General features: G+C 62.0%; 200 protein-coding genes, 5 tRNA genes, 1 pseudogene and 1 riboswitch (1 of these 207 running past the window's edge). Of the genes and pseudogenes, 68 read left to right on the forward strand and 138 right to left on the reverse strand.

The genetic code is table 11. The annotated features are described in order from the left end of the window. Positions 1 to 737: the 3' portion of a DUF6538 domain-containing protein gene (locus ACIPZ5_RS15260; RefSeq protein WP_400809461.1), read on the forward strand. Its footprint begins 1,093 nt before the window's first position; only the last 737 of its 1,830 coding nucleotides appear in the window; its start codon lies beyond the left edge, outside the window; it ends in the stop codon at positions 735 to 737. 23 nt (positions 738 to 760) lie between these two features. Here ACIPZ5_RS15260 and ACIPZ5_RS15265 read toward each other — a convergent pair whose 3' ends face one another. Further along, complete coding sequence (locus ACIPZ5_RS15265; protein WP_400809462.1) at positions 761 to 946, reverse strand: hypothetical protein; 186 nt, start codon at positions 944 to 946, stop codon at positions 761 to 763. 696 nt (positions 947 to 1,642) lie between these two features. Here ACIPZ5_RS15265 and ACIPZ5_RS15270 point away from each other — a divergent pair. The 3 genes from ACIPZ5_RS15270 (at position 1,643) to ACIPZ5_RS15280 (ending at position 3,955) form a co-directional block, all read left to right on the forward strand. Next, positions 1,643 to 2,203 (forward strand): recombinase family protein, encoded by a 561-nt coding sequence (locus ACIPZ5_RS15270; RefSeq protein WP_400809464.1) that lies wholly within the window; start codon positions 1,643 to 1,645, stop codon positions 2,201 to 2,203. 13 nt (positions 2,204 to 2,216) lie between these two features. Next, entirely contained in the window at positions 2,217 to 2,867 is a 651-nt protein-coding gene (locus ACIPZ5_RS15275) for a helix-turn-helix domain-containing protein (RefSeq protein ID WP_400809465.1), read from the forward strand. A 113-nt stretch (positions 2,868 to 2,980) separates the two neighbouring features. Continuing rightward, positions 2,981 to 3,955 carry a hypothetical protein gene (locus tag ACIPZ5_RS15280; RefSeq protein WP_400809467.1) on the forward strand — a complete coding sequence of 325 codons (975 nt, stop codon included), beginning with the start codon at positions 2,981 to 2,983 and terminating at the stop codon, positions 3,953 to 3,955. Between the two features lie 315 nt (positions 3,956 to 4,270). Here the strand turns inward: ACIPZ5_RS15280 and ACIPZ5_RS15285 are convergent, their stop codons facing one another. The 3 genes from ACIPZ5_RS15285 to ACIPZ5_RS15295 form a co-directional block, all read right to left on the reverse strand. After that, entirely contained in the window at positions 4,271 to 4,567 is a 297-nt protein-coding gene (locus ACIPZ5_RS15285; RefSeq protein ID WP_400809470.1) for a hypothetical protein, read from the reverse strand. Positions 4,568 to 4,768: 201 nt separating this feature from the next. Continuing rightward, the gene (locus ACIPZ5_RS15290) at positions 4,769 to 5,146 is read right to left on the reverse strand and encodes a hypothetical protein (RefSeq protein ID WP_400809472.1); all 378 of its coding nucleotides are present in this window, start codon (positions 5,144 to 5,146) and stop codon (positions 4,769 to 4,771) included. A gap of 312 nt (positions 5,147 to 5,458) precedes the next feature. Further along, on the reverse strand, positions 5,459 to 5,695 hold the full coding sequence (locus ACIPZ5_RS15295; RefSeq protein WP_247721917.1) for a hypothetical protein: 237 nt from the start codon (positions 5,693 to 5,695) through the stop codon (positions 5,459 to 5,461). A gap of 168 nt (positions 5,696 to 5,863) precedes the next feature. Between ACIPZ5_RS15295 and ACIPZ5_RS15300 the strand changes: the two are divergent. The 4 genes and pseudogenes from ACIPZ5_RS15300 to ACIPZ5_RS15315 form a co-directional block, all read left to right on the forward strand. Further along, positions 5,864 to 6,193: pseudogene (locus ACIPZ5_RS15300) on the forward strand (arsenical resistance protein ArsH); the annotation flags it as partial. 674 nt (positions 6,194 to 6,867) lie between these two features. Next, positions 6,868 to 7,095: a helix-turn-helix domain-containing protein gene (locus ACIPZ5_RS15305; protein ID WP_400809475.1), complete on the forward strand. Its 228-nt coding sequence runs from the start codon at positions 6,868 to 6,870 to the stop codon at positions 7,093 to 7,095. A 650-nt stretch (positions 7,096 to 7,745) separates the two neighbouring features. Further along, positions 7,746 to 7,988, forward strand: coding sequence for a hypothetical protein (locus tag ACIPZ5_RS15310; RefSeq protein WP_343599380.1), 243 nt, complete (start codon positions 7,746 to 7,748; stop codon positions 7,986 to 7,988). A gap of 62 nt (positions 7,989 to 8,050) precedes the next feature. Continuing rightward, on the forward strand, positions 8,051 to 8,320 hold the full coding sequence (locus tag ACIPZ5_RS15315; RefSeq protein ID WP_343599382.1) for a DUF3077 domain-containing protein: 270 nt from the start codon (positions 8,051 to 8,053) through the stop codon (positions 8,318 to 8,320). Between the two features lie 64 nt (positions 8,321 to 8,384). Here ACIPZ5_RS15315 and ACIPZ5_RS15320 read toward each other — a convergent pair whose 3' ends face one another. The 8 genes from ACIPZ5_RS15320 to ACIPZ5_RS15355 all read right to left on the reverse strand — a co-directional run bounded on the left by ACIPZ5_RS15320 (position 8,385) and on the right by ACIPZ5_RS15355 (position 16,474). Next, positions 8,385 to 9,248: a GyrI-like domain-containing protein gene (locus ACIPZ5_RS15320; RefSeq protein ID WP_400809478.1), complete on the reverse strand. Its 864-nt coding sequence runs from the start codon at positions 9,246 to 9,248 to the stop codon at positions 8,385 to 8,387. 158 nt (positions 9,249 to 9,406) lie between these two features. Continuing rightward, positions 9,407 to 11,356 carry a response regulator gene (locus ACIPZ5_RS15325; RefSeq protein ID WP_400809480.1) on the reverse strand — a complete coding sequence of 650 codons (1,950 nt, stop codon included), beginning with the start codon at positions 11,354 to 11,356 and terminating at the stop codon, positions 9,407 to 9,409. Then, positions 11,346 to 12,209: a sensor histidine kinase gene (locus ACIPZ5_RS15330; protein ID WP_400809482.1), complete on the reverse strand. Its 864-nt coding sequence runs from the start codon at positions 12,207 to 12,209 to the stop codon at positions 11,346 to 11,348. Before ACIPZ5_RS15330 ends, ACIPZ5_RS15325 begins: the two co-directional genes overlap by 11 nt. Beyond that, positions 12,202 to 13,212: an ATP-binding protein gene (locus ACIPZ5_RS15335; RefSeq protein WP_400809485.1), complete on the reverse strand. Its 1,011-nt coding sequence runs from the start codon at positions 13,210 to 13,212 to the stop codon at positions 12,202 to 12,204. The genes ACIPZ5_RS15330 and ACIPZ5_RS15335 overlap by 8 nt, the downstream gene beginning before the upstream one ends. Then, the gene (locus ACIPZ5_RS15340; RefSeq protein ID WP_261941662.1) at positions 13,209 to 13,613 is read right to left on the reverse strand and encodes an anti-sigma regulatory factor; all 405 of its coding nucleotides are present in this window, start codon (positions 13,611 to 13,613) and stop codon (positions 13,209 to 13,211) included. The genes ACIPZ5_RS15335 and ACIPZ5_RS15340 overlap by 4 nt, the downstream gene beginning before the upstream one ends. After that, positions 13,610 to 13,972, reverse strand: coding sequence for an STAS domain-containing protein (locus tag ACIPZ5_RS15345; protein WP_343599389.1), 363 nt, complete (start codon positions 13,970 to 13,972; stop codon positions 13,610 to 13,612). The genes ACIPZ5_RS15340 and ACIPZ5_RS15345 overlap by 4 nt, the downstream gene beginning before the upstream one ends. Positions 13,973 to 13,975: 3 nt before the next feature. Further along, entirely contained in the window at positions 13,976 to 14,827 is an 852-nt protein-coding gene (locus ACIPZ5_RS15350; RefSeq protein WP_400809488.1) for an STAS domain-containing protein, read from the reverse strand. Positions 14,828 to 14,947: 120 nt separating this feature from the next. Further along, on the reverse strand, positions 14,948 to 16,474 hold the full coding sequence (locus tag ACIPZ5_RS15355) for an MFS transporter (RefSeq protein ID WP_400809490.1): 1,527 nt from the start codon (positions 16,472 to 16,474) through the stop codon (positions 14,948 to 14,950). A 252-nt stretch (positions 16,475 to 16,726) separates the two neighbouring features. Here ACIPZ5_RS15355 and ACIPZ5_RS15360 point away from each other — a divergent pair, with 252 nt between their 5' ends. Continuing rightward, complete coding sequence (locus ACIPZ5_RS15360) at positions 16,727 to 17,596, forward strand: LysR family transcriptional regulator (RefSeq protein ID WP_400809493.1); 870 nt, start codon at positions 16,727 to 16,729, stop codon at positions 17,594 to 17,596. Between the two features lie 7 nt (positions 17,597 to 17,603). On the opposite strand, the gene ACIPZ5_RS15365 is transcribed toward ACIPZ5_RS15360, so the two are convergent. The 4 genes from ACIPZ5_RS15365 to ACIPZ5_RS15380 all read right to left on the reverse strand — a co-directional run bounded on the left by ACIPZ5_RS15365 (position 17,604) and on the right by ACIPZ5_RS15380 (position 23,017). Further along, positions 17,604 to 18,647 carry a PDDEXK nuclease domain-containing protein gene (locus ACIPZ5_RS15365; protein WP_343599397.1) on the reverse strand — a complete coding sequence of 348 codons (1,044 nt, stop codon included), beginning with the start codon at positions 18,645 to 18,647 and terminating at the stop codon, positions 17,604 to 17,606. 143 nt (positions 18,648 to 18,790) lie between these two features. Further along, positions 18,791 to 20,182 carry a GABA permease gene (gene gabP / locus ACIPZ5_RS15370; protein WP_261941667.1) on the reverse strand — a complete coding sequence of 464 codons (1,392 nt, stop codon included), beginning with the start codon at positions 20,180 to 20,182 and terminating at the stop codon, positions 18,791 to 18,793. A gap of 365 nt (positions 20,183 to 20,547) precedes the next feature. Next, a complete protein-coding gene (locus ACIPZ5_RS15375) occupies positions 20,548 to 21,891 on the reverse strand; it encodes an MFS transporter (RefSeq protein WP_400809496.1) in 1,344 nt (447 codons plus the stop codon). Positions 21,892 to 22,066: 175 nt separating this feature from the next. Beyond that, on the reverse strand, positions 22,067 to 23,017 hold the full coding sequence (locus tag ACIPZ5_RS15380; protein WP_400809498.1) for a 2-hydroxyacid dehydrogenase: 951 nt from the start codon (positions 23,015 to 23,017) through the stop codon (positions 22,067 to 22,069). A gap of 99 nt (positions 23,018 to 23,116) precedes the next feature. Here ACIPZ5_RS15380 and ACIPZ5_RS15385 point away from each other — a divergent pair, with 99 nt between their 5' ends. Then, positions 23,117 to 24,004 (forward strand): LysR substrate-binding domain-containing protein, encoded by an 888-nt coding sequence (locus tag ACIPZ5_RS15385; RefSeq protein WP_343599404.1) that lies wholly within the window; start codon positions 23,117 to 23,119, stop codon positions 24,002 to 24,004. A 107-nt stretch (positions 24,005 to 24,111) separates the two neighbouring features. Here the strand turns inward: ACIPZ5_RS15385 and gudD are convergent, their stop codons facing one another. Further along, positions 24,112 to 25,467 carry a glucarate dehydratase gene (gene gudD / locus ACIPZ5_RS15390; protein WP_400809501.1) on the reverse strand — a complete coding sequence of 452 codons (1,356 nt, stop codon included), beginning with the start codon at positions 25,465 to 25,467 and terminating at the stop codon, positions 24,112 to 24,114. Positions 25,468 to 25,486: 19 nt separating this feature from the next. Then, positions 25,487 to 26,839 carry an MFS transporter gene (locus ACIPZ5_RS15395; protein WP_343600134.1) on the reverse strand — a complete coding sequence of 451 codons (1,353 nt, stop codon included), beginning with the start codon at positions 26,837 to 26,839 and terminating at the stop codon, positions 25,487 to 25,489. Positions 26,840 to 27,099: 260 nt separating this feature from the next. On the opposite strand from ACIPZ5_RS15395, the gene ACIPZ5_RS15400 reads away from it, so the two are divergent. Continuing rightward, on the forward strand, positions 27,100 to 27,798 hold the full coding sequence (locus tag ACIPZ5_RS15400; RefSeq protein WP_261941673.1) for a FadR/GntR family transcriptional regulator: 699 nt from the start codon (positions 27,100 to 27,102) through the stop codon (positions 27,796 to 27,798). Positions 27,799 to 28,029: 231 nt separating this feature from the next. On the opposite strand, the gene ACIPZ5_RS15405 is transcribed toward ACIPZ5_RS15400, so the two are convergent. The 4 genes from ACIPZ5_RS15405 to ACIPZ5_RS15420 all read right to left on the reverse strand — a co-directional run bounded on the left by ACIPZ5_RS15405 (position 28,030) and on the right by ACIPZ5_RS15420 (position 31,320). Continuing rightward, positions 28,030 to 29,040, reverse strand: a complete 1,011-nt coding sequence (locus ACIPZ5_RS15405) for an NAD(P)-dependent alcohol dehydrogenase (protein ID WP_400809504.1) — start codon at positions 29,038 to 29,040, stop codon at positions 28,030 to 28,032. 160 nt (positions 29,041 to 29,200) lie between these two features. Further along, entirely contained in the window at positions 29,201 to 29,791 is a 591-nt protein-coding gene (locus tag ACIPZ5_RS15410) for an HAD family hydrolase (RefSeq protein WP_400809507.1), read from the reverse strand. Next, entirely contained in the window at positions 29,788 to 30,657 is an 870-nt protein-coding gene (tesB, locus tag ACIPZ5_RS15415) for an acyl-CoA thioesterase II (protein WP_313710572.1), read from the reverse strand. Before tesB ends, ACIPZ5_RS15410 begins: the two co-directional genes overlap by 4 nt. Positions 30,658 to 30,747: 90 nt before the next feature. Next, positions 30,748 to 31,320 carry a GNAT family N-acetyltransferase gene (locus ACIPZ5_RS15420; RefSeq protein WP_261941676.1) on the reverse strand — a complete coding sequence of 191 codons (573 nt, stop codon included), beginning with the start codon at positions 31,318 to 31,320 and terminating at the stop codon, positions 30,748 to 30,750. Positions 31,321 to 31,487: 167 nt separating this feature from the next. Here ACIPZ5_RS15420 and ACIPZ5_RS15425 point away from each other — a divergent pair, with 167 nt between their 5' ends. The 3 genes from ACIPZ5_RS15425 (at position 31,488) to ACIPZ5_RS15435 (ending at position 34,633) form a co-directional block, all read left to right on the forward strand. Further along, entirely contained in the window at positions 31,488 to 32,174 is a 687-nt protein-coding gene (locus ACIPZ5_RS15425) for a histidine phosphatase family protein (protein ID WP_343600126.1), read from the forward strand. A gap of 153 nt (positions 32,175 to 32,327) precedes the next feature. Further along, positions 32,328 to 33,242 carry a histone deacetylase gene (locus ACIPZ5_RS15430; protein WP_400809636.1) on the forward strand — a complete coding sequence of 305 codons (915 nt, stop codon included), beginning with the start codon at positions 32,328 to 32,330 and terminating at the stop codon, positions 33,240 to 33,242. A gap of 149 nt (positions 33,243 to 33,391) precedes the next feature. Continuing rightward, positions 33,392 to 34,633 carry a TIGR03862 family flavoprotein gene (locus ACIPZ5_RS15435; RefSeq protein ID WP_400809510.1) on the forward strand — a complete coding sequence of 414 codons (1,242 nt, stop codon included), beginning with the start codon at positions 33,392 to 33,394 and terminating at the stop codon, positions 34,631 to 34,633. Between the two features lie 178 nt (positions 34,634 to 34,811). On the opposite strand, the gene ACIPZ5_RS15440 is transcribed toward ACIPZ5_RS15435, so the two are convergent. From ACIPZ5_RS15440 to ACIPZ5_RS15460, 5 genes are all read right to left on the reverse strand, one after another. Further along, on the reverse strand, positions 34,812 to 36,143 hold the full coding sequence (locus ACIPZ5_RS15440; RefSeq protein ID WP_313710568.1) for a DEAD/DEAH box helicase: 1,332 nt from the start codon (positions 36,141 to 36,143) through the stop codon (positions 34,812 to 34,814). 55 nt (positions 36,144 to 36,198) lie between these two features. Continuing rightward, positions 36,199 to 37,113, reverse strand: a complete 915-nt coding sequence (gene yedA, locus ACIPZ5_RS15445) for a drug/metabolite exporter YedA (RefSeq protein ID WP_343600120.1) — start codon at positions 37,111 to 37,113, stop codon at positions 36,199 to 36,201. 109 nt (positions 37,114 to 37,222) lie between these two features. Then, positions 37,223 to 37,828: a PolC-type DNA polymerase III gene (locus ACIPZ5_RS15450; RefSeq protein WP_400809512.1), complete on the reverse strand. Its 606-nt coding sequence runs from the start codon at positions 37,826 to 37,828 to the stop codon at positions 37,223 to 37,225. 8 nt (positions 37,829 to 37,836) lie between these two features. Next, entirely contained in the window at positions 37,837 to 38,316 is a 480-nt protein-coding gene (locus ACIPZ5_RS15455; RefSeq protein WP_261941682.1) for an NYN domain-containing protein, read from the reverse strand. A 146-nt stretch (positions 38,317 to 38,462) separates the two neighbouring features. After that, on the reverse strand, positions 38,463 to 39,221 hold the full coding sequence (locus tag ACIPZ5_RS15460) for a DUF2076 domain-containing protein (RefSeq protein ID WP_343600116.1): 759 nt from the start codon (positions 39,219 to 39,221) through the stop codon (positions 38,463 to 38,465). A 155-nt stretch (positions 39,222 to 39,376) separates the two neighbouring features. On the opposite strand from ACIPZ5_RS15460, the gene ACIPZ5_RS15465 reads away from it, so the two are divergent. The 3 genes from ACIPZ5_RS15465 to ACIPZ5_RS15475 all read left to right on the forward strand — a co-directional run bounded on the left by ACIPZ5_RS15465 (position 39,377) and on the right by ACIPZ5_RS15475 (position 41,290). Continuing rightward, the gene (locus tag ACIPZ5_RS15465; RefSeq protein WP_400809514.1) at positions 39,377 to 40,033 is read left to right on the forward strand and encodes a YciC family protein; all 657 of its coding nucleotides are present in this window, start codon (positions 39,377 to 39,379) and stop codon (positions 40,031 to 40,033) included. Between the two features lie 87 nt (positions 40,034 to 40,120). After that, on the forward strand, positions 40,121 to 40,615 hold the full coding sequence (locus ACIPZ5_RS15470; protein ID WP_400809517.1) for a hypothetical protein: 495 nt from the start codon (positions 40,121 to 40,123) through the stop codon (positions 40,613 to 40,615). A 180-nt stretch (positions 40,616 to 40,795) separates the two neighbouring features. Then, on the forward strand, positions 40,796 to 41,290 hold the full coding sequence (locus ACIPZ5_RS15475) for a hypothetical protein (protein WP_400809518.1): 495 nt from the start codon (positions 40,796 to 40,798) through the stop codon (positions 41,288 to 41,290). A 10-nt stretch (positions 41,291 to 41,300) separates the two neighbouring features. Here ACIPZ5_RS15475 and hrpB read toward each other — a convergent pair whose 3' ends face one another. Further along, a complete protein-coding gene (gene hrpB, locus ACIPZ5_RS15480) occupies positions 41,301 to 43,829 on the reverse strand; it encodes an ATP-dependent helicase HrpB (protein WP_400809520.1) in 2,529 nt (842 codons plus the stop codon). Positions 43,830 to 43,944: 115 nt separating this feature from the next. Here hrpB and ACIPZ5_RS15485 point away from each other — a divergent pair, with 115 nt between their 5' ends. Beyond that, positions 43,945 to 44,364, forward strand: a complete 420-nt coding sequence (locus ACIPZ5_RS15485) for a polyribonucleotide nucleotidyltransferase (protein ID WP_261941688.1) — start codon at positions 43,945 to 43,947, stop codon at positions 44,362 to 44,364. Between the two features lie 25 nt (positions 44,365 to 44,389). Further along, positions 44,390 to 45,259 carry a cation diffusion facilitator family transporter gene (locus ACIPZ5_RS15490; protein WP_343600106.1) on the forward strand — a complete coding sequence of 290 codons (870 nt, stop codon included), beginning with the start codon at positions 44,390 to 44,392 and terminating at the stop codon, positions 45,257 to 45,259. A 1-nt stretch (position 45,260) separates the two neighbouring features. Here the strand turns inward: ACIPZ5_RS15490 and ACIPZ5_RS15495 are convergent, their stop codons facing one another. Continuing rightward, complete coding sequence (locus tag ACIPZ5_RS15495) at positions 45,261 to 46,079, reverse strand: DUF6515 family protein (RefSeq protein ID WP_343600104.1); 819 nt, start codon at positions 46,077 to 46,079, stop codon at positions 45,261 to 45,263. Between the two features lie 391 nt (positions 46,080 to 46,470). Between ACIPZ5_RS15495 and ACIPZ5_RS15500 the strand changes: the two genes are divergently transcribed. Together ACIPZ5_RS15500 and ACIPZ5_RS15505 are read left to right on the forward strand one after the other, a co-directional pair. Then, a complete protein-coding gene (locus ACIPZ5_RS15500; RefSeq protein WP_003249795.1) occupies positions 46,471 to 46,947 on the forward strand; it encodes an Lrp/AsnC family transcriptional regulator in 477 nt (158 codons plus the stop codon). A 52-nt stretch (positions 46,948 to 46,999) separates the two neighbouring features. Beyond that, positions 47,000 to 47,203 (forward strand): DUF2788 domain-containing protein, encoded by a 204-nt coding sequence (locus ACIPZ5_RS15505; protein ID WP_027917747.1) that lies wholly within the window; start codon positions 47,000 to 47,002, stop codon positions 47,201 to 47,203. Between the two features lie 83 nt (positions 47,204 to 47,286). Here the strand turns inward: ACIPZ5_RS15505 and ACIPZ5_RS15510 are convergent, their stop codons facing one another. The 4 genes from ACIPZ5_RS15510 to ACIPZ5_RS15525 form a co-directional block, all read right to left on the reverse strand. Further along, positions 47,287 to 47,916 carry a pseudouridine synthase gene (locus tag ACIPZ5_RS15510; RefSeq protein WP_400809523.1) on the reverse strand — a complete coding sequence of 210 codons (630 nt, stop codon included), beginning with the start codon at positions 47,914 to 47,916 and terminating at the stop codon, positions 47,287 to 47,289. Positions 47,917 to 47,922: 6 nt separating this feature from the next. Next, positions 47,923 to 49,386, reverse strand: coding sequence for an AMP nucleosidase (gene amn, locus ACIPZ5_RS15515; RefSeq protein WP_261941691.1), 1,464 nt, complete (start codon positions 49,384 to 49,386; stop codon positions 47,923 to 47,925). An 84-nt stretch (positions 49,387 to 49,470) separates the two neighbouring features. Next, positions 49,471 to 51,123 (reverse strand): acyl-CoA dehydrogenase family protein, encoded by a 1,653-nt coding sequence (locus tag ACIPZ5_RS15520; protein WP_261941692.1) that lies wholly within the window; start codon positions 51,121 to 51,123, stop codon positions 49,471 to 49,473. Positions 51,124 to 51,318: 195 nt separating this feature from the next. After that, entirely contained in the window at positions 51,319 to 53,310 is a 1,992-nt protein-coding gene (locus ACIPZ5_RS15525) for a 7TM diverse intracellular signaling domain-containing protein (protein ID WP_400809526.1), read from the reverse strand. A 265-nt stretch (positions 53,311 to 53,575) separates the two neighbouring features. Here ACIPZ5_RS15525 and ACIPZ5_RS15530 point away from each other — a divergent pair, with 265 nt between their 5' ends. The 4 genes from ACIPZ5_RS15530 (at position 53,576) to ACIPZ5_RS15545 (ending at position 57,093) form a co-directional block, all read left to right on the forward strand. Further along, positions 53,576 to 54,373 carry a hydroxymethylpyrimidine/phosphomethylpyrimidine kinase gene (locus ACIPZ5_RS15530; protein WP_261941694.1) on the forward strand — a complete coding sequence of 266 codons (798 nt, stop codon included), beginning with the start codon at positions 53,576 to 53,578 and terminating at the stop codon, positions 54,371 to 54,373. Between the two features lie 13 nt (positions 54,374 to 54,386). Then, positions 54,387 to 55,010, forward strand: coding sequence for a thiamine phosphate synthase (thiE, locus tag ACIPZ5_RS15535; RefSeq protein ID WP_261941695.1), 624 nt, complete (start codon positions 54,387 to 54,389; stop codon positions 55,008 to 55,010). 17 nt (positions 55,011 to 55,027) lie between these two features. Next, positions 55,028 to 56,311, forward strand: coding sequence for a glutamate-1-semialdehyde 2,1-aminomutase (hemL, locus tag ACIPZ5_RS15540; RefSeq protein WP_060509483.1), 1,284 nt, complete (start codon positions 55,028 to 55,030; stop codon positions 56,309 to 56,311). 236 nt (positions 56,312 to 56,547) lie between these two features. After that, a complete protein-coding gene (locus ACIPZ5_RS15545) occupies positions 56,548 to 57,093 on the forward strand; it encodes a tetratricopeptide repeat protein (protein ID WP_343600089.1) in 546 nt (181 codons plus the stop codon). Between the two features lie 3 nt (positions 57,094 to 57,096). On the opposite strand, the gene ACIPZ5_RS15550 is transcribed toward ACIPZ5_RS15545, so the two are convergent. Further along, the gene (locus ACIPZ5_RS15550) at positions 57,097 to 57,423 is read right to left on the reverse strand and encodes a DUF1820 family protein (protein WP_016393488.1); all 327 of its coding nucleotides are present in this window, start codon (positions 57,421 to 57,423) and stop codon (positions 57,097 to 57,099) included. Positions 57,424 to 57,673: 250 nt separating this feature from the next. On the opposite strand from ACIPZ5_RS15550, the gene ACIPZ5_RS15555 reads away from it, so the two are divergent. The 4 genes from ACIPZ5_RS15555 to lnt are packed head-to-tail and all read left to right on the forward strand — an operon-like array spanning position 57,674 to position 61,529. Then, positions 57,674 to 58,672, forward strand: coding sequence for a PhoH family protein (locus tag ACIPZ5_RS15555; RefSeq protein ID WP_085677148.1), 999 nt, complete (start codon positions 57,674 to 57,676; stop codon positions 58,670 to 58,672). After that, on the forward strand, positions 58,665 to 59,138 hold the full coding sequence (ybeY, locus tag ACIPZ5_RS15560; protein WP_152956215.1) for an rRNA maturation RNase YbeY: 474 nt from the start codon (positions 58,665 to 58,667) through the stop codon (positions 59,136 to 59,138). Before ACIPZ5_RS15555 ends, ybeY begins: the two co-directional genes overlap by 8 nt. A 25-nt stretch (positions 59,139 to 59,163) precedes the next feature. Next, positions 59,164 to 60,003 (forward strand): HlyC/CorC family transporter, encoded by an 840-nt coding sequence (locus ACIPZ5_RS15565; protein ID WP_261941698.1) that lies wholly within the window; start codon positions 59,164 to 59,166, stop codon positions 60,001 to 60,003. A gap of 8 nt (positions 60,004 to 60,011) precedes the next feature. Next, entirely contained in the window at positions 60,012 to 61,529 is a 1,518-nt protein-coding gene (lnt, locus tag ACIPZ5_RS15570) for an apolipoprotein N-acyltransferase (RefSeq protein ID WP_400809531.1), read from the forward strand. A gap of 200 nt (positions 61,530 to 61,729) precedes the next feature. Here the strand turns inward: lnt and ACIPZ5_RS15575 are convergent, their stop codons facing one another. Next, positions 61,730 to 62,491 (reverse strand): YdcF family protein, encoded by a 762-nt coding sequence (locus ACIPZ5_RS15575; RefSeq protein ID WP_400809533.1) that lies wholly within the window; start codon positions 62,489 to 62,491, stop codon positions 61,730 to 61,732. A gap of 131 nt (positions 62,492 to 62,622) precedes the next feature. Further along, positions 62,623 to 62,937, reverse strand: a complete 315-nt coding sequence (locus ACIPZ5_RS15580; protein WP_261941701.1) for a hypothetical protein — start codon at positions 62,935 to 62,937, stop codon at positions 62,623 to 62,625. 229 nt (positions 62,938 to 63,166) lie between these two features. On the opposite strand from ACIPZ5_RS15580, the gene leuS reads away from it, so the two are divergent. From leuS to ACIPZ5_RS15605, 5 genes are all read left to right on the forward strand, one after another. Continuing rightward, positions 63,167 to 65,773 (forward strand): leucine--tRNA ligase, encoded by a 2,607-nt coding sequence (leuS, locus tag ACIPZ5_RS15585; RefSeq protein ID WP_343598863.1) that lies wholly within the window; start codon positions 63,167 to 63,169, stop codon positions 65,771 to 65,773. Positions 65,774 to 65,834: 61 nt separating this feature from the next. Further along, positions 65,835 to 66,440 (forward strand): LPS assembly lipoprotein LptE, encoded by a 606-nt coding sequence (gene lptE / locus ACIPZ5_RS15590; protein ID WP_343598861.1) that lies wholly within the window; start codon positions 65,835 to 65,837, stop codon positions 66,438 to 66,440. A gap of 36 nt (positions 66,441 to 66,476) precedes the next feature. After that, positions 66,477 to 67,514, forward strand: a complete 1,038-nt coding sequence (gene holA, locus ACIPZ5_RS15595) for a DNA polymerase III subunit delta (protein ID WP_343598859.1) — start codon at positions 66,477 to 66,479, stop codon at positions 67,512 to 67,514. A gap of 217 nt (positions 67,515 to 67,731) precedes the next feature. After that, positions 67,732 to 67,896: an alternative ribosome rescue factor ArfA gene (gene arfA / locus ACIPZ5_RS15600; protein ID WP_027917766.1), complete on the forward strand. Its 165-nt coding sequence runs from the start codon at positions 67,732 to 67,734 to the stop codon at positions 67,894 to 67,896. A 60-nt stretch (positions 67,897 to 67,956) separates the two neighbouring features. Then, the gene (locus ACIPZ5_RS15605; RefSeq protein WP_343598856.1) at positions 67,957 to 69,273 is read left to right on the forward strand and encodes a lytic murein transglycosylase; all 1,317 of its coding nucleotides are present in this window, start codon (positions 67,957 to 67,959) and stop codon (positions 69,271 to 69,273) included. A gap of 118 nt (positions 69,274 to 69,391) precedes the next feature. Here ACIPZ5_RS15605 and ACIPZ5_RS15610 read toward each other — a convergent pair whose 3' ends face one another. The 13 genes from ACIPZ5_RS15610 to ACIPZ5_RS15670 all read right to left on the reverse strand — a co-directional run bounded on the left by ACIPZ5_RS15610 (position 69,392) and on the right by ACIPZ5_RS15670 (position 81,765). Next, complete coding sequence (locus ACIPZ5_RS15610; protein WP_400809538.1) at positions 69,392 to 70,330, reverse strand: LD-carboxypeptidase; 939 nt, start codon at positions 70,328 to 70,330, stop codon at positions 69,392 to 69,394. A gap of 82 nt (positions 70,331 to 70,412) precedes the next feature. Continuing rightward, positions 70,413 to 71,429 carry a lipoyl synthase gene (gene lipA / locus ACIPZ5_RS15615; RefSeq protein WP_060479209.1) on the reverse strand — a complete coding sequence of 339 codons (1,017 nt, stop codon included), beginning with the start codon at positions 71,427 to 71,429 and terminating at the stop codon, positions 70,413 to 70,415. A gap of 2 nt (positions 71,430 to 71,431) precedes the next feature. Then, positions 71,432 to 72,079, reverse strand: coding sequence for a lipoyl(octanoyl) transferase LipB (lipB, locus tag ACIPZ5_RS15620; RefSeq protein WP_400809541.1), 648 nt, complete (start codon positions 72,077 to 72,079; stop codon positions 71,432 to 71,434). After that, positions 72,079 to 72,354: a DUF493 domain-containing protein gene (locus ACIPZ5_RS15625; RefSeq protein WP_003249736.1), complete on the reverse strand. Its 276-nt coding sequence runs from the start codon at positions 72,352 to 72,354 to the stop codon at positions 72,079 to 72,081. Before ACIPZ5_RS15625 ends, lipB begins: the two co-directional genes overlap by 1 nt. Before the next feature lie 73 nt (positions 72,355 to 72,427). Then, entirely contained in the window at positions 72,428 to 73,588 is a 1,161-nt protein-coding gene (locus ACIPZ5_RS15630; protein WP_027917771.1) for a D-alanyl-D-alanine carboxypeptidase family protein, read from the reverse strand. A gap of 223 nt (positions 73,589 to 73,811) precedes the next feature. Beyond that, positions 73,812 to 74,813 (reverse strand): septal ring lytic transglycosylase RlpA family protein, encoded by a 1,002-nt coding sequence (locus ACIPZ5_RS15635; protein WP_400809543.1) that lies wholly within the window; start codon positions 74,811 to 74,813, stop codon positions 73,812 to 73,814. Beyond that, positions 74,813 to 75,823, reverse strand: a complete 1,011-nt coding sequence (gene mltB / locus ACIPZ5_RS15640) for a lytic murein transglycosylase B (protein ID WP_261941710.1) — start codon at positions 75,821 to 75,823, stop codon at positions 74,813 to 74,815. The genes ACIPZ5_RS15635 and mltB overlap by 1 nt, the downstream gene beginning before the upstream one ends. A gap of 17 nt (positions 75,824 to 75,840) precedes the next feature. Continuing rightward, complete coding sequence (gene rodA / locus ACIPZ5_RS15645) at positions 75,841 to 76,944, reverse strand: rod shape-determining protein RodA (RefSeq protein ID WP_050437190.1); 1,104 nt, start codon at positions 76,942 to 76,944, stop codon at positions 75,841 to 75,843. Positions 76,945 to 76,982: 38 nt separating this feature from the next. Next, on the reverse strand, positions 76,983 to 78,872 hold the full coding sequence (gene mrdA / locus ACIPZ5_RS15650) for a penicillin-binding protein 2 (RefSeq protein ID WP_261941711.1): 1,890 nt from the start codon (positions 78,870 to 78,872) through the stop codon (positions 76,983 to 76,985). A 16-nt stretch (positions 78,873 to 78,888) separates the two neighbouring features. Continuing rightward, on the reverse strand, positions 78,889 to 79,356 hold the full coding sequence (gene rlmH, locus ACIPZ5_RS15655; protein ID WP_008090421.1) for a 23S rRNA (pseudouridine(1915)-N(3))-methyltransferase RlmH: 468 nt from the start codon (positions 79,354 to 79,356) through the stop codon (positions 78,889 to 78,891). Positions 79,357 to 79,365: 9 nt separating this feature from the next. Further along, complete coding sequence (gene rsfS / locus ACIPZ5_RS15660; RefSeq protein WP_176507069.1) at positions 79,366 to 79,788, reverse strand: ribosome silencing factor; 423 nt, start codon at positions 79,786 to 79,788, stop codon at positions 79,366 to 79,368. Between the two features lie 44 nt (positions 79,789 to 79,832). Continuing rightward, positions 79,833 to 80,492, reverse strand: coding sequence for a nicotinate-nucleotide adenylyltransferase (gene nadD, locus ACIPZ5_RS15665; protein ID WP_343598842.1), 660 nt, complete (start codon positions 80,490 to 80,492; stop codon positions 79,833 to 79,835). Position 80,493: 1 nt separating this feature from the next. Continuing rightward, a complete protein-coding gene (locus ACIPZ5_RS15670) occupies positions 80,494 to 81,765 on the reverse strand; it encodes a glutamate-5-semialdehyde dehydrogenase (protein WP_261941713.1) in 1,272 nt (423 codons plus the stop codon). A 204-nt stretch (positions 81,766 to 81,969) separates the two neighbouring features. Here ACIPZ5_RS15670 and ACIPZ5_RS15675 point away from each other — a divergent pair, with 204 nt between their 5' ends. After that, on the forward strand, positions 81,970 to 82,662 hold the full coding sequence (locus ACIPZ5_RS15675; protein WP_343598840.1) for a DNA-3-methyladenine glycosylase: 693 nt from the start codon (positions 81,970 to 81,972) through the stop codon (positions 82,660 to 82,662). 3 nt (positions 82,663 to 82,665) lie between these two features. After that, complete coding sequence (locus ACIPZ5_RS15680; RefSeq protein WP_313714165.1) at positions 82,666 to 83,982, forward strand: bifunctional DedA family/phosphatase PAP2 family protein; 1,317 nt, start codon at positions 82,666 to 82,668, stop codon at positions 83,980 to 83,982. 156 nt (positions 83,983 to 84,138) lie between these two features. On the opposite strand, the gene ACIPZ5_RS15685 is transcribed toward ACIPZ5_RS15680, so the two are convergent. Genes ACIPZ5_RS15685 through ACIPZ5_RS15695 form a run of 3 tightly spaced genes read right to left on the reverse strand, consistent with a single transcriptional unit; the run spans position 84,139 to position 85,817 of the window. Next, on the reverse strand, positions 84,139 to 84,729 hold the full coding sequence (locus ACIPZ5_RS15685) for an LON peptidase substrate-binding domain-containing protein (protein WP_313713922.1): 591 nt from the start codon (positions 84,727 to 84,729) through the stop codon (positions 84,139 to 84,141). Positions 84,730 to 84,738: 9 nt separating this feature from the next. Further along, positions 84,739 to 85,455 carry an LrgB family protein gene (locus ACIPZ5_RS15690; RefSeq protein ID WP_261941717.1) on the reverse strand — a complete coding sequence of 239 codons (717 nt, stop codon included), beginning with the start codon at positions 85,453 to 85,455 and terminating at the stop codon, positions 84,739 to 84,741. After that, the gene (locus tag ACIPZ5_RS15695; RefSeq protein WP_261941718.1) at positions 85,452 to 85,817 is read right to left on the reverse strand and encodes a CidA/LrgA family protein; all 366 of its coding nucleotides are present in this window, start codon (positions 85,815 to 85,817) and stop codon (positions 85,452 to 85,454) included. The genes ACIPZ5_RS15690 and ACIPZ5_RS15695 overlap by 4 nt, the downstream gene beginning before the upstream one ends. 143 nt (positions 85,818 to 85,960) lie before the next feature. On the opposite strand from ACIPZ5_RS15695, the gene ACIPZ5_RS15700 reads away from it, so the two are divergent. From ACIPZ5_RS15700 to ACIPZ5_RS15710, 3 genes are all read left to right on the forward strand, one after another. Then, entirely contained in the window at positions 85,961 to 86,416 is a 456-nt protein-coding gene (locus ACIPZ5_RS15700; RefSeq protein ID WP_261941719.1) for a MaoC family dehydratase, read from the forward strand. Positions 86,417 to 86,593: 177 nt separating this feature from the next. Beyond that, on the forward strand, positions 86,594 to 88,327 hold the full coding sequence (locus ACIPZ5_RS15705; protein WP_343598837.1) for a C13 family peptidase: 1,734 nt from the start codon (positions 86,594 to 86,596) through the stop codon (positions 88,325 to 88,327). Positions 88,328 to 88,354: 27 nt separating this feature from the next. Continuing rightward, positions 88,355 to 88,999: an oxidoreductase gene (locus ACIPZ5_RS15710; protein WP_261941721.1), complete on the forward strand. Its 645-nt coding sequence runs from the start codon at positions 88,355 to 88,357 to the stop codon at positions 88,997 to 88,999. A 3-nt stretch (positions 89,000 to 89,002) separates the two neighbouring features. Here the strand turns inward: ACIPZ5_RS15710 and ACIPZ5_RS15715 are convergent, their stop codons facing one another. From ACIPZ5_RS15715 to ACIPZ5_RS15730, 4 genes are all read right to left on the reverse strand, one after another. After that, complete coding sequence (locus ACIPZ5_RS15715) at positions 89,003 to 89,290, reverse strand: YceK/YidQ family lipoprotein (RefSeq protein ID WP_343598834.1); 288 nt, start codon at positions 89,288 to 89,290, stop codon at positions 89,003 to 89,005. Next, a complete protein-coding gene (ubiX, locus tag ACIPZ5_RS15720) occupies positions 89,287 to 89,916 on the reverse strand; it encodes a flavin prenyltransferase UbiX (protein ID WP_261941723.1) in 630 nt (209 codons plus the stop codon). The genes ACIPZ5_RS15715 and ubiX overlap by 4 nt, the downstream gene beginning before the upstream one ends. Next, positions 89,913 to 91,262 (reverse strand): UDP-N-acetylmuramate:L-alanyl-gamma-D-glutamyl-meso-diaminopimelate ligase, encoded by a 1,350-nt coding sequence (gene mpl, locus ACIPZ5_RS15725; protein WP_313713916.1) that lies wholly within the window; start codon positions 91,260 to 91,262, stop codon positions 89,913 to 89,915. Before mpl ends, ubiX begins: the two co-directional genes overlap by 4 nt. A gap of 66 nt (positions 91,263 to 91,328) precedes the next feature. After that, positions 91,329 to 93,326: a sigma-54-dependent Fis family transcriptional regulator gene (locus tag ACIPZ5_RS15730; protein WP_400809553.1), complete on the reverse strand. Its 1,998-nt coding sequence runs from the start codon at positions 93,324 to 93,326 to the stop codon at positions 91,329 to 91,331. A gap of 243 nt (positions 93,327 to 93,569) precedes the next feature. Between ACIPZ5_RS15730 and ACIPZ5_RS15735 the strand changes: the two genes are divergently transcribed. The 9 genes from ACIPZ5_RS15735 to ACIPZ5_RS15775 all read left to right on the forward strand — a co-directional run bounded on the left by ACIPZ5_RS15735 (position 93,570) and on the right by ACIPZ5_RS15775 (position 102,873). Next, complete coding sequence (locus ACIPZ5_RS15735; protein ID WP_400809556.1) at positions 93,570 to 95,090, forward strand: aldehyde dehydrogenase family protein; 1,521 nt, start codon at positions 93,570 to 93,572, stop codon at positions 95,088 to 95,090. Between the two features lie 209 nt (positions 95,091 to 95,299). Then, on the forward strand, positions 95,300 to 96,748 hold the full coding sequence (gene eat, locus ACIPZ5_RS15740; RefSeq protein WP_261941727.1) for an ethanolamine permease: 1,449 nt from the start codon (positions 95,300 to 95,302) through the stop codon (positions 96,746 to 96,748). A gap of 46 nt (positions 96,749 to 96,794) precedes the next feature. Next, on the forward strand, positions 96,795 to 98,189 hold the full coding sequence (locus ACIPZ5_RS15745) for an ethanolamine ammonia-lyase subunit EutB (protein ID WP_261941728.1): 1,395 nt from the start codon (positions 96,795 to 96,797) through the stop codon (positions 98,187 to 98,189). 9 nt (positions 98,190 to 98,198) lie between these two features. Continuing rightward, on the forward strand, positions 98,199 to 99,041 hold the full coding sequence (gene eutC / locus ACIPZ5_RS15750) for an ethanolamine ammonia-lyase subunit EutC (protein ID WP_343598825.1): 843 nt from the start codon (positions 98,199 to 98,201) through the stop codon (positions 99,039 to 99,041). A 109-nt stretch (positions 99,042 to 99,150) separates the two neighbouring features. Further along, positions 99,151 to 99,609, forward strand: coding sequence for a GNAT family N-acetyltransferase (locus ACIPZ5_RS15755; RefSeq protein WP_343598823.1), 459 nt, complete (start codon positions 99,151 to 99,153; stop codon positions 99,607 to 99,609). Positions 99,610 to 99,892: 283 nt separating this feature from the next. Beyond that, a complete protein-coding gene (locus ACIPZ5_RS15760; protein WP_152956248.1) occupies positions 99,893 to 100,540 on the forward strand; it encodes a DedA family protein in 648 nt (215 codons plus the stop codon). Between the two features lie 8 nt (positions 100,541 to 100,548). Next, on the forward strand, positions 100,549 to 101,364 hold the full coding sequence (locus tag ACIPZ5_RS15765; RefSeq protein WP_261941731.1) for a zinc-dependent peptidase: 816 nt from the start codon (positions 100,549 to 100,551) through the stop codon (positions 101,362 to 101,364). 105 nt (positions 101,365 to 101,469) lie between these two features. Then, positions 101,470 to 101,997, forward strand: coding sequence for an inorganic diphosphatase (gene ppa / locus ACIPZ5_RS15770; protein ID WP_003255365.1), 528 nt, complete (start codon positions 101,470 to 101,472; stop codon positions 101,995 to 101,997). Positions 101,998 to 102,174: 177 nt separating this feature from the next. Further along, positions 102,175 to 102,873 carry a helix-turn-helix transcriptional regulator gene (locus ACIPZ5_RS15775; protein WP_261944361.1) on the forward strand — a complete coding sequence of 233 codons (699 nt, stop codon included), beginning with the start codon at positions 102,175 to 102,177 and terminating at the stop codon, positions 102,871 to 102,873. Positions 102,874 to 103,201: 328 nt separating this feature from the next. Here ACIPZ5_RS15775 and ACIPZ5_RS15780 read toward each other — a convergent pair whose 3' ends face one another. The 6 genes from ACIPZ5_RS15780 to ACIPZ5_RS15805 all read right to left on the reverse strand — a co-directional run bounded on the left by ACIPZ5_RS15780 (position 103,202) and on the right by ACIPZ5_RS15805 (position 109,230). After that, complete coding sequence (locus ACIPZ5_RS15780) at positions 103,202 to 103,984, reverse strand: c-type cytochrome (protein WP_400809561.1); 783 nt, start codon at positions 103,982 to 103,984, stop codon at positions 103,202 to 103,204. Between the two features lie 9 nt (positions 103,985 to 103,993). Next, on the reverse strand, positions 103,994 to 105,070 hold the full coding sequence (locus tag ACIPZ5_RS15785) for a copper resistance protein B (RefSeq protein ID WP_400809563.1): 1,077 nt from the start codon (positions 105,068 to 105,070) through the stop codon (positions 103,994 to 103,996). After that, positions 105,060 to 105,377, reverse strand: a complete 318-nt coding sequence (locus tag ACIPZ5_RS15790) for a hypothetical protein (RefSeq protein WP_343598815.1) — start codon at positions 105,375 to 105,377, stop codon at positions 105,060 to 105,062. The genes ACIPZ5_RS15785 and ACIPZ5_RS15790 overlap by 11 nt, the downstream gene beginning before the upstream one ends. 14 nt (positions 105,378 to 105,391) lie before the next feature. Continuing rightward, a complete protein-coding gene (locus ACIPZ5_RS15795) occupies positions 105,392 to 107,113 on the reverse strand; it encodes a copper resistance system multicopper oxidase (RefSeq protein ID WP_400809566.1) in 1,722 nt (573 codons plus the stop codon). 176 nt (positions 107,114 to 107,289) lie between these two features. Continuing rightward, the gene (locus tag ACIPZ5_RS15800; RefSeq protein ID WP_343598811.1) at positions 107,290 to 107,496 is read right to left on the reverse strand and encodes a co-regulatory protein PtrA N-terminal domain-containing protein; all 207 of its coding nucleotides are present in this window, start codon (positions 107,494 to 107,496) and stop codon (positions 107,290 to 107,292) included. A gap of 528 nt (positions 107,497 to 108,024) precedes the next feature. Then, positions 108,025 to 109,230 carry an RtcB family protein gene (locus ACIPZ5_RS15805; RefSeq protein WP_343598809.1) on the reverse strand — a complete coding sequence of 402 codons (1,206 nt, stop codon included), beginning with the start codon at positions 109,228 to 109,230 and terminating at the stop codon, positions 108,025 to 108,027. 92 nt (positions 109,231 to 109,322) lie between these two features. Next, positions 109,323 to 109,464, forward strand: a riboswitch (FMN riboswitch). 80 nt (positions 109,465 to 109,544) lie between these two features. On the opposite strand from ACIPZ5_RS15805, the gene ribB reads away from it, so the two are divergent. The 5 genes from ribB to ACIPZ5_RS15830 all read left to right on the forward strand — a co-directional run bounded on the left by ribB (position 109,545) and on the right by ACIPZ5_RS15830 (position 115,515). Beyond that, a complete protein-coding gene (ribB, locus tag ACIPZ5_RS15810; RefSeq protein WP_400809569.1) occupies positions 109,545 to 110,195 on the forward strand; it encodes a 3,4-dihydroxy-2-butanone-4-phosphate synthase in 651 nt (216 codons plus the stop codon). A 209-nt stretch (positions 110,196 to 110,404) separates the two neighbouring features. Further along, a complete protein-coding gene (locus ACIPZ5_RS15815; protein WP_008092375.1) occupies positions 110,405 to 110,647 on the forward strand; it encodes an exodeoxyribonuclease VII small subunit in 243 nt (80 codons plus the stop codon). Beyond that, positions 110,644 to 111,531, forward strand: a complete 888-nt coding sequence (gene ispA / locus ACIPZ5_RS15820) for a (2E,6E)-farnesyl diphosphate synthase (protein ID WP_400809571.1) — start codon at positions 110,644 to 110,646, stop codon at positions 111,529 to 111,531. The genes ACIPZ5_RS15815 and ispA overlap by 4 nt, the downstream gene beginning before the upstream one ends. Before the next feature lie 131 nt (positions 111,532 to 111,662). After that, positions 111,663 to 113,558: a 1-deoxy-D-xylulose-5-phosphate synthase gene (gene dxs, locus ACIPZ5_RS15825; protein WP_343598802.1), complete on the forward strand. Its 1,896-nt coding sequence runs from the start codon at positions 111,663 to 111,665 to the stop codon at positions 113,556 to 113,558. 85 nt (positions 113,559 to 113,643) lie between these two features. After that, the gene (locus tag ACIPZ5_RS15830) at positions 113,644 to 115,515 is read left to right on the forward strand and encodes a TonB-dependent receptor domain-containing protein (RefSeq protein WP_400809639.1); all 1,872 of its coding nucleotides are present in this window, start codon (positions 113,644 to 113,646) and stop codon (positions 115,513 to 115,515) included. Here ACIPZ5_RS15830 and ACIPZ5_RS15835 read toward each other — a convergent pair. The 12 genes from ACIPZ5_RS15835 to nrdR all read right to left on the reverse strand — a co-directional run bounded on the left by ACIPZ5_RS15835 (position 115,493) and on the right by nrdR (position 124,320). After that, entirely contained in the window at positions 115,493 to 116,305 is an 813-nt protein-coding gene (locus ACIPZ5_RS15835) for a cobalamin-binding protein (protein WP_400809574.1), read from the reverse strand. The genes ACIPZ5_RS15830 and ACIPZ5_RS15835 overlap by 23 nt on opposite strands. Then, positions 116,305 to 116,724, reverse strand: coding sequence for an MFS transporter (locus tag ACIPZ5_RS15840; RefSeq protein ID WP_400809576.1), 420 nt, complete (start codon positions 116,722 to 116,724; stop codon positions 116,305 to 116,307). The genes ACIPZ5_RS15835 and ACIPZ5_RS15840 overlap by 1 nt, the downstream gene beginning before the upstream one ends. After that, positions 116,721 to 117,338 (reverse strand): GTP cyclohydrolase II, encoded by a 618-nt coding sequence (ribA, locus tag ACIPZ5_RS15845; RefSeq protein ID WP_085677098.1) that lies wholly within the window; start codon positions 117,336 to 117,338, stop codon positions 116,721 to 116,723. The genes ACIPZ5_RS15840 and ribA overlap by 4 nt, the downstream gene beginning before the upstream one ends. 254 nt (positions 117,339 to 117,592) lie before the next feature. Then, the gene (locus ACIPZ5_RS15850; RefSeq protein ID WP_261941742.1) at positions 117,593 to 118,336 is read right to left on the reverse strand and encodes an ABC transporter substrate-binding protein; all 744 of its coding nucleotides are present in this window, start codon (positions 118,334 to 118,336) and stop codon (positions 117,593 to 117,595) included. 16 nt (positions 118,337 to 118,352) lie between these two features. Beyond that, positions 118,353 to 118,856 (reverse strand): phosphatidylglycerophosphatase A, encoded by a 504-nt coding sequence (locus tag ACIPZ5_RS15855; protein WP_085677096.1) that lies wholly within the window; start codon positions 118,854 to 118,856, stop codon positions 118,353 to 118,355. After that, positions 118,853 to 119,821, reverse strand: a complete 969-nt coding sequence (gene thiL, locus ACIPZ5_RS15860; protein ID WP_400809581.1) for a thiamine-phosphate kinase — start codon at positions 119,819 to 119,821, stop codon at positions 118,853 to 118,855. The genes ACIPZ5_RS15855 and thiL overlap by 4 nt, the downstream gene beginning before the upstream one ends. A gap of 18 nt (positions 119,822 to 119,839) precedes the next feature. Further along, complete coding sequence (gene nusB, locus ACIPZ5_RS15865; protein WP_003255393.1) at positions 119,840 to 120,340, reverse strand: transcription antitermination factor NusB; 501 nt, start codon at positions 120,338 to 120,340, stop codon at positions 119,840 to 119,842. After that, complete coding sequence (ribE, locus tag ACIPZ5_RS15870) at positions 120,337 to 120,813, reverse strand: 6,7-dimethyl-8-ribityllumazine synthase (protein WP_027917814.1); 477 nt, start codon at positions 120,811 to 120,813, stop codon at positions 120,337 to 120,339. Before ribE ends, nusB begins: the two co-directional genes overlap by 4 nt. A 91-nt stretch (positions 120,814 to 120,904) precedes the next feature. Then, entirely contained in the window at positions 120,905 to 121,996 is a 1,092-nt protein-coding gene (gene ribBA, locus ACIPZ5_RS15875; protein ID WP_012270288.1) for a bifunctional 3,4-dihydroxy-2-butanone-4-phosphate synthase/GTP cyclohydrolase II, read from the reverse strand. Positions 121,997 to 122,014: 18 nt separating this feature from the next. After that, positions 122,015 to 122,680, reverse strand: coding sequence for a riboflavin synthase (locus ACIPZ5_RS15880; RefSeq protein ID WP_016497780.1), 666 nt, complete (start codon positions 122,678 to 122,680; stop codon positions 122,015 to 122,017). Positions 122,681 to 122,722: 42 nt separating this feature from the next. Beyond that, positions 122,723 to 123,853, reverse strand: coding sequence for a bifunctional diaminohydroxyphosphoribosylaminopyrimidine deaminase/5-amino-6-(5-phosphoribosylamino)uracil reductase RibD (gene ribD, locus ACIPZ5_RS15885; protein ID WP_400809584.1), 1,131 nt, complete (start codon positions 123,851 to 123,853; stop codon positions 122,723 to 122,725). A 2-nt stretch (positions 123,854 to 123,855) separates the two neighbouring features. Further along, positions 123,856 to 124,320, reverse strand: coding sequence for a transcriptional regulator NrdR (gene nrdR, locus ACIPZ5_RS15890; RefSeq protein ID WP_009685710.1), 465 nt, complete (start codon positions 124,318 to 124,320; stop codon positions 123,856 to 123,858). Positions 124,321 to 124,425: 105 nt separating this feature from the next. Here nrdR and ACIPZ5_RS15895 point away from each other — a divergent pair, with 105 nt between their 5' ends. Genes ACIPZ5_RS15895 through trxA form a run of 3 tightly spaced genes read left to right on the forward strand, consistent with a single transcriptional unit; the run spans position 124,426 to position 126,454 of the window. Beyond that, entirely contained in the window at positions 124,426 to 124,878 is a 453-nt protein-coding gene (locus ACIPZ5_RS15895) for a YbaY family lipoprotein (RefSeq protein WP_261941745.1), read from the forward strand. After that, entirely contained in the window at positions 124,879 to 125,538 is a 660-nt protein-coding gene (locus ACIPZ5_RS15900; RefSeq protein WP_261941746.1) for a methyltransferase, read from the forward strand. It begins immediately after the preceding gene. Positions 125,539 to 125,569: 31 nt separating this feature from the next. After that, positions 125,570 to 126,454, forward strand: a complete 885-nt coding sequence (trxA, locus tag ACIPZ5_RS15905; protein ID WP_261941747.1) for a thioredoxin — start codon at positions 125,570 to 125,572, stop codon at positions 126,452 to 126,454. Between the two features lie 137 nt (positions 126,455 to 126,591). Here the strand turns inward: trxA and ACIPZ5_RS15910 are convergent, their stop codons facing one another. Beyond that, complete coding sequence (locus tag ACIPZ5_RS15910) at positions 126,592 to 126,927, reverse strand: hypothetical protein (protein ID WP_400809588.1); 336 nt, start codon at positions 126,925 to 126,927, stop codon at positions 126,592 to 126,594. 130 nt (positions 126,928 to 127,057) lie between these two features. Between ACIPZ5_RS15910 and ACIPZ5_RS15915 the strand changes: the two genes are divergently transcribed. The 5 genes from ACIPZ5_RS15915 (at position 127,058) to ACIPZ5_RS15935 (ending at position 131,031) form a co-directional block, all read left to right on the forward strand. After that, positions 127,058 to 127,633 (forward strand): DUF2796 domain-containing protein, encoded by a 576-nt coding sequence (locus tag ACIPZ5_RS15915; RefSeq protein ID WP_261941749.1) that lies wholly within the window; start codon positions 127,058 to 127,060, stop codon positions 127,631 to 127,633. 1 nt (position 127,634) lies between these two features. Then, positions 127,635 to 128,345: an ABC transporter ATP-binding protein gene (locus ACIPZ5_RS15920; RefSeq protein ID WP_400809591.1), complete on the forward strand. Its 711-nt coding sequence runs from the start codon at positions 127,635 to 127,637 to the stop codon at positions 128,343 to 128,345. Beyond that, a complete protein-coding gene (locus ACIPZ5_RS15925) occupies positions 128,345 to 129,610 on the forward strand; it encodes an ABC transporter permease (RefSeq protein WP_343598783.1) in 1,266 nt (421 codons plus the stop codon). The genes ACIPZ5_RS15920 and ACIPZ5_RS15925 overlap by 1 nt, the downstream gene beginning before the upstream one ends. Before the next feature lie 10 nt (positions 129,611 to 129,620). Then, positions 129,621 to 130,238 carry a DUF3299 domain-containing protein gene (locus tag ACIPZ5_RS15930; RefSeq protein ID WP_343598781.1) on the forward strand — a complete coding sequence of 206 codons (618 nt, stop codon included), beginning with the start codon at positions 129,621 to 129,623 and terminating at the stop codon, positions 130,236 to 130,238. 109 nt (positions 130,239 to 130,347) lie between these two features. Then, a complete protein-coding gene (locus tag ACIPZ5_RS15935; RefSeq protein WP_261941753.1) occupies positions 130,348 to 131,031 on the forward strand; it encodes an OmpW family protein in 684 nt (227 codons plus the stop codon). Here the strand turns inward: ACIPZ5_RS15935 and ACIPZ5_RS15940 are convergent. Beyond that, on the reverse strand, positions 131,019 to 132,212 hold the full coding sequence (locus ACIPZ5_RS15940; protein WP_400809596.1) for an MFS transporter: 1,194 nt from the start codon (positions 132,210 to 132,212) through the stop codon (positions 131,019 to 131,021). The two genes, ACIPZ5_RS15935 and ACIPZ5_RS15940, sit on opposite strands and share 13 nt — an antisense overlap. A gap of 103 nt (positions 132,213 to 132,315) precedes the next feature. On the opposite strand from ACIPZ5_RS15940, the gene ACIPZ5_RS15945 reads away from it, so the two are divergent. Then, the gene (locus ACIPZ5_RS15945) at positions 132,316 to 132,759 is read left to right on the forward strand and encodes a winged helix-turn-helix transcriptional regulator (protein WP_400809599.1); all 444 of its coding nucleotides are present in this window, start codon (positions 132,316 to 132,318) and stop codon (positions 132,757 to 132,759) included. 117 nt (positions 132,760 to 132,876) lie between these two features. Here the strand turns inward: ACIPZ5_RS15945 and ACIPZ5_RS15950 are convergent, their stop codons facing one another. Continuing rightward, the gene (locus ACIPZ5_RS15950; RefSeq protein WP_343598774.1) at positions 132,877 to 133,809 is read right to left on the reverse strand and encodes an NAD-dependent epimerase/dehydratase family protein; all 933 of its coding nucleotides are present in this window, start codon (positions 133,807 to 133,809) and stop codon (positions 132,877 to 132,879) included. Beyond that, complete coding sequence (locus tag ACIPZ5_RS15955; protein WP_261941757.1) at positions 133,802 to 134,686, reverse strand: NAD(P)-dependent oxidoreductase; 885 nt, start codon at positions 134,684 to 134,686, stop codon at positions 133,802 to 133,804. The genes ACIPZ5_RS15950 and ACIPZ5_RS15955 overlap by 8 nt, the downstream gene beginning before the upstream one ends. A 261-nt stretch (positions 134,687 to 134,947) precedes the next feature. On the opposite strand from ACIPZ5_RS15955, the gene ACIPZ5_RS15960 reads away from it, so the two are divergent. Genes ACIPZ5_RS15960 through ACIPZ5_RS15970 form a run of 3 tightly spaced genes read left to right on the forward strand, consistent with a single transcriptional unit; the run spans position 134,948 to position 137,654 of the window. Further along, entirely contained in the window at positions 134,948 to 135,988 is a 1,041-nt protein-coding gene (locus ACIPZ5_RS15960) for a hypothetical protein (RefSeq protein ID WP_400809602.1), read from the forward strand. 17 nt (positions 135,989 to 136,005) lie between these two features. Further along, complete coding sequence (locus ACIPZ5_RS15965; protein ID WP_343598770.1) at positions 136,006 to 136,800, forward strand: TSUP family transporter; 795 nt, start codon at positions 136,006 to 136,008, stop codon at positions 136,798 to 136,800. A gap of 8 nt (positions 136,801 to 136,808) precedes the next feature. Further along, complete coding sequence (locus ACIPZ5_RS15970; protein ID WP_343598768.1) at positions 136,809 to 137,654, forward strand: alpha/beta hydrolase; 846 nt, start codon at positions 136,809 to 136,811, stop codon at positions 137,652 to 137,654. Between the two features lie 11 nt (positions 137,655 to 137,665). On the opposite strand, the gene ACIPZ5_RS15975 is transcribed toward ACIPZ5_RS15970, so the two are convergent. Continuing rightward, positions 137,666 to 138,475, reverse strand: coding sequence for a helix-turn-helix transcriptional regulator (locus tag ACIPZ5_RS15975; RefSeq protein WP_343598767.1), 810 nt, complete (start codon positions 138,473 to 138,475; stop codon positions 137,666 to 137,668). 179 nt (positions 138,476 to 138,654) lie between these two features. On the opposite strand from ACIPZ5_RS15975, the gene ACIPZ5_RS15980 reads away from it, so the two are divergent. Next, positions 138,655 to 140,097, forward strand: a complete 1,443-nt coding sequence (locus ACIPZ5_RS15980; protein WP_261941762.1) for a sodium:alanine symporter family protein — start codon at positions 138,655 to 138,657, stop codon at positions 140,095 to 140,097. Between the two features lie 72 nt (positions 140,098 to 140,169). Continuing rightward, on the forward strand, positions 140,170 to 141,156 hold the full coding sequence (locus tag ACIPZ5_RS15985; RefSeq protein WP_400809607.1) for an asparaginase: 987 nt from the start codon (positions 140,170 to 140,172) through the stop codon (positions 141,154 to 141,156). Positions 141,157 to 141,238: 82 nt separating this feature from the next. Here ACIPZ5_RS15985 and ACIPZ5_RS15990 read toward each other — a convergent pair. The 9 genes from ACIPZ5_RS15990 to ACIPZ5_RS16030 form a co-directional block, all read right to left on the reverse strand. After that, positions 141,239 to 141,334, reverse strand: a tRNA-Sec gene (locus tag ACIPZ5_RS15990). A gap of 6 nt (positions 141,335 to 141,340) precedes the next feature. Next, positions 141,341 to 143,263: a selenocysteine-specific translation elongation factor gene (gene selB / locus ACIPZ5_RS15995; RefSeq protein ID WP_400809642.1), complete on the reverse strand. Its 1,923-nt coding sequence runs from the start codon at positions 143,261 to 143,263 to the stop codon at positions 141,341 to 141,343. After that, positions 143,260 to 144,687 carry an L-seryl-tRNA(Sec) selenium transferase gene (gene selA / locus ACIPZ5_RS16000; protein WP_400809609.1) on the reverse strand — a complete coding sequence of 476 codons (1,428 nt, stop codon included), beginning with the start codon at positions 144,685 to 144,687 and terminating at the stop codon, positions 143,260 to 143,262. The genes selB and selA overlap by 4 nt, the downstream gene beginning before the upstream one ends. Positions 144,688 to 144,877: 190 nt before the next feature. After that, positions 144,878 to 145,798, reverse strand: coding sequence for a formate dehydrogenase accessory protein FdhE (gene fdhE / locus ACIPZ5_RS16005; protein ID WP_400809611.1), 921 nt, complete (start codon positions 145,796 to 145,798; stop codon positions 144,878 to 144,880). Between the two features lie 4 nt (positions 145,799 to 145,802). Next, positions 145,803 to 146,459, reverse strand: a complete 657-nt coding sequence (locus tag ACIPZ5_RS16010; RefSeq protein WP_400809614.1) for a formate dehydrogenase subunit gamma — start codon at positions 146,457 to 146,459, stop codon at positions 145,803 to 145,805. Beyond that, entirely contained in the window at positions 146,456 to 147,406 is a 951-nt protein-coding gene (fdxH, locus tag ACIPZ5_RS16015) for a formate dehydrogenase subunit beta (RefSeq protein ID WP_261941766.1), read from the reverse strand. The genes ACIPZ5_RS16010 and fdxH overlap by 4 nt, the downstream gene beginning before the upstream one ends. Beyond that, positions 147,406 to 150,474: a formate dehydrogenase-N subunit alpha gene (gene fdnG, locus ACIPZ5_RS16020; protein WP_261941767.1), complete on the reverse strand. Its 3,069-nt coding sequence runs from the start codon at positions 150,472 to 150,474 to the stop codon at positions 147,406 to 147,408. Before fdnG ends, fdxH begins: the two co-directional genes overlap by 1 nt. 600 nt (positions 150,475 to 151,074) lie before the next feature. After that, entirely contained in the window at positions 151,075 to 151,617 is a 543-nt protein-coding gene (locus ACIPZ5_RS16025; RefSeq protein ID WP_027917840.1) for a single-stranded DNA-binding protein, read from the reverse strand. A gap of 9 nt (positions 151,618 to 151,626) precedes the next feature. After that, positions 151,627 to 153,021, reverse strand: a complete 1,395-nt coding sequence (locus tag ACIPZ5_RS16030) for an MFS transporter (protein ID WP_343598755.1) — start codon at positions 153,019 to 153,021, stop codon at positions 151,627 to 151,629. Positions 153,022 to 153,150: 129 nt separating this feature from the next. Between ACIPZ5_RS16030 and uvrA the strand changes: the two genes are divergently transcribed. Beyond that, a complete protein-coding gene (uvrA, locus tag ACIPZ5_RS16035) occupies positions 153,151 to 155,985 on the forward strand; it encodes an excinuclease ABC subunit UvrA (protein WP_261941769.1) in 2,835 nt (944 codons plus the stop codon). A gap of 72 nt (positions 155,986 to 156,057) precedes the next feature. Here the strand turns inward: uvrA and bfr are convergent, their stop codons facing one another. The 50 genes from bfr to birA all read right to left on the reverse strand — a co-directional run bounded on the left by bfr (position 156,058) and on the right by birA (position 192,565). Beyond that, positions 156,058 to 156,522 (reverse strand): bacterioferritin, encoded by a 465-nt coding sequence (gene bfr / locus ACIPZ5_RS16040; protein ID WP_003257116.1) that lies wholly within the window; start codon positions 156,520 to 156,522, stop codon positions 156,058 to 156,060. A 163-nt stretch (positions 156,523 to 156,685) separates the two neighbouring features. After that, complete coding sequence (locus ACIPZ5_RS16045; protein ID WP_343598751.1) at positions 156,686 to 158,125, reverse strand: catalase; 1,440 nt, start codon at positions 158,123 to 158,125, stop codon at positions 156,686 to 156,688. 172 nt (positions 158,126 to 158,297) lie between these two features. Next, entirely contained in the window at positions 158,298 to 158,684 is a 387-nt protein-coding gene (gene rplQ / locus ACIPZ5_RS16050) for a 50S ribosomal protein L17 (RefSeq protein ID WP_003255451.1), read from the reverse strand. Between the two features lie 42 nt (positions 158,685 to 158,726). After that, positions 158,727 to 159,728, reverse strand: coding sequence for a DNA-directed RNA polymerase subunit alpha (locus ACIPZ5_RS16055; protein WP_003255452.1), 1,002 nt, complete (start codon positions 159,726 to 159,728; stop codon positions 158,727 to 158,729). A gap of 22 nt (positions 159,729 to 159,750) precedes the next feature. Next, a complete protein-coding gene (gene rpsD, locus ACIPZ5_RS16060) occupies positions 159,751 to 160,371 on the reverse strand; it encodes a 30S ribosomal protein S4 (RefSeq protein WP_027917844.1) in 621 nt (206 codons plus the stop codon). A 15-nt stretch (positions 160,372 to 160,386) separates the two neighbouring features. Beyond that, positions 160,387 to 160,776, reverse strand: a complete 390-nt coding sequence (rpsK, locus tag ACIPZ5_RS16065; RefSeq protein ID WP_003255454.1) for a 30S ribosomal protein S11 — start codon at positions 160,774 to 160,776, stop codon at positions 160,387 to 160,389. Between the two features lie 18 nt (positions 160,777 to 160,794). Further along, the gene (gene rpsM, locus ACIPZ5_RS16070) at positions 160,795 to 161,151 is read right to left on the reverse strand and encodes a 30S ribosomal protein S13 (RefSeq protein ID WP_003255457.1); all 357 of its coding nucleotides are present in this window, start codon (positions 161,149 to 161,151) and stop codon (positions 160,795 to 160,797) included. Between the two features lie 131 nt (positions 161,152 to 161,282). After that, positions 161,283 to 161,399 carry a 50S ribosomal protein L36 gene (rpmJ, locus tag ACIPZ5_RS16075; protein WP_002555468.1) on the reverse strand — a complete coding sequence of 39 codons (117 nt, stop codon included), beginning with the start codon at positions 161,397 to 161,399 and terminating at the stop codon, positions 161,283 to 161,285. A 28-nt stretch (positions 161,400 to 161,427) separates the two neighbouring features. Further along, complete coding sequence (secY, locus tag ACIPZ5_RS16080; RefSeq protein ID WP_016393394.1) at positions 161,428 to 162,759, reverse strand: preprotein translocase subunit SecY; 1,332 nt, start codon at positions 162,757 to 162,759, stop codon at positions 161,428 to 161,430. Then, positions 162,760 to 163,194, reverse strand: coding sequence for a 50S ribosomal protein L15 (gene rplO / locus ACIPZ5_RS16085; protein ID WP_023382625.1), 435 nt, complete (start codon positions 163,192 to 163,194; stop codon positions 162,760 to 162,762). A 3-nt stretch (positions 163,195 to 163,197) separates the two neighbouring features. After that, positions 163,198 to 163,374, reverse strand: coding sequence for a 50S ribosomal protein L30 (gene rpmD, locus ACIPZ5_RS16090; protein WP_003255463.1), 177 nt, complete (start codon positions 163,372 to 163,374; stop codon positions 163,198 to 163,200). Between the two features lie 2 nt (positions 163,375 to 163,376). After that, complete coding sequence (gene rpsE, locus ACIPZ5_RS16095; RefSeq protein WP_023382626.1) at positions 163,377 to 163,877, reverse strand: 30S ribosomal protein S5; 501 nt, start codon at positions 163,875 to 163,877, stop codon at positions 163,377 to 163,379. A 3-nt stretch (positions 163,878 to 163,880) separates the two neighbouring features. Continuing rightward, positions 163,881 to 164,231 (reverse strand): 50S ribosomal protein L18, encoded by a 351-nt coding sequence (gene rplR, locus ACIPZ5_RS16100; RefSeq protein ID WP_008089801.1) that lies wholly within the window; start codon positions 164,229 to 164,231, stop codon positions 163,881 to 163,883. A 10-nt stretch (positions 164,232 to 164,241) separates the two neighbouring features. Continuing rightward, positions 164,242 to 164,775: a 50S ribosomal protein L6 gene (gene rplF / locus ACIPZ5_RS16105; RefSeq protein ID WP_261941771.1), complete on the reverse strand. Its 534-nt coding sequence runs from the start codon at positions 164,773 to 164,775 to the stop codon at positions 164,242 to 164,244. A gap of 12 nt (positions 164,776 to 164,787) precedes the next feature. Beyond that, positions 164,788 to 165,180, reverse strand: coding sequence for a 30S ribosomal protein S8 (gene rpsH / locus ACIPZ5_RS16110; protein ID WP_084857318.1), 393 nt, complete (start codon positions 165,178 to 165,180; stop codon positions 164,788 to 164,790). A gap of 209 nt (positions 165,181 to 165,389) precedes the next feature. After that, complete coding sequence (rpsN, locus tag ACIPZ5_RS16115) at positions 165,390 to 165,695, reverse strand: 30S ribosomal protein S14 (protein WP_003255472.1); 306 nt, start codon at positions 165,693 to 165,695, stop codon at positions 165,390 to 165,392. Positions 165,696 to 165,708: 13 nt separating this feature from the next. Next, complete coding sequence (gene rplE, locus ACIPZ5_RS16120) at positions 165,709 to 166,248, reverse strand: 50S ribosomal protein L5 (RefSeq protein ID WP_012316517.1); 540 nt, start codon at positions 166,246 to 166,248, stop codon at positions 165,709 to 165,711. Positions 166,249 to 166,268: 20 nt separating this feature from the next. Beyond that, a complete protein-coding gene (gene rplX / locus ACIPZ5_RS16125) occupies positions 166,269 to 166,583 on the reverse strand; it encodes a 50S ribosomal protein L24 (RefSeq protein ID WP_016715319.1) in 315 nt (104 codons plus the stop codon). Between the two features lie 11 nt (positions 166,584 to 166,594). After that, a complete protein-coding gene (rplN, locus tag ACIPZ5_RS16130) occupies positions 166,595 to 166,963 on the reverse strand; it encodes a 50S ribosomal protein L14 (RefSeq protein WP_008089810.1) in 369 nt (122 codons plus the stop codon). A gap of 23 nt (positions 166,964 to 166,986) precedes the next feature. After that, a complete protein-coding gene (gene rpsQ / locus ACIPZ5_RS16135) occupies positions 166,987 to 167,253 on the reverse strand; it encodes a 30S ribosomal protein S17 (protein ID WP_008089812.1) in 267 nt (88 codons plus the stop codon). Positions 167,254 to 167,255: 2 nt separating this feature from the next. Beyond that, the gene (gene rpmC, locus ACIPZ5_RS16140) at positions 167,256 to 167,447 is read right to left on the reverse strand and encodes a 50S ribosomal protein L29 (protein WP_002555481.1); all 192 of its coding nucleotides are present in this window, start codon (positions 167,445 to 167,447) and stop codon (positions 167,256 to 167,258) included. Next, a complete protein-coding gene (rplP, locus tag ACIPZ5_RS16145) occupies positions 167,447 to 167,860 on the reverse strand; it encodes a 50S ribosomal protein L16 (RefSeq protein ID WP_003255479.1) in 414 nt (137 codons plus the stop codon). The genes rpmC and rplP overlap by 1 nt, the downstream gene beginning before the upstream one ends. Positions 167,861 to 167,872: 12 nt before the next feature. Continuing rightward, positions 167,873 to 168,559, reverse strand: coding sequence for a 30S ribosomal protein S3 (rpsC, locus tag ACIPZ5_RS16150; RefSeq protein WP_003255481.1), 687 nt, complete (start codon positions 168,557 to 168,559; stop codon positions 167,873 to 167,875). A gap of 13 nt (positions 168,560 to 168,572) precedes the next feature. Further along, positions 168,573 to 168,905 carry a 50S ribosomal protein L22 gene (rplV, locus tag ACIPZ5_RS16155; RefSeq protein ID WP_003103908.1) on the reverse strand — a complete coding sequence of 111 codons (333 nt, stop codon included), beginning with the start codon at positions 168,903 to 168,905 and terminating at the stop codon, positions 168,573 to 168,575. A gap of 11 nt (positions 168,906 to 168,916) precedes the next feature. After that, positions 168,917 to 169,192 (reverse strand): 30S ribosomal protein S19, encoded by a 276-nt coding sequence (gene rpsS / locus ACIPZ5_RS16160; protein ID WP_400809621.1) that lies wholly within the window; start codon positions 169,190 to 169,192, stop codon positions 168,917 to 168,919. A 16-nt stretch (positions 169,193 to 169,208) separates the two neighbouring features. Continuing rightward, entirely contained in the window at positions 169,209 to 170,033 is an 825-nt protein-coding gene (gene rplB / locus ACIPZ5_RS16165; RefSeq protein ID WP_400809623.1) for a 50S ribosomal protein L2, read from the reverse strand. 14 nt (positions 170,034 to 170,047) lie between these two features. Further along, positions 170,048 to 170,347 (reverse strand): 50S ribosomal protein L23, encoded by a 300-nt coding sequence (gene rplW, locus ACIPZ5_RS16170; protein ID WP_003255484.1) that lies wholly within the window; start codon positions 170,345 to 170,347, stop codon positions 170,048 to 170,050. Further along, entirely contained in the window at positions 170,344 to 170,946 is a 603-nt protein-coding gene (gene rplD / locus ACIPZ5_RS16175) for a 50S ribosomal protein L4 (protein WP_027917846.1), read from the reverse strand. Before rplD ends, rplW begins: the two co-directional genes overlap by 4 nt. A gap of 12 nt (positions 170,947 to 170,958) precedes the next feature. Continuing rightward, on the reverse strand, positions 170,959 to 171,594 hold the full coding sequence (gene rplC, locus ACIPZ5_RS16180; protein WP_003257089.1) for a 50S ribosomal protein L3: 636 nt from the start codon (positions 171,592 to 171,594) through the stop codon (positions 170,959 to 170,961). A gap of 80 nt (positions 171,595 to 171,674) precedes the next feature. Continuing rightward, entirely contained in the window at positions 171,675 to 171,986 is a 312-nt protein-coding gene (gene rpsJ / locus ACIPZ5_RS16185; RefSeq protein WP_003186070.1) for a 30S ribosomal protein S10, read from the reverse strand. Positions 171,987 to 172,127: 141 nt separating this feature from the next. Continuing rightward, positions 172,128 to 173,321, reverse strand: a complete 1,194-nt coding sequence (gene tuf, locus ACIPZ5_RS16190; RefSeq protein ID WP_400809626.1) for an elongation factor Tu — start codon at positions 173,319 to 173,321, stop codon at positions 172,128 to 172,130. Between the two features lie 27 nt (positions 173,322 to 173,348). Continuing rightward, positions 173,349 to 175,496, reverse strand: coding sequence for an elongation factor G (gene fusA / locus ACIPZ5_RS16195; protein ID WP_261941772.1), 2,148 nt, complete (start codon positions 175,494 to 175,496; stop codon positions 173,349 to 173,351). Positions 175,497 to 175,526: 30 nt separating this feature from the next. Then, complete coding sequence (gene rpsG, locus ACIPZ5_RS16200) at positions 175,527 to 175,997, reverse strand: 30S ribosomal protein S7 (RefSeq protein ID WP_003246741.1); 471 nt, start codon at positions 175,995 to 175,997, stop codon at positions 175,527 to 175,529. Positions 175,998 to 176,103: 106 nt separating this feature from the next. Then, the gene (gene rpsL / locus ACIPZ5_RS16205) at positions 176,104 to 176,475 is read right to left on the reverse strand and encodes a 30S ribosomal protein S12 (RefSeq protein WP_003255492.1); all 372 of its coding nucleotides are present in this window, start codon (positions 176,473 to 176,475) and stop codon (positions 176,104 to 176,106) included. 211 nt (positions 176,476 to 176,686) lie between these two features. Beyond that, on the reverse strand, positions 176,687 to 180,886 hold the full coding sequence (gene rpoC, locus ACIPZ5_RS16210; RefSeq protein WP_261941773.1) for a DNA-directed RNA polymerase subunit beta': 4,200 nt from the start codon (positions 180,884 to 180,886) through the stop codon (positions 176,687 to 176,689). Positions 180,887 to 180,950: 64 nt separating this feature from the next. Continuing rightward, positions 180,951 to 185,024, reverse strand: coding sequence for a DNA-directed RNA polymerase subunit beta (gene rpoB / locus ACIPZ5_RS16215; protein WP_261941774.1), 4,074 nt, complete (start codon positions 185,022 to 185,024; stop codon positions 180,951 to 180,953). 219 nt (positions 185,025 to 185,243) lie between these two features. Then, a complete protein-coding gene (gene rplL, locus ACIPZ5_RS16220) occupies positions 185,244 to 185,612 on the reverse strand; it encodes a 50S ribosomal protein L7/L12 (protein WP_060480382.1) in 369 nt (122 codons plus the stop codon). Between the two features lie 78 nt (positions 185,613 to 185,690). Continuing rightward, entirely contained in the window at positions 185,691 to 186,191 is a 501-nt protein-coding gene (gene rplJ, locus ACIPZ5_RS16225) for a 50S ribosomal protein L10 (protein ID WP_003257082.1), read from the reverse strand. 197 nt (positions 186,192 to 186,388) lie between these two features. Next, a complete protein-coding gene (gene rplA, locus ACIPZ5_RS16230; protein WP_027919361.1) occupies positions 186,389 to 187,084 on the reverse strand; it encodes a 50S ribosomal protein L1 in 696 nt (231 codons plus the stop codon). Beyond that, positions 187,084 to 187,515 (reverse strand): 50S ribosomal protein L11, encoded by a 432-nt coding sequence (rplK, locus tag ACIPZ5_RS16235; RefSeq protein ID WP_003255500.1) that lies wholly within the window; start codon positions 187,513 to 187,515, stop codon positions 187,084 to 187,086. The genes rplA and rplK overlap by 1 nt, the downstream gene beginning before the upstream one ends. A 119-nt stretch (positions 187,516 to 187,634) precedes the next feature. Beyond that, positions 187,635 to 188,168 (reverse strand): transcription termination/antitermination protein NusG, encoded by a 534-nt coding sequence (nusG, locus tag ACIPZ5_RS16240; protein ID WP_003255501.1) that lies wholly within the window; start codon positions 188,166 to 188,168, stop codon positions 187,635 to 187,637. Between the two features lie 9 nt (positions 188,169 to 188,177). Next, the gene (gene secE, locus ACIPZ5_RS16245) at positions 188,178 to 188,546 is read right to left on the reverse strand and encodes a preprotein translocase subunit SecE (protein ID WP_008089117.1); all 369 of its coding nucleotides are present in this window, start codon (positions 188,544 to 188,546) and stop codon (positions 188,178 to 188,180) included. 44 nt (positions 188,547 to 188,590) lie between these two features. Beyond that, positions 188,591 to 188,666 (reverse strand) — tRNA-Trp (locus ACIPZ5_RS16250). Between the two features lie 54 nt (positions 188,667 to 188,720). Beyond that, positions 188,721 to 189,914 carry an elongation factor Tu gene (gene tuf / locus ACIPZ5_RS16255; protein ID WP_400809632.1) on the reverse strand — a complete coding sequence of 398 codons (1,194 nt, stop codon included), beginning with the start codon at positions 189,912 to 189,914 and terminating at the stop codon, positions 188,721 to 188,723. A 79-nt stretch (positions 189,915 to 189,993) separates the two neighbouring features. Further along, positions 189,994 to 190,069, reverse strand: a tRNA-Thr gene (locus ACIPZ5_RS16260). Positions 190,070 to 190,098: 29 nt separating this feature from the next. Continuing rightward, positions 190,099 to 190,172 (reverse strand) — tRNA-Gly (locus tag ACIPZ5_RS16265). Positions 190,173 to 190,196: 24 nt separating this feature from the next. Next, positions 190,197 to 190,280, reverse strand: a tRNA-Tyr gene (locus ACIPZ5_RS16270). A 153-nt stretch (positions 190,281 to 190,433) separates the two neighbouring features. After that, positions 190,434 to 190,859 (reverse strand): hypothetical protein, encoded by a 426-nt coding sequence (locus ACIPZ5_RS16275; protein ID WP_343598740.1) that lies wholly within the window; start codon positions 190,857 to 190,859, stop codon positions 190,434 to 190,436. A 7-nt stretch (positions 190,860 to 190,866) separates the two neighbouring features. Continuing rightward, positions 190,867 to 191,616 carry a pantothenate kinase gene (locus ACIPZ5_RS16280; protein ID WP_343598739.1) on the reverse strand — a complete coding sequence of 250 codons (750 nt, stop codon included), beginning with the start codon at positions 191,614 to 191,616 and terminating at the stop codon, positions 190,867 to 190,869. Then, a complete protein-coding gene (gene birA, locus ACIPZ5_RS16285) occupies positions 191,606 to 192,565 on the reverse strand; it encodes a bifunctional biotin--[acetyl-CoA-carboxylase] ligase/biotin operon repressor BirA (RefSeq protein ID WP_343598738.1) in 960 nt (319 codons plus the stop codon). The genes ACIPZ5_RS16280 and birA overlap by 11 nt, the downstream gene beginning before the upstream one ends. Between the last annotated feature and the right edge of the window lie 200 nt (positions 192,566 to 192,765).

The raw sequence follows: 192,765 nt of genomic DNA on the forward strand, positions 1-192,765 counted from the left end.
CAGCCCCAGCCGAGCGAACCAAGGCCTACCCATTTTGGTTCTGGCTTCCTTTGGTGGGTTATTTCACAGGCGCTCGAACAAATGAGATCGCACAACTCGACACTGCCGACGTCAAGAATGTGGACGGCCACCCGTGCTTCGATTTCTGTGCCGATGACATAGAGGTGCCCGAGGCGAAACGGATCAAGACCGACGAGGCGCGGCTAGTACCAATTCATCCCCGCCTATTAGAGCTAGGATTTCTTGAGTATGTGAACGGCCAGCGACAAGCAAAACAGAAGAAACTGTTTGGTGACGGCCTCACCTACCTGCCCCCAAGAGATGACGAAACTGAACACAACAAAGAAGGCTGGGCCAAGAGTGCGGGCAAGTTCTTCAACGAAAAGCCCAGAGGCTATCTGGTTACTATTGGCGTCCACGCACCCCATGACGGTAAAAGCATCTACTCATTCCGGCACACGTTAGAAACGAATCTAGCCAATGCCCAACGTGATGGCATGCCCGTACACCAGTCAACCGTCGATGCTATCACCGGCCATGCACCTGTTACCGTCGCAGGCAGACACTATGATATGGGTGCGACAATACAACAGATGCTCGCTGCCCTGACGCTGTTGCCGATCCCATCAGCTATTCAGCGGCTCACCAGCTACCAAGTCGACTTTGTTGATCGGTTTGGGAGCGTACTCACTAACGGCATCGCAAGCCATCGTCGTAAACATCCTAGAACCGTGTAGACGCACTCTCAGGCTCAGGTGACTTACCCCCTGAGCCCTCGCTGCTTCATATATTCAGCCGCCTGCCCGCTGTCGATGAAATCAAACGCAAACTCCTTAGCAAGCAGCAAGCTTCCGTATTTTTTCGCCCCTTGAACATCATCAATAACGAGCCTGTGGCCACCTGGAACAGGGATGACCACAACGCTCAAATTATCCTGCTTGATCATGTGTCGGTCGCCATCACTGCTCCATCTGGAAGAGGTGATGAACCGCCTCAGCCGGCCTAACCGCTTGCGATACTCAGTGGCCTCTTGCGTGCCAGTCAAATTGTCGCAGCAGTTAGTGCCCACTCCTATCTGCTCCCAATGCTCATGCTGCACGTAGTGCACATACCGGATGGGCGTATCGCAGAGCTCACAGTTTCCGAAGAGGTCCCCTAAATCATCTTCACCAACGTATTCCCAACCGGTATTCGGCCTAATCTCACCATGCTCCCGAGCATGACACCCCCGGCAGAGGGTCTCACAGTCAATAGTGTCGTACTCCCACGGCTTACGCCCCCAGACATAGCGCTTATGGTGAACCTGCAATACAACGCCGTCCAACCTCGACCGACCGCAGCTCACGCATTCGCCACCATCGAGCTCTATCACCTGCTCCCGGAACTCCGCCCATTTCTTGTCCGCGTAAAGGTTTGCCATTCCCCACCCCTTCGATCCTCCGGTTAAAGTGCCCCAAGGGCGAACGCGACTCAAGCATGAGCAACGGCCAATAATGAACAACACTGAAAATAACGGCTCATCAAACGACCGTTAGATGACACCCTTGCTGCACGTCAGATACGGGTATCAACAAATACGGGTTTACAAGTTGATGAGACCATGTAAATATGATCCCACCCTTGATGATACCGAGATCACGCAATGAGTCGCCTTTTTGGATATGGCCGAGTCAGCACGACGGAGCAGCATACAGATAACCAGCTCGTTGCCCTCAATGCGAAGGGTTTCGATATTCAACCTAACCGTTGGTTCTCGGAACAGATCAGCGGCGGTGTCCCTGCGCTCCAGCGTCCACAGTTCTCCCGGATGGCTGAACGCATGGAGAAGGGCGATACCCTCATAGTGCTCAAGCTGGACCGCTTAGGGCGTGATGTTCAAGACGTGCTGGCTACTGTCGAACGCCTCGCTGTTGATGGCATCCATGTGCGCTCCCTCGACTTAGATGGCGTAGACCTTACCAGCGCCGCCGGCAAGCTCCAGCTCACAGTTCTCGCCGCTGTAGCGGCCTTTGAGCGTGACCGGATTCGAGAGCGGACGAAAGAGGGCCTGGCACGCTCCACTAAGAAAGCAGGACGCCCCGTAGCGGTAGACACCACAAAGGCTGTACAGCAGCTCAAGGCCGATGGCATGACTCAAGCCGAAGTAACCAAAAAACTGAATATCAGCCTCCCTACCGTCAAACGCCATTGGAATAAATCCTAAGAGGAGATGCGTGATGCCAGGCAAGAAGAAGACCCCGGACCAAGCTGCTCAGGCAGTCATACTACGCGAAGCTGGCTTTACGCTTCCGGCAATAGCAAGCAGGCTGAATATCAGCGTGAGTACGACGCAGCGAATTCTCAAATCAAACAAGGCTGTTGCAGGGGCGTCCACGCAAGCGCTCATTGAAAAGGCTCGTGAGGAGCTACTCACAGCGGCATTTTCATTGGACGCTGTACAGCAAACAGCAGCTTCGCTGGTGGTTGACGAGCTGGCGCTCAATCAGCAAATCCGGATCAAGCTTGCGAGCGCTCTCGAAATTCTCGACCCGAGCAACCCAATTGTTTTCCGTTCGCTTGCCGCAGCATCCACAGCACTCAAGCTGACGCAGGATGTGACACGACGAGCCCTCCCCCTAGAAAAGCTCAACCAGGCCCTCAATGTTGAAGAGCTCCCGGAGCTGAAAATACACATCATGAATGATGCTGACGTCGCCGAGATGCGCGCACAACAGCGGCTAGAGGAGGCTGAACTAGAAGGGGATCTTCAAGGCATTGAGGATGAGTTGGAGACATTGCGCTGGCTCGACAGCAGACGCTTAGAACAGCTACAACAGCATGATGATGACGTCATCACCGAAGGCTCTGACCTAATCTTGCCCGGATGATGACCGGGTAGGTGTCAAATCCTTAGAACGCGGTGTAAGTATTCAACCCACTGGCCTCATCCAGTAGATCACAATTTTGAAAATCGCCCTCAATGAGGGGCTGAGAGTCCGTTATGAGCACGAAACGCGAAATCGCCCCCTCCCCTACCTTGGAGCAGGGTCGCCTCTCAGAGGAGCTAGCAGACAGCATTACCACGCCTTTTTCCCTAGCTGCCCACGACGCGGACAATTCCTACCCTCCTCCGCCTCCAAAGCAAAAAGCCGTAAAAACACGACCTATCAAACATCCCGCAACCGCAGGAGCGGCGGTGCATGCGAAGGAAATCGCCATGCACAAGAGAAGTATATTAACGAATGACTCTCCCCATCTCCCTGCACGAGGGATGAGAGCCAAGACTCTCCTCAATCAACCTATCCCCAGTGAGACCAATCTGAAGCCTTGGAAACAAGCTGACGAGTTTACGAAGCTTGCATCAGCAGCAACCCCTTTGTACTGGATGGCGAAAAGCAGAGACTGGGAGCTCAAGACATTCACTCTCATCCTTAGCAAGGAGCTCAGCGACCGCATCGACAATGGTGACAAGACCGCACTGCAATACATCCGGGATCAGCTCACTCGCCTCATTCCAAAAGCACTTGCTGCTGGCGCAGAGTTTTTGTATGGCATCGAAAAAGCGCCAGCAGCCCTTGCTGATGAAACCAGCCGGAGACGATGGCACCTGCATGGTCTGATCATCGGACCAGCCGGATTCTCCGCTACGGGGAACACACCTCTTCGCATGGCCCTGCAAGCCATCAAAGGAGAGGCAGATTCTGACCTGATGTTCCAGGCGCCCGGTGAACAGATTGAGCGAGACCCGCGACACTCTGCGATTCGGTGGAGCTTCTACGCTGCAAAAAATGGCTTGTCGGTACAGATCGACCCGGATTTGGCTAGCGCCTACGACCTGCCACCCGGCAAGCAGACCTTTATTTCCGCTCGATTGAAGCGTGAAGCTCAACGCTGGCATGAGGGCCGGATTGCTGGAATGCCTTTCCATAAACTGAGACAGCAAGCACCCGCTGGCCTGTATCAACCGATTGAATGAACAGCCTGAATGAGTCAAGGCCTTTCTAACTCACGTTTGGAGAAGCTGACTCAGTCGCTATAACCTCGTCATAGTCGCTATCTGCATAATCCTCGTCACAGATCTGCTTAGCTTTCTGCGAAGGTGAAGCGCTTCTGCCTGGAAGATTCCCATGAGCAACGTCGCGTACGCTTAAGTTTGATCAGATCGCAGCCTCGCAGCTCGTATCGATGACCATTCGGTTAAGATTCAAATAGCGGAAAAATCCCGTGATTTAGCTCTATTCGATCTGGCCATCGACAGCAAGCTACGAGCCTTCGATTTGACTTGAGGGCCTCACTGACATGCTACGGATCGGTTGCCCACGTGGTGGCCTGCCGCAAGGTGCCGTGCGCGTCCCACACCCCAAGCCAATGCTCTAGTCATGGATTCGCCCGGACGGGAATCGAAAGCTTCTTCGTGAAGGGCCATGCCGGTGCTTGCGTACACACCGATGAACATCTGTGTATTGCCCGTTCTTGACAGCCGCACCTGCACATCAATTGTCGTGCCGTCGTCCAAAGCCTCGTCATGAGTCCGATGGTGCAGCGTAGGTTCAGCCCAGTTCCAAAATACATCGCCGCGAATGCGCATGTCGGTCTCCTCCGACGCAATCTTGCGTGTCTTGTCCACCATAGCGCAGTAGGGCATTTGCGCAACGGTTATTAGTGCTGCTTGGAAGGAAAGGGACTAGCGGATTAATTCTTGTACATGAATTGAAATGTGTACAAGTTTTTCTCCTGCTATTAATTCAATCACGGCTCACCTATTTAATTTACAATCGCTTCTTTAATGTTAATGCAGCTCATGGAATTCGGCATTGTTGCTGCTTAGCGGTACTGTTAATTGTTCAAGTTCTTCCTTGAGGGCAGCGAGACGGATTTCCAGATGGGCAATACTATTGGCTATTGACTGGATAAGCTCAAGGCCGGTTGGGTCATTCCTATTATCGCTAGCAGGAGTGCTGGAGGTGAAAAATTCCTGGCTATTAGTTTTGCTGGTGGTTGAGGGTGTGTTGAGCCACAACTTCATCGCCTGGTATGAGGGGCGCCCCTTGGTCTTGCAGAAATTACTTAGGGGGACACGAGAATTTAAATACTCATCAATAAGCTTTTTGCGTTCTTCTTGGTTGTACCGCTTCGCTTGTTTAGCGGCAGTCAGCTTGCTAGCCATTTTCAAATCTCCATTCAACGCACCAGGGCGGCAGGCCTCTGGGGCTGGATCGCTGGGCCTTGATGCTTTGTGGCGCTGCTGGCTAAACAATCCAGTGGAGGAGGATTGTGGCCAGGCCGACTCCTATCAGCGACCCTACAAAAATAAAAAGTAATTCTAGGGGTGGCGTAGGATTGCCCATATCAACTGCGCCTCCGAAAACTCATAGGCCATGCAAATGAATAAAAGGCCAGCGGCAATTGCAATAGCGCCATAATATATGTCGATCTTGTCCGCGGGTGGAGTCATGGCACTAGCCCCCTTAAGTTTTTATTATTCCGTCCGCATTACAGGAAATAACTCGGAAGGATTGCGCGAGTTGTTTATCATCTTCTCGCATTCTTCTATAGCTTTCGCTCTGTTAGGGAAGCCCCGCTTTAATCTTATTTTTTCTTGATTGTCATAAATGTCGAATCCCCCAGAGCTTGTAGCGGCGTAAAAACGATTTCCTATTTGAAAGGATTCATTCTCGATAGGTACTGCTGGAACGATAACGAATCTTGGTTGCATTTTGCCATCTCCCCATTACCAAGAGCTAGTAATAGTCAAGCTAATGTCTGCACGCAAGAATATTCGCAGTAAATTTTTGAGGAACCTTTATGCGTATTGTTTTGACTTATTGCTCTAATTTTTCGATTCATTGAGCGGGTGACGGCCGTGACGTAGCAGACCAACGACCCCTTGGCGCTGGAAGCGGTTCGCCCCACCCAAGGTTAAACCTTGGCAGTCATGCGGCGGCTCGCAGTTGTTCAACGTAGTCACCCAGCTGCGTGTCCTTGGCCGCTGGAGGCGGATGTTCACCATGCCGAACCAGTCCTCGGCACCCAAGACCTATCTGGAATTCGACGACGCTGGGGAATGAAGCCTTCGCCGTACAACGCCCGCGTGGAGGATATTAAGGCGGAGCTGGTGAAATTCACCGTGCAGCTGCGTGACCGCCAGGAATTTCTGGTGGATCGCTATTCGGAGCGTAAGGAAAACGCCGAGAAGCTATCTGCTCAGGTGAACAACGATCGACCTGAAGCCATGCCCGAAATGTCAGCTATGGGTCGATTCCGCCGGTCAAGACGTACCCGTGCGCTGGTCACATCCGATGTAAAAGGCTGGTCAAGTCGAATGCAAACAGGTTGTCAGGTGAGATGCAAACGCTTGGTCAAGTCAGGTGCAATTTCCCACGTAGGGGCTACTGCAAGGTGAAATCATCCAAAGCCCGGATGTCTCGCTTCGCATCTCCAACTTGCCACTCACAAACACGCTTCTGACGCTCCAGGTCTTCAGCTTTAGGAGACGGGATGCTTTTTATCCCTAGCCGTCCTATCACCTCTCCTTGGCGCTCGATCCTACGAATCAATGCACGCGCCTTTGTCTGATCGACTCCAGGGTAAACACTGAGGGCGTCCCGGAGTGATGTTAGGTACTCCGCACGCAGATCCTGGCGATCGCATTCAATCAAACCACCGAGATTTTGGCCCGAGCGTTCCACAATATCTGAGACTGCCTTTTTGGCTGTCGCCGACGGGGCGGACACAGCGCCGTGCGAAAAAAATGCACATGCCACGATGGATAGAACTATTGCTGAAAACCTATGCATCCGAATCCCTTCATCGATTTCTACCCGGGATGGGCAAACGCGCTAACTCTAGTATGTAGAATCGGAGTATGCAACGGACGACATTGGGCGCATGCCCATACCCTCCAGCCAATGTCATCTCGTTAGAGTTTTCGCCGCAAATGTGAAGCGCCGACGTCTAGAGCTCGGCATCTCCCAAGAAGAGCTAGCTGAGCGTGCCGGGGTGCACCGCACGTACATTGGAATGTTGGAGCGCAGCGAAAAGAACGCGACGCTTTACAGCATTGAGCGGCTCGCAAGAGCACTACAGGTCCCGCCGTCAGACCTTTTGGTCGATTAATCCCTACGATTTCCCTACCTCACCTGAATGACCTGTGCCCCTTGCTCGGTGCGTTGGATGCCGGTTCAACTCCCTATCGAGCATTTTTGCATGAGTCCCCTTGCGAATTTGATGGCGTGAACGTATGTTGGAGTTATGACTTCAACCGCCTGCACTGGGGTGTGACACTGCCCACAAGGCACCAGGGCTTTTCGCTTGGTTTCAAAGGAGTTGAGGGAAGCGGGAAGGAAAGGTAGTTTCTCCCCCCGGCTCCACCAAATCCAAAAAAAAAGACGCCCTTGGGCGTCTTTTTTTGTGTCTGAAATAATCCGAACTCTGCCGTAAGGGCGTTACAGATTGTTTCGAAATGCAGCGAAAAATCAGATTTGACCCCTTTCTTGTAGGCCATTTCCCAAAGATACTCTCTGCCCCAGTTTTCCGTTGCCGTCCGTTTTTTTGGGTTCTAGTCTCGGTGGGTCGTTGCACATCAACGGCATGACTTTGACAGGTCGCAACGGTAAACAACAAAACGGTTCGTCGTTATGGCGGCTGTGCGTGCGGGCACGCTTGCGTGCGCCGGAACTTGTTGTTTCCGCCGGTCTGTCAACCCGCGTACAGCTGCCACCCTCTGTTTGACAGCAGAAGGTGACGGCCCTGAAATGGAAGCAATCATGTTGAAGATAGTCCCCGATCCACCCCACCTCCTCCACTCCCTGGAAGACACGCTGATGATGGCCGCCGACTACGCGTTATGCGCCGAAGCCGTCGCCCAGCAAGCAATGCTGATGCAGCCAAAGTCACCTGTGTCGCTGCTGATCATGACGTCAATGCACGAGCTCGACAGCTTGCGCAGATTGCTCGAAACGGCGCTGGCCCAGATCCAGACGCCCGCCGATCCGCAGACACTGCACTGATCCGCATCACGATCCGCCTGGCCTGCCAGGCCAGGCATCTATGACCTCAGGGAGATCAAACTATGCCCACCGAAGAAAACAGATTCACCGTCGGCCAAACCACCTTCTTCCAAGGTGAAAACCAGACCCACCCACTGTTTCGCATTGAAGCCGGCATCCCTTGCCAGGCCGCCCGCGAACAGGCCTCTGAACTGATGGGCTACGCTCGCGACCTGTCCATCGACGGGCTGATGGAGGACAAACCTCAGTTGCTCTGGGCCTCGCACTACCTCTGCGCCCTGGCCAAAGCCCTGCTGGATGACGCCGAACTCGGCATGATGAAGCAGCCATGACCTCAGCCCATTCCCGCAGCCATCTGTGGGAGCGGCCCTGTGCAGCGCTTGACGGCGCTCCGCGCTACTGCAGCGGGATATAGATATCCGTCTGCCACTCGTCCAGCGGCGTCTCAGGAAAGACGCTCAGATAGTGAAAGAACAGCGGGTGGTCACGGAGTTCTTCGTTGCTGCCCGGCAGCCAGTCGCGATAGATCGGATAGATGCTCTCGCCGATGTGATCAGGCGAGCCGATGTGGCGCACGACCACACAACGGCCACCGGGAATGATCAGCTCGCGGACGCCGCAGTCGTTCGGCGCCACTGTCCCGTCGATCTCGCCGCAGATATCAAAGCGAAATTCTTCTGCCGGCGTTGTGTCGGGGTTGCCATATGGAATGCCGAAGGTGCGGCTCGCGCCTACCGGTGACTGCCCGCTGCCCATGCGCCACTGGATGAACTGGCGCACGCTCGTGTCGAGCAGTGCGGGAGAGCCGCTGTGTTCAAGGGCGGCGACCCGCACTTCGGCGAAATCGACGATACGTACCTGCATGGTAATGCTCCTGGAAAAGTGGGGAACAGTGAACACCGCATGCCAGGTCTGCCAGTTCGGCTGCCGTCTAAAGGCGCTGGGTGCCATGCCGAAGTCCCTTCGAAACGCCCGGCTGAATGCCTCGGGGCTGTCGAAGCCGGCTTCGAGCGAGGCGTCCAACACCGAGCATTGCGAAGCGGACGCCAAACGATGCGCTGCGCGCCGTAAGCGCATCAGCTGCACATAACGTGCAACCGGCACCCCCACATAGGCGGTGAACTGCCGATGGAAGTGAAACGCCGAAAAATGCGCCACCTCGCTCAGCGTGTTCACCGAGAGGTCACCCTCAAGATGGCCATCGATGTAAGCAAGCACGGCATCGAAGCGTTTGGCGTAGACAGTCGGAATATCGGGCACCGGGCGCAAGCTCCTGGTTATGCGGTCAGCGACAGGATCACCCAATGCGGTGAAGGCGTGCCTAGCAGGACTTGCTCAGTTTACGCCTGTGGCAGACCGTACCCCCCTGATATCGTGGCGACCGTTGATGGGGGTATGCGTACGCCGGAACTGAGGCTTTACCCTCGCCCTGCTGCCATCGCCAGCCTGACTTTCTCCAACAACTCACCCAAGCGGAATGGCTTCACCAGCATATCCATCCCTACCCCCAGAAACGCCTGCCGGTCCAGCGCCTCATCGGCATACCCGGTCATGAACAAAACTGGCAACCCGGGCCTGAAGGTCCTGGCCATGTCCGCCAACTCGCGCCCACTCAAGGTCGGCAACCCCACATCGGTCAACAGCAAATCCGGCCCTGGCTCTTGCCGCAACTGTTCAAGCGCTTCATCAATGGTCGATGCCAATGTGCAGCGGTACCCCGCGTCGGCCAGCGCTTCGGCCACCGACAAGCGCACCGAAGCCATGTCCTCGACAATCAGCACACGCTCACCATTGCCCTGGGCATCTTCTGCTACCTGACGGTGCGGGGCCACAGCGCAATCACCCGTCGCGGGCAACATCAGGGTTACGTCGGTCCCCTCGCCCAGCACACTGTGCAACGCCACGTGACCACCCGACTGGCGGGCAAAACCGTAGATGGTCGACAGCCCCAGGCCCGTACCCTGCCCCACCGGCTTGGTGGTGAAGAAAGGGTCGAACACCTTGTCCAGTAGCGCCGCGTCGATCCCGCAGCCATCGTCACGCACCGTCACCGAGACATAAGGCCCGTCACGCAGGTTTGGGTCGCCCTGGACCCGCGCCGTGCAGGTGGTGACCCAGATATGCCCGCCCTTGGGCAAGGCATCGCGGGCATTGATCACCAGGTTGAGCACGGCGCTTTCCAGCTGCACCGGGTCCACCAGGGCTATGGCTGACTGCTCGGACAGATCCAGGTTGAGGGTGATGCGTTCGCCAATGGTCCGCGTCAACAGAACCTCCAGCGAGCGGATGTGCTGGTTGACATCCACCGGCCGAGTATCCAGCGGTTGCTGACGGGCGAAGGCAAGCAAGCGGTGAGTCAGCACGGCAGCGCTGCTGGCGGAACCCAGCGCGGCCTCGATGTACTTGGGGACATTTTCCGTTCGGCCTTCGGTGACACGCTTGCGAATCAGCTCAAGGCTGGTGATCACACCGGTCAGCAGGTTGTTGAAGTCGTGGGCGATGCCCCCGGTGAGGCTGCCCAAGGCATCCATCTTCTGCAGTTGCAACAGCTGGGCTTCGGTGCGGGCATGTTCCGCCACCTCCTTGGCCAGCTGTGTGGTGGCATCGTCCAGCCGGGCCAGGTGAAAGCGCTCGCGATGGCGATGCTCGGTCACATCCTCGACCAAGACCAGGCACAGACCGGGGGTACGGTAAGGCGACAGCTGCCACTCGGTGTCGCGGGGCTGGCCGTGCACCAGCATGCCCAACTGGCCCTTCCAGCGCTCGCCCGAGTCGATGTGCTGGCGCAGTGCGCACAGCGCGGCGTCCTGCTGGCTGGCAAAGCATTCACGCAAGTATTCGGGGTGGCGATTGTCCTGCACCAGCTGGACAAAAGCATTGTTGCACTCATGCACCTTGAGCTCGGCATCGAGCACCGCGATAGGCGCCGACACGCTGCGGAAAATCTCCTGAAAGCGCGCCTCGCTCTCGCGCAGCGCCCGTTCGCTGTCGCGCACGCGCAGCAGGGTGCGCAGGGTGGCCAGCAAGACATCCGGGTCCACCGGGTGAATCAGGTAAGCATCGGCGCCGGCGTTCAGGCCGGTGATGATGTCGCCGCTCTGGATCGACGCCGCCGACACGTGGATCACCGGCAGCAAGGCGGTGCTGGCATCCTCGCGCAGCTGGCGCACAATGTCGAAACCGCTCATGTCGGGCAGGTTGACGTCGAGGATGAGCGCATCCACCCGCTGCTCTCGGATCAGCGCCAGCCCTTCACCGCCGGTACCGGCCTCGAGCACCTCATAGCCATGTACACCCAGGCGCCGACGCAAGGCGTAGCGGGTGGCCGCGTTGTCGTCGACGATCAGCAGGCGCACATCAGGTTTCATCGGGGTTCTCCTGGGCCAGGGCCAGCGGGATGATCACGAAGAAGCAGGAGCCAATCCCTGGTTCGCTGGTCACGCCCACTTCACCGCCCAGCAGCGTGGCAAAGCGCTTGCACAGCGAAAGGCCCAGGCCGGTGCCGCGCAGGCGCTTCTGCAGCGGCGAGTCGACCTGGGCGAAATCCTCGAACAAGGTGTACAACAGCCCGGACGGGATGCCGATGCCGGTGTCGCTGACGGCGAAGCAGATCTTGTCTTCGCCCTGTAGTCGGGCAGATACCCGCACCTCCCCGCGAGAGGTGAACTTCACGGCGTTGGAGATGAAGTTGCGCAGGATTTGCGCGAGCTTCTTGTCATCGGTGTACAGCCTTGGCAAGCCGACCGGTTCTTCGAAGATAAGGTCTACCGCGCTGGCGTCGACAATCGGCCGGAACATGCCACGCAGCGCCGCGAACAGGTCGAGCATGTCGAACCAGGCCGGCGAGATGGTGATGCGCCCGGCCTCGATCTTGGCCAGGTCGAGCAGGTCGTCGACCATGTCCGACAGCTCGCGGGTAGCGGTGCTGACGAACGCGACCTGACGGTGCTGCTCTTCCGACAAGGGGCCATCCAGTTCGTCGGCCAGCAGGCTGGTGATGCTCAGGATCGAGCCCAGCGGTGTGCGGAACTCGTGGCTCATGTAGGACAGGAAGCGGCTTTTCAGGTCCGATGCCTGGCGCAGTTGTTCGGCCTGGATATCCAGCTCGGCATACAACGCCAGCACGCCCTGGTTGGTTTCGTCGAGTTCAGCGCGCAGCGCTTGGTTTTCGGCGAGCAGGCGGGCGACCAGTGCCGCCTGCTCGGTCAGGGGTTCAGCCATGGGTGGGCTCCAGGTCGACGACCAGCACCGTCACATCATCCCGCCCACGGCAGAAATCACGGTGCAGCACGGTCGCGATCACGGCCGGGTGGCGATGCACCAGGCCAGGGTAGTCTTGAAGGTTCCAGCGCGATTGCAGGCCGTCGCTGTACAGAATGAGCAGGTTGCCATTCACCTGAGCGTAGTCGAAGGCTTGCGCCTTGCGGTACTGGCCGCCGACGATGCCCGGCAGCGAGGCCAGGCCACGCATCTGGGTGCCTTGGATCAGGCTGGCGCCGATATTGCCGATGCCGCTGAAAGTCAGGCGGTTCTTGCTGGCATCATGCTGGGCGATCGCCACGGCACCACCGCGGGTGCCGACCATCGCCTGATGCAGGCGGCCGACCAGCAGCAGCGGGTCGATGAATGCATCGGCGGCAAAGGCCGCAGCGCCTGCCTGCGCGGCTGTTTCGGCGTCTGTCCCGTGGCCCAGGCCATCGACCAGCAACGCGCTGAGGCGGTTGCCGTCGATCGCTACGTGCCAGGTGTCGCCACAGGCCGGGTCGTCATGCAAGGCGTGATGGCTCACGCCGATTCGCACGTCGAGGGCTGCGGCCTGGCGCCGGTACAAGCGCGCCATGATCACCGAACCACGCGCATCGGTGTGCACGTCGAACACCTGGGCCAGGCGTGCTATGGCACCAAGGCCGATGCCCTGGGTGCCGCCGGTGGAATAACCGTCGGCCAGGCAAAGCGCGGTATCGAAGCCCTGCGCGCGGTCAACCGCCAGCAGTTCGATACCGCAGTCGTGGGCGCCGGGCACCGCGCGCAAGTGCAGTTCGCCGCGCTGCGCATGCTTGAGTACGTTGCTGCTGAGCTCGGTGGCGAGCAGCGCCACGCGGCCGGCGTCCTCGCCATCGAAACCTTGCTGCTCGGCCAGTTTCTGCGCCACGCGTCGGGCGTGACCGACCTGACTGCTGTCTTCGAGTGGCAGCACCAGCGTACGGCTGGCGTGGATGTTCATGCCCATCGTGTAATCGTCACCCGTGTGCCCTCGCCGGGAGCGGTATCCAGTTCGAACTCATCGACCAGGCGCCGGGCACCGGTCAGTCCGAGGCCGAGACCGTTGCCGGAGGTCCAGCCGTCGGTCAGCGCCAGGTTGATATCGGGGATGCCGGGGCCTTCATCGCGGAACACCAGGCGCAAGCCGGTGCGCCCTCCCTCTTCCAGAACCTGCCAGTCCATATCGCCACCACCGCCGTACACCACGGTGTTGCGGGCCAGCTCGCTCACGGCGGTGACCAGCTTGGTCAGGTCGACCAGGCGCATACCGCACTCACCGGCCAGCTTGCGGGCCAGCTGGCGGGCCAGCACCACATCCTGCTCGATACGCACCGGCAGGCTGCCACTGTCTTGGGCACTCATACACGCCTCACTGTCTGGCGAAGCCGCTGCATGCCACGCTCGACGTTCAGCGCAGTACTCACGCCCGGCAAGGTGAGGCCCAGCTCGACCAGGGTGATGGCCACGGCCGGCTGCATGCCCACCAACATCACTTGGGCATCCATCAGCCGCGACAGGCTGGCGATGTCGGCGATCATCCGACCGATGAACGAGTCGACCATGTCGAGTGCAGAAATATCCATCAACAGGCCACGGGCCGAGGTGCTGCTGATGCGGTCGGTAAGGTCGTCCTGCAGGCGCATGGCCAGCTCGTCATGCATGTCGACCTGGATGGTCACCAGCAGGAATTCACCCATTTGCAGGATTGGTATGCGGTCCATGGCCTATACCCGCTCGGCCAGGCTCACACCCAGGCGCGACAGGGCCAGCTTCAAGGCGTCGGCAAGATTGGCCTTGGTGGTCAGCGTGCCCAGGTCGAGCCCCAGGTGCACAATGGTCTGGGCGATCTGTGGGCGCACGCCACTGATGATGCAATCGGCGCCCATCAGGCGGATCGCGGTGACCGTCTTGAGCAGGTGCTGGGCCACCAGGGTGTCGACGGTCGGCACACCGGTGATGTCGATGATGGCGATTTCCGAGCCCGTGTCGACGATGCGTTGCAGCAGCGACTCCATCACGGTCTGGCTGCGTTGCGAGTCCAAGGTACCGATCAACGGCAATGCCAGCACACCGTCCCACAGCTTCACCACCGGTGTGGACAGCTCCAGCAGCTCTTCCTGCTGGCGCTTGATCACCGCTTCGCGCGTCTTTTGGTAGGTGCGGATAGTGTGCATGCCCAAGTTGTCGAGCAGTTCGGAGATGCCCCATAGCTGCTCGGCCAAGCGTGCGGGTTCGTTGCTGTAGTGGGCCTGCAGCAAGCCGAACAGCGGGCCCTTGAGGGCGAAGATGAAATACACCGTCTGGTGCGAGTCATGCCCCAGCTGGGCCCGGCTGGCAGAGAGTTTTTCCAGGAACCGGCGGATTTCGTCCCACCCTGCTGCGCCAACGTTGTTGCCACTGTCTGTTTGCAGGCCGTCGGTCAACAGCTGGAGGAACTCGCGGGTTTCCTGGCTGAGCGTCTGTTCCTTGATGTTGCGCGTGGCGCCGCTGGCTTCCAGGCTTGAAATCCATTCATTGAGCAATTGTGCCTGATTGGTCTTGATCGCTTCCAACGTGCTGCCGTGCAGTGCTGCCATGTGCCTTTCGCTCCTGTGCGTTAAGGCCGGTATCCCCATGTCATCGCCGGCCTGCAGAAAGTGACATCCGCGCTTTCAAATAGTTGTGGGGCACAGGAAAGATAGTTCCAATAAGCCACCTTAGCGCGCGGTTTGCAGCGCAGTGCGGGGCAACGGGCGGCTCAATAGCGCGCCGACCACCACGGCGAATACCAGTGCTGCGCAGCCAGCACACAGCAGCATCGCCTGGAACCCGCCCATGAAGGCCTGCAGGACGAGTGGTGCGATAACTTGGCGCAGGCCCGGTTCGACCCCTGCCAGTGCTGCTGGCATATCACCTGCGGCGACGCGTGTGGCCATGGCGGCGACATTGCCCAGCTGCTCGGGCGCCACCTGCTGCAGCGCTTGTCGCAACAATTGCTCGCCACGGGTGGCCAGTACACCACCGAAAATGCCGATGGCGAGCACAATGGCGCCAAACCGGGTGGTGGTGCTCAGCCCGGAAGCCATCCCCGTACGCTCCCGCGGCACACAAGCCATGATGTTCTTCTGCGTATCCCCATTCAGCAGCCCGGCCCCCGCGCCCAACACCAGGCTGGCCAAGGCAAATGCCACATACCCCCCGACACCAACAGCCCAGGCACACAGCAGATTCCCCACCCCCACCAACACCAGCCCCAAGGCAAACACCTGAGCCGGGCTCAACCACACAGCCAAGCGCATCCCCCAGCGCGGCGCCAGCAACATGGCCACGGCAAACGGCAGCATCCCCGCCCCTGCCGCCAGCGCCGGCAGCTGCAGCCCGTTCTGCAGATACAACGGCAACAACGTCATCATCACTTGCGCACAGGCGGCATACGCGAACATCCCCAGCAAGGCCCCGATGAAGCGCCCGCTGCGCATCAGTTGCAGGTCGATCATCGGCCGTTCCTGGCTGCGTTCGACCATGATGAACAGCCCCATCAGGAACGCGCTGATCAGCAGGCGCCCGAGCGTATCGACGCTGGTCCAGCCCACCTGATTGGCCTCGATCATCGCCCAGATCAGGCAGCCCAGGCTGCCGGCGAAGGTCAGGCTGCCCATCGGGTCGAGCCGTGCGGCAGCGCTGTCGCGAGACTCTTCGATACTGCGCAGCACCATCAGCGCCAGCACCGCCACCAGTGGCAAGTTGATGTAGAAGATCCAGCGCCAGCCGAGGGTGCTGGCGATCACGCCGCCGAGCAATGGCGCGAAGGTGATGGTCGCGCCCATGCAGGCGCCCCAGAACGCCCAGGCACGCAGGCGTTCCTGCGGTTCGTGGAAGCGGTGGCCGATGGCGGCCAGGGCCGAGGTCAGCAGCATTGCCGCGCCCACGCCTTTGGCTGCCCGGGCCAAGTCGAGGAATAGCAGGCTGGGGGCGGCACCGCAGGCGAGCGAAGCAACGCCGAACACGGCCAGGCCGACCAGCAGCATGCGCTGGCGGCCGAAGCGGTCGGCCAGGCTGCCGGCGGGCAGCAGACAGGCGGCGAAGGCCAGCAGGTAGGCGCTGACCACCCATTCGATATCGGCGAACGAGCCGGAGAGGTCGCGGGCGATGCTGGGCAGGCTGACGGCGACGATGTTGGTGTCGAGGATGATCAGGGCACAGACCAGGGAGGCGGTGAGCAGGGTGAAGCGTGCAGAGGGCATGGATAGGCTCCGGGGGCGAGCGGGTTGGTTGGCCTGTGAGATCGCCGGGGCTGCTTTGCAGCCCATCGCCGGCAAGCGCGGCTCCCACAGGTACAGCGCCGCCCTCGGGTCTTGCACTGTACCTGTGGGAGCCGCGCTTGCCGGCGATGGACCGCGCAGCGGTCCCCTGCATGTTGGACTCACCTTAATGCCTTCGGCTCCGAAGCTTGTTAGCCTCAAGGGACCGCTTCATTAGCTTGCAGGTAACACCGCATGGAAATTCGTCATTTCCGTTACTTCCTCTGTGTCGCCCGCCACGGGCACTTCACCCGTGCCGCCGAGCAGCTGGGCATCGCCCCGCCCACCCTCAGCCGGCAGATCCAGGACATGGAGCGCGAGCTGGGCGTGCGGCTGTTCGAGCGCAATCAGCGCGAAGTGAACCTCACCGCCGCCGGGCAGGCGCTGCTGGTTGAAGCTGAGCAGGCGGTGCGCCAGTTCGATGCCGCGCAGCTGGGCGCGCAGCGTGCCGGGCGGGGTGAAAGCGGGCGTATCGAACTGGGCTACGTGGCGTCGGCGGCGTACTCGGGCATGTTGCAGCGGCAGGTGGTCAGCTTCAGCGATGAACACCCCGGGGTGCGCCTGAACATTCGTGAACTGCCCATGGCCGAGCTGCCGGGCATGGTTCGCGATGGCCTGCTCGACCTGGCCTATGTGCGCTCGCCGATGAAGCTGCCGGAAGCACTGGAAGCCATCGCCTTGCACCAGGAGGGTTTCGTGCTCGCCCTACCCGCCAGCTCACGGATCAACGAACTGCAGCAGATTCCGGCGGCGCGCCTGGCAAACGAGACGTTCATTCTGCCCGAGCAGATTTCCGGCACGCTGGAGGCGGCGGCACAGGGTGGCTTTGTCCCACGCCTGGGGCCGCAACCGGGCAGCCTGGTGGCGGTGATTACCTTGGTGTCGCTGGGGCAAGGGATCGCAGTGGTGCCCGAGTCGGTGGTGCAGCGCATCAGCCTGCCGCAGGTGAACTACCGGCGGATTGCCGATTGCCAGGCCAGCTCGTGGTTGAGCCTGGTGCACAGGCGCTTCGAGAAGGCGCCAGCGGTCGCGCGTTACATCGAAGGTGTGAAACCTGGCATTTGACCCGAGCTCACGTGCCCTCTTCAGGAGCAGCACCCAAGGCATAGAACTCGTGCAACTTGGCCTGCAGCAGAGCCTTGTCTGGCAAGCGTGTCTGGTATTCCGCAATCAAAGCAGGAGACAAGCTGCGGTTGAGCGCGTATTCGACCACTTCGTCGTCCTTGCTGGCACACAGCAATACACCGATGGCCGGGTTTTCATGAGGCTTGCGCTCATTGCGATCCAGGGCTTCAAGATAGAAATCGAGCTTGCCCAAGTATTCCGGCTCAAAGCGACCGACCTTGAGCTCGATCGCCACCAGGCAATTGAGACCTCGATGGAAGAACAGCAAGTCCAGTGCGAAGTCACGGCCGCCGACCTGTAACGGGTATTGGGACCCAACGAAGCAGAAGTCCCGGCCCAGTTCGATGAGGAACTCTTTCAGCCGATCCATCAATGCACAATGCAGATCAGCTTCGGCATGGCATCCAGGCAGACCAAGGAATTCAACCATGTAAGCATCCCGGAATATTCCTATGGCTGCAGGGCAATGCTGCCGTAGAGCCGCCGACGCCTTGGCCGGAGTCGCAACGCTGCGCTCAAAGAGCGAGGCTTTGACCTGCCGCTCCAATTCTCGACTTGACCATTTTTCCTGGATTGCCATGCGCAGGTAGAACTCACGCTCCTGTGGCAGCTTGCTCTGGCTGAGGATCGTCAGGTTATGGGTCCACGGTAATTGTCTCAGCAGTGCTGAGACTTTCTCGTCGTGACGATAAGCCTCATAGAATTGGCGCATACGGAACAGATTGGGTCGTGTAAAACCCCGCAGCCCAGGCTGCGTTTGAGCAAGATGTGTGGCCAGCTGACTGACCACCGAATCACCCCACTCCGCTTGCTCAAGCTTGCGACTGATATAGCCCCCCACCTGCCAGTACAAATCGATCAACTGACTGTTGACCGCTTGTACTGCCCGCTGCCGGGCCCCGTGAATCAACGCCAGCACTTCCTCGAAACGGTCATCCTTTACCGACGAAGAGGCGACTGGCGCTTTGGGGTCTTGTTGTTTTGCGCTCATGCTTGGACTCCCTGTATGAATTGCGCAGGAAGTCTACCTCCACCAACCCACCCTCCAGCGGCCGGCAGTACCGATCAAGTGTTTCAAAAAGCAAAGGGCACCCATCCACTGGTGCCCTTGCCCTTGTTGCAAGGTGAACTCAATCACCCCATCGACCGCGCCCCCACCATTTGCGCGTGGCCCCGCGAGGTGACGATCCCCAGGAAGGAAATCACGATCGCCAGGCCCAAGGTCGAACTCACTTCCGCCCGGTGCTCAGGCGTGTACATCATCACCGCCAGCGCACCGGCGATGAAGACGATCACTGCCCAGGTCAGGTACGGGAACAGCCACATGCGGAACTTCAACTCGGTATTCTCGCGCTCCAGGCGGCGGCGCATGCGCAGCTGGGAGATGGCGATGACCATGTACACCAGCAGCGCGATGGCGCCAGAGCTGGCCAGCAGGAACTCGAACACGCCCTTGGGTGCGAAGTAGTTGAGGATGGCGATGGCGGCGCCGATCAGGGTGCTGCCGAACACCGCGGCGCGTGGCACACCGACCTTGGAGGTCTTGTTGAGAAACGCCGGGGCGTCGCCGCGCTTGGCCAGCGAGTACATCATCCGCGAGGCGATGTAGATCGACGAGTTCATGCAGCTGGTCACCGCCACCAGCACCACCAGATCGACCATGAAGGCCGCGTTGGGGATGTTCATGATTTCCAGTGCGCGCTGGTACGAACCCACCACCGCCAGCTGCGGGTCGTTCCACGGCACCACCGAGATGATCACGAAGATCGACAGGATGTAGAAGGTGCTGATCCGCCAGATCACCGAACGGGTGGCCTTGGCAATGTTGCGCGACGGGTCGCTGGATTCGGAGGCGGCGATGGTCACGGCCTCGGTGCCGATGAAGCTGAACATCACAGTGATGAACGCACCGATCACTGCCGACCAGCCTTTCGGCACAAAGCCGCCATGCTCGGCCATCAGCCCGCTCAAGCCGCTGACTTCGCGGTTGGGCAGCCAGCCCATCAGCGCGGCGAAGCCCAGGCCGATGAAACCGAGAATTGCCGTGACCTTGAGGATGGCGAACCAGAACTCGAACTCGCCGTACTTGGCCACGCTGAACAGGTTGGTGCCTGCCAGCAACAGCACCGAGGCAAGGGCGAAGATCCAGCTGGGGATATCGGGGAACCAGGCGTTGAGCACATGCCCCGCCGCCAGCGCTTCGATCGGGATCACCAACACCCAGAACCACCAGTACAACCAGCCGATGGTATAGCCGGCCCAGCGGCCGATGGCCTGGTCCGCGTAGGTGGAGAACGATCCGGTGTCCGGGTGTGCAACGGCCATTTCTCCGAGCATGCGCATGACCAGTACCACCAGGGTGCCGGCCACGAAATACGAAAGAATGGTGGCTGGCCCGGCCGCCGCAATGGCGTGCCCGGAGCCGACGAAAAGTCCTGCGCCGATGATGCCGGCGATGGACAGCATCGTTACATGACGTGGCTTGAAACCTTGTGCAAGGTTGCCATCAGATCCCACGGTGTTCATTGATGTTGTTCTCTTTTTGCTGACACAAGGAAGGACGGGCAGGCGTAGGCGAAAATATCTCCTTTCAAATCAATAAGTCGACACGTTGCTGGTGCTCTGTTGTTGATCTTTGGCACGCGTCACAGAGCAAGATGCCGGTGCGGTTCGGGCTTCATTTAAGCCCCGCGAGGCTGTGGGAAATTACACGAGAACGCCTCGGAACTGTTCGATCACGACAGCGCATTTCCATAAACGCCAGATCTCGCGAACGGCTTGTCCAATCACGCCAGCAGGCCGTCTGAAGCTTTCGCAATTCAATTGGGTGGGTTTGTCGCATGCACAAAAAAGCCCCGGTCACCCAGGGCCTCTGTTGCTCAGGCGTCTGCCTACGCCTGCCCGGTACGCTCGAAGCGCCTGGCCAGCAACAGGTAAGCGAAGATTCCCAGCACGCCATGGGCGGCCACGAACCAGAGTGCGTTGTGGAACGAGCCCGTGCTGGCGACCACGTAGCCGATCACCAGCGGGGTGACGATGCCGGCGATGTTGCCGATGCCGTTGAACACGCCGCCACACAGCCCGATCATCTTCTTCGGCGCCACATCCGACAACACCGCCCAGCCCACCGCCGCCAGGCCCTTGCCGAAGAAGGCCAGGGTCATCAGCGCGATCACCGCCGCATTGCCCTCCACATAGTTGGCCAGCACCAGACTGGTAGACAGCGCCATGCCGATTACGAACGGGGTCTTGCGCGCCTTGGACGGGTGCACGCCGCGGCGGATCAGGCAGTCCGAGACGAAGCCGCCGAGGATGCCGCCGGTGAAACCGCAGATGGCCGGCAGCGCGGCGACCCAGCCGGCCTCCATGATGGTCATGCCACGGCCCTTGATCAGGTAGATCGGGAACCAGGTGATGAAGAAGTAGGTAAGCGCGGTGATGCAGTACTGGCCCAGGTACACCGCCCACAGGTTGCGGCTGGTGAACAGCTGTGCGATCTCGGCGCGGGTCGGTTTGCTCCTGGCCGTCTTGCGTTCCTTTTCCAGGTCGACCAGCGCACCGCCTTCGCGCATGTAGTCCAGCTCTTCGCGGCTCAACCCCGGCGCGCTGTGCGGCTCGTGATAAAGCCGGAACCACACCACGCTCAGCACCAGCCCCAGCACGCCCATCCAGATGAACACCTGCTCCCAGCTCAGGGTGTGGGTCATCCATGCCATCAGCGGGGTGAACAGCACCACGGCCATGTACTGCGCCGAGTTGAACAGGGCCGAGGCTGTGCCGCGTTCACGGGTGGGGAACCAGCAACTGACGATGCGCGAGTTGGCCGGGAACGCCGGTGACTCCACCAGGCCGAGCATGAAGCGCATGGAAAACAGCGACACTGCCGCCGAAGCACCGGCCAGCCCCAGCCAGCCGACCGTGCCCTGCAGCAGGGTGAACAGTGACCAGAGAATCAGGCTGATGCCATAGACCCGGCGTGCGCCGAAACGGTCGAGCAGCCAGCCGCCAGGGACCTGGCCCAGGGCGTAGGCCCAGGCGAAGGCCGAGAAGATCATGCCCAGCATCACAGGGTCGAGGCCCAGGTCTTTCAATACCTCGGTGCCGGTGATCGACAGGGTGGCGCGGTCGGCGTAGTTGATGACGGTGATGACGAAGATCAGCGCCAGGACCAGGAAGCGATGGCGACCGATCCCGGCCACGGCCTGCGATGCGGCGACGGCGGATTTGCTGTTCATGTGGACCCTCTTGCTTCTCGGTGGAAGCGATTGTTCTTGTGCGGAGAAGGTGTGGCTCTTGGGCCTTGTGTTGCCTGTACCGGCCTCTTCGCGGGCAAGCCCGCTCCCACAGAATTTGCAGAGATGCCGAATACCGTGGCATTCCTGTGGGAGCGGGCTTGCCCGCGAAGAGGCTCTAAAGGTCGATCACCCGATTCGGCGGCAGCTCACCGCGAAAACAGGCCTCAAGGTTGTTCAGCACCATGCGCCCCATCTCCAGCCGGGTCTGCAGCGTGGCACTGCCTCGATGCGGCTGCAGTGCAACCTGGTTCAGATCACATAGCGCCGGCGGCACGTAGGGTTCATCGACGAACACATCCAGCCCGGCCCCGGCGATGCGTTGTTCACGCAACGCCTCGACCAGCGCGTCCTCATCGACCAACTTGCCGCGCGCCACATTGACCAGGTACCCCTGCGGCCCCAGTGCATCGAGCACCTCGGCCGTCACCAGCACCTGGCCGCCATCGGCGGACGCTGCAACCACCAGCACATCCACCGAACGCGCCAACGCGACCAGATCGGCCTCAAAGCGGTAACCGGTTTCTGCCTGCTCGCGCCGCCCGTTGTAGGCAATGCGCATGTCGAATGCAGCGGCGCGCCGCGCGATAGCCTTGCCCACCTGGCCAAGCCCGATGATGCCCAGTTCGATGCCGCTGACCTTGCGCGCCAAGGGCAGGTTGACCGTGCCCCACAAACCGTCGCGCACCAGCCGCTCCCCCTCGCCCAGGCGGCGCAGGGTACTGATGATCAGGCCCATCGCCAGGTCGGCCACATCGGCGGTAAGCACGCCCGGCGTGGTGGTCACGTGGATGCCGCGGCTGGCCGCGTGGCGCAGGTCCACGGCGTCGGTGCCAATACCGCTGATGGCGATGATCTCGAGGGCAGGCAACTGGTCCATCAGCGCGTTCGACAGGCCCTTGGCGCCGCCGGTGACCACGCCGCGAATGCGCGGGCCAACCTCGGCGAGCAGTTGTTGCGGGTGGTCATGCTGATAAAGGCGATGTACCTGATAAGCGCTGACCAACTGGGCGTCGATGGCCTCTGGCACAGGCTGGGTCAGCAGCACGTCGATGGAAGGGTTGTTCATCCTGGGCATCCGGCAGTTCGAAGACATGACTCGATGCTAGGCCCGCATTTGATACAGGTCTAATATAGATGCTGGATCGAATAATTCAGGAATTGAATCATGGAGCTGCACCAGCTGCGCTGCTTCGTCGCCGTCGCCGAAGAGCTGCATTTCGGCCGCGCCGCCACCCGCCTGCACATGACCCAGCCGCCGCTGAGCCGGCAGATCCAGCTGCTGGAACATTCTCTCGGGGTGCTGTTGCTGGAGCGCAACAACCGCCAGGCACGCCTGACCCTGGCCGGGCAAAGCTTTCTCGACGACGCCCGGCGTATCCTGCAAGTCGCCGAATCGGCCAGCCAGTCGGCGCGGCGCATCGCCCATGGCGAAGCCGGCCGCCTGACCCTGGGCTTCACCGCCGTCGGCGCCTACAGCATGATCCCACGCTTGCTGGTGCACGCCGGGCAAACCTTGCCAGACATCGAGCTGGTGCTCAGCGAGCGCGTCTCGTCCACCCAGGTGCACGACCTGGAGGCCGGCCTGATCGATGTCGGCCTGGTGCGCCAGGTGCTGCCCAGCGCGCGCGTGGAGTACCTGCCGATCCACCGCGAACCCTTCGTCGCCGCCCTGCCCGCCGGGCATCCGCTGGCAGCCCGCGAGCGGCTCAGGCCGAGTGATTTCGATGAGCAGCCGTTCGTGATGTACAGCGCCAACGAAGGGCGCTATTTCCATGACCGCATCGCCAACCTGTTTGCCCGGCATGAGGTGCAGCCGCGGTATCTGCATCAGCTGGGGCAGACGCATTCGATTCTGGGCCTGGTCAATGTCGGGTTGGGCTGTGCGGTGGTGCCGGCTTCGGCGCAGGCGTTGCGCCTGGAGCAGGTGGTGTTCAAGCCGTTGGTGGGGATGGAGCAGCAGGCGGAGATCTTTCTGGCGTTTTGCCGGGATAACCCGAACCCGGTGCTGGGGGCCTTTGTGGCGATGGCGCGGGCATTCTTTGAAGCAGGGTAAATGGTGTTGGCTTCTTCGCGGCGGTTCGGCGCCCCGACACGCCCGCTCCCACAGGTACTGCACAAGACCCTGTGGGAGCGGGCGTGCCCGCGAAGAGGCCGGCAGCCTTAACGCACCAGGCAAGGCCGCTTGTTGTCGAAGCTCCAACCCGGGATCAGGAACTGCATCGCCACACTGTCATCCCGCGCGCCCAAGCCCATGTTGCGGTAGCACTCATGGGCCTTGGCCAGCTGGTCTTCATCCAGCTCCACGCCCAGCCCAGGCCGCGCCGGCACCCGCACATGGCCATCGACGATGCGCAGCGGGTCACGGGTCAGGCGCTGGCCGTCCTGCCAGATCCAGTGGGTGTCGATGGCCGTGATTTCACCCGGTGCAGCAGCCGCCACCTGGGTGAACATCGCCAGCGAAATGTCGAAGTGGTTGTTCGAGTGCGAGCCCCATGTCAGGCCCCAGTCGTTGCACATCTGCGCCACCCGCACCGAGCCCTGCAAGGTCCAGAAGTGCGGGTCGGCCAGGGGGATGTCCACCGACTGCAGGTGGATCGTATGGCCCATCTGCCGCCAGTCGGTGGCGATCATGTTGGTGGCCGTCGGCAGGCCGGTGGCACGGCGGAACTCGGCCATCACTTCACGGCCCGAATAGCCGTTCTCGGCACCGCACGGGTCTTCGGCGTAGGCCAACACAGCGTGCTTGTCGCGGCACAGGGCGATGGCTTCCTTCAGCGACCAGGCGCCGTTCGGGTCCAGGGTGATGCGCGCTTCGGGGAAGCGTTCGGCCAAGGCCGTCACTGCTTCCATTTCCTCCTCGCCGCGCAGCACGCCGCCCTTGAGCTTGAAGTCGCTGAAGCCATAACGCTGCTTGGCCGCTTCGGCCAGACGCACGACAGCTTCCGGGGTCAGGGCCTTCTCGTGGCGCAGGCGGAACCAGTCATCATCGGCATCGGCTTCGTTGCGGTAGGCCAGGTCGGTCTGCTGGCGGTCACCGATGTAGAACAGGTAGCCGAGCATCTTCACTGCCTCGCGCTGTTGGCCCTCACCCAGCAGGGCCGCCATCGGCACGTTGAGGTGCTGACCGAGCAGGTCGAGCAGCGCCGACTCGATGGCAGTCACTGCGTGCACGGTGATGCGCAGGTCGAAGGTCTGCAGGCCACGGCCAGCGGAATCGCGGTTGGCGAAGGTCTGGCGCATGGCATTGAGCACGCGCTGGTAATGGCCGATCGGCTGGCCGACCACCAGGCTGCGGGCGTCTTCCAGGGTCTGGCGGATCTTCTCGCCACCAGGCACTTCGCCCAGGCCGGTGTTACCTGCGCTGTCGCGTAGCACCACGACGTTGCGGGTGAAGTACGGGCCATGGGCGCCACTGAGGTTGAGCAGCATGCTGTCGTGGCCGGCGACGGGGATCACGCGCAGCTCGGTGACGACCGGGGTGCTGGTGTGAACGGGGGGGTTGGTCTGCATGTTCATGGTTGTTGTCTCGCAGTCATCAGTGGGTCTGGCCCAAGGCCGAAGGCGCCTTGAGGTCGTCAGAAGGAGCGCCCTTTGGGCGAATGCGTACGAAGAAGACGGCAATGGCCGCCAGCACCGAAGTCACGGCCAGGCCATACAACCCGCCCTGGATCGACCCGGTCTGCTGCTCGAGCAGGCCGAAGGTGGTGGGGGCGACGAAGCCGCCGAGGTTGCCGACCGAGTTGATCAAGGCGATCACGGCCGCGGCGATGCGGGCATCCAGGTAGCCTTGCGGAATCGGCCAGAACAGCGACGAGGCCGACTTGAAGCCGATGGCGGCGAAGCAAACGGCGACGAAGGCGAACACCGGGCCACCGGTGGTGGACATGAACATGCCGATGGCAGCGACCACCAGGGCGCCAGCAACCCAGGCCTGCTGGAACTTCCAGCGCGTCGAGCCGGCGGCGAAGGCATACATGGCAATGATCGAGATCAGCCACGGGATCGAGTTGAAGAAGCCGACCTGCAAGTCGCTGAGGTCGCCCATGCGCTTGATGATGCTCGGCAGCCAGAAGGTGGCGGCGTAGATGGTCAGCTGGATGCAGAAGTAGATCAGGCAGAACAGCACGATCTGGCGGTCCTTGAGCAGGCTCCAGGCCGAAGGCTTCACCGCGCCGACGGCCTCGCGCTCACGCTGCTCGCGGTCGATGGTCGCGACCAGTGCGTCCTGCTCGGCCTGGCTCAGCCACTTGGCATCCTGCGGCTTGGAGTCGAGCCAGAAGAACACGAAGAAGCACAGGGTCACCGAGGCCATGCCTTCGATGAACAGCATCCACTGCCAGCCATGCAGGCCCAGGCCCTGGATCTGCATCAGCGCGCCGGCCAGCGGCCCGGAAATCAGCGAAGCCAAGGCCGAACCGCTGAGGAAGATGGCAATCGCCTTGCCGCGCTCGGCGGCCGGCAGCCAGCGGGTGAAGTAATAGATCACACCCGGGAAGAAGCCCGCCTCGGCCACGCCCAACAGGAAGCGCAGCACGTAGAACTGGGTTTCGTTCTGGACGAAGGCCATGGCGGTGGCCACCAGGCCCCAGGTGAACATGATGCGGGTCAGCCACAGCCGCGCACCGACCTTTTGCAGCAACATGTTCGAGGGTACCTCGAACAGCGCATAGCCGATGAAGAACAGCCCGGCGCCGAAGCCAAAGGCGGCGGCGCTGATGCCCAGGTCGCTTTCCAGGTGCGGCCGGACGAAGCCGATGTTGACGCGGTCGAGGTAGTTGACGATGAACATGATGACAAACAGCGGCAGGACGTGGCGCTTGACCTTGGCCACGGCACTGGCCAAAGCGTCGCCTTCATTCCGGGCAGACGGAGCGAGGGTGTCGTTCACAGGTAGATCTCCCACTAATTGTTTTTGTGCGGGTCGAAGTTGTCTGACATGACAGTGGGACGGAGCATATGCGCAGCGAGGTTGTACGACAAGATGCCAAATGTCGCTGAAATGGCAAAATACAAGCAGATAAATAGCAATACTGCATCGAATATGACGCTATCGCTTGAAACCGGCGTGCACCCTGCAAAGAAAAACCAGGCAAAAATTATTTTTATTGGTTAACTTGTCGTACAAGTAACCCAGACCCGGAAATCGCCATGGATACTCCCCACGCCAAACGCAGCCACAGCCGCGCCCATGACCTGGTGTCGAGCCTGACCCAGCAGATTCTGCTGGGCACCTTCAAACCGGGGGACAAGCTGCCTTCGGAGAACACCCTGGTACGCGAGCATGGCGTCAGTCGCACCGTGGTCCGCGAAGCGCTGTCGAAGTTGCAGGCCTCAGGCCTGGTGGAGCCGCGCCACGGCATCGGCACGTTCGTGATGGCGCGCCAGGGCCAGGCGGGTTTGCGGGTGGGAGCGGAGAATGCCGCGAGCGTGCGTGACCTGCTGGAGCTGCGCATCGGCCTGGAGGGCCAGGCGGCGGCCCTCGCCGCCGTGCGCCGCAGTGACGAGCAGCTGGCGCGCATGCGCAAGGCGCTGGATGACTATCAGGACCTGGCGGCTGCCGGGGACAGCTGCATCGAGGCTGACCGGCGCTTTCACCTGCTGATCGCCGAGGCCACCGGCAACCTGTATTTCAGCGAGATGATGGCGCAGCTGGGCAATGGTCTGATCCCGCGTAACCGCATGGCCTTGGCTGAACGCGCCGGGGCCAAGCTGGCGCGGCATGCGTACCTGGCCAACCTTGAGCATGAGGCGATCCTCAATGCCATCCGCCGGCAGGACCCGGACGCGGCGCGGGCAGCGATCTGCCTGCACCTGTCCAACAGCCGGGACCGGTTGCTGCCGGACTAGGGACGGCGGTGCAGGCCTTTCGCGGGCAAGCCCGCTCCCACAGGATCGCCCAAAGGCCCGAATCTTGTGGAGAACCTGTGGGAGCGGGCTTGCCCGCGAATAGGCCAGCGCAGGCCCCTAAAAAAGCTCAGGCCAATGCCCTATCCACCAGCACCTGCAGGCGCCCTTGCGCACAGCACTGCCTTGCCGATGTGCGCAATGCATTGGGCTTGTCGAACCGTAGTTACCGTTTCACCAGGTCAGGCAGATCTTGCCGAAATGCCGGTTGCTTTCCTGATAGCGGAACGCCTCGACGATCTGCTCCAGCTCGAAATGCTTGTCCACCACCGGCCGCAAGCCATTGGCATCGATTGCCCGCACCATCGCCTGCTGCTGCGCACGGCTGCCCACCAGCACCCCTTGCAGGCGGATCTGCCGCACCAGTGCCTGCACCAGCGGCAACTGCCCGGCCACGCCGGTGAGAATGCCGATCAGTGACACATGCCCGCCGATGCGCGCAGCGATCATCGACTGCTCCAGGGTCGCCGGCCCACCCACTTCGATCACATGATCGACGCCGCGATTGCCGGTGAGCTCACGCGCCTTCTCGCCCCAGGCCGGGGTGCTCTTGTAGTTGATCAGGTGGTCGGCGCCGAGGGCCTTGAGGCGTTCGAGCTTGGCGTCGCTGGACGACGTGGCGATCACCGTGGCACCCGCCAGCTTGGCGAACTGCAGGGCGAAGATCGACACACCGCCGGTGCCCTGCACCAGCACGGTGTCGCCGGGCTTGAGGTGGTCATCGCTCATCAACGCGCGCCAGGCGGTGAGGCCTGCCGTGGTCAGGGTCGCGGCCTCGGCGTGGCTGAAACCTTGAGGCGCCAGGGTGAAGGCTGTCGCCGCAGCGGTCACCTGTTCGCGCGCGTAGCCGTCGAGGCCATCACCGGGTACCCGGCCAAAGCCTTCGACATTGGCCTGGCCATCGAGCCAGTCGGGGAAGAACGTGCTGACGACGTTGTCGCCCACCTTGAATTCACTCACGCCCGCACCGACCGCAACCACTTCGCCGGCACCGTCGGCCATCGGAATACGCCGCTCGCTCGGGCCCCACATGCCACTGACTACGGCGAAGTCGTGATAGTTGAGGGAGCTGGCGTGCAGCTGCACGGTGATCTCGCCGGCCTTGGGCGCCGGGGCCTCGCAAGTGCCGACCTCGACCTTGTCGTAGCCGCCGCCGCGTTGCACATAGATGGCCTTGCTGGTCATGGGTGAGGCTCCATTCAGGGAAAGTCAGGGGTTGAGCATAGCCATTTCCGGCCCTTTCGCGGGCAAGCCCGCTCCCACAGCTATCACACCAGATTCGAGCTTGCAGAGATCCTGTAGGAGCGGGTTTACCCGCGAAGTGGCCCCACAGGCGACACACGAGTCAGCCCAAAAGCCCCCGCAATGCCAGGCAATCGGCGGCATGCCAATCCACCAGCTCAGGCCACGGGTTATCCGGCAGGTTCACCAGCACCGTGCGCGCGCCAGCGGCCCGCCCACAGTCCAGGTCAAAGCGGTAGTCCCCGACCATCACCAGCTCGCTGGGCGCCACGCCCCAGGCACCGGCGATCTTCAACAGCCCATCCGGGCTCGGCTTGGGCTCGGCCTCATCGCGCCCGAGAATGTGCTCGACCTGGAAGCAGTCGGCCAGGCCGATCGCCTCCAGCGTCACATGCGCCAGCTCCCGCGCATTGCGGGTCAGTATGCCCAGGCGGCAACCGCGCCCGGCCAACTCACGCACCAGTTCCACCGCGCCGGCGGCCGCGGTCGAGGCAATCGCCAGGTCGCGTTCATGCTCCAGCAGCCAGGCATGCTTGGCTGCCGCCTCTGCCGCTGGCAGCGCCGCCAGGTGGGTAAGAATGTCGTGCTCGGCCGGGATATCCAGGGCGACACGGATGGCGGCAAAATCGTGCACCGCTACGGTCAGGGTGCCGTCCATGTCGAACACCCAGTTGCGGATATCGCCCAGGCTCATGCCCAGTCCTTGCGGTGGCGAATCAGGCCTTCCTGGGTCGACGACGCCACCAGCTGGCCAGCGCGGTTGAAGATGCTGCCGCGGCAGAAGCCACGGGCATTGCCGGCCCAGGGGCTGTCGGTGGCGTACAGCAGCCACTCATCGGCGCGCAGGTTGCGGTGGAACCACAGCGAATGGTCGAGGCTGGCGATCTGCATGTCACGCTGCCAAACCGACTTGCCATGGGGCAGCAGCGACGTGGTCAGCAGGCCGAAATCGGAGGCGTAGGCCAGCAGGTACTTGTGCAGCGCCGGGACGTCTGGGAGCGTGCCGTCGGCGCGGAACCAGGCGTACTTCACCGGGTCGCCGGGCTGGGGGTTGAACGGGTCGCGCTCGGTGACCGGGCGGATCTCGATCGGCTTGGCGCACAGCACCTTGTCGCGGATGCGCTCGGGCAGCTTGTCGGCATGGGCGCTGGCCAGCTCGACTTCGGTCGGCAGGTTTTCCGGGCCGACCACATCGGGCATCTGCGTCTGGTGCTCGAAGCCTTCCTCGTCGTACTGGAACGACGCACTGCAGGTAAAGATCGGCTGGCCCTTCTGGATCGCCGTCACCCGCCGGGTACTGAAGCTGCCGCCGTCGCGCACGCGGTCGACCGAGTACACAACCGGCAGGCTGGCATCGCCTGGGCGCAGGAAGTAACCGTGCAGCGAATGCACATGGCGCGCATCCTCGACCGTCTGGCTGGCGGCCGACAGCGACTGGCCCAGTACCTGGCCACCGTACAGCTGGCGGAAGCCCAGGTCCTGGCTGCGGCCACGGAACAGGTTCTCCTCGATCGACTCGAGGCTCAACAGGTCGACCAGGTCGTCCAACACATGACTCATCGGGGGTTCTCCTAGCAAGGCATCACAGCTCTACGGCGCTCTCAGGTGGGAAATGATACAGGGTTTGTCATCGACGCCGTGCATGGCGGCTCATTCAGTACGCAGGGTCTGCTCCCAACGTGCGCGGTCAATGCGGTACAGCACATGGGGGCGCAGCGGGTGCCCGATGGGCAGGCGGGGGTGGTCGAAGCTGCCATTGGCGTCCTGGACCATGCCAATGGCCTGCATGACTTTCTGCGACGGCAAGTTGCTCTCGCTAGTGAACGACACCACCTCCTCCACGCGCAATTGGGCGAAAGCACAACGCAGGCAGGTCCATGCCGCCTCGCTGGCAAAACCCAGGCCCCAGTGGCGCCGCGCCAGGCGCCAGCCAATCTCCACCGCCGGGGCGAACGGCGCGTCGAAATTGACATTGAGCAACCCCGTCATGCCGATGAAAGCCCCGCTGTCCTTTCGCTCCAGGGCCCACAGGCCGAAGCCGTATTCGTTGAAGTGCCCACGAATCCTGCCGATCAGCGCCGCCGCTTCCAGCCGCGTCATCGGTGCCGGAAAATAACGCATCACCTGCGGGTCGGCACACATCGCGGCGAACTCACGCAGGTCGTCATCGTGCCATTGGCGTAGCACCAGGCGTGCACTTTCCAGGTGGAGGATGGGGGTCATGGGACGAACTCCGGTTTTGCGGTGGGGCATTTTACAGCGTAGGCGTGGCCGGGTTTTTCACGCAACCGGCGGCGCCCGGAATGCAATTTTCACAACCCCTTCACCGCCCCCCGACAGACGGCTGCGCACAATGCCGCCAAACCAACACCGCGCCATTGGAGTGACGCATGCAACCGAGCAACACCCTGGGCCACCCCGCCATCCACGCCCGTCGCAAGCGACGCATGTCGCGCAAAGCCCTCGGTGCCGCGCTCGGCCTTTGCATGGTCATCGCGGCAGTGACCACCTGGCTGGCGACAAGGACCCATATCGTCGACCTTGGCAACCCGCAGCAGTTGAGTGAAAGCGGCTTGCTGCAGGACTGGGCCGACGGTGCGGTGATCGTGATGATCCGCCATGCCGAACGTTGCGACAGTGCTCCCGGCCCGTGCCTGAACGACCCCACCGGCATCACCGTGGCCGGCAGTGAGGCCGCCACGCGAGTAGGCCAAGGCCTGAAGCAACTGGGCCTGAGCAATGCCGATGTGGTTGCCAGCCCTAAGGTGCGCACCCAGCAGACGGCGCACTTCATCCTTGGCCAGGCCGTGGCGAGCGAAGCCTGGCTGGAAAGCTGCGACAACCAGTTCGCCCGCGAAGCACTGGCGCGCAAGCGTGCCGGGCACAACCTGGTGCTGGTGACCCACAATGGCTGCATCGACCATTTCGCCCGGCAGCAGCGCGTGGCTGGCGGTGAGCGGGAAAGCGACTATGCCAGTGCGTTGTTCGTCTCGGTGGACGCCAATGGCAAGGCGCGGATCCTCGGACGCTTGAACGAGCCGGATTGGCAACGCGTATTGGCCAGCGTCGGAAAATAGCTTCAACCCTTTCGCCGGCAAGCCGGCTGCCACAGGCACAGCGCCGAAATCGAGGGCGGCGCTGTGAGTGTGGCAGCCGGCTTGCCGGCGATTGGGCTGCGCAGCAGCCCCGGCCATGGCAAGATCAGCGCTGGCCCCGATTGCGAACTCCCCATGCCGTTGCCGCTGATCTACCACGAAGACTACAGCCCGGAATTCCCCGCCGAGCACCGCTTTCCCATGGACAAGTTCCGCCTGCTGCGCGACCACCTGGTGGACAGCGGGCTGACCACCGACCAGGCCCTGCTGCGCCCGGACATCTGCCCCGCCGATATCCTCGCCCTGGCCCATGACCGCAGCTACATCGAGCGCTACATGAACGGCGAGCTGTCCCGCGAGGATCAGCGTCGCCTCGGCCTGCCCTGGAGCGAAGCCCTGGCCCGGCGTACCGTGCGCGCGGTGGGCGGTTCGCTGCTGACCGCCGAGATGGCACTGCAGCACGGTATCGCCTGCCACCTGGCCGGCGGCACCCACCACGCTCACTACGACCACCCGGCCGGCTTCTGCATCTTCAATGACCTGGCAGTGATCAGCCACTACCTGCTCGCAGCCGGCCGCGTACACCGGGTGCTGATCTTCGACTGCGACGTGCACCAGGGCGACGGCACGGCGCGCATCCTCCACGACACCCCGGATGCCATCACCGTGTCCCTGCACTGCGAGCAGAACTTCCCGGCGCGCAAGGCCCACAGCGACTGGGACATTCCGCTGCCACGCGGCATGGGCGACGCGGCGTACCTCAAGGTGGTGGAGGATGCGCTGAACTACCTGCTGCCGCTGTATCAACCCGACCTGGTGCTGTACGACGCCGGCGTCGATGTGCACAAGGACGATGCCCTGGGTTACCTGCAGCTCACCGACCAAGGCCTGGCGGCGCGTGACGAGCTGGTGATGCGCCATTGCCTGGGCCGCGATATCCCGGTGGTCGGGGTGATCGGCGGGGGCTACAGCAAGGACCGTGAAGCCCTGGCCAAGCGCCACGGTATTCTTCACCACAGTGCGGCGCGGGTCATCGGTTGTTCACAATGACTGTGGAACCGCTTGTGGATAACCTGCGGGAAAGGCGCTGCAGCCCTTTACCCGCCTGGGCTGCAGAACGCTGATCATTTTTTGCTCAGTGCTTCCATGGGCTCGGCTGCGTTAGAATGCACGGTCTTTTCCACAGCCTGCTGCCTACCATGTCAGAAAAATCCCCCGCTTCCCCTCCCCTGGCCGTCGTTATCGGCGGCGGCCCTGCCGGCCTGATGGCCGCAGAAGCCATGGCCCAGGCGGGCCTGGCGGTGGAAGTGTTCGACGCCATGCCATCGGTGGGCCGCAAGTTCCTGCTGGCCGGCGTCGGCGGCATGAACATTACCCATTCGGAAGCTTATCCACAGTTCGTTTCGCGTTACGCCGAACGGCAGGCCGAGATCGACGGGCTGCTGCGCGACTTCGATGCCGATGCGCTGCGCCAGTGGATTCACGGGCTGGGTATCGAAACCTTTGTCGGTACCTCAGGCCGGGTTTTCCCGACCGACATGAAAGCGGCCCCGCTGCTGCGCGCCTGGCTCAGGCGCCTGCGTGACAACGGTGTAGTTATCCACACCCGCCATCGCTGGCTGGGCTGGAATGCCGACGGGAGCTTGCGAATTGCTTATCCACAGGGTGAATTGCAGGTCAAGGCCGACGCCGTGGTGCTGGCCCTTGGTGGCGCCAGCTGGGCGAGGCTGGGCTCCGATGGGGCCTGGCAGCCCTTGCTGGCGGAACGCACTGTGGATATCTCCCAGCTGCGGCCGAGCAACTGCGGCTTCGAGGTCGAAGGTTGGAGTCCACTGCTTGTGGACAAGTTTGCGGGGGCTCCGCTGAAGAATATTGCCCTGAGTGTGCCGGGCATGGCGCCGCGCAAGGGCGAGTTCATCCTCACCGCACAGGGTGTCGAAGGCAGCCTGGTGTACGCATGGTCGGCTCAGCTGCGCCAGGCCATTGAGCATGAGGGGCAAGCCAGGCTGTTGCTCGATCTGCTGCCGGACAAGCCTGTGGACAAGATTGCCCAGGCGCTGGCCAAGCCGCGCGGGTCGCGGTCGATGGCCAAGCATCTGCACAGCCAGCTGGGGATCGATGGGGTCAAGGCGGGCCTGCTGCGGGAGCTGACGGATCAAGCGACGTTTGCGGATCCTCAGGCACTGGCACAGGCGATCAAGGCGTTGCCGATCACGCTGGTGCGGACTCGACCGCTGGATGAGGCGATCAGCAGTGCCGGTGGCGTGCGTTTCGAAGGGCTGGACGAAGGCTTGATGGTTCGCCAGATGCCGGGGGTGTTCTGTGCTGGCGAGATGCTGGACTGGGAGGCGCCGACCGGGGGGTATCTGCTGACGGCCTGCTTTGCCAGCGGGCTGCGTGCGGGGCGTGCGGCGGTGGATTGGTTGGTGCGCTCTGCCTGACCGATTGCCGGGGCTGTTTTGCAGCCCATCGCAGGCAAGCCTGCACCCACGGGTACAGCGCAAACATTGAACCTGGCGCTGTACCCGTGGGAGCGGGTTTACCCGCGAACACGGGCCGAGCCCGTGCCATGCAGCGCGTCGAATTCTTCGCGGGTAAACCCGCTCCCACAGGGCCTGCTTACGGTTTGCGCTTGCGTGGCCCGCTGTTGAAGCTCGGCACCTTGCGCACGGCCTTCACCGCCGGCTCACCCGCTCCCGCTTCGGTACTGTCCATCCAGCGCCCCAAACCGCGCTTGGCGCTGTTCTCTTTCGGCTTCTTGGGCTTCTTCGGCTTCTTGATCACCTGGCCACTGGCATCGGTCATTGGTACCCGGTGCTCGGGGATGAAGTCGGGTTCCTCATGACGCGGCAAGGTCTGCCGGGTCAGCACTTCAATCGCCGACAGCATCTGCACTTCATCGGCACACACCAGCGAAATCGCCTCTCCTTTGTTGCCAGCCCGGCCGGTACGGCCGATGCGGTGCACATAATCCTCGGCCACGATCGGCAGGTCGAGGTTGACCACCAGCGGCAAGTCGTCGATATCCAGGCCACGGGCCGCGACATCGGTCGCCACCAGCACCTGGATCTCCCGCGCCTTGAAGCTGTCCAGCGCGCGCTGGCGGGTAGCCTGCGGGCGGTCGCCGTGGATGCCATCGGCATTTACACCATCGGCCAGCAAGCGCTCGACCAGCTGATCGACGCCATTGCGGGTCTTGGCGAACACCAGCACCTGCTTCCAGCGCTGCTTGCGCAGCAGGTGCATGAACAAGTCTGTCTTGCGCTTCTTGTCCACAGGCACCAGCCACTGCTTGACCGTGGTGGCGGCCGCGTTGCGCGGGCTGACCTCGATGCTCAGCGGGTCGTTCAGGGCCAGGCCCGCGAGCATGCGGATCTGCTCGGAGAAAGTGGCAGAGAACAGCAGCGTCTGGCGCTTGCGCGGCAAGGCGGCGTACACCGACTGCAGCTCCTCGGCAAAGCCCAGGTCGAGCATGCGGTCGGCTTCGTCGAGCACCAGGGTCTGCACCTGGTTGAACTTCACCGCGTTCTGACGGAACAAGTCGAGCAAACGACCAGGCGTGGCAACCAGCAGGTCGACGCCACGGCGTAGGCGCATCATCTGTGGGTTGATGCTGACCCCGCCGTACACCGCGTAGGTGCTGAGCGGCAGGTTTTCGGCATACTCGCGCACGTTGTTGTGCACCTGTTCGGCCAGTTCGCGGGTTGGCACCAGTACCAGCGCGCGGATCGAATTGCTGGCGACCTTCTCCCCTTCCAGGGCCAGGCGCTGCAGCACTGGCAGGGCGAAACCGGCGGTCTTGCCGGTGCCGGTCTGGGCCGCAGCCATCAGGTCGCGGCCAGCCAGCACGGCGGGGATGGCCTTGGCCTGGACCGGGGTCGGGGTGGTGTAGTCCAGCTGCTGCAAGGTGCGCAGCAGCGGTTCGATCAGGCCGAGTTGGGCGAAATTCATGGCAATACCGTCAGGGGGTTCAGCGAAGGCGGCAAGTTTACCGCATCGCCCCTGGCTACTTGCAGATTTCGCCCTTCAACGGCTGCTCGGGCGCCTTGCGCCACTGCGGCAGGCCAATCAGCACCACCGCGCCGATGATCACCGCCATGGCCAGGCATTCTTCCGCGCCGATTTCTTCGCCGGCGAAAACGATGCCCAGCAGCACCGCCACCGCCGGGTTGACGTAGGCGTAGCTGGTAGCGGCTGCCGGGCGCACGTTCTTGAGCAGGTACATGTAGGCACTGAAGGCGAGGATCGAACCGAACAATACCAGGTAAGCCAGCGCGCCCCAGCCAGCGGCGGTCGGCATCTGCGTCATGCGCTCACCCGACAGCACGCTGCCCAGGAGCAATACCGCACCGCCGACCAGCATCTCGGCGGCACTGGCCATCGGCCCCTGAGGCAGCGGCAGGCTTTTGCTCCACACCGAACCGAACGCCCACGACGCCGCCGCGAACAGGATCAGCGCCGCGCCAATGGGGCTGGCCTGCAGGTTCGAGCCCAGGTTGAGCAAAGCGATACCGAGCAGGCCAAGGAAGATCCCGGCCCATTCCAGGCGCGAGTTGCGGTGGCCGAACAGCAAACCGAATAGCAGGGTGAACAGCGGCACCGTGGCCACCGCCAACGCCGCCACACCCGATGCCACGCCGGCATGCTCGGCGACGGTCACACCGCCATTGCCGCAGCTGAGCAGCAGAAAGCCGATGGCACCCGCCGCACGCCATTGCGGCCAGGTCGGTGCCGGCACCCCGCGCCAGCGCAGGAAGCCGTACAGCAGTGCGCCCGCGATCAGGAAGCGCACCCCCGCCATTAGCATCGGCGGCCATGACTCGACGCCGATGCGGATAAACAGGTAGGTGGAACCCCAGACCAGATACAAGGCCAGGAAAGCGCCGATGAGCAACAGCGGAAAGCGACGGGAAGCAGGCATGGCAGGCAACTCAGAAATCCGTTTTCGGGTGACCGAGTTTAGGACTGTGCTCACGTAAACATAAGTTACAAAACAGCTCGAAATGAGCGGCACACTTTTGCTGCGTGCATCAGGCGAACCTGGCCAAGGTTTCGCGGACTTTAGCCGCAGGCGTTTTCTGCAGGCGGCACAGGAGTTCGTGGGAAAGCTGCTGCACGCCGTGGGTCTGACGCAGCACACCAGCCAGGTGTTGCAGCAGGTTCGCGGCCATTTCGGCATCGGCCATGGCCCGGTGCGCAGTGCCGGTATCCGGTAGCCCGGCCCAACGGGTCAGGGTACCCAGCTTGTGGTTCGGCGCCGCTGGCAGCAGGCGCCGTGACAGCAGCAGGGAACAGGCAAATGACTGCCTACGGCTGCGGCCGATGCGGCCCAGTTCGTAATCCCAGAACTTCTGGTCGAAGGCGGCGTTGTGAGCCAGCAAAGGGGTGTCCCCGACGAACTCGGCCACGTCGTTCATCACCTTGTCCACCGGCGGTGCAGTGCGCAGCATCGCCGTGGTGATGCCGGTCAGCCCGGCGACGAAGGAAGGCACCGGCACGCCGGCATTCATCAGGCTCTGGTAGCGCTCGACAATGCGCCCGCGTTCCAGCATCACCACCGCCACCTCGGTGGCGCGGCAGCCGGCACCGGGGGAGATGCCAGTGGTTTCAAAGTCGATGACAGCAATACGTTCCATGAAAAACCTTAGTGCTTGAGCAACAGCGCGCCCTCGATGGGCACATAACGGGTGGCGGCACGAATCAGCGACAACGCGGTCAGCCCAGGGACGCCATAGACCACCGCCTCGGTGCCGTGGCGCTGGATCACCCGCTCCAGCAGCAGGTCGAAGTCACCGTCACCGGAGGCCAGCACCACCTGGTCGACCCGGCTGGCGGCATCGATCACATCAAGGGTGATGCCCACGTCCCAGTCGCCTTTGGCCGAACCGTCGCTGCGCTGGATGAACGGTTTGAGGCGCACGTCAAAACCCAGGTTGCGCAGGATCTGCTGAAACTGCTGCTGCTTGCTGTCACCACGGTCGATGGCATAGGCAACGGCCTCGACGATCTCACCTTCGCGGCTGACGTCCTTCCACAGTGCGGTGTAGTTGAAGTGGCAGCCGTAGGCCTGGCGCACGGTGTAGTAGAGGTTCTGCACATCGGCGAACAGCGCGATCTTTTTCACCTGGGAACCCCATGGTCTGGAAGAGTTCGCGGGCAAGCCCGCTCCCCAGGGTATGTGCAACCTTCAGGTTTGCACTGTGGGAGCGGGCTTGCCCGCGAAAGGGGCGCAAGGCGCCCCCCGGAATTGCCAGCAGTATGCCAGACCGGTCAGACGAACGTATCGTCATCCGAGAAGAAGCCACCGCCATCGTTACCGTAGTCGGTATCGGCCCAGCCGCCCTGGTCGTTGCCCCAGCCGCCGTTGTCGGCGACCTGCTGCTGCCCGCCCTGGTCATTCCAGCCGCTGCTGTCACTGGCCGGTGCCGGCTCCTCCTTGATCACCTCGACCACTTCCTCAGGCTGCGAGTGGTGGTTGAACAGGCTGCTGATGCCTTGCGCCAGCAACACACCACCCGCGACGCCCGCAGCGGTCTGCATCGCACCGCCCAGGAAGCTGCTGGCACCGCTGCGCGCCGGTGCGGCGCCAAAGCCGGCTTGCGGTTGTGCTTGCATTTGCGGCTGCGGCTGGGAGAAGCCCGGTGCACTCGGCTCGCGCCAACCACCGCCCGAGGCTACCGGCGCACTTGGGCGCTGCGGTTGCGCCGGTTCCGGGTTGCGCGCACCGGCACCGAAAATGCTGGAGAGGAACCCTCCCCCGCCATTGCCGCTGCTGGCACGGGTCGCCTCAAGCTGGGCCCGGGCTTGCTTCAACTCAGCCTCCAGTTGCTTGTTCTGCTCGTCCAGGCGCTTGATCGCAGCTTCCTGAACAAGGATCGCCTGGGCCATGTAGTAAGGCGCCGCCGGCTGCTGGCGGACATGCTCCTCGATCCGTGCCTGCGCCTGCACATCACGCGGCTGGCTCGGGTCTTCGGCTTGCTTGATGCGGCCGAACAGGCCGTCGATCAGGTTTTGTTCATCAGTGTTCATTGGGCTACCTCATGGGCTAGCAGGACATCGGACACGGCAAAGATGGGGCGCACTGGCTGCGGATTCAATCACTGCGCAGGTGAAACTTTTTTCAGCAAGTAACTGCTCTGGGCTAAAGTTAGGCCCCTGTTTTTACTGCCATGCGATGTTGACTGATGAATCCGCTGAGCGTTCTGCGCGACTCCCTGTACTTCTTCCGCCGCCACCTGGCTAGCATCATCCCACTATGCCTGCCACTGGTGGTGCTCGAAGCCCTCACGACCCAGCTGCTGTACCGGCAACTGGGTGACGAGGCCACTGCGGCCTACGGGATGCTGATCAGCCTCTTGTTCTACCCGCTGTACAGCGCGGCGCTGATCCTCTACCTGGATACCCGCAGCAACGGCCAGGAGATCCCCAAACGCGACCTGTTCGCTCGCGCCGTGCAGCTATGGCCGCAACTGGCCCTGCTGATCATGATCAGCTCGCTGCTGATCATGGCCGGCCTTGCCCTGTTGGTCTTCCCTGGCGTGTGGATCATGATCAACCTGGTGTTCGCCGAGTACTTGCTGGTGTTGCGCGGCCTGCCGGTGGTGCAGTCGATGCGCGAAAGCGCACGCATGACCACCGGGCACTTCCTGCGCATCATGATCTGCGTGCTGGGAGTACTGGCACCGATCTGGCTGATCGACGGGCTGTTGCTGATGGCTTTCCCCGAACCCGCACCGGGGGTCGAACTGGCCATGGACAGCCTGAGCGGCTTCCTGCAGCTGTTCAGCACCGTGGTGCTGTATCGCCTGTTCATGCTGCTGGAAGGTGAAGCCGGGGCCTGAGACATCTGGGAAAGTCTTCGTTCTGCTCGCACGCCCGAGGGTGGCATTAGGGTAAACAAACCTTCAATGCCATTCGAGGAAAGCGTTATGGACAAGGTGATTCAAGATAAGTATGCCAAGACGTTTCATGCTTCGCTTATGATGAAATTCAACAATAACTTAATCACGGTGCGCCTCAGCGAGGGTAAAGAAAAATCCACTTGGGATTTCACCCCCGGTGATGACTGGTTAGTGGTGAAGGCAGGTACCATACCGAACGGGATGGAGTTCAGATACGTTTCACACACCGAAGATCGCCTGCACTATCACATCCACCTTTCGGGACAACCAGACAAAAAGTTGGGCGTCAGCCGCAATGGCTACCTCGGCTTTTACCGGATAGCCGAAGTCACTGATTACTGGGAGATCGAACCCTTGTACCTGGACCGTGACAGGCTGTTTTGCCACCTGCGCGACCAGAGTGGAAACAAGGTAAAGGTCATGAACTATGCACCAAGCTACTGGGGTTACGACCACCCGCCAGCCCCGCTGAACGTCAAGGAAGGTGAAGTCGCTACCTTCGCGCTTGACCTGAGTTGCTGATGCAAAGGTGGAAGGCATGAAGCGCTGTACGATTAGCCTTGATACTCGGTGAGGCAGCGTTGAAGTTCGCCTCGGAATGCTCATTTACAGTCCGCCCGACGGCTGTATAGGAAGCCATTCAGCCTCCCATCTGGCACGCCCGGTCCATACGGTGGAGTCTCCATCAATAGGAGGCTCCACATGGACTCGCTAATTCAAGACACTTATGCCAGGTCGTTCAGCGGCCAACTGTATGCAATGGCCTGCCTCGAAGAGGTGCCCCTGCGGCTAAGCAGCAGCCGCGATAAATGGAGTTGGGGTATCACGCCTCAGGACGACTGGCTCATGGCAGGCGGTGTGCAGAGCTCCATACGCCTGGATTTTGCTTTCGACTCCCAGACAGAAGACCGACTGCACTACCACATCAGCCTCGCTGGCAATGCGAATCCCCCCAAGAAACTGGGCTTGAGCCTGAACGGTTACCTGGGCTTCTACCAGCGCTCGGAAGTGACCGATTACTGGAAGATCGAACCGCTGGAGCTGTCGGAGTACGGTCTGGTCTGTTACCTGCGTGATCACCAGGGCTACCGGGCGGGAGCCATCCGGGACACCCCGCATTACAACCGCCAGACCCAGTACCTGCTGAACACAAGAGAAGGCGAAACAATCACCTTCCTGCTCAAGCAGGATAGCTGAGCACTGTCCCTCAGGTGCCGCGCGGCTTGGCCCGTGCGGTAGCCTCAGCCACCAATGGATCATCCGGCCAATAGTGCTTGGGGTACCTGCCCTTCAGATCCTTCTTCACCTCGGCATAAGTCGTACGCCAGAAGTTGGCAAGATCCTGGGTCACCTGCACCGGCCGCCGAGCCGGTGACAACAGATGCAACTTCACCTGCTGACGGCCATTGGCGATGCGCGGGGTTTCGGCCAAGCCGAACAGCTCTTGCAAGCGTACGGCAAGGATTGGCGGGGTCTCGCTGTAGTCCAGTCGAATGTTCGAGCCGGACGGCACCGCCAGATGCGCCGGGGCCCATTCATCCAGGCGCTGTGGCAATGGCCAGGGCAGCAGATTGCGCAAGATCGATGAAAGGTCCAGGGCAGCCAAATGGCTCAGCCGCGAGACTTTGCCCAGATAGGGTTGCAGCCAGTCTTCCAGGCTGGCCAACAGGGCCTCATCACCCAGGTCGGGCCATTCGCTTTGCCCATCCTTGAGCAGATCCAGCTGACGCAACAGTGCCACCCGCGCCTGCCACTGCCGCAGCTCCGGGGTCCAGCTCAGCAGATTCAAGCCTTTGCGCCGCACCAGGCCAACCAGTGCCTGGGCACGGGCTTCATCATTCAGGCCGGGCAATGGTTCGCGGCTCAGCACCAGTTCGCCGACCTTGGTCTGGCGTTCGGCGCGCAACACCTGCTCACGCTCGTCCCAGTCGAGGAGATCAACGTGCTCGACCTGCTCGGCCAGCACGTCATCGAGCAGCGCCGGGTCGAACTCGGCTGCCAGGTAGATGCGCTCTTCCCGTTGGCCCTGCCGGCTGCCCAGGTCGGCGATCACCAGCCACGGGCATTTCATCAATGCATCGACCTCGGCAAACAAGGCAGCACGGCCGTTAGCCAGGCGATACTCGGCACCGCCCTCACGCCGCTGCTGGGCGACCCGGTCGGGATAGGCCAGCGCCAGCAAGGCGCCGAGCCAGCGGGGATGATCAGGGTCGGCCACTGCTACGCCGACCTTGCCGCGCAACAGGCCACGGTATTGGCGAGCGAGTTGCCGGGCCCGCTGCACGCCACCCTGGCCGCCCCGGCCGGCCTTGCTCTCGCCGCTGACCAGCGCCAACCGGCTGTGCAGGTCGGCCCCACCACCGCGCTGGATATCACGCTCGCCGAGCAGCGCCGCGACATCGCAAGCCATGCTGGCCAGGCCAAGTTGCTGACCCCGCAGCAACAGATGGGCAATGCGCGGATGAGCCGGCAATTCTGCCATCATCTGGCCGTGCTCGCTGAGATGGTCGTGGCTGCCCGGCTTGAACGCGCCTAGCCGCCCCAGCAGGTCCCGGGCCTGGGAAAACGTCGCGGCAGGTGGCTGGTCGAGCCAGCGCAACTGCCCTGGGCTGACACCCCAGCGCGCCAACTGCAGGGCCAGGCCAGCGAGGTCGGCCTGAAGGATCTCGGCGCTGCCGTGTGCGGCCAGTTGTTCATGCTGAGCCTCGGACCACAGGCGGTAGCACACCCCCGGTTCCAGGCGCCCGGCACGGCCCGCGCGCTGGGTGGCACTGGCGCGGGAAACCCGCTGGGTGTCGAGGCGGGTCATGCCGCTGCCGGGGTCGAAGCGCGGCACGCGCGCCAGGCCGGCATCGATGACAACGCGCACGCCGTCGATGGTCAGGCTGGTTTCAGCGATGTTGGTGGCCAGCACCACCTTGCGCAGGCCCTTGGGCGGCGGGTCGATGGCCGCACGCTGGGCATTGAGGTCCAGCTCACCGTGCAGCGGGCAGAGCAGCACATCGGGGCGCTCACCCAAGGCGTCCTGCAGGCTTTGGTGCACACGGCGAATCTCGGCCTGCCCGGGCAGGAACACCAACACGCTGCCGGGTTGTTCGGCCAACGCCAGCAGCACGTTATCCACAACCCGAGGCTCAATGAACTCGCCCGGCTGGAAAGGCCGGCCCCAGCGGATATCCACCGGGTGCATACGCCCCTCGCTGCTGACCACCGGCGCGTCGTCGAGCAGCCGCGACAGGCGCTCGCCTTCCAAGGTCGCGGACATCAGCAGTATCTTCAGCGGTGGGTCGTCACGCAGCAGTTCGCGGCCATTGAGGCTCAGCGCCAGGGCCAGATCGGCATCCAGGCTGCGCTCATGAAATTCATCGAAGATCAGCAGCCCCACGCCGTCGAGCGCCGGATCGGCCTGCAGCCGACGGGTGAGAATGCCTTCGGTGACCACTTCGATGCGGGTGTTCGGCCCGACCTTGCTGTCCAGGCGGATGCGGTAGCCCACGGTTTCACCGACCTTTTCGCCCAGTTCGCTGGCCAGGCGCTCGGCCGCCGCGCGCGCAGCCAGGCGGCGCGGCTCAAGCATAAGGATGGTCTGCCCGGCCAGCCACGGCTCGTTGAGCAGCGCCAGGGGCACGCGGGTGGTCTTGCCCGCACCGGGAGGTGCTTCGAGCACGGCTTCGTCACGGTTTTCCAGGGCTTGACGCAAGGCGGGCAAGACAGCATCGATCGGTAAAGAATTCATGGTGGTCCTCGAACAGTCTCGCGAGTATAACGGCGAACCCAGCCTGCTCTATCATGGTCTTAGCTTCAGGTGCTGGCGCTTCGCTTGCCCTGCTGAAAACTTTTCGGAGATTTACATGCGCATCCCATCCCGCGTCATTGGTGGCGCCCTGATCGTCACCCTGCTGACCCAGTTGACGGCCTGCGGTACCATTTTCTATCCAGAGCGCCGTGGCCAGATTGGCGGCAAGATCGACCCCGTGGTTGCCGCGATGGACGCCATCGGCATCCTGTTCTACGTGATCCCGGGCCTGATCGCCTTCGGCATCGACTTCGCCACGGGCGCCATCTACTACAAAGGCGGGCACACAGCCCAAATCGACCCGGTAAAACTGCGTGACGCCGTCAGCCCGGACGGCAAGGTCGACAACCTCAAGCTGCAGGCCATTCTCGAAAGCGAACTGGGCCAGCGCCTGCCGCTGGATGATCCACGGCTGATCCAGCACCGCGGCAGCGTCGAGCAGCTGGCGGCCCTGGGCCTGGTACCTGCGGCCTGATCTTCACAAGGACATCACCCTGGGCATGATTACCCCGGCCGAACACCAGCGCCTGCTGCGCCTGGCTACCCGCGCATCACTGGCGGTGGCCAGCATTCTGGTCCTGAGCAAGGCTGTCGCCTGGTGGTTGAGCGGTTCGGTCAGCCTGCTGGCCGGGCTGACTGACTCGGCACTGGATGCCGTCGCCTCGTTCCTCAACCTGCTTGCCGTGCATTACGCCCTGCGCCCGGCCGATGACGACCATCGTTTCGGCCACGGCAAGGCCGAGGCCCTGGCCGGCATGGCCCAGGCACTGTTCATCGGGGTGAGCGCTGTGTTGATCGGGGTACAGGCTGTCGAGCGCCTGCGAGCACCAGAGCCGCTGGGCGACACGGCCATCGGCATCGCCGTGATGCTGCTGTCGCTGGCGCTGACCCTCGCCTTGCTGGCATTGCAGCGCAAGGTCATTCGCCTGACCGGTTCCACGGCCGTGCGCGCCGACTCACTGCATTACCGCTCCGACCTGTTGCTCAACGGCAGCATCCTGCTCGCCCTGCTGCTGGCGCGCGTTGGCTGGCCGCAGCTGGATGCGCTGTTCGGCCTCGGCATCGCGTTCTACATCCTCTGGAGTGCGCTGCAAATTGCCCGCGAAAGCACGGCGATTCTCATGGACAAGGAATTGCCCGGCGACATCGGCGAAGGGATGGCCGAACTGGTCCTGGGCATTCCCGGTGTGAAAGGCGTGCACGACCTGCGCACGCGCGTGTCGGGCAACCAGTGGTTCGTGCAACTGCACCTTGAGCTGCCGGGGCAGCTGCCGCTGCATGAGGCCCACGACTTGTGCGTGCGGGCCTCGGCGGTCATCCGCCAGCGTTATCCACAGGCGGACGTGATGGTGCATGCCGATCCGGTGTGATTCAGTTGACGCTGTAGCCTCGGCCACTGAAGCAGGCACTCAGTGCCCGTCGGTAGTTGCTCGCCACTTCCACGGGTGGCGCATAAGGCGCCGTGGCCGGGTCAAAGCCTGACTGGCTCACCGCCCAGCGGTGGCACTGGTAGCGGTCCTGGTCCTGCTGCTCCTGCCCTTGGCCATACATCGGGTAGGCAATCACGTCGTAGCTGTTGCTGGCCGGGGCTGCCGCTGGCAATGGTGCCGGAGCCATGGCGGGCGGGTTTACCACGACATACTCCTGGCTGTCGGCCAGGTACTGGTAGTAGGTGTCGGCCACCAGGAAGAACAGTGCGCCGCCCAGCCAGACTTCCCGCGCATAGGACGGCAGGTAGTTGACCCGCACGCCGTAGGGCGGTGTCACCACCACGTAGCTGCCACCGTGCGGGCGGTACCAGTAGCCCCCGGAGTAGAAGTAGTCATTGCCGCGATACGGCACCTTCCAGTAGCGGTCCGGGAAGTGATCGACCGTGTGCCCTGGGCGATACTGCGGTCCGGGGCCCCAGCCATTGCCGTGGCCATCCGGGCGCCCCTGCCAGTCGCCGCCGGGCCGTTGCCCTGGCCCGCCGGCTTGCCAGTGCCGATTGTCACCGATATGCCGGGGGATATCCTGGTAATAGCCCTGCCGCGCGGGCTGGGTCTGCTGCACTTCGTCACGCGAGTTGAGCGAGCGGCCGGGGCCACCTTCGTTGCCACGCCCCTCGCCCGGCCCTTCGGCCATGGCCCCGAGACTGATGCTCAAACCCAGCAAACCAACACCTGCCAACTGCCAGATGCGCGACTTCATGTTGTTCCTCACGGTAAAGAATACGGCATGCCGCCAGTCTACCGCGCTGGCGCCACGGGCAGATGAAATCGCGGCAATGAAAAAAGGGAGGCCATTGGCCTCCCTTTGAGAATTGTCGTCCGTGCTCGGCACTTGTGGCGCCGGCTCACCTCACAGCGTCTTCTGAAAGCTGTGTAGCCCGGGGGCCTGCAGATCCCGTTGGATGGCTGGCCGCGACCGCCCGCCTAGGGCGCGTCGCCGTGGACTGATGTCCGGGCAGTGATTCTGGGGTTAACGATACGGGAGTGGCTGCGGCAGAGGATTGCGAAGATTGCTCAGATAAATAGCACTTGCGCAATTTTTAACCCTGGATCGATAATTCACCGCAATTCGAACAGAAAAGGCCTTTTCCATGAGCAAACTTGACCGCTACGACCTGAGCATCCTCGCCGAATTGCAGCGCGACGCGCGCATCTCCAACCAGGAGCTGGCCGAACGCATCGGCCTGTCGCCATCGCCATGCTCGCGTCGGGTCAAGCAACTGGAAGACGACGGCTATATCTCGCGCCAGGTCGCCCTGCTCGACCGCAAGAAGCTCGGCCTGAGCCTGACTGCCTACGTGCTGATCGGCATGGACCGGCACACCCCGGAACGCTTCGAGACGTTCGAAGCCGCCATCCGCAACCTGCCGCAAGTGCTTGAATGCAGCTTGGTAACCGGTATGGATGCCGACTACCAGCTCAAGGTAGTGGTGCCGGACATGGACCACTACCAAAAACTGCTGCTAGGCAGCCTGACCCGTATCGAAGGCGTGACCAGCGTGCGTTCGAGCTTCGTACTCAACCAGGTACTGGCGAGCACCGAGCTGCCATTGACCCACCTGCGCTAAACGCCCGCTCGCCCGCGTATAATCGAAAGCTCAGCCTGCCTGGAGAACACAGATGGATCCCGCCGTATTCGAAGAATGGATGATGATCGTCCTCGTCACCGTACTGATCGGTTTCATGGGCTTCATCGTCTGGGACCTGGCGAAAAAATCCAAGGCCGGGCGCTTTGGCACGATGATCCTGTTCTTCGTGCTCGGGCTGGGCGTGCTGGCTTTCATCATCAAGAGCGTGGTGGTGGCATTTCTCGAAGGCGTTTGAAAATTCTGGGGCCTCTTCGCGGGTGAACCCGCTCCCACAGGTAAAGTGCAGCCTTCAAGGCAGTGCAGTACCCGCGAATGGTCCTAAAGCTTTGGCGCCACTTCACGCCAGCAACCCTGCTCCAGCCCATCCAGCGTCCAGTCGCCGATCCGCACCCGCACCAGGCGCAAGGTCGGCAAGCCCACTGCTGCAGTCATCCGCCGTACCTGGCGATTACGCCCCTCGCGAATCACCAGCTCCAGCCAGCAGGTCGGCACGCTCTTGCGAAAGCGTACCGGCGGATTGCGTGGCCATAGGGCGGGCTCGTCGAGGCGCCGCGCTTCGGCGGGCAAGGTCGGCCCGTCATTCAGTTCCACGCCATCGCGCAGTCGCTGGATCTGTTCGTCGCTCGCCTCGCCTTCCACCTGAACCCAGTAAGTCTTGGGCAACTTGTGCTTCGGGTCGGCGATTCGCGCCTGCAGCCCGCCATCGTTGGTCAGCAGCAACAAGCCTTCACTGTCACGGTCGAGCCGCCCGGCCGGGTACACGCCTGGGATGTCGATGAAATCCTTGAGGTTCGCGCGCCCCTCACCGTCGCTGAACTGGGTCAGTACATCGAACGGCTTGTTGAACAGGATCAGGCGTGGCTCGGCCGGCGGCGCCTTGGCCTGGCGACGGGGGCCGGCAGGCCGCGCCTGGAGGCGGCGCGGCTTGGAACGGGGTGGCAGTGGCATGGATCCTCAGCGGAACGGCGGCTCATCGAAGCTGCGCAGTTTACGCGAGTGCAACGAATTGAGCTCGGTGCGCAGCAGGTCCAGGGCGGCAATGCCGATCTTCAAGTGCTGGCTGACCGCACGGTTGTAGAAGGCGTTGGCCGAACCCGGCAGCTTGATTTCGCTGTGCAACGGTTTGTCGGACACGCACAGCAAGGTGCCGTATGGCACCCGCAGGCGATAGCCCTGGGCGGCGATGGTGCCGCTTTCCATGTCCACCGCCACGGCACGCGACAGGTTGATCAAGGGGCGCTCCTGGGCCCAGCGCAGCTCCCAGTTGCGGTCGTCGTAGGTCAGCACAGTGCCGGTGCGCAGGCGCTTCTTCAGTTCTTCACCACGCTCGCCGGTTACCTGTGCTGCGGCTTCCTGCAGCGCCAGCTGCACTTCGGCCAGTGCCGGGATCGGAATGTTAGGCGGCACCACGCGGTCTAGAATGCCGTCGCGGCGCATGTAGGCGTGGGCCAGCACGTAGTCGCCGATGGTCTGCGACTGGCGCAGCCCGCCGCAGTGGCCGATCATCAGCCAGCAGTGCGGGCGCAGCACCGCCAGGTGGTCGGTGATGTTCTTGGCGTTGGAAGGACCAACGCCGATGTTGACCAGGGTCACGCCATCACCGTCACCCGCGATCAGGTGGTAGGCCGGCATCTGGTAGCGGTGCCAGACCACACTGGCCACCAGGGCCTGAGCTTCGCCGTGGTCCATGCCCTTCTCGATCACCACGTTGCCCGGCAGCACCATGCGCACGAAGCGCGGGTCTTCACGCAGCTGCTCGAGGCCGTGGCTGATGAACTGGTCGACATAACGGTGGTAGTTGGTCAGCAGGATCCACGGCTGCACGTGGCGCCAGTCGCTGCCGGTGTAGTGCACCAGGCGACGCAGGGAGAAATCCACGCGGGCGGCATCGAACAGCGCCAGCGGCAGGGTTTCGGCGTTGCCCCAGTCATACAGCCCATCGGCGATGTTGTCAGTGGCCGCCGACAGGTCGGTGCTAGGGAACACCCGCGCCAGCTCGGCGGCGGTGATGCCGCTGCCGGCCAGCTCATCGCCCTGATCGACCACATAGGGGTACGGGATGTTCTGTTCGCTGACGCCGACTTCCACGGTCACCGTGTAGTCATGCATCAACGGCCGCAGCTGCTCCAGCAGATAACCGCGGAATGCTGCGGGCTGGGTGACGGTGACGCTGTAGGTGCCCGCCACCTGGACCTTGGCATAGGCGCGGGTGGTGGCGGCCACTTCGCCGTGGCTGTAGTAGGTCAGGCGCAGAGCCGGGTAGCGGTACAGGGCGCGCTCATCGGCACCGGGCTCGGTTCGGTCTTTGAGATAACGCTTGAGGGCCTGGCTCAGGGCCCCGGTGGCCTGTTCATGCAGGGCCGCCAGACGGTCGACGGCCTGTTCGGGGGTATCAACGACTACAAAAGCTTGGCTCACACTGGGCTTCCTGTCTGGACATGCATGTCAGCCATCTTGCCTGCCTTTGTTGCTAAATACACCCCCGATAGTCAGCCGTAGCATTCAACTCGGCCAGGCCGGTGTCGCCCGCGCCACCAGTGCCTCGACATCAACGCCCCGCGGCAATGCGCCATACACCCGCCCACCAGCGGCCAGCCGGCTACCGATGAACGCATCGCTGACCACGGCATTCCCCGCCTCCAGCAGCAGCTTGGCCTGCAGTGCCAGGGCAATATCCTCGGTCAACTGCCGTGCCCGGTACTGGATATCGCTGGTATCAGCAAACGCCCCCTTGAGGTTGCCAATATGCGCGGCCAGGCGCGGGTCGCCATGCCCATCGCCCAGCTCGGCGAACAGTGCATCGAGCACGCCAGGTTCCTTGGACAACGCGCGTAGCACGTCCAGGCATTGCACGTTGCCAGAACCTTCCCAGGTCGAATTGACCGGCGCTTCGCGGTACAGCCGCGGCAGGATGCTGTCTTCGACGTAACCGGCGCCGCCCAGGCACTCGGCGGCCTCGTTGATCATGGCCGGCGCCCGCTTGCAGATCCAGTACTTGCCCACCGCCGTGACCAGCCGTGCGAAATGCGCCTGCTGCGGATCGTCGAGCTGCTCCAGGGCTTGCCCCATGCGCAAGCTGAGGGCCAGCGCGGCCTCGCTTTCCAGGGCCAGGTCGGCCAGCACATTCTGCATCAGTGGCTGTTCGTTCAGCACCCGACCACCGACCTTGCGATGGGCGCAGTGGTGTGCTGCCTGGGTCAGCGCCTGGCGCATCAGCGCACTGGAGCCGACCATGCAGTCGAAGCGGGTCATGGCGACCATTTCGATGATGGTCGGCACGCCACGCCCCTCCTCGCCCACCATCCACGCCAAGGCACCGCGAAACTCGACTTCACTGGAGGCATTGGAGCTGTTGCCCAGCTTGTTCTTCAGGCGCTGGATGTAGAACTGGTTGCGGTTATCGTCGGGACGGTGGCGCGGCAACAGAAAGCAGCTCAGGCCCTTGTCGGTCTGGGCCAGGGTAAGAAACGCGTCGCACATTGGCGCCGAGCAGAACCACTTGTGCCCGACCAGCTCGTAGGCCTGCCCCGGGCCGGGGCTGCCGACCGGGTAAGCGCGGGTGGTATTGGCGCGAACGTCGGTGCCGCCCTGTTTTTCGGTCATGGCCATGCCAAGGGTCACACCGGCCTTGTGCCGGTCACCGACATTACGCGGATCGTACTCGCAAGCAAGGATCTTCGGCAGCCAGTATTCGGCCAGCTCGGGCTGCAGCCTGAGTGCGGGCACGGCAGCGAAGGTCATGGTCAGCGGACAACCGGTACCGGCCTCGGCCTGGCTGTGCAGATACGTCATCGACGCCCGCGCCACATGGGCTCCGGGGCGAGGTTCGGCCCAGGGCAACGAAGGCAGGCCGTGCTCGACGGCAGTGCGCATGAGCTCGTGATAGGCAGGGTGGAACTCGACCAGGTCGATGCGATGGCCATAGCGGTCATGGCTGCTGAATTCCGGCTTGTGCGCATTGGCCAGGAAGCCTGCGGCCATCAGCGGCCCACCCGCCAGGGCACCATAGGCGTCGATCCGCGATTCGGCCCAACCGGCCCCGAAACGCCGCGACCATTCCTGTAGCGGCAGGTCGAGGCGGTACAGGTTGGCACCGTCGAGTGACGGCGGCTGGTTGGTGACTTCGTGGGTTTCAGCGTACTGGTGCAGGTTCATCGGTAGCTCCTGGATCCGGGCATGCCTGAAAGGCCCAGTGAAGCACTCCCTGCGGGTCAGTCAAAGTGACAATAATGACTAAACATGTGGCTCAGGGCTGCCAAGGGTTCGCCACAACAGTTTCAGCGCCAGCGAGACCGAGCGCCGCGCGGGCGGCGCAGGGTGTCACAGGCGCTGAAACCCTGAAGGCAGGCCCTAGAACCGCGTAGCGCCCGACACAGCCCGCCCCGGTGGCATCTGCACCTGGGCAATCGCTACATTCAAGGTCAGCTCAAAGCGGCTCCCCAACCCCCGCGTCGACTCATGGGACAGTTTGGCATCAAGCAGTTCGGCCAACTGCCGGCAGATCGACAACCCAATCCCGAGCCCGCCATAGCGCCGGGTCATCGAGCCGTCGACCTGGAAGAACCGCTGGTAGAGAATCGCCTGATCCAGATCATCGAAACCGATGCCGCTGTCGCTGACGGTGAAACTCAACGCCAGGCTGTCAGGGCCAAGGCGGCGACCGCGGACCTGCACCATCACTCCGCCCTGATGGGTGAACTTCAGGCCGTTGTCTACCAGGCAACCCAGGCAACGGGCCACTTTGTGCGCATCGCCCAGCAACTCGTCCGGCAGCTCGGCGGGGATGTCCAGGCTCAGGTACAACCCCTTGCCCAGGGCCGTTCCGGCATAGCCGGCACGCAGGTCCTGCAGCATGCGCCGCAGGCTGAACGGCAGCGCCTGTGGCCGCATGCGGCCGGCCTGCAGTTCGGTCAAGGTGAGGATGTCGTCAACCATGTCCATCATGTCCTGGGCCGAACCGACCGCCGTACGGTGGTACTGGGCCATCTCGGCACTCATGGGCAGCGTGTGCATCAGTTCGAGCGAGCCGATCACGCCATTCATCGGCGTGCGCAGTTCGTGGGTGACGGTGGCAAGGAATTCGTCCTTCAGGTGATTGCTCCGGGCCAGTTGCTGGTTCATCTGCTCCAACGCCTGGCCGGTATCACGCAGGGTCTGCGCCTGCTGTTCGCGCATGCTGTTGATGCGGTCGGCAAGGGCCAGCGACAGCAACGCCACTTCCAGCGCCGACCCCAGCTGGCTGGAGTACATGGTGATGAACAGGTTGGGCAGGTAACCCAGCACCATCAGGGTATTGACCAGCCCACCGAGCAGAAACGCCGTCCAGGCAATAATGAACCAGCGCGCCACGCGCAGGCCACGCATCCAGGCATACAACCCGGCGGCAAAGATGCTCACCGTGAACAGCAGGGCCAGCACCGTGGCCATGCGCAAGGCGATGCCGTAGCGCATGCTCACCGACAACACCATTACCAGCACGCCACCGAGCATCAGCAACTGCAGCAACCGGTCGAAGCCGCTGCTGATCTTGCCCAACTGCAGGAAGTGACGCGCGAACTGGCAACCGAACAGGCCTGCAGCGCCGATGAACAGAGGCGTGGCAGCATTGGCCCACCACGGGCTGTCCGGCCAGAAGTAGGCGACCCCTGCCCCGTTCACCGACACCTGATAAAAGCCGAACGAGGCAATGTAGAGAATGTAGTAGAGGTAACTGACGTCCCGCACACTGAGGTAGATGAACAGGTTGTACACCGCCATCACCAGCAACACACCGTAGATCATGCCCAGCACATAGAGGCGGGTCGGCTGGTCTTCCATGTAGGCTTCGGCGGACCACAACGCCAGCGGTGCCTGTACCGAACCCTGGCTGTGCAGGCGCAGGTAGGCGGTGGTCGATTGCCCGGGTTGCAGGGGTAGTTCGAACAGGTAGTTGTTCTGGCGTATCTGGCGGCTGTCGTAGGGTAAGGCGTCGCCGGTACGCTGGGCCAGGCGGAACTCGCCATCGCTGCCCGGCAAGTACAGCTCGATATGATCCATGGGCGGGTATGCCAGCTCCAGCAACCACTGCCGCGGCTGCGCATTGGCAGAGGCCAGATAGTGCAGGTCGACCTTGAGCCAGAACACCGAAGTCGAGTAACCGGCGTTCAGCACGTCCTGGTGGTGCGTGCGGAAACGGCTGGCGAAGATAGGCGCGCTGACCTGGGCAATGCTGGCGCTGCCATCGCGGTCCTCGTAGACCTGCATGACTTTGCCCAATGGAAGATGCCGGGTCGCCTCGTCGAATTCGACGGCTCCGGCCAGCACGGGCAGCAAGCCCAGAAGCACAATCAGCAAATAGCGCATACAGCCCCAGCATGGCCTGTCCGGTCGCGTCGCGATGGCCTCCAATCCTTTTGAGACGACGAAATCCGGCAGCGCCCGTTTGTCGAGTTATCCGAGCACTCTAGCATAGCTTTCAACGTTGGCGACGGGCCACTCTAATTTTCAAATGAACAGCTCTAAATCAATGCTTTCAGCGCTAATAAACGAAAAAAACTGACCGCCCGATCAACAAATCTCATTTGTAGGACGATCCGCACAAATGGGTTTGGTGGTAAGCTCGCCGACCATGAATACCTACAGCTCCCGCCCCGTTGTCCTCTGTCTCTCCGGCCACGACCCAAGTGGCGGCGCCGGCTTGCAGGCAGATATCGAAGCCCTGATCGCCCAAGGCTGTCACGCCGCACCTACCGTGACCGCCCTGACCGTGCAGGATACCGTCAACGTTTCCGACTTCCGCGTGCTCGACCGTGAGTGGGTCCTGGCCCAGGCCAACGCCGTGCTAGCCGACTCCACGGTCGCCGCCGTCAAGCTGGGCATGCTCGGCTCGATCGACATGGTCGACACCGTCGCCGAACTGCTCAGTGCCCACCCGCACCTACCGCTGGTCTGCGACCCGGTGCTGCGTGCCGGTGGCGGTGGCCGCCTGGGCAAGGACGAAGTCGGCTATGCCCTGCGCGAACGCCTGCTGCCGCTGGCGACCATCGCCACGCCGAACCTGCCGGAAGCACGCATCCTGGCCGAGCTGCCTGAAGGCACCGCCGACGAATGTGCCGAAAAACTGTTGCCGTTCTGTAGACACCTGCTGATTACCGGTGGTCACGGCGACGAAGACGAAATCCATAACCGCCTGTACAGCCGCGACGGCCAGAGCCACACCTGGACCTGCCAGCGCCTGCCGGGCAGCTACCACGGCTCGGGCTGCACCCTGGCCAGCGCCCTGGCCGGTCGCCTGGCCCTTGGCGAGCAACTGCAAAGCGCGGTGAAAAGCGCCCTGGATTACACCTGGCGTACTCTGCGTGATGCCGAACAGCTGGGCAAAGGCCAGTTCGTCCCGCGCCGCCTGCCCCTGGATTTCTGCTCCTGATACGAGGCTTTCAATGAAGCTACGCGGTCTGTACGCAATCACCGACAGCCAGCTGCTCGCCGGCCGTTTCCTGTCCCACGTCGAAGCCGCGCTGGAAGGCGGTGTGTGCCTGCTGCAGTACCGCGACAAGAGCGACGACGCCGCCCGCCGCCTGCGCGAAGCCGAAGCACTGATGAAGCTGTGCGAGCGCTACGGCACCCAGCTGATCATCAACGACGACGCCGAACTGGCCGCACGCCTGGGCGTCGGCGTGCACCTGGGCCAGACCGACGGCCCGCTGACGCCGGCGCGCGCCCTGCTCGGCCGCCAGGCAATCATTGGTTCCACCTGCCACGCCAGCCTTGAGCTGGCCACCCAGGCGGCCAGCGAAGGCGCCAGCTACGTGGCCTTCGGCCGCTTCTTCAATTCTGTCACCAAGCCCGGTGCGCCGGCTGCCAATGTCGATCTGCTGGCGCAGGCCCGTGCCCAGGTAAAACTGCCGATCGCCGTGATCGGTGGCATCACCCTCGACAACGCCGCCCCGCTGATCGCCCATGGTGCCGACCTGCTGGCGGTGATCCACGGCCTGTTCGGTGCCGACAGCGCGCAGGAAGTCACCCGCCGCGCCCGCGCCTTCAACGCCCTGTTCGCTTCCTGATTTCGAGAGAAGATCCCATGTCCCGTTCCGAAGCCCTGTTCGCCCAAGCCCAGAAGCACATTCCTGGCGGCGTCAACTCGCCGGTCCGCGCCTTCAAGAGCGTCGGCGGCACCCCTCTGTTCTTCAAGCATGCCGAAGGCGCCTACGTCGTCGACGAAGACGACAAGCGCTACGTCGACTATGTCGGCTCGTGGGGCCCGATGATCCTCGGCCACGGCCACCCGGACGTGCTCGATGCGGTACGCCGCCAGCTGGAGCACGGTCTGTCCTACGGCGCGCCGACCGCGATGGAAACCGAGATGGCCGACCTGGTCTGCTCGCTGGTGCCGTCGATGGAAATGGTACGCATGGTCAGCTCCGGCACCGAAGCAACCATGAGTGCCATCCGCCTGGCCCGTGGCTATACCGGCCGTGACGCCATCATCAAGTTCGAAGGCTGCTACCACGGCCACTCCGACAGCCTGCTGGTCAAGGCCGGCTCCGGCCTGCTGACCCAAGGCGTGCCGAGCTCGGCAGGCGTACCGGCGGACTTCGCCAAGCACACCCTGACCCTGCCGTTCAACGACATCGCCGCAGTCGAGAAAACCCTGGCCGAGGTCGGCCAGACCGTAGCTTGCATCATCGTCGAACCGGTAGCCGGCAACATGAACTGCGTGCCGCCGGCGCCTGGCTTCCTCGAAGGCCTGCGCGAGCAGTGCGACAAGCACGGCGTGGTGCTGATCTTCGACGAAGTGATGACCGGTTTCCGTGTCTCGCTGGGCGGCGCCCAGGGTTACTACGGGATCAAGCCGGACCTGTCGACCTTCGGCAAGATCGTCGGCGGTGGCATGCCGGTGGGCTGCTTCGGTGGCAAGCGCGAAATCATGGGCTGCATCGCCCCGCTGGGCCCGGTCTACCAGGCCGGTACGCTGTCGGGCAACCCGCTGGCCATGGCCGCTGGCCTGACCACCCTGAAGCTGATCAGCCGCCCTGGCTTCCATGACGAACTGACCGCCTTCACCAGCCGTATGCTCGACGGTCTGCAGCAACGCGCCGATGCCGCTGGCGTACCGTTCGTCACCACCCAGGCGGGCGCCATGTTCGGCCTGTACTTCAGTGGCGCCGACGACATCGTCACCTTCGATGACGTGATGGCAAGCGACGCCGAGCGCTTCAAGCGCTTCTTCCACCTGATGCTCGACGGTGGCGTGTACCTGGCACCGAGTGCGTTCGAGGCAGGCTTCACTTCGATCGCCCATGGTGAAAAAGAACTGCAAATCACCCTGGATGCGGCTGAAAAGGCCTTCGCCGCACTGAAGTGATTGGCCGCCTGCGCCGGCCTCTTCGCGGGTAAACCCGCTCCCACAAGTTATGCGTGTAACCTGTGGAAGCGGGTTTACCTGCGAAGAGGCCGGCGCAGGCAATAAATGCCAATGCAATCAGCAAACCCTTCTTCGATACAGAATTTCGCGTAAAACTTTGTAAGGTTGGCGCTGCTTATCCCATAATGTGCCACCAGAGACATTGGCCGCAGCTTTGCAGAGGTAAGTCGATCCCCATGAACCGCACCGGCCGCGCCCTGACCTTGGGCTGCCTGTTGCTTCTTCAGCCCCTGCTGGCCCTGGCGGAGGGCGGTAACTCGTTGCTGATTCCGGCAACGGGGCGCTGCACGCTCAATGTTCAGCCAGAAGACCTGCAGAACGCGCTGAAAGCCTGCGAGGAAACAGCGGCGACCGGGGATGCCCAGGCACAGTACGAGCTGGGCGAGTACTTCTACACGCTGACGCCGAAAAACCTGAAAAAGGCCCTGGACTGGTTCGAAAAGGCCTCGTTGCAAGGCCACGCCGAAGCCCAGTACCGCCTTGGCGCCATGTTCTTCCATGGCGAAGGGGTCAAGGCCAACAACGTGCAGGCCTATATCCTGCTGAAAATGGCCGCGGTCAACGGCGCAGAAGATGCGCTGGACATGGCCGACGAAGTAACCGAGCAGATGCCCCGCGACGAGCTGGAGCATGCCACCCAGGTGCTCGGCCAGATCTTCCGCAAATACCTGCTGGAGCTGCAGAACGCCGAAGGGCGTACGCCGTTCTCGCCACTCCCCTGATCCTTACTTCTCCGGCATCGGCATGGGGAACGGCATCACGTTGCCGCCGCCCTTGGCTTCGCTGATCTTGGCCGTGCCCAGGCGCTCCACCTCGTCGATACGCACGATCGAATGCATCGGCACGAAGCTGCGGATCACCCCTTCGAACTGATTCTTGAGCTTCTCTTCGCTCGGGTCGACCACCACCTGGGTACGCTCGCCGAAAACGAACTCCTCGATTTCCAGAAAGCCCCACAGGTCGCTCTGGTAGATCTGCTTGGCATACATCTCGAAGACCTGCCCCTGGTTGAGGAAGATCACTTTATAAATGGCGGGTTCGCGTTTGCTCATGATCGGCGGGTTAACACATGCGTAAGAAATGGCGCGCATGATACCTGTACCGGCCCCTTCGCGGGCAAGCCCGCTGCCACAGGTACTGCGCCACCCTGAGGGCTGCGGATAACCTGTGGCAGCGGGCTGGCTCGCGAAGGCGCCGGAACAGGCAGTACATACCGTTGAACGTTTCAGTGCTTTCGCCACTGCTCTTCAAGGGTTATTCTTGAGTTCACATCCATCGCCGTCGAGCGGCTAAAAAACGACCTTGAACGCACCCATACAACCTCATCGTTTCATCCTCGAACCTTTCGAGGCCCACCGTTTCGCCAACTTGTGCGGCCAGTTCGACGAGCACCTGCGCCTGATCGAACAACGCCTGGCCATTGAAATCCGCAACCGCGGCAATCAATTCGAGCTGATCGGCGAACCCAAGACCACTTCCGCTGCCGAGCAACTGCTGCGCCGCCTCTACCGCGAGGCCAAGGCCACAGACCTGTCGCCGGAAACCGTGCACCTGTACCTGCAGGAGTCGACGGTGGAAAACATCGACAACCCGGCGGTCAATGAGGTGAGCGTTTCGCTGCGTACACGCAAGGGCAATATCCGCCCGCGCGGCGTCAACCAGCAGCGCTACGTCAAGGAAATCCTGGCCAACGACATCAACTTCGGCATCGGTCCAGCCGGTACCGGCAAGACCTACCTGGCCGTGGCCTGCGCCGTCGACGCCCTGGAGCGCGAGCAGGTGCGCCGCATCCTGCTGGTACGCCCGGCAGTCGAGGCGGGCGAAAAGCTCGGTTTCCTGCCTGGCGACCTTGCCCAGAAGATCGACCCTTACCTGCGCCCGCTGTACGACGCGCTGTACGAAATGCTCGGCTTCGAGCACGTGGCCAAGCTGATCGAGCGCCAGGTGATCGAGATCGCTCCACTGGCCTACATGCGCGGCCGCACCCTGAACAACAGTTTCATCATCCTCGACGAGAGCCAGAACACCACGCTCGAGCAGATGAAGATGTTCCTCACCCGTATCGGCTTTGGCTCGACTGCAGTGATCACCGGCGACATCACCCAGGTCGACCTGCCGCGTGGCACCAAATCGGGTCTGGCCCATGTGATCGAGGTGCTCAGGGACGTACCGGGGATCAGTTTCACCCACTTCCAACCCAAAGATGTGGTTCGTCACCCACTGGTGCAGCGTATCGTCGAGGCCTACGACCGCTTCGATGCCCGCCAGGCCAAGCCCGAGGCGCCGGGCAAAGATGCTTGAACTTGACCTGCAACGGGCCACGGATGCTGCCGCCCCGGATGACGCCGCCTTCCGCCGCTGGTGTGAACTGGCCTTGCGCCAGCGCACGGCCGACTCGGAAATGACCATCCGTCTGGTCGACGAAGCCGAAGGCCGCGAGCTCAACCACACCTACCGGCACAAGGACTACGCGACCAATGTGCTGTCGTTCCCGGCCGACGTGCCCGATGACCTGCTCGATATCCCGCTGCTGGGCGACCTGGTGATCTGCGTGCCGGTGGTCGAGCGTGAGGCAGCCGAACAGGGCAAATCGCTGGAAGCGCACTGGGCACACCTGGTCATCCACGGCTGCCTGCACCTGCTCGGCTACGACCACATCGAAGACGATGAGGCCGAGGAGATGGAAGCACTGGAACGGGAATTGCTGGCAGAACTGGGTCACCCCGACCCGTATGCCGACGATGAAAACGAACCTCTCACACACTGATACACGAAGGATCACGAGAACCGCCATGAGCGAAGATCGATCGAGCAACGGGCAGAAGTCCTGGCTGGGTAAACTGACCCAGGCTTTTGCCCATGAGCCGAAAAACCGCCAGGAGCTCCTCGAGCTGCTGCGCGAAGCCCATCAGAACAAGCTGCTCGACAGCGAAGCGCTGACCATCGTCGAAGGTGCAATCCAGGTTGCCGACCTGCAAGTACGCGACATCATGGTCCCGCGTTCGCAGATGATCAGCATCAAGGCGACCCAATCGCCGCGCGAGTTCCTCCCGGCGGTCATCGACGCCGCCCACTCGCGCTACCCGGTGATCGGCGAAAGCCATGACGATGTGCTCGGGATCCTGCTGGCCAAGGACCTGCTGCCGCTGATCCTCAAGGAAAACGGCGACAGCTTCAACATCAAGGACCTGCTGCGCCCGGCCACCTTCGTGCCGGAGTCCAAGCGCCTGAATGTGCTGCTGCGCGAGTTCCGCGCCAATCACAACCACATGGCCATCGTCATTGACGAATACGGCGGCGTGGCGGGCCTGGTGACCATCGAGGACGTGCTGGAACAGATCGTCGGTGACATCGAGGACGAGCATGACGTCGAGGAAGACAGCTACATCAAGCCGCTGCCAAGTGGCGACTTCCTGGTCAAGGCGCTGACCCCGATCGACAACTTCAACGAGTTCTTCGACAGCGAGTTCTCGGATGACGAGTTCGACACCGTCGGCGGCCTGGTGATGAGCGCCTTCGGCCACCTGCCCAAGCGCAACGAGACCACCGAGATCGGCGCCTACAAGTTCCGTATTCTCAACGCCGACAGCCGGCGGATACACTTGCTGCGCCTGACCCCGATCAGCCGTTAAGGACAAACATGCGTTGGATCACCCGCCCCGGCTGGCCCGGTAACCTGCTGGCCCTGGCGGCCGGCGCCTCTACCCTCCTGGCCCTGGCCCCGTTCGACATCTGGCCGTTGGCCCTGTTGTCCATCGCCCTGCTCTACCTTGGCCTGCGCGAGCTCAGCCCGCGCCAGGCCATGTGGCGTGGCTGGTGGTTCGGCTTCGGCCTCTACGGTGCTGGCACCTGGTGGATCTACGTCAGCATGAACACCTACGGCGGCGCCTCGCCGCTGCTGGCGACCCTTTTGCTGCTGGCGTTCTTCGCCGCCCTCGCCTGGTTCTTCGCCCTGCCCACCTGGCTGTGGGCGCGCTGGTTCAGGCGCAATGAGGCGCCCCTCGCCGACGCCCTGTGCTTCGCCGCCCTGTGGCTGCTGCAAGAGGCCTTCCGTGGCTGGTTCCTCACCGGCTTCCCCTGGCTGTATGCCGGTTACAGCCAGCTGGATGGCCCGCTCGCCGGCCTGGCACCACTGGGCGGTGTGTGGCTGATTTCCTTCACCTTGGCGCTGAGCGCCGCATTGCTGTGCAACTTGCACCGTCTACGCGCACGCCCGTCGTTCCTCGCCGCAGGTGCGGTACTGCTGCTGGCGCCGTGGGTGATCGGCATGGCCCTCAAGGGCCACGCCTGGACCAAGCCTGCCGGCGACCCGCTCAAGGTTGCGGCCTTGCAAGGTAACGTCGAACAGGAATTGAAATGGGACCCGGCGCACATCGATGCGCAACTGGCGCTCTACCGTGACATGAGCTTCAGCTCCAAGCCCGTTGACCTGCTGGTGTGGCCGGAAACCGCAGTGCCGGTGCTCAAGGACCAGGCCCAGGGCTATATCGACGTGATGGGCCGCTTTGCCGCCGACCGGCATTCGGCACTGATCACCGGCGTACCGGTGCGCGAAGTGGTGCATCACCAGCGCCGCTACTACAACGGCGTCACCGTGACTGGCGAAGGCGACGGAACCTACCTCAAGCAGAAACTGGTACCCTTCGGCGAGTATGTGCCCTTGCAGGACATGCTTCGCGGTGCGATCGAGTTCTTCAACCTGCCGATGTCGGACTTTGCCCGCGGTCCCGCCGACCAGCCACTGCTGCAGGCCAAGGGCTACCAGATTGCGCCATTCATCTGCTACGAAGTGGTCTACCCCGAGTTCGCGGCGAGCCTGGCGGCGCGCAGCGACCTGCTGCTGACCATCAGCAACGACACCTGGTTCGGCACGTCGATCGGCCCGCTGCAACACCTGCAGATGGCGCAGATGCGCGCATTGGAGGCCGGCCGCTGGATGATCCGTGCCACCAACAACGGCGTGACAGCGCTGATCGACCCGTTTGGCCGGATCACCGCCGAAGTACCGCAGTTCCAGCGGGCGGTGCTGTATGGCGAAGTGGTGCCGATGCAGCAGCTGACGCCATACCTGCAGTGGCGGTCGTGGCCGCTGGCGATTCTGTGTGTGCTATTGCTCGGCTGGGCGCTGCTGGCAGGGCGAATCGCCAAGACAGTCTGATTCAGCCTGCATCGGCCTTTTCGCGGGCAAGCCCGCTCCCACAGGAGCTCCACTAGCCTCAACGACAGTGGAGATCCCGTGGGAGATCACCCAGCCCTTTGGGCTGCGCTGTCGCGCAGAGAACAAAGCCTCAGCAAGCGCCGCTTTACCCTGTGGGAGCGGGCTTGCCCGCGAAGAGGCCAGCACAAGCGATACAAGGCTCAGTAGAACAACCGATACCCCACCAACCCCGCCGCTTCATTGAGCAACTGACCGCTCTGCCACATGGCGCGGCTTTCCGGCAGCAGCCCGGCAAACGGCCGTGCATGATCGCGCCCGAGGAACCCCACTGGCGCCGGCACCACCTCGAACCCGGCCCGCTCGAAGCTCCAGCGCGAGCGCTGCATGTGCCACGCCTGGGTCACCAGCACCACCCGGCGTATACCCAACGGCTGCAACACCTTGGCGCTCAACTGGGCATTCTCCCAGGTGGTGCGGCTGGCCTCTTCCTTCCACTTCACCTGCACCGCAAAATCCTCACGCAGGCGATCCGCCATCAACTGCGCTTCACTAGGCGGCGTACCGTAATGCAAGCCGCCGCTGGTCAGCACCGGCAAGCCGGAGGCTTTCGCCAGCCGCGCGGCGAAACGCATGCGTTCAAGGGCCGTTGCAGTGGGTTGGTCATCACCGCCCCAGGCCGGGTCGCCGCGCTCGCGCCCGGCACCGAGCACGACGATGGCATCCGCCCTGCCCGCCAGGCCAGCCCAGTCACCGGTCGGCAAAGGCGGCTCGGTCTCAAGCAATCGGGCAGACTCCTGCACCACCAGTGGCAAGCTCATCAGCCACAGGCTCCCCAGCCCCACGGCAAAACACAGCGCCGCCAGCCGAGGCCGCCGCCTGCGTAACCACCACGCCGCGAACAGCAGCAAGAACAGGACACCAGGCGGCATCAGCCATTGTTTGATGAAAAACCGGATCGGCATCGACACACCTCCATGGAAGGCGTGCAGCCTATAAAGGATCGACGCCGGTCAACAAGTCTGAACCGGCGCCAATCGTGAGAAGTGTGTTGTAGAACCGGCGCGCGATTGCCTGCGCCTGGCGTCCTGAACGGCTAGCGATGCGGCAGCGTCCTGGATCTCGCCGAGTTGGCGGGGCGTTTCTTGTCCTTGAGCCAGATAATCTTGGCCGTTGCCGGTTCCGCTTGCGGGATAGTACCGGCACAGGCATTGCGGCGTTCCGGGAGGGACTCCAGGTAAGCCTTGATCACTTCGAACTCTGCATGGCTCAAGCCACGCAACTCCAGCTCGGCTGGCATCTCGTCGCGTAATCTGACCGAGGTTCTGGCGACTTCCAGTGCCAGCCCAAGACGGTCGATCAGGCGCTCATAAAGCTCCGGTTTGCTTGCGGGTAGCTGCGTCTCTCCCATCCGTTCACCTCATTGAAGATAAAGATTATCTCCCCCCACACCTGAGCTTAGCGTTGCTGCAAAAAGCAGCCGGATGCCGCGACCAGCGGGCATTCGCAATCAAGGTTTCCCACGATGCGCGGCGCTGCTGTATGCTACGGCGTTCACTCTAAAACGACACCGGAGTGCCGGACGCAGCGAGGTTCCGCTGCCTGGAACAAGGTCTCTTCTCTCTCAGCCAAAAGTAGCCATGCACGAACAATACACGCCCCGTGATATCGAAGCCGCCGCCCAGAAGTTCTGGGACGAGCAACAATCGTTCGCTGTTACCGAACAGCCAGGCAAAGACACCTACTATTGCCTATCGATGTTCCCGTACCCGAGCGGCAAGCTACACATGGGCCACGTGCGCAACTACACCATCGGTGACGTGATTGCCCGCTACCAGCGCATGCTGGGCAAGAATGTCCTGCAGCCGATGGGCTGGGACGCTTTCGGCATGCCCGCAGAAAACGCGGCGATGAAGAACAACGTCGCCCCGGCCAAGTGGACGTACGAAAACATCGAATACATGAAGACCCAGCTCAAGAGCCTGGGCCTGGCCATCGACTGGGCACGTGAAGTCACCACCTGCAAGCCGGACTACTACCGCTGGGAACAGTGGCTGTTCACCCGCCTGTTCGAGAAAGGCATCATCTACCGCAAGAACGGGACCGTGAACTGGGACCCGGCTGACCAGACCGTACTGGCCAACGAGCAGGTCATCGACGGCCGCGGCTGGCGTTCGGGCGCGCTGATCGAGAAGCGCGAAATCCCGATGTACTACTTCCGCATCACCGACTATGCCGACGAGCTGCTGGAAAGCCTCGACGAGCTGCCGGGCTGGCCTGAACAGGTCAAGACCATGCAGCGCAACTGGATCGGCAAGTCGCGCGGCATGGAAGTGCAGTTCCCGTTCGACAAGGCCAGTATCGGCCATGAAGGCACCCTCAAGGTCTTCACCACCCGTCCTGACACCCTGATGGGCGCCACCTACGTCGCCGTCGCTGCCGAGCACCCGCTGGCCACCCAGGCTGCCCAGGGCAACCCGGCACTGCAGGCGTTCATCGACGAGTGCAAGAGCGGCAGCGTCGCCGAGGCCGACATGGCCACCCAGGAGAAGAAGGGCATGCCCACTTCCCTGTTCGTCGAGCACCCACTGACCGGCGAGAAGCTGCCAGTGTGGGTCGCCAACTACGTGCTGATGCACTACGGCGATGGCGCCGTGATGGCCGTGCCGGCCCACGACGAGCGCGACTTCGAGTTCGCCCACAAGTACAACCTGCCGGTCAAGGCCGTGGTGCGCACCAGCGCGGGCGATGACGTCGGCAGCGAGTGGCTGGCCGCCTATGGCGAGCATGGCCAGCTGATCAACTCCGCCGAGTTCGACGGACTGGACTTCGCCGGCGCCTTCGACGCCATCGAAGCGGCCCTGATCCGCAAGGAGCTGGGCAAATCGCGCACCCAGTTCCGCCTGCGCGACTGGGGCATCAGCCGCCAGCGTTACTGGGGCTGCCCGATCCCGATCATTCACTGCCCGTCGTGCGGCGACGTGCCAGTGCCGGAAGACCAGCTGCCGGTCACCCTGCCGGAGAACGTGGTGCCGGACGGCGCCGGTTCGCCGCTGGCGCGCATGCCCGAGTTCTATGAGTGCACGTGCCCGAAATGCGGCACTGCGGCCAAGCGCGAAACCGACACCATGGACACCTTCGTCGAGTCGTCCTGGTATTTCGCCCGCTACGCTTCGCCGAACTACGAAGGTGGCATGGTCGACCCGAAAGCCGCCAACCACTGGCTGCCGGTAGACCAGTACATCGGCGGTATCGAGCACGCGATCCTGCACCTGCTGTATGCGCGCTTCTTCCACAAGCTGATGCGTGACGAGGGCCTGGTCACCTCCAACGAGCCGTTCAAGAACCTGCTGACCCAGGGCATGGTCGTTGCCGAAACCTACTACCGCGTTGCCAGCAACGGCGGCAAGGACTGGTTCAACCCAGCCGACGTCGAAATCGAGCGCGATGCCAAGGCCAAGATCATCGGCGCACGCCTGAAGACCGACGGCCTGCCGGTGGAAATCGGCGGCACCGAGAAGATGTCGAAGTCGAAGAACAACGGCGTTGACCCGCAGTCGATGATTGACCAGTACGGCGCCGACACCTGCCGCCTCTTCATGATGTTCGCCTCGCCGCCTGACGCGAGCCTGGAGTGGTCCGACTCTGGCGTCGAGGGCGCCAGCCGTTTCCTGCGCCGCGTCTGGCGCCTGGCCCAGGCCCACGTCGCCCAGGGCCTGCCGGGCAAGCTGGATGTCGCCGCCCTGGACGACGCGCAGAAGGTCATCCGCCGCGCCATCCACGCTGCGATCAAGCAGGCCAGCACCGACGTGGGCCAGTTCCACAAGTTCAACACCGCCATCGCCCAGGTGATGACCGTGATGAACGTGCTGGAAAAGGCCCCGCAGGCCACCAAACAGGACCGTGCCTTGCTGCAGGAAGGCCTGGAAGCCGTGACACTGCTGTTGGCACCAATCACGCCGCACATCTCCCACGAGCTGTGGAAACAGCTGGGCCACGACCAGGCTGTCATCGACGCCGGCTGGCCGGCGGTCGACGAGAGCGCCCTGGTGCAGGACAGCATCACCCTGGTGGTGCAGGTCAACGGCAAGCTGCGTGGTCAGGTGGAAATGCCTGCCGCCGCCAGCCGTGAGGAAGTCGAAGCCGCTGCCCGCAGCAACGAGAACGTCCTGCGCTTCATCGATGGCCTGACCATCCGCAAGGTCATCGTGGTACCGGGCAAACTGGTCAACATCGTCGCCAACTGATGACAACGCCCAACCGCACCCCGTGCGGTTGGGCGGTATCGGCCCACAAGGGAGCAACAACATGATCAAACGCAATCTGCTGGTAATGGGCCTGGCTGTCCTGCTCAGCGCCTGCGGTTTCCAGCTGCGCGGCACCGGCACCAACGCGCTGAGCGTCAAGGAGCTGGACGTCAGCGCGCGCAACGCCTACGGCCCGACCCTGGTACAACTGCGTCAGGTACTTGAGCGCAGTGGCGTCAACGTGCACACCGGCGCGCCTTACCGCCTGGTGCTGACCAACGAGCAGGAAAACTCGCGTTCGGCGAGCTACACCGGCGGCAACCGCACTGCCGAGTACGAACTCACCACCACGCTCAACTACAGCATCCTGGGCCTGAACAACCTCGAACTGCTGAGCGACAAGGTTGAAGTACGCAAGGTTTATGTGCGTGACGGCTCCAACATCACCGGCTCCGATCAGGAAGCCCTGCGCTCGCGCGAAGAAATGCGTCGCGACCTGGTGCAGTCGATGGTCGCCCGCCTGCAGTTGCTGAGCCCTTCGCAGCTCGACGAACTGCAACGCAAGGCTGACGCACGTGCCAAGGCCGAGGCCGATGCACTGGAGGCCGCGCGCCGCCAGCAGGCGGAAACGCCGCAGCAATCGCCTCTGGAAATCCCGGGCAACTAAGCCCGAGCGGGGCACTTCGGTGCCCCACCTGCTCCCATGAAGCTCGCACCCGCCCAACTCAACAAGCACCTGCAAGGCAGCCTGGCCCCGGTCTACGTGGTCAGTGGCGATGACCCACTGCTGTGCCAGGAGGCCGCCGACGCCATCCGCAAGGCAGCGCGTCAGCAAGGTTTCGACGAGCGCCAAGTGTTCAGCGCCGACGCCAACTTCGATTGGGGTACCCTGCTGCAAGCGGGTGCCAGCCTGTCACTGTTCGCCCAGCGGCGCCTGCTGGAGCTGCGCCTGCCGTCCGGCAAGCCCGGTGACAAGGGCGCTGCGGCGCTCATGGAGTATTGCGCCAAACCCGCCGAAGACACCCTGCTGCTGATCAGCCTGCCCAAGCTCGATGGCAGTGCGCAGAAGACCAAGTGGGGCAAGGCACTGATCGAAGGCGCCCATTGCCAGTTCATCCAGATCTGGCCGGTGGATATCCAGCAGTTACCCCAGTGGATCAATCAACGCCTGTCCCAGGCCGGGCTGTCGGCCCAACGCGATGCCATCGACCTGATCGCCGCGCGGGTCGAAGGCAACTTGCTGGCCGCAGCCCAGGAGATCGAAAAGCTCAAGCTGCTGGCAGACGGCAACCAGATCACCGTCGAGACAGTGCAGGCCGCAGTTGCCGACAGTGCGCGCTTCGATGTCTTCGGGCTGGTTGACGCCATCCTCAATGGTGAAGCCGCGCATGCCCTGCGCATGCTCGAAGGCTTGCGCGGTGAGGGTGTGGAACCGCCAGTGATTCTTTGGGCACTGGCCCGCGAGCTGCGCCTGCTAGCCGGCCTTGCCCAGCAGTTTTCCCAGGGTGTGCCGCTGGACAAGGCATTCAGCCAGGCCCGGCCACCGGTGTGGGACAAGCGCCGTCCCCTGGTCAGCAAGGCACTGCAGCGCCTCTCAGCGCAGCGCTGGGCGCAGCTGCTGCAAGATGCCCAGCGTATCGATGCGCAAATCAAGGGGCAGGCCGAGGGCTCGCCCTGGACAGGTTTGTCGCGCCTGTCGCTGTTGATGGCCGGGCAGCGACTGGTGCTGCCTCCAGAATAATTGGGACTACTGTGGGAGCGGCGGTTCGGCGCCCCGATTTGCCCGCGAATCAGGCAACGCGGGGGATGGCACCGGCTGCGCCGGTGTTCGCGGGCAAGCCCGCTCCCACAGGGGTGTCACAGCTCACCACTCAACAGCAATACACATAATCAATTGGCCCCCCGCTCGCTCAGGCCATAAAGTCCGCCCCGAGTTCATCCAACCTGGGTACCCCACCATGAGCAAAAAGCCGAAAAAGCACGGCCCGAACAAGGCCAAGTCGATCATCGCCCAACCGTTGTTCCGCTGCCGCCAGGAGCGGCCAGACAAGGGCAAAGGCAGCTACCGCCGCGAAGCCTTCCAATCGAGAGATTGGGAGGCTTCTTACTTTTTGGCTGCATGAAAGCATCGCAAGCGCAGGCATGGTATGGTCGGCACCTGACCTGCAATTCTGGATCTGTGCATGCTCTTGAGTCTTCTCCCACGTTGGAATTCCCGCCAGTTGCTCGCGGCCTCCAGCTTCATCCTGCTCGTCGCCTGCGCGGAAAAACCCACCGCCGCCGACGCCCTGCCGCTGGCGCCCGCCCAGCCTGCGCCAGCAGTGAGCCTGCCCAGCGCCACGCCTGACGTCAGCACCGAAATCCAGCCTCTGCAGACCTTTGCCGAATGGCAGGCGAACTTCCGCCAGCAGGCACTCCAGGCCGGTATTGCGCCGAGTACCTTCGACCGTGCCTTCCTTGGCGTCACCCCAGACATGGACGTGATCAAGGCCGACCGCAGCCAGCCGGAATTCACCCGCCCGGTGTGGGAGTACCTCGACGGGGCGCTTTCGCCTTTGCGTGTGCGCAACGGCAAGAAGCTTCTGGAGCAGAACGCCGAACTGCTGACCCGCATCGAGCAACGCTATGGGGTCGACCGCCAGGCGCTGGTCGCGGTGTGGGGCATGGAGAGCAACTTCGGCCAGTTTCAGGGCAGCAAGTCCGTGATCCGCTCGCTGGCGACCCTGGCCTACGAAGGGCGCCGCCCACAGTTCGCCCAGGACCAGCTGATCGCCGCCCTGCAGATCATCCAGCATGGCGATATCCAGCCTGAGGCGATGCGTGGATCCTGGGCCGGTGCCATGGGCCAGACCCAATTCATCCCCACCACCTACAACACCCATGCGGTGGATTTCGACGGTGATGGCCGCCGGGATATCTGGAACAGCACGCCCGACGCCTTGGCATCGACTGCACATTACCTGCAGAGCTCTGGCTGGAAGCATGGCCAGCCGTGGGGCTTCGAGGTGCAAGTGCCTGCAGGCTTCGACTATTGGCAAGCCGACGGGTCGCTGCGCAAGCCGGTTTACGAATGGCTGCAGATGGGCGTGAAGCTACCGGCGGGTACCCAACTGCCAGCCGGCAGCAACCAGTTGTCGGCTGCCCTGCTATTGCCGGCGGGTGCCCGTGGGCCAGCATTCCTGGTGCTGGACAACTTCCGCGCGATCCTCAAGTACAACAACTCGTCGTCCTATGCACTGGCGGTGAGCCTGCTGGGTGATCGCTTCTCGGGCTGGGGCTTCATCAGCGGCAGCTGGCCGAAGGAAGACCTGCCGCTGAGCCGCAGCGAGCGGATGGAGTTGCAGAACTTGTTGAATGCCAAGGGGCATGAGGCGGGCAACCCGGATGGCATCATCGGGGCCAATACCCGCAAGGCGATTCGCAATGCCCAGCAGGGGCTGGGATGGCCGGCAGATGGCTACCCGACCCACAAACTGCTCGACAGTCTGCGTCAACGCTGAATTCACTGGGGCCGCTTTGCGGCCCATCGCCGGCAAGCGCGGCTCCCACAGGTACAGCGCCGCCCTTGAATCTTGCACTACATCTGTGGCGATGGGCTGCAAAGCAGCCCCGGCGATCTCACGCCTTGAACAGGTCCTGGCCCAGCACCAATGTCTGCTGCTCACTGTCCAGCCTCACCCATGCCCCCAGCGGCAAGCACACATTCGGGTCACAATGCCCGCTGCGCCACCCGGCCAGCACCGGCACGCCCAGCGGTCCGAACGTTTCCTCCAGCAGCGGTGCCAGCGCCGCGACGGTAATCCCGGCAAAGTCCCCTACCAGCACACCTTTGATGCCTTCCAGCTTGCCTGCAAGGCGCAACTGGGTCAGCAATCTATCCACCCGGTACAACGGCTCGTTGACGTCCTCGATGAACAGCACGCAGCCCTGGGTATCGATTTCCGCCACCGTCCCCAACGTCGCCCCCAGCATCGACAGATTGCCCCCCAACAGGCGGCCGCTGGCAACGCCGGGCACCACGCAGGTCAAGGCGAAGTCCTCCGGATGGACGATCTGATCACCCTCCCCCAACAACCCGGACAACTGCGCCAGCAGCGACGACTCGGTCGGTTGCAGCTTGGCGCCGAGCAGGTCGGCATTGAGCATCGCGCCGTGGAAGGTAATCAGCCCGGTACGCTGGTAGATGGCCGTGTGCAGCGCGGTGATGTCGCTGTAGCCGACCAGCGGCTTGGGGTTGCGGCCAATCAGCTCGAAGTCCAGCTGATCGAGCAGGCGCATGCTGCCATACCCACCGCGCATGCACAGGATCGCGTCGATCTCCGGGTCGGCAAAGGCAGCATGCAAGTCCTGCAGGCGCTGCTCATCGCTACCGGCCAGGTAACCCTCGGCCTGGTGAACACCCGGGTAGATCCGGCAGCGGTAGCCACGCTCGGCAAACCACTGGGCAGCCTTCTGCGCGTCCAGGCGAGCCGGCCCGGCCGGGGCGACGATGGCGAAGCAGGCATTGGCCGCCAGCGCTTTGGGCAAACGGGTTTCCATGGTTTCAGCGCAATTCATCGCAGCTCCTTACTAGAACGCAAAAACAAAAATGCCGATGCCGCCTCTCAGCGCGCATCGGCATGTTCAGCTCAAACCCGGATCAGAGTTTGATCTTGGCTTCGTGAGCCTGCTGGTCGGCGTGGTACGACGAGCGCACCAACGGGCCGGAAGCGACGTTCTTGAAGCCCATCTTGTAGCCTTCCTCGGCGAACCAGGCGAAGGTGTCCGGGTGGACGAAACGCTGCACCGGCAGATGGCTGCGCGACGGCTGCAGGTACTGGCCGAGGGTCAGCATGTCGATGTCGTGCTCGCGCATGCGGTGCATCACCTCGATCACTTCCTCGTCGGTTTCACCCAGGCCGAGCATCAGGCCCGACTTGGTCGGCACGTGCGGGACCATCTGCTTGAACTTCTGCAGCAGGTCCAGCGACCAGTCGTAGTCCGAACCTGGACGTGCGGCCTTGTACAGGCGCGGTACGGTTTCCAGGTTGTGGTTGAACACGTCCGGCGGCGTTTGGGCAGTGATTTCGAGGGCAACGTCCATGCGGCCACGGTAGTCCGGCACCAGGGTTTCCAGCTGCACGCCGGGCGACAACGCACGGATTTCGCGAATGCAGTCGGCGAAGTGCTGGGCGCCACCGTCGCGCAGGTCATCGCGGTCCACCGAGGTGATCACCACGTACTTCAGGCGCAGGTCGGCGATGGCCACGGCCAGGTTCTTCGGCTCGTCCAGGTCCAGCGGCTTCGGCCGACCGTGGCCGACGTCGCAGAACGGGCAACGACGGGTGCAGATGTCGCCCATGATCATGAAGGTCGCGGTGCCACCGGAGAAGCACTCGCCCAGGTTCGGGCAGGATGCCTCTTCGCACACGCTGTGCAGCTTGTGCTTGCGCAGCAGCTGCTTGATGCGGTCGACTTCCGGCGAAACCGGGATGCGCACGCGGATCCAGTCAGGCTTTTTCGGCAGTTCGTCGGTGGGGATGATCTTCACCGGGATACGCGCGACCTTCTCGGCGCCACGCAGTTTTACCCCAGCTTCCACTTTCTTCGGCGCTGGGCGCGCGGTGGCATCCTGGGTAGGTGTCAGGTTCGGCACGGCTTCTTGCACAGTTGTCATATTCAGTCGATTCCGCCCGTGAGGGTCGTCTGCTCAGCATAGTCGAGGTGCTTGACCAGCTGTCCGCGCAGCCTTGTCCTGACCTCGTCGAGTTCGATCGGGCCTGCCAGGTCGCGCAGCTGGGTCATGGCCAGCCCCGCATACCCACAGGGGTTGATTCGGCGGAATGGCGCTAGGTCCATGTCCACGTTCAGAGCAAGGCCGTGGAATGAACGGCCATTGCGGATTCGCAGGCCGAGGGAGGCGATTTTCGCTCCGTCGACATAGACACCCGGCGCATCGGGCTTGGCCACGGCGCTGACGCCATAGCTGGCGAGCAGGTCGATCAGGGTCTGCTCGATGCGGCTGACCAGCTCGCGCACGCCAAAGCCCAGGCGACGCACGTCCAGCAGCAGGTAGGCCACCAGCTGCCCAGGGCCATGGTAGGTCACCTGGCCGCCGCGATCGGTCTGCACCACCGGGATGTCGCCCGGCACCAGCAGGTGCTCGGCCTTGCCGGCTTGGCCCTGGGTGAAGACCGCGGGATGCTCGACCAGCCAGACTTCGTCCTGGCTGTCCGGGCTACGCTGCTCGGTGAAGCGACGCATGGCCTCCAGCACCGGTTCATAGGGCTGCAGGCCAAGCTCGCGAATACCGAGGCTGAGCGACATCAGAGCACCATTTTCACGATGCCGGTGGCACGCAGGGCACTGTTGATGTCATGCAGTTGGTTTTCGCTTTCAGCGACGATATGCAGCTGCACGGTGGTGTACTTGCCTTCCTTGCTCTGGCGCTCGGCCAGTGTGGAAAGGTCGACCTTGGCATGCTTGCTGAGGATCTCGATCACCGTGTCCTTGAAGCCGACAACGGTGTCGCCGATTACCTTGATCGGGTAATCGTCGCAGGGGAATTCGATTTTGTGCGACTTGACGTCAGGTTCGCTCATGGCGGAAACGGCCTCGTAAGCCGTGGCAACAACAACGCCCCCGCAGGATGCGCGGGGGCTTGCAGGTCACGTATCAGTTGAACAACCCGTAGAAGAATAGACGGATGCTATCCCACATACGGCGGAAGAAACCACCTTCCTCGACGCCATCGAGGGCGATCAGGTCGGCGCTGTGAACCACGTTCTCGTCCAGTTTGACTTCCACTTTGCCGATCACGTCACCTTTGGCGATCGGTGCGGTGAGCTGCGGGTTCATGGTCATCGAAGCCTGTAGGCGCTTCAATTGGCCTTTAGGCATAGTCATGGTCAGGTCGTCGGCCAGGCCAGCCTTGACTTGGCTGGTAGCGCCCTTCCAGACCGGCGCCTGGGTCAGCTCGGTGCCCTTCTGGTAGAAGGTCTGGGTTTCGAAGAAGCGGAAACCGTAGGTCAGCAGCTTCTGGGTCTCGGCGGCACGGGCTTGCTCGCTGTTGGTGCCGAACACCACGGCGATCAAACGCTGACCGTCACGTACGGCCGAAGCCACCATGCAGTAGCCGGCTTCTTCGGTGTGGCCGGTTTTCAGACCGTCGACGGTCTTGTCGCGCCACAGCAGCAGGTTGCGGTTCGGCTGCTTGATGTTGTTCCAGAAGAACTCTTTCTGCGAGTAGATGGCGTAGTGGGCCGGGTCGATGTTGATGATCGCACGGGCCAGCAAGGCCATGTCGTGAGCGGAGGAATAGTGCTCCGGGTTCGGCAGGCCGGTCGGGTTCATGAAGTGGCTGTTGGACATGCCCAGTTCAGCAGCCGTCTTGTTCATCATGTCGGCGAAGGCGTCTTCGCTGCCGGCGATGTGCTCGGACAAGGCGACCGAGGCATCGTTGCCCGACTGGATGATGATGCCGTGCAGCAGGTCGCTGACGGTGACCTGGCTGCCGACCTTGATGAACATGCGCGAACCGCCGGTACGCCAGGCGTTTTCGCTGACAGTGACCGGGTCGTTCTCGCCGATCTGGCCACGACGGATGTCGACGGTGGCGATGTAGGCGGTCATCAGCTTGGTCAGGCTGGCTGGCGGCAGGCGCTCGTCACCGTTGTTCTCGACCAGCACGTTGCCGCTGGACGCGTCCATGAGTACGTAGGACTTGGCGGCCAGCTGCGGTGGCGCAGGCATCATCTGCTCTGCTGCGAAGGCAGCAGGCGTGAGCATCAGCAGTACGGGCAGGCAAAGTCGTTTGGCAAGGTTGGTGATGTTCATCCGTCTCTCGAAAATCGCTAATGGTCTGATGTTCCCTGGGCCACATCGTGTGCCCAGCGCCAGTCAGTCTAGTTTTGATGGCCATGGCCGGCCCACACCTGAACGTGCGAATCAGGGTGCGTCTTTACGTCGCTGCGGGCAAAACCGGCATTGTACATGGCCGTGGCCGGCAATTCATGACAAAACCGACAGTTTGTGGGGGCCAAGGCCCCCGGGAAAACTGTCAGTCAGCTGTGACCAGCTTGGCCTGCCCAAGGTTCGCCAGGCGAATGCTGTTCTGCGCCTGCTGGATCTCGCCCTGGCTGTTGAACGGCCCCAGACGCACACGGTGCAGGGTCTGCTGGTTACGCACGATGGAGCTGATGAATACCGGCGCGCTGACCATTGTGCTCAGCTTGGAGCGCAGCAGTTCGGCAGCATCCGGGTTGGCGAAGGCGCCTACCTGGAGGACGTTGCCGACACTGCCAGCAGGTACGTTGTTGCCGCCCACCTGCACCGGCACCACTGGCGCCGCATGCTGCTGCGGCGGTGGAGTCCACTGCTCGACACGCCCGGTACTGGCCGGGATCGCCTGGGTCTGGGCAACTTGCGGCTCCTTGAGCATCAGCGGCGGCTGCTGGCCCTTCTGCGCCCACCATTGTTGCGGGTCGATGCCTTCGACGCGCACGTGCGCAGTACCGATCTCGGCGTAGCCGAGCTTCTTCGCCGCGGCATAGGACAGGTCGATGATGCGGTCGGAATAGAACGGCCCCCGGTCATTGACCCGCAGAATGACGCTGCGGCCGTTGGCCAAGTTGGTCACCCGCACGTAGGCCGGCAGCGGCAGGGTCTTGTGCGCCGCGCTCATGCCGTACAGGTCATAGAGTTCGCCGTTGGCGGTGTTCTGGCCGTGAAACTTGGTGCCGTACCAAGACGCAGTGCCCTCGGCGCGGTAGTTGCGCGCGTCCTGCATCGGGTAGTAGGTCTTGCCCAGCACGGTGTACGGGTTGGCCTTGTAGGCTCCGGTGTGCACGGTCGGCGTGGCATCGGGGATCTTGTTGACATCCACATCCCACCACGGCGCTCCGTCCTTGTGGGCACGGTTGATGTCCAGGCCAGGCTGCGAGCGGACGACATTGCCACTGCCCTGGGAGGCAGGGCGGCTGGAGGAACAGCTGACCAGCAGCATGCCGACGGTCATGCAGGTCAGCAGCTTGAAGGTGTTGGCAGAGAAGATCGCGCGCATTACTTGACGCCCCGTACTTGGACCAGCTGTTGCGCAAGCTGATGCACCGCCATGGCATACATCACGCTGCGGTTGTAGCGAGTGATCGCATAGAAGTTCTTCAGGCCCATCCAGTACTCGGGGCCGTTGTCGCCCTCCAGGCGGAAGGCGGTGACCGGCAGATCATCGCGCAACGCATCATGGCTCGACCAGCCCAGCGCCCGCAACTCCCCGAAGGTTTTCGCAGGCTCGATACCCGTGGTCAGGCCAAGGTCTGCCTGCGCGCCACTGACCTGGGCACGGCTGACCACACCCTCGCCGGCCACCCAGCCATGGCGCTTGAAGTAGCTGGCCACGCTGCCGATGGCATCGTCGGGGTTGTTCCAGATGTTGATGTGGCCGTCGCCGTCGAAGTCCACCGCGTAGTTGCGAAAGCTGCTCGGCATGAACTGCGGCAGGCCCATGGCACCGGCATAAGACCCCTTGAGGGTGAGCGGATCGACCTGCTCGTCGCGGGCCAGCAGCAGGAACTCTCGCAGCTCCTTGCGGAAGAATTCCGCGCGCGGCGGGTAGTCGAAGGCCAGGGTCGACAAGGCATCGATCACCCGGTAATTGCCGGTGTTGCGGCCAAAGAAGGTTTCCACGCCGATGATCGCGACGATGTACTGCGCCGGCACGCCATATTCCTGCTCGGCACGGGCCAGCACCGCCTCGTGCTGGCGCCAGAAGTCCACGCCACGGGCGATGCGCGCGTCGGTGATGAACATCGGCCGGTATTCCTTCCACGGCTTGACCCGTTCAGCCGGGCGCGAGATGGCATCGAGGATCGACTGCTTGCGCTGCACCTCGCGGAACACACCGTTCAATTGTTCGGGGGCAAACCCATAGTCGCGGCTCATCTGGAGAACGAACTCGGTCACTTGCGGCGAACCATCGTAATCACCGGCATGGGCCAGCTGTACAGCGCCGAACAGGCCCACCGCGCCGATCCACGGCGCACAACGGGCAGCCCAGTTACGCACTGCTTGCATGAAATTCTTCACCTTATTCAAACCTGCGCGATCCATTTGCGGTGCGTGTGGATCGACATCAGAACGCCAAACGCTGACAGCAGCGTCACCAACGAAGTTCCGCCATAGCTAATGAAGGGCAGCGGCACGCCCACCACGGGCAACAAGCCGCTGACCATACCGATATTGACGAACACATAAACAAAGAAGGTCATGGTCAGGCTGCCCGCCAGCAGCTTGCCGAACAGCGTCTGCGCCTGCGCGGTAATCATCAGCCCGCGGCCGATCAGCAGCAGGTAGACGATCAGCAGCAGACAGATGCCGACCAGTCCGAACTCCTCGCCAAGCACCGCGATGATGAAGTCGGTGTGGCTCTCCGGCAGAAAGTCCAGGTGCGACTGGGTACCCAGCAGCCAGCCCTTGCCGAACACGCCACCGGAACCGATCGCCGCCTTCGACTGGATGATGTTCCAGCCGGTACCCAGCGGGTCGCTCTCCGGGTCGAGGAAGGTCAGAACACGCTGCTTCTGGTAGTCGTGCATCACGAAGAACCACATCGCCACCGCTACCGGCACCGTCGCGGCCAGTACGCTGAGAATCCAGCGCCAGCGCAGCCCGCCCATGAACAGCACGAAGGCGCCGGAGGCGAGAATCAGCAGTGCCGTGCCCAGGTCGGGTTGGCGGACGATAAGAATGAACGGCACGCCGATCAACACCAGGCTTATTGCCACGTGTTTCAAATGCGGCGGCAAGGTGCGCTTGGAGAGGTACCAGGCGATGGTCGCCGGCATGATGATCTTGAGGAATTCCGAGGGCTGGAAGCGGATCACTCCGGGGATGTTGATCCAGCGCGTGGCGCCCATGGCGTTGTGCCCCATGACGTCCACCACCACCAGCAGGAACACCCCCACCAGGTAGGCCAGCGGCACCCAGCGCGCCATGAAGCGCGGCTCCAGCTGGGCGATGACGAACATCGAGACCAGGCCGATGCCGAACGAGGTGGCCTGCTTGAGCAGCAGGTCCCAGTTCTTGCCGCTGGCCGAATAGAGGACGAACAGGCTACCGGCCGCGAGGGTCAGCAGGATGATCAGCAAGGGGCCGTCGATGTGGATGCGCTGCAGGAAGCTTGCGCGTCGACGCATCACGTCCTCGCTGGAGAGCATGCGATCGAAATTGTTCTTCACGGGGCCGTTTCCTGGGCGACGGTGGTAGGCGCGAATTCAGTCTTGAGCCGGCCGTTCTCGTCGAGCAGCCAGGCGTCCATGATCTGCCGCACCACGGGCGCAGCAACGCCGGAGCCGGACTCACCGTTCTCGACCATCACCGAGACCACGATCTTCGGATCGTCAGCCGGGGCGAAGGCGACGAACAGCGCGTGGTCGCGGTGGCGCTCCTGAAGTTTGTTGCGGTCGTACTTCTCGCCCTGCTTGATCGCCACCACCTGGGCAGTACCGCTCTTGCCGGCGATGCGATACTGGGCACCTGTCGCAGCCTTGCGCGCAGTACCGCGGGCGTTGTGCATCACCTGTTCCATGCCGTGGGTGACCTTGGCCCAGTCGGACTTGTCGCGCAGGACGATGTCTTCCATCGGGTTGGGGTCCACCGGCGGCTGGCCTTCGATGGTCTTGGCCAGGTGCGGGCGGTTCCACACCCCCTTGTTGGCGATCAGCGCGGTAGCCTGGGCCAGCTGCAGCGGTGTGGCCTGCATGTAACCCTGGCCGATACCGAGGATCAGCGTTTCACCCGGGAACCAGGCTTGCCGGCGGGTGGCGCGCTTCCACTCGCGCGACGGCATCAGCCCGGGCGACTCCTCGAACATGTCGAGGGCAACCTTCTGGCCAATGCCGAACTTGTTCATGTAGCTGGACAGCCGATCGATACCCATCTTGTGGGCAAGGTCGTAGAAGTAGGTGTCATTGGAGCGCATGATCGCGGTGTCCAGGTCGACCCAGCCGTCACCGGTGCGGTTCCAGTTACGGTATTTGTGATCGTAGTTGGGCAACTGGTAGTAGCCCGGGTCGAATACCCGGGTACTGGCGTTGACCACCCCGCTGTCGAGGCCGGCAATGGCTACTGCCGGCTTGATGGTCGAGCCCGGCGGATACAGGCCGCGCAGTACGCGGTTGAACAGCGGCCGGTCGATCGAGTCGCGCAGCTCGGCATAGGCCTTGAAGCTGATACCGGTGACGAAGAGGTTGGGGTCGAAGCTGGGCTGGCTGACCATCGCCAGCACCTCTCCGGTACGCGGGTCGAGCGCCACCACCGCACCACGTCGGCCACCCAGGGCGGCCTCGGCGGCTTCCTGCAGCTTGATGTCGAGGCTCAGGACGATGTCCTTGCCCGGCTTCGGGTCGGTGCGCTTGAGCACCCGCAGCACGCGGCCTCGGGCATTGGTCTCGACTTCCTCGTAACCGACCTGGCCGTGCAGCTCGGGCTCGTAGAAGCGCTCGATGCCGGTCTTGCCGATATGGTGGGTGCCGCTGTAGTTGACCGGGTCGAGGGTCTTCAGTTCTTTCTCGTTGATTCGCCCGACATAACCGACCGAATGGGCGAAGTGCGGGCCCTGCGGGTAATGGCGCACCAGCTGGGCAACGACTTCCACACCGGGCAGGCGGAACTGGTTTACCGCCACGCGGGCGATCTGCTCTTCGTTCAGCTCGAACAGGATCGGCACCGGCTCGAACGGCCGGCGCCCCTGCTTCATGCGTTTCTCGAACAGCGCTCGGTCATCGGGCGTCAGCTCCAGTACTTCGACGATAGTATCCAGCACTTCCTGCCAGTTACCCGCACGTTCGCGGGTCATAGACAGGCTGAAGCTGGGCCGGTTATCGGCGATGATCACACCGTTGCGGTCGAAGATCAGCCCGCGGGTCGGAGGAATCGGCTGCACATGCACCCGGTTGTTCTCCGACAGCGTCGAGTGGTAGTCGTACTGGATGATCTGCAGGTAGTACAGCCGCGCGACCAGCACGCAGATGAGCAGCATGACCGCCACCGCGCCGACAACGACGCGGTTACGCACCAGGCGGGCGTCTTTCTCGTGGTCCTTGAGACGGATCGGCTGCGACATCGGACTGCTTACAGGCTCATTTGTGGTAAGGGTGCCCGGACAATACCGTCCAGGCGCGGTAGATCTGCTCGCCGATGAGTATCCTTACCAACGGGTGCGGCAAGGTCAGCGGTGACAGCGACCAGCGTTGCTCGGCGCGCGCACAGACCTCAGGCGCCAGCCCTTCCGGGCCGCCCACCATCAAATTCACCGTGCGCGAGTCCAGGCGCCAGCGGTCCAGCTCGGTCGCCAGCTGCTCGGTACTCCAGGGCTTGCCATGGACCTCGAGGGTGACGATGCGTTCCCCAGGCTGAACCTTGCTCAGCATGGCTTCGCCCTCCTGACGGATCAGGCGGGCGACGTCGGCATTCTTGCCACGGGTGTTCAGCGGGATTTCCACCAGCTCGAGCGACAGCTCCTGGGGCAGGCGCTTGGCATATTCATGCCAGCCTTCCTCGACCCACTTGGGCATGCGCGAGCCGACCGCGATCAGGCGAAGACGCACGACGCTTCCTTATTCCCGGTCTTTCAGCTTGTCGGTGAAGTAGTCGCTGGCGTTTTCCGGGCTGTGGTGCTTGGCATCGGCGGCACGGCTCTGCTCAGCCCCCATCCACAGGCGCTCCAGGTCGTAGAACTGGCGGGCAGCGGCGGTCATCATGTGGACGATGACGTCGTTCAGGTCCAGCAGCACCCAATCGCTGTCGCCCTTGCCTTCTTCACCCAGTGGCTGCGCGCCCTTGGCCTTGACCGCTTCACGGACCTTTTCCAGCATCGCGTTGATCTGGCGGTTGGAGGTACCGGTGGCAATGATCATGTAGTCGGTCAGGCTGTGCTTTTCGCGTACGTCGATGACCTGGATGTCCTGGGCCTTGACGTCTTCCAGGGCGCTGATGGTCAGTTTGACCAGTTCTTCGCCATTGATTTTCTGCTTGCTCATAAAAAACTCTTCAACTCGTTTGGATGAGGCGCCCTGGGGCACCGTCAGTTAGGGGCACGATACAGTTCGTGCGCCTCGATGTAGGCCAGTACGGCGTCCGGCACCAGGAACCTCACCGATTTGCCGCTGGCCAGCAGCTGTCGGATCTGTGTAGCCGACACCGCGAGCGGCGTCTGCCAGACGAACGAAATATTCCCCGCCGGGCCGGACATGGCGGTGGGATCGCTCTCCGAGCGCGCAGCCAGCAGGTTGCGCAACTCGTCAGGGGGTTCAACGTCGGCATCCGGGCGTTGCAGCACCAGGATGTGACAGTGTTGCAGCAGTTCTTCCCAGCGGTGCCAGCTTGGCAGGCCGCAAAAGGCGTCCCAGCCCAGCACCAGGAACAGCTGGTCGGCGGCGCCCAGTTCGGTGCGGATCGACTCCAGCGTGTCGATGGTGTACGACGGTTTGTCGCGTTCAAGCTCGCGGGCATCGACGCTCAGGCAGGCGACGCCCTGTACCGCTTCGCGAACCATGGCCAGCCGGTCCTGCGCCGCCACCTGCGGGGTATCGCGGTGTGGCGGGCGGGCATTGGGCAACAGGCGCAGCTCATCGAGCGCCATGAACTCGGCCACTTCCAGCGCGCTGCGCAGGTGGCCGATGTGCACGGGGTCGAAGGTGCCGCCAAGAATGCCGATGCGCCGGACTGCCTGGGCCTTGCTCAACTCAGCAGGACTCCTGGCCGCGCAGCTGGCCGTCACCGATCACCACGTACTTCTCGCAGGTCAGGCCTTCCAGGCCGACCGGGCCGCGGGCGTGCAGCTTGTCGGTTGAAATGCCGATTTCCGCGCCCAGGCCATATTCGAAGCCATCAGCGAAGCAGGTTGGGGTATTCAGCATCACCGATGCCGAATCGACCTCGGCCATGAACTGACGGGCCTGGCCCTGGTGTTCGGTGATGATCGAATCGGTGTGGTGCGAGCCGTACTGGTTGATGTGCTCGATGGCCTGGTCCAGGCCGTCGACGACGCGGATCGACAGGATCGCGTCGAGGTACTCGGTGTGCCAGTCGGCCTCAGTGGCCGGCTTGGCCTCGATCAGCGCGCGGGTACGTTCGCAGCCACGCAGTTCGACGCCCTTTTCCTGGAAGCGGCGGGCCATTTCCGGCAGGAAGCCTTCAGCCACGCGCTGGTCGACCAGCAGGGTTTCCATCGCGCCGCAGATGCCGTAGCGATAGGTCTTGGCGTTGAACGCCACGCGCCAGGCCTTGTCCAGGTCGGCGTGCTCGGCCACATAAACGTGGCAGATGCCGTCCAGGTGCTTGATGACCGGTACGCGGGCATCGCGGCTGATGCGCTCGATCAGGCCACGGCCGCCGCGCGGCACGATGACGTCGACGAACTCGGGCATGCTGATCAGCGCGCCGACGGCTTCGCGGTCGGTGGTCTCGACCACTTGCACCACGGCAGCCGGCAGGCCCGCTGCCGCCAGGCCACGCTGGATGCAGATGGCGATGGCGCGGTTGGAGTGGATGGCCTCGGAGCCGCCGCGCAGGATGGTGGCGTTGCCCGACTTCAGGCACAGGCTGGCGGCATCGATGGTCACGTTCGGGCGCGACTCGTAGATGATCCCGATCACCCCCAGTGGCACGCGCATCTTGCCCACCTGAATGCCCGACGGGCGGTAGCTCATGTCGCGGACGGCGCCGACCGGGTCTGGCAGGCCAGCCACCTGACGCAGGCCGGTGATCATGCCGTCGATGCGCGCCGGGGTCAGCGCCAGGCGGTCAAGCAGCGCCGGCTCCAGGCCATTGGCGCGGCCGGCGGCCAGGTCCAATTCGTTGGCTGCGGCAAGCTCGGCGCGCGCAGCATCCAGCGCATCGGCGGCGGCCTGCAGGGCGCGGTTCTTCTGCGCGGTGCTGGCACGAGCGATGACGCGGGAAGCCTGGCGTGCGGCGCGACCCAGGCGGGTCATATAGTCAAGAACGGACTCAGTCATGGGTTCGGTGTCTTGGCGAAGGGGAAATCGGCTGATTATAACTGTCGCGCAGGTATACGCCCAGCGGCGGGTGGCGGATGGTAGAAAATGGCTCACAAGATTCCATAGGAAAGATGTAACCGCGCTTATCGAACTGTCCCGGTTCAGCCTCGATTAAGCCATTCATTGCTATCATCCCCGGCTTTATTGCCACGAACCGCCAGCATGCCAGTCTCAGCCCCCTGCCCTGCACGCGCCCTCCCCGACAGCTTCTTCGACCGCGACGCCCAGACCTTGGCCAAGGCGTTACTCGGCAAGGTCATCCGCCATCGCCACGGCAACCTGTGGCTGGCCGCACGGATCATCGAGACCGAGGCTTACTACCTGACCGACAAGGGCAGCCACGCGTCGCTTGGCTATACCGAGAAGCGCAAGGCGCTGTTCCTGGGCGGCGGGCACATCTACATGTATTACGCACGCGGTGGCGATTCGCTCAACTTCAGCGCACAGGGCCCAGGTAACGCGGTACTGATCAAGTCCGCCTACCCCTGGGTCGATGCCATCTCCGACGCCAACAGCCTGGCGCAGATGCAACTGAACAACCCCGATGCCAGCGGCAACCTGCGCCCAGCAGAACGCCTGTGCGCCGGGCAGACCCTGCTGTGCAAGGCCATGGGCCTGAAAGTGCCGCACTGGGATGCGCAACGCTTCGACCCGGAGCGCCTGTACGTCGAAGACTGCGGCATTGCCGTGCCTCGGGTGATCCAGGCCACACGCCTGGGCATACCCCATGGGCGCGACGAGCACCTGCCGTACCGCTTCGTCGATGCCGAATTCGCCCGCTTCTGCACCCGGAACCCGCTGCGTCGGGGCCAAGTCGAAGGGCAAGACTTTTTCATCCTCAAACAAGGAAGCTGAAACATGGGCCAATGGCTCGACAGCCTGACCGGCTGGCTCAGCGCCAACCCCCAGTGGCTTGGCGTGGCGATTTTCCTGGTGGCTTGCGTGGAATGCCTGGCCATCGCCGGCATCATCGTACCGGGCACTGTGCTGCTGTTCGCCGTTGCCGTCCTGGCAGGCAGTGGCGCGTTCAGCCTGGGGGAAACCCTGCTGCTGGGGTTCCTCGGCGGCCTGCTCGGTGACGCGCTGTCGTACACCATCGGCAAGTACTTCCACCAGAACATCCGCCGCCTGCCGCTGCTGCGCCACCACCCGGAATGGATCGGCAGCGCCGAGGCCTACTTCCAGCGTTATGGTATTGCCAGCCTGCTGGTCGGCCGTTTCATCGGCCCGCTAAGGCCGATGCTGCCGATGGTCGCCGGTATGTTCGACATGCCACTGCCGCGTTTTATCGCGGTCAGCCTGGTGGCGGGCGCGGGGTGGTCGGTCGCCTACCTGCTGCCAGGTTGGGCTACCGGAGCGGCGATGCGCCTGCCGCTGCCGGAAGGCTTCTGGCTGGATGCCGGTATCATCGCCGGCACCCTGGCGGTGCTGATCGGCCTGAGCCTGAACAGCAGCCTGCGCGATCAGCGTCATGGTACCCGCCTGATCGCAGGCCTCAGTTTCATCGCCTTGTCGGCGGTGTTTCTGGGCTGGCCTTACCTGCAGGCATTCGACCAAGGCGTGATGACGCTGGTGCAGGAGCATCGTAGCAAGGCGATCGACGGCACCGTGGTCCTGGTGACCCGGCTGGGCGACTTCAAGACCCAGTTTTTCCTGGGCGGCCTGTTGACCGGCTTGCTGCTCCTGGCGCGACAGTGGCGGCATGCCGTGTTCGCGGGCGGCACGCTGATCGGCACGGCATTGGCCAATGGCACGCTGAAATGGCTCTTCGCCCGTGCCCGCCCAGAGGTATTGGTCGATCCGCTAACCAGCTACAGCATGCCCAGCGGGCACAGTTCGGCATCTTTTGCGTTCTTCCTGACCCTGGCGGTACTGGCGGGGCGCGGAATGCCGCCGCGCATGCGCCTGACCTGGGTGATGCTGGGCTGCATTCCGGCACTGGCGATTGCCTTGTCGCGGGTGTATCTGGGGGCGCATTGGCCGACCGACATCATGGCCGGGGCCTTGCTGGCCTGTTGCGTGTGTGCACTTAGCCTGACGCTGGTGCAGCATCGACAGCCCCTGACTGCCATGCCGCAGCGGGTGTGGTGGCTGGTGCTGCCGGCGTGCACCGCGCTGCTGGCTTTCTTTGCCCTGCATGCGCTGCCTCACGCCCTGCTTCGTTACCAGTATTGAGGTTGCCTGTACTGGCCTCTTCGCGGCTAAAGCCGCTCCCACAGGGATCGCGCCAGATTCTAGAAACTGAGCAAGACAGTTGCTCCCACAGGAATGGCACAGACCTGTAGGAGCGGCTTTAGCCGCGAAGAGGCCGGCACAGGCCATTGAGTTCAATCAGGCAAACAGCTCACCCTGAATCCGCTCCAGCAGCTTCTGGATCTCTTCCAGCCGCTGCGCCGGTGAGTCGAGCGCCAGCAGGTCCAGCTTGTCCTCTTCCATGAATGGCAACAGATACGCCAGCTGGTTGGCCAACGCCTGGCGCCCATCGACACTGCGCGGCATGTCCAGCGCTTCGACCATCGGGTGCTCGCCCAGTGCAACCAACAGCGCCAGCAAATCATCATCCTGTTCGGTCAATGGGCTGTCCGGCTGTTCCGCCAGCCAATGCACCTCGCCCACCAGCAACTGGTCTTTCTGCACGTCGGTCTGGCTCAGCTCGAAGCGACGCACACCCTCCACACGAATGCCCAGCAAGCCGTTGTCCTGCTGGACGAAGTCACGGATCACCGCCTCGCAGCCGATCGAAGCCACCACCGGTGGCGCCTTGCCGACCTGCTCGCCTTCGACGATGCACACCACGCCAAAGCCGGTACCTTGCTTCATGCAGCGGCCAATCATGTCCAGGTAGCGTGCCTCGAAGATCTGCAGATCCAGCAGGCAACCGGGAAACAACACGGTATTGAGGGGAAACAGCGGTAGCGTCATCAGAACTCCTCAAGCCACCAGGCTGACCGCCAACGGCAGGAACACCGCCGTGGCCACCCCCATCAGGCTCATTGCCAGTGCGGCAAAGGCACCGCACTCGTCACTTTCCTGCAAGGCCACCGAAGTGCCCACGGCGTGTGCCGTGACCCCCAGCGACATCCCACGCGCCTCCGGGCTGTGCACACCCAACCGGGTCAGCAGTGCCGGGCCGAAGATTGCCCCGATCACACCGGTAATCAATACGAACACGGCCGCCAACGCCGCCACACCACCAATCTGCTCGGCCACCAGCATGGCGATCGGTGACGTAACCGATTTCGGCGCCATGGTCATCAGGATCATGTGCTCGGCACCGAACCACCAGCCCAGCAGCAGGCAGCAGACCGTGGCGAACAGGCCTCCGACTACCAGCGTAGTAAATGTCGGCCAGAACAGCTGCCGGATGCGCCGCAAGTTGAGGTATAGCGGTACCGCCAGGGCTACGGTAGCGGGGCCGAGAAGGATGTTCATGATCTCGGTGCTCTTGCGGTATTCGGTGTAGCTGATGCCGCAGGTCAGCAGCACACCGATCACCAGCAGCATCGACACCAGTACCGGTTGCAGGAAGATCCAGCGAGTTTTTTCATAGGCGGCCAGCACGATCTGGTATGCGCCCAAGGTGATGCCGATGCCGAACAAGGGATGATGGATGACGGCCTCGAGCGCGCCTTGCCAGTCGAGGATCATGGCTGCTCCTCACGCTTGCCGTGCTGGCGGTTGATCAGTTTCTGCATCAGCAAACCGACGAACACCAGGGTCACCAGGCAGGAAATCAGCAAGGCGCCGGCAATCGCCCAGAAGTCCGCGGCAATGTCCTTGGCGTAGACCATAACTCCCACAGCCGGCGGAACCAGCAGCAGTGGCAGGTAACGCAGCAGGCTACCGGCGGCCTCGCTCAGCGGCTTGCCGACCTCGCCACGGGCCATCAGGAAGCACAGCAGCAGCAACAGGCCGATGATCGGCCCCGGCAGAATCGGCACGCACAGGTGATTGAGCGCCGTACCCAGCAGTTGAAACAGCACCAGCCAGGTCAAACCACGCAACAGCATAAGCATCTCCTTCAGGCATGCCGGCCATTATAAGCACGCGCTGCGTATAAGCCGATATTCGCCGAAAAGCGGGCATCTTGACTGAAACGGTTCGTCGTGCTGATCTTGCACTCTCGTACCAAATGACAACCTGGAGAGTCGCGATGCCCTATGTACCGGTAAACGAGCTTACGCAGTACGTTGGAAAGGAGCTGGGACGTTCCGACTGGCTGAAGATCGACCAGCAGCGCATCAACCTGTTCGCCGAAGCCACCGGCGATTTCCAGTTCATCCATGTCGACCCGGAAAAGGCGGCGAAAACTCCGTTCGGCACCACCATCGCCCACGGCTTTCTGACCTTGTCGCTGATTCCCAAGCTGATGGAAGACATCCTGGTAATGCCCGAAGGGCTGAAGATGGTGGTCAACTACGGGCTCGACAGCGTGCGATTCATTCAACCGGTGAAGGTCGACAGCAAGGTGCGCTTGAAGGTGGACCTGGGCGAGGTGATCGAGAAGAAGCCAGGTCAGTGGCTGCTCAAAGCCACCGTTACCCTGGAGATCGAAGGCGAAGAGAAGCCGGCCTACATCGCCGAACCGCTTTCGCTCTGCTTCGTCTGACCTGGCCTCTTCGCGGGCAAGCCCGCTCCCACACTCACCACAAGGCTCGAGCCTTTTACAGTACCTGTGGGAGCGTGCTTGCCCGCGAAGAATCCAACACCGATTTCGATTGGATCACAGATACCTCCGCCCCCCATTCTGCGGCATACTCGGCAGACCTTTTGCCCGGATTCCGCCATGCGTCCACTGTTCCCCCTCGCACTGATCCTGATGCTCGCTGCCTGTGGCGATGGTGAGTCGTTGTCACCACCCGATGCACGCCTGCCCGATGGTGGTCGCTACCGGGGCCAGGTAGTCGATGGCCTGCTGCAGGGCGAGGGACGCATCGATTACCCCAACGGCAGCTGGTACGCCGGCAACTTCAAGGACGGCCAGTGGCATGGCCTGGGTGAGTGGCACGGCAGCAATGGCGAGGTCTACCGCGGCCAGTTCGACAAGGGGCTGTTCCACGGCCTGGGCGACCTGACCACCCCAGGCAGCCACTATGCCGGCACATTCAGCCACGGCCGGCGTGACGGCGAAGGCAGCCTCAAACAGGCCGACCAGACCTACCGCGGCCAATTCAAGGACGACCAGTACGAAGGCGCGGGCGAACTCGAACTGGCCGATGGCAGCCGCTACCAAGGCTTGTTCGCCAAGGGCAAGCCCAATGGTGCTGGCGTGCGCAGCGATGCCAGCGGCAACCAGTTCAGCGGCCGCTTCGTCGATGGCCTGCTGCAAGGCAGCGGCACCTACGACAGCGTCGATGGCGAGCAATACATCGGTGAATTCAAGGACAACCGCCTGGAGGGCCGCGGCCGCTACGAAAACGCCGACGGCGACGTCTGGATCGGCGACTTCAAGGACGGCTCGCTGATCGGCGAAGGCGAACTGCTCGGCAGCGACGGCAGCCACTACAAAGGCACCTTCCTGGACTGGCGCCTGTCTGGCCAGGGCAGCCTGCAACTGCCCGATGGCAGCCAATACGTAGGGGGCTTCGACAACGATGCCTACCAGGGCCACGGCAAGCTGACCCTGGCCAGCGGCCAGGTCGAGAGCGGCTTCTGGGTCAACGGCGTACGCGTACGTGACCAGAAAGGCAAGCTGCTGCCCGACCCGCTGGACCTGGCCCTGCTCAACCAGGGCCGCCTGCTCGACGAAGCCCTGGCCCGAGTACCGCGCTCGGCGCCACCTATCCAGCTGTACAGCCTGGTCCTGGCCGGCGATGGCCAGCAAAGCGTGTTCCTGCGCGAAGCCGACTATGTCAGCAACATGCTCAAGGTGCGCTTCGGCGCCCGCGGGCAAGTTACCCTGGTCAACCACCGTGACCAGATGACCACCCGCCCCATGGCCACCCGCGAGAACCTCACCCGCGCCGCCCGCACCCTGGCCGAACGCAGCGGCCCGGAGGACCTGATCTTCATCTACCTGACCAGCCACGGCAGCCAGGACCACCAATTGGTGCTCGACCAGCCCCGCCTGCAACTGGCTGACCTGTCCGCCGACGAACTGGCCAGCGCCCTGGCCCCACTCAAGGACCGCGACAAGATCATTGTCATCTCCGCCTGCTATTCAGGTGGCTACATCGCCCCGCTCAAGGACGATCGCACGGTGATCATGACCGCGGCACGTGCCGACCGGGTATCGTTCGGTTGCTCGGAAGAAGCCGACTTCACCTACTTCGGTGATGCCTTGTTCGCTGAAGCCCTGAACCAGACGGACGACCTGAAACAAGCGTTTGAACTGGCGCGCAGCAGTGTTGCCGAAAGAGAACGAAGGGAAGGTTTCGAGGCCTCCGAACCACAATTCTGGGCACCGCCCGCAGTACTGGCACACTGGCAGCAACTGCGTAAGCATCAGGCCGAAGAAGCCTTGCGTAATGCAGCACAGGCCAAGGCGGAGGAACAGGCAAAAACGCCTGCCAGCCGCTAAGCTTGTGTGTAACAAGGGAGAGACATCATGTATTTGACGCCTCAGCATGTCCTGCTTGCCGGAGCCACCGGACTGACCGGTGAGCATCTGCTCGACCGCCTGCTCAACGAACCCACCATCAGTCGTGTGCTGGCACCGACTCGCCGGCCGTTGGCAGGGCACCCTCATCTGGAAAACCCGGTGGGCGACCCGGCGGTGTTTCTCCCGCAACTCGCGGGTCGCGTCGATATCGCCTATTGCTGCCTGGGCACCACCCTCAAGCAGGCGGGCTCGGAGCAAGCGTTTCGTGCCGTCGACCTGGACATGGTCGTAGCCTTCAGCAAGCGCGCACGGGAAATGGGGGCGCGGCATCTGCTGGTGGTCAGCGCCATGGGTGCCGATCCCAAGTCAGCGATTCTCTACAACCGGGTCAAGGGCGAGATGGAACAAGCGCTGAAGGCTCAGGACTGGCCACAACTGACCATTGCGCGGCCGTCACTGCTGCTCGGTGAGCGGGTCCAACCACGGCTGGGTGAGAAGCTGGCATCGCCATTTGCGAAGTTGATGCCCGGTAAATACCGGGCGATCGAGGTCTGTACCCTGGCGCGGGCGCTGTGGCGCCTGGCACTGGAAGAACAGGACGGAATCCGGATTGTCGAGTCCGACGAGTTACGCAAACTGGGCAAGAATTAACCCCTACAGGCCGCCCGTAGCCTGAAAACCTATCCCTGCCGCCGTCAGCAATGACAGCGGCAGGAACAACGTATCCAGCAGCATGCTGCCCGGCAGGTCCAGGTGTGGGTACGCCGGCGCCTCAGCCCCGAAGCGATCCTTGGGGCAGCACCCGCCATTGATCACATACATGTCCAGCCGGGTCCCGGCATACACCACCGGCGCCCCTGGCTTGTTGGCATCCAGCGTGCGCACTGTGGCGCAGCCGCCGAGCAGGCTTGCAACCAGCAACCCAGCCAGGAACCGCTTCAATCATCAGCCCCGAAATGGTGTTCGCCCCAGCGCGGCAGCATGTCCTGCGGAATGTTCAACAGGTTGAGTATGCGCGCCACTACGAAGTCGATCAGGTCATCAATAGTCTGCGGCTGGTGATAGAACCCCGGCGCCGCTGGCAGGATCACCGCGCCCATCTGCGACAACTTGAGCATGTTCTCCAGGTGGATGGTCGAGAATGGCGCCTCGCGCGGCACCAGGATCAGCTGCCGACGCTCCTTGAGGGTGACGTCGGCGGCACGCTCGATCAGGTTGTTGCAGGCACCGGTGGCGATCGCCGACAAGGTACCGGTAGAACACGGCACCACCACCATCGCCGCTGGCGCACCGGAACCCGAAGCCACCGGCGACATCCAGTCTTCCTTGCCGTATACGCGGATCTGCCCATCGGCAGCACCGGTATATTCGGTAAGAAACGCCTGCATGGCCTGCGGCTTGGCCGGCAGGAGCACATCGGTTTCGGTAGCCATCACCAGTTGCGCAGCCTTGGAGATAAGGAAATGCACCTCACGGTCTTCGCGCACCAGGCAATCGAGCAGGCGCAAACCATACTGCGCCCCGGAGGCGCCGGTCATGGCCAGGGTGATACGCTCCGGCCCGCTCACTTCAAGGCCTCGGCCAGCTTGCCGTGGAGGCCGCCGAAGCCGCCGTTGCTCATGATCACCACATGGGTACCTGGGCGCGCCTGGCCTTTGACCCGCTCGATGATTGCGTCGAGGCTGTCAGCGACCACGCTGGGCACCTTGCACTGCGCCGCCGTGGCAGCCAGGTCCCAACCCAGGTTGGCGGGCGCGTACCAGATCACCTGATCGGCGTCGTTGACGCTTTCCGGCAAGCCGTCACGGTGGGCGCCGAGCTTCATGGAGTTGGAGCGTGGCTCGATGATGGCGATGACCGGTGCTTCGCCAACACGCTTGCGCAGGCCGTCGAGGGTGGTGGCGATGGCGGTCGGGTGGTGGGCGAAATCGTCGTAGATGGTCACGCCCTGAACTTCAGCGACCTTCTCCATGCGCCGCTTGACGCTCTTGAACGCGCTCAGGCCTTCGATGCCCATGGCCGGCACCACGCCCACATGGCGGGCAGCGGCCAGTGTGGCGAGGGCGTTGGCGACGTTGTGCTGGCCGGTCAGGGCCCAATCCACCACACCCTGCGCTTCACCCTCGAACAGCACTTCGAAACGCGAGCCGTCGGCGCTTAGCAGGCGTGCCTGCCACTGGCCACCTTCGCCAGTGGTCTGCACCGGGGTCCAGCAGCCCATGCCGATCACGCGTTCCAGCGCCTGCTCGGTAGTCGGGTGAATGACCAGGCCTTCGCTCGGAATGGTCCGAACCAGATGGTGGAACTGCCGCTCGATGGATGCCAGATCAGGGAAGATATCCGCGTGATCGAACTCGAGGTTGTTGAGGATCGCCGTGCGTGGGTGGTAATGCACGAACTTCGAACGCTTGTCGAAGAAGGCGCTGTCGTATTCGTCGGCTTCGACCACGAAGAACGGCGTGCCGCCCAGGCGCGCCGATACCGAGAAATTCTGCGGCACGCCGCCGATCAGGAAACCCGGGCTCATGCCGGCGTGCTCAAGCACCCAGGCGAGCATGCTGCTGGTGGTGGTCTTGCCGTGGGTACCCGCGACTGCCAGCACCCAACGACCCTGCAGCACATGGTCGGCAAGCCACTGCGGGCCCGACACATAAGGCAGGCCCTTGTTCAGCACATACTCCACCGCCGGGTTGCCCCGCGACATGGCGTTGCCGATGACCACCAGATCCGGCGCTGGGTCCAGCTGAGCCGGGTCGTAGCCTTGGGTCAGCTCGATGCCCTGGGCTTCGAGCTGGGTGCTCATGGGCGGATAGACGTTGGCGTCGGAACCGGTGACGCGGTGGCCGAGCTCTTTGGCCAGCACGGCCAGAGAACCCATGAAAGTGCCGCAAATACCGAGAATATGAATATGCATGGTCGACCTCGCAAAACTTCGAGGCAGGGTAGCCCAGGGCGCAGGAAATCGCACCCGGTGTTTTGCTCAGACGCCCCTGGCGATGCCGTGTTTGCGCAGTTTTCGATACAAGGTATTGCGGCTTATGCCCAGGTGTTCGGCGACCCGGGTCAAGTGCCAGTGTTTTGCCTCCAGAACGTCCATCAGCGCCTGGCGCTCTGCGCCCGGCAATACATCGACTCCCACCAAGGCTTCAGGCCCAGCACTGGGCCTGTGGGAGCGGGCTTGCCCGCGAAGAGGCCCGACCTGGCAATGCAAGGCAAGGGCGTTGCCCTCGTTGGCGGGCAAGCCCGCCCCCACAGAGGTCGCGTGAGTCCTGACAATGGAGGGAAGGTCCGGGAACCGGACAAGGGAGCCCTCGCACAAGGCGACCAGCGTTCGCAGCACATTGCGCATCTGCCGCACGTTCCCCGGCCAGGCAAAGTCCAGCAGCGCCTGGCGCGCCTCAGGTGCCAATTGCACATGCTGCCCCTGCGCCTCCTGACGCAACAGAAATTCCAGCAAGGCTTCCTTGTCCGTGCGCTCACGCACGGCCGGCAGCGCCACCTCCAGGCCATTGAGCCGGTAGTACAAGTCTTCGCGGAAACTGCCCTGCTCGACCCGTTCCAGCAAATCCCGGTGGGTGGCACTGACAATACGCACATCCACCGCCTGCGGCTCACCGCCAATCGGCACCACCTGGCGCTCTTCCAGCACCCTCAGAAGGCGGGTCTGCAAAGCCAGCGGCATGTCACCGATTTCGTCCAGCAGCAAGGTACCGCCATCGGCCTGCAGCAGCTTGCCGCGCATGCCTTCCTTGCGCGCCCCGGTGAAGCTGCCACCGCGATAGCCGAACAGCTCGCTCTCGATCAGGCTCTCGGGGATCGACGCACAGTTCACCGCCACGAATGGCTTGCCACGGCGCTGGCTGGCCTGGTGCACGGCCAGAGCGAAGGCCTCTTTACCGCAACCGGTCTCGCCGCGCAGCAGCAGCGGCACATCGCGCTCGAACACGCGCACGGCACGCTGGAAATCCTGCTGCAAGGCCGGGTCCAGCAAGCAGATGCCCGGCTGCGCTACGGGGGTGCCCTGGGGCAGGCTGGCCGGCACCGTCCATTGCCGCGCCCTCGCCTGCCCACGCAGGCTGGCAAATACCTGGCGGCCATCGCGGGTGTGCATCGGCCAGACCGTACTGCCGCTTGGCGTGGCACGGCTGAACAGTTCGTCATGGCTGCAGGCGAAGAACATCTCCAGCGGCTTGCCCAGTACACCGCCGCGAATGGTGCTCAACAGGTTCAGGGCACTCTGGTTGGCAGCACAGATGCGGCCATCGCCATCGAACGCCAGCAACCCTTCGCTGAACTGGCCGACCGACTCGGCTTGCACATGGAAGCGCAGCAACCATTGCTGCTCGAAATGACGGAGGAAATAACAGCTCTCGATCATCTTTGCCGAGAGGTTGACCAAGGCCATGGTGTGGAACTGGCTCTGGCGCGACACGTCCGGCCGCGCCGAGGACACATCGAGCACCGCCAGCAGCTCGCCGTGCGGGTCGAACACCGGGCTCGCCGAGCAGGTCAGCCCGGTATGGCGGCCACGAAAATGCTCATCCTGGTGAATGGTCAGGGCCTGGCGCTCGACCAGGCAGGTACCGATGCCGTTGGTGCCTTCGCGGGCTTCGCTCCAGTCCGCCCCCAACCATAGCCCGGCACGTTCGAAACTACGCCGCTCGCTGGGCGCGGTGACACAGTTGAGGATCACGCCGCGGGCGTCGGTGAGCAGCACCGCATGGCCAGCGCCGGACAGCTGCTGGTGCAGGCTGTTCATCTCGTGGTCGGCGATCTTCAGCACCTGGCGCAGGCGCTCGCGGCTCTCCAGCAGGCGCCCGTGCTCGAGCACCACCGGTGCCTCGATCACTGACGGGTCGAGGTGGTAGTCGTCCAGGCAGCGCAGCCAGGAACGGGCAATGGAAGGGTCGCTGCCAGCTTCGCCACGGGCAACGGTATGCACTTGCTGGGCATGGCGGCTGAATGCGTTGCTCTGCATTTGTTGTTGTTCTCCGCAGATAGAGATTTCAGCCAGCATCCTCTGCGGCGACCGCCCGGTCAAGCACGTACCGCAAACGGCACAAAGTGTCACCCAGGCCGTGCCAGCACTGGCACACAAACGCAGCGAAAGGGCCATCCGCGTGACCCAAGTCATTGATTTGGCTAGGGCCCGCCACGCTGGCCCAACCTTTGCTCTACGCTTTTCAACTCCCTAACAAACACAATAGCCAGGAGACACACCATGCGTTACGCACATCCCGGTACCGAGGGCTCCAAGGTTTCCTTCAAGAGCCGCTACGGCAACTACATCGGTGGTGAGTTCGTAGCTCCGGTCAAAGGGCAATATTTCGAAAACACCTCCCCGGTGAACGGCAAGCTGATTGCCGAATTCCCCCGTTCCACTGCCGAAGACATCGATAAAGCCCTGGATGCCGCCCATGCCGCCGCTGACGCCTGGGGCCGCACCTCGGTACAGGACCGCTCCAACGTCCTGCTGAAGATCGCCGACCGTATCGAACAGAACCTGGAAATCCTGGCCATCACCGAAACCTGGGACAACGGCAAGCCGGTCCGCGAAACCCTCAACGCCGACATCCCGCTGGCCGTCGACCACTTCCGCTACTTCGCCGGCTGCATCCGCGCCCAGGAAGGCGGCGCCGCCGAAATCAACGAAAACGCCGTGGCCTATCACATCCACGAACCGCTGGGCGTGGTCGGGCAGATCATCCCGTGGAACTTCCCGATCCTGATGGCCGCCTGGAAGCTCGCGCCAGCCCTGGCCGCCGGCAACTGCGTGGTGCTCAAGCCGGCCGAGCAGACCCCGCTGGGCATCACCGTGCTGGTCGAGCTGATTGGCGACCTGCTGCCCAAAGGCGTGCTCAACGTCGTCCAGGGTTATGGCCGCGAGGCCGGTGAAGCCCTGGCCACCAGCAAGCGCATCGCCAAGATCGCCTTCACCGGCTCTACCCCGGTCGGCTCGCACATCATGAAATGCGCTGCCGAGAACATCATTCCGTCCACCGTCGAGCTGGGTGGCAAGTCGCCGAACGTGTACTTCGAAGACATCATGCAGGCCGAGCCAAGCTTCATCGACAAGGCCGCCGAAGGCATGGTGCTGGCGTTCTTCAACCAGGGCGAGGTGTGCACCTGCCCATCGCGTGCCCTGGTGCAGGAGTCGATCTACCCGCAGTTCATGGAAGTGGTGATGAAGAAGGTCCTGCAGATCAAGCGCGGCGACCCACTCGACACCGACACCATGGTCGGCGCCCAGGCCTCGCAGCAGCAGTTCGAGAAGATCCTCTCGTACCTGCAGATTGCCCAGGAAGAAGGCGCCGAGTTGCTGACCGGCGGCAAGGTGGAAAAACTCGAAGGCGCGCTGGCCACCGGTTACTACATCCAGCCGACCCTGCTCAAGGGCAACAACCGCATGCGCGTGTTCCAGGAAGAAATCTTCGGCCCGGTGGTCAGCGTCACCACCTTCAAGGACGAAGCCGAAGCCCTGGCGATTGCCAACGACACCGAGTTCGGCCTCGGTGCCGGCGTGTGGACCCGCGACATCAACCGCGCCTACCGCATGGGCCGCGGCATCAAGGCTGGCCGCGTGTGGACCAACTGCTACCACCTCTACCCGGCACATGCCGCGTTCGGTGGCTACAAGAAGTCTGGCGTGGGTCGTGAAACCCACAAGATGATGCTCGACCACTACCAGCAGACCAAGAACCTGCTGGTGAGCTACGACATCAACCCGCTGGGCTTCTTCTAAACCGCGTCGCCTGCTTCGCGGGTGAACCCGCTCCCACAGGGAATCGCAACACTCCTGTGGGAGCGGGTTTACCCGCGAAGAGGCCTGGCCTGCAAACACAAAATCCAGAGCGGCAACCGTGTACCAACCGCTCTGGCTCGCTTCCTGCAGTACCCATCACCATCGGCCCGGACGCCTTCCGGCCACCAAGAAAAAAAACAGGTGAAACTATGCCAAGCGATCATTCCGCCGGTGTGCCGGCAGGGTCTTCCGTGGACTTCGAAAAAGTCGGATCGGACTATTTCCAGCAACGTGAACTGAAAAAAGGCGCCGCCGGCTGGGTACTGCTGGTCGGCCTGGGTGTTGCCTATGTGATTTCCGGCGACTATGCCGGCTGGAACTTCGGCCTGGCCCAGGGTGGCTGGGGCGGCATGTTCCTCGCCACCCTGCTGATGGCCACCATGTACCTGTGCATGTGCTTCTCGCTGGCCGAACTTTCCTCGATGATCCCTACCGCTGGCGGCGGCTACGGCTTTGCCCGCAGCGCCTTCGGCCCGTGGGGCGGCTTCCTCACCGGCACGGCGATCCTCATCGAATACGCCATCGCCCCCGCCGCCATCGCCACGTTCATCGGCGCCTACTGCCAGTCACTGTTCGGCATCGGCGGCTGGATGATCTACCTGGCGTTCTATGTGGTCTTCATCGGCATTCACATCTTCGGCGTGGGTGAAGCGCTGAAGCTGATGTTCATCATCACCGCCATCGCCGCCATCGCCCTGGCCGTGTTCCTGGTGGCCATGGTGCCCCATTTTGATGCAGCCAACCTGTTCGACATCGCCAAAACGGACGCCGTGGGGGCCAGCAGCTTCCTGCCGTTCGGCTATGTCGGTGTGTGGGCGGCGATCCCCTATGCCATCTGGTTCTTCCTCGCCGTGGAAGGCGTGCCACTGGCCGCCGAAGAAACCAAGAACCCCAAGCGTGACCTGCCACGCGGCCTGATCGGCGCAATGCTGGTGCTGCTGGCCTTCGCCCTGCTGATCCTGGTGGTCGGCCCTGGCGGTGCAGGCTCCGAAGCGCTCAAGGCCTCCGGCAACCCGCTGGTCGAAGCGCTGGCCAAGGCCTACGGCGGCGCCACCTGGATGGGCAGCTTCGTCAACCTGGTGGGCCTGGCCGGCCTGATCGCCAGCTTTTTCTCGATCATCTACGCCTATTCGCGGCAGATTTTCGCCCTTTCCCGCGCCGGCTACCTGCCGCGCAAATTGTCGGAAACCAACAAGAGCAAGGCCCCGGTGATGGCGCTGGTGATCCCCGGGATCATCGGTTTCGCCCTGTCGCTGACCGGCCAGGGCGACCTGCTGATCCTGGTGGCGGTATTCGGTGCCACACTGTCGTATGTGCTGATGATGGCCGCGCACATCACCCTGCGCATCCGCCGGCCGAAAATGGAACGCCCTTACCGCACCCCGGGCGGCATCTTCACTTCGGGCCTGGCTCTGGTGCTGGCCTGTATCGCCGTGGTCGCGGGCTTCCTGGTCGACCCACGGGTGGTGATTGGCGCTGCGGTGATCTATGCGGTATTGATCGCCTACTTTGCGTTCTACAGCCGCCACCATCTGGTCGCGGGCACACCGGAAGAGGAATTCGCCGCGATCCAGAAGGCCGAAGAGGCCCTGCACTGATCGCCGCCACCTGCCGCGGGCCAGCCCGCGGCCCTGGAGATTCTCTATGGCAAGTTTCGTACACACGGTAGGCCACCTGGTCTACCGCTTCGACAGCCTCAAGGACGTGATGGCCAAGGCCAGCCCGGCCCGTTCCGGGGACTTTCTGGCCGGCGTCGCCGCCGCCAACGACGGCGAGCGGGTGGCCGCGCAGATGGCCCTGGCCAACATCCCGCTGACGCATTTTCTGAATGAAGCCCTGATCCCCTACGAACAGGATGAAATCACCCGGCTGATCGTCGACAGCCACGACGCCCAGGCCTTTGCCCCGGTCAGCCACCTGACCGTTGGCGGCCTGCGCGACTGGCTGCTCAGCGAAGAGGCCAACGAACACAGCCTGCGCGCGCTCGCCCCGGGGCTGACCCCGGAAATGGCGGCAGCAGTGTCGAAGATCATGCGCGTACAAGACCTTGTGCTGGTGGCGCAGAAGATCCGCGTGGTCACCCAGTTCCGTGGCACCATGGGCCTGCGCGGGCGCCTGTCGACCCGCCTGCAGCCCAACCACCCGACCGACGAACCGGCCGGCATCGCCGCCAGCATCCTCGACGGCCTGCTCTACGGCAACGGTGACGCCATGATCGGCATCAACCCGGCCACCGACAGCATCGCCTCGATCTGCACCCTGCTGGAAATGCTCGACGCCATCATCCAGCGCTACGACATCCCCACCCAGGCCTGCGTGCTGACCCACGTCACCACCTCGATCGAAGCGATCAACCGCGGCGTGCCGCTGGACCTGGTGTTCCAGTCGATTGCCGGCACCGAGGCGGCCAACGCCGGCTTCGGCATCAACCTCAACGTGCTGCAGGAAGGTTACGAGGCCGGCCTGTCGCTCAAGCGCGGCACCCTCGGGCAGAACCTGATGTACTTCGAAACCGGCCAGGGCAGCGCGCTGTCGGCCAACGCCCACCACGGTGTCGACCAGCAGACCTGCGAGACCCGCGCCTACGCCGTGGCCCGCCACTTCAAGCCGTTCCTGGTCAACACCGTGGTCGGTTTCATCGGCCCCGAGTACCTGTACAACGGCAAACAGATCATCCGCGCCGGCCTCGAAGACCACTTCTGCGGCAAGCTGCTCGGCGTGCCGATGGGTTGCGACATCTGCTACACCAACCACGCCGAAGCCGACCAGGACGACATGGACACCCTGCTGACCCTGCTGGGCGTGGCCGGGATCAACTTCATCATGGGCATCCCCGGCTCCGACGACATCATGCTCAACTACCAGACCACGTCGTTTCACGACGCGCTGTATGCGCGCCAGACCCTCGGCTTGAAGCCCGGGCCGGAATTCGAAGCCTGGCTGCAACGCACCGGCATCTTCACCCAGGCCGATGGCCGCGTACGCTTCGGCGACAACCTGCCGCCGGCATTCCGCCAGGCCTTGGCGCAGCTGGCATAAGAGGTGACCATGGCAGACCGTACCCCAACCCCGCCTTCTACCCCGCTCTCTAGCCAGGAAAGCCCCTGGCTGGCCCTGCGCAACCTCACCCCGGCGCGTATCGCCCTGGGCCGTTGCGGCACCAGCCTGCCCACCAGCGCACAACTGGACTTCCAGTTCGCCCACGCCCAGGCCCGCGACGCCGTGCATTTGGCCTTCGACCACGCGGCCCTTAGTGAACAGCTCAAGGACAGAGGCCGCGACAGCCTGGTGCTGCACAGCGCTGCCAGCGACCGCCACCAATACCTGCAACGCCCCGACCTCGGCCGGCGGCTGAACGAGGACTCGGCCGAACGCTTGCGCCAGCATGCCCAGGCCAACCCCGACGGCGTCGACCTGGCCATCGTGGTCGCCGACGGCCTCTCGGCCCTGGCCGTGCACCGCCATACCTTACCGTTCCTGGCCCGCTTCGAGGAGCAGGCCGCCGCCGATGGCTGGACCAGCGCCCCGGTGGTGCTGGTGGAACAAGGCCGGGTGGCAGTGGCGGACGAAGTCGGCCAGTTGCTCGGTGCACGCATGACCGTGATGCTGATCGGTGAACGTCCGGGGCTGAGCTCGCCGGACAGCCTCGGCCTGTATTTCACCTACGCGCCCAAGGTCGGCCTGACCGATGCCTATCGCAACTGCATCTCCAACATCCGCCTGGAAGGCCTGAGCTACGGCATGGCGGCCCATCGCCTGCTATACCTGATGCGCGAAGCCTGCCGGCGGCAGCTTTCCGGTGTGAACCTGAAGGATGAAGCCGAGGTCCCTGGTATCGACAGCGAAAATGCCCCCACCCAGCGAGGCAACTTCCTGCTCGGCGAACGTTAAAAAACATGTAACGGAAGGCGGATTGCGCTGACGGCCAGCATTGGGGCAGCATGCCCATGAAAGCCGCAGGCATTCCGCTGTTTCCCCTAATGGACTCTGAGGGCCGCACATGCGCATCATCAAGGCAACCCTGGAACACCTCGACCTGCTCACTCCAATGTTCGTCAGATACCGCGAGTTCTATGGGCAGCTCCCTTATCCGGACAGCTCTCGTGCCTTTCTGGAGAAACGCCTGAAGTACAAGGAGTCGGTGATCTACCTGGCCCTGCCGGATGAGGATGAAGACAAGCTCATGGGGTTCTGCCAGCTGTATCCGAGCTTTTCGTCGCTATCGCTGAAACGCGTGTGGATCCTCAACGATATCTTCGTCGCCGAAGACTCGCGGCGCATGCTGGTGGCCGACCACCTGATGCGCGAGGCCAAGAAAATGGCCAAGGAAAGCCAGGCAGTGCGCATGCGAGTATCGACCAGCGCCAACAACGAGGTGGCGCGCAAGACCTATGAATCGATCGGCTTTCGCAAGGACACCGAGTTCGAGAGCTACATATTACCGATCCATCAGGACTGACCGCTCCGGCCCTTTCGCGGGTAAACCCGCTCCCACAGGCACTACGCAAAGCTCAAAAGCGGTGCAATACCTGTGGGGGCGGGTTTACCCGCGAAAAGGCCAGTACATGTTCAAGTCGTAACCCCCGGCTACAAACTCCGCGGGCAGGTTTCCTACTTAGCCGTATAATGCATCGACCTGCCATGTGTGAAATTTTACCCATCCTCAGGTCATCATGCCGACACCCAGGGCATTGTCCGTCATCGCGTGCCCGTAAAACGGGTCTAGAACACAGGTGCTGTACATGGAATTCAACCCGCTGGACTTAATCCTGCATCTCGACACCTACCTCGATCTGCTGGTTACCAACTACGGTCCCTGGATCTACGCGATCCTGTTCGCTGTCATCTTCTGCGAAACCGGCCTGGTGGTGATGCCGTTCCTGCCGGGCGATTCGCTGCTGTTCATCGCCGGCGCCGTGGCCGCCGGTGGCGGCATGGACCCGGTACTGCTGGCGGGCCTGCTGATGGCGGCGGCCATCCTGGGCGACAGTACCAACTACATCATCGGCCGCACCACCGGCGAAAAACTGTTCAGCAACCCCAACTCGAAAATTTTCCGCCGCGACTACCTGCAACGCACCCACGAATTCTATGAACGCCATGGCGGCAAGACCGTGACCATGGCGCGCTTCCTGCCGATCCTGCGCACCTTCGCGCCGTTCGTGGCCGGTATCGCGCACATGCACTACCCGCGCTTCCTTGGTTTCAGCGTGGCCGGTTCGTTGCTGTGGGTCGGCGGCCTGGTGACTCTGGGCTACTTCTTCGGCAACGTGCCGTTCATCAAGCAGCACCTGTCGTTGATGGTGGTCGGCATCATCGTGCTCTCGCTGGTACCGATGATCCTCGGCCTGCTGCGTAGCCGCCTGGGTCGTACCGCCAAGGCCCACTGACAGCAGACATGTGGTCCTACAGCGCCTGGCGGCGCAAGCGCACCCTCGCGCGCTACCCGATCGATGCACGGCAATGGCAGGTGATCCGCGATCGCCTGCCGATGCTCGACGGCATCAGCGCCGATGAAGATCGGTGGCTGCGAGAAGCGTGCATCCTGTTCCTGCTCGACAAGCACCTGACCACCCTCCCAGGGGTAGAACTGGACGATGAGCAGCGCCTGTTTCTCGCAGCCCAAGCGCAGTTGCCATTGCTGCACCTGGGCGAGTTGAACTGGTACCAGGGCTTCCACGAGATCATCCTCTACCCCGACGACTTCAAGAGCCCGCAGCGCCACCGCGATGCCAGCGGGGTTGAGCACGTGTGGGATGCCGAGCACAGCGGCGAAGCCTGGCAGCAGGGGCCGATCATCCTGGCCTGGGCCGGCGTGCTGGCCAGTGGCGGCTGGGAAGCCTACAACCTGGTGATCCACGAACTGGCGCACAAGCTCGACATGCTCAATGGCGATGCCAACGGCCTGCCGCCGCTGCACCCGGGCATGCGCGTGGAAGACTGGGCCGCCGCCATGCAGCAGGCCTATGACGACCTCAATCACCAGCTCGACGCCGACCCCGACGCAGAAACCGCCATCGACCCCTACGCTGCGGAAAACCCGGCGGAATTCTTCGCCGTCACCAGCGAATACTTCTTCAGCGCACCCGACCTGCTACAGCAGGCTTATCCACAGGTGTACCAGCAGCTGTCGCTGTTCTACCGCCAGGATCCGCTGGCGCGCCTCATGCGGCTGCAAGCCGAGCACCCGGAGTACCGCCAAAGCCACGCCTGATGCGGCCGCACATCTGCCCGCACATCAGGCCGGGCGTGGCATGGCCTGGCGGAATGTGCCTATAATCGCCGCCACTTTTTTGATCAAACACGGGGGCACTGCCCAATGAGCTACAGCAAGATCCCGGCTGGCAAAGACCTGCCGAACGACATCTACGTCGCTATCGAGATCCCGGCCAACCACGCGCCGATCAAATACGAAATCGACAAGGACAGCGACACCCTGTTCGTTGACCGTTTCATGGCCACCCCGATGTTCTACCCGGCCAACTACGGTTTCATCCCGAACACCCTGGCGGACGACGGTGACCCGCTGGACGTGCTGGTCGTGACCCCGTACCCGGTAGCCCCAGGCTCGGTCATCCGTGCCCGTCCGGTCGGCGTGCTGAACATGACCGACGACGGCGGCGGCGACGCCAAGGTCATCGCCGTTCCTCACGACAAGCTGAGCCAGCTGTATGTCGACGTGAAGGAATACACCGACCTGCCAGCCCTGCTGATCCAGCAGATCGAGCACTTCTTCGCGAACTACAAGGATCTCGAGAAGGGCAAGTGGGTCAAGATCGAAGGCTGGGAAGGCGCCGACGCCGCCCGCGCTGCGATCACCAAATCGGTTGCTGCCTACAAGGGCTGATACCGCTTTGCAGAAAAAGCCCCGCCTCGGCGGGGTTTTTTTATGGGTCATACTTATGACAGGTAAAAAGTCCTACGTAGTCCTACACCTTCGCCCTACATGAAGGCATTTTTCACGCCGTTCATGTCAACATCCCGTTCATTTCGTTACTGGCAACCGGCCGCTACACTCGGTCTCATGAACAGATCCGGTGAACGCCTCAAGGCACTCCTTCGGGAATGTGGCCTGACTCCCTCAGACTTCGCTGCCCAGCGCCGCGTTACGTCCCAGCACATCAACAACTGGTTCACTCGCGGCATCCCCATTGCCCGCCTCGACGAAATGGCCGAGTTGTTCTGTGTGCAGCGCCGCTGGCTGCAAACTGGCGAAGGCCCCAAACACCCGCATTCGTTTCTACGCATGTACGCGCCCCAGTCAACGCCTGTAGAAACACCCGGTTTACCTTCGATATCGCATCCTCCCCTGGTGCAAGTGCCCTTCAACGAACTGCGCAATGGCCAACTCGTGGCGATCGACCATCACTGCCTGGCAATGCCGGCATCTGCGCTGGAGGCATTGGCCGTGCCTGAGGACAAAGCCATCTGCATGACCATGCCTGCCGCCAACATGGCGCCGTGGATCCCGCGCGATGCCATCTTGGCGATCGACCTCAGCTTCACCCGCGTGGTTGATGGCGAGATCTATGCCCTGCTGCACAACGGCAGGCTCAGGGTGAACAGCCTGAGCCTCGGTCACCGGGGCACCCTGTGCCTGCACAGCCATAACCTGCGCGAGATCGTGGAGCGCTACACACCCTTACAGTGCGATGCGCAAAAGCTGGAGATACTCGGCTGGGTGTTCCATTGGTCGCATTACCGCCAGAGACGCCCCGACTGACACACTCTGTGCCATTTTTTGCTGGGCATACCGCGCCAGCCCTTGTATGCTACGCCGCACATTCAGCCCCGGCCGGCGCAAGCCGCGTTCCAGAGGGCTCGGCGACGCTCCACACGACCGTCTGCCATCTCTTTCAGGCCCTTGATGGCCACACAGTTAAGGCGGCTGCGACTTACCATAAATTAGTCGGAACCGTCCCCGAGAAGCCGGCCACAAGCCGGCTTTTTAATGTCCCACTGAAAATAATTTTCATCTCTTGAAGCCGCCTGATGCTTTGCCACATCAACCTCGAACCGGCGCGAAAGCGGCCAACCTGAGAAAGCGGCTGCTAGCCTTCATGGGTGTGTACCTTTCCATCTTTGTGTGCGTGCGTCTTAGAGCCTGGCTTTGAGTGATGATCACTAGAAGATTCGGCAGCATCATGATGGCCGCCCCCAGACTTGTGAGCCTCGGAATCTGCCGGGTGTGAGTGATGGGCCTCTGACTGCTGCATATCGTGGTGCCTTGCCTCAGAGGCAACGTTGCCATGATGCTCTCGCTCATTGCCGCCCTGTAGGCCCTCATGATTGTGCATCTCACTTTCCCCACCACCATGCTGATGGCCGCCACTGGTTGTTACCAACGCTTGGTACTGCTCTGCGTTCATCTGCGGCATTTGCTCAAGGAAAGCGACAACACCCCAGATGTATTGATCCCCCATGCTCTTGCCCCATGCGGGCATGCCGCTGGCCTTGATACCGTGTTTAATGATCCAGAAGGCACCTGCGGGATCATTGCCTGAACCTATCATGGCAAGATTGGGCGGTGCCGGATAAAGCGCTTGGCTGAGCTCGGTTTTATCCAACCCTGGGGCGAGGTGGCAGCCAATGCACATAGCATTGTAGTTACCGGCACCGGTACGGATAAGGGTTTCATCCTTGAGGTTCGGAACCTCGATGTCCCTAGCGCGAACTTCAATAGAGCGATCCCGCGCCATGGCGAGGAAAGCATGCACGGCCGGGAAGTGAGGATCATCAGCACCGACGTTGACCAGGCCAAAATACGCCGCCGCCAATGCCGCCGCACTACCCACTGTGCCTGCTGCTAACAGCGTTGTAATTGTTCTCTTCATGTCGAGCTCTCAAAACCACATCCGAATGCCGGCTACGAAACGCGCCTCATCGACATCCCCGCCCTCATCGCGAATCAGGTCTGCCGTTTTGCCGTAGGAGCGGTTCCAGGTTACGCCGATGTAGGGCGCGAACTGGCGCACGATCTCATACCGTAAGCGCAGACCGACTTCGGTGTTTGCCAAGCCAGAACCCACTCCGCGCTCGGGATCGTTCTTGCCATAGAAATTAGCTTCAGCGGTTGGCTGCAAGATCAGGCGATTGGTTAGAAAAATGTCGTATTCGCCCTCCAGCCGAGCAGCTGCCTGGCCATTCTCACCGATGAACGCTGTGGCTTCGGCTTCGAAGTCATAGAGCGCCATGCCCTGGATACCAAAAGCGCCCCATGTCTGTGGTGATCCTGGTTGGAAATCCTGGCGCACCCCAGCTACCACATCCCACCATGGGCTAACGGAGCGCCCATACAGAAGCTGCAACTCAGCGTCCTCGGTGACGCCATTGGTCCGCTCACCTTCGGAGCGGATCCACAGCCGGTTGATATCGCCGCCAACCCATCCAGAGGCTTCCCAAGCCAGCGCGCTGCCTTCGTCTGCATCCTGGTACTCAAGCTTGTCTAGCAAGAAGAAGCTGTTGATCGCGCTGTCATGCATCTGATGCCCGCCCAACGGAGGAAAGGCAGCTTGGCGATCAGCATCCGTCAGCACAGGTATCGGAGTACGACTAGTCGTCGTTGGGGCATCAGAGCCATGGTTCATCATCGAGTGATCCATGGCACCATGATCCATCCCCTGCATGCTGCCATGGCCCATCTTGCTGTGGTCCATGTGCGCAGGTTTGGCCGCAGCTTGACTGTGTTTCATCTTGCTGCGATCAACTGGCGGGGGGTTCTTCTGCGGCTTGCTCGCGCCCATGTGCGCGTGGTCCATACCTGGCATCGGGTCCGCCGACGGGGTGGAATCCATTTCCATGGCCCCGTGCCCCATTGCCGAATGGTCCATCTCCTCAACAGCAAAGCTGGGCGCAGCACCCAGCATGCTGAATGAAACGGTCAATGCCAACAGCGATGGTCGTGCCAGGCTATTGGTCATCTTTCCCTGCCTTAGCTTTATCGCTGCCATGCGATTCCATCATTTTGCTGTGATCCATACCTTCCATCGAGCCATGGTCCATACCTTTCATGGTGTCGTGGCCCATACCCTTCATGGAGCCATGATCCATGCCCTTCATCGAGTCATGATCCATGCCCTGAGAACCCTTCGATTTCGCGGCATCGGCAGACTGCTGACTGTGCTGTTCATGGTTGTCGCCGGACCACGACGAAGGAGCGTAAACAGCAAACAGACCAGCCATCGCGGCAGAGAGGAAAAAGGCGTTTCGCTTCATTGGTTTGTTCATTTTGGATCTCCAGTTCATTCGTCCACGCGGACTTCTCGGAACATGCCCATTTCCATATGGAACAGTAGGTGGCAGTGGTAGGCCCAACGGCCCAAAGCATCCGCGGTTACTCGGTAGCTTCGTTTTGAGCCTGGTGGCATATCGATGGTGTGTTTTCGAACCATGAAGTTACCGTCCTCATCTTCCAGATCGCTCCACATTCCGTGGAGGTGGATGGGGTGAGTCATCATGGTGTCGTTGACCAAAGTGATACGCAGACGCTCGCCATATTTGAGGCGTAGGGGTTCAGCATCGGAGAATTTCACGCCGTCAAAGGACCAGGCGAACTTTTCCATATGGCCTGTGAGATGCAGCTCGATGGTGCGCCCTGGTTCACGTCCATCCGGATCAATGAACGTGCTTCGCAGATCCGCATAGGTCAGGACATGCCGTCCATTGTTGCGCAGGCCAATTCCCGGATCGTCCAACTTAGGCGTTGGACTCATAGTCTGCATGTCGACCAAGGGGTTGTTTGTTTCTGAAGCTGGGTGAGACTGCATGGCGCCGCCCATGCCTCCCATGCTGCCATGGTCCATCCCAGCCATCTTGCTGTGGTCCATGCCAGCCATGCTGCCGTGATCCATACCCATATCGCTCATTGAAATGAGAGGGCGAGGATCAACTGCCGGAACTGAAGCTTGCATACCTTCGCGAACGGCTAAGGTGCCTCTGGAGTAGCCTGTGCGATCCATGGATTGAGCAAAAATGGTGTAAGCCTGCTCGTCCTCCGGTTCAACAATGACATCGAACGTTTCAGCCACTGCGATACGGAATTCATCAACCGTGACCGGTTTGACGTGCTGCCCATCAGCAGCCACGACCGTCATTTTCAAGCCAGGGATACGCACATCAAAGTACGTCATGGCCGAAGCGTTGATGAAACGCAGCCGGATTCTCTCACCAGGCTTGAAGAGGCCCGTCCAGTTCGTATCTGGGGCCTGCCCGTTCATGAGGTAGGTGTAGGTGTAGCCACTTACGTCAGCGAGGTCGGTAGGGCTCATTTTCATTTCAGCCCACATTTTTCGATCCGCCACCGCAGCCGACCACCCCATCTCGCCTACGTCGTTGACGAAGTCGCCCACGGTGCGTTTGTGGTAGTTGTAATAGTCCGACTGCTTCTTGAGCTTGGACAGGACCCTGGCAGGATCCTCGTCAGTCCAATCGCTAAGCATGACCACATAATCGCGATCATAGGTGAATGGCTCTGGCTCCTTGGCATCAATGACCAGGGCACCGTAGACCCCGACCTGCTCCTGGAACCCAGAGTGGCTGTGGTACCAGTAGGTCCCATTTTGATGGACCTTGAACTTGTACTCATACATGCCATCGGGTGCGATGCCATGAAAGCTCAGACCAGGCACACCGTCCATGTTCGCCGGTAGGATGATGCCGTGCCAATGGATAGAAGTGTCCTGTTTCAAGCGGTTGCGTACCCGCAGCGTGACAGTGTCTCCCTCCCGCCAACGAAGGATCGGCCCCGGAAGCGAACCATTGATTGCCATGGCTGTGCGAGTTGCTCCGGTGATGTTGACCGGCAACTCACCGATGTAGAGATCAAAATCGGTGCCTGTCAGAACATTCGGCTGGCCCGGACTGGTAACAGCCCAGACCGGCGCGCGCCACATACCCAGTCCACCCAGTAATCCAGTAGCGGCCAGGCCTTTGACGAAAGATCGTCTAGTGGTTTTGCTTTGCATGCCGTAGTGTCCAGTCAGTCAGATAATTCGCTGATATCCGGGCCGCTCGATCACAGCCCCGGCTCTCTTCGGGATCCCACAAGTCTTTGCTAGAAAACGCAGGCCGTAGTGGGAAAACGCGATTTGAAACTGCCACATAAAAGATTCCCGAGTGATTACATTTCTGTAAGCTCGGATCAGCAGTTCTCATGCTGCCCGTGTTTATGGCTTTGGCTTGCCATCGACGCCGGGTTCGTCTTCTGCCGTGCAAGCTGATAGGCATCCGTGGCGTTTTGACGTGCAGCCTCCATCTTCGCAAAGGTCCGCTCGCCACCACCTTCAGCCAGTGCAAGGCCAGCCATTCCAAACGTGATAACCATTGCGAATGCTTTGATCGAGTTCATCTGTTGTTCCTTGGCAGATTACTGTGCGGCCCATGGGGTTCAGGCTTGGGGTCACATTAGCCAGGCTGCGCTTTCAGGAAGCTGAGCTCGGCATTACAGTTCTGTCAGCGTCTTGCGACCCATAAAAAACGGCGCCGTGTGGGCACCGATGGGTCAAAGGAGCACGAGGGGAACGGCCACGAATCCTGGACTACGGATGACTCGCCTTGTCCGCCATCATCGACTTGTGTTCACGAACCCATCAGGGGGTTTGAAACCATTGCTACCGATAACGGCAGGCGTGACAGCAATGCCCGTCTTCAATGACCGTAGATGGCAGGCTCCGACAGCTGGCTGATACCAACATTGCATTTGCGTCAGCTTCCGGTTAGCTCACTTTTTTTGCTGCACACTGGGTGTGAGGGGATGCGGGATTCGATGCGAAACGTCGGGCCCTTTCGCGGGCAAGCCTGCTCCCACGGGTCCCGCAGCCACTTCCAAACCGGTGCGATCCCTGTGGGAGCGGGCCAGCGAAGAGGCCAGTACAAGTCACCCTTTTACGCAAACCACCTGCCGCAGGGTGTGCACCACCTCCACCAACTCGCTCTGCGCCCGCATCACCGCATCGATGTCCTTGTACGCCATCGGAATCTCGTCGATCACGTCCTTGTCCTTGCGGCACTCGACATGCGCCGTGGCCCGCCGCTGGTCGTCCACGGTGAAGCGGCTCTTGGCCTTGGTCCGGCTCATCACCCTGCCCGCACCATGGCTGCAGGAGCAGAACGACTCCTCGTTACCCAACCCCCGCACGATGAAGCTCCGGGCGCCCATGGAGCCGGGGATGATACCGAATTGCCCTTTCTGCGCCGACACCGCGCCCTTGCGCGTCACCAGTACCTCGCGCCCGAAATGCTGCTCGCGCTGCACATAGTTGTGGTGACAGTTGACCGCCTCCAGGCTTGCCTCGAAGGGTTTGCCCAGTGCCTTGCGGGTGGCTGCGACCACCGCCTGCATCATCAGCTCGCGGTTGCGCCGGGCAAAGTCCTGCGCCCACTCCACCGCCTCGACATAGTCGGCAAAATGGCGGCTGCCCTCCTCGAAGTAGGCCAGGTCCTTGTCCGGCAGGTTGGCCAGGTGCTGGCGCATGTCGGCCTGGGCCAGTTCGATGAACAGGTTGCCAATGGCATTGCCCACGCCGCGCGAGCCGCTGTGCAGCATGAACCAGACCCGGTCAGCCTCGTCCAGGCACACCTCGATGAAATGGTTGCCACCGCCCAGGGTGCCAAGATGGTGCCGATTGTTGGTCTTTTCCAGGCGCGGGTACTTGTCGGTAATGGCCTTGAAGCGCCCGGCGAGCTGGCCCCAGGCCTTGTCCGCCGAACCCGGCACCTTGTCCCAGGCACCCTGGTCGCGTTTGCCAAAGGTCTTGCCATGGGGCACCGCCTGTTCGATGGCGCTACGCAGCCCATGCAGGTTGTCTGGCAGGTCGCGCGCCTGCAGCGAGGTACGCGCGGCGATCATGCCGCAGCCAATGTCCACCCCCACCGCGGCGGGGATGATCGCACCGAGCGTGGGAATCACGCTGCCAATGGTCGAGCCCTTGCCCAGGTGCACATCCGGCATCACCGCCAGGTGCTTGAAGATGAACGGCATCTTCGCCGTATTGAGCAGTTGCCGGCGAGCGTCGTCTTCGACCGGCACGCCGTCGGTCCACAGTTTGACCGGCTTGCCGCCGGCGACCTGGAGAATGTCCATGGAGCTGTTCCTGTTGAGCCATGCCTGCATGATACCGCCGAAGGTCGTAGAACTGCGGGTTGCCAGAACGGTGGCACAGTGCTGTATGCTTGGCCGGTCTTCAGGGCGGGGTGAAAGTCCCCACCGGCGGTAAATCGAAAGATGAGCCCGCGAGCGCCCCGGCCATGCCGGGGGTCAGCAGATCTGGTGCGACTCCAGAGCCGACGGTCATAGTCCGGATGAAAGAAGGCGTCAGGCAGGGGCCATTCGGGCGCCCCTGCGCGCGCATTTTGTTCGCCCCGAGACGTTCATCGATCAATCACGAGGAGCGTTTCATGTCCCCTTTGCTGCAAAAACAATTCCCCAATGTGTCCGCCGCCATCGCCGCCTTCCAGGCCGGGCGCCCTGTATTGCTGCTCGACGATGACGACCGCGAGGACGAAGCCGATATCGTTGCCGCCGCCGAGAACCTGTCGCTGCAGACCATGGCCATGATGATCCGCGACTGCAGCGGCATCGTCTGCCTGTGCCTGGACGAAGCCACTGTCGATGCCCTGCAGCTGGCGCCGATGGTGCAGAACAACCAGGCCCGGCATGGCACGGGCTTCACCGTCACCATCGAGGCAGCCGAAGGCGTGAGCACTGGCGTTTCCGCGCAAGACCGCATCACCACCATCGAAGCGGCGCTGCGCTCGACCGCCGAGCAACGCCATATCGTCAGCCCTGGCCATGTGTTCCCGCTGCGCGCGCGGGATGGTGGCGTGCTGACCCGTCGTGGGCATACCGAAGGCTCGGTGGACCTGGCACGCCTGGCCGGACTACGGCCGGCGGCAGTGCTGTGCGAGTTGATGAACCCCGATGGCAGCATGGCGCGGGGTGAGCAGGTGTCGGTGTATGCCCGGCAATACAACCTGCCGGTGCTGACCATCGAAGAGCTGGCGCGGTGCCGTGAGGCCATGGTCGAGCGGGAAGCCGAGCCTGCCTGATCTGTCGCACGGGGCCGCTTTGCGGCCCATTCGCGGGCAAGCCCGCTCCCACAGGGATCTCACACAGCTTGAGGGCGGTGAGATGACTGTGGGAGCGGGCTTGCCCGCGAAGAGGCCGGCAAATCCAGCCTCAAGTTGCCTGAAGTTTGCTCCCCCCGCCCCGCTCTGCTAACGTCGCGCGGTTCTGACCCGCCACCGAGACTGTCGCCATGGCCCGCAAAAAAGCCTCCATCGATTTCGAACAATCCCTCGCCGACCTGCAAGCCCTGGTCGAGCGCCTGGAGAACGGCGAACTGTCGCTGGAGGACTCGCTGGCCGCGTTCGAGCAAGGTATCGCCCTGACGCGCGATTGCCAGGGGGCCCTGGCCCAGGCCGAACAGAAAGTTCAGATCCTGCTGGAACGTGATGGCGAACTCGCCGCACAGCCGTTCGATGCGGAGCCAGAAGCATGATCAGCGCTTACCAGGCCAGTTGCCAGGCCCGTGTCGACGCCGCCCTCGAACCGCTGTTCATCGCTCCGACCAAAGAACTGGAGCGCCTTTATGCGGCCATGCGCTACAGCGTGATGAACGGCGGCAAACGCGTGCGCCCGCTACTTGCCTATGCCGCCTGCGAAGCACTGGGCGCGCCAGCCGATCAAGCCAACGGTGCAGCCTGTGCTGTGGAGCTGATCCATGCCTATTCGCTGGTCCATGACGACCTGCCGGCCATGGACGACGACGACTTGCGCCGTGGTCAGCCAACCACCCACAAAGCCTTCGACGAAGCCTGCGCGATTCTCGCCGGTGACGGCCTGCAGAGCCTGGCCTTCAGCGCCCTGCTCGACCCACGCCTGAGCCCGCAGGCCGACAGCATCCGCCTGGCCATGGTCCAGGCCCTGGCCAAGGCTGCTGGCCCCGCGGGCATGGTCGGCGGCCAGGCCATCGACCTTGGCTCGGTCGGCCTGAAGCTGGACCAGCAGGCCCTGGAATTCATGCACCGGCACAAGACCGGTGCGCTGATCGAAGCCAGCGTGCGCCTGGGCGCCCTGGCCAGTGCCCGCGCCGAACAGGCGCAGCTGGATGCCCTGCAGACTTATGCACAGGCCATCGGCCTGGCATTCCAGGTGCAGGACGATATCCTCGACGTGGAAAGCGACACGGCCACCCTTGGCAAGCGCCAGGGTGCCGACATCGCCCGTGACAAACCGACCTACCCGGCGCTGCTGGGGCTGGAAGCCGCCAAAGCCTACGCGATCGAACTGCGCGACCAGGCGCTGGTCGCATTGCAAGGGTTTGGTGAAACTGCCGAGCCATTGCGGGCGTTGGCGCGCTACATCGTCGAGCGCCGTCATTAAGGCTTGACTGCAATCCCTTGTGGATGCGGGTATACCCGCTGCCACAGGGTCCGCGTAACCCGTGGTCGAATGGGCACTTTTCCCACAATGGGGTAAACTGCCGCGTCTTCACACCTATAACGACTCGCCTGATGCCCACGACGTTTCAAGAGATCCCCCGCGAACGCCCGGTCACGCCGTTGCTCGACCGCGCTGACACGCCTGCCGGCCTGCGCCGGTTGGCCGAAGCCGACCTGGAGACCCTGGCCGACGAATTGCGCCAGGAGTTGCTCTACACCGTTGGTCAGACCGGTGGGCATTTCGGCGCCGGCCTGGGCGTCATCGAGCTGACGATCGCCCTGCACTACGTCTTCGACACCCCGGATGACCGGTTGGTGTGGGACGTCGGCCACCAGGCCTACCCGCACAAGATCCTCACCGGGCGCCGCAAGCGCATGCTCAGCCTGCGCCAGAAGGACGGCATCGCCGCCTTCCCGCGCCGCAGCGAGAGCGAGTACGACACCTTCGGCGTCGGCCACTCCAGCACCTCGATCAGCGCTGCCCTGGGCATGGCCATTGCCGCCCGCCTGCAGAACAGCGCGCGCAAGTCGATCGCCGTGATCGGCGACGGTGCACTCACTGCCGGCATGGCCTTCGAAGCGTTGAACCACGCCCAGGAAGTCAACGCCGACATGCTGGTGATCCTCAACGACAACGACATGTCTATTTCGCGCAACGTCGGCGGCTTGTCCAATTACCTGGCCAAGATCCTCTCCAGCCGCACCTACGCGAGCATGCGCGAGGGCAGCAAGAAAGTGCTGTCGCGCCTGCCCGGTGCCTGGGAAATCGCCCGTCGCACCGAGGAATATGCCAAGGGCATGCTGGTGCCGGGCACGCTGTTCGAGGAGCTGGGCTGGAACTACATCGGCCCGATCGACGGCCATGACCTGCCGACCATGATCGCCACCCTGCGCAACATGCGTGACCTCAAGGGCCCGCAGTTCCTGCACGTGGTGACCAAGAAGGGCAAGGGCTTCGCCCCGGCCGAGATCGACCCGATCGGCTACCACGCCATCACCAAGCTCGAGCCTGCCGACAAGCCGGCTGCGCCGAAGAAAGTCAGTGGGCCGAAGTATTCCGCCGTGTTCGGCCAGTGGCTGTGCGACATGGCCGCCGCCGACAACCGCCTGGTGGGCATCACCCCGGCGATGAAGGAAGGCTCGGACCTGGTCGCCTTCAGCGAACGCTACCCACAGCGTTATTTCGACGTGGCGATCGCCGAGCAGCACGCGGTCACCCTCGCCGCCGGCATGGCCTGCGAAGGCAGCAAGCCGGTGGTGGCGATCTACTCCACCTTCCTGCAGCGTGCCTACGACCAGCTGATCCACGACGTGGCGGTGCAGAACCTCGACGTGTTGTTTGCCATCGACCGCGCCGGCCTGGTGGGCGAAGACGGCCCGACGCACGCCGGCAGCTACGACCTGTCTTACCTGCGCTGCATCCCGGGCATGCTGGTGATGACCCCAAGCGACGAGAACGAGCTGCGCAAGATGCTCAGCACCGGCCACCTGTTCAACGGCCCGGCTGCGGTGCGCTACCCGCGCGGCACCGGCCCGAACGCGCCGATCAGCGGCGACCTCGATCCGCTGGAAATCGGCAAGGGCGTGGTTCGCCGCCAGGGCGAGAAAGTTGCCCTGCTGGTGTTCGGCGTGCAGTTGGCCGAGGCCCTGCAGGTTGCCGAGCAGATCAACGCCACCGTGGTCGACATGCGCTTCGTCAAACCGCTGGATGAGGCCCTGGTGCTGGAACTGGCTGCCAACCACGAGCTGCTGGTGACCATCGAAGAGAACAGCATCATGGGTGGCGCCGGGGCTGCCGTGGGCGAGTTCCTGGCCAACGAAGCTGTGGTCAAGCCGCTGCTGCACCTGGGGCTGCCGGATATCTACGTCGAGCACGCCAAGCCTGCGCAGATGCTGGCCGAGTGCGGGCTGGATGCTGCTGGCATCGAGGCCTCTGTCAAAGCTCGCATGGCCAAGCTCGGGCTCTAGGGCCCTTTCGCGGGCAAGCCCACTCCCACAGGTGCTGAGATACCCTGTGGAAGCGGGCTTGCCCGCGAATGCTTTGGTAATGACCATGAAAATCCTGAGCTTTGCCCCGCTGCTCTGCCTCCCCTTGCCGTTGCTGGCCGCTGAGCGCGACGATGCCCTCAAGCTCCCCGACACCCTGATCAGCGCCAACCGCCAGGTCGAGTCGCGCACCGCCACCAGCGCCGCCAACACCGTCTTCACCCGCGCCGACATCGACCGCCTGCAACCCAGCAGCGTCACCGACCTGCTCAGCCGCGTGCCCGGCGTGCAAGTTGCCCCCACCGGTGGCCGTGGCAGCCTGCCGGGCATCTTCATCCGTGGCACCAAGGCCGCCCAGAGCCTGGTGCTGGTCGATGGCGTACGCATCGCCAACGCCACCTCCGGCGACAGCGGCCTGCAGTTTCTCGATGTCGACCAGATCGAGCGGGTCGAAGTGCTGCGTGGCTCGCGCTCGGCGGTGTATGGCAGCGATGCCATCGGCGGGGTGATCCAGATCTTCACCCGCCGCAGCAGCGGCCCCGGCCTGCAACCGCGCCTGCGCCTGGCGGCGGGCAGCAACCAGACTTTCCAGCGCAGCCTAGGGCTGTCTGGCGGTGACGACGCCACCCGTTTCAACCTCGGCGCCAGCCTCGATGAAACCGCTGGCATCGACTCGACCGGGCCGTCGTTTGCCAGCGACAGCGACCATGACGCCTACCGCAACAAATCGCTCAACCTGAGCCTGAGCCACACCTTCGGCGAGCGCTTCGAAGCCGGCGTGAACCTGCTCGACAGCCGCGGCCGCAGCGAATATGACAACCCATTCGGTCGCTTCGACCCGGTTACCTTCCAGAGCTTTGGGCAAAAGCCCTACACCGACTTCAACGTCAGCAGCCTGGGCAGCTATTTCGATGCTCAGCTCAACGACCTCTGGCATTCGCGCCTGGAGCTTGGCCACAGCGAAAACCGCGACGACAAACGCGACAAGCTCAGCGACGAGCGTTTCGTCTTCAACACCTACCGCGACCAGGTCACCTGGCAGAACGACCTGGCCCTGGCCGAGCGGCACAACCTGCTGCTGGGCGGTGACTGGTACCAAGACCGCGTGCACGGCAGCACCGACTTCACCGAGGACAGCCGCTGGAACCGTGCGGCCTTCATCCAGCACCGCTACAGCGGCGAAGCCTTTTCCACCGAGTTTGGCGCACGGCGCGACCAGAACCAGCAATTCGGCGGCCAGACTACCTGGAGCGGTAGCCTCACCGTGCCGTTGAATGCCCAGAACGATGTACTGCTGTCCTACAGCGAAGGCTTCCGCGCCCCAACTTTCAATGACCTGTACTACCCGCAGTTCAGCAACCCAGGCCTCAAGCCCGAGCGCTCGAAGAGCTATGAAGTGCAGTGGCGTAGCCAGCTGACCCACGACAGCCGCCTGGAAACCTCGCTGTACCGCACCGACCTGCGCGATGCGATCATCTTCGGCCAGGACTCGATCCCGCAGAACGTGGCTTCGGCGCGCATAAACGGCCTGGAAATGGCACTCGACCAGCTATGGGGCGAATGGCGCAGCCAACTTGGCCTGGCGCTGATCGACCCACGCGACCGCGACAGTGGCCACACCCTCGCCCGCCGCGCTCGGCGCACCCTGAGCCTGGACCTGGACCGCCAGTTCGGACAGTTCAATGCAGGCGCCAGCTGGCAAGCCGTCAGCGCCAGCTACGACGATGAAGCCAACCAAAATCGCCTGGGCGGTTACGGCCTGTTTGGCCTGCGTGCGGGCTGGGCGGCCACTGACGAGCTGAAGCTTGAAATGAAGCTGGATAACCTGCTGGACAAGCACTACAGCCGGGCGCTGTACAGCTTCGACGGGGCCAGCTACGGCTACCGCGAAGAAGGCCGCACCGCACTGTTCAGCATCACCTGGACGCCGGCACTCTAGCCGCCAGCAGCACGCACAGGCGGGCGGTGGCTTCGATCATCTGCCCGCTGGGCCGCTCCAGCCCCTTGTCCGGCACCACCAGCAAGCCGTCCCCGGCCACCGCGCTCAGCCGTGGCCAGGCCTTCCAGCTCGTCAGCTGCGCCTCATCGGCCGCCAGGATCACCTGCGGGTCGCGCATCAGCACCGACTCGACATTCACCTGCGGCGCTGGCTGACTCAGATCGGCAAAGACATTGCGCGCCCCGCACACCGCCAGGGCATCGCTGACCACCTGCTGCCCGCCCAGGGTGTACAGCGGCCGGTCCCACACCTGATAGAACACCCGCACCGGATGCTCGCGCCTGTATTGCTGGCGCAACTGCTGCAGCCGCTCGCGCAGGGCCTGCACATAGGGCCGGCCTTGCTCGCCCCGGCCGACACGCACGGCGATGGCCTCGATCTGGTCGAGCAATTGATTCAGGTCGTGGGGCTCGGCGCTGTAAGTGGCAATGCCCAGGCGCCTGAGCTGGTCGCGCTGTGCCGGTGCCACGCTGCCGGGCCAGAGCAGCAGTAGGTCGGGCTCGAGGCTGAGCAGGGTTTCCATGTCCAGCTGGCCCTGGCGCCCGACCGAGGGCAGCCTTTGCAGTGCTTGCGGTCGCTCGCCGCCATCGAGCACACCCACCAGCAGGTCATCGGCGTGCAGTTCGAGCATGATTTCGCTCATCGACGGCGCCAGGCTGACCACGCGCAAAGGCTCGCCGGCCTTTGCAGTAACGGCCAGCAGCGCCAGCAGGCAGAGCAGAACGCGCATCAGCCCAGCTGACGCGGAATACGGTAGAGGTAAAGCAGCACCACGGTGGACAGCGCCAGGAGTATCTGCGGTACCGCCTCCAGCCCGACCAGCACCGACAGCGCGGCGACCCAGGCCGGGAAGCAGGCAAACAGCATGGCCATGCGCCGCACCCGCGCCAGGTTTATCCAGGCGGCGGGTTCATCGGCCGTGCCCAACACCTTCGAGGTGGCGATCAGCGCCCGCTTGTAGGCGCCGAAACGCGGCAGGCTGAGGAACATGGTCGCGGCACCGGCGATGAACAGCGGCATGGCCAGCACCGGGATCAGCGCATCGCCGCCGCCAAAGGCCCAGGCCATGATCGGTAGCGGTACCAGGCCGACCGCCAGGTACTGCCACCAGGCCAGCGCCAGGCGCCGCTTGACCTCGCCGCGGGTCACGCCTGGGGCACCTCGCCCTGGTGTTCGTTACCCAGCATGTGGCCGAGCTTGCCGGCCTTGGTCGCCAGGTAGTAACGGTTGTGCGGGTTGTGGCCGGTGTGCAGCGGCACGCGCTCGGCGACCTTGATGTTCATGTCGGTCAGCGCCTTGACCTTGCGCGGGTTGTTGGTCATCAGGCGCAGCGATTTCACGCCCAGGTGCTCCAGCATCGGCAGGCACATGGCGTAGTCGCGCTGGTCGGCGGCAAAGCCCAGGCGCTCGTTGGCCTCGACGGTGTCGGCACCGCCATCCTGCAGCTCATAGGCGCGGATCTTGTTCAACAGGCCGATGCCACGGCCTTCCTGACGCAGGTACAGCAGCACGCCACGGCCTTCGCGGGCGATCGCCTGCAGCGCGGCTTCCAGCTGCGAACCGCAGTCGCAGCGCTGGCTGAACAGGGCATCGCCGGTCAGGCACTCGGAATGCAGGCGCCCCAGCACCGGCTCACCGTCGGCGATATCACCCAGGCTGAGCACCACGTGCTCACGGCCAGTGGCTTCGTCGAGGAAGCCATGCATGGTGAAGATCGCAAAGGGAGTCGGGAGTTTCGAGGCGGCAACAAAGACGACGGGCACGTTGTGCTCCTGGATAAGTAGGAAATTTCTCGTGAGCCGATTGTATCAGCAGGTCGCCGCGTGTGCGCTCGTTGAATACCGTGGCTTAAGATCGAAAAGTTCGATGCTTAGTCGGGGGGTGGCGCTGAACCCTGAGCCTTGCACGATCATTGTGGGAGCGGGCTTGACCCGCGAAGCAGGCAGCGCGGTGGCTGGCACCGGCTTCGCCGGTGTTCGCGGGACAAGCCCGCTCCCACAGGGACTCGAGTTGCTTGTTATTGCGGCTTGCTGTCCGGGGTGAAGGGATAGGGCTGCTTCCAATGCTCGAAGATCGGCTTCAGCTCGCCGCTGCGTACCAACTCGGCCATGCGTTTGTCGAACAGGTCGCGCAGGACCTTGGCCTGTTCGCTCTTGGAGAACGCCAGGTACAGCGGCAGTTCGGCCACATGGGTACTGCGAAAACGCTCCGGCTGCGAAGTCTGCCCGAGCACATAGTCGACTTCGGTCTGCGCATCGATGTAGAAATCCACGCGCTCATGTTCGAGCATCGGCAGGATGCCTTCACGGCGCTGGATTTCTCGGAAGTTGTGCACGTTGGGCAGGTAACTGCTGTAGTCATAGCCGCGCACCCAGGCCAGGCGGTACTGGCCGACGGTAGCCAAGGTCGGCACCGGCGTGCTGGCCAGGCCCAGGGCATAGATATGGTCCATATCGAAGTGCCAGCGCGGATACAGGTTGTCGTCGTTTTCCTCCTTGTACGACCCGACCCAGGCATCGGCCTCGCCCCGCTTGACCAGGCCAACCGCGCGGCTGTACGGCGCACTCTGGGTCACCACCTTCACGCCGGCAGGTTCGAACACCTTGCGCAGCACATCCCAGGCCACCCCACTGCCATCGGCATTGGTGTAGTCGCTCCACTCTTCGCTGACCAGGTGAATCTGCTTGGGTAACGCATCAGCTGCCATCACCCAAGGGGCAAGGCTCAGCATCATTGCCAGCAGCACAGTCCTCATGGCCATCGAAACGCTCCCTGCTTCAGCCTACCGCCCACACCAGAATCTGCATGCCCAGCCAGGCAAACACACCGGCCAGGATATCGTCGAGCATGATCCCGACACCGCCGTGCACATGGCGGTCGATCCAGCGGATCGGCCATGGCTTGAGGATGTCGAAGAAGCGGAACATCAGGAACCCGGCGAGGATCCACTGCCACCCTTCCGGCACCAGCCACAGGGTGATCCACATGCCGACCATCTCGTCCCAGACAATGCCTTCATGGTCGTGCACACGCAAGTCGTTGGCGACCTTGCCGCACAGCCAGAAACCAAACAGCATTGTCACGCCCAGCAGCAGCCAGTAGCCCCAGTCGGGCAGCATCTGCCACAGCGGGATGAACGGGATCGCGACCATCGAACCCCAGGTGCCGGGGGCCTTGGGCAGTGTGCCGGAGCCGAAGCCAAAGGCGATGAAGTGCCACGGGTTGCGCCAGACCGATGGCGGAACGAACTCCGCTGGCACCTGGTTGGGGTGGTCGGTCACGGTGTCTCCCTAAAATGTTGATAGCCCCGTTGAGCCGGGGTGATGTCCTGGCCCTGCGGGTCGCGCAGGGTCACGCCTTGGCCTTCGAGCACGCGGCCGATGACGTGCACCTCGACGAAACCGAGGTCGGTCAGCGGGGTGAGCGCCGCTGGCGGCAGGGTAAAGGCCAGTACGTAGTCGTCGCCGCCGGTCAGTGCTGCCAGCCGGGCTGCATCGTGGCCAAGGAAGGCCTCCAGAGCAGGAGACACTGGCACCTGCGCCAGGTTCACCTCGAGGGCGACCCCGGATGCCTTGGCGATATGCCCACAGTCGGCAAGCAGGCCATCGGAAATGTCCAACGCCGCCGTGGCCCGGCCGCGCAGCAGCTGGCCAAGGTGGAGCTGGGGCATCGGCGACCAGTAATGATCGAGCAACGGCTTGGCCAGCTCGGCAGGTGCCTCACGCTCACCCAGTACCAACGGCAACGCCCCTGCCGCCTTGCCCAGCGAACCACCTACACACAGCAGGTCGCCTGGCCGCGCACCGCTGCGCCGCAACGCCTGGCCGACCGGCACGCGGCCGAACACGGTGACGGTGATGCTCAACGGGCCGCGGGTGGTGTCGCCACCGATCAGGCTCATGCGGCAACGGTGGGCCATGCGACTGAGACCGTCGGCATAGGCTGCCAGCCAGTCTGGGCCGACATCCGGCAAGGTCAGGGCAAGGGTGAAGCCGATCGCCGTTGCGCCCATGGCCGCCAGGTCACTGGCCGCCACGGCCAGCGAGCGCTGGCCAAGCAGCAACGGATCGCAGACGGTGGGGAAATGCACCCCGGCGACCAGGGTGTCGGTCGACACCGCCAGTTGCTCACCGGGGGGAAGGTCCAGCAGGGCGCAATCGTCGCCGATGCCAAGCGCCACGCCCTCGCCGCCCTGCGCACAAGGCGCGGCGGCGAAGTAATGGTTGATCAGCTCGAACTCACCCATGGGCCGACAGCGCCAGAATCAGCGCTTGTTCGCCTTGACTTCTGCTTCACGCAGCGCCGGGGCGAGCTTGTCCAGCACGCCGTTGACGAACTTGTGGCCGTCGGTGGCACCGAAGACCTTGGCCAGCTCCACGCCTTCGTTGATCACCACGCGGTACGGTACGTCGACGCGCTTGATCAGCTCCCAGGTGGACAGGCGCAGCACGGCCAGCTCGACCGGGTCGAGCTCTTCCAGTGCGATGGTCATGCAAGGCACCAGCGCCTTGTCGATTTCGCCCTTGATCGCCGGGACCCCGTGGAGGATCTCGCGGAAATAGGCACCGTCGACATCGGTGAAATCGTTATCCACCCGGAACTGCGCTTCGATCTCGTTCAGCGAATGCTGGGCCATGTGCCACTGATACAGGGCCTGGGTCGCGAGCTTGCGGGCTTCGCGGCGCTTGGCGCTTTTCGATGGCTTGCCGGCATCCGCAGGTTTTGGATCGCGCGGGTTGAAACGATCGCTTTCGTCGCTAATCACTTGGCCTCCAACTGCGCCAGCAGGCTGACCATTTCCAGAGCGGACAGGGCAGCTTCACCGCCTTTGTTGCCAGCCTTGGTGCCGGAGCGCTCGATGGCTTGTTCGATGGAGTCGACGGTCAGAACGCCGAAGGCCACCGGTACGCCGAACTCCATGGACACCTGGGCCAGGCCCTTGGTGCATTCGCCCGCCACGTATTCGAAGTGCGGGGTACCGCCACGGATCACTGCGCCCAGGGCGATGATCGCGTCGTATTCGCCTTGCTGGGCGACTTTCTGTGCCACCAGCGGGATTTCGAACGCGCCCGGGGCACGGATGATGGTGATGTCGCTTTCGCTGACACCGTGGCGTACCAGGGTATCAACGGCGCCGCTTACCAGGCTTTCGACGACGAAGCTGTTGAAGCGGCCAACCACCAAAGCATAGCGACCTTTGGGGGCGATGAAGGTACCTTCGATGGTCTTCAGGGTCATTCCGATATTCTCATCTTCAAGAGCGAGGCCGCATACAAGCGGCCTCGACAGGGGTCTGGACTCGAGCTCAGGGCGTCAATGCCGCCTCAAGTCACTCGGAGGGCACGTATTCTACAACTTCCAGATCGAATCCGGATATCGCATTGAACTTCATCGGCGAACTCATCAGGCGCATCTTGCGCACACCGAGGTCGCGCAGGATCTGCGAGCCGGCACCGACGGTGCTGTAGGTGGTCGGTGCCTTGGTCGGTGCATCGCCCGCGCTTTCGCGGATGTGCGCCAGCAGCACGTCGCCGTCCAGCGGGTGGCCCAGCAGCAGCACCACGCCACTGCCAGCCTCGGCCACGGCGGCCATGGCCGCGCGCAGGCTCCAGCGGCCCGGCTGCTTGACCAGCAGCAGGTCGCGCAGCGGGTCCATGTTGTGCACGCGCACCAGGGTCGGCTCTTCGGCGCAGATCTTGCCCAGGGTCAGGGCCATGTGCACGTCGCCTTCCACCGCGTCACGGTAGGTGACCAGGTTGAATTCGCCCAGCTCGCTCTCCACCGGCTGCTCGGAGACGCGCTGCACGGTGCGCTCGTGGATCATGCGGTAGTGGATCAGGTCGGCGATGGTGCCGATCTTCAGGCCGTGTTCGGCGGCGAACACTTCCAGCTCGGCGCGGCGCGACATGGTGCCGTCGTCGTTCATCACTTCGCAGATCACGCCGCTCGGCTCGAAGCCGGCCATGCGCGCCAGGTCGCAGGCCGCTTCGGTGTGGCCGGCACGGGCCAGGGTGCCGCCGGGCTGGGCCATCAGCGGGAAGATGTGGCCTGGGCTGACGATGTCTTCAGCCTTGGCGTCCTTGGCAGCGGCAGCCTGCACGGTGCGTGCGCGGTCAGCGGCGGAAATGCCGGTGGTGACGCCTTCGGCGGCTTCGATCGACACGGTGAACTTGGTGCCGAAGCCCGAGCCGTTGCGCGGTGCCATCAGCGGCAGCTTCAGGGTCTCGCAGCGCTCGCGGGTCATCGGCATGCAGATCAGGCCGCGGGCGTGCTTGGCCATGAAGTTGATGTGCTCAGGCAGGCAGCACTCGGCCGCCATGATGATGTCGCCTTCGTTCTCGCGGTCTTCGTCATCCATGAGGATGACCATTTTGCCCTGGCGGATGTCTTCGACCAGTTCTTCGATGCTGTTGAGCGCCACTCGGCACCCCCTTCTCAATCAGGATTTCAAGAAGCCGTTGGCGGCCAGGAAGCTTTCGGTAATGCCACTGCCCTTGCTCGGTTCGGCAGCCTTGTCGCCCAGCAGCAGACGCTCCAGGTAACGGGCCAGCAAGTCGACCTCAAGGTTTACCCGACGCCCTGCACGGTAGTCGGCCATGATGGTTTCGGACAGGGTGTGCGGGACAATGGTCAGCTCAAATTCGGCGCCATTGACCTCATTGACCGTCAGGCTGGTGCCGTCGACGGTGATCGAACCCTTGTGGGCGATGTACTTGGCCAGCTCCTTGGGCGCACGCACGCGGAACTGGATGGCGCGGGCGTTATCGCTGCGCGAGATGATTTCGCCGACACCGTCGACGTGGCCGCTGACCAGGTGACCGCCCAGGCGGGTAGTCGGGGTCAGGGCTTTTTCCAGGTTGACCTTGCTGCCGCTCTTGAGGTCGATGAACGCGGTGCGCTTGAGGGTCTCGACGCTGACGTCGGCCCAGAATCCGTTGCCCGGCAGCTCGACGGCGGTCAGGCAGACGCCGTTGACGGCGATGCTGTCGCCGAGCTTGACGTCACCCAGGTCGAGCTTGCCGGTTTCGACGTAGACGCGCACGTCACCGCCCTTGGGGGTCAGGCTGCGGATGGTGCCGATGGATTCGATGATGCCGGTGAACATGGGGACTTCCTCAAAAACGGGTTGCGCGGGGCAAGCCCGGCATTATACGCCGGGTGCCGGCAGAGGGATGGCCGTGACCCGCCAGTCATCGCCCACTGCGCGCATTTCGGTGATTTTCAGCCGCGGCGCCTGGCTCATCCTGTCCAGCGGCCAGTCCAGCAATGGCCGGGCCTGGGAGCCGAGGAAAGTGCCGGCAACGAAAAGCTGGTACTCGTCGATCAGGCCCTGGCTGGCAAAGGCGCCGACCAGACCTGCGCCGGCCTCCAGCAGGATTTCGTTGACCCCACGAGCGGCCAGCGCCCGCAGCAGAGCCGCCAGGTCTACCTGGCCATTGTCGCCGGGCAGGCTGAGCAGTTCATGGCCAGCAGCGGCATAGCCTGGGTCATCTGCGACGGCGGTGACCACCAGCGCCGGGCCGACCTTGAAGAACGGCGCATCCAGCGGCAGGCGCAGGCGGCCGTCGATCAGCACGCGCAGCGGCGTGCGGCTCAAGGCCAACGCGGTGGTTTCGGCGTCCAGGCCCAGCTCGGCACCACGCACGGTCATCCGCGCATTGTCGGCCAGCACGCTGGCTGCACTGGTCAGCACCACGCTGGAACGGGCGCGCAGGCGCTGTACCGCCGAGCGGGCAGCGGGGCCGGTGATCCACTGGCTTTCGCCACTGGCCATGGCGGTGCGTCCGTCCAGGCTCATCGCCAGCTTGGCGCGCACGAACGGCAGGCCGTGCTCCATGCGCTTGAGAAAACCTGGGTTGAGGGCACGGGCTTCGGCTTCGAGCACGCCACTGGCCACCTCGATGCCGGCCTCGGCCAGGCGCCGCAGGCCTTGGCCTGCGACTTGCGGGTTGGGGTCCTGCATGGCGGCGACCACCCGGGCCACGCCGGCGTTGACCAGCGCCTCGGCGCACGGCGGCGTGCGGCCATGGTGGCTGCACGGCTCCAGGGTCACGTAGGCGCATGCGCCGCGGGCCAGCTCGCCGGCCTGGCGCAGGGCATGCACCTCGGCATGCGGCTCGCCGGCGCGCACGTGCCAGCCTTCACCGACCACCTGGCCATCACGAACGATCACGCAGCCCACGCGGGGGTTGGGGTGGGTGGTGTACACGCCCTTGCGCGCCAGTTCCAGCGCGCGGGCCATGTAATGGGCATCGAGAATCGCGGTCTGGCTGGGCATGCTCACTCTTTAGCCGGCTCGCGGGCCAGGCGGTCGATTTCTTCGCGGAATTCGTCGAGGTCCTGGAAGCGCCGGTACACAGAGGCGAAGCGGATGTAAGCCACTTCGTCGAGCTTGCGCAGCTCGGCCATGACCATTTCGCCCACCACCAGCGACTTGACCTCGCGCTCGCCGGTGGCGCGCAGGCGGCTCTTGATATGCGCCAGTGCCGCTTCCAGGCGCTCGACGCTGACCGGGCGCTTCTCCAGCGCACGCTGCATGCCGGCGCGCAGCTTGTCTTCGTCGAAGGGCTGGCGTGTGCCGTCCTGCTTGATCAGCCGCGGCAGCACCAGCTCGGCGGTTTCGAAGGTGGTGAAACGCTCGCCGCAGGCGACGCATTCACGGCGGCGGCGCACCTGTTCGCCCTCGGCGACCAGACGCGAGTCGATGACCTTGGTGTCGTTGGCACCGCAAAAGGGACAGTGCATGGTGGCAGGCAACAAAAAAAGGGAGGGCCATGGTAGCGCATTGCACTGGCAAGACAAGCCAAAGGGGTTAACATCCATACAATTCTGCCCCTGAAGGACCCACCCATGCATCTTCGTGCGCTCGTCGTGCTGTGCTGCGCTTCTCTGCTCGCCGCCTGCGGCAGTGACCGCCCCAAGACCGAAGCAGTCCCCGCGCCAGCAGTGGCCAAGGTGGCGAAAAACGCCGAACCGCTTGGCCCGCTGCCGGCCTATCAGCGTGAACTGAGCGGCACCTTGCTGGAGATCCCCGCCGGCGCCGACGTGGAGCTGGCGCTGCTGGTCATCGACGACCGTGACCGCCCGCAACAGCTGCTGGCCAGCAGCACCCTGACCGGCACCGGCCAGGCCCTGCCCTATCACCTGCGTTTCAACCCCGAGGCCTTCCCGGCCGGTGCCCGCGTCGAGCTGCGCGGCCGTGCCAGTAGTTCCGGCCAGCTGATCATGCACCTGCCACCCGTGCGTATCATCCAGGCCCAGACCCAGGCCACCGGCCCGCTGCGTTTCGAGAAGGCGCCGTAAGTGGCGCCGCTTGCCCTGCAACAGGCCCTTAGCGGCCTGATCGGCGAAGCGCGCCTGGTGGTCAGCGAGCTGCCCGAGTGCGAACTGAAGCTATGGCTGATCGATGATCAGAACATGGACCGCGCCTTCAGCAGCGAAGAAACCCGGCGCATCCTCGAGGAACCGCCATACTGGAGCTTCTGCTGGGCCAGCGGCCTGGCCATGGCCCGCTACCTGGCCGCGCACCCCGAATGGGTCGCCGGCAAGCGCGTGCTGGACTTTGGCGCCGGTTCCGGCATCGCCGCAATCGCGGCGGCCCGCGCCGGGGCGCTGGAAGTGGTCGCCTGTGACCTCGACCCGCTGGCCCTGCAAGCCTGCCGCGCCAACGCCCAGCTCAATGCTGTCGAGCTGGGCTACAGCAGCGACTTCTTCGCCGAGGCCGACCGCTTCGACCTGATCCTGGTCGCCGACGTGCTCTATGACCGCGCCAACCTGCCGCTGCTCGATGCCTTCCTTGGTCGCGGCCGCCAGGCACTGGTGGCCGACTCGCGCGTGCGTGATTTCAGCCACCCGCTGTACCGGCAGCTTGGCGTGCTCGAAGCCCTGACCCTGCCGGACCTGGCCGAGCCGCACGAATTCCGCCGGGTCAGCCTGTACCACGCCAGCCGCGAGCCTTTATAGTGGTGCGAATCACGGATTTGCGAGAGTCACGATGAGCCTAGCTCCTAGTAATGATCTGCCCTACATCTTCGATGCCACCGATGCCACCTTCCAGCAGCTGGTGATCGAGAATTCCTTCCACAAGCCGGTACTGGTGGACTTCTGGGCCGAGTGGTGCGCGCCGTGCAAGGCGCTGATGCCGCTGCTGGCGAAGATCGCCGAGGGTTACCAGGGCGAGCTGCTGCTGGCCAAGATCAACTGCGACGTCGAGCAACAGGTGGTGGCCCAGTTCGGTATCCGCAGCCTGCCAACCGTGGTGCTGTTCAAGGATGGCCAGCCGGTTGACGGCTTTGCCGGTGCGCAGCCGGAGTCGGCGATCCGCGCCATGCTCGAACCGCATGTTCAACTGCCGGCCGCGCCAACCGCTTCGCCACTTGAACAAGCCAAGGCGCTGTTTGCCGAAAGCCGTTTCGCCGAGGCAGAGGCAGCGCTCAAAGCACTGCTGGGTGAAGACAACAGCAATGCCGAGGCATTGATCCTGTATGCCCGTTGCCTGGCCGAGCGTGGCGAGCTGGGTGAAGCCCAGGTGGTGCTGGACGCGGTCAAGACCGACGAGCACAAGGCCGCGCTGGCTGGCGCCAAAGCGCAGCTGACCTTCCTGCGCCAGGCCGCCAGCCTGCCAGAAGTCGCCGACCTGAAGAGCCGCCTGGCGCAGAACCCGCAGGATGATGAGGCGGCTTACCAGCTGAGTATCCAGCAGCTGGCGCGCCAGCAGTATGAAGCGGCACTGGAAGGGTTGCTGAAACTGTTCCAGCGTAATCGCGGATATGAGAACGGTCTGCCGCAGAAGGCGATGCTGCAGGTTTTCGAACTGCTGGGCAGCGATCATCCGCTGGTGAGCGTTTACCGCCGCCGCCTGTCTTCGGCCATGTTCTGACCTCAAGTCCCTTGCGAGGGCTTCGCCCTCGTTTACGGGTAAACCCGCTCCCACAGGGATCGCGCAGCACTTGAGGGCTGTGCAGAACCTGTGGGAGCGGGTTCACCCGCGAACGAGGCCCTACAGGCAACACACGATCACCCCACCCAGTGATACACCGGCGCATCCACGCCACTTTCCACTTTCACTTCACTGCTGTGGCGCAAGCGCACCAGCAACCGCTTGCCCGCTGTGGTACTCCCGGCCAGCCCTTCCAGCCGGTCCAGCAACTCCGGCCCGCTCATCTGTCCTGCCAGGCGCAGCACCTCACGCGCGGCATGCCACTGTCCATCGTCCTGGCGCGCAGCCGCTGCTGCGGCTACCGGCTCCGCCACCGGCACCTCGATCTGCCGCCCCAGCTGCGCCCACTCCTGCGGCTCCAGCTCGATGGTCAGGTCCACCGGCCAGTCACCAATCTGTCCACGAATTCTCACGATGCGTTCCTTGAGCTCAGGTCAATGCAGCCATGCTACCGCAACATGAAACCTGCGCCACGCAGGCTGGCGGCGCAAAGAAAAGTTGTTATAACATAACCGAATCTTCCAGCCCGTCCCGGAGTCGTCCATGCGTCGCCTGCTGCTCGCCCTGCCCTTCGCCCTGCTGCCCCTGGCCGTGGCCCATGCCCACGACGAACATGACCATGATCACGCCCACGGCACCCTCGCCGCCCACGAGCATGGCGTGGCCAAGCTCAACGCGGTGCTCGATGGCAACACCCTGGAGTTGGAGCTGGACAGCCCGGCGATGAACCTGGTCGGCTTCGAACATGCCGCCAGCAGCGATGCCGACAAGGCCAAGGTTGCCGCCGTACGCCAGCAGCTCGAACAACCGCTGAAGCTGTTCGCCCTGGCCTCGGCCGCAGGCTGCAAGGATGATCAGCAAGAGCTGGAAAGCCCGCTGTTCGGCGACCCGGCCAAGGCTGACGACGACGGTGACGAGCATGAAAAAGGCCACGCGCACAGCGACATCAATGCCCACTACCAGCTGACCTGCGCCACCCCGGACAAACTCACCCAGATCGATCTCACCCCGCTGTACAAGGCCTTCCCGGCCACCCAGAAGATCAACGTGCAACTGATCGGCCCGAATGGCCAGAAAGGCGTCGAGACCTCGCCCGCCAAGGCCGTGGTCACGTTCTGAAATGCGCCAGCCGTTGATTGAACTGCAAGACCTGGTGTTCGCCTGGCCCGGCCAGGCGCCACTGCTGGATATCCCGGCATTCCGTCTGGAAGCCGGTGAAGCACTGTTCCTCAAAGGCCCCAGCGGCAGTGGCAAGACCACCCTGCTGGGCCTGCTCGGTGGGGTCAACCGGCCGGGCCAGGGGCGTATCCAACTGCTGGGGCAGGACCTCGCCCTGCTTGGCCAAGGCGCGCGAGACCGCTTCCGGGTCGACCACACCGGCTACATCTTCCAGCAGTTCAACTTGCTGCCGTTTCTTTCGGTGCGCGAGAACGTCGAGCTGCCGTGCCGCTTTTCACGCAGCCGCGCCGAACGTGCCAGTCGGCGCCACGGCAGCATCGACCAGGCCGCCAGCGAGCTGCTGGCGCACCTGGGCCTGGGGGACCCGGCGCTGCTCGCACGGCGTGCCGACAGCCTGTCGATCGGCCAGCAGCAGCGCGTCGCTGCCGCACGCGCATTGATCGGCCAGCCGGAGCTGGTGATTGCCGACGAGCCGACCTCGGCGCTGGATGCCGACAGCCGCGAAGTCTTCATCCGCCTGCTGTTCGACGAATGCCGTGCGGCCGGTTCCAGCCTGCTGTTCGTCAGCCATGACCAGAGCCTGGCGCCGCTGTTCGATCGGCACCTGTCCCTGGCTGAACTCAACCGCGCCGCCAAGCCCCGGGAGGCCTGATGTACCTGCTTCGCCTTGCCCTGGCCAGCCTGGCCAACCGCCGTTTCACCGCTTTTCTCACGGCCTTCGCCATCGCCCTGTCGGTGTGCCTGCTGCTGGCCGTCGAACGCGTGCGCACCGAAGCGCGCGCCAGCTTCGCCAGTACCATCAGCGGTACCGACCTGATCGTCGGCGCCCGCTCGGGCTCGGTGAACCTGCTGCTGTACTCGGTCTTTCGCATTGGCAACGCCACCAACAACATCCGCTGGGACAGCTTCCAGCACTATGCCCAGGACCCACGGGTCAAGTGGGCGATCCCGATCTCGCTGGGTGACTCGCATCGTGGCTACCGGGTGATGGGGACCACCACCGACTACTTCAGCCATTACCAGTACGGCCGCAAGCAGCATCTGGAGCTGAGCCAGGGCCGTGAATTCGCCAGTGACCCGTTCGAAGTGGTGCTCGGTGCCGAAGTGGCCGACGCTCTGCACTACAAGCTGGGCGACAAGCTGGTCCTGGCGCACGGTGTCGCCGCGATCAGCCTGGTCAAGCATGACGACAAGCCGTTCACCGTGGTCGGCGTGCTCAAGCGCACCGGCACGCCGGTCGACCGCACCCTGCACATCAGCCTCGGCGGCATGGAAGCCATTCACATCGACTGGCACAACGGCGTGCCGGCCCGTGGTGCCGGGCGCATCAGTGCCGAGCAAGCGCGGACCATGGACCTGCAGCCGGCAGCGATCACCGCGTTCATGCTTGGCCTGAACAACAAGATCGCCACCTTCAGCCTGCAGCGCGAGATCAACGAGTACCGCAGCGAGCCGTTGCTGGCGATCCTGCCTGGGGTTGCCCTGCAGGAACTGTGGAGCCTGATGGGCACCGCCGAACAGGCGTTGTTCGTGGTGTCGTTGTTCGTGGTACTGACCGGTTTGATCGGCATGCTCACGGCGATCCTCACCAGCCTCAACGAACGCCGCCGGGAGATGGCGATCCTGCGCTCGGTGGGCGCGCGGCCGTGGCATATCGCCGGGCTGCTGGTGCTCGAAGCGCTGGCGCTGGCGCTGACGGGCATCGCGGCGGGGCTTGGGTTGCTGTACGCGGGCATCGCCCTGGCCCAAGGCTACGTTCAGGCCAACTACGGTCTGTACCTGCCCCTGGCCTTGCCCAGCGCCCATGAATGGACGCTGCTTGCAATCATCCTTGGCGCGGCGCTGCTGATGGGCAGCGTGCCGGCCTGGCGCGCCTATCGGCAGTCGCTGGCCGACGGCCTGTCCATTCATCTCTGAGAGCTTTGCAATGATCCGAGACCTCACCGCCATTTTCGCGGGCAAGCCCGCTCCCACAAGGAGCACGCCGAACCCTGTGGGAGCGGGCTCGCCCGCGAAAGGGCCGGGACAGGCAGCCCAACTTTTGCTGGTAGTGCTGCTCTCGCTGGCACTACCAGCCTGGGCCTCGGAGCCCCGCGAGCTGGACTGGCCTGCACTCATCCCCGAAGGCGCGCCGGTCATCCCGCCACAACTGGCGCCGCTGCACGACATGTCGCAGCTGAGCAATGCGCTGTCTGCCGAGTCGGCCCCACCGGCACGCCAGCAGGCGCCCGATGCCCCGGTGGTGAAAAGCCTGGACGGCCAGCAGGTCAAGATACCGGGCTATATCGTGCCGCTGGAGGTAAGTGAAGAAGGCCGTACCACGGAGTTTCTGCTGGTGCCTTATTACGGCGCCTGCATCCATGTGCCCCCTCCGCCGTCGAACCAGATCGTGCATATCTTCAGTGAAATGGGTGTGCGCGTGGAGGACCTCTACCAGCCCTACTGGATCGAGGGAAAGATGCAGGTTAGAGCCTCCAGCAGCGAATTGGCCGACGCCGGATACCAGATGGAAGCGGAGAAAATATACGCTTATGTTCTCAAGTGAGAACTGTTTCGAATTCGTGACGACGCTTCTTTGAGCTGGGTCAAACTTTCGGTTCAGACGCATCCGTACCATTGGACTACTCGATTACTCACGTCCTTTGGGAGCTTCCATGAACAAGTCCTTGCTCGGTGCCTCGCTTGTGGCCCTTGCGCTCGCCGCCCCTGTTGCCCACGCCCACCAGGCGGGTGATGTCATCGTCCGCGCCGGTGCCATCACCACTGCCCCGAACGAAAACAGCGGCGACCTGAAATTCGACGGCAACAAGGTATCGGGCACCAAGGCGACCCTGGACAGCGACACCCAGCTGGGCCTGACCTTCGCCTACATGCTCACCGACCACGTCGGCCTGGAACTGCTGGCTGCGACCCCGTTCAAGCACAGCGTCGGCGTCAAAGGCCTCGGTGGCGGGCTGGACGGCAAGCTGGCCGACATCAAACAGCTGCCACCGACCCTGTCCGTGCAGTACTACCCGATGGAGCCGAACTCCAAGTTCCAGCCCTATGCCGGCGTCGGCATCAACTACACCCTGTTCTTCGACGAAGACCTGACCAGCGCGCGCAAGCAACAAGGCTTCAGCAACCTCAAGCTGCAGGATTCGGTGGGCATCGCCGGCCAGTTGGGCATGGACTACATGATCACCGACAACCTGCTGGTGAACGCCTCGGTCTGGTACGTCGACATCGACACCAAGGCCAGCGTCAACGGCCCGACCGCACTGGGCTACAGCAAGACCAAGGTCGACGTCGATGTCGACCCGTGGGTGTACATGGTCGGCCTTGGCTACAAGTTCTGACCTGAACACGGCAGGGCGGCTTCGGTCGCCCTTGCTCGTTGCCCCCATGACCAACACCCAAGTGCCAGCGCACTGATCACCATGCCCAGCCCGCATACCGCAACCCACCCCCAGCGCGCATACACCCAACTGGCCAGCACGGCCCCCAGGCCGCTGCCGATCGAGTAGCAACACATGTAGGCGCCAATCAAGCGGCTGGCCATCGCGCCACGCCCCGCCAACAACAGGCTCTGGTTGGTGACATGCACCGCCTGCACGGCAAAATCCAGCATCAGCACGCCCAGCACGAACGCGGTCAGCGAGTGTCCGACCCAGGCTGTCGGTAGCCATGACAGCGTCAACAAGGCCAGCGCCAGACCGGTGGTGCGCTCGCCCAGCCCTCGATCAGCCAGCCGACCGGCCCGCGACGCGGCCAGGGTACCGGCGATACCCGCCAGGCCGAACAGGCCGATCTCGGTATGGCTGAGCGCCAGCGGTGGCGCACTCAAGGGCAGCACCATGGCAGTCCACAGAACGCTGAACGCAGCGAAGATCAGCAGCCCGAACAACCCTCGTCGGCGCAGCAGGCTGTCGTGCCGGTACAACGTGAACAAAGCGCCGATCAGGTGCCGGTAGCCAGGTCGTTGCGCGGGTAACTGGCTCGGGGGTAGCCAGCGCCAGAGCACCACAGCCATGAGCGTGAGCAGTGCCGCCGCCACGAAGTAGACACTGCGCCATCCCGCCAGGTCGGCGAGCGCCCCTGAGACCAGACGCGCCAGCAAGATACCCAGTACCACCCCGCTGGTGACCGTGCCCACCACTTGGCCCTGGCTGGCCGGAGTGGCGAGGGTTGCGGCGTGGGCGACCATCACCTGCACCATGACCGCCATCAGCCCGACCAGGGCCAGCGCTGCTAGCACAACCAGCCATTGCTGAGCCAGGCCAACACCGACCAAGGCCAGGGCGGCAACCAACAGCTGCACCAGCAGCATGCGCTTGCGTTCGATCAGATCGCCCAGGGGCACGATCAGGATCAGCCCAAGGGCATAACCCGCCTGGGTCGCACCGACCACCCAACCGATCTGCTGCTGCCTCACACCCAGATCACGGGCCATCGACTCGAGCAAAGGCTGGGCGAAATAGACCGTGGCCACGGCCATGGCGCAGGTGGCGGCAAGCAACAGGGTTATCCAGCGATTCATCGAGCTCACCTCATCGCAACTGGTTTCAAATTGAAACTAGGTGATGGATATTTAGCAAATGTGGTTTTAATCTGCAACCAGATGAACAATGCAGGTGCTGCCAATGCTCGATGAAGTGAACGCTCAATGCCCCGTGGCCCGTGCGCTGGAAGTGCTGGGCGACCGTTGGGCGCTGATGATCCTGCGCGATGCCTTCGATGGCCTGCGCCGTTTCAGCGAGTTCCAGAAGAACCTGAGGCTGGCGAAGAACATCTTGGCGTCGCGGCTGAAGCTGCTGGTGGAGAGCGGGTTGCTGGCTTTGCAGCCGGCGTCCGATGGCAGTGCGTACAAGGAATATGTGCTGACCGAAAAGGGGCGCTCGGTATTTCCGATCGTGGTTGGGTTGCGCCAGTGGGGGGAGCGGTTTTTGTTCGAGGCGGGGGAAGCGCGGTCGGAGTTGGTGGACAGCGCCAAGGGGCGGCCAGTCGGGATTCTGCAGGTGCGGGCCGAGGATGGCCGGCTGCTGGCGGCGGAGGATTGCCTGCGCAAGGTTGTGCGGCATACGTGAACCCTTTGGGAGCCGCGCTTGCCAGCGATGGGCCGCAAAGCGGCCCCACGATTTCACGGTTGTTGCATAAACTGCCGGGGCCGCTTCGCGACCCATCGCCGGCACGCCCCAGCTATCTCAAGCCTTGCCGAGCAGCTTGGCCAAACCCTCGACCATCGGAGTCGGCTGCGGGAAATCGAAACGCGCCAGCAAACGCTGGTTGTCCGCTCGGGAATGGCGAATGTCACCCGAGCGCGCCTGCCCGTAGCTGATCACCGGCAAGCTACCCACCACCTTCTCCAGTGCCTTGAGCATCTGGTTCAGCGAAGTCGCCTGGTTAAGGCCGACGTTCACCGCGCCCTCTTCCACCTGCGGTTGCTCCAGTGCCTGCACCATCACCTGCACCAGGTCGCCGACGTAGAGAAAGTCGCGGGTCTGCTCGCCATCACCGAACACAGTGATCGGCAAGCCTTGGGCCGCCCGCTCGCTGAAGATGCTGATCACCCCGGAGTATGGCGATGAAGGGTCCTGCCGCGGGCCGAAGATGTTGAAGAAGCGGAATATCACCGGCTCCAGGCCATGCTGGCGGCGGTAGAAGTCCAGGTACTGCTCGCTGGCCAGCTTGTCTACCGCATAGGGCGTCAGCGGCGCCTTGGGCGTGTCCTCGGCAATCGACTCACCTTCACCGTTGTTGCCGTACACCGCTGCGCTCGATGCAAAGAGCACGCGGCGCACGCCATGCACGCGCATGGCCTCGGCCACGTTGAGGGTACCGATGAAGTTGCTCTGGTGGGTCTTCACCGGGTCTTCGACCGACGCCTGCACCGACGCCACCGCAGCCAGGTGAACCACAGCACGGCAACCGGCGGCTGCACGCTCTACCAGCTTGGCATCGGCGACATCGCCTTCGATCAGCTCGAGGTTTGGGTTGCCCAGTTGCAGGTTGTCGCGCTTGCCGGTGGAAAGGTCGTCGAGAATACGTACCGCATAGCCCTTGGCCAGCAACGCATCGCACAGGTGGGAGCCGATAAAGCCGGCGCCGCCGGTGATCAGGATGGGGGCATCAGCCATGGCGGTAGAATCGATCCAGTAGAGGTGGCAAGCCCGCGCGCCAGGCACGCGGCTTGATACCGAAAGTGTGAAGAATTTTCTTGCAGGCCAGTACCGCGTGCTGCGGCTCCTCGCTGGCATCCGGCCGCGCAGCATGGGCCTGAGGGGTCGGCGCCTGCACGGCCAGCTGACGGTACTGGCCGGCCTCGCTGAGAATCGCCTGGCCCAGCGCCAGCGGCGTGGTCGCCTCGTTGCCGGCGTAATGGTAGGTGCCCCACAGCGGCGCACTGCAATCAAGCTGCTTGAGCACCGACAGGATCACCCGCGCGGCGTCATCGACCGGCGTCGGGTTGCCACGGCGATCGTCGGCCAGCAGCAGCTCCTGGGGTTGCTCGGCACGGGTCAGGAAGCGGCCCAGGGCACCGTCGATGCTCTCGTCCAGCAACCAGCCGAAGCGCAGCAGCACATGCTGCGGGCATGCCGCGCGCACGCTTTGCTCGATACGCCACAGGGCCTGGCCACGCTGGCCCAGCGGTACCGGTTCGTCTTTTTCGCTGTAGGCCGTGGCCCGCGAACCGTCGAACACCCGGTAGCTGGAAGGCTGTACCAGGGTGATCTGGTGGTGCTGGCACAACTCGGCCAATCGCTCCACAGCACGCTCCTGCAGGGCCAGGCGCTGGTCGCTGACCGACTCGGCCTGGAACCAGTCGAAGTAGTAGGCCAGGTTGACCAAGGCATCGGGGCGATGATCATCAAGCAGCTGAGTGAGGCTGGCCGGGGCCCAGCCGTTCTCCGGCGGGCGCGGTGCCAGGAATGCGATGTCCTCCTCGGCCCCGAGACGAATCAGCGCTTGCCCGAGGGCATTGCCACCACCCAACAGCATCAGGCGCATACGCATAGAGTCAGCAGATCCGAACAGGTTGATTGAGGGAAAGGGCCATTTTGCGGTTTCCTGGCCGGGAAGTCCAACACAGGGCCTGGCAACGCCCAAGGACGGTCAGGGCGTCGAATTTCAGACGCTCAGCTCCACGTCGGAGGAAGTTTCCTACACCACCTCAAGAAACAGCTGATTTCCATCTGGCGACCTACCTCCATTGAATAGCCGACTTCCCCACTTGCCAAGTGGAGGGCTCATAAGAACAACTACAAGGAACGTTCAATGCCTCATCAGGAAATCGCCTACCTGGATTTAAACCATGAACAAAACCAAGCCATATCCTGGGCAAGCCTTGCCATGGCTGCATCGGGCGGACCAGAAGCCAAAGGCGTCGCACTCAAGGCTCGTGCATTCGCTCAGGAAATCGAAACAGTCTTGAGCGATGAACAGCGTGCCATGTTGCAGCGCTTCAGCGAAGGGCAACTTTGCGCATTGATATACCGGCAGATGCCATGTGCTGACGATCCGATGCCCGAGCAGCTACCCGATATTTTCACCCTGGCGCACGATCCTCGCTGCCAATACCTCGCGTCGCGCAACCAATTGCTGTTGGAACTGGCACGCCATCGAAACTTTGCCTTCGATATTGACAACGAAGGCAAACAAGTACGTTTGGTCGGCAACTTCAAGGGCGGCGGCCGCGTCCCGCGTTTCGGCGAAGATACCAGCGCAAATGTTGAAACCAGCTCGCACGCAGGCCTGCGTCTGGGGCCTCACACCGAAGCGCCTTACAATTGCTCGACGATCGCCAGCCATGATCACTCCCCCGCCCCTTCAGCGCTGATCCTGACTGCACGCTGGAATCCCGCCAATGAACCCACACATGTATTCCCGCTCAGGGACATCATCAGACGCTTGGACGGACTGGAAGCGCTCGCGCTCACTTCAGCGTCCTTCGACTTCACCCGCAGTGACTGCTTCGCTCACGGGCAAGGCAATGCTGGAGAAGGCATTTCCATGCTGCAGTTCGAGGCCCATGGCGGATTTTCACTCCGTTACAACAGCTACCGCTTTTCGTTGAATGCGCGTGCCTGCAGTGCTGTCGCGGCCGCTTTCGAGCGCTTTCAAAAACTGCTGAGCGTCGCACAGCCACTGAGGTTCGTCCTCCAACCTGACACTGCACTGATGATCAACAACAGCCGAGCCCTGCACGGCCGCGATATCGTCCAGGACAACCGCCGGCTGCTGATTCGCCAGTTCGGATACTCCCGTCACGCAACACCGTTGGTACGGGTTGCCGACCCGCTGCTTGTTCGTGGCTGAGTGAAGGAGGACATCCCATGATCGAACTCGACCTGACACTTGTCATGACACTCGCCCTGGTTGCACTGATGGCTGGGTTTTTCGATGCCATTGCCGGGGGCGGAGGCCTGATTACCCTTCCGGTAATGTTTGTTGCTGGCATTGAGCCCTTGGCGGCAATTGCCACCAATAAATTTCAGGCGGCGTCGGCTACCGTCTCCGCTACATGCGCCTTTGCCCGCAAAGGCATGATTGACTGGAGGCGCAGCAGTCCGATGGCAATCATGTCATTTATTGGCGGGGCCACAGGGGCCTTGTCGGTAAGTTATGTACCTAAGAGCATTCTCCAGGCCTGCATCCCGTTCCTGCTGATAGCGGTAGCCGCCTATTTCGCGTTCAGCCCAAAACCCAATGAACAAGCACGCAAGGCAAAGATATCGACTAGCCTCTTCTGCGTGGCAGTGGCTCCGATCATTGGTTTTTATGACGGAATTTTCGGCCCCGGGGTTGGCTCGTTCTTCATGCTGGCCTGCGTGACGCTGCTCGGTCAGCACCTGATACAAGCGGTGTGCAACAGCAAACTGTTGAACGCGGCCTGCAATCTGGGCGCCTTGTCAGTGTTCACATTCAGCGGAGCGATCATCTGGTCACTGGCGCTGGCAATGGCATTGGCCGCGTTCGCGGGCGCACAGTTGGGCGCACGCTGCGCAGTACACTTTGGCCCACGGCTGATCAAGCCGCTTTTGGTCTGTGTGTGTTGCATCATGGCGTTCAAACTGCTGTTCGATAGCGGCAATCCACTGGGCGAATGGTTACACAACACGTTCTTCTAACGAGCACCATGCACTTGCAAACGGGCACTCAGCAGCGTTCGAAATGGCAGTTCGACGAACCCGCTCCGGGACGGGAGCTGTTCATCGACGAACTGTTTGAAAACTACCGCCAGCAAGCCCGCTTGCTGGTGCCTGATATCGAGCGCGCACCTCCAGTATTCGTACTGGGTGGCGCACGCTCGGACTACACCCGGCTCAACCCTCTGATCTATCGACTGCAAGCCGCCGGGATCGGCTCGCTGACAGGCAACCTGTCCGGGCACAGCCATGCCAGCGAACCAGGGGCAGTGGCACCGTCATTGGCAATCAACCTTGAAGAGGCCCAGCGCTTTCACGCCCATATCGCAAACCGATGCCGCACGCTCATTGGCCATAGCCTGGGCGCCGCCATCGCCCTGAAGCTTGCGGCGCGCTTGCCGCAGGTTGAAAACATCGTGCTGATCTGCCCGGCAGTCTATCCAGATGAAGCTCACCAGGCGCCGTTCGGCCCGGCATTTACGGCGGCCATCAGCAAGCCCTATGGGTTTATGAACAGCGACAGTTACGCCTTCCTCCAACAGTTCCGAGGCAGAGTGCTGATGGTGATCGGTGAGTTCGACGGGCTCAACTCACAACGATTCGGCAAAGCGCCGGGCACCAGCGCGGGCAACCTGCGGCTGGCCGGTAGGGACCGTTACAGCCCGATCCCCGAAGAAGTCACCCAGGCCCTGATGCGAGCCGTTTCAGCGGAGCGCCTGCAATGCCTGTTTCTAACGGACTGCGACCATGGCATCGCCGCTCACCTGCGTACAGCTCCGGCAATTGCTGACCAGGTTGCCAACGCCGTGGAGGCATTCATCCTCGACGGCGCTTGACCCGTCAGGCATCACTCGATTTCAAAGAGCCCGTTGCTCAGCGGCCGCACGCTCAGCCGTTCGCGCACATCGTCATCGATCCGTGGATCGTCCGGCCGGTACAACCTGACCTGGCGATAGGCATTGATGCGGTTGATCTCCTCGCCCAGGAATTCCCACACCACGCGGGTGCAGGCCGGGTTGCGCCGGTCGCCGCTGGACACGCCGGCCTTGAGGCCATTGAGGCGGGTGATGCGGCTCTTGAAGCTGGGGATGAGAATGGTCTGGCTCATCTCGTTGAAGGTAAGCGACTCGTAGTCGATGAGGAACATCCGGTCCTGCAACTGGAACGCTGCGCCCAGGTAGCGGCAGCGCACCTCGGCATGCTGGTCGGTAGCGCTGGAGCGCTCCTGGCGTTCCTGGCGCTCGAACATGAAGCGGCCGCGCTCCTCCCACAGGTGCACCAGCGACACCAGGATGGTGCCCGGCACCGACATGCAGTTGGAATACTCGAAGTAATAACCGCAATAGCGCGACAGGTTGCCAGCGTGGTCGTGCAGCGGGCGGAACAGTTCGCTGATCGGATCGCCGGGCTGGTCGGTGACGGTCGATACGCGCGCGCCGATCAAGCGGGCGAACTGTTCGGCCGGCAGGTTCAGCTCGTAATCCTCGACACCAAAGAAATCACCGATGCGCTTGAGGTTGAAAGGCGTCGGACGGCTCTGGCCGCTCAGGTACTTGTTGAACTGCGCACGGTTGATCGAAAGCTGGCGGCAAACTTCCGAGATAGAGCGGTAGTGGCTGCAAGCCAGTTTGAGGTTGATAGCGAAATGATCGCTCATGACAGGGAACTCAGGTGAAGCGAATGACGCCATTCTAGCATCAAGTCGCACCAAATCAGAGCAACCCGCGAAATTGTAACGACTCTTGTCATGGCCAACCATGCGCCCCAACGAATAGCGGTGCGCCTGCCGTCCGCTCTTCATTCCATGCGAAGAATAAGAATCGAGGTCATTTTCCAATGCTCGAAGCACTCAACGATTTCCTTTCCGGGAAACTCCTCATCGTGCTGATCGTCGGTCTCGGCGGTTACTTCACCATCCGTTCGCGGTTCGTTCAGTTCCGCCACTTCGGCCACATGTTCGCCGTCTTCAAGGAATCGCTGCGTGGCCAGGCAGGCCAGCTGAGCTCCTTCCAGGCCCTGATGCTGAGCCTCGCCGGCCGTGTTGGTGCCGGTAACATCGCCGGTGTCGGTATCGCCGTGACCCTGGGTGGCCCAGGCGCGGTGTTCTGGATGTGGGTCACTGCTCTGGTCGGCATGGCCAGCAGCTTCTTCGAATGCACCCTGGCCCAGGTCTACAAACGCGCCGACGGCGACGGCCTGTACCGTGGCGGCCCGGCCTACTACATCCAGCACGGCCTGAAGCGTAAAAGCATGGCCATCGTGTTCTCGATCCTGCTGCTGGTCACCTACGGCTTCGCCTTCATCGGCCTGCAGTCGTACACCGTGACCCACTCGCTGCAGAACGCCTTTGCCTTCGACCCGCGCCACACCGGCATCGTCCTGGCCGTGCTGCTGGCCATCACCTTCATCGGTGGCATCAAGCGCATCGCTGCAGTGTCGGACCTGCTGGTACCGATCAAGACCCTGGCCTACATCGGCGTGACCCTGTACGTGATCGGCACCCAGATCGAACACGTGCCCGCCATGCTGGAAACCATCTTCAAGAGCGCCTTCGGCCTCGACCCGGCATTCGGCGGCCTGCTCGGCAGCGCCATCGTCATGGGCGTGAAGCGTGGCGTATTCGCCAACGAAGCGGGCCTGGGCAGCGCACCGAACGTGGCTGCCGTGGCTGCGGTGAAGCACCCGGGCGCCCAGGGCGTGGTCCAGGCCTTCAGCGTGTTCCTCGACACCTTCGTGATCTGCACCTGCACCGCGCTGCTGATCCTGCTGTCGGGCTTCTACACCCCAGGCTTCGAAGGTGACGGCATCGTCCTGACCCAGAACTCGCTGGCCGCCGTTGTCGGTGACTGGGGCCGCCTGTTCGTCAGCGTGGCACTGTCGCTGTTCGTGTTCACCTGCATCCTCTACAACTACTACCTGGGCGAGAACAGCCTGCAGTTCCTCAGCCGCAACCGCATCGTGCTGCTGGGCTTCCGTGCTCTGGTACTGGCGCTGGTGGTGTGGGGTTCGATGCAGGACCTGTCGACCGTGTTCGCCTTCGCCGACATCACCATGACCTGCCTGGCCTTCGTCAACCTGGTGGCCCTGGCCCTGCTGTTCAAGGTCGGCCTGCGGGTGATGCGCGACTACGACGACCAGCGCAAGGCAGGCATCCAGCAGCCGGTGTTCGACTCGTCGAAGTTTGCCGACCTGGACCTGGACCGCAACGCCTGGCCTGCCAATCCGCAGGTGGAAACAGCCACTGACAAAGCAGTCGGCCAAGTTCAGCCGCAGCGCTGATATCCTGCCCTGCCCAGCCGCCCCGTCCGTGGGCGGCTGCTCTACCTCCGCTCACCGCTACGGATGCTTTCCATGCGTGCAGTCAAGAATCTCCTCGTCCTCTACACCGGTGGCACCATCGGCATGCTCGAAACCGCCGAAGGCCTGGCGCCGGCCGGTGGTTTCGATGCTCGGATGCGCGCACACCTCGCCCAACTGACCGATGCACCCCAGGTGCAGTGGACGCTGCAGGAAATGAACCCGCTGCTCGATAGCGCCAACATGCAGCAGCACAATTGGCTGGCGATGCGCGATGCCATCGTCGCGGCGGTGGACGCCGGTCATGACGGCGTGCTGGTGCTGCATGGCACCGACAGCCTGGCCTACAGCGCTGCGGCGCTGTCATTCCTGTTGCTGGGCCTGGCAGTGCCGGTGCTGCTGACCGGCTCGATGCTGCCGGCCGGTGCGCCGGGCAGCGATGCCTGGGACAACCTGTGCGGGGCCCTGCGCCAGGTCGAGCAAGGCCTGGAAGATGGCGTGCAGCTGTACTTCCATGGCCAGCTGCTGCATGGCTGCCGGACGTCGAAGCTGCGCAGCGAGGCTTTCGACGCCTTCGCCGCGTTGCCGCGCCATCGTGAAGGCGAGCGCGCCGCCGAATTGCCTGCTGCCCTGGGCTATCGCCAGCAGCGCCAGCCGGTCAACCTGGCGGTGATGCCGGTGTTCCCGGGCCTGCAAGCCAGCCACCTGAAGGCACTGCTCGACAGCGGTGTGCAAGGGCTGCTGCTGGAGTGCTATGGCAGTGGTACCGGGCCGTCCGATGACCAGGCATTGCTGGAAGTACTGCGTGCAGCGCGCCAGCGCGGTGTGCTGCTGGCTGCCATCAGCCAGTGCCCGGAAGGGTCGGTGGTGTTCGATACCTATGCGGCAGGTAACCGCTTGCGCGGCGCCGGATTGGTGAGTGGTGGCGGCATGACCCGCGAGGCGGCGCTGGGCAAGATGTTTGCGCTGTTGGGCGCAGGGCTGGATGTAAATGAAGCAGAGCATTGGTTTGCTCTGGACCTGTGCGGAGAACGAGCCTGACTATCGCCTGTCAGGGCCTCTTCGCGGCGGTTCGGCGCCCCGATGAACCCGCTCCCACAAAGGCCCTGCAGGGCAGTAAAAGTGGCGGAAGGCAGCGGGAGTCGAACCTGCCCGGGAACGGCTGCCGTCCCCAACCGGGTTTGAAGCCCGGCCGCGCCACCGGGCGCGATTGCCTTCCTTGAACTCAGTGCCTGGCCTGTTGCTGCGCCAGGGCGCTGTCGGCGCGGATGTAACGCTGGTCGGCCACCCTCCGGGTCAGGCCAAGGCGGTCGAAATACTCCAGAATCTGCACACTGCGCTTGCGACCGATGCCCAACATATCGCGAAATGCGGCAACCTGCACTATCGGCGTCTCGTTGGCCTGCCCCAGCAGCAGCTCTGCCATGCGCCGTAGCGTCACTTCAGGGTAGAACAGGTCGCGCACCACTTGATGCACCAGGCCCAACCGGGCGAGCTTGCGCAGCAGCAAGCGCACCTCCGCCTCCGCGCAGTTTTCTTCTGCGGCCAAGGTCCTGACCCAGGGCGGATCATATTGCCCTGCCAGCAACTTCGGCTGTAGCCGCGCCCACAGCGCGCTGTCGGCGGCGCTCAACTGCACCTTGTGATCAGGCAAATGCAGCCACGGCCCACTGCTGGCTACCAACTGGTCATTGAGCAGCTCATCGAGCAGGCTGACAAATGCCGGGCGTTCCAGCGGCAAGGCGGCGAAGCGGCGCAAGCGGTCGCGGTCCGGGCCGAGCTGGTCAGTCTCCTGTTCGTGGAACCGCGCCAGCTGCTCCAGCACCTGATCCCGCAGTGCCTGCCACTGGCTTCTGGCAAACAGCAGCGGCCCCTGGCGCGTGGCCACCACCAGCACATCATTGGGCACTAACCAGGTTTCACGCTGGCGATTGAACTGGCGCTCCAGGCGCTGCGGGTCGAGCCCCCCAAGCGCACTGGCGAGCAACGCGGGCAGTGCCTCCTCCAGGCCATCTGCATCGCGCAGCACCTGCAACTGGCGCAGGCGTTCGGCACTGCGGCGCTGGCGACTCGGCGCGAACGGGTCGAGCACCTTGCCACCGCCGAGAGTACGCTGGGCACGCTGGTCTCGCAGCACCAGACGGTCACCGTGAACCGCCTGCAACGGCGCGTTGAGCAGCAACTGGGCAAACATGCGCTGGCCGGCAGCCAGGGTTTCGCCCTCGAGCAAGGCCACCCGGGCGGTCACATCCTGGGTACCAAGGTGCACGTGAACGGCGCTGAAATGTTCGAAAACGCGGGTTTCACCGGGTAGCAGGCAGAGTTCGATATCCACCCGCACGCTGGGTGCATGCAGCCATTCGGGCACCAGCCAGTCGCCGCGGTGCACCTGCTCAACCGTCAGGCGTTCGGCGGCGATGTTCAGCGCCACCCGCTGGCCGGCCTCGGCCACCAGGGCCACCTGGTTCTGTGCGTGCAGGCCACGCACCCGCACCGGCTTGCCGGCCTTGCCCAGCAACAACGTATCACCCGCACTGACGCGCCCGGCCAGCGCCGTGCCAGTCACGACCACCCCGGCGCCGGTCACGGCGAAGGCGCGATCGACCGCCAGACGAAAGCCACCGCGCACGCTGCGCTGGCGTACCCGCACCTCGGCTTCCAGCAAGGCCCGGCGCAACACGTCGATACCTTGCCCGGTGATACTCGACACGGGGAATTGCCGTGCCTTGGCATAGGGCCCCTCAGCCAGCAACGCTTTGACCTGCGCTTGCACCTCTGCCAGACGCGCCGGCTCGACCCGATCGCATTTGCTGATCGCCACCAGCGCCTGGGGTATACCCAACAACTCGATGATCGCCAGGTGCTCGCGGGTCTGCGGCATCACCCCGTCATCGGCGGCCACCACCAGCAGCACCAGGTCGATGCCATGGGCGCCAGCCAGCATGTTGTGGATAAACCGCTCATGGCCCGGTACATCGATGAACCCGGTCAACGCCGCCCCTTCGGCCAGTGCCGCATAGCGGTAGCCGAGGTCGATGGTCATGCCGCGGGCCCGCTCTTCCTGGCGCTGGTCACCGGCCTGGCCGGTGAGGGCCTGAAGCAGCGCGGTCTTGCCGTGGTCGATGTGGCCGGCGGTGCCGACGATCACCGCACTGGCCCCAGTTGCAAGGCCGGCAGCTGCGCCAGCCACTGGGGCTCATCGTCGAGCTGGCGCAGATCAAGCCACAAGGCATCGTCATCGATGCGCCCGAGCACCGGCACCGGCAAGTCGCGCAGGGCACGCTCCAGCACATGCAGGCTGCGCCCGCGCAGCTTCTTCGACACCTGTGGGCGCAAGCACAACGCTGCACTCGGCAGGCGCGCCACCGGTTGGCTGCCACTGCCGATCATGCCCAGCGCCGGCTCGACACTGACCAGCCATTGCTCACCCAGGTGCGCCTTGAGTGCGGGGGCCAGGCGCTCGGCCTGGGCCTGGATCTCAGACTGGCTGCGGGTGAGCAGGCGCAAGCTCGGCAGGCGCTCGGCCAGGCGGTCGGGGTTTCGGTACAGCGCCAGCACCGCCTCGAGTGCAGCGAGGGTGATCTTGTCGACGCGCAATGCGCGCTTGAGTGGGTTTTTCTTGATCCTGGCGATCAGTTCCTTGCGACCGACGATGATCCCCGCCTGGGGGCCACCCAACAGCTTGTCGCCGCTGAAGGTGACAATATCGGCGCCATCGACCAATGCCTGGCGCACCGTCGGTTCGGCGGGCAGGCCCCAGCGGGTGAGGTCGAGCAGGCTGCCGCTGCCGAGGTCTTCGAGCAGCGGCAGTTCATGCTGGTGGGCGATACGCGCCAGCTCGGCAGTCGGTACCTGATGGGTGAAGCCCTGAATGCTGTAGTTGCTGCAATGCACGCGCATCAGCAGGCCGGTGCGCGGGCCGATGGCGGCTTCATAGTCACGGGCGTGGGTACGGTTGGTGGTGCCGATCTCATGCAACTTCACCCCGGCGCGGGCCATGATGTCGGGGATGCGAAAGGCGCCGCCGATCTCGATCAGTTCGCCGCGGCTGATGATGCCCTCCTTGCGCGCGCCCAGGCTGTTGAGCGCCAGCAGCACGGCAGCCGCGTTGTTGTTGACCACGGTGACGGCTTCGGCGCCGGTCAGCTCACGGATCAGGCCTTCGATCAGGTCGTCACGGTCGCCGCGCTTGCCGGTGCCCAGGTCGAATTCCAGGTTGAGTGGGTAGCGGGCGGCAGTCTGCATGGCTTCGACGGCTTCCTCGGGCAGCAGTGCGCGGCCCAGATTGGTGTGCAACACGGTGCCGGTGAGATTGAAGACCCTGCGGACCTGGCTGCGTTGCTGGACGACCAGGCGTTCGCCGGTGCGGCCGAGAAGGATTTCCGGGGCCAGCTCGGCGCTGCCGAGCTCGCCGCTGAGGGCCGGGACGCGCAGGTCGTCGAGCAATTGCCTGAGGGTGGCCAGGACGGCGTCGCGGCCGTGGCGGTCGATCAGCGGAAGGCATGCCGGGTGGCGCAGAAGCGTGTCGATGGAAGGCAGGCGTGGGGTGTCGCTGGCTAGGCTGGAGGACATGCAGTACTACCTTGGACTGATCCGTTGTCGGTGATGGCCCTTTCGCGGGCAAGTCGGGGCGCCGAACCGCCGCTCCCACAGGTACAGCGCCAGGCTTCATGTTGGCGCGATACCTGTGGGAGCGGCGGTTCGGCGCCCCGACTTGCCCGCGAAAAGGGCGACTCGCTATTGCAGTGTAGACACTCCCCTACTATCCAGGTGCGAGCATCAGGTTGGGTGCCAGTCGCTGGAAACCCTCCTCATCCAGGCGAATATCCAGCGCCAGGCTGGCCAGGTCGTCGGCCAGCGGCTCGGCCGCCGCATCGTTTTCCAGATAGTTCTGCTTCAGGTAGCTCTGGCACCCTGGGCAGCATTCAGCCCGGAGCGGCGCCTTGCCCGGCGCATACCGATCATCGTCGAGGCTGGTATAACGCAAATCCTTGCTCGATTCGCAATACACGCACTTGACCCGCACCACATGCCACTCACAGGCACACAGCGAACAGGCCAGGTAACGCAACCCGTTGTGCTTGCCACGGTTACGTACCACACCGGCCATCGCTGGCGAACCACAAGCCGGGCACTGTGCCAGGCTGCCGGCGGGCTTGAGCTCGGGGGCAGGCAGCGCCAGCAACCAGCTCGACCAGGCAGCCTGCAAGGCGGCGCCAATGAACGGCACCAGCGCCGCCGGCAGCGCATCGTACTGCCCGCCGAGCAAGGCGATACCCCAGCCCTTGCGCTGACTACCGTCACTGTCGCGCAGGGCTTGCAGCGCCTCGCCCAGCGGGCCACTGGCCTCGCTGTCGAAGTGTATGAGCAAGGTCTCCAACCACACCAGCCACTGGCCTTCGCGCACCAGGCTATCGGCTGCCAGCGGTGGCAGACCATGACTTATACACAGGCGCTGACGCTCCTCGGCCACAGGCAACTCGCTGGGAGGCTTATCCACAAGCTGCTGCTGGACGCGGCACAGTTTTGCGATCAGCCGCAGGTAATCAGCCAGTGCGCTGCACTCGGCCAGGTGCTCAAGGCGCGCGGCGCGCAGTGCAAACAGGTTGGCAGGTGGCAGATGCAGAAACGGCGGCATCACTGCCGACGCTTCGATCTGCCCAGGTTCGAGTATCGTGCTCAAGCGCTCATCCTTCTTTGCGTCCATGATTGCCTGGGGGCTTGTCACCGGTCACTTCGCGGTACCACAGCTCATGGTGCTTGCGTGCCCAGGCGCGGCTGACCCAGCCATGCAGCATGGCGCCGATCGAGCCCTTGATCCAGATACCGGCGTAGATGTGCACGATGATGCTGAGGATCAGCACGAACGCCGCCAGGGCATGGGCCAGCGCCGACAGGCGAATGACCTCGATGCCGAACAGGTGGCTGAAATACGCACGCCAGATCACCACGCCGCTGAGCAGCAGCACCAGCATGCACGCCAACAGGGTCCAGAACAGCAGCTTCTGCCCGGCGTTGTACTTGCCGATCGGCGGTACGCCCTCCTCCTTGTTGAGCATCACCCGGTCCACGCGGCGCAGCCACAGGCGGTCGTTGGCGGTGATGAAGTTGGCGCGCCAGAAACGGAACACCAAGCCGAGGAAGAACACGAACATCGCCACCCCCAGGAACGGGTGCAGGATGCGCGTCCATGGCCCGCCACCGAACAGATGGCTGAGCCAGAACAGTGCCGGGTGGAACAGCGCCAGCCCGGAGAGCCCCGCCGTCATGAACAGGATCGCGACGATCCAGTGGTTGGTCCGCTCGTTGGCGTTGTAGCGCAGGATGGGTTTGTTGTCGTTCATGGCCGCTGCTCCCCTTGCCCACCGGGCTTGGTCGGATCATAGACATGCACCGACGGGTCCACCTGATGCACGCTGTCGTCCGGCGGTGTGGGGTGCTCGTCCTCTTCCACCCGCTGTGGCCCCACCCGCACGTAGTGGAAGAACCCGGCCAGCACCGCCGCGCCCATGGCCAACAGCGCCAGCGGTTTGGTGAAGCCTTTCCACAGCCCCACCAGCGGGCTGATCACCGGCTGGTCAGGCAGGCCGGCGTACAGCTTGGGCGTGTCGGCATGGTGCAGGACATACATCACGTGGGTGCCGCCGACGCCGTCCGGGTCGTACAGCCCGGCCTTGTCGTAACCACGCGATTTGAGGTCGACGATGCGCTCGGCGGCATGCACTTTCATCTCATCCTTGCTGCCGAACACGATCGCCCCGGTCGGGCAGGTTTTCACGCAGGCTGGCTCCAGGCCCACGCTCACGCGATCGGAACACAGGGTGCACTTGTACGCCTTGTGGTCCTTCTGCGAGATGCGCGGAATGTTGAACGGGCAGCCGGTGATGCAGTAGCCGCAACCGATGCAGTGGTCCTGGTTGAAGTCGACGATACCGTTGGCGTGCTTGATGATCGCCCCCGGGCTCGGGCAGGCCTTCAGGCAACCTGGATCGGCGCAGTGCATGCAACCGTCCTTGCGGATCAGCCACTCCAGGTTGCCGTCGTCGCGCTCGTGCTCGGTGAAGCGCATGAGGGTCCAGGTCTCGGCGGTGAGGTCCTGGGGGTTATCGTAGGTGCCGTGGTTGTGGCCGACCTCGTCACGCAGCTCGTTCCACTCGGAACAGGCCACCTGGCAGGCCTTGCAGCCGATGCACTTGGTGGTGTCGATCAGCTTGGCAACCTCCTCCAGCTGGCGTACCGAGGGCGGAACGGTGGTGGTGGCCGAGCGGGCGATGATATCTTGGCTGGCCATCAGAGTTTCTCCACTTTGACGAGGAACGACTTGGACTCCGGCGTCTGGGTATTACCGTCACCGAGGAACGGCACCAGGGTGTTGGTCAGGTAGCCATGCCGCGTGGTCCCGGTGAAGCCCCAGTGCAGCGGGATGCCGATCTGGTGGACGGTCTGGTTGTTGACCTGCAGCGGGCGAATCCGCTTGGTCACCACGGCCACCGCATCGATGTGCCCGCGCTTGCTCGACACCCGCACCCGGTCACCGGCCTTGATGCCTTTCTCGTTGGCCAGCACCTCGCCGATCTCGACGAACTGCTCGGGCTGGGCGATGGCGTTGAGGCGGCAGTGCTTGCTCCAGAAGTGGAAGTGCTCGGTCAGCCGATAGGTGGTCGCTGCATAGGGGAACTCGTCGTGCTTGCCGAGGGTGTCCCACACCGAATCGAAGATCCGCCCGGCCGGGTTGCTGGTGGCCTTCTTGTTCTGCGGGTGCAGCGGGTTGATGCCAATCGGCGTCTCGAACGGCTCGTAGTGCTCGGGGAACGGGCCTTCGGCCATCTTGTCGATGGCGAAGAAGCGCGCCACGCCTTCGGGGTTCATGATGAACGGGTTCATCCCTGCCTCGGGCGGCGAGTCGACCTTGAAGTCGGGCACGTCGGTGCCGGTCCAGGCCTTGCCGTTCCACCACACCAGGCGCTTCTTCTCCGGGTCCCACGGTTTGCCTTGCGGGTCGCTGGAAGCACGGTTGTAGAGAATGCGGCGGTTGGCCGGCCAGGCCCACGCCCAATTCTGCACCTGGTGCATGCCGTACGGGTCGCTGTTGTCACGGCGGGCCATCTGGTTGCCCTGCTCGGTCCAGCAGCCGGCGAAGATCCAGCAGCCGGACGCGGTACTGCCGTCGTCCTTCAGCTGACCGAAGCCCGACAGTTGCTGGCCGGCCTTGAGCGTGGCACCGGTGGCGTCGGTGAGGTCGGTGACTGCCCAGCCGTTCATCTCCTTGGCCAGCTCCTCAGGCGATGGCTCTTCAGGGATCTTGTACGGCCAGTGGATGTTCATCATGGCGTCGGGATAGGCGCCGCCCTCGGCCTGGTAGCGCTTGCGCAGGCGAATGAACAACTCGCTCATGATCTGCACGTCGGTGCGGGTCTCGCCCGGGCCGTCAGCGCCCTTCCAGTGCCACTGCAGCCAGCGGCTACTGTTGACCAGCGAACCGTCCTCCTCGGCGAAACAGGTGGTGGGCAGGCGGATCACCTCGGTCTGGATATTGGCCGTGTCGACGTCGTTGAACGGCCCGGCATTGCGCCAGAACTCCGAGGTTTCGGTGGCCAGCGGGTCCATGATCACCAGCCACTTGAGCTTGCCGAGGGCCGCCGTGACGCGGTTCTTGTCCGGCAGCGCGGCGATCGGGTTGAAGCCCTGGCACATGTAGCCATTGACCTTGCCCTGGCCCATCATCTCGAACATGCGCAGCACGTCGTAGGCCGGCACGTCGAGCTTGGGCAGCCAGTCATAGCCCCAGTTGTTTTCCGCTGTTGCGTTTGGCCCGTACCAGGCCTTCATGAGGCTGACGTGGAACTTGCCGTAGTTCTGCCAGTATGACAGTTGCCCTGGACGCAGCGGCTTCGACGCACGCTTGTCGATGTAGGCCGCGTAGTCCTGCTCGGCGTCGCCGGCCAGGGTCAGGTAGCCCGGCAGCGAGTTGGACAGCAGGCCGAGGTCGGTCAGGCCCTGGATGTTGGAGTGCCCGCGCAAGGCGTTGACCCCGCCGCCCGGCATACCGACGTTGCCCAGCAGCAGCTGGACCATGGCCGCACTGCGGATGATCTGCGCGCCGATGGAATGCTGCGTCCAGCCGAGTGCATAGAGGATCGTCATGGTCTTGCCCGGTACCGAGCAGGTGGCGATCTCTTCCCAGACCTTCATCATGGCGTCCTGCGGCATGCCGCAGGTCATGCTCGCCAGTTCCGGCGTATAGCGGCTGTAGTGCTGCTTCATCAACTGGAACACGCAGCGCGGGTGCTGCAGGGTCGGGTCGACCTTGGCGAAGCCGTCCTCGCCCAGCTCGTAACCCCAGCCGGACTTATCCGCATACACGCGCTTGGCCTCGTCGTAGCCGCTGAACAGCCCGTCCTCGAAGCCATAGTTCTCTTTGACGATGAACGACACGTCGGTGTAGTTGCGCACGTACTCGTGCTGGATCTTGTCGTTGCTCAGCAGGTAATTGATCAGCCCGCCCATGAAGGCGATGTCGGTACCGGTACGGATCGGCGCGTAGAAGTCCGCCACCGAAGCGGTACGGGTAAACCGCGGGTCGACCACGATCAGCCGCGCCTGGTTGTGCGCCTTGGCTTCGGTCACCCATTTGAAGCCGCAGGGGTGCGCTTCTGCTGCGTTGCCACCCATCACCAGGACCAGATTCGCGTTGGCGATATCGGACCAGTGGTTGGTCATGGCGCCACGGCCGTACGTCGGGGCAAGACTTGCCACCGTCGGGCCATGTCAGACACGTGCCTGGTTGTCGAACCCCAGCATGCCTGTTGCGCGGACGACCTTGTGGGTCAGGTAGCCGGCCTCGCTGGAGGCGGCGGAGGCAGCGAGGAAACCGGTGGTAAGCCAGCGGTTGACGGTTTGCCCCTGGGCGTTCTTCTCGATGAAGTTGGCGTCGCGGTCCTTTTTCATCAAGTCGGCGACGCGGTCCAGTGCTTCATCCCAGCTGACCCGCACCCACTCATTGCTGCCCGGCTTGCGCATCTCTGGGTACTTGAGACGGCTGGGGCTGTGGATAAAGTCGAGCAGGCCGGCACCTTTCGGGCACAGGGTGCCGCGGTTGACCGGGTGATCGGCGTCGCCTTCGATGTGGATGATGTTCTGTTTGACGTTTTTGCCCGCATCACCCTGGCTATACATGATCAGGCCGCAGCCGACCGAGCAGTAGGGGCAGGTGTTGCGGGTTTCTTTGGTGTGCGCCAGCTTGAAGTGACGCACCTGCTCGGCGAAGGCCGGCGTCGGGGCCATGCCCAACGCCGCCAGGCTCGAACCTCCAAGGCCGACGGCGGCGACCTTGAAGAACTGCCGACGGTTGAGATCCATCGTGCACTCCTGATCAGGTGGTGGACGCACGGAACATGGCCGGCGCCTCTTGGTAGTCACAGTGGCGGCTGATTGATGGCCGCCAATGGATAAGACTAGTCAAAAAACGAGAAGGTGCGATGACATGGGTCAGGGGTGTAGGGATTGATGGTGTCAGGGGGAGATGGTGATGCCAGCTCCATGCCTCGCGTTCCATGGCGCCTGTCAGACCGTGCGCCGCCCGCGCGGCGCATCGCGGATAAATCCGCTCCTACATCTGTTTCAGGCCAGTCCCTCCTGAGAGGTCGCCGCTGTCCGCCTTGTTTGTCCCATTCGTAATCGAAGGTATTGCTGCAGCCGCTCCACCTATATCCCGGCATGCGCCAAGGGGGCGCGCACCAAAGCCCCAGGAATAACTGGCCCAAAACAGATGTAGGAGCGGATTTATCCGCGATGCGCCGCGCGGGCGGCGCTCGATCTCAAAGGCGCTGAACATGTTGTGGCGAGCACCTGGTGGCCCTTACCCATCCTGCAACTTCCCTGCTTCCTTTTCAGCAGGCATAAAAAAACCCGGAGCGGTTGCTCCGGGTTTCTGGTCTGGCGAGACGCCTAACCGCTCAATCAGAACGGAATATCGTCATCAAAGCTGTCAAAGTCAGCCGCCGGCTGCGGCGCAGGCTGCTGCGGCGCCGGGCGCTGTTGCTGCTGCGGGCGCTGGGCCTGCTGGCGTGGCGGAGCCTGGTTGTACTGTTGCTGCTGGCCGCCACCGTAGTTGCCGCCACCCTGGTTGTACTGGTCGCCGCCGCCTTGCTGGCCCTGCGGGCGGCCGCCGAGCAGCTGCATGGTGCCGTTGATGTCGACGATGATCTCGGTGGTGTAACGCTTGATGCCGTCCTTTTCCCACTCGCGGGTCTGCAGCTTGCCTTCGATGTAGCACTGCGAACCCTTGCGCAGGTACTCGCCGGCGATTTCGGCAACCTTGCCGAACAGCGACACACGGTGCCACTCGGTACGCTCGACCTTCTGGCCCGACTGCTTGTCGGTCCACTGCTCGCTGGTGGCCAGGCTCAGGTTGGTCACGGCGTTACCGTTGGGCAGGTAGCGGACTTCGGGATCCTGGCCACAGGTGCCGACCAGAATGACTTTGTTAACCCCACGGGCCATAACGTTCTCCTAGGCTTCGCACGCCGAAGAGGCTGGATTCACCAGTCGCTCGAGGGTCGCACGGTCCAAAATTTTCGTATCCAGTTTGATATAGATGGCGGCTTCGTCTGCCACCACCACAGCGTCGGTCACACCCGGCACGGCCATCAGGCGCTCGGTCAAGCCGGCTTCCCGAACTGCCTCTGGCGTCAGCGGCATGCGCAGGCTGGTCACATAGGGTGGCTCGTTCATGCGCAAGGCGACGACCAACCAGATGGCACACAAGATTGCGCAGCCGAGGAACACCAAGTTCAGCCCGCCGTGCTGGAACAGCCAGCCACCCAGGATTCCTCCCAGGGCGGCGCCGAGGAACTGGCTGGTGGAGTACACCCCCATCGCCGTCCCCTTGCCACCGGCAGGCGACACCTTGCTCACCAGCGAAGGCAACGAGGCCTCCAGCAGGTTGAATGCGGTAAAGAATACCACGGTGCCAATCACCAGTCCGCGCAAACCGTCAGCCCACTGCCAGAAGAACACTTCCGTCAGCAGCAGGACACTGACCGCACCAGCCAGGACACGTTTCATCTTGCGCTTTTTTTCGCCGTAGATGATGAACGGGACCATTGCAAAAAATGAGATGAACAACGCGGTCAGGTATACCCACCAGTGCTGCTCTTTCGGCAGGCCGCCGCGCTCGACGAAGGCCAGCGGCAGTGCGACGAAGCTGGCCATGAGGATGGCGTGGAGGATGAAGATCCCCACGTCCAGGCGCAGAAGGTCCGGATGGCGCAGGGTCGGGCCGATGGCCTGGCGCGCCACACCGGATTCGCGGTGCTGCAGGATGCTGTGGGTGTTGGGCACGACAAAGGCGATCAGCAGGATACCGACCAGGGCAAGTCCCGCAGTGGCCAGGAACAATCCTGACAAACCAAAGGCACTTGTCAGCAATGGGCCTACGACCATGGCAACGGCGAACGATAAACCGATGCTCATGCCGATCATGGCCATGGCCTTGGTCCGGTGTTGCTCGCGGGTCAGGTCGGACAGCAGTGCCATGACCGCCGCGGAAATCGCCCCGGCGCCCTGCAGGATTCGCCCGGCGATCACGCCCCAGATGGAGTCGGCCTGGGCCGCCAGTAGGCTGCCCAGGGCAAAGACCACCAGCCCCAGATAAATCACCGGGCGGCGGCCAATGCGATCGGAAATCATCCCGAACGGGATCTGCAATACTGCCTGGGTCAGGCCATAGGCGCCAATGGCAAGGCCAATCAGCGCGGGCGTGGCGCCGGCCAGGTCCATGCCGTAGGTGGCCAGCACCGGCAAGACCATGAACATGCCCAGCATACGAAAGGCAAAGACCAGGGCCAGGCCGCCAGCAGCGCGGGTTTCGCCGCTGCTCATGCGCTCGTTGTGGGTGTCGTGCATGGATAAACCTCGTGTGAACCGGCGGCGATTCTATCAGTCCGACAGCTTGACGGCATCTACGCGACGCTTTGCCGCGTACTGGCAGCGCGCCGTATACTTCCTTGTTTATGCCCGCCGAGCGAGGCCGCAGTGGACAAGATCCTGATTCGTGGGGCGCGTACCCACAACCTGAAGAACATCGACCTGACCCTGCCGCGGGACAAGCTGATCGTGATCACCGGCCTGTCCGGATCCGGCAAGTCGTCCCTGGCGTTCGACACCCTCTATGCCGAAGGCCAGCGCCGTTACGTGGAGTCGCTGTCGGCCTATGCCCGGCAGTTTCTGTCGATGATGGAGAAGCCCGACGTCGACACCATCGAAGGCCTGTCGCCGGCCATTTCCATCGAACAGAAGTCAACCTCGCACAACCCGCGCTCCACGGTCGGTACCATCACCGAGATCTACGACTACCTGCGCCTGCTGTATGCCCGCGTCGGAACGCCGCGCTGCCCGGACCACGACATTCCGCTGGAAGCGCAAACGATCAGCCAGATGGTCGACCTGGTGCTGGAGCGCCCGGAAGGCAGCAAGCTGATGCTGCTGGCGCCGGTGGTGCGCGAGCGCAAGGGCGAGCACCTGGCGGTGTTCGACGAGCTGCGCGCTCAGGGCTTCGTCCGTGCACGGGTCAACGGCAAGCTCTATGAGCTCGACGAACTGCCCAAGCTGGACAAGCAGAAGAAACACAGCATCGACGTGGTGGTGGACCGTTTCAAGGTCCGTGCCGACCTCCAGCAGCGCCTGGCCGAGTCATTCGAGACCGCACTGAAGCTGGCCGACGGCATCGCCCTGGTGGCGCCCATGGACGAAGAACCCGGCGAAGAGATGATCTTCTCCGCACGCTTCGCCTGCCCGGTGTGCGGCCATGCGATCAGCGAGCTTGAGCCGAAGCTGTTCTCCTTCAACAACCCGGCTGGTGCCTGCCCGACCTGCGACGGCCTGGGAGTGAAGCAGTTCTTCGACACCAAGCGCCTGGTGAACAGCGAGCTGACCTTGGCCGAAGGCGCGATTCGCGGCTGGGACCGGCGCAATGTGTACTACTTCCAGATGCTCGGCTCGCTGGCCGCGCATTACGGCTTCAGCCTGGAGGAGCCGTTCGGCGAACTGTCGGCCGAACACCAGAAAGTCATCCTCCAGGGCAGCGGCAAGCAGAGCGTCGACTTCAAGTACCTCAACGACCGCGGCGACATCGTCAAGCGCTCGCACCCGTTCGAAGGCATCGTGCCGAACCTGGAGCGCCGCTACCGCGAGACCGAGTCGGCCACCGTGCGTGAAGAGCTGGCCAAGTTCCTCGGTACCCAGCCCTGCCCGGATTGCCGCGGCACCCGCCTGCGCCGCGAGGCGCGCCATGTGTGGGTTGGAGAGAAGACCCTGCCGGCGGTGACCAACCTGCCGATCGGCGAAGCCAGCCACTACTTCGGCGAACTGACCCTGACCGGCCGCCGTGGCGAGATCGCGGCGAAGATCCTCAAGGAAATCTGCGAGCGCCTGCAGTTCCTGGTCAACGTGGGCCTCGACTACCTGACCCTGGACCGCAGCGCCGATACGCTGTCGGGTGGCGAAGCCCAGCGTATTCGCTTGGCCAGCCAGATCGGCGCCGGCCTGGTCGGGGTGATGTATATCCTCGATGAACCGTCCATCGGTCTTCATCAACGCGACAACGACCGCCTGCTGGCCACCCTCAACCACCTGCGCGACCTGGGCAACACCGTGATCGTGGTGGAACACGACGAGGACGCCATTCGCCTCGCCGACTACGTGGTCGACATCGGCCCGGGTGCCGGGGTGCACGGTGGCCAGATCGTCGCCGAGGGTACGCCGCAGGAGGTCATGGACCACCCTGACTCATTGACCGGCAAGTACCTGTCCGGGCGCAAGAAGATCGTCGTGCCGGCCCAACGCACCCCGCGCAACAAGAAGCTACAGCTCAAGCTCAAGGGCGCGCGTGGCAACAACCTGCAGAACGTCGACCTGGAAGTGCCGATCGGCCTGCTGACCTGTGTGACCGGCGTGTCCGGCTCGGGCAAGTCGACGCTGATCAACAATACCCTGTTCCCCCTCGCCGCCACCGCCCTCAATGGTGCGACCAGCCTGGAAGCCGCGCCGCACAGCAGCATGGACGGCCTGCAGCACCTGGACAAGGTGGTGGACATCGACCAGAGCCCGATCGGCCGTACACCGCGCTCGAACCCGGCGACCTACACCGGCATCTTCACGCCGATCCGCGAGCTGTTCTCCGGCGTGCCGGAATCTCGTTCGCGCGGCTACGGCCCGGGGCGTTTTTCGTTCAACGTCAAGGGTGGCCGTTGCGAGGCCTGCCAAGGCGACGGCTTGATCAAGGTGGAGATGCACTTCCTGCCGGATATCTACGTGCCCTGCGACGTGTGCAAGAGCAAGCGCTACAACCGCGAAACCCTGGAGATCAAGTACAAGGGCAAGAACATCCACGAGGTGCTGGAAATGACCATCGAGGATGCCCGCGAGTTCTTCGATGCGGTGCCGGCGCTGGCGCGCAAGCTGCAGACGTTGATGGACGTGGGCCTGTCGTACATCAAGCTGGGGCAGTCGGCGACCACCTTGTCCGGTGGCGAGGCGCAACGGGTGAAGCTGTCGCGTGAGTTGTCCAAGCGTGATACCGGCAAGACCTTGTACATTCTCGATGAGCCAACCACCGGCCTGCACTTTGCCGACATCCAGCAGTTGCTGGATGTACTGCATCGCCTGCGCGACCACGGCAACACCGTCGTGGTGATTGAACACAACCTGGATGTGATCAAGACTGCAGACTGGCTGGTGGACCTGGGCCCGGAGGGTGGTTCCAAGGGTGGGCAGATCATCGCCTGCGGTACCCCGGAAGAACTCAGCAAGATGAAACAGTCGTATACCGGGCACTACCTTAAGCCACTGCTGGAGCGTGACCGGGCCTGAGAACCGTCGATGGCATGAAAAAGCCCCTGGTACCGTTGGTGCCAGGGGCTTTTTTGTGAAACTGTGGATAACTTACATCTGCGATTGCAGATAGTTCTCCAGGCCAATGGCCTTGATCAGGCCCTGCTGCTTTTCCAGCCAGTAGGTGTGATCTTCTTCGGTATCGGCCAGCTGCGCGCGCAGGATGTCGCGGCTGATGTAGTCCTTGTGCAGCTCGCACAGCTCGATGCCTTTGCACAGTGCACCACGCACCTTGTACTCGAGCTTCAAGTCGGCTTCGATCATTTCCGGCACGGTGCTGCCGACTTCCAGGTCGTCCGCACGCATGTCGGGAGTGCCTTCGAGCATGAGGATACGGCGCATCAGGGCATCGGCGTGCTGCGTCTCTTCTTCCATCTCGTGGTTGATACGCTCGTAGAGCTTGGACAAGCCCCAGTCTTCGTACATGCGCGAGTGAATGAAGTACTGGTCGCGTGCGGCCAGTTCGCCCTTCAGCAACGTGACGAGGTAGTTGATTACGTCCGGGTGACCTTGCATCGCCCTGCTTCTCCCTGTGAAAACGGCTAATGCACATAGTGTGAACCAGCTTTTGCGCGCGGTCACTGGGAAACGCGCAATTAGAAGCAAAAAATCGGTTAAACAGTAGTGATATTCATTGAAAAACCGCCCAAATGAGGGCGGTTCTCCTTATCACTTCGACTTAGGCGAGATTCACGCCCAACGCTTTGGCGATGCCTTCGCCATAGGCCGGGTCGGCCTTGAAGAAGTACTGCAACTGGCGCTGAATCACGTCCTGGCTGACACCGGCCATGGTGCCGGTGATGTTGCTGATCAACAGTGCCTTCTGTTCGTCGCTCATCAGGCGGAACAGCGCACCGGCGTGGCTGTAATAGTCATTGTCCTCGCGGTGATCATGGCGATCTGCGGCGCCGTTCAGGGCCAGTGCAGGTTCCGCGTGGCGTGGCGACTGCTTCGGCGCATCGCTGTAGCTGTTGGGCTCATAGTTCGGCGCGCTGCCGTAGCTGCCCATGGCCATTGAACCGTCACGCTGGTAGCTGCTCACCGGACTGCGCGGGGCGTTCACCGGCAGTTGCTGGTGATTGGTACCCACACGGTAGCGGTGCGCATCGGCGTAAGCGAATACGCGGCCCTGCAGCATGCGGTCAGGCGACAGGCCGACACCCGGGACCATGTTGCTCGGGCCGAACGTCGCCTGTTCCACTTCGGCGAAGTAGTTGAGCGGGTTCCGGTTGAGTTCCAGTACGCCGACTTCGATCAGCGGGTAGTCTTTCTGCGACCAGGTCTTGGTCACGTCGAACGGGTTCTCGTCGCGGCTGGCCGCCTCGGCCTCACTCATCGCCTGGATGCACACGGTCCAGCGCGGGAAATCACCACGCTCGATGGCCTCGAACAGGTCACGCTGGGCGTAATCCGGGTCGGTACCGGCCAGCCGTGCTGCATCGGCCGGGGCGAGGTTCTTGATGCCTTGTTGGGTCTTGAAGTGCCATTTGACCCAGGTGCGCTGGCCTTGGGCATTGATCAGGCTGTAGGTGTGGCTACCGAAGCCGTGCATGTGCCGGTAACCGTCCGGGATACCACGGTCGGAGAACAGGATGGTGACCTGGTGCAGGGCTTCGGGCGAGTGCGACCAGAAGTCCCACATCATCTGGGCGTTCTTCAGGTTGGTTTGCGGGTGGCGCTTCTGGGTATGGATAAAATCCGGGAACTTGAGCGGGTCGCGGATGAAGAACACCGGCGTATTGTTGCCAACGATGTCCCAGTTGCCTTCCTCGGTGTAGAACTTCACCGCAAAGCCACGTGGATCGCGTTCTGTATCCGCTGAGCCGCGCTCGCCGCCGACTGTCGAAAATCGTAAGAACGTCTCGGTCTGCTTGCCGATCTGCTCGAAGAGCTTGGCGCTGGTATATGAGGTGATGTCGTGGGTAACGGTGAATGTGCCGTAGGCACCCGAACCCTTGGCGTGAACCCGGCGCTCAGGGATGTTCTCGCGATTGAAGTGGGCGAGCTTCTCGATCAGGTGGAAGTCATCGAGCAGCAGCGGGCCGCGTGGGCCGGCGGAGCGGGAATTCTGGTTGTCGGCTACAGGTGCACCGCTGGCGGTGGTGAGAATCTTGCTCATGGGCTCTCCTTATCGGTCTTCGAGTGCCGGCTAAACGGCTTGAGAAGGAGTATCGACGAGCGGTCATCTCAGAACAAATTCATTACCTGACTTGTATCAATAGAAATAAACAATACCTACGAATACAAAAAACCGGGCACTAGGCCCGGTTCTTTGTAGCAGACAGAACGTCTTACTCAGCAGCTTCTACAGCACCGCCGACCGGACGATCAACCAGCTCGACGTACGCCATAGGCGCGTTGTCGCCAGCGCGGAAACCGCACTTCAGGATGCGCAGGTAGCCGCCCTGACGGGTGGCGTAACGCTTGCCCAGGTCGTTGAACAGTTTGCCAACAGCGGACTTCGAACGGGTACGGTCGAAGGCCAGACGGCGGTTAGCAACGCTGTCTTCCTTGGCCAGGGTGATCAGCGGCTCGGCAACGCGGCGCAGTTCCTTGGCTTTCGGCAGGGTGGTTTTGATCAGCTCGTGCTCGATCAGCGACACTGCCATGTTCTGGAACATAGCCTTGCGGTGAGAGCTGGTACGGCTCAGGTGACGTCCACTTTTACGATGACGCATGATTCATTCCTTACCAAACACTACGTTCGGTGATTACGACGATCAGGCGGTCGCCTTGTCGTCTTTCTTAAGACTTGCAGGCGGCCAGTTGTCGAGGCGCATGCCGAGAGACAGACCACGAGAGGCCAGGACGTCCTTGATTTCAGTCAGGGACTTCTTACCCAGGTTAGGAGTCTTCAACAGCTCTACTTCGGTACGCTGAATCAGGTCGCCGATGTAGTAGATGTTCTCCGCCTTGAGGCAGTTGGCCGAACGTACAGTCAGTTCCAGGTCGTCAACCGGGCGCAGCAGGATCGGATCGATCTCGTCTTCCTGCTCGACTACGACAGGCTCACTGTCACCTTTGAGGTCGACGAACGCGGCCAGCTGCTGTTGCAGGATGGTCGCAGCGCGACGGATAGCCTCTTCAGGATCCAGGGTGCCGTTGGTTTCCAGATCAATGACCAGCTTGTCCAGGTTGGTACGCTGTTCAACACGGGCGTTCTCGACCACATAGGCGATACGACGCACCGGGCTGAACGAAGCGTCCAGCTGCAGACGGCCAATGCTACGGCTTTCGTCTTCGTCGGTTTGACGGGAGTCAGCCGGCTCGTAACCGCGACCACGAGCTACAGTGAGCTTCATGTTCAGGGCGCCGTTGGACGCCAGGTTCGCGATTACGTGATCGGGGTTGACGATCTCGACATCGTGATCCAGCTGAATATCGGCAGCGGTAACCACCCCCGAACCCTTTTTCGACAAGGTCAGCGTAACTTCGTCACGACCGTGCAGTTTGATAGCCAGGCCTTTCAGGTTCAACAGGATTTCAATTACGTCTTCCTGAACACCTTCGATCGCGGAGTACTCGTGGAGTACGCCATCGATCTCGGCCTCGACTACTGCACAGCCAGGCATGGAGGACAACAGGATGCGGCGCAGCGCGTTGCCCAGGGTATGGCCGAAACCACGCTCGAGAGGCTCGAGCGTAATCTTGGCGCGGGTCGGACTGACTACCTGCACATCAATATGGCGGGGAGTCAGGAACTCATTTACCGAAATCTGCATGGATGCACCTATTTTCTAGCCCTTACTTGGAGTAGAGCTCGACAATCAGGTTTTCGTTGATGTCGGCAGACAGGTCGCCGCGAGCAGGAACGTTCTTGAAAACGCCCGACTTCTTAGCGGAATCTACGTCTACCCACTCAACGCGGCCACGCTGGGCGCACAGTTCAAGGGCTTGAACAATGCGCAGCTGGTTCAGCGACTTCTCGCGAACCGCGACCACGTCACCCGGACGAACTTGGTAGGATGGAATGTTTACAGTTTTACCGTTGACGCTGATCGCTTTGTGCGAAACCAGCTGACGGGACTCGGAACGAGTCGAGCCGAAGCCCATACGGTAAACGACGTTATCCAGACGGCACTCGAGCAGTTGCAGCAGGTTCTCACCGGTTGCGCCTTTTTTCGAGGCAGCAGCTTGGTAGTAACCGCGGAACTGACGCTCCAGAACACCGTAGATACGACGAACTTTTTGTTTCTCGCGCAGCTGGGTACCGTAGTCGGACTGACGGCCACGGCGCTGGCCGTGGATACCTGGGGCTGCTTCGATGTTGCACTTCGATTCCAGAGCGCGAACGCCGCTCTTCAGGAACAGGTCGGTGCCTTCACGACGAGACAGTTTGCATTTTGGACCAATGTAACGTGCCATTCTTCTGTCTCCTGATTACACGCGACGCTTCTTCGGCGGACGGCACCCGTTGTGCGGGATAGGCGTCACGTCGGTGATGCTGGCGATCTTGTAGCCGCAGCTGTTCAATGCACGAACGGCGGATTCACGACCTGGACCTGGACCCTTGACGTTGACGTCGAGGTTCTTCAGACCATATTCCAGCGCAGCTTGACCAGCACGCTCAGCAGCAATCTGGGCTGCGAACGGGGTGGATTTGCGCGAACCACGGAAACCCGAACCACCGGAAGTAGCCCAGGACAGTGCGTTGCCCTGACGGTCGGTGATGGTCACGATGGTGTTGTTGAAAGAAGCGTGGATGTGGGCGATGCCATCAACCACTGTCTTTTTGACTTTCTTACGAGGACGAGCAGCAGGTTTTGCCATGTCTATATTCCTGGGCGATTACTTGCGGATCGGCTTACGCGGGCCCTTACGGGTGCGTGCGTTGGTCTTGGTGCGCTGACCGCGAACCGGCAGACCTTTACGATGACGCAGGCCGCGGTAGCAACCCAGGTCCATCAAGCGCTTGATCTTCATGTTGATGTCACGACGCAGGTCACCTTCGGTGGTGAACTTCGCGACTTCGCCACGCAGGGTTTCGATTTGCTCGTCGCTCAGATCCTTGATCTTAGCGGCTGGGTTGACACCAGCGTCTGCACAGATCTTCTGTGCAGTAGTGCGACCGACACCATAGATGTAGGTCAGCGAGATAACAGTATGCTTGTTATCTGGAATGTTGACGCCTGCAATACGGGCCATTCAGTGGGACTCCAATTGACAGCTACCTACGCCCCGGAAGCCAAGAAATAGGGCGCGAGATAATATCGCTGTAGAAACGAATAATCAACCCAGCAGCACACTAGCTGCTGGGTTTGAAGCGCAGATCACACTCAGCCTTGGCGCTGTTTGTGACGCGGTTCCGCGCTGCAGATCACTCGTACGACGCCTTCGCGACGGATGATCTTGCAGTTACGGCACAGCTTTTTCACCGATGCACGAACTTTCATTACCGACTCCTCGAACCTTAGGGGCGTATCAGCGCAGCAGACCACTGCCACCGTAGCCTTTCAGGTTGGCTTTCTTCATCAGGGATTCGTACTGGTGCGAAACGAGGTGCGATTGTACTTGGGACATGAAGTCCATCACAACCACTACCACAATCAGCAACGAGGTCCCGCCAAGGTAGAACGGCACATTTGCTGCCACCACCAGGAACTGGGGCAGAAGGCAGACGGCCATCATGTAAAGAGCACCGAACATGGTCAGACGAGTCAGAACGCCATCAATGTAGCGTGCGGACTGCTCACCAGGACGGATACCCGGAATAAAGGCACCGGACTTCTTCAGGTTTTCCGCTACGTCTTTCGGGTTGAACATCAACGCTGTGTAGAAGAAGCAGAAGAAAATGATCCCTGCACTAAACAGCAGAATGTTCAACGGCTGACCAGGAGCGATCGACTGCGAGATGTCCTGCAGCCAGCCCATACCTTCGGACTGACCGAACCAGGCACCCAGCGAAGCCGGGAACAGCAGAATGCTGCTCGCGAAAATGGCCGGGATAACCCCCGCCATGTTCACCTTCAGCGGCAAGTGGCTAGTCTGCGCGGCGAAGACCTTGCGGCCCTGCTGACGCTTGGCGTAGTGAACAGCGATACGACGCTGACCACGCTCAATGAACACCACGAAACCGATGATCGCTACTGCAAGCAAACCGATTGCGACCAGGGCGAAAATGTTGATATCGCCTGTGCGTGCAGACTCGAAAGACTGCCCGATTGCTCTCGGAAGACCGGCAACGATACCTGCGAAGATCAACATCGAGATACCGTTGCCCACACCGCGCTCGGTGATCTGCTCACCCAGCCACATCATGAACATCGCGCCTGCCACGAAGGTGGAGACAGCGACGACATAGAAGCCGAGGCCTACAGAAAACGCCACGCCCTGGTTGGCCAGGCCAATGGACATGCCAATGGCTTGAACCAGTGCCAGGATAACGGTGCCGTAGCGGGTGTACTGGCTGATCTTGCGACGGCCAGCTTCACCTTCCTTCTTCAACTGCTCCAGTTGCGGGCTGACTGCCGTCATCAGCTGCATGATGATCGATGCCGAGATGTACGGCATGATCCCCAGTGCAAAGATGCTCATGCGCTCGAGCGCGCCACCGGAAAACATGTTGAACAAGCTAAGAATGGTCCCCTCATTCTGCCGAAACAGATCCGCCAGACGGTCTGGATTGATGCCAGGAACCGGGATATGCGCACCTATCCGATAGACGATGATCGCCATGAACAGAAAGCGCAGACGAGCCCAGAGTTCCGACATCCCGCCCTTACCGAGCGAAGAGAGAGCACCTTGCTTAGCCATTTATTCCTCGAACTTGCCGCCAGCTGCTTCGATAGCCGCACGCGCACCCTTGGTGGCTGCGATACCCTTGATGGTGACTGCGCGAGTGACTTCGCCAGACAGCATGATTTTCACACGCTGTACGTTCTGGCCGATCACGTTGGCATCCTTCAGGGATTGCACGGATACCACGTCGCCTTCCACCTTGGCCAGCTCGGACAGACGCACTTCAGCGCGGTCCATGGCTTTCAGGGAAACGAAGCCGAACTTCGGCAGACGACGGTGCAGCGGCTGTTGACCGCCTTCGAAGCCAGGAGCGATCGAACCACCGGAACGGGAGGTCTGACCTTTGTGGCCACGGCCGCCGGTCTTACCCAGACCGCTACCGATACCACGACCTGGACGATGCTTCTCGCGACGGGAACCCGGCGCTGGACTCAGATCATTGAGCTTCATCGATTAACCCTCGACCTTCAGCATGTAGTAAGCCTTGTTGATCATCCCGCGGTTTTCGGGAGTATCCTGGACTTCTACAGTGTGACCGATGCGACGCAGACCCAGACCTTTAACGCACAGTTTGTGGTTAGGCAGGCGGCCCGAGACGCTCTTGATCAGCGTAACTTTTACGGTTGCCATGATTAGATGATCTCCTCAACGCTCTTGCCGCGCTTGGCAGCAATGGACTCAGGAGATTGCATGGCTTTCAGACCCTTGAAGGTGGCGTAAACCACGTTCACTGGGTTGGTCGAACCGTAGCACTTGGCCAGGACGTTCTGAACACCAGCAACTTCCAGGACGGCACGCATGGCGCCGCCGGCGATGATACCGGTACCTTCCGAGGCAGGCTGCATGTAAACCTTCGAGGCGCCGTGGGCGGCCTTGGTGGCGTACTGCAGGGTGGTGCCCTTCAGGTCAACCTGGATCATGTTGCGACGAGCAGCTTCCATGGCTTTCTGGATCGCGGCAGGTACTTCGCGCGACTTGCCACGGCCGAAACCAACGCGACCCTTGCCATCACCTACCACGGTCAGCGCGGTGAAGGTGAAGATACGGCCGCCTTTAACGGTTTTAGCTACGCGGTTAACTTGAACCAGCTTCTCGATGTAGCCTTCGTCGCGCTTTTGATCGTTATTTGCCATAACTTAGAACTCCAGCCCGCCTTCACGAGCAGCATCAGCCAGCGCTTTGACGCGGCCATGGTACTTGAAGCCGGAACGGTCAAAGGCAACTTGAGATACACCGGCGGCTTTCGCACGCTCAGCTACCAGCTTGCCAACCTTAGTGGCCGCGTCGATGTTGCCAGTGGCGCCATCACGCAGGTCTTTGTCCAAGGTCGAGGCGCTTGCCAGAACCTTGCTGCCGTCGGCCGAAATGACCTGGGCGTAGATGTGCTGCGAGGAGCGGAACACGCACAGGCGCACGACTTCGAGTTCGTGCATCTTGAGGCGTGCTTTGCGAGCGCGACGCAGTCGAGTAACTTTTTTGTCGGTCATTTGCTAGGCCCTACTTCTTCTTGGCTTCTTTACGACGGACTACTTCGTCCGCGTAACGTACACCCTTGCCCTTGTAAGGCTCTGGCGGACGGAACCCGCGGATTTCAGCGGCCACCTGACCTACCAGTTGCTTGTCGATACCCTTGATCAGGATGTCGGTCTGGCTAGGGGTTTCAGCGGTGATACCGGCTGGCAGTTCGTAGTCCACTGGGTGAGAGAAGCCCAGGGCCAGGTTCAGGACGGTGCCTTTGGCCTGTGCCTTGTAACCAACACCGACCAGCTGGAGCTTACGCTCGAAGCCTTGGCTTACGCCTTGGACCATGTTGTTGACCAGGGCACGGGTAGTACCGGCCATGGCGCGAGCTTGCTGGTCACCATTGCGAGCGACGAAACGCAGCTCACCAGACTCTTCGGTAACTTCAACAGACGAGTGAACGTTCAGTTCGAGAGTGCCCTTGGCACCCTTAACCGAAAGCTGTTGGCCGGCGAACTTGACTTCGACGCCAGCAGGCAGCTTAACGGGGTTCTTAGCGACGCGAGACATGCCTATCTCCCCTTAGAACACTGTGCACAGAACTTCGCCGCCGACACCGGCAGCGCGCGCAGCGCGGTCAGTCATCACACCTTTGTTGGTGGAGACGATAGACACGCCCAGGCCGCCACGTACTTTTGGCAGATCTGCGACGGACTTGTACTGGCGCAGGCCTGGACGGCTGGAGCGCTTCAGTTCCTCGATGACCGGACGGCCTTCGAAGTACTTCAGTTCGATCGACAGGGAAGGCTTGGCCTCACCAGATACCTGGTAGCCAGCGATGTAACCTTCGTCCTTCAGAACTTTGGCAACCGCGACCTTCAGGGTAGAGGAAGGCATGCTTACGACGGACTTTTCAGCCATCTGGGCATTACGGATGCGAGTTAGCATGTCCGCTAACGGGTCCTGCATACTCATGGGCTAGATGCTCCTGATACAAGAAATATTAGCCTTGCGGCTATCACAACCACTCGAGCAGGCAGGGTAAAAAACCCAGGCTCGGGTGAGCCGGTCATTCTAGACACAAGGCAGAAACGAAACAAGCCCCACGAGGGGGCTTGTTTGTAGACGAGATCACCGGCGGTCGGAAGATTGCTCCCCTTCCGCCGGGACCCTGCCTGCAGCGATTACCAGGAGGCTTTGACCAGGCCTGGTACGTCACCGCGCATTGCAGCTTGACGCAGCATGTTACGGCCCAGGCCGAACTTACGGTATACACCGTGAGGACGACCGGTCAGGCGGCAACGGTTGCGCAGGCGCGAAGCGCTCGCGTCACGTGGCTGCTTCTGCAGAGCGACAACGGCAGCGAAACGCTCTTCTGGAGAGGCGTTCAGGTTGACGATGGTCGCTTTCAGCTCAGCACGCTTCTTGGCGAACTTGGCTACCGTGAGCTGACGCTTCAGCTCGCGGTTCTTCATGCTCTTCTTGGCCATTTTCCTACTCCAATCAGTTGCGGAACGGGAATTTGAATGCACGCAGCAGAGCGCGGCCTTCGTCATCCGAACGAGCAGTGGTGGTCAGGGTGATGTCCAAACCGCGCAGAGCATCGATCTTGTCGTAGTCGATTTCCGGGAAGATGATCTGCTCTTTCACGCCCATGCTGTAGTTGCCACGGCCATCGAAGGACTTGGCATTCAGGCCGCGGAAGTCGCGGACCCGAGGCAGGGAGATCGCCAGCAGGCGGTCCAGGAATTCGTACATTTTTTCGCGACGCAGGGTCACCTTGACACCGATCGGCCAGCCTTCACGGACTTTGAAGCCCGCGATGGATTTACGAGCGAAAGTCACAACCGGCTTTTGACCAGTGATCTTTTCCAGGTCGGCAACAGCGTGCTCGATGACTTTCTTGTCACCGATTGCTTCGCCCAGACCCATGTTCAGGGTGATCTTGGTAACGCGCGGAACTTCCATCACGTTCGACAGCTTAAGTTCTTCCTTAAGCTTGGGAGCGATTTCGTTCCGGTAAATCTCTTTCAGTCGTGCCATGGTCTTCTACCTAGCAGTGTTCAAGCATCAACCGCTTTTTGGGTCGACTTGAAGACACGAATTTTTTTACCGTCTTCTACTTTGAAACCAACGCGGTCAGCCTTGTTGGTTTCGCCATTGAAGATGGCAACGTTGGAAGCGTGCAGAGGCGCTTCTTTTTCGACGATACCGCCCTGAACGCCCGCCATCGGGTTAGGCTTGGTATGACGCTTGACCAGGTTCACACCACCAACGACCAGACGGTCATCAGCCAGAACCTTCAGCACCTTACCGCGCTTACCTTTGTCTTTGCCGGCGATCACGATGATCTCGTCGTCACGACGAATCTTTTGCATGTCGGATCTCCTTACAGCACTTCAGGGGCGAGCGAGACGATCTTCATGAACTTCTCAGTACGAAGTTCACGGGTCACTGGCCCGAAGATGCGAGTGCCGATCGGCTCTTGCTTGGTGTTCAGCAGAACAGCAGCGTTGCCGTCGAAACGAATGATGGAACCGTCAGCGCGACGTACACCGTGACGGGTACGGACGACAACAGCAGTCATCACCTGGCCTTTTTTGACCTTACCGCGCGGAATTGCTTCCTTGACGGTTACTTTGATGATGTCACCGATACCGGCGTAACGGCGGTGCGAACCGCCGAGCACCTTGATGCACATGACGCGACGAGCGCCGCTGTTATCGGCCACATCGAGCATGGATTGAGTCTGAATCATAAAATTTCTCCGACCCTTAGCCCTTAGACTTCAACAGCGCGTTCGAGGACTTCAACCAGTGCCCAGGACTTGGTCTTGGCCAGCGGACGGGTTTCGCGGATGGAAACCTTGTCGCCGATCTTGCACTGGTTGGATTCGTCGTGCGCGTGCAGCTTAGTCGAACGCTTAACGTATTTACCGTAGATCGGGTGCTTGACGCGACGCTCGATCAGAACGGTGATGGTCTTGTCCATTTTGTCGCTGACGACACGGCCAGTCAGCGTACGGACGGTTTTTTCAGCTTCAGCCATGATCACTTACCTGCCTGCTGGTTAAGCACAGTTTTCACGCGAGCGATGTCACGCTTAACTTGCGAGAGCAGGTGCGACTGCCCCAACTGGCCAGTTGCTTTCTGCATACGCAGATTGAACTGGTCGCGCAGCAAGCCGAGCAGTTGCTCATTCAGTTGCTGTGCAGATTTTTCACGAAGTTCATTCGCTTTCATCACATCACCGTCCGCTTAACAAAGGAGGTGGCGAGAGGCAGCTTTGCAGCAGCCAGGGCGAAAGCTTCGCGCGCCAGCTCTTCAGAAACACCCTCGATCTCGTACAGGACTTTGCCTGGCTGGATCTGGGCAACCCAGTATTCCACGGAACCCTTACCTTTACCCATACGAACCTCGAGAGGCTTCTTGGAGATCGGCTTGTCCGGGAACACACGGATCCAGATCTTACCGCCACGCTTAACGTGACGGGTCAGCGCACGACGTGCGGACTCGATCTGGCGGGCGGTGAGGCGACCGCGAGCAACAGCTTTCAGGGCGAATTCGCCGAAGCTGACTTTGCTACCGCGCAGTGCCAGACCACGGTTGTGGCCGGTCATCTGCTTGCGGAATTTTGTACGCTTTGGTTGCAACATTTGGCGTACCCCTTACTTAGCAGCTTTTTTACGAGGCGCTGGTGCTTGTGGTTTCAGTTCTTCTTGGCGACCACCAATAACTTCGCCTTTGAAGATCCAAACCTTCACACCGATCACACCGTAAGTGGTGTGAGCTTCGTAGGTGTTGTAGTCGATATCGGCACGCAGGGTGTGCAGCGGCACACGACCTTCGCGATACCACTCGGTACGAGCAATCTCAGCACCGCCGAGACGACCGCTCACCTGGATCTTGATGCCCTTGGCACCAATACGCATGGCGTTCTGTACGGCGCGCTTCATGGCGCGACGGAACATTACGCGGCGCTCCAGCTGCTGAGCTACGCTCTGCGCAACCAGCATAGCGTCGAGTTCCGGCTTGCGGATCTCTTCGATGTTGATGTGCACAGGCACACCCATCTGCTTGGTCAGGTCCTGACGCAGCTTCTCGACATCTTCACCTTTCTTCCCGATAACGATACCTGGACGAGCGGTGTGGATGGTGATGCGTGCAGTTTGAGCCGGACGATGAATATCGATACGGCTTACGGACGCGCTTTTTAGTTTGTCTTGGAGGTACTCACGCGTTTTCAGATCCTTCAACAGGTAATCTGCGTAAGTAGCACCGTCTGCGTACCAGACGGAGGTGTGCTCCTTGACGATTCCCAGGCGAATGCCAGTGGGATGTACTTTCTGACCCATCTGATCGACTCCGTTACTTGTCCGCAACCTTGACAGTGATATGGCAAGACCGCTTGACGATGCGATCAGCACGGCCTTTGGCACGTGGCATGATGCGCTTCAGCGAACGCCCTTCGTTGACGAAGACGGTGGAGACCTTCAGGTCATCAACGTCTGCGCCTTCGTTGTGTTCGGCGTTGGCTACGGCCGACTCGAGGACTTTCTTCATGATTTCAGCGGCTTTTTTGCTGCTGAAGGCCAACAGGTTGAGCGCTTCGCCCACCTTCTTCCCGCGGATCTGGTCGGCGACCAAGCGGGCTTTCTGGGCGGAGATGCGAGCGCCCGACAACTTAGCGGCTACTTCCATTTCCTTACCCCTTAACGCGTGGCTTTCTTGTCAGCCACGTGCCCGCGGTAGGTGCGGGTACCGGCGAACTCGCCCAGTTTGTGGCCGACCATGTCTTCGTTCACGAGAACTGGGACATGTTGACGACCGTTGTGTACCGCGATGGTCAGACCGACCATTTGTGGCAGGATCATCGAACGGCGCGACCAGGTTTTAACTGGCTTGCGATCGTTCTTCTCCACCGCCACTTCGACCTTCTTCAACAGGTGAAGATCGATAAAAGGACCTTTTTTCAGAGAACGTGGCACTGTCGTATCCCTCTAGTTACTTGCGACGACGGACGATCATGTTGTCGGTACGCTTATTACCGCGGGTCTTCGCACCCTTGGTTGGGAAGCCCCATGGCGATACCGGATGACGACCACCGGAGGTACGACCTTCACCACCACCATGTGGGTGGTCAACCGGGTTCATGGCAACGCCACGAACGGTTGGGCGAACGCCGCGCCAGCGTTTGGCACCAGCTATAACCAGAGAACGCAGGCTGTGCTCGGAGTTCGAGACTTCGCCCAGGGTCGCACGGCACTCAGCCAGGACTTTACGCATTTCACCAGAGCGCAGACGCAGGGTCACGTAGACACCTTCACGAGCGATCAGCTGAGCCGAAGCACCAGCGGAACGTGCGATCTGAGCACCTTTACCCGGCTTCAGTTCGATGCCGTGAATGGTGCTACCTACTGGAATGTTGCGCAGCTGCAGGGAGTTACCGGCCTTGATTGGGGCCAGGGCACCTGCGATCAGCTGGTCGCCAGCGCTCACGCCTTTAGGGGCGATGATGTAGCGACGCTCACCGTCTGCGTAGCACAGCAGGGCGATGTGAGCAGTACGGTTCGGATCGTATTCGATACGCTCGACAGTGGCTGGAATGCCATCTTTGTCGTTGCGACGGAAGTCGACCAGACGGTAATGCTGCTTGTGACCACCACCAACGTGACGAGTGGTAATGCGGCCATTGTTGTTACGACCACCAGACTTCGATTTTTTCTCGATCAGCGGTGCGTGAGGAGCGCCTTTGTGCAGCTCCTTGTTGACCACCTTGACCACGAAACGGCGGCCAGGGGAAGTCGGTTTGCATTTAACGATTGCCATGATGCACCCCTTCCTTACTCAGCACTGCTGCTGAAATCGAGATCTTGGCCTGGCTGAAGGGAGACAATTGCCTTCTTCCAGTCATTACGCTTGCCCAGACCACGTGCGGTACGCTTGGTTTTACCCAGAACGTTAACAGTCGACACGTTTTCAACTTTTACGTTGAACAGGCCTTCGACAGCTTTCTTGATTTCCAGCTTGGTTGCATCGGTAGCAACCTTGAATACGAACTGGCCTTTTTTCTCAGCCAGAACGGTAGCCTTCTCGGAAACGTGCGGGCCAAGGAGGACTTTGAATACGCGTTCCTGGTTCATCCCAGCAGCTCCTCGAATTTCTTCACGGCCGAGACGGTGATCAACACCTTCTCGTATGCGATCAGACTGACCGGGTCGGAACCTTGAACGTCACGTACGTCGACGTGCGGCAGGTTGCGAGCAGCCAGGTACAGGTTCTGATCAACAGCGTCGGAAACGATCAGTACGTCGTTCAGACCCATGCCGTTCAGCTTGTTCAGCAGATCTTTGGTTTTCGGCGCTTCAACAGCGAAGTCCTGAACCACGACCAGACGGTCGCTACGCACCAGCTCAGCGAGGATGGAGCGCAGGGCTGCGCGGTACATCTTCTTGTTGAGCTTCTGCGAGTGATCTTGAGGACGAGCTGCGAAGGTTACACCACCGCCACGCCAGATCGGACCACGGGTGGTACCAGCACGAGCACGGCCAGTACCCTTCTGACGCCATGGGCGCTTACCGCCACCAGCCACGTCGGAACGGGTCTTTTGCTGCTTGGTGCCCTGACGGCCGCCGGCCATGTAGGCCACGACTGCTTGGTGTACCAGCGTCTCGTTGAATTCGCCACCGAAAGCCAGTTCGGAAACTTCGATCGCCTGAGCGTCATTTACATTAAGTTGCATGTCAGTATCCCCTTAACCGCGAGCCTTGACAGCTGGACGTACAACCACGTCGCCGCCAGTAGCGCCAGGAACGGCACCCTTGACGAGCAGCAGGTTGCGCTCAGCGTCTACGCGAACTACTTCCAGGGACTGAACAGTCACGCGCTCGGCGCCCATGTGACCGGACATTTTCTTGCCCTTGAACACACGACCAGGAGTCTGGCACTGGCCGATGGAACCTGGGACACGGTGCGACACGGAGTTACCGTGGGTGTTGTCCTGGCCACGGAAGTTCCAGCGCTTGATGGTACCGGCGAAGCCTTTACCTTTGGACTGACCAGTAACGTCTACCAGCTGGCCTGCAGTGAAGAGTTCAGCTTTGATCAGATCGCCAGCCTGGAAATCGCCTTCTTCAAGACGGAACTCCCAGACACCGCGACCAGCGGCAACGTTGGCCTTGGCGAAGTGGCCTGCCTGAGCGGCAGTCACACGCGAAGCACGACGCTCGCCGACAGTGACTTGCACTGCACGGTAGCCATCGGTTTCTTCAGTTTTGAACTGGGTGACACGATTCGGCTCGATCTCAATGACCGTGACCGGAATGGAGACACCTTCTTCGGTGAAAATGCGGGTCATACCGCACTTGCGACCGATTACACCAATAGTCATGTTGTAAACCTCATGAGTGTACGGGGCTTTCACCCGCTATGGCCGCCCATTTCAGAGCGTTACACGACTAGACCGAAGTCTTAGCCGAGGCTGATCTGTACTTCCACACCTGCCGCCAGATCAAGCTTCATCAGCGCATCAACGGTTTTATCCGTTGGCTGGACGATGTCCAGAACACGCTTATGAGTGCGGATCTCGTACTGGTCACGCGCGTCTTTGTTGACGTGCGGGGAGACCAGAACGGTGAAACGCTCTTTGCGGGTAGGCAGTGGAATAGGACCACGCACTTGTGCACCAGTACGTTTCGCGGTTTCCACGATTTCCTGGGTGGATTGGTCGATCAGGCGATGGTCGAAAGCCTTCAACCTGATACGGATTTGCTGATTTTGCATTGGATTTCAGACTCCAGGCTGTTCCCAACGGACGCACTACGCCCGCTAAAAGGAGGCGTGATTCTATAGACGCCCCCATTTAGTGTCAACCCAATAAAAAAAACCCCCGCTGAGCGGGGGTTTTTTCAATCGGTCGAGTGATTACTCGATGATTTTGGCTACGACGCCGGCGCCGACGGTACGACCGCCTTCACGGATAGCGAAGCGCAGACCGTCTTCCATTGCGATGGTCTTGATCAGGGTGACAGTCATCTGAATGTTGTCACCTGGCATTACCATTTCAACGCCTTCCGGCAGTTCGCAGTTACCGGTCACGTCAGTGGTACGGAAGTAGAACTGAGGACGGTAGCCTTTGAAGAACGGAGTGTGACGACCGCCTTCTTCCTTCGACAGAACGTAGACTTCTGCGGTGAACTTGGTGTGCGGCTTGACCGAACCTGGCTTGACCAGAACCTGGCCACGCTCAACGTCGTCACGCTTGGTACCACGCAGCAGAACACCGCAGTTCTCGCCAGCACGGCCTTCGTCCAGCAGCTTGCGGAACATCTCAACACCGGTGCAGGTGGTGGTAGAGGTGTCACGCAGACCAACGATTTCCAGCGGATCCTGAACGCGGACGATACCACGCTCGATACGACCGGTAACAACGGTACCACGACCCGAGATCGAGAATACGTCTTCGATTGGCATCAGGAATGGCTGATCGATGGCACGAACTGGCTCAGGGATGTAGGCATCCAGAGTCTCTACCAGCTTCTTGACAGCGGTAGTACCCATTTCGTTGTCGTCTTTGCCTTCCAGCGCCATACGAGCCGAACCGATGATGATCGGAGTGTCGTCGCCTGGGAAGTCGTAGGTGGACAGCAGGTCGCGAACTTCCATCTCGACCAGTTCCAGCAGCTCGGCGTCGTCTACCTGGTCTGCCTTGTTCAGGAAGACCACGAGGTACGGAACGCCTACCTGACGGGACAGCAGGATGTGGTCACGGGTTTGCGGCATCGGACCATCGGCGGCCGAGCTAACCAGGATTGCGCCGTCCATCTGGGCAGCACCGGTGATCATGTTCTTCACGTAGTCAGCGTGACCTGGGCAGTCAACGTGAGCGTAGTGACGAATGTTCGAGTTGTACTCGACGTGAGCGGTGTTGATGGTGATACCGCGCGCTTTTTCTTCCGGAGCCGAGTCGATCTTGTCGAACTCAACGACGGCCGAACCGAAAACTTCGGAGCAGACGCGAGTCAGAGCTGCGGTCAGAGTGGTCTTACCGTGGTCAACGTGGCCGATGGTGCCGACGTTAACGTGGGGAAGGGAACGATCAAATTTTTCTTTAGCCACGACAGTGAACCTCTTGCCTAAAGGGGATTAGCCTTGTTTTTTAACGAGTGCTTCGACGATGTTCGACGGAGCTTCGGCGTATTTGGAGAATTCCATGGAGTAGCTTGCGCGACCCTGAGACATGGAACGGACGTCGGTTGCGTAACCGAACATTTCTCCGAGCGGAACTTCAGCGCGGACGACGCGGCCGGAGACCGACTCATCCATACCTTGTACCAGACCACGACGACGGTTCAGGTCACCCATCACGTCACCCAGGTAGTCTTCCGGGGTTACAACTTCGACCTTCATGATCGGCTCGAGAACCACGCCGCCGCCCTTCTGGGCCAGCTGCTTGGTTGCCATCGAAGCGGCGATCTTGAACGCCATTTCGTTGGAGTCGACGTCGTGGTACGAACCATCGAATACCGCGGCCTTCAGGCCGATCAGAGGATAACCGGCAACAACGCCGTTTTTCATCTGCTCTTCGATACCCTTCTGGATCGCAGGGATGTATTCCTTCGGAATCACACCACCAACGACTTCGTTGGCGAACACCAGACCTTCGGTGATGTTGCCCTTGTCGTCCTGATCCGGCTCCGAGAAACGGATCCAGCAGTGACCGAACTGACCACGGCCGCCCGACTGACGAACGAACTTGCCTTCGATCTCGACGTTGGACTTGGTGATCTTCTCGCGGTACGAAACCTGCGGCTTACCGATGTTGGCTTCGACGTTGAACTCGCGCTTCATGCGGTCAACGAGGATGTCCAGGTGCAGCTCGCCCATACCGGAGATGATGGTCTGGCCGGTTTCTTCGTCGGTCTTGACGCGGAACGACGGGTCTTCTTGGGCCAGCTTGCCCAGTGCGATACCCATCTTCTCCTGGTCAGCCTTGGTTTTCGGCTCTACGGAGAGCGAAATTACCGGCTCAGGGAAGTCCATACGCTCGAGGATGATCGGCTTGTCGGCGTTGCACAGGGTGTCACCGGTGGTGACGTCCTTCATGCCGATCAGAGCAGCGATGTCGCCTGCACGTACTTCCTTGATTTCTTCACGCTGGTTGGCGTGCATCTGCACCATACGACCAACGCGCTCTTTCTTGCCCTTGACCGAGTTGATGACGGAGTCACCGGAGGTCAGGAAGCCCGAGTAAACGCGGACGAAGGTCAGAGTACCAACGAACGGGTCGGTGGCAATCTTGAACGCCAGAGCCGAGAACGGCTCGTCGTCGCTAGCGTGACGCTCGTCGTACTGCTCTGCAGTGACTTCATCCTTCGGCACTTCGGCCAGATCAGGGTGGATACCCTTGATCGCAGGAATTTCGGTCGGAGCAGGCAGGAAGTCGATGACGGCGTCGAGAACCAGGGGAACGCCCTTGTTCTTGAACGACGAACCGCAGACAGCCGGAACGATTTCGCTGGCCAGGGTGCGCGCGCGCAGGCCTGCCTTGATCTCTTCGACGGTCAGCTCACCTTCTTCAAGGTACTTGTTCATCAGCTCTTCGCTGGCTTCGGCGGCGGCTTCAACCATGTTGTTGCGCCATTCGTTAGCCAGGTCGACCAGCTCCGCAGGAATCTCTTCCTCGCGGTAGGTGGTGCCTTTGTCGTCTTCGTTCCAGTAGATGGCTTTCATCTTGATCAGGTCGACCTGACCCTGGAAGTCGTCTTCAGCACCGATAGCCAGCTGGATCGGAACCGGGGTGTGACCCAGGCGGTTCTTGATCTGGCCGACAACGCGCAGGAAGTTGGCACCAGCACGGTCCATCTTGTTCACGTAGACAACACGTGGAACGCCGTACTTGTTGGCCTGACGCCATACGGTTTCGGACTGTGGCTCAACGCCGGAAGTACCGCAGAACACAACGACCGCGCCGTCGAGTACACGCAGCGAACGCTCTACTTCAATGGTGAAGTCAACGTGGCCGGGGGTATCGATGACGTTTACGCGGTAGTTGTCGTACTGACCACGGGAACCTTTCCAGAAGGTGGTAACGGCAGCGGAGGTAATGGTGATACCGCGCTCCTGCTCCTGCACCATCCAGTCGGTGGTCGCGGCGCCGTCATGCACCTCGCCCATCTTGTGGCTCAGACCTGTGTAGAACAGGATCCGCTCGGTAGTGGTAGTCTTGCCCGCGTCAACGTGGGCGCAGATACCGATGTTACGGTAGCGGTTAATTGCTGTAGTACGAGCCATAAAGCCCTCGCAAAATGATTGATGCTTGAATTAGAAGCGGTAGTGCGAGAACGCTTTGTTGGCTTCAGCCATACGGTGCACGTCTTCACGCTTCTTGACTGCAGCACCTTTGCCTTCGGCAGCATCCAGCAGCTCGCCGGCCAGACGCAGAGCCATCGACTTCTCGCCGCGCTTGCGGGCGTAGTCTACGAGCCAGCGCATTGCCAGAGCGTTACGACGGGATGGACGAACTTCAACCGGAACCTGGTAAGTGGCACCGCCGACACGGCGGGACTTTACTTCGACCAGCGGAGCGATGGCGTCGAGAGCTTTCTCGAAGATTTCCAGGGGGTCGCTGTTCTTGCGTGCTTTGACGGTATCCAGGGCACCGTAAACGATGCGCTCGGCTACGGCCTTCTTGCCGCTTTCCATCACGTGGTTCATGAACTTGGCGAGGATCTGGGATCCGTACTTCGGATCGTCAAGGATCTCACGTTTTGCTGCTACACGACGTCTTGGCATGATAAGCCCTCAAACGGTCTTCAGGTTAGCCCGGGACGTGGGTCTGCGACCCCTGCCCGACCTTACTCTTATCGACTCAAAAAAATGGATGTCTGCAAACGGCCGATTACTTCGGACGCTTGGTACCGTATTTCGAACGACCCTGGTTACGGCCTTTAACGCCCGAAGTATCCAGAGAGCCGCGAACGGTGTGGTAACGAACACCTGGCAAGTCTTTTACACGGCCGCCACGGATCAGGACGACGCTGTGCTCTTGCAGGTTGTGGCCTTCACCACCGATGTACGAGGAAACCTCGAAACCGTTGGTCAAACGCACACGGCATACTTTACGCAGTGCCGAGTTAGGTTTTTTCGGCGTGGTGGTGTACACGCGGGTGCACACGCCACGACGCTGCGGGCAGTTCTGCAGCGCAGGAACGTCGGACTTCTCGACCGAACGCTTACGCGGCTGACGTACCAGCTGGTTGATAGTTGCCATCTACTAGCTCCACTGATTGTCTTGCGACTCTATTGTCTTGCAAGAAAGCCAAAAATTGGCGAGACGGAGCCTCACCAAATTTAAGGGTACAAAAGTCTACGGAGGATCTTGCACCCAGTCAAGACGAGGCCCCGGCCCTCCTCGCCCGATCATCGGCAACATTTGATGTCACCGATGGCCGCTCGAAGCTTGCCGGGGCCCTGCCCTGTACTTAGTTGCCGCTGGAGTTCAGCGCTTCGGTCAGTGCGGCTTCCACCTCACTGGCGCTCACACGCAGCGGTTTGTCGGCATCACGGCGGCGCTTGCGCTCGCTGTGGTAGGCCAGACCGGTACCCGCCGGGATCAGACGACCCACGACCACGTTCTCTTTCAGGCCGCGCAGGTAATCGCGCTTGCCGGTTACCGCCGCTTCGGTCAGTACGCGGGTGGTTTCCTGGAAGGAAGCCGCGGAGATGAACGACTCGGTCGACAGCGAGGCCTTGGTGATACCCAGCAGTACACGGGTGTACTTGGAGATGAACTTGTCTTCCGCTGCCAGGCGCTCGTTTTCCATCAGCACCTGGGTCAGTTCCATCTGGTCGCCCTTGATGAAGCTGGAATCACCCGACTCGGCGATCTCGACCTTGCGCAGCATCTGACGCAGGATGGTCTCGATGTGCTTGTCGTTGATCTTAACGCCTTGCAGACGGTAAACGTCCTGGATCTCGTTGACGATGTACTTCGCCAGCGCGCTCACACCCAGCAGACGCAGGATGTCGTGCGGATCGCTCGGGCCGTCGGAGATAACTTCGCCACGGTTTACCTGTTCGCCTTCGAAGACGTTCAGGTGGCGCCACTTCGGAATCAGCTCTTCGTACGGATCGCTACCGTCGGTCGGAGTGATGACCAGACGACGCTTGCCCTTGGTCTCTTTACCGAACGCGATGGTGCCGCTGACTTCAGCCAGAATCGAGGCTTCTTTCGGACGGCGCGCTTCGAACAGGTCGGCAACGCGCGGCAGACCACCGGTGATGTCACGGGTCTTCGACGTTTCTTGCGGGATACGCGCGATAACGTCACCAACACCGATCTGGGCACCGTCAGCCACACCAACGAGGGCGTTGGCCGGCAGGAAGTACTGGGCAGGTACGTCGGTACCTGGCAGGTACAGGTCCTTGCCAGCGGCGTCGACCATCTTGATTGCCGGACGGATTTCCTTGCCTGCGGCAGGGCGATCCTTGACGTCCAGCACTTCAATGTTGGTCAAGCCGGTCAGTTCATCGGTCTGACGCTTGATGGTGATGTTTTCTTCCATGCCCACGAAGGTCACGGTACCTTTCAGTTCGGTAACGATCGGGTGGGTGTGCGGGTCCCACTTGGCGACGATGGCGCCAGCTTCGACCTTGTCACCTTCCTTGACCGAAATCACCGCACCGTAAGGCAGCTTGTAACGCTCACGCTCACGACCGAATTCGTCGGCAATGGCCAGCTCGCCGGAACGCGATACGGCAACCAGGTTACCGTCGGCACGCTCAACCTGTTTCAGGTTGTGCAGACGCACCATACCGCCGTTCTTCACCTGGACGCTGTCGGCAGCCGAGGTACGGCTTGCAGCACCACCGATGTGGAACGTACGCATGGTCAGCTGGGTACCCGGCTCACCGATCGACTGTGCAGCGATAACGCCGACAGCTTCACCGATGTTCACCTGGTGACCACGAGCCAGGTCACGACCGTAGCACTTGGCGCAGATACCGAAGCGGGTTTCGCAGTTGATCGGCGAACGCACGATCACTTCGTCGATGCTGTTCAGCTCGATGAACTCTACCCACTGCTCGTCGACCAGAGTACCGGCCGGAACGATGACGTCCTCGGTGCCTGGCTTGAACACGTCACGGGCAATGACACGGCCCAGTACGCGCTCACCCAGCGGCTCTACAACGTCGCCGCCTTCGATGTGCGGGGTCATCAGCAGGCCCTGGTCGGTACCGCAGTCGATCTCGGTAACCACCAGATCCTGGGCAACGTCTACCAGACGACGAGTCAGGTAACCGGAGTTCGCAGTCTTCAGTGCGGTATCCGCCAGACCCTTACGAGCACCGTGAGTCGAGATGAAGTACTGGAGTACGCTCAGACCTTCACGGAAGTTCGCGGTGATCGGCGTCTCGATGATCGAGCCGTCCGGCTTGGCCATCAGGCCACGCATACCGGCCAGCTGACGGATCTGGGCTGCGGAACCCCGCGCACCCGAGTCAGCCATCATGTACATCGAGTTGAAGGACTCTTGATCGACTTCGTTGCCGTCGCGGTCGATGACCTTCTCTTTCGAGAGGTTGGCCATCATCGCCTTGGACACTTCGTCGTTCGCCTTCGACCACAAGTCGATGACCTTGTTGTACTTCTCGCCCTGGGTTACCAGGCCGGAAGCGTACTGGCTCTCGATTTCCTTCACTTCATCGGTAGCGTTACCGATGATGCGGGCTTTCTCGTCCGGGATAACGAAGTCGTTAACACCGATGGAAACGCCGGAAATGGTCGAGTAAGCGAAACCGGTGTACATCAGCTGGTCAGCGAAGATAACGGTCTCTTTCAGACCAACCACGCGGTAGCACTGGTTGATCAGCTTGGAGATCGCCTTCTTCTTCATCGGCTGGTTGACCACGTCGTACGGCAGGCCTGCCGGTACTACCTGGAACAGCAGCGCACGGCCGACGGTTGTGTCGACGATGCGGGTATTCTTGACCACCGAACCGTCACGCTCTTTCACGGTTTCGTTGATACGAACCTTGATTTTCGCGTGCAGGGCAGCTTCGCCGGCGCGGAATACGCGGTCGACTTCCTGCAGGTCGGCGAATACGCGACCTTCGCCCTTGGCGTTGATGGCTTCACGGGTCATGTAGTACAGACCCAGTACAACGTCCTGCGACGGAACGATGATTGGCTCACCGTTGGCTGGCGACAGGATGTTGTTGGTCGACATCATCAGCGCGCGCGCTTCGAGCTGGGCTTCCAGCGTCAGCGGCACGTGAACGGCCATCTGGTCACCGTCGAAGTCGGCGTTGTACGCGGCACAGACCAGCGGGTGCAGCTGGATAGCCTTACCTTCGATCAGAACCGGTTCAAAGGCCTGGATACCCAGACGGTGCAGGGTCGGCGCACGGTTGAGCAGTACGGGGTGTTCGCGGATCACCTCGGCGAGCACGTCCCACACCTCTGGCAGCTCGCGCTCGACCATCTTCTTGGCAGCCTTGATGGTGGTCGCCAGACCACGCATTTCCAGCTTGCCGAAAATGAACGGCTTGAACAGCTCGAGGGCCATCTTCTTCGGCAGACCGCACTGGTGCAGACGCAGGGTCGGGCCTACGGTAATTACCGAACGGCCGGAGTAGTCCACACGCTTACCGAGCAGGTTCTGACGGAAGCGACCTTGCTTACCTTTGATCATGTCGGCCAGGGACTTCAGCGGACGCTTGTTCGAGCCAGTGATGGCGCGACCGCGACGGCCGTTGTCCAGCAGGGCGTCGACCGCTTCCTGCAGCATGCGCTTTTCGTTGCGCACGATGATGTCCGGCGCCGACAGATCGAGCAGGCGCTTCAGACGGTTGTTACGGTTGATCACCCGACGATACAGGTCGTTCAGGTCGGAGGTCGCGAAGCGGCCACCATCCAGCGGCACCAGCGGACGCAGGTCCGGCGGCAGTACTGGCAGGACGGTCAGGACCATCCACTCAGGCAGGTTGCCCGAGCCCTGGAAAGCTTCCATCAGCTTCAGGCGCTTGGACAGCTTCTTGATCTTGGTTTCCGAGTTGGTCTGCGGAATCTCTTCGCGCAGGCGGCCGATCTCGTGCTCCAGGTCGATAGCGTGCAGCAGCTCGCGGACAGCCTCGGCACCCATGCGGGCGTCGAAGTCGTCACCGAACTCTTCCAGCGCTTCGAAGTACTGCTCGTCGTTCAGCAGCTGACCCTTCTCGAGGGTGGTCATGCCCGGGTCGATCACGACGTAGCTCTCGAAATAGAGCACGCGCTCGATGTCACGCAGGGTCATGTCCATCAGCAGGCCGATACGGGACGGCAGCGACTTCAGGAACCAGATGTGGGCAACCGGCGAGGCCAGTTCGATGTGCGCCATGCGCTCACGACGAACCTTGGCCAGGGCAACTTCAACGCCGCACTTCTCGCAGATTACACCGCGGTGCTTGAGGCGCTTGTACTTGCCGCACAGGCACTCGTAGTCCTTGACTGGGCCAAAGATCTTGGCGCAGAACAGGCCGTCACGCTCAGGCTTGAACGTACGGTAGTTGATGGTTTCCGGCTTCTTAACTTCACCGAACGACCACGAACGGATCATTTCAGGCGACGCCAGACCGATGCGGATGGCGTCGAACTCTTCGACTTGACCCTGGTTTTTCAGCAAATTCAGTAGGTCTTTCAAGGCCTTTCCTCCTGGCGGAGCAGGGAGCGGGCATTACCTGCCCCACTCCCCTTCGCGTCACGTGTTATTCGGTTTCCAGATCGATATCGATACCGAGCGAACGGATCTCTTTGATCAACACGTTGAAGGACTCGGGCATGCCCGGCTCCATACGGTGATCGCCATCCACGATGTTCTTGTACATCTTGGTACGGCCGTTCACGTCGTCCGACTTCACTGTGAGCATTTCTTGCAGGGTGTATGCCGCGCCGTATGCTTCCAGCGCCCACACTTCCATCTCCCCGAAACGCTGACCACCGAACTGCGCCTTACCACCCAGCGGCTGCTGGGTAACCAGGCTGTAGGAACCAGTGGAACGCGCGTGCATCTTGTCGTCCACCAAGTGGTTCAGCTTGAGCATGTACATGTAACCAACGGTCACAGGACGCTCGAACTTGTTGCCGGTACGGCCGTCGAACAGCACCATCTGGCCGCTTTCTGGCAGGTCTGCCAGTTTCAGCATGGCCTTGATCTCACGCTCCTTGGCACCGTCGAAGACTGGGGTGGCCATTGGCACGCCTTTCTTCAGGTTGTTCGCCAGGGCGATGATCTCTTCGTCGGTGAACTCTTCCAGGTTCTCCTGACGACCACCGATCTCGTTGTAGATCTCGGTGAGGAAGGTACGCAGTTCAGCGGCTTTACGCTGCTCTTCGATCATGCGGTCGATCTTCTCGCCCAGGCCTTTGGCCGCGAGGCCCAGGTGGGTTTCGAGGATCTGACCGACGTTCATACGCGAAGGTACGCCCAGCGGGTTCAGTACGACGTCGACCGGAGTACCGTTGGCATCGTGCGGCATGTCTTCTACCGGCATGATTACCGAGACGACACCCTTGTTACCGTGACGACCGGCCATCTTGTCACCCGGCTGGATGCGACGGCGGATTGCCAGGTAGACCTTGACGATCTTCAGTACGCCCGGAGCCAGGTCATCGCCCTGCTGCAGCTTGCGCTTCTTGTCTTCGAACTTGTCGTCCAGCAGGCGACGGCGATCGACGATGTACTGCTGAGCCTTTTCCAGCTGCTCGTTCAGTGCATCTTCGGCCATGCGCAGTTTGAACCACTGGCCGTGCTCCAGACCGTCCAGCACTTCGTCAGTGATCACGGTGCCTTTCTTCAGGCCCGCGCCACCGTCGACCACCTGGCCGTTCAGGGCAGCACGCAGACGTTCGAAGGTTGCACCTTCGACGATGCGGAACTCTTCGTTGAGGTCCTTGCGGATCTCGTCCAGCTGCATCTTCTCGATGGACAGGGCGCGGCTGTCGCGCTCGACGCCATCACGGGTGAAGACCTGTACGTCGATGACGGTACCCTTGGTGCCGGTCGGCACGCGCAGGGAGGTGTCCTTAACGTCGCTGGCCTTCTCACCGAAGATTGCGCGCAGCAGTTTTTCTTCCGGAGTCAGCTGGGTTTCGCCTTTTGGCGTGACCTTGCCGACCAGGATGTCGCCAGCGCCGACTTCGGCACCCACGTACACGATACCGGCTTCGTCCAGCTTGTTCAGTGCGGCTTCACCCACGTTCGGGATGTCCGCAGTGATTTCCTCTGGGCCAAGCTTGGTGTCACGCGCCACACAGGTCAGTTCCTGGATGTGGATGGTGGTGAAGCGGTCTTCCTGAACCACACGCTCGGACAGGCAGATGGAGTCTTCGAAGTTGAAGCCGTTCCACGCCATGAACGCGATGCGCATGTTCTGACCCAGTGCCAGTTCACCCATGTCGGTGGACGGGCCGTCGGCCATGATGTCGCCACGCTGAACCTTGTCACCCTTGCTTACCAGCGGACGCTGGTTGATGCAGGTGTTCTGGTTAGAACGGGTGTACTTGGTCAGGTTGTAGATATCCACACCGGCTTCACCGGTCTCGACTTCGTCATCGGCAACGCGAACGACGATACGGCTGGCGTCGACCGAGTCGATCACACCACCGCGTCGAGCAACCACGCAGACACCGGAGTCACGGGCAACGTTGCGCTCCATGCCGGTACCGACCAGCGGCTTGTCTGCACGCAGGGTAGGTACAGCCTGACGCTGCATGTTCGAACCCATCAATGCACGGTTGGCGTCGTCGTGCTCGAGGAACGGAATCAGCGATGCTGCGACGGACACAACCTGCTTCGGCGAAACGTCCATCAGGGTGACGTCTTCCGGCGCCTTGACGGTGAATTCGTTCAGGTGACGAACCGCTACCAGCTCATCGATCAGCTGCTTCTTCTCGTTCATCGCGGCCGAAGCCTGAGCGATCACGTGATCCGCTTCTTCGATGGCCGACAGGAACACGATGTCGTCGCTGACCACGCCTTCCTTCACCACGCGGTACGGGCTTTCCAGGAAGCCGTACTGGTTGGTGCGGGCATAGGCTGCCAGGGAGTTGATCAGACCGATGTTCGGACCTTCAGGGGTCTCGATCGGGCACACGCGGCCGTAGTGGGTCGGGTGTACGTCACGGACTTCGAAGCCGGCGCGCTCACGGGTCAGACCGCCAGGGCCGAGTGCGGAGACACGGCGCTTGTGGGTGATCTCGGAGAGCGGGTTGTTCTGGTCCATGAACTGCGAGAGCTGGCTGGAACCGAAGAACTCTTTCACCGCCGCCGCAACCGGCTTGGCGTTGATCAGGTCTTGCGGCATCAGGCCTTCGCTTTCGGCCATCGACAGACGTTCCTTGACCGCACGCTCAACACGTACCAGGCCAACACGGAACTGGTTCTCGGCCATCTCGCCGACGCAACGAACGCGACGGTTACCCAGGTGGTCGATGTCGTCGACGATGCCTTTGCCGTTACGGATATCGACCAGGGTCTTCAGAACCTCGACGATGTCTTCCTTGCTCAGCACGCCCGAACCTTCGATCTCGGTACGACCGATACGACGGTTGAACTTCATGCGGCCTACGGCGGACAGGTCGTAACGTTCGGCGCTGAAGAACAGGTTGTTGAACAGGGTCTCGGCAGCATCCTTGGTCGGCGGCTCGCCTGGACGCATCATGCGGTAGATCTCGACCAGGGCTTCCAGCTGGTTGCTGGTGGTGTCGATCTTCAGGGTATCCGAGATGAACGGACCGCAGTCGATGTCGTTGGTGTACAGGGTCTCGATGCGGACGACCTGAGCCTTGGCGATCTTGATCAGCAGCTCGGTGGTCAGCTCGGTGTTGCACTCGGCCAGGATCTCGCCAGTGGCCGGGTGAACGATGGCCTTGGCAGTGGTGCGGCCGAGGACGTATTCCATCGGCACGTCCAGCTGGTTTACACCGGCCTTCTCGAGCTGATTGACGTGGCGCGCAGTGATGCGGCGGCCCTGCTCGACAATGACCTTGCCAGCGCCGTCATGGATGTCCATGACCGCAACTTCACCACGCAGACGCTGAGGTACCAGTTCCAGGCTGAGTTTCTCGCCGGAAATGTGGAAGACGTTGGTGGTGTAGAAGGTGTTGAGCACTTCTTCCGTGCTGTAACCCAGCGCGCGCAGCAGCACCGAGGCCGGCAGTTTGCGGCGACGGTCGATACGCACGAACACGCAGTCTTTCGGGTCGAACTCGAAGTCCAGCCACGAACCGCGGTAAGGGATGATGCGAGCGGAGTACAGCAGCTTGCCGGAGCTGTGCGTCTTGCCACGGTCGTGGTCGAAGAACACACCAGGCGAACGGTGCAGCTGGGAAACGATTACTCGTTCGGTACCGTTGATAACGAAGGTACCGTTCTCAGTCATCAGGGGGATTTCACCCATGTAGACTTCTTGCTCTTTGATGTCCTTGATCGCTTTGTTCGACGATTCCTTGTCGAAGATGATCAGGCGCACCTTGACCCGCAGTGGGACCGCGAAGGTCACGCCACGCAGGACACATTCCTTCACATCGAAGGCGGGATCGCCCAGGCGGTAGCCTACGTACTCCAGGGCAGCATTGCCGGAGTAGCTGATGATCGGGAATACCGACTTGAAGGCCGCGTGCAGGCCGACGTCACGGAACTGATCCTTGGATGCTCCCGCTTGCAGGAATTCGCGATACGAATCCAGCTGGATGGCCAGAAGATATGGCACATCCATGACGTCCGGCAACTTGCTAAAGTCCTTGCGGATACGTTTTTTCTCAGTGTATGAGTAAGCCATCAGCGTTCCCCAGCTTGGTCACCTGCTTGTTTGGCTTCTCCCGGCGGGAGCAGCCAGAAAATCGTGCAAACCCCTTGGTTTGCGCACCCACATGGGTGTCTTGCAGCGTGTTATCGGGGCCGGCTTGACCAGCCACCAATAACGGAAAAAGGCCGGTGGCATAAGCCACCAGCCATCAGCCTTTCGCTCAACGCTCAGGCTGGCATCGCAAAGTCGAAATTACTTCAGCTCGACTTTAGCGCCTGCTTCTTCCAGCTTCTTCTTAGCGTCTTCAGCGGCTTCTTTCGAAACGCCTTCAGCTACAACCTGAGGAGCGCCATCGACTTTCTCTTTGGCTTCTTTCAGGCCCAGACCGGTCAGTTCGCGAACGGCTTTGATCACGTTCACTTTCTTGTCGCCGGCTTCAACCAGAACAACGTTGAACTCGGTCTGCTCTTCAACAGCGGCAGCAGCAGCAGCTGGGCCAGCGGCAACAGCGGCAGCAGCGGTAACGCCGAAGGTTTCTTCCATCGCTTTGATCAGTTCAACAATTTCCAGAACAGTTTTCTGGCCGATCGCTTCGATGATTTGCTCGTTAGTCAGAGACATGACTTAAATCCTGTATTGGGGTGACAGCCTACGCAGCCATCAAATTAAACGTATGATTTTGAAAGAGTTGCGCGTGCCTTAGGCAGCAGCAGCTTCTTTCTGGTCGCGCAGAGCTGCCAGGGTACGAGCCAGCTTGCTGGTTGCACCTTGGATTACGCTCATCAGCTGTGCGATAGCCTCGTCGCGAGTTGGCAGAGTTGCCAGCACGTCGATCTGGTTAGCGGCAAGGAACTTGCCGTCAAACGCAGCTGCCTTGATCTCGAACTTGTCCTGACCCTTGGCGAACTCTTTGAACAGACGGGCAGCAGCGCCCGGGTGTTCGTTGGAGAAAGCAATCAGGGTCGGGCCTTTGAACGCGTCGTTGAGGATCGAGAATTCGGTGCCTTCAACAGCGCGCTTGAGCAGGGTGTTACGTACGACACGTACGTATACGCCAGCTTCGCGGGCCTCTTTACGGAGTCCGGTCATTGCGCCTACAGTCACACCACGGGCATCGGCCACGACAGCGGACAGAGCGACTTTGGCAGCCTCGTTGACTTCAGCGACGATGGCCTTCTTGTCTTCGAGTTTAATTGCCACGGGTTTACTCCTGGTTTTTACCGTTTCATCTGGCCGAAGCCGGATGTCGTTTTGGTGTCTGATTCGGTAACGAATCGGGAGCACCATCTGCGTGGGCTGGTGTTTTAAGGCTTGCGCCGCCTACGGTCTTGGATAGCCCCCGCCAGGCAGGGACCCCAATTTTTGCAGGTGGCGCGACAAGTCGCGCCACCGTGTTCTTACACGTTCAGCGAGCTCTGATCGATGATCAGACCTGGGCCCATGGTGGTGCTCAGGGTAACGCGCTTGACGTAGATACCTTTCGAAGAAGCCGGCTTGATACGCTTCAGGTCAGCGATCAGGGCTTCAACGTTTTCCTTCAGCTTGTCAGCTTCGAAGCCGATTTTGCCAACGGAGGTGTGGATGATACCGTTTTTGTCGGTACGGTAGCGAACCTGACCAGCCTTGGCGTTTTTGACAGCGCCGGCTACGTCTGGAGTTACGGTACCCACTTTCGGGTTAGGCATCAGGCCGCGAGGACCCAGAACCTGACCCAGCTGACCTACAACGCGCATGGCATCAGGCGATGCGATTACGACGTCATAGTTCAGGTCGCCGCCTTTCATTTCGGCAGCCAGATCGTCCATACCTACGCGGTCAGCGCCGGCAGCCAGAGCGGCCTCAGCAGCTGGACCCTGGGTGAAGACGGCAACACGTACGGTCTTGCCAGTGCCGTGTGGCAGCACGGTAGCGCTACGAACGACCTGGTCGGATTTACGCGGGTCAACACCGAGGTTAACGGCGATGTCGTAGGACTCTACGAACTTGGCAGCCGGCAGCGAAGCGAGCAGAGTTGCGGCTTCTTCGAAGTTGTAGGCCTTGCCTGCTTCGATTTTCTCGGCGATTGCCTTTTGGCGCTTGGTCAGCTTAGCCATTACACACCCTCCACGTTCAGGCCCATGCTGCGGGCAGAGCCAGCGATGGTGCGTACAGCTGCGTCCAGGTCAGCGGCGGTCAGATCAGCCTGTTTAGCTTTGGCGATGTCTTCCAGCTGAGCACGGGTAACGGTACCGACTTTAACGGTGTTCGGGCGAGCCGAACCACTGGTCAGGCCAGCAGCTTTCTTCAGCAGAACCGAGGCAGGGGTGCTCTTGGTCTCGAAGGTGAAGCTACGGTCGCTGTAAACAGTGATGATTACTGGAGTCGGCAGACCGGCTTCTTGACCCTGAGTACGGGCGTTGAAGGCCTTGCAGAACTCCATGATGTTCACACCGTGTTGGCCCAGAGCTGGACCGACGGGTGGGCTTGGGTTGGCCTGGCCGGCCTTAACTTGCAGCTTGATGTAAGCCTGAATCTTCTTAGCCATGAGCTACTCCAAAATCGGGTACGAACGCCTGATGGCTCCCCGGATGACTTGCGTTTTATCCCAGTGACGACAAAACCCCGCAGCACACAGGGCTGCGGGGTATGGGATGCTTCGTCCGCCTAGACCTTTTCGACCTGGCTGAACTCGAGCTCCACCGGAGTAGAGCGACCGAAAATGAGCACTGCAACCTGCAGGCGGCTCTTCTCGTAGTTAACCTCTTCGACACTACCATTGAAGTCAGCGAACGGACCGTCAATGACTCGAACCACTTCACCCGGCTCGAACAGCGTCTTCGGCTTCGGCTTGTCACTACCATCGGCAACGCGACGCAGGATAGCCTCGGCTTCTTTATCGGTAATCGGCGCAGGTTTGTCTGCAGTACCACCGATAAAGCCCATCACACGAGGGGTGTCCTTGACCAAGTGCCAAGTCCCTTCGTTCATCTCCATCTGGACCAACACGTAGCCAGGGAAGAATTTACGCTCACTTTTGCGCTTCTGGCCGTTGCGCATTTCAACGACTTCTTCGGTCGGGACCAGGATCTCGCCGAAACCGTCTTCCATGCCAGCCAGCTTCACGCGCTCGATCAGGGAGCGCATTACATGCTTCTCGTAACCCGAGTAAGCATGCACAACATACCAACGCTTAGCCACGGGACACCTTTAGCCAACGATCAGGGAGACCGCCCAGCCGAGCAGGGAATCAAGACCCCACAGCAGCAGTGCCATAACCAGCACGACAGCCACGACAATCAGCGTGGTCTGGGTGGTTTCCTGGCGGGTCGGCCACACGACTTTACGGATCTCGGTACGAGCTTCCTTCGCCAGCGCAAAGAACGACTTACCCTTCGCAGTCTGCAGAGCTACAAAGCCTGCGACAGCAGCCAGGGCGAGAAGTGCAAGGACGCGATACAGAATCGGAGAGGCGGAGTAATACTGATTACCCACTACGCCAACAACCACCAAAGCCACTACAGCCAGCCACTTGAACAGATCAAAACGCGATTCTTGGGCTTCAGTTTTGGGGGTCATCGAGGAGGATCCTGTAAGAAGAAAGCCATCACACCGAGGTGAAATGGCAGGTCAGGAGGGAATCGAACCCCCAACCTACGGTTTTGGAGACCGTCGCTCTGCCAATTGAGCTACTGACCTGTAACGCTGTATCAGGCCGGCCATTATACCGGCCTGATCAAGTAAATCAACTACTTATTCAATAATTTTTGCTACGACGCCGGCGCCGACGGTACGACCGCCTTCACGGATAGCGAAGCGCAGACCGTCTTCCATTGCGATGGTCTTGATCAGGGTAACAGTCATCTGAATGTTGTCACCTGGCATTACCATTTCAACGCCTTCCGGCAGTTCGCAGTTACCGGTCACGTCAGTGGTACGGAAGTAGAACTGAGGACGGTAGCCTTTGAAGAACGGAGTGTGACGACCGCCTTCTTCCTTCGACAGAACGTAGACTTCTGCGGTGAACTTGGTGTGCGGCTTGACCGAACCTGGCTTGACCAGAACCTGACCACGCTCAACGTCGTCACGCTTGGTACCACGCAGCAGAACGCCGCAGTTCTCGCCAGCACGGCCTTCGTCCAGCAGCTTGCGGAACATCTCAACACCGGTACAGGTGGTGGTGGTGGTGTCACGCAGACCAACGATTTCCAGCGGATCCTGAACGCGGACGATACCACGCTCGATACGACCGGTAACAACGGTACCACGCCCCGAGATCGAGAATACGTCTTCGATTGGCATCAGGAATGGCTGGTCGATGGCACGAACTGGCTCAGGGATGTAGGCATCCAGAGTTTCTACCAGCTTCTTGACAGCGGTAGTACCCATTTCGTTGTCGTCTTTGCCTTCCAGCGCCATACGAGCCGAACCGATGATGATCGGAGTATCGACGCCTGGGAAGTCGTAGGTGGACAGCAGGTCGCGAACTTCCATCTCGACCAGTTCCAGCAGCTCTGCGTCGTGTACCAGGTCAGCCTTGTTCAGGAAGACCACGATGTACGGAACGCCAACCTGACGGGACAGCAGGATGTGCTCACGGGTTTGTGGCATCGGACCATCGGCGGCCGAGCAAACCAGGATTGCGCCGTCCATCTGGGCAGCACCGGTGATCATGTTCTTCACGTAGTCAGCGTGACCTGGGCAGTCAACGTGAGCATAGTGACGAATGTTCGAGTTGTACTCGACGTGAGCGGTGTTGATGGTGATACCGCGCGCTTTTTCTTCTGGAGCCGAGTCGATTTTGTCGAACTCAACGACGGCCGAACCGAAAACTTCGGAGCAGACGCGAGTCAGAGCTGCGGTCAGAGTGGTCTTACCGTGGTCAACGTGGCCGATAGTGCCGACGTTAACGTGGGGAAGGGAACGATCAAACTTTTCCTTAGCCATCGATACAATCCTCCGCAGAAGAAAATAGTCTTACGCTGATAAAACAAAGGCAGATATTTTCATATCTGCCTTGTTTATATGGAGCTCTTGAGCGGACTTGAACCGCTGACCTCACCCTTACCAAGGGTGTGCTCTACCAACTGAGCTACAAGAGCGAAACACTTTGCGCAAAATCCAGCAAACTTGGAGCGGGTAGCGGGAATCGAACCCGCATCATCAGCTTGGAAGGCTGAGGTTCTACCACTAAACTATACCCGCGGAGCTTGCGGCTCTCGCTAAAACTGGTGGAGGGAGAAGGATTCGAACCTTCGAAGCTCTCGCAACGGATTTACAGTCCGTCCCCTTTGACCGCTCGGGAATCCCTCCAGATGTGGCCGGCATTCTATGTGTCTGCCGTCCTAGTGTCAAGCTCTTTTTCAAATTTTTTCAATCAAATCTGAAACTTAGCTGCTTTGACACTCGCTTCCGGTTCTGCCACCTAAGTGGTGTTCCCTGTGAAGCGGGCGCCATTCTATCAAGCTATTCGCCAGTTGCAATACCCTGGCAGAAAATAATTTTGTGTTTTAAGTCTTTGAAATCGTTGGAAAGACTCTCAAGGACGCTTTGGTCCAGCAAACGCTCGCTTTCCGGGGAAATCTTGAGCCATAGCCCCTCTGCTCCAGGTAGCTGGCCGGACACCGGTGCCGCATTGATATCGAGGCTGAGCAAGCGCTGCCGCAGCGCATCGAGCTGCTCGCGAGCTGCCAGACCACCGACTACCAAGCATTCGTCACGGCGCCGTGCCGGCGCAGATGCCCCTGTTTCCTTGAGCAGGCGAATCTCTTGCTGGTTACCTTTGTACAACGACAACGGGGCGACATCCTTCGCCTTCAGCGGGGCTTCCTGTTGGTGCCAGACGTAATAGAAAACGTTGAGCACCAGCAACAGCAGAAACAACCAACGCATAAGCACCTCAGTCCAGTGGACAGGCCATCGCCAGGCCGACAAATACCAGGTCGGGGACTACTCTGGCCTGTGGCGCCGCCTCTCGCACCAGCGGCGCATCCCCACCTGTCAGGAATACAGTGAAGTCATCACCCCACAAGGCTCGCGCCTGCTCGAGCTGGGTACGGGCAAAACCCTGCAGCATCATTACGCAACCGCGCTCTACCGCTTCTACAGTGGATCGCCCTGGTGCAAGGCTGCTCAAGGCACGCTCGGCCGATGCGTCGTCATAGCGAATACGGCGGGTATGGGTACGCAGCTGGCTGCGCATCAACGGCATGCCTGGGCATATGTATCCTCCCAAGTGCTCGCCATCCGCTGAAACGAAATCGGCCTTGGCCGCAGTGCCCAGGTCAATGACCAGGCATGCACTCTTGGCGAGATGGAAGGCACCCAACGCTGCCAACCAGCGGTCCATGCCCAATCGCTGGTAGTCGTCATAACCATTGCGTACGCCTGCCATTTCCTGCGCAGGCTCGGCAACACGCGCAACGACTGCAAAAGCCTTGGCGATCAGCGCACAGAGGGCAGCGGTTTCATCCTCGCTGCGCACACTTACAATTCGGCAACCTGTAAGTCGCAATGACGGGAGAGCCGCGACCTCGTCAACCAGCGCCTGATCGGAATCAACAATCCCACCACCTACAATGGTGGCGTCAGCAGCGTGAATGACACGCCACTTGATAAAACTGTTACCGCAATCGAGCTCAAGAATCATCACGCAACCTCAAACTGAGCTCACCACCACTGAAGCTCTTTTCCACACCGTCGACCTCGAGCCGCAATCCACCCTGCCCGTCCACACCCAGCACGACACCATCGATACGGGTGGTACCCGCTATGAGAGACACATTACGCCCCTGCCACAGATGCGCCTGCTCCCACTCTTCCTGGAACGCAGCAAAACCGTAGCGTCGATGACGGGCCAACTCATGTTGCAACTGCTGGCTGAGCCTGGCCACCAAGTGATTGCGATCAATTGTCGCGCCAACTTCACGCCGCATCGAGGTCCACTGCTGATCGACCTGCTCATTGGCCTGCATGTTCACATTAATGCCAATACCAAGCACGACATGGCAGACGTCTGCAGGGTCACCCACAAGCTCCAGGAGAATACCGGTTATCTTTTGCCCACGGACCAGGACATCGTTGGGCCACTTTAACCCCACGTCCTTCACGCCAAACTCCTGTAGCGTGCGCATCACAGCCAGCCCAACCACCAGGCTGAGACCTTCGAGCTGACGCATGCCGCCATCGACGCGCAAAACCAGGCTGTAGTAGAGATTTTCTGCAAATGGACTTATCCACATGCGACCGCGGCGACCACGCCCGGCACTCTGACGTTCTGCCAGGACCAGGAATGGAGCCGGCTGCCCCTCACTGGCAAGACGCAAGCCTTCAGCATTTGTGGAATCGATGGTTTCGTGGATGAAAACAGGCCAGCGATCGCTATCGGTGAACCCAGCGATCGCCTGTGCATCGAGCAAGCTCAGCGGCGCGGCCAGCTGGTAGCCACGCCCACGGACTTTATGAATGGTGAGGTTCAGCTCACTTTCCAGGTGTTGCAGCTGCTTCCAAACGGCGCTGCGACTCACCCCGAGGGCTGCCCCCAAGGCTTCTCCGGAATGGAACCGGCCATCCTTGAGGAGATTCAACAACTTCAGCATGCCAGTCTCGACTTGGAATAAGGCTGGCATGATAGCTAGGGGTCGTTGGCTTGCATAGGAAAAGGGCTGCGGGTAACCGCCAGAAACACCGAGTATTTTGCTGAAAAAGACAAAACCCCTACCTGCATGTGCAGATAGGGGTTTTGCGAAATGAATCTTGACGATGACCTACTCTCACATGGGGAAACCCCACACTACCA

Origin of the sequence: Pseudomonas sp. NPDC089428, from assembly GCF_044749325.1 — a bacterium.
In the GTDB taxonomy this organism is placed as follows: domain Bacteria; phylum Pseudomonadota; class Gammaproteobacteria; order Pseudomonadales; family Pseudomonadaceae; genus Aquipseudomonas.

Excerpts from the sequence above, each read along its gene's own strand:
- ribD (WP_400809584.1), bottom strand. The coding sequence starts at position 123,853 with ATGCCCAGCCAGACCGCGATTCTCGATGCCCATTACATGGCCCGCGCG.
- ACIPZ5_RS15915 (WP_261941749.1), top strand. The coding sequence starts at position 127,058 with ATGCGTCGCCTGCTGCTCGCCCTGCCCTTCGCCCTGCTGCCCCTGGCC.
- ACIPZ5_RS16280 (WP_343598739.1), bottom strand. The coding sequence starts at position 191,616 with ATGATTCTTGAGCTCGATTGCGGTAACAGTTTTATCAAGTGGCGTGTC.
- ACIPZ5_RS15425 (WP_343600126.1), top strand. The coding sequence starts at position 31,488 with ATGCAACCGAGCAACACCCTGGGCCACCCCGCCATCCACGCCCGTCGC.
- ACIPZ5_RS15270 (WP_400809464.1), top strand. The coding sequence starts at position 1,643 with ATGAGTCGCCTTTTTGGATATGGCCGAGTCAGCACGACGGAGCAGCAT.
- rplA (WP_027919361.1), bottom strand. The coding sequence starts at position 187,084 with ATGGCTAAGCTGACCAAGCGCCAAAAGGCAATCGCCGAGAAAATCGAA.
- rpsL (WP_003255492.1), bottom strand. The coding sequence starts at position 176,475 with ATGGCAACTATCAACCAGCTGGTACGTCAGCCGCGTAAGCGTTCGGTC.
- ACIPZ5_RS15460 (WP_343600116.1), bottom strand. The coding sequence starts at position 39,221 with ATGAACACTGATGAACAAAACCTGATCGACGGCCTGTTCGGCCGCATC.
- ACIPZ5_RS15830 (WP_400809639.1), top strand. The coding sequence starts at position 113,644 with ATGAAAATCCTGAGCTTTGCCCCGCTGCTCTGCCTCCCCTTGCCGTTG.
- rpsJ (WP_003186070.1), bottom strand. The coding sequence starts at position 171,986 with ATGCAAAATCAGCAAATCCGTATCAGGTTGAAGGCTTTCGACCATCGC.
- ACIPZ5_RS15735 (WP_400809556.1), top strand. The coding sequence starts at position 93,570 with ATGCGTTACGCACATCCCGGTACCGAGGGCTCCAAGGTTTCCTTCAAG.
- ACIPZ5_RS15945 (WP_400809599.1), top strand. The coding sequence starts at position 132,316 with ATGCTCGATGAAGTGAACGCTCAATGCCCCGTGGCCCGTGCGCTGGAA.
- ACIPZ5_RS15790 (WP_343598815.1), bottom strand. The coding sequence starts at position 105,377 with ATGAACAAACCAATGAAGCGAAACGCCTTTTTCCTCTCTGCCGCGATG.
- ACIPZ5_RS16045 (WP_343598751.1), bottom strand. The coding sequence starts at position 158,125 with ATGAGCAAGATTCTCACCACCGCCAGCGGTGCACCTGTAGCCGACAAC.
- ACIPZ5_RS15700 (WP_261941719.1), top strand. The coding sequence starts at position 85,961 with ATGCCCTATGTACCGGTAAACGAGCTTACGCAGTACGTTGGAAAGGAG.
- rplV (WP_003103908.1), bottom strand. The coding sequence starts at position 168,905 with ATGGAAGTAGCCGCTAAGTTGTCGGGCGCTCGCATCTCCGCCCAGAAA.
- ACIPZ5_RS15675 (WP_343598840.1), top strand. The coding sequence starts at position 81,970 with ATGCCAGTCTCAGCCCCCTGCCCTGCACGCGCCCTCCCCGACAGCTTC.
- ACIPZ5_RS15420 (WP_261941676.1), bottom strand. The coding sequence starts at position 31,320 with ATGACCCCCATCCTCCACCTGGAAAGTGCACGCCTGGTGCTACGCCAA.
- holA (WP_343598859.1), top strand. The coding sequence starts at position 66,477 with ATGAAGCTCGCACCCGCCCAACTCAACAAGCACCTGCAAGGCAGCCTG.
- ACIPZ5_RS15405 (WP_400809504.1), bottom strand. The coding sequence starts at position 29,040 with ATGACCAGCAAGGCCATCTATGTGCAACGCGGCGGCGGCTACGACAAG.
- lipB (WP_400809541.1), bottom strand. The coding sequence starts at position 72,079 with ATGTCGCTCAGCCTCGGTATTCGCGAGCTTGGCCTGCAGCCCTATGAA.
- fusA (WP_261941772.1), bottom strand. The coding sequence starts at position 175,496 with ATGGCTCGTACTACAGCAATTAACCGCTACCGTAACATCGGTATCTGC.
- ACIPZ5_RS15410 (WP_400809507.1), bottom strand. The coding sequence starts at position 29,791 with ATGAGCCTGGGCGATATCCGCAACTGGGTGTTCGACATGGACGGCACC.
- rpsQ (WP_008089812.1), bottom strand. The coding sequence starts at position 167,253 with ATGGCTGAAGCTGAAAAAACCGTCCGTACGCTGACTGGCCGTGTCGTC.
- ACIPZ5_RS15970 (WP_343598768.1), top strand. The coding sequence starts at position 136,809 with ATGCACTTGCAAACGGGCACTCAGCAGCGTTCGAAATGGCAGTTCGAC.
- ACIPZ5_RS15500 (WP_003249795.1), top strand. The coding sequence starts at position 46,471 with ATGAGCAAACTTGACCGCTACGACCTGAGCATCCTCGCCGAATTGCAG.
- ACIPZ5_RS15545 (WP_343600089.1), top strand. The coding sequence starts at position 56,548 with ATGAACCGCACCGGCCGCGCCCTGACCTTGGGCTGCCTGTTGCTTCTT.
- gudD (WP_400809501.1), bottom strand. The coding sequence starts at position 25,467 with ATGAACATGCAGACCAACCCCCCCGTTCACACCAGCACCCCGGTCGTC.
- ACIPZ5_RS15435 (WP_400809510.1), top strand. The coding sequence starts at position 33,392 with ATGTCAGAAAAATCCCCCGCTTCCCCTCCCCTGGCCGTCGTTATCGGC.
- ACIPZ5_RS15760 (WP_152956248.1), top strand. The coding sequence starts at position 99,893 with ATGGAATTCAACCCGCTGGACTTAATCCTGCATCTCGACACCTACCTC.
- ACIPZ5_RS15940 (WP_400809596.1), bottom strand. The coding sequence starts at position 132,212 with ATGAATCGCTGGATAACCCTGTTGCTTGCCGCCACCTGCGCCATGGCC.
- rpsN (WP_003255472.1), bottom strand. The coding sequence starts at position 165,695 with ATGGCCAAGAAGAGCATGAAGAACCGCGAGCTGAAGCGTCAGCTCACG.
- rplP (WP_003255479.1), bottom strand. The coding sequence starts at position 167,860 with ATGTTGCAACCAAAGCGTACAAAATTCCGCAAGCAGATGACCGGCCAC.
- ACIPZ5_RS15265 (WP_400809462.1), bottom strand. The coding sequence starts at position 946 with ATGATCAAGCAGGATAATTTGAGCGTTGTGGTCATCCCTGTTCCAGGT.
- ACIPZ5_RS15880 (WP_016497780.1), bottom strand. The coding sequence starts at position 122,680 with ATGTTCACCGGCATCATCGAATCCATCGGCACCATCCGCAGCCTGACC.
- ACIPZ5_RS15440 (WP_313710568.1), bottom strand. The coding sequence starts at position 36,143 with ATGAATTTCGCCCAACTCGGCCTGATCGAACCGCTGCTGCGCACCTTG.
- ACIPZ5_RS15345 (WP_343599389.1), bottom strand. The coding sequence starts at position 13,972 with ATGGACCGCATACCAATCCTGCAAATGGGTGAATTCCTGCTGGTGACC.
- ACIPZ5_RS15605 (WP_343598856.1), top strand. The coding sequence starts at position 67,957 with ATGCTCTTGAGTCTTCTCCCACGTTGGAATTCCCGCCAGTTGCTCGCG.
- ACIPZ5_RS15680 (WP_313714165.1), top strand. The coding sequence starts at position 82,666 with ATGGGCCAATGGCTCGACAGCCTGACCGGCTGGCTCAGCGCCAACCCC.
- rpmJ (WP_002555468.1), bottom strand. The coding sequence starts at position 161,399 with ATGAAAGTTCGTGCATCGGTGAAAAAGCTGTGCCGTAACTGCAAGATC.
- ACIPZ5_RS15710 (WP_261941721.1), top strand. The coding sequence starts at position 88,355 with ATGTATTTGACGCCTCAGCATGTCCTGCTTGCCGGAGCCACCGGACTG.
- secE (WP_008089117.1), bottom strand. The coding sequence starts at position 188,546 with ATGACCCCCAAAACTGAAGCCCAAGAATCGCGTTTTGATCTGTTCAAG.
- rplR (WP_008089801.1), bottom strand. The coding sequence starts at position 164,231 with ATGACCGACAAAAAAGTTACTCGACTGCGTCGCGCTCGCAAAGCACGC.
- ACIPZ5_RS15375 (WP_400809496.1), bottom strand. The coding sequence starts at position 21,891 with ATGAACAGCAAATCCGCCGTCGCCGCATCGCAGGCCGTGGCCGGGATC.
- birA (WP_343598738.1), bottom strand. The coding sequence starts at position 192,565 with ATGCTGAAGTTGTTGAATCTCCTCAAGGATGGCCGGTTCCATTCCGGA.
- ACIPZ5_RS15325 (WP_400809480.1), bottom strand. The coding sequence starts at position 11,356 with ATGAAACCTGATGTGCGCCTGCTGATCGTCGACGACAACGCGGCCACC.
- ACIPZ5_RS15705 (WP_343598837.1), top strand. The coding sequence starts at position 86,594 with ATGCGTCCACTGTTCCCCCTCGCACTGATCCTGATGCTCGCTGCCTGT.
- ACIPZ5_RS15355 (WP_400809490.1), bottom strand. The coding sequence starts at position 16,474 with ATGCCCTCTGCACGCTTCACCCTGCTCACCGCCTCCCTGGTCTGTGCC.
- ACIPZ5_RS15745 (WP_261941728.1), top strand. The coding sequence starts at position 96,795 with ATGGCAAGTTTCGTACACACGGTAGGCCACCTGGTCTACCGCTTCGAC.
- lnt (WP_400809531.1), top strand. The coding sequence starts at position 60,012 with ATGCGTTGGATCACCCGCCCCGGCTGGCCCGGTAACCTGCTGGCCCTG.
- ACIPZ5_RS15850 (WP_261941742.1), bottom strand. The coding sequence starts at position 118,336 with ATGGCCATGAGGACTGTGCTGCTGGCAATGATGCTGAGCCTTGCCCCT.
- arfA (WP_027917766.1), top strand. The coding sequence starts at position 67,732 with ATGAGCAAAAAGCCGAAAAAGCACGGCCCGAACAAGGCCAAGTCGATC.
- ACIPZ5_RS15295 (WP_247721917.1), bottom strand. The coding sequence starts at position 5,695 with ATGCAACCAAGATTCGTTATCGTTCCAGCAGTACCTATCGAGAATGAA.
- rpmC (WP_002555481.1), bottom strand. The coding sequence starts at position 167,447 with ATGAAAGCGAATGAACTTCGTGAAAAATCTGCACAGCAACTGAATGAG.
- ACIPZ5_RS15550 (WP_016393488.1), bottom strand. The coding sequence starts at position 57,423 with ATGAGCAAACGCGAACCCGCCATTTATAAAGTGATCTTCCTCAACCAG.
- ACIPZ5_RS15610 (WP_400809538.1), bottom strand. The coding sequence starts at position 70,330 with ATGAATTGCGCTGAAACCATGGAAACCCGTTTGCCCAAAGCGCTGGCG.
- ACIPZ5_RS15775 (WP_261944361.1), top strand. The coding sequence starts at position 102,175 with ATGAACAGATCCGGTGAACGCCTCAAGGCACTCCTTCGGGAATGTGGC.
- ACIPZ5_RS15835 (WP_400809574.1), bottom strand. The coding sequence starts at position 116,305 with ATGCGCGTTCTGCTCTGCCTGCTGGCGCTGCTGGCCGTTACTGCAAAG.
- ACIPZ5_RS15670 (WP_261941713.1), bottom strand. The coding sequence starts at position 81,765 with ATGACTGAGTCCGTTCTTGACTATATGACCCGCCTGGGTCGCGCCGCA.
- ACIPZ5_RS15335 (WP_400809485.1), bottom strand. The coding sequence starts at position 13,212 with ATGAACATCCACGCCAGCCGTACGCTGGTGCTGCCACTCGAAGACAGC.
- ribE (WP_027917814.1), bottom strand. The coding sequence starts at position 120,813 with ATGACCCTGAAGACCATCGAAGGTACCTTCATCGCCCCCAAAGGTCGC.
- ACIPZ5_RS15495 (WP_343600104.1), bottom strand. The coding sequence starts at position 46,079 with ATGAAGTCGCGCATCTGGCAGTTGGCAGGTGTTGGTTTGCTGGGTTTG.
- rpsM (WP_003255457.1), bottom strand. The coding sequence starts at position 161,151 with ATGGCCCGTATTGCAGGCGTCAACATTCCAGATAACAAGCATACTGTT.
- ACIPZ5_RS15575 (WP_400809533.1), bottom strand. The coding sequence starts at position 62,491 with ATGCCGATCCGGTTTTTCATCAAACAATGGCTGATGCCGCCTGGTGTC.
- ACIPZ5_RS15920 (WP_400809591.1), top strand. The coding sequence starts at position 127,635 with ATGCGCCAGCCGTTGATTGAACTGCAAGACCTGGTGTTCGCCTGGCCC.
- rplK (WP_003255500.1), bottom strand. The coding sequence starts at position 187,515 with ATGGCTAAGAAGATTCAGGCTTACATCAAGCTGCAAGTTAAGGCCGGC.
- ribB (WP_400809569.1), top strand. The coding sequence starts at position 109,545 with ATGTCCCCTTTGCTGCAAAAACAATTCCCCAATGTGTCCGCCGCCATC.
- ACIPZ5_RS15285 (WP_400809470.1), bottom strand. The coding sequence starts at position 4,567 with ATGCGCATTCGCGGCGATGTATTTTGGAACTGGGCTGAACCTACGCTG.
- ACIPZ5_RS15430 (WP_400809636.1), top strand. The coding sequence starts at position 32,328 with ATGCCGTTGCCGCTGATCTACCACGAAGACTACAGCCCGGAATTCCCC.
- rpsD (WP_027917844.1), bottom strand. The coding sequence starts at position 160,371 with ATGGCACGTTACATTGGTCCAAAATGCAAACTGTCTCGTCGTGAAGGC.
- ACIPZ5_RS15350 (WP_400809488.1), bottom strand. The coding sequence starts at position 14,827 with ATGGCAGCACTGCACGGCAGCACGTTGGAAGCGATCAAGACCAATCAG.
- ybeY (WP_152956215.1), top strand. The coding sequence starts at position 58,665 with ATGCTTGAACTTGACCTGCAACGGGCCACGGATGCTGCCGCCCCGGAT.
- ACIPZ5_RS15485 (WP_261941688.1), top strand. The coding sequence starts at position 43,945 with ATGCGCATCCCATCCCGCGTCATTGGTGGCGCCCTGATCGTCACCCTG.
- fdxH (WP_261941766.1), bottom strand. The coding sequence starts at position 147,406 with ATGGCCAGCCAAGATATCATCGCCCGCTCGGCCACCACCACCGTTCCG.
- tuf (WP_400809632.1), bottom strand. The coding sequence starts at position 189,914 with ATGGCTAAGGAAAAGTTTGATCGTTCCCTTCCCCACGTTAACGTCGGC.
- ACIPZ5_RS15280 (WP_400809467.1), top strand. The coding sequence starts at position 2,981 with ATGAGCACGAAACGCGAAATCGCCCCCTCCCCTACCTTGGAGCAGGGT.
- ispA (WP_400809571.1), top strand. The coding sequence starts at position 110,644 with ATGATCAGCGCTTACCAGGCCAGTTGCCAGGCCCGTGTCGACGCCGCC.
- rpsC (WP_003255481.1), bottom strand. The coding sequence starts at position 168,559 with ATGGGTCAGAAAGTACATCCCACTGGCATTCGCCTGGGAATCGTCAAG.
- ACIPZ5_RS15625 (WP_003249736.1), bottom strand. The coding sequence starts at position 72,354 with ATGAGCGAACCTGACGTCAAGTCGCACAAAATCGAATTCCCCTGCGAC.
- ACIPZ5_RS15755 (WP_343598823.1), top strand. The coding sequence starts at position 99,151 with ATGCGCATCATCAAGGCAACCCTGGAACACCTCGACCTGCTCACTCCA.
- ACIPZ5_RS15315 (WP_343599382.1), top strand. The coding sequence starts at position 8,051 with ATGCCCACCGAAGAAAACAGATTCACCGTCGGCCAAACCACCTTCTTC.
- ACIPZ5_RS15340 (WP_261941662.1), bottom strand. The coding sequence starts at position 13,613 with ATGAGTGCCCAAGACAGTGGCAGCCTGCCGGTGCGTATCGAGCAGGAT.
- nrdR (WP_009685710.1), bottom strand. The coding sequence starts at position 124,320 with ATGCACTGTCCCTTTTGCGGTGCCAACGACACCAAGGTCATCGACTCG.
- ACIPZ5_RS15975 (WP_343598767.1), bottom strand. The coding sequence starts at position 138,475 with ATGAGCGATCATTTCGCTATCAACCTCAAACTGGCTTGCAGCCACTAC.
- ACIPZ5_RS15730 (WP_400809553.1), bottom strand. The coding sequence starts at position 93,326 with ATGCAGAGCAACGCATTCAGCCGCCATGCCCAGCAAGTGCATACCGTT.
- ACIPZ5_RS15815 (WP_008092375.1), top strand. The coding sequence starts at position 110,405 with ATGGCCCGCAAAAAAGCCTCCATCGATTTCGAACAATCCCTCGCCGAC.
- ACIPZ5_RS15360 (WP_400809493.1), top strand. The coding sequence starts at position 16,727 with ATGGAAATTCGTCATTTCCGTTACTTCCTCTGTGTCGCCCGCCACGGG.
- ACIPZ5_RS15290 (WP_400809472.1), bottom strand. The coding sequence starts at position 5,146 with ATGGCTAGCAAGCTGACTGCCGCTAAACAAGCGAAGCGGTACAACCAA.
- bfr (WP_003257116.1), bottom strand. The coding sequence starts at position 156,522 with ATGCAAGGTCACCCGGACGTAATCAACTACCTCGTCACGTTGCTGAAG.
- ACIPZ5_RS15925 (WP_343598783.1), top strand. The coding sequence starts at position 128,345 with ATGTACCTGCTTCGCCTTGCCCTGGCCAGCCTGGCCAACCGCCGTTTC.
- ACIPZ5_RS15950 (WP_343598774.1), bottom strand. The coding sequence starts at position 133,809 with ATGGCTGATGCCCCCATCCTGATCACCGGCGGCGCCGGCTTTATCGGC.
- selA (WP_400809609.1), bottom strand. The coding sequence starts at position 144,687 with ATGTCCTCCAGCCTAGCCAGCGACACCCCACGCCTGCCTTCCATCGAC.
- ACIPZ5_RS15895 (WP_261941745.1), top strand. The coding sequence starts at position 124,426 with ATGCATCTTCGTGCGCTCGTCGTGCTGTGCTGCGCTTCTCTGCTCGCC.
- rplB (WP_400809623.1), bottom strand. The coding sequence starts at position 170,033 with ATGGCAATCGTTAAATGCAAACCGACTTCCCCTGGCCGCCGTTTCGTG.
- ACIPZ5_RS16010 (WP_400809614.1), bottom strand. The coding sequence starts at position 146,459 with ATGAACGACAACAAACCCATCCTGCGCTACAACGCCAACGAGCGGACC.
- thiE (WP_261941695.1), top strand. The coding sequence starts at position 54,387 with ATGAAGCTACGCGGTCTGTACGCAATCACCGACAGCCAGCTGCTCGCC.
- ACIPZ5_RS15525 (WP_400809526.1), bottom strand. The coding sequence starts at position 53,310 with ATGCGCTATTTGCTGATTGTGCTTCTGGGCTTGCTGCCCGTGCTGGCC.
- eat (WP_261941727.1), top strand. The coding sequence starts at position 95,300 with ATGCCAAGCGATCATTCCGCCGGTGTGCCGGCAGGGTCTTCCGTGGAC.
- rplD (WP_027917846.1), bottom strand. The coding sequence starts at position 170,946 with ATGCAACTTAATGTAAATGACGCTCAGGCGATCGAAGTTTCCGAACTG.
- rpsE (WP_023382626.1), bottom strand. The coding sequence starts at position 163,877 with ATGGCAAATAACGATCAAAAGCGCGACGAAGGCTACATCGAGAAGCTG.
- ACIPZ5_RS15960 (WP_400809602.1), top strand. The coding sequence starts at position 134,948 with ATGCCTCATCAGGAAATCGCCTACCTGGATTTAAACCATGAACAAAAC.
- rpsH (WP_084857318.1), bottom strand. The coding sequence starts at position 165,180 with ATGAGTATGCAGGACCCGTTAGCGGACATGCTAACTCGCATCCGTAAT.
- lipA (WP_060479209.1), bottom strand. The coding sequence starts at position 71,429 with ATGACAACTGTGCAAGAAGCCGTGCCGAACCTGACACCTACCCAGGAT.
- hemL (WP_060509483.1), top strand. The coding sequence starts at position 55,028 with ATGTCCCGTTCCGAAGCCCTGTTCGCCCAAGCCCAGAAGCACATTCCT.
- rplO (WP_023382625.1), bottom strand. The coding sequence starts at position 163,194 with ATGAAGCTCAATGATCTGAGTCCAGCGCCGGGTTCCCGTCGCGAGAAG.
- dxs (WP_343598802.1), top strand. The coding sequence starts at position 111,663 with ATGCCCACGACGTTTCAAGAGATCCCCCGCGAACGCCCGGTCACGCCG.
- trxA (WP_261941747.1), top strand. The coding sequence starts at position 125,570 with ATGAGCCTAGCTCCTAGTAATGATCTGCCCTACATCTTCGATGCCACC.
- ACIPZ5_RS15380 (WP_400809498.1), bottom strand. The coding sequence starts at position 23,017 with ATGAACAACCCTTCCATCGACGTGCTGCTGACCCAGCCTGTGCCAGAG.
- rpsG (WP_003246741.1), bottom strand. The coding sequence starts at position 175,997 with ATGCCAAGACGTCGTGTAGCAGCAAAACGTGAGATCCTTGACGATCCG.
- ACIPZ5_RS15400 (WP_261941673.1), top strand. The coding sequence starts at position 27,100 with ATGGATACTCCCCACGCCAAACGCAGCCACAGCCGCGCCCATGACCTG.
- mltB (WP_261941710.1), bottom strand. The coding sequence starts at position 75,823 with ATGCAAGCAGTGCGTAACTGGGCTGCCCGTTGTGCGCCGTGGATCGGC.
- rplC (WP_003257089.1), bottom strand. The coding sequence starts at position 171,594 with ATGACTATTGGTGTAATCGGTCGCAAGTGCGGTATGACCCGCATTTTC.
- ACIPZ5_RS16025 (WP_027917840.1), bottom strand. The coding sequence starts at position 151,617 with ATGGCCCGTGGGGTTAACAAAGTCATTCTGGTCGGCACCTGTGGCCAG.
- rodA (WP_050437190.1), bottom strand. The coding sequence starts at position 76,944 with ATGCGTCGACGCGCAAGCTTCCTGCAGCGCATCCACATCGACGGCCCC.
- ACIPZ5_RS15630 (WP_027917771.1), bottom strand. The coding sequence starts at position 73,588 with ATGAACATCACCAACCTTGCCAAACGACTTTGCCTGCCCGTACTGCTG.
- secY (WP_016393394.1), bottom strand. The coding sequence starts at position 162,759 with ATGGCTAAGCAAGGTGCTCTCTCTTCGCTCGGTAAGGGCGGGATGTCG.
- ACIPZ5_RS15795 (WP_400809566.1), bottom strand. The coding sequence starts at position 107,113 with ATGCAAAGCAAAACCACTAGACGATCTTTCGTCAAAGGCCTGGCCGCT.
- rplE (WP_012316517.1), bottom strand. The coding sequence starts at position 166,248 with ATGGCACGACTGAAAGAGATTTACCGGAACGAAATCGCTCCCAAGCTT.
- thiL (WP_400809581.1), bottom strand. The coding sequence starts at position 119,821 with ATGGGTGAGTTCGAGCTGATCAACCATTACTTCGCCGCCGCGCCTTGT.
- gabP (WP_261941667.1), bottom strand. The coding sequence starts at position 20,182 with ATGAACACCGTGGGATCTGATGGCAACCTTGCACAAGGTTTCAAGCCA.
- leuS (WP_343598863.1), top strand. The coding sequence starts at position 63,167 with ATGCACGAACAATACACGCCCCGTGATATCGAAGCCGCCGCCCAGAAG.
- ACIPZ5_RS15450 (WP_400809512.1), bottom strand. The coding sequence starts at position 37,828 with ATGGAACGTATTGCTGTCATCGACTTTGAAACCACTGGCATCTCCCCC.
- ACIPZ5_RS15530 (WP_261941694.1), top strand. The coding sequence starts at position 53,576 with ATGAATACCTACAGCTCCCGCCCCGTTGTCCTCTGTCTCTCCGGCCAC.
- mrdA (WP_261941711.1), bottom strand. The coding sequence starts at position 78,872 with ATGTCGCAGCCGATCCGTCTCAAGGACCACGAGAAAGACGCCCGCCTG.
- yedA (WP_343600120.1), bottom strand. The coding sequence starts at position 37,113 with ATGCCTGCTTCCCGTCGCTTTCCGCTGTTGCTCATCGGCGCTTTCCTG.
- ACIPZ5_RS15965 (WP_343598770.1), top strand. The coding sequence starts at position 136,006 with ATGATCGAACTCGACCTGACACTTGTCATGACACTCGCCCTGGTTGCA.
- mpl (WP_313713916.1), bottom strand. The coding sequence starts at position 91,262 with ATGCATATTCATATTCTCGGTATTTGCGGCACTTTCATGGGTTCTCTG.
- ACIPZ5_RS15780 (WP_400809561.1), bottom strand. The coding sequence starts at position 103,984 with ATGAAGAGAACAATTACAACGCTGTTAGCAGCAGGCACAGTGGGTAGT.
- eutC (WP_343598825.1), top strand. The coding sequence starts at position 98,199 with ATGGCAGACCGTACCCCAACCCCGCCTTCTACCCCGCTCTCTAGCCAG.
- rsfS (WP_176507069.1), bottom strand. The coding sequence starts at position 79,788 with ATGAGCAAGCAGAAAATCAATGGCGAAGAACTGGTCAAACTGACCATC.
- rplX (WP_016715319.1), bottom strand. The coding sequence starts at position 166,583 with ATGCAAAAGATTCGTCGTGACGACGAGATCATCGTGATCGCCGGCAAA.
- rpoB (WP_261941774.1), bottom strand. The coding sequence starts at position 185,024 with ATGGCTTACTCATACACTGAGAAAAAACGTATCCGCAAGGACTTTAGC.
- rplQ (WP_003255451.1), bottom strand. The coding sequence starts at position 158,684 with ATGCGTCATCGTAAAAGTGGACGTCACCTGAGCCGTACCAGCTCTCAC.
- hrpB (WP_400809520.1), bottom strand. The coding sequence starts at position 43,829 with ATGAATTCTTTACCGATCGATGCTGTCTTGCCCGCCTTGCGTCAAGCC.
- ACIPZ5_RS15800 (WP_343598811.1), bottom strand. The coding sequence starts at position 107,496 with ATGAACTCGATCAAAGCATTCGCAATGGTTATCACGTTTGGAATGGCT.
- rplW (WP_003255484.1), bottom strand. The coding sequence starts at position 170,347 with ATGAACCAGGAACGCGTATTCAAAGTCCTCCTTGGCCCGCACGTTTCC.
- ACIPZ5_RS16055 (WP_003255452.1), bottom strand. The coding sequence starts at position 159,728 with ATGCAGATTTCGGTAAATGAGTTCCTGACTCCCCGCCATATTGATGTG.
- ACIPZ5_RS15685 (WP_313713922.1), bottom strand. The coding sequence starts at position 84,729 with ATGACGCTACCGCTGTTTCCCCTCAATACCGTGTTGTTTCCCGGTTGC.
- ACIPZ5_RS15310 (WP_343599380.1), top strand. The coding sequence starts at position 7,746 with ATGTTGAAGATAGTCCCCGATCCACCCCACCTCCTCCACTCCCTGGAA.
- ACIPZ5_RS15690 (WP_261941717.1), bottom strand. The coding sequence starts at position 85,455 with ATGATCCTCGACTGGCAAGGCGCGCTCGAGGCCGTCATCCATCATCCC.
- ACIPZ5_RS15385 (WP_343599404.1), top strand. The coding sequence starts at position 23,117 with ATGGAGCTGCACCAGCTGCGCTGCTTCGTCGCCGTCGCCGAAGAGCTG.
- rpmD (WP_003255463.1), bottom strand. The coding sequence starts at position 163,374 with ATGGCAACCGTAAAAGTTACGCTGATCAAGAGCGTCTCGGGCCGCCTG.
- ppa (WP_003255365.1), top strand. The coding sequence starts at position 101,470 with ATGAGCTACAGCAAGATCCCGGCTGGCAAAGACCTGCCGAACGACATC.
- ACIPZ5_RS15980 (WP_261941762.1), top strand. The coding sequence starts at position 138,655 with ATGCTCGAAGCACTCAACGATTTCCTTTCCGGGAAACTCCTCATCGTG.
- rplN (WP_008089810.1), bottom strand. The coding sequence starts at position 166,963 with ATGATTCAGACTCAATCCATGCTCGATGTGGCCGATAACAGCGGCGCT.
- rplL (WP_060480382.1), bottom strand. The coding sequence starts at position 185,612 with ATGTCTCTGACTAACGAGCAAATCATCGAAGCGATCGGCCAGAAAACT.
- ACIPZ5_RS15520 (WP_261941692.1), bottom strand. The coding sequence starts at position 51,123 with ATGAACCTGCACCAGTACGCTGAAACCCACGAAGTCACCAACCAGCCG.
- rplF (WP_261941771.1), bottom strand. The coding sequence starts at position 164,775 with ATGTCTCGCGTCGCTAAGAACCCCGTTAAGCTGCCTGCTGGCGTCGAA.
- ACIPZ5_RS15275 (WP_400809465.1), top strand. The coding sequence starts at position 2,217 with ATGCCAGGCAAGAAGAAGACCCCGGACCAAGCTGCTCAGGCAGTCATA.
- ACIPZ5_RS15510 (WP_400809523.1), bottom strand. The coding sequence starts at position 47,916 with ATGCCACTGCCACCCCGTTCCAAGCCGCGCCGCCTCCAGGCGCGGCCT.
- ACIPZ5_RS15635 (WP_400809543.1), bottom strand. The coding sequence starts at position 74,813 with ATGCGCGCGATCTTCTCTGCCAACACCTTCAAGCTGCTGACCTGCATG.
- ACIPZ5_RS15985 (WP_400809607.1), top strand. The coding sequence starts at position 140,170 with ATGCGTGCAGTCAAGAATCTCCTCGTCCTCTACACCGGTGGCACCATC.
- ACIPZ5_RS15805 (WP_343598809.1), bottom strand. The coding sequence starts at position 109,230 with ATGGACATTCTCCAGGTCGCCGGCGGCAAGCCGGTCAAACTGTGGACC.
- ACIPZ5_RS15475 (WP_400809518.1), top strand. The coding sequence starts at position 40,796 with ATGGACTCGCTAATTCAAGACACTTATGCCAGGTCGTTCAGCGGCCAA.
- ACIPZ5_RS15695 (WP_261941718.1), bottom strand. The coding sequence starts at position 85,817 with ATGCTGTTGCGTGGTTTGACCTGGCTGGTGCTGTTTCAACTGCTGGGT.
- lptE (WP_343598861.1), top strand. The coding sequence starts at position 65,835 with ATGATCAAACGCAATCTGCTGGTAATGGGCCTGGCTGTCCTGCTCAGC.
- ACIPZ5_RS15765 (WP_261941731.1), top strand. The coding sequence starts at position 100,549 with ATGTGGTCCTACAGCGCCTGGCGGCGCAAGCGCACCCTCGCGCGCTAC.
- ACIPZ5_RS15930 (WP_343598781.1), top strand. The coding sequence starts at position 129,621 with ATGATCCGAGACCTCACCGCCATTTTCGCGGGCAAGCCCGCTCCCACA.
- ACIPZ5_RS15465 (WP_400809514.1), top strand. The coding sequence starts at position 39,377 with ATGAATCCGCTGAGCGTTCTGCGCGACTCCCTGTACTTCTTCCGCCGC.
- ACIPZ5_RS15580 (WP_261941701.1), bottom strand. The coding sequence starts at position 62,937 with ATGGGAGAGACGCAGCTACCCGCAAGCAAACCGGAGCTTTATGAGCGC.
- ACIPZ5_RS15470 (WP_400809517.1), top strand. The coding sequence starts at position 40,121 with ATGGACAAGGTGATTCAAGATAAGTATGCCAAGACGTTTCATGCTTCG.
- ACIPZ5_RS16275 (WP_343598740.1), bottom strand. The coding sequence starts at position 190,859 with ATGCGTTGGTTGTTTCTGCTGTTGCTGGTGCTCAACGTTTTCTATTAC.
- ACIPZ5_RS15505 (WP_027917747.1), top strand. The coding sequence starts at position 47,000 with ATGGATCCCGCCGTATTCGAAGAATGGATGATGATCGTCCTCGTCACC.
- ACIPZ5_RS16030 (WP_343598755.1), bottom strand. The coding sequence starts at position 153,021 with ATGCACGACACCCACAACGAGCGCATGAGCAGCGGCGAAACCCGCGCT.
- ACIPZ5_RS15490 (WP_343600106.1), top strand. The coding sequence starts at position 44,390 with ATGATTACCCCGGCCGAACACCAGCGCCTGCTGCGCCTGGCTACCCGC.
- ACIPZ5_RS15365 (WP_343599397.1), bottom strand. The coding sequence starts at position 18,647 with ATGAGCGCAAAACAACAAGACCCCAAAGCGCCAGTCGCCTCTTCGTCG.
- ACIPZ5_RS15305 (WP_400809475.1), top strand. The coding sequence starts at position 6,868 with ATGCCCATACCCTCCAGCCAATGTCATCTCGTTAGAGTTTTCGCCGCA.
- rpsK (WP_003255454.1), bottom strand. The coding sequence starts at position 160,776 with ATGGCAAAACCTGCTGCTCGTCCTCGTAAGAAAGTCAAAAAGACAGTG.
- ACIPZ5_RS15785 (WP_400809563.1), bottom strand. The coding sequence starts at position 105,070 with ATGACCAATAGCCTGGCACGACCATCGCTGTTGGCATTGACCGTTTCA.
- ACIPZ5_RS15935 (WP_261941753.1), top strand. The coding sequence starts at position 130,348 with ATGAACAAGTCCTTGCTCGGTGCCTCGCTTGTGGCCCTTGCGCTCGCC.
- ACIPZ5_RS15565 (WP_261941698.1), top strand. The coding sequence starts at position 59,164 with ATGAGCGAAGATCGATCGAGCAACGGGCAGAAGTCCTGGCTGGGTAAA.
- ACIPZ5_RS15955 (WP_261941757.1), bottom strand. The coding sequence starts at position 134,686 with ATGCGTATGCGCCTGATGCTGTTGGGTGGTGGCAATGCCCTCGGGCAA.
- tesB (WP_313710572.1), bottom strand. The coding sequence starts at position 30,657 with ATGAGTCATGTGTTGGACGACCTGGTCGACCTGTTGAGCCTCGAGTCG.
- ACIPZ5_RS15330 (WP_400809482.1), bottom strand. The coding sequence starts at position 12,209 with ATGGCTGAACCCCTGACCGAGCAGGCGGCACTGGTCGCCCGCCTGCTC.